Origin of the sequence: Nocardioides ungokensis, assembly GCF_013466985.1 — a bacterium.
Taxonomy (GTDB): Bacteria; Actinomycetota; Actinomycetes; order Propionibacteriales; family Nocardioidaceae; genus Nocardioides; species Nocardioides ungokensis.
This window is the reverse complement of record NZ_CP059164.1, coordinates 2,889,116-3,115,114: the sequence shown is the minus strand read 5'-3', so window position 1 is coordinate 3,115,114 and position 225,999 is coordinate 2,889,116. Positions and strand designations below refer to the sequence as shown.

Genomic DNA, 225,999 nt, shown 5'->3' with positions numbered 1-225,999 from the left:
CCGCAGCCGGGAGGCCCGCTCGCAGTCGGCGACCACGCACCGCACGGTGGCGGACCTCGCGGAGCCGTTGGTGTCGAGCAGCAGGGCCTTTGCGGACTCCCAGTCCACGGCGCCGAACCAGCCGGCGGTCCGGTAGTGCGCCAGCAGCCGGCCGCGGGTGCTGCGCAGGAACACGTCCCGCGGTCCGAGGCCGTCGGTCAGGATCGGGATCGAGGCCAGGCGGCCACCGCCGGGTCCGAAGGCCTGGACCCGCTCCCGGCAGGACTTCCACAGCGTCCTTCTCGGCGCCGAGAGGCGCGAGACCACGCTGCACCCGTCGAGGTACGGGTCCTTGGTGAACACGGCCAGCCGGTCGGCGCGAATGTCGGCGTTGTACCCGGCCCGGTCGCTGATCCGCCTGGTGGCGTCCGTGCGCGAGCTCCACCAGAACGTCCGGTCCGGGCCGGAGCTGCCGAGGACCATGCGGCGGGCGTCGAGTCGAGGATGGTCACCGAGCCGCGGAAGCGGCGCGTCGCCTGGCGGTGGCCGTCGGTCGCGCTCCACACCCGCAGGTTCGTGTGGGCGCCCGTGCGTGCGGAGGCCAGGCCGATCTGCGTGCCGTCCCGCGAGAGCACCATGTCGAAGACCGGGATGCCCTGGAGGAGGGGAGTGCGCTGTCCGGCGCTGGTCACGCGGAAGACGCGGAAGTGGCCGTCCCCGTTCACGTCGCTGGTGCCGACCACGTAGTCGGGCCCGGAGGTGCCGAGCAGGAGCACTGGCCGGCGCGGATCCGCACCCGGACACTCCCGTCGACCACCGTCCTGCCCTCGAGGTGCGGGATGGCGACGTCCGGGCCGCGCGGCAGGTCGGCAGGTCTGAGCACCGTCACCGGGACGGCGGACGCCGGAGCGGCGGTTCCGACGAGGAGGACGAGGGCCGACGCGGCGGCTGCCAGGATGCTGGTGGGCTTCACGGTCGACCTCCGAGTCAGGTGTCCACCCGAGCGTCGTGCACCGGACGGCCCACCCGCTTCACCCCGTGCGGGTGAGAGCCCCGGCCGCCACGGCCAGGAGCCGACGTCGGAACTGGTTCGCTGTCCAGGCACACCCACAAGTAGCCTTCGTCCCATGATCTCCCGGATGTCGAGCCTGTTCGTGCGGACCCTGCGAGAGGACCCCGCGGACGCCGAGGTGCCGAGCCACCGGCTCCTCGTGCGGGCCGGCTACATCCGCCGCGCCGCGCCCGGCATCTACACCTGGCTGCCGCTCGGCCTGCGCGTGCTGCGGCGCATCGAGAACATCATCCGTGAGGAGATGGACGGCATCGGCGCCCAGGAGCTGTCGTTCCCCGCGCTGCTGCCCCGCGAGCCCTACGAGGCGACCGGTCGCTGGACGGAGTACGGCGACGGCATCTTCCGGCTCAAGGACCGCAAGGGCAACGACTACCTGCTCGGGCCCACGCACGAGGAGATGTTCACCCTCGTGGTCAAGGACCTCTACTCGTCCTACAAGGACCTGCCGCTCTCGATCTACCAGATCCAGACCAAGTACCGCGACGAGGCGCGTCCCCGCGCCGGCCTGCTGCGCGGCCGCGAGTTCGTCATGAAGGACTCCTACTCCTTCGACGTCGACGACGAGGGCCTCGAGCGCAGCTACCAGGCCCACCGCGACGCCTACGTCCGGATCTTCGACCGGCTCGGGTTCGAGTACGTCATCGTCAAGGCGATGTCGGGTGCCATGGGCGGCTCGAAGTCCGAGGAGTTCCTCGCCAAGGCCACGGTCGGCGAGGACACCTACGTGCGCTGCTCGCTGTGCGACTACGCCGCGAACGTCGAGGCCGTGGCGGTCCAGGCGCCCGCACCCGTGCCCTACGACGACGCCCCGGCGGCCCACGCCGAGCAGACGCCCGACACCCCCACGATCGACACGCTCGTCGACCACCTCAACGAGAAGTTCCCGCGCGACGACCGGCCGTGGACGGCCGCCGACACGCTGAAGAACGTCGTCTTCTCGGTCCGCTACCCCGACGGCGCGACCGAGGCGCTCGCGGTCGGCCTGCCCGGCGACCGCGAGGTCGACGCGAAGCGCCTCGAGGCGCACCTCGGCGAGGGCGTGGTCTTCGAGCCCTTCGGCGAGGACGACTTCGCGGCCCGGCCCACGCTCGCCAAGGGCTACATCGGACCCGGCGCACTGGGCGAGAAGAAGCCCGCCGGCGTCCGCTACCTCCTCGATCCGCGCGTGGTCGAGGGCACCCGCTGGGTCACCGGGGCCGACGAGTCCGGCAGCCACGTCCTCGACCTGGTGGCCGGCCGCGACTTCACCGCCGACGGTGTCATCGAGGTGGCCGAGGTGCGCGACGGCGACCCCTGCCCCAACGCTGACGGTGGGGTCCTCGAGACCGCCCGCGGCATCGAGATGGGCCACATCTTCCAGCTGGGACGCAAGTACGCCGACGCCCTGGACCTCAAGGTCCTCGACGAGAACGGCAAGCTGGTCACCGTCACCATGGGCTCCTACGGCATCGGACCCTCCCGTGCGGTCGCCGCGATCGCGGAGGGCACCCACGACGAGCTCGGGCTGTCCTGGCCGCGCGAGGTCGCACCGGCCGACGTGCACCTGGTCGCCACCGGCAAGGACGACCACGTCTTCGCCGTGGCCGAGCGGATCGCCCACGAGCTCTCGAGCCAGGGCATCGAGGTGCTCTACGACGACCGGCCCAAGGTGAGCCCGGGGGTGAAGTTCAAGGACGCCGAGCTCATCGGCGTCCCGACCATCGTCGTGGTCGGCAAGGGCCTGGTCGACGGCACCGTCGAGATCAAGGACCGGGCGACCGGCGAGCGGCAGAACGTGCCCACCGACCACCTCGTGGACCGCGTCGTACGCCTCGTCCGTGCCTGAGCTCCCGATGGCAGAGGTCGGCGTCGAGGCGGTCATCTTCGACTGGGGCGGGACCCTCACCCGGTGGCACGACGTGGACTTCCACGCCGAGTCGCTCGCCCTCGCCCAGGCGGTGGTGAACTCCCACCACGAGCACCACGTGCACGCCCAGCGGCTGCACGCCGCTGGCGACACGATCTGGGGCCGCAGCCGGGACCACCAGCAGAGCGCCACGATCGCCGACCTCTTCGAGGTGGCCGGCCTCGACCACGACCCCGAGCTGCTCGAGGCCTACTACGAGTTCTGGCAGCCGCACACCTCGACCGACCCCGAGGTCGGGCCACTCTTCGAGGAGCTGCGCGCGGCCGGGATCAAGGTCGGGGTGCTGTCCAACACCATCTGGCCCCGGGAGTGGCACCGCGGCTTCTTCGAGCGAGACGGCGTCCTCCACCTCATCGACGCAGACGTCTACACGAGTGAGATCCCGTGGACCAAGCCGTCCCCGAGGGCCTTCGGCGCGGCGATGGACGCGGTCGGCGTCACCGAGCCCGCCCGCTGCGTCTACGTGGGGGACCGGCTCTTCGACGACATCTGGGGGGCCCACAACGCCGGAATGCGGGCGATCCACATCCCGCTGAGCACCATTCCGGACAGCCAGGTCGGCCACACGGAGGGCGATCCCGACGCCGTCGCGTACCGGCTCTCCGAGGTCGCCGGGATCGTGTCGAGCTGGGCCTGAGAGAGCCCACGATTGCAGGTTCGTGCAATGCAGGATTGTGAGGATCGATTCGCGTCGCACGCCGCCACGGTTCGTTGCATGATTTTGCACGAGGAGCTCGTCGGTCCCCCCCACATCGGGCGGGCTTCTCGAAATGGCCTAGTTGTCCAGGCCCTCAGCGGTCCGTGTACTCGTCCGCTCCGGGGAGCATCTCGGGAGCTCCTCGGAAGGCGAGTACCCGGACCGCTGCGTCGTTCAGGGCCATGATCGCCCAGCGCCGCCGCACGCCCGACGTATTCGCGACCAGGTTCGCGTAGGTCGAGGCGCAGTCGTCCTCCAGGGTCGCGGCCTCCCGCATCACCCGGTCGCTGGTGTCGAGGTGCGCGGGCACGGTGTACGCCGGCTCGGCCGCGACGGGGTCGGCCCCCAGGTCGGCGATGGTCCGGGTCAGCAGGTCGCGACGACCACGGTGCGCGGTGTAGGCGGCCGTGAGCGCGGCGTACAGGTCGGGTGCGGCCGAGCGTGAGGTCTGAGCGCCCAGCACGCCGTAGACGTAGACGGCGGCGTGCTCGGCCGCCAGCGTGGTCTGGAGTGCCCTGATCGTCGTCATCCCGCCTCCAGCCGAGTCGCGTTCCCCTGCGGGACGAGCCGCTGGGCGACACCCGCCGACATGCAGGCCAGCACCCGGGCCAGCGGGCCGCTCTGCGCGCTGACAGAGGCGTCGACGAGGCGTGGCTGGAAGCGCTGCTCACGCTGCCGCAGCTCGCGCAGGGCGGCGTCGGGTCCGGCGAACCTGCGTCGGTGGGCGGGTGCCGGGGCGGTGTCGTCGCCCAGGACCTTGAGGTGCGCCTCGTGCAGCTCGCGCCACGGGCGCACCGAGGGGCCGAGCCGCGGGTAGGTCGCCTCGATCGAGGCGGCGAGGCCGAGGAGGGCGGTCATCTGGTCGGAGAGGCCGGAGACCAGGTCGGCGTCGGGGTCTGCGGAGGCCGACACGCCCGAGGCGGCCGACGGCTCGTCGCGACTCGCGTCACATGCCGAGAGCGCGGCCAGCCCGGCCAGGGCGACCCCGAAGGCGGTACGACGGGTCGTCGCCGTGGAGGGCAGCGGGTGGGGGCGTGCGGGCACGGCGACGACCCTATCGCCGGGTCCCCGGCACCCTCCGGCGGCCGGGTGAAGAGAGCCTCCCGAAGCCGGTATCGTGGGTGCTCGACAACAGCACAAGGAGGTCGCCCACCCGTGAGCAGTGCCAGGCAGGACGCCACCCGGGACCGGATCGAGACAGAGCTCGTCGACCCCTTGAGTGCCCTCGGCCTCGACGTCGAGGCAGTCGAGATCTCTCCCGCAGGCAAGCGTCGCGTGCTTCGCGTCGCCGTGGACAAGGACGGGGGCGTGACGCTCGACGACGTCGCCGACGCGACCCGTGAGGTCAACCGGGTGCTCGACGACTCCGACGTCATGGGGGCAGCCCTACACCCTCGAGGTGACCTCGCGCGGTGTCGACCGGCCGCTCACCCTGCCGCGCCACTGGCGCCGCAACACCGACCGCCTGGTGAAGGTGACACTCACCGACGGCTCGGCCGTGACGGGGCGGATCACCGGGTGCGACGACGACAAGGCGACGCTCGACGTCTCCGGCACCGACCGCGACGTGGCGTACGCCGAGGTCGCCAAGGCGCTGGTGCAGGTCGAGTTCAACCGCAAGCCGGGTGCCGGCATGCACAGCGACAACGAAGAAGAGGGCGCCTGATGGACATCGACCTGAGCATCCTGCGGATGCTGGAGCGGGAGAAGGAGATCTCCTTCGACGTGCTCGTGGAGGCCATCGAGCAGGCCCTGCTGACGGCGTACCACAAGACCCCGGCGCGCAGGAGCAGGCGCGCGTCGAGCTCGACCGCAAGACCGGCCACGTCACCGTGCTGGCCTCCGAGGTCGACGACGAGGGCAAGGTCGTGGGGGAGTACGACGACACCCCGGCGGGCTTCGGCCGGATCGCCGCGACGACGGCGAAGCAGATCATGCTCCAGCGGCTGCGCGACGCCGAGGACGACATCCGGTTCGGTGAGTTCTCCGGCAAGGAGGGCGACATCATCTCCGGCGTCATCCAGCAGGGGCGCAACCCCGACGACGTCATGGTCGACCTCGGCAAGCTCGAGGCGCTCCTGCCCCTCGGCGAGCGGGTGCCCGGCGAGAACTACGAGCACGGCACCCGCATCAAGTGCCTGGTCGTGTCGGTGCGCAAGGGGATGCGCGGCCCGCAGATCACGCTGTCGCGGACCCACCCCAACCTGGTCAAGAAGCTCTTCGCGCTCGAGGTCCCCGAGATCGCCGACGGCACCGTCGAGATCGCGGCGATCGCCCGGGAGGCGGGCCACCGCACCAAGATCGCGGTGATCTCCCGGACGCCCGGGGTCAACCCCAAGGGCGCCTGCATCGGCCCGATGGGCCAGCGGGTGCGCAACGTGATGTCGGAGCTGCACGGCGAGAAGATCGACATCGTCGACTGGTCCGAGGACCCGGCCGAGCTGGTGGCGCACGCCCTCTCGCCCGCCCGGGTCACCTCCGTGGAGATCGTCGACGCGGCCGCCAAGTCGGCGCGCGTGGTGGTCCCGGACTTCCAGCTGTCGCTGGCGATCGGCAAGGAGGGCCAGAACGCCCGCCTCGCCGCCCGCCTCACCGGCTGGCGCATCGACATCAGGAGCGACGAGGCAGCCGAAGGCTGACGAGGAGCGACTGATGTCGATATGAGCCGAGTCGGCCCAGGTTGACCGGAGGAGCGAAGCGGGGGAGGTCAAGCTGCGCCGACTCGGCGTGGCCGCGCGAGGGCGTGAAGCGTGCCCACGAGGCCGGCGAGCGCAGCGAGCACGGCCGGGGTGTGAGGCCGGCGAGCGCAGCGAGCACGGCCGGGGTGTGAGGCCGGCGAGCGCAGCGAGCACGGCCGGGCAGTGAGGCCGGTGGGGCGTCAAGCAACGCCGACTCGACGGTCTGACACCTCAGGGATGCAGGAACTCCGCGATCGAGCGCCAGTACGTCGGGTCCTCGACCAGGTCGGAGTGATCGGCGTCGGGCAGCTCGACGACCCGGGGCCGTCCGGGCAACGCGGCCAGCAGGCTGGTCGTGCGGTCCGGGCGGACCAGCGTGTCGCGGCCGGCGCGCAGCACCAGGACCTCGGCCCCCAGCCGGTCGGCCACGGCCGCTGAGTCGAAGTGGTCGTGGAGCAGGCGTCGCATCGGCAGCCGGGGAACGAGGTCCCGCGCCACGGCGTACAGGCTGTCGAACGGGGTGACGAGCACGAGCCGCTCGACCGGACGGCGCACCGCCACCTGGACGGCCACCCCGCTGCCGAGGCTGCGGCCGATCACGTCCACCGGAGCGTCGGGGTGGCGGGTCGCCACGTGGTCCACGAGCGCCAGGGCATCGCCCACCAGGGCACGCTCGGAGGGGCGGCCCGCGCTGGCGCCGTAGCCCCGGTAGGCGAGCAGGTAGCAGGTGTGGTCGGGGAACCGGCGTTCCAGCTCCGGACGCAGGTGCTGGACCGACTCGCCGTTGCCACCGAAGTAGACCAGCCCGCGACGTCGACCCGGGTTGACCTCCCAGCCGCGCAGCGGCGTGCCGGTCACCGTGAGGTGCAGGGTCGTCCCCGCGGGGGAGACCCGCGTGGCCCGGGCGGGATAGACGAGTCGGCGGGTGAGGGGAGCCAGCGCTGCTGCCACGGGACGCACGCCCGCACCCTAGCGCCGACGGGCACCCGGAGCGGCCGGTTCGATAACCGGTGGCTCCGCACGGTAAGGTGGTGTGCAGTGGTCCGCGAACACGTCTCTGCTCCCTGCCCGGATCCCGACCTCGCGTCGGTTCCGGTCAGGACCTGCATCGGCTGTCGTCGGCGGACCACGAAACGCGAGTTGTTGCGGGTGACCGTCGGCTCGGACGCGAACGGCCACCCGGCCGTCGTTCCCGATCCTGCCGGCTCCGCACCCGGTCGGGGAGCGCACCTGCACCCCACCACCGGGTGTTACGACCTCGCGGTGCGGCGGAAAGCCTTCACCCGTGCCCTCCGGGCGCGGAACGGGCTGTCCAGCGCACCGGTGGGTGACTACCTCGACTCGCGCGCAGTCCAACCGTGATCGACCGACAGAAACTGGAGCAGCAGCTCATGAGCACTCGATGAGTACTTCGCGATGAGTTTGCACAACCACTAACGGTCTCAGGTTTCCCCCAGCTCCGCTGGACCCGGGTCTGAGGCCAGAAGGAGAAGCGTGGCTAAGACCCGAGTTCACGAGCTCGCCAAGCAGTACGGCGTCGAGAGCAAGTTCGTTCTCGAGAAGCTCAAGGAGATGGGGGAGTTCGTCAAGTCGGCCAGTTCGACTGTCGAGCCCCCCGTCGAGATGCGATTCAAGAAGGAGTTCGGCGAGCAGCTGAAGGCTGCCGGGGCGTCCGCGCCCGCCGAGGCTCCCGCCGCCGAGAAGCCCGCCGCCAAGGCGCCGGCTCCCCAGGCTCCCTCCCCGACCCCTGCGCCGGCTCCCGCCAAGGCACCCGAGGCTCCGGCCGAGACGCCTGTCCCGGTGGCCGAGAAGCCTGCCCAGCCCGCGGCGCCCGCCGCCAAGGCGTCGTCGGCTCCCCGACCCGGCCCGAAGCCCGGTCCGGCCGCCGAGAAGCCGGCCGCACCGCCGGCCGAGCCCGCCGCTCCGGCCGCTCCGGCCGCCCCCGCGGCGCCGGCTGCGAAGTCCTCCGCGCCCGCTCCCAAGGCGCCGGCTCCCCGGCCCGTGGGCCGTCCCGGTGGCACTCCGCGTCCGGGCAACAACCCGTTCTCGTCCAGCCAGGGCATGGGCCGTCGGCCCGCGCCCGGCGGCGACCGCGGTCCCGCGTCCGGCGCGCCCGGTGCTCCCGCGGGTGCCGGCTCCGGCGCCGGTGACCAGCGTCCCCCGCGGCCGCCGGCCGCCCGTGACGGGGGTGCCCCCGGTCGCGGCGGCATGCCGCGTCCGAACCCGGCAATGATGCCCAAGTCCCCGGCTGCCTTCGGTTCCGGCCCCGGTGGCCGCGGCCCCGGTGGTCCGGGTCGTCCCGGTGCCCCCGGTCGTGGTGGCGCCCCCGGTCGTGGCGGTGCGCCCGGTCGCGGCGGTGCCGGTGCCCCCGGTGCCGGTGGTCGTCCCGGCGGCTTCGGCCCCAGCGGTGGTGGCCGTCCCGGCGGCGGTCGTCCCGGCCAGCGTGGCCAGACCCAGGGTGCCTTCGGTCGCCCGGGCGGTCCGTCGCGTCGTGGTCGCAAGTCGAAGCGGGCGCGTCGTCAGGAGTTCGAGGCCATGCAGGCCCCGACGATCGGCGGCGTGCGCGTCCGGAAGGGCGACGGCGAGATCGTCAAGCTGCCCCGTGGCGCGTCCCTGACCGACTTCGCCGAGAAGATCGGCGTCGACGCGGCCGCCCTGGTCCAGATGCTGTTCAGCCTGGGCGAGATGGTGACCGCGACCGAGTCGGTCAACGACGAGACGTTCGAGCTGCTCGGCGAGGAGCTCAACTACGTCGTCCAGGTCGTCTCTCCCGAGGACGAGGACCGCGAGCTGCTCGAGTCCTTCGACCTGGAGTTCGGTGAGGACGAGGGCGACGAGAGCGACCTCGCGATCCGTCCGCCGGTCGTGACCGTCATGGGTCACGTCGACCACGGAAAGACCAAGCTCCTCGACGCGCTGCGCAGCGCGAACGTCGTGGACAAAGAGGCCGGTGGCATCACCCAGCACATCGGTGCCTACCAGGTCACGACCGACGTCGACGGCGAGGAGCGTCGCATCACCTTCATCGACACCCCGGGTCACGAGGCGTTCACCGCCATGCGTGCCCGTGGTGCCCAGGCCACCGACATCGCCATCCTGGTGGTCGCGGCCGACGACGGTGTGATGCCGCAGACGGTCGAGGCGCTCAACCACGCCAAGGCGGCCGGTGTGCCGATCGTGGTCGCGGTCAACAAGATCGACAAGCCGGAGGCGGACCCGACCAAGGTTCGCGGCCAGCTGACCGAGTACGGCCTGGTGCCCGAGGAGTACGGCGGCGACTCGATGTTCGTCGACGTCTCGGCCAAGTCCGAGCTCAACCTCGACAAGCTGCTCGAGGCCGTCGTGCTCACCGCCGACGCGTCGCTGGACCTGCGGGCCAACCCCCACCAGGACGCCCAGGGTCTCGTCGTCGAGGCGCACCTGGACCGCGGTCGCGGTCCGGTCGCCACGGTGCTGGTGCAGCGCGGAACCCTCCGCGTCGGCGACTCGATCGTGGCCGGTCCGGCCCACGGCCGGGTCCGCGCCATGCTCGACGAGCACGGCAACGAGCTGACGCAGGCCGACCCGTCGCGTCCGGCGATGGTGCTGGGCCTCAGCGCGGTGCCGGGTGCGGGCCAGAACTTCATCGTGGTCGAGGACGACCGCATGGCCCGCCAGATCGCCGAGAAGCGTGAGGCGCGCGAGCGGGCGGCCATGCAGGCCAAGCGCCGCGTGCGTCGTACCCTCGAGGACTTCATGGCCTCCATGGAGAAGGGCGAGAGCCAGGAGCTCAACCTCATCCTCAAGGGCGACGTGTCCGGTTCGGTCGAGGCCCTCGAGGACGCCCTCGCCAAGATCGACGTCGGCGAGGAGGTCAGCCTCCGGGTCATCGACCGCGGTGTCGGTGCGATCACCGAGACCAACGTCGACCTGGCTGCGGCCTCCGACGCCATCATCATCGGCTTCAACGTCCGGCCCCAGGGCAAGGCGACGGAGATGGCCGACAAGGAAGGCGTCGAGATCCGCTACTACTCGGTCATCTACCAGGCGATCGAGGAGATCGAGGCGGCCCTCAAGGGCATGCTCAAGCCGGAGTTCGAGGAGTCGGTGCTCGGCCAGGCGGAGATCCGCGCGATCTTCCGCTCGTCCAAGATCGGCAACATCGCGGGCTGCATGGTCACCAGCGGCCTGATCCGGCGCAACGCCAAGGTGCGCGTCATCCGCGACAGCGCCGTGGTCGCGGACAACCTCGACCTGGCCCTCGCTGAAGCGGGAGAAGGACGACGCGTCGGAGGTCCGCGAGGGCTTCGAGTGTGGTCTGGTGCTCCGCAACTTCCAGGACATCAAGGAAGGCGATGTCGTGGAGGCGTTCGAGATGCGCGAGATCCCGCGCGCCTGACCCAGCAGTGCACGTCGGCGGGACCCCGTTCGCGGGGTCCCGCCGACTCACGTTTCAGACTTTTGAGAAGGTAGGCCATGAGCAGCCCACGCGTGCGCAAGATCGCGGACCGGATCCAGGTGATCGTCGCGGAGATGCTGGGAGCGCGGATCAAGGACCCTCGGCTCGGCTTCGTGACCGTCACCGACGTGCGGGTCACCGGGGACACCCAGCAGGCGACGATCTTCTACACCGTGCTCGGCGTGGACGGTGACGAGGAGGAGGCGCTCACCGCCACCGCGCGGCGCTGGAGTCGCCAAGGGCCTGCTGCGCTCGGAGGTCGGCAAGCAGCTTGGCATGCGCCACGTGCCGACGCCTGACCTTCGTCGCCGACGCGCTCCCCGAGACGGCCCGGCACCTCGACGAGGTGCTGGCCAAGGCGCGGGCCCTGGACGAGGAGGCTGCCGCCCGGCGCGGGGCGACGTACGCCGGCGAGGCCGACCCGTACAAGAAGCCGCGCGAGGACACCGACGCCGAGGACCTCGGCGACGACGACACCCTGTGAGCGCGTCGGGTCTCGTCGTCGTCGACAAGCCCGCAGGGATGACCTCTCACGACGTCGTCGCGCGGGTCCGGCGGCTGGCCGGCACCCGCAAGGTGGTCACGCCGGGACGCTCGACCCGATGGCGACCGGGGTGCTCGTGCTCGGCGTCAACCGGGCCACCCTCTGCTCGGCCACCTGATGCTCACCGAGAAGGCGTACGACGCCACGCTGCGGCTCGGTGCCTCCACCACGACGGACGACGCCGAGGTGAGGTGACCGCGACCGCCTCGGTCTCCGGCTTGACGAGGCGACGGTCCGGGCCGCGCTGGCGGAGTTCGTCGGCGACATCGAGCAGGTCCCGACCGCGGTCTCGGCGATCAAGGTGGACGGGAAGCGGGCCTACCAACGCGTCCGGGACGGCGAGGACGTGCAGCTGGAGGCGCGGCCGGTGACGGTGCACGAGCTCGTCGTGCACAGGTCCGTCCGGAGGGCGACCACCTCGACGTCACGGTGTCGGTGCGCTGCTCCAGCGGCACCTACATCCGCGCCATCGCCCGCGACCTCGGCGCACGGCTCGGCGTGGGGGGACACCTGACGGCCCTCCGCCGCACCGCCGTGGGTCCCTACGACCTGGCCGCGGCCCACACCCTCGAGGAGCTGGCCGAGGAGCTCACGCTGATGCCGATCGCGAGGCCGCACGCCGGCCTTCCCCTCCCGCGACCTCGACGAGGACCACGCCGCCGACGTGCGCGTGGGTCGGGCCCTCGACCTCGCGGTCGACGGGGTCACCGCGGGTCTTCGCGCCCGAGGGCGAGTTCCTCGCCCTCTACGAGCCCTGGCGGGGTCGCCCGGGCCGTGGCCGTCTTCGTCTGAGCATGGCGTTAGTAGTCTTCAGGCCGTGCACATCTGGCGATCCATCGACGAGGTCCCGGCGGACCTGGGCCGCACCGCCGTGGTCATCGGCAACTTCGACGGCGTCCATCTCGGGCACCGTCACGTGCTCACGAGGGCGCGCGAGGTGGCCGACGAGCGCGACCTGACCCTGGTCGCGGTGACGTTCGACCCGCACCCGATGGCGGTGCTGCGTCCCGAGCACGCGCCGTCCTCGCTGACCTCGTCGAGACGCGCGCCCAGCTGCTGGGCGACAGCGGCGCGGACGCGGTGCTCGTGCTGCCGTTTCGACCGCGACATGGCCTCGTGGACGCCCGAGGAGTTCGTCGAGCGCGTCCTGGTGACGACGCTGCACGCCGCCGCCGTGGTCGTGGGGGCCAACTTCCGGTTCGGCAACCGTGCCGCCGGCGACGTCGCGACGCTGCGTGAGACCGGCGCGGTCCACGACTTCGAGGCCGAGGGGATCGCCCTGGACGGCGGCCCGCAGGTCTGGTTCCTCGACGTACGTCCGCACCTGCCTGGCCACCGGGGACGTCGCGGGCCGCCGAGGCCCTCGGCCGGCCGTACGCCGTGCACGGCACGGTCGTGCAGGGCGACCGCCGCGGCCGTGAGCTCGGCTACCCGACCCGCCAACGTACCCACGAGCACCATGACCGCCGCACCGGCCGACGGCGTCTACGCCGGGTGGGCTGCGGCGTACCGACACCGGCGAGCGCCACCCCCGCGGCCATCAGCGTCGGGACCAACCCCACGTTCGACGGCCAGCGCGAGCGCCGCGTCGAGAGCTACGTGCTGGACCGCACCGACCTCGAGCTCTACGGCGTGGACGTGGGAGGTGTCGTTCGTGGACCGGCTGCGCGGCATGGTCGCCTTCGCGTCGGTGGAGAGCTGGTCGAGCAGATGAAGGACGACGTCGACCGGGCGCGCGAGCTGCTGCTGGGGCCAGCGCGTGAGCCGGGCCGCCACCGCCGCCGGGGTGGTGCCGGCCACCGAGGAGTGGTTCCTGCACCACGGCCTGTCCTACTTCGTCCCCGAGCAGCGGCACGCTGCCCGGGAGGCGCTGCGGCCGCGCCGGCTGGTGCCGATCCTGCTGCTGGTGGCGCTGGCCGCCCGGCGCCGCGGGAGCGCTGGCGTGGCTGGCCGACCAGCTCGCGGTCGGGCCCGCCGTGCTCGTGTCGCTCTCCCTGGCCGCTGTCGGTCCTCTACGCGCTGACCGCCCTCAAGGCCGGCCCGATCGTGCGGTGGGCGCTGGCGCAGACCTTCGGCAGCCTGCGCACCCTGTTGCCGATGACACCGGGCGCTTCCGCTGCTGCTGCTGTTCATCACGTTCCTGTTCATCAGCACCGAGGTCTGGCAGGTCTTCACCAACCTCGGTTCGGCCAGCTGTGGCTGACCGTGCTGCTGTTCGTGTTCATCGGCGTGGGCTTCCTGCTGGTGCGGCTGCCCGAGGAGGTGGACCGCACCCGACGACGACGTCACGGACGCCATGCTGCTCAACGCCTGCCGGGGCACCCGCTCGCCGAGGACGCCGAGCGCCTCGTGGCCGATCCGGAGGCCGACACCGGCGGCGTACGCCGAGGTCACCGGCTACGAGCGGTGGAACCTCGTGATCGTGCTGATGATCGTCCAGTCGTGCAGGTGCTGCTTGTGTCGCTGTCGGTGTTCGTGTTCCTGATGCTCTTCGGCTCGCTGATCATGACCGAGCCGGTGATGCAGGCGTGGCTGGGCCACAACGCCACCACCTGCCCGGCTCCAGGGGTGTCCCGCGAGCTGCTGCAGGTGGCGACGTTCCTCTCGGCGTTCTCGGGCTCTACTGACCGTGTCGACCGTGACCGACGAGACTACCGCGAGCAGTTCTTCGGCAGCGTGCTCCGCGAGCTCGAGCGGGCCGTCGGCGTCCGCGCGGTCTACCTCGCAGTGCGGGAACGCGACCTCGCTGCTCGTTGAGCTGGGCCTCGTTCAAATGCCAGTTGGGCCTCGTTCCGGCGCTGCCGGAACGAGGCCCAACTGATGGGCGAACGAGGCCCAACTCAACGGGTCAGGCGTCGAGGTCCTTCTCGACCAGGGCCGCGATGGCGTCGACCGCCGCCTGGTCGTCGCCGGAGATCTCGACCGTGGCTCCCTTTCCGGCTCCCAGCGTCATGATGAGCAACGCCGAGCTGGCGGCGACCGCTTCGTCACCGGGGATCCCGATGAGGACCTCGTGGTCGAGCTCGGCGGCCGCCTCCGAGATGATCGCGGCGGGGCGGGCGTGCAGGCCGACGGCCGAGCCGACGACGACGGACTTGGTGGGCATGGTTCTCCTTCGTGGTGGACGATGCGTTCCTATGACGTGCGGGTGGTGATCAGACGAGCTCGAGGTCGGCGTCGCTCTCGCCCATCGACTTCAGGCGACCACGCAGGCGGCGGCGACGATCGTGCCGACCGCCAGGGCGATCAGGAAGCCGAAGGTGTGGCCGACAGCGAAGAGGACGAAGATCCCGCCGGCGCGCCCTCAAGGTGAAGTCCATGGCCATGGCGAGACCGCCGGCAACCGCGCTGCCGGCCATGATCGACGGGACGACGCGCAGCGGGTCGGCCGCCGCGAACGGGATGGCCCCCTCGGTGATGAACGACGCTCCCAGGGCCCAGGCCGCCTTGCCGCTCTCCCGCTCGGGGAGGCTGAAACAGGCCCGGGCGGACGGTCGTCGCGAGCGCGAGGCCGAGCGGCGGGACCATGCCGGCGATCATGACGGCGGCCATCACCTTCAGCTGCGGCGCGTCGGTGGCCGTGGCGGCCGCCGCGAGCCCGGTGGTCGCGAAGGCGTAGGCGACCTTGTTGAGCGGACCACCCATGTCGAAGGCCTCATCAGGCCGAGGATCACGCCCAGCAGGATCGACAGGCTCGAGTTGTTGCTCATGTTGTGAGCCCCTTGGTCAGCTCGTCCATCAGCTTGCCCAGCGCTTGCTGAGCACCACGACCATGAAGATGCCGCTGATCAGCGTGTCAGCAGCGGGATGACCAGCACCGGCATCAGGCCGCGGGCCCAGGTCGACACCTTCCAGCGGGTGATCCACAGCGCGACGAAGCCGGCCAGGACGCCGCCGACGATGCCGCCGAGGAAACCGGTCTGGGGGAGGCCGAAGCCGGCCAGGTCGACCGCGAGGGCGCCCATCACGAAGCCGGGCGCGATGCCCGGCCGGTCGGCGATGGCGAACGCGATGTAGCCGGCCAGCGCCGGGACCAGGAACTTGAACGCCGTCGCGCCCAGCACGAACAGGACCGCGCCGATGTAGGCGAAGAAGCCGCTGCCGAACAGCGCGTGGTCGAGCCCGAGCGAGGAGGTGTCGGGCAGGTTGAACAGGTTGTTGTGCACCACGATCGCGTTGGCTGTGCCGGTCCCGTCCGACTGGGCAGCGCGATCTCGTAGCCGGCGAACAGGAGCCGAGTGCGATCAGCAGACCGCCCGCGGCGACGAACGGGATCATGTACGACACGCCCGTCATCAGGATCCGGCGCACGTGGTGGCCCCAGTTCTCGCCACCGGCGGACTCCTCGGCAGCCGAGACGGTGCCCTCGACCTTCGGGGCGTGCGGGTCGTCGGCGTAGCGAGCGCCTCGGCGATCATCGCGTCGGCGTCGTCGATCGGCCGCTTCACGCCCGACGAGACGACCGGCTTGCCGGCGAAGCGGTGCCGGTCGCGGACCCCGACGTCGACCGCGAAGATCACGGCCGAGGCCGCGGCGATCGTGTTGAAGTGCAGCGGGGTGGAGCCCGCCGACCCCTGGGTCTCGACCGAGATGTCGACGTCGGCCCGGGCGGCCGCGGCCTCGAGGGCCTCCGCCGCCATGTAGGTGTGCGCGATGCCGGTCGGGCAGGCGGTGACGGCGACCAGGCTGCGCCTGCCGCCCGACGTGGTCGCGGTGGCGGTGCCACCGGCGGGGGCTCCCGCCGCCTCCGCGGTGGTGGCTGCGGTGGCCGCCTTCGTCGCGGCCGGGGCCGAGGCGCCGACCGGGGTGACGCCGAGCTCGTGCTCGACCAGGCCGACGATCTCCTGCGGGGTCTCGGCGGCACGGAGGGAATCGGTGAAGGCCGGCTTGACCAGGGCCCGCGCCAGCTTGGTCAGGAGCTGGAGGTGGGTGGCGTCCCCGCCCGCCGGGGCGGCGATGAGGAACGCCAGGTCGGCCGGCCCGTCCTTGGAGCCGAAGTCGACCTTCGGGCTGAGTCGGGCGAAGACGAGGGTCGGCTCCTCGACTCCCGGGTGCGGCAGTGCGGGATGGCGATGCCGCCCGGCAGGCCGGTCGACGAGGTCGCCTCGCGGGCGAGCACGTCCTCGACGAGCTGAGCGGTGTCGGTCGCGCGGCCGGCGCTGCCGACCACGTCGGCGAGGGCTCGGATGACGTTGAGCTTGTCAGAGCCCAGGTCTACGTCGAGGCGAACCAGATCTGTGGTGATCAGGTCGGACATCGTTCACCCTCCTTGGGTGAGGTCGAGGTCCCGGACCGAGACGAGCTCGGGCGTGACCTGCGTGGGATGCGGGATGGTCGTGCCGGGAAGTCCGGCTGCCGCGCTGCCGTAGGCAACGGCGAGCGCGAGTCGTTGGGCGGGGTTCCGTTGCCGGATGTCCCCGAGGAGGTAGCCGAAGAGGCTCGAGTCGCCGGCACCGACGGTGCTGACGACGGTGGTGGGCGGGGGAGTGGCGTGCCAGGCGCCCTGGGCGTTGACGAGCACCGCCCCGTTCGCGCCCAGCGTGGCCAGCACGGTCTCGACGCCGCGGTCGACCAGGGTGCGGGCGGCCTTCGCGGCGGCGTACGGGTCGGACTCGAGCAGATCGGCATCGGCACCCGTGAACGACGCGAGCTCCTCGCCGTTGGGCTTCATCAGGTGCGGGGCGCTGTCCGGGAGGCCCTCGACGAGCGCCTGCAACGGAGCCTCGCTGGTGTCGACGGCGACCCGCGCGCCGTGCCCGCGCAGCACCTCGACCAGCTCGGCGTACCACGTCGCCGGGGCACCCGGCGGCAGCGAGCCGGCCAGCACCAGCCAGTCGGCCGAGGCCGCCCGGCGCAGGAGCGACTCCGTCAGGCCCGTCAGGACCTCGTCGGTGACGGTCGGGCCCGGGCTGTTCAGCTTGGTGGTGGTGCCGTCGGGCTCGCTGATCGTGATGTTGACGCGCAGGGTGCCGGTGGTCGGCACCGCGCGGCAGTCGATGCCCGCGGAGAGGAGCTCCAGGACGAAGGGGTCCTCGGGGGGTGCGGGCAGGACCGCGATCGAGGGGATCCCGGCGGCCACCGAGGCCCGCGAGATGTTGACACCCTTGCCGCCGGCCTGCGACGTGACCGACTCCGCGCGCTGGACTGCCCCGCGCACGAGGGCGGCCGGGAGGGCGACCGTGCGGTCGTGGCTGGGGTTCGGGGTGAGGGTGACGATCATGCGACGACGACCTCCAGGCCGGTCCGGGTGAGGTCCCGCCGGGCGGCGGGGCTGATCGCGTCATCGGTGACGAGCACGTCGATCTCGTCGAGCGAGGCGAAGCGTTGGGGCGACTCGGTGCCGATCTTGGTGGCGTCGGCGAGCACGACGCTGCGCCGGGCGCTCGCGACCATCGCCCGCTTGGTCGCGGCCTCGTCCCAGTCGGGGGTCGTCAGGCCGTGGTCGGCGGTGATCCCGTTGGTGCCGAGGAAGAGGACGTCGGCGCGCAGGTTGGCCAGGGCCGCCACGGTCTCGGGCCCGACCGCGGCCTGCGTGGTGGAGCGGACCCGACCGGGGAGGAGGTGCAGCTCGATCTGCGGGTTGCCGGCGAGGCGGGCCGCCACGGGAACGGCGTGGGTGACGACCGTCAGCCGGTGGTCGCGGGGGAGGAGGCTCGCCAGGCGGCTCGTCGTCGAGCCCGCGTCGATGAGGATCGTGGAGCCGGCGGGCGGCAGCTGGGCGAGGGCGGCGCGGGCGATCTGGTCCTTCTCGCTGGTGTTGGCGGAGTCGCGCTCGGTCAGGCCGGACTCGATGACGGACAGGCTGTTCGCCGGGACCGCCCCGCCGTGCACCCGACGCACCAGCCCCATGCGCTCGAGGGTGGAGAGATCGCGGCGTACCGTCTCGGTGGTGACGTCGTACTCGTCGGCAAGCACCGTGACCGACAGGCGACCGCGTGCGGCGACGAGCTGCGCCATCGCCTGCTGACGCTCTTCGGCGTACATGGTCATCAGCGTCCTCCTCTCGTGCCCGGTCGTGTTGTTGATCTGTGTATATGTTGTTTTACGCCCGAACGTGTTGACTGTCAAGGGTTTCGAGGGGTTAACTTGTGACCATGGTCACCAGCACCGACACCTCCCATGGATCCTCCTCCGATGCGCGCGAGCCTGCGCTGCTGCACGGCACCCCGGTGGTGCCCGGCGTCGCCTACGGCCCAGCCCTGGTCGCCCGCACCGAGGTCTCGCCGGACGCGATCGCGGCCTTCGACGGCAGCGCCCTCGACGAGGAGGCGGCGCTGACGGCGTTCGACTCCGCGGTCGGGACGGTCGCGGACGGCTTCGCCCGCAAGGCCGAGGTCGCGTCGGGTGCGGCCGCCGAGGTGCTCACCGCGAGCGCCGGACTGGCCCGGGACAAGGGGTTGCGTGGCGCGGTCCGCAAGCACCTGCGCTCCGGTGAGGACCTGCTCGCCTCGGTGCACGCCGGCGTCGAGCAGTTCGTCACCGTCTTCACCGGCATGGGTGGCCTGATGGCCGAGCGGGTCACCGACCTGCGCGACATCGAGCGCCGCGTGGTCGCGCACATCGTCGGTGAGCCCGAGCCCGGCGTGCCGACGCCGCAGACGCCCTCCGTGCTCGTGGCCGAGGACCTCGCCCCGGCCGACACGGCCGGCCTGGACCCCGCGGTCGTCGTCGCGCTGGTGACCGAGCGCGGCGGGCCGACCAGCCACACCGCGATCATCGCCCGGCAGCTCGGCATCCCCTGCGTGGTCGGCACCGCCGGTGCGCTGGCAGTTTCGGCCGGGACGCCGCTGCTGGTGGACGGCACCGCCGGCACCGTGGAGACCCACCCCGACGAGTCGGTGGCGTTGGAGCGGGTCGAGGCCGACCGCGAGACCCGCGCGGCGCTCGCCACCTGGACCGGTCCGGGGCACACCGCCGACGGCACCCCGGTCAAGCTGCTGGCCAACGTGGCCGACGGCGACTCGGCGCGCTCTGCGTCCGAGGCGCCCGTCGAGGGGGTCGGCCTGTTCCGGACCGAGCTGTGCTTCCTCAACCGCAAGGACGAGCCGTCGGTCGAGGAGCAGACCGGCATCTACGCGCAGGTGCTCGGCGCCTTCGACGGTGGCCGCTACGTCGTGTCCGCACGCTCGACGCGGGCTCGGACAAGCCGGTCGCGTTCGCCACCCACGAGGGCGAGGAGAACCCCGCCCTCGGCGTGCGCGGCCTGCGGCTCTCGTTCAGCAACCCCGACCTGCTCGAGCGGCAGCTCGACGCCATCGCCGCCGCGGCCGTCGAGACCGGCACCGAGGCCTGGGTGATGGCGCCCATGGTGGCGACCGTGGCCGAGGCCGCGGACTTCGCCGAGGGCGTACGCCGCCGCGGGCTGAAGGCGGGCGTCATGGTCGAGGTGCCCAGCGCCGCCCTGCTGGCCCACCGGATGCTGGAGGTCGTCGACTTCCTGTCCATCGGCACCAACGACCTGACCCAGTACACGATGGCGGCCGACCGGATGGCCACCGACCTGGCCCACCTGACCGACCCCTGGCAACCGGCCGTGCTCCAGCTGATCGCGATCACAGCCGAGGCCGGCCGCCAGGCCGGCAAGCCGGTCGGCGTCTGCGGCGAGGCCGCCGCCGACCCGCTGCTCGCCTGCGCCCTGGTCGGGATGGGCGTCACGTCGCTGTCGATGGCGGCGGCCGCGGTCCGACCCGTGGGCGCCCGCCTGGCGACGGTCTCGATGGACACCTGCGAGGACGCCGCCGAGGCGGCGCTGGCCGCCTCGGACCCCCGCGCCGCCCGCGAGGCCGTCCTCGCGCTGCTCGAGGGCTGAGCCGGCTGGGCTGCCCCCGGCTCAGATGCCCGTGACTGTGACCGGCACGCCCGTGAGCGCCGCGTTGCCGGACACGTCGAGCAGGGCCGGGTCGGTGAGGTCGTTGATGGAGACACCCGGCACCTGCGCCGCCCGCGACATGCGGGTGCCGGCGAGGCCGTGGCCGTAGCCGTGCGGCAGGGAGACCACGCCCGGCATCAGGTCGTCACTGGCCTGCACCTCCACCCGGACCGTCCCCACCGACGAGGAGACGGCCACCAGGGCGCCGTCCGCGAGGCCCCGGTCGGCCAGGTCGGCGGGGTTCATCAGCAGCTGGTGGCGCGGGCGGCCGCGCGTGAGCCGCTCGGTGTTGTGCATCCAGGAGTTGCAGTCGCGCTGGTGGCGACGGCCGATCAGGACCAGCTCGTCGGGGCCGGTGAGCCGAGACGTGCGCAGCCGGTCGAGGTCGTCGAGGACGAGTGGCGGCGCGGCCTGGATGCGGTGGTCCCGGTGGGGTAGGCGCTCCGGCAGCTGGCCCGCTCGCAGGGGGCCGAGGTCGACGCCCGACGGATTCGCGCGCAGCTGCCGCATCGTGACCCCCGAGGAGCCGCGGCGCAGGAGCAGTGCGATGAGAAGGGTCGGGCTCAGCGCCAGCCTGGCCCGCTGGGTGAGCCGCTTGCGCAGCCCCGGTCGGGCTGTGAGGCGCTTCGTCGTACGTCGGGCCAGCTCGCGGTAGATCTGCCAGTCGTGCAGCGCGCCCGGCTCAGGTGCCACGACCGCGGGGGTGAACCGCGCCGTGTTGCGCACGGCCAGCAGGTGGAAGACCAGGTCGTAGTGGTCGCGCTCGAGGGCCGTGGTCGGCGGCAGGATCACGTCTGCGTGCCGGGTCGTCTCGTTGACGTAGATGTCGACCGCCGCCATGAAGTCCAGGCCGCCGATGGCCCGGTCGAGCCTCGCTCCGTCAGGGGTGGAGAGGACCGGGTTCCCGGCCAGCGTCAGCAACGCCCTCACCTGTCCCTCGCCCGGCGTCTCGATCTCCTCGCGCAGCACGGCGACCGGCAGCTCGCCGGCGAACTCCGGCAGTCCCCGGACCCGGCTGCGCCACACGTCGTGGTGCCCGCGGCCGATCAGGCCGGTGCCCACAGCGTCGATCGCCGGGCTGGTCAGCATCGCCCCGCCGACGCGGTCGAGGTTGCCGGTCAGCAGGTTGAGCAGCTGGACCGCCCACTGGCACACGGTCCCGAAGGCGTGGGTGGACACGCCGACCCGGCCGTAGGCCACGGCGCCGTCGGCCGCCGCGAACTCCCGGGCGATCCGGCGGATCTCGCCGGCGGGGACGCCGCTCGCGGCCTCGGCGCGCTCGGGGGTGAAGTCGGCGACGGCCGCGAGCGCTTCGTCCAGCCCGTCGACGTACGACGGCGGCCGCGTCAGGCCCTCCTCCGCCAGCACCTGCACCAGTGCCAGCAGCACGAAGGCATCGGTGCCCGGCCGCACGAAGTGGTGCTCGCTGGCCGCCTTCGCGGTCTCGGTGCGGCGCGGGTCGAGGACCACCATCCGCCCGCCGCGGGCCTTCAGCTCGCGCAGCCGGGTCGGGAAGTCCGGCACCGTCATCAGCGAGCCGTTGGAGGCCATCGGGTTGGCGCCGAGCACGAGGAAGTACGACGTGCGGTCGATGTCGGGCACCGGCAGGAAGAGCTGGTGGCCGTACATCAGGTGGGCCACGAGCTGGTGGGGGAGCTGGTCCACCGACGTCGCACTGAACTTGTTGCGGGTCCGGAACGTCCTGACCATCGCGGTACCGTGCGTCAGGGAGCCCAGGCTGTGGACGTTGGGGTTGCCGAGGTAGATCCCCACCGCGTCGCGGCCGTGCCGGTTGATCGCCGCGGCGAGCCCGTCCGCGGCCAGGTCGAGCGCCTCGTCCCAGCCGATCTCCTCCCAGCGGGTCGCGCCGGACTCGTCGGTCACCCGGCGGACCGGGCGGCGCAGGCGGTCGGGGTCGGCGTGCACGTCACCGATGGAGACACCCTTGGGGCAGATGTGCCCGCGCGACAGCGGGTCGTCCGGGTTGCCGCGCACCCCGGTGACCACGCCGTCCTCGAGGGTGATGCGGAGTCCGCAGATCGCCTCGCACAGGTTGCACACGCCGATTTTGGTGGTCTGCATCACCGCATCGTGCCACCCCGGAGTGGGTATGAAGCGCTTGCATGTTCGAGACCGCCCCACCGGGGGCGGCACAATCGAAGGGAAGACCGATGGGATACGGACTCGGAGTGTTCCTGCTCGCGCTGGGCCTCATCCTGGCCCTCGCGGTCACGGACGCCATCAGCGGCGTGGACCTCACCATGATCGGCTGGATCCTCGCGCTCGCGGGCGTCCTGGTCATCATCCTCACGGCGGTGCAGGCCAACCGCGCCCGTCGCTCGACGGCGGTGACCACCCACGCCGACGGTTCCCGCACCGTCAGCGAGCGCCGCGACGACATCCCGCCGGCGGTCTGACCTCCTCCCTGCACCTCACCCCGACGCCCGGTCGGGACCGCGATTCGGCGGTCCCTGCCGGGCGTTGGTAGTCTCGTCCGGTTGCCCCCTGGAGGGGTGACAGCCGTCCAACGGCCGCGGATCGAGAGTGCCCGGGTGAACAGGCCCCGGCGCGCCGCGCAACGACTGAGCCCGAGCCCGGGCCGGAGAGGAGCCCCGCATGTCGATCGGTACCGACGCGGAGACCAAGAAGAAGATCATCGCTGAGTACGGCACGACCGAGGGCGACACCGGCTCGCCCGAGGTTCAGATCGCGCTGCTGAGCCACCGCATCAGCCACCTGACCGAGCACCTCAAGACGCACAAGCACGACCACCACAGCCGTCGTGGTCTGCTGCTGCTCGTCGGTCAGCGCCGTCGCCTGCTCAACTACCTGCAGAAGACCGAGATCGACCGTTACCGCTCGATCGTCGAGCGTCTCGGCCTGCGTCGATGACATGTGGAGCGGCTGCCCCCGTCGGGCAGCCGCTCCCGTCACATTTCGGTCCGTTCCGGCTAGGGTCGGACTGAACAAGCACAACTGAACCTCGCACCACCCACCAGGAGCGACCCGCACGTTTCGGCCCGGTCCTCGGTAGTGGCTCTCAGGATCTCGACCAGCCCGGACCTCCGGGCTGCGCGCCCGGTCGCCGGGCACGGATCTGCGGGCCTCGATCGAAGACCGGCCCCCTTCCACCAGGCAAGGGAAACCCGGCGGGGACCTCGTCCCAGAGCCCCGCCTTCAGAGCGGGACGACGCGGATCGCTCCGCGAACCAGAAGGATGAACCCCTTTGACTGACACCAACGCCGGGGGTCCCGTGATCTCCGCCGTCGAGACCGTCCTCGACAACGGCAAGTTCGGCACCCGCACGGTCAAGTTCGAGACCGGGCTCCTCGCCCGCCAGGCCGCCGGTTCGGTGACCGCCTACCTCGACGACGACACCATGCTGCTGTCGGCGACCACCGCCGGCAAGCACCCCAAGGACCACTTCGACTTCTTCCCCCTGACGATCGACGTCGAGGAGCGGATGTACGCCGCGGGCCAGATCCCCGGCTCGTTCTTCCGCAGCGAGGGTCGTCCGGGCGAGGACGCGATCCTCACCTGCCGCCTGATCGACCGCCCGCTGCGCCCGACCTTCAAGAAGGGCCTGCGCAACGAGGTCCAGGTCGTCATCACGGTCATGGCGCTCAACCCCGACACGCCCTACGACGTGCTCGCGATCAACGCCGCCTCCATCTCCACCCAGCTCTCCGGCCTGCCGTTCTCCGGCCCGGTCGGTGGTGTCCGCGTGGCCCTCATCGAGGGCCAGTGGGTCGCCTTCCCGACGCACAGCCAGCTCGAGAACGCCGTTTTCGACATGGTCGTCGCGGGTCGCGTGACCGAGACCGGTGACGTCGCGATCATGATGGTCGAGGCCGAGGCCACCGAGCAGACCTGGACCCTGGTCCAGGGCGGCGTGCAGGCTCCGACCGAGGAGGTCGTCGCCGGCGGTCTCGACGCGGCCAAGCCCTTCATCAAGCAGCTCGTCGAGGCGCAGCAGGAGCTCGCGAACGTGGCCGCCAAGCCCGTCCAGGAGTTCCCGATCTTCCTCGACTACGAGGACGACGTGTACGACGCCGTCGAGGCCGCGGCCAAGGACGACACCGCTGCCGCGATGACCATCGCCGACAAGCAGGAGCGCGAGGCCAAGGTCGACGAGATCAAGGCCGCCCTGCTCGAGAAGCTGGCCGGACAGTTCGAGGACCGCGAGAAGGAGATCGGCGCGGCGTTCCGCTCGCTGAACAAGCAGCTCGTCCGCGAGCGCGTCCTGCGCGACAAGGTCCGCATCGACGGCCGCGGCCTCGCCGACATCCGGCCGCTGCACGCCGAGGTCGCGGTGGTCCCGCGCGTCCACGGCTCCTCGCTCTTCGAGCGCGGCGAGACCCAGATCCTGGGTGTCACCACGCTGGACATGCTGAAGATGGAGCAGCAGCTCGACACGCTCTCCCCGGAGAAGTCGCGCCGCTACATGCACAAGTACGTCTTCCCGCCGTTCTCCACCGGCGAGACCGGCCGCGTGGGCTCGCCCAAGCGCCGCGAGGTCGGCCACGGTGCGCTCGCGCGCCGTGCGCTGCTGCCGGTGCTGCCGACTCGCGAGGAGTTCCCCTACGCGATCCGCCAGCTCTCCGAGGCCATGGGCTCCAACGGCTCGACCTCGATGGGCTCGGTCTGCGCCTCGACCATGTCGCTGCTCCAGGCCGGTGTCCCGCTGCGGGCCTCGGTCGCCGGCATCGCCATGGGCCTGATCTCGGGCGAGGTGGAGGGCAAGACCCAGTACGTCGCCCTCACCGACATCCTCGGTGCCGAGGACGCGTTCGGCGACATGGACTTCAAGGTCGCCGGCACCCGTGAGTTCGTCACGGCGCTCCAGCTCGACACCAAGCTCGACGGCATCCCGGCCGAGGTCCTCGGCCAGGCGCTGACGCAGGCCCGCGACGCCGTCTCGCGATCCTCGACGTGATGGGCGAGGCGATCGCCGAGCCCGAGGAGATGTCGGTCCACGCGCCGCGCATCATCAGCCTGAAGGTGCCCGTCGACAAGATCGGCGAGGTCATCGGCCCCAAGGGCAAGGTGATCAACCAGATCCAGGACGACACCGGCGCGACGCTGTCCATCGAGGACGACGGCACGGTCTACATCGGTGCCACCAACGGCGAGGCCGCCGAGGCCGCCCGTGCCGCGGTCAACGCCATCGCCAACCCGACGATGCCCGAGGTCGGCGAGCGCTACCTCGGCACCGTCGTGAAGACGACCAACTTCGGTGCGTTCGTCTCGCTGCTGCCCGGCAAGGACGGCCTGCTGCACATCAGCAAGCTCCGTCCGCTGGCCGGTGGCAAGCGGGTCGACACCGTCGAGGACGTCGTCTCGGTGGGCCAGAAGATCCAGGTCCAGATCGCCGAGATCGACGACCGCGGCAAGTTGTCGCTGATCCCGGTGGTCGAGGAGACCGAGGGTTCGGCCTCCGCCGAGGCGGCCGACGAGGCCCCGGCAGCCGAGTGATCACTGCGTGAGCAAGCTCGACGCCCCGACGACCGGCCAGCAGGCTTCTGCTGGCCGGTCGTCCGGTTCTACCTCGACCAACGCCCGCAAGGCGACGACCAGGACCCTGCAGACCGTCACCGACGGTGAGGGCCAGGTGACCTCGCGGGTGCGGCGCACGGTCCTGCCCGGCGGGCTCCGCGTCATCTCCGAGCACATGGCCGGGGTCCGCTCGGCCAGCATCGGAGTGTGGGTCGGCGTCGGCTCGCGCGAGGAGACACCGGCCCTGCACGGGTGCTCGCACTTCCTCGAGCACCTGCTCTTCAAGGGCACCGAGGAGCGCTCGGCGCTGGACATCTCGATCGCCCTCGACGCCGTCGGCGGCGAGTTCAACGCCTTCACCGCCAAGGAGTACACCTGCTTCCACGCGCGGGTCCTCGACGAGGACCTGCCGCTGGCGGTCGACGTGCTGGGCGACATGATCACCAGCTCGCGGCTCGACCCGGCCGACGTCGAGGCCGAGCGTGACGTGATCCTCGACGAGATCGCGATGCACGACGACGACCCCGACGACGTGGTGCACAACCTGTTCGCCGCGCAGGCCTGGGGGGACTCGCCGCTGGGTCGGCCGATCGCCGGGACCGTGGAGTCGATCGCCGCGCTCACCCGCGAGCAGATCCACCGCTTCTACCGGCGCCACTACCGGCCGGCGACGATGGTGGTGGCCGCGGCCGGCAACGTCGACCACGCCGCCCTGGTCCGCCAGGTGCGCCGGTCCTTCGGCCGCCAGGGCTGGCTGGACCGCGCGGAGGCCCCGGTGCCCCCGCGCCATGCCGCCCGGACCCGTCGGGTCACCCCGGGCACGATCGAGGCGACGCGCCCCTTCGAACAGGTCAACGTGGTGCTCGGCATGGAGGGGGTCACCCGCCAGGACGACCGGCGCTTCGCGCTCGGCGTGCTCAACACCGCGCTCGGCGGTGGCACCTCCAGCCGGCTGTTCCAGGAGGTGCGCGAGCACCGCGGGCTGGCCTACTCGGTGTTCTCCTTCGCCAGCCACCACGCCGACTCCGGCCTGGTCGGCGTCTCGGTCGGCTGCCTGCCCAGCAAGCTCGACGACGTCCTGGCCGTGGTCCGGGCGGAGCTCGCCAAGGTCGCGGCCGAGGGCATCACCGAGGAGGAGCTGGGCCGGGGCAAGGGCATGTTGCGCGGGGGACTGGTCCTCGGCCTCGAGGACTCAGGCTCGCGGATGTCACGGATCGGCAAGGCCGAGCTGGTCTACGACGAGCTGCTCAGCATCGACGAGGTGATCGCCCGCATCGACGGCGTCACGCTCGACGACGTCCGGACGATCGCGGCAGAGCTGTTCTCCCGCGCCGAGGTGCTCGCGATCGTCGGGCCCCGCTGACGGCTGGGCCCGGCTCCGGGCTCAGCCGACGAGGACGACGACGCCGGCGCAGGCGGCGGCCCACAGGACGCTGGTGAAGGTCCCGATGATGAAGCGTTCGGCGGCGCCGGTGCGGACCCCGTCCTCCGCTGCCCGCAGCTCGGGGTAGCGGCCCAGGCCCTTGAGCGCCAGCACCACGGCCAGGCCCTCGGGCCAGCCGCCGACGAGCGAGGCGAAGATCGCGCCTCGCTCGAGCGCCCCGATCCAGGCACCGCCGCGGAGCACCTGCCCGGCCCGGTCCATGGACTGCGCGGCGGTCTCGCCGCGGTCGACCAGGGCGAACACGCGGGCGGTGACCGGGCCGCCGCCCACGACGGCCAGCACCCCGGCCAGCGTCACCAGGGCCGCCCTCCCGCCGCGTCCGTCCACGGTCACCTCGGCCGGCACGGCAGCGATCCCGGCAGCCGCGGCGAGGAGCAGGAGGGCCGCCGGCGCCCAGATCCGCATGCCGAGCCGGGACCAGCCCCAGGCGCCGGCCACGAGGGCCGCCGCCAGCAGCGCGAGCACCAGCTGTCCGAGGTTCGCCGCGCTCACGCGGTCCCTCCGTCGGCCGGGGTGATCAGTGCCGAGGCGAGGTGCGTCACGAGCTCGCGCGCCCGGCGGCCCTCGACGATGCCGGCCGCCTGCGCCCGCTGGCTGACGGCGGACTGGCTGATGCCGATCCGCTGGCCCGCCTCGTCGTAGGAGAGGCCCTCGTCGACCAGGTCGGCGACCTGCCACCCCCGAGCCGTGCGCCGGGCCAGCACGGCCGCCCACAGCCACAGCGTCGTCTCCAGCGCCCGTACGGCCGGCGTCGCGTCGCCGGCGACGCGCAGGTGCCACGGGCTGTTCTTGGCGGAGGTCACGGCGTCGCGGGCGTGGAGGTACGCCGCGCCGCGGCCCGCGTTGGCATGGGGAGGGAGCGGCTCCTCGACGGCGCCGACGCCGATGCCGACGTTCCAGGCATCCTCGCGCAGCAGCGCCTCGACGATGGGGGCGAGCCCCGCGGGGTCGGCCAGCACGCCCTGGAACTCGTCGCCGGCCGTGCGCTCGAAGGGGCGCAGCAGGGCGGCGTCCGCGAGGGCCGCGAGGGTGGCGGGGATGCGGTCGTCGCTGGTGCGACTGCCGCGCTGGTCGACGGTCAGGACGGCGACGGCCATGGCTGCCCCCTCGGTCTCGGTCTGATGAGGACCGTACATTAGGGAATTACCTAATGCAATCCCGTCATAAGGAAATAGACTTATCTGCGTCCGATGATGCCGACCACCGCGGGTGCCTTCTGCTCCACGACCGAGACCCGGAAGCCGCTGCCGGCCAGCGCCGCCGAGGTCTTCTGGACGATGGTCGGGACCAGCTCGGCCCGGTTCGCCTCGTAGAACAGGAAGACGGCGCCGCCGGGGAGCACCCGCTCGTGGAGGAGCGCCACCTCGTCGGCGCACTCCCGCACCCAGAACAGGTTGACGTTGAAGGCGAAGACCTTGTGCAGCCGCTTCACCGGCACGCGGAGCGTGGCCAGGTCGATCTGGCGCACGGTGAGCCGGCCCGCGTCGACGTACTTCGCGTTGCGCCGCTTGGTGCGGTCCACGCCGGACTCCGAGCGGTCGATCGCGAAGAGCCTGCCGGTCTCGAGCCGACTGCAGATCAGCTCGGCGCCGGCGCCCGGACCGCACCCGATCTCGAGCACGTGGTCGGCGGGCTGCACGTCCATGAGTTCGACCGCCCACCGGATCCGTGCCGGAATCGTCTGCACCACCATGGGTCACAGCCTGCCAGAAGGTCCGGTGACCAGTCACCGGCACTCGCCGCGCGTGCGATGGCCTAGGTTTGCCGGGTGGGTTCGAAGCGGAACGTGACGAAGGTGGGCGTGCTCGGCGCACGCGGCAAGGTGGGCTCGGAGGTGTGCCGGGCGGTCGAGGAGACCGACGACCTCGAGCTGGTCGCACGGGTCGACGTCGACGACTCCCTCGAGGACCTCGTCGCCGCCGGCGTGGAGGCCGTCCTCGACTTCACCCCCGACGTGGTGATGGGCAACCTGGAGTTCTGCATCGGTCACGGCATCCACGCCGTGGTCGGCACCACCGGTTTCGACGAGGCCCGGCTCGACACCCTGCGAGGCTGGCTGGCGGGGTCCGCGGGAACCGTGTGCTGATCGCGCCGAACTTCTCCATCGGCGCGATCCTGATGATGCGCTTCGCCGCCCTCGCGGCACCGTTCTACGAGTCGTCGAGGTCGTCGAGCTGCACCACCCGGACAAGGCGGACGCTCCCTCGGGCACCGCACGGCGTACGGCCGAGCTCATCAGCGCCGCGCGTGCGGAGGCGGGCTGCCCGCCGGTGCCGGACGCGACGAGCACCTCCCTCGACGGAGCCCGCGGCGCCACGTCGCCGGCATCCGGGTGCACGGGCTGCGGATCCGCGGCCTGGTGGCGCACAGGGTCATCCTCGGTGGGGTGGGGGAGACGCTGACGATCCGCCACGACTCGATGGACCGCGCGTCGTTCACCCCCGGCGTCCTCACCGGCCTGCGCGCGATCGGGACCCACCCGGGCTCACCGTCGGGCTGGAGAACTTCCTCGACCTCGCCTGACCGGCTGCACGTCCTGCAGGTTCGTGCGCTGCACGAACCTGCAAGTGACGTGGCGTTCCTCCGTCGTTGGACCTTTGCAACGCTCTGCAGGCCCGCCGCCCGCCAGGGCCCGGGACAGTCAACTTCGGGTACGACGAGAGGTAACTACATGCGCAGGACTCTGGGGCTCGCCACCATCGCGGTGCTCGCCGCCGGCACCATCGGGGCGCAGGCCGGCACGCCAACGGACAGGTGGCGCGAACGCCGGGAACGGCGGCCGCCGCGGTCGCGGCCCTCCAGCAGCACCCGGCTGCCGCCGTGCTGTCGACGGACAGGGCGTTCCGGGTCACCGACACGATCACCGACGCCGACGGCACCACCCACGTGCGCATGCAGCGGACGCTCGACGGCATCCCGGTGCTCGGCGGCGACCTCGTGGTGCACCGCGGCGCGCAGTCCGGCTGGCGCGGGGTGAGCCAGACGCTGGCCAGCCCCCTGGACCTCTCGACCACCCGTGAGCGCCGCCGCAGCGGCCACGAAGGCGCTCGCCCCGTCCGCCGCGACCCGGTCGATCACGGGTGCCGCGGCCTCGTCCCACCGTCTGGTCGTCGACGCGACCGGCGCCACCCCGCGCCTCGCGTGGGAGTCATCACCGTCGGCACGCAGCACGACGGACCCCAGCCGGCTGGCGACGTACGTCGACGCCCGCACCGGCCAGGTCATCCGCCGCGAGCAGCAGATCGAGACCGTCGACGGCCAGGGCCAGACGCTGTACTCGGGCACCGTGCCGCTGAGCGTGACCCAGTCCGGCTCGACCTACCAGCTGAAGAACAGGGCATCCGCGGCAACACCTACACGACCGACATGAACAACAAGTCGGACTCCTACGGCTGCCAGGTCCTCGGCATCGGCTGCTCCGCGGCACGCTGATCACCAGCACCACGACGACCTTCGGCAACGGCACCAACGCCAACCGGGCCACCGCCGGCGCCGACGCGCAGTACGGCAGCAACGAGACGTGGGACTTCTACAAGCAGACCTACGGCCGTGACGGCATCTTCGGCAACGGCACCGGCTCCTACAACCGGGTCCACTACGGCAGCGGCTACGTCAACGCCTTCTGGGACGGCACCAAGATGACCTACGGCGACGGCGACGGGACCAGCTACGGCCCGCTCGTCTCGCTCGACGTCGCGGGTCACGAGATGAGCCACGGCGTCACCGAGAACACCGCCGGCCTGACCTACTCGGGCGAGTCCGGCGGCCTCAACGAGGCCACCTCGGACATCTTCGGCACGATGGTGGAGTTCTTCGCCAACAACGCCAGCGACCCGGGCGACTACCTGATCGGTGAGCAGTTCGACCTGAAGAAGCACCTCGGCTTCCGCCGCATGGACAACCCGGCCTCCGACGGCTCCTCGCTCAACTGCTGGAGCGCGACGGCGGGCAGTGCCGACGTCCACTACTCCTCGGGCATCGGCAACCACTTCTTCTACCTCCTCTCGGAGGGCTCGGGCGCGAAGACCCTGAACGGCGTGTCCTACAACAGCCCGACCTGCAACGGCTCGACGGTGACCGGCATCGGTCGCGACGCGGCCGCGAACATCTGGTACCGGGCGCTGACGGTCTACATGACGTCGAGCACCAACTACTCCGGTGCGCGCACCGCCACGCTGAACGCTGCCAAGGACCTGTACGGCGCCGGCAGCACGCAGTACAACGCCGTCGCCTCGGCCTGGAGCGCCGTCAGCGTCAGCTGACCGCGCCCCGAACGGGGGAGAGGGCCCGCACCGGCGATCGGTGCGGGCCCTCTGTCCGTCCTCGTGGTGTGGGACTGCCCGGCGCCACGCCGTCGCGACTTCGTCGCTACGGCTCGACGGTGACCTTGATGGCTTCACCGTTCTGGACGATCGAGAACGCGTCGAGGACGCGCTCGAGCGGGATGTGCTCGGTGATCAGGTCCTTGACCGGGACCTGGCCGCTGGAGATGTACCCGAGCGCCCGCTTGTTGTGCTCCGGGGCCGAGCCGTTGGCGCCGTGGATGTGGAGCTGGCGGTAGTGGACGATGTTGGAGTCGCAGGTGATGGTGGGGTTGGTCTTCGGCAGCCCGCCGAAGAAGGAGATCCGGCCGTTGCGGGCTGCCATCGAGATGGCCTGCTCCTGGGTGACGTTGGCGGCGGTGGCCGTGATGATGACGTCTGCGCCGCGGCCGCCCGTGAGCTCCATGACCCGCTCGACCACGTCGACGTCGGCGCCGTTGATGGTCTCGTCGGGCTGGACCGCGTCGGCCGACATCTTCAGGCGCTCGGAATTCACGTCGACGAGGTAGATCTTCCCTGCCTTGTGCACCCCGCGGGCGATCCGGATGTGCATGCAGCCGATCGGGCCGGCGCCGAACACGACGACCGTGTCGCCCTCCTCGATGCCGAGCAGCTCCTGGGCGTTGATCGCGCACGCGAACGGTTCGGCCGCCGACGCCTCGTCGTACCCCACGTTGTCGGGGATCTTGTTCAGGCCGTCGACCTTGAGCACCTGCTGCGGCACGATCATGTACTCGGCGAAGCCGCCGTCGTACTGGTAGCCGACCGACGTCTGGTTCTGGCAGACCGCCATCCAGCCCTTGTCGCACTCGTAGCAGTCGCCGCACGGGACGGCCGCGATGACCTGGGCGCGGTCGCCGACCTGCCAGCCGGAGCCGTACGTCGCGTTGACGTCGGCACCGACCTCGACGACCTCACCGGCGATCTCGTGCCCGATGGTGCGCGGCGGGGTGAGGTTCTGGTGGCCGTTGTGGAGGATCTTGACGTCGGTGCCGCACGTCGAGCAGTTGCGGACGCGCAGCTTGATCTCACCCGGTCCGCACTCGGGTTCGGGCACGTCCTCGAGGCGCAGGTCCTCAGGGGCGTAGAAGCGCAGGGCCTTCATGGTTCCTCCTGGGTCGATCGACGGATGCGGCACCACGCTATCACCCGTATTTCTGTGTTCTGTTGTGAATATGTTGCTTTATGGGGTTGACGCGCCGTTTTGAGGAGAGATATACAGGCAATCACAGATTGAACATGACGTGCGTCACATCAGGGCACGCCCTCCGGAAGAGCAGCAGCCAGCCTCGGCTGGACCCCGAGAAGGGAATGAGCATGGCCACAGCCACGCAGAGCGAGGTGCCGCGCCGGTCGGCGCGCGTGCACGTGCAGAAGTTCGGGACGTTCCTGTCCAACATGATCATGCCGAACATCGGCGCGATCATCGCCTGGGGTCTCATCACCGCCTTCTTCATCCCGGACGGGTGGACCCCGAACGAGAAGATCGCCACGATGGTCGGCCCCGCCATCACCTACCTGCTGCCGATCCTGATCGCCTACACCGGCGGCAAGATCGTGTACGACGTCCGCGGCGGCGTGGTCGGCGCGTTCGCGGTCATGGGCGTCATCATGGCCACCAGCGACCCGATCTTCATCGGTGACAAGACCGGGTCCCCGATGTTCCTCGGCGCCATGATCATGGGTCCGCTCACGGCGTGGGGGATGAAGCGGCTCGACGCCGTGTGGAGCCACCGGATCAGGCCGGGCTTCGAGATGCTGGTCAACAACTTCTCCGCCGGCATCTACGCCGCGATCATGGCCATCCTCGGCATGTTCGTGCTCGCCCCGGTGCTGCGTCAGTTCACCGAGTGGCTCGGCAACGCGGTCAACACCCTGGTCGACCACAACCTGCTCCCGCTGACGTCGATCTTCATCGAGCCGGCGAAGGTGCTGTTCCTCAACAACGCGATCAACCACGGCGTGCTCACGCCGCTCGGGATCTCGCAGGCCGCCGACAAGGGCCAGTCGGTCCTCTTCCTGCTCGAGGCCAACCCCGGCCCCGGCGCCGGCCTGCTGCTGGCCTACACCTTCTTCGGCAAGGGCCTGGCCAAGGCATCGGCTCCCGGTGCGCTGATCATCCAGTTCTTCGGCGGCATCCACGAGATCTACTTCCCGTACATCCTGATGAAGCCCAAGATGATCCTGGCCACGCTGGCCGGCGGCATGACCGGCGTCTTCCTGCTGGTGCTGTTCGGCGTCGGGCTGCGCGCCCCTGCGGCTCCCGGCTCGATCATCGCGGTCTACGCCCAGACGCCGGGCGGCGACTTCCTGGGGATCACGGTGGGCGTCTTCGGGGCCGCCACCGTCTCCTTCCTCGTGGGGTCGCTGCTGCTCAAGCTCGACCGGGCCGAGGACGGTGACCTGCTCGACGCGACCGCCACCATGGAGGCGATGAAGGGCAAGAAGTCGTTGGCCTCCGACGTGCTGGCCGTCGACGCGCTCGGTGAGCACCACCAGGGCCCGATCCGCGACATCGTGTTCGCCTGCGACGCCGGCATGGGGTCCTCCGCCATGGGGGCGACGGTGCTGCGGCGCAAGATCCACGAGGCAGGCTTCGCCGACGTGACGGTGGTCAACAAGGCGATCGCCAACCTGGCCGACGAGCACGACATGGTCGTCACTCACCAGGACCTCACCGAGCGGGCGCAGCAGCGCACGCCGTCGGCGCTGCACGTGTCGGTGGAGAACTTCATGGGCAGCCCCCGCTACGACGAGATCGTCGACCTGCTGCGCGCCACCAACGGGGACGGGTCCTCGGCGGCGGCCGCGGCCGCGGCCGGACCCACCGGCGCGGCTGCGGGCGACGACGGGGTCGGGGGCGTGCTCGTCGCGGAGTCGATCGTGCTCCAGGGGCGGGCCAGGACCCGGGACGAGGCGATCACCGAGGCCGGCCGGCTGCTCGTCGAGTGCGGCGCGGTGGACGAGGCCTACATCGACGCCATGCACGAGCGGGAGACGTCGGTGTCCACCCACATGGGCAACCTGCTGGCGATCCCGCACGGCACCAACGAGGCCAAGACGTCGATCCGGCGTACGGCGATGTCCTTCGTCCGCTACTCCGACCCGATCGACTGGAACGGCAAGGACGCGAAGTTCGTGGTCGGCATCGCCGGCGTCGGCAACGAGCACCTCGCCCTGCTCGGCAAGATCGCCAAGGTCTTCGTCGACCGCAACCAGGTGGCGGAGCTCGAGGCCGCCCAGTCGGCGGACGACGTGCTCCGGGTCCTCGGTGGGGTGAGCAGCGCCACCGGGGTCTGACGCCCGATCCTCGACAGGGAGGCCCCGCACCGCAACGGTGCGGGGCCTCCCTGCGTCGCGAGGTCCCGCGGTCAGAGACGGAGCAGCGCGGCGGTGAGCGCCGCCCCGAAGACCACGACCAGGAACGGCGCCCGCACCAGCAGCAGCAGGACGGCCACGCCCAGCCCTGCCGCCCGGGCGTCCAGCACCAGCGAGTGCCCGTGGGCGAAGACCTGGACCGCCACGAGGGCCGCCAGCAGTGCCACCGGGATCAGGTCGGCCACCCGCTCGACCACGGGCCGCTCGAGCACCCGGGCCGGGATGGACAGGCCGCCGAGCTTCAGCAGGTAGCAGCCCACCCCGCCGAGCAGGATCGCCGTCCAGATCACCGCGGGGCCTCCGGGAACTCGGTCGGGTCGACCCCGCGGGTGAGCACGCCGGCGAGGATCGCCACGCCCGCGGCCGCGAGCACCGGGACGCCGGCGGGCGACACCGGGACGATGCCGAGCGCGACAGCAGCGGCTGCCAGCGCGACGAGCCGGTTCCGCAGGTCGGTGAGACGGGGCCACAGCAGGGCCAGGAAGGCGGCGCCGACCGCGGCGTCCAGCCCGAGGTGGCGCGGATCGCCGAGCGTGGTGCCGGCGACCGCTCCGATCAGCGTGGCGAGGTTCCAGAGGACGAAGATCGAGATCCCGGTGGTGAGGAAGCCGACGCGTGCCGCGGCGGTGTTCGGCCGCGTCACCGACATGGCCGTGGACTCGTCGATGAGCACGTGCGCGGCCAGCAGCCGACGGCCACCCCTCCAGGCGAGCAGCGGGGCCAGGCGCAGGCCGTACAAGGTGTTGCGGGTGCCGAGGAGCAGTGCGGTGAGGGCCCCGGACAGCGGTGCCCCACCCGCGGCCAGCACGCCGACCAGGGCGAACTGGGACGCACCGGTGAACATCACCAGGGAGAGGGCGCAGGTCTGGGTGACGCTCAGTCCGGCCGCGACCGACACCGCGCCGAACGACACGCCGTACGCCCCGGTGGCCACGCCGACCCCCAGGCTGTCGCGGACGATCGCCGCGCGTTCGGTCCGGGGAGTGGCTCGTCGGGCACCCGGCGACCCTAGCCGCCGCCGTCGCCGGGGGACGGGCTCAGTGCCGACGTGCCACCCGGGCGCCTCGCGCGCGGGCGTGGAAGTCGTGGACCAGGGCGTAGGCGAGCAGGAGGCCGGCGAGGGCGCCGATCACGGCGCCGGCAGACGCGGCGAGGGGCATGGCGGTGGACCAGGCGATCCAGGCGCCGGAGCCGACGCCGACGAGGAGTGCGGTGGCGACCAGCAGCAGCCGGTGGAGCCGAGGAAGTGGACCGAACACGTGAGTGTCCCCCGTTCTGACTGGCCGGGCACCAGACGTGGTGACCGGCCGACCTCCATCGTCACTCTCCTGACGGGAAAATCAAGGGTCCTTCGGTGAAGGTTTTGCGGCTCGGCCCGTTCAGGCCAACGCGGTGTGCAGGCGCACCTCGCGCAGGCGGGTGGCGCCGTCGCCCTCGAGCTCCAGCTCCCGGTGGGCGCCGTCGGCGGCCCAGCCGGCGCCCGTCAGGAAGCCCCGCAACGCGTCGTCGGTCGCGACCGCCCAGAGCACCGACCGCGTGAAGCGGTCGGCGCGCATCGTGTCCACGGCCGCCTGGAGGAGCCGCGAACCGTGGCCGAGCCCGCGCTCGCCCGGATCGACGGTGAACTCGGAGAGCTCGGCGTCGACGACCGGGTCGCAGTCGGGGTCGCCGGCCGGTGAGGTGATGGCGAAGCCCACGACCCGGTTGCGCTCCAGGGCGACCATGACCCGGTTGCGGGCGTCGCCGGGTGCGGCCAGGGAGGTCCGCCAGGCTGCGGCGGCCGCCTCGACGTCGGTCGGCAGCGCCCCGGTCGGCACCAGGCCGGCGTACCGGTCCTGCCAGGCACGCAGCTGCAGCTCGGCGATAGCGGGGGCGTCGTCGGCCCACGCCACGCGCACGGACACGTCGGCTGTCGGGCTGCTCATGCGGTCATCCTTGCAGCGGCGCTCGACCACCGGGGAGCGGGTCGGCGCAGCGGGCCGCGGGGTTGGGCGAGCCGCCTAGGGTCGAGGTCATGGAAATCCGCAACCTCGGTGCGAGCGGCCTGAAGATCTCGGCCATCGCGTACGGCAACTGGCTCACCCACGGTTCCCAGGTCGAGGAGGACGCCGCCACGGCGTGTGTCCGCCAGGCGCTGGAGGAAGGCATAACGACGTTCGACACGGCGGACGTCTACGCGAACACGAAGGCCGAGACCGTCCTCGGCAAGGCCCTCGCCGGCGAGCGCCGCGAGGGACTGGAGATCTTCACCAAGGTCTACTGGCCGACCGGCCCCGGCAAGCACAACGACCACGGGCTGTCCCGCAAGCACATCCTGGAGTCGATCAACGGCTCCCTGTCGCGCCTGGGCACCGACTACGTGGACCTCTACCAGGCGCACCGCTACGACTACGAGACCCCGCTCGAGGAGACGATGGAGGCGTTCGCCGACGTCGTCCGGATGGGCAAGGCGCTCTACATCGGTGTCTCCGAGTGGCGCGCGGAGGAGATCCGGGCCGCGCACGGGCTGGCCCGCGAGCTGCGCATCCCGCTGGTCTCGAACCAGCCGCAGTACAACATGCTGTGGCGGGTGATCGAGTCCGAGGTGGTGCCCACCTGCGAGGAGCTCGGCATCGGCCAGATCGTCTGGTCGCCCATCGCCCAGGGCGTGCTCACCGGCAAGTACCAGCCGGGGGAGCAGCCGCCGGCCGGGTCCCGCGCGACCGACGACAAGGGCGGCGCGGACATGATCAAGCGCTGGATGTCGGACGACGTGCTCGAGCGCGTCCAGCAGCTCCAGCCGATCGCGGAGCAGGCCGGCCTCGGCCTGGCCGAGCTGGCCGTCGCCTGGGTGCTGCAGAACGACAACGTCTCCGCGGCGATCATCGGGGCCAGTCGACCCGAGCAGGTCACGCAGAACGTGAAGGCCGCCGGGGTGAAGCTCGACACCGACACGCTGAAGGCGATCGACGAGGTGCTCGACCCGGTGGTCGAGCGGGACCCCGCCAAGACCCAGTCGCCGGCCCGCCGCGCCTTCTGAGCCGGCGCCGGCGAGCGAACGAGGCCACCCCCGCGCGGGGGTGGCCTCGTCTCACTTGTACTGCTCGGGGAGCTTCTGCCCGATCTTGACCTTCGCCTTCGGCTGGCGCATGAACTTCATCTGCAGTGCGCGGGTGACCGCGTAGTACGTCGTGCCCTTGAGCGGCTCCTCGGGAACCGGCGGGCGAGCTCGCGCCGCAGCCGGAAGCGCAGGTAGAGCATGTCGCCGATGACGATCAGGATGGTGCCCATCAGGACCGTGTTGCCGATCGAGGCGAGCTGCGCGTTGCCGGAGTAGCCCAGGATCATCGTCACGACCAGCAACGGGACCATCAGCTCGATGAACGAGAAGCGGCTGTCGACGAAGTCACGGATGAAGCGGCGCACGCGTCCCTGGTCGCGGGGCATGTAGTACCGCTCGTCACCGGCCTTCATCGCGGCCCGCACCTGCTGGCTGGACTCGGCGCGGTTGGCGCGCTGGGCACGCGCCTGCTCCTTGCGGGTCCGCGGGGCCTTGGCGCGGGCCTTGGCGGCCGCCTCTGCCTCACGGCGCGAGGGGGTGGGACGACCCTTCCCGCCGTTCTTCGCGGGCGCCTGGTCGGCGGTGGTGTCGGGGGTGTCGGTCTTGCTGCGACGGAACAACGCGTGGGCCTTCTCGGAAGCTGCGAATCGGGTCGGGACAACCCTACCGGCGTTCCGTGCGCGACCTTGCGTTTGCGCCTAGGGTTGACGCACACCGAGAACCAGCTGCGAGAGGGACCGCACCCCATGAGTCTCATGAAGCGCATCAGCCTGATCTTCCGGTCGAAGGCCAACAAGGCCCTCGACCGCGCCGAGGACCCACGCGAGACCCTCGACTACAGCTACCAGCGCCAGCTCGACCTGCTCTCGAAGGTCCGCCGCGGCGTCGCTGACGTCGCCACGAGCCGCAAGCGCGTGGAGCTGCAGGTCAACCAGCTCGAGCAGCAGTCGGCCAAGCTGAGCGACCAGGCGCAGAAGGCCATCAGCATGGGTCGTGAGGACCTCGCCCGCGAGGCGCTCACCCGCAAGTCGGGCCTGACCAGCCAGATCGCCGACCTGAAGGCGCAGCACGCGCAGCTCCAGGGCGAGGAGGAGAAGCTCACCCTCGCCCAGCAGCGGCTCCAGGCGAAGGTGGAGTCCTTCCGCACCCGCAAGGAGACCATCAAGGCCACCTACACCGCCGCCGAGGCGCAGACCCGCATCAACGAGGCGATGTCGGGCATCGGCGAGGAGATGGGCGACGTCGGCATGGCCATCCAGCGCGCGGAGGACAAGACCGCGCAGATGCAGGCCCGGGCCGGCGCCATCGACGAGCTGATCGCCTCCGGGGCGCTTGAAGACGTCAGCTCCACCAACTCCGGCGACGACATCGCCCGGGAGCTGGACTCGATGAGCTCGCAGGCCGACGTCGAGGCCGAGCTGGCCCGGCTCAAGGCCGGGTCCCAGCCACAGGCGATCGAGCCGGCCGAGGACGGCGGGGACATCCTCAAGGCCGAGCCGGAGGCGAACACCACCGAGGGCGGGGCCTCGGCATGATCATCCGGATCCTCGGCGAGGGGCAGTACGACGTCGCCGACGATGCGCTGGCACGCCTCAACGAGCTGGACTCAGCGGTCGAGGCGGCCGTCGAGGCGGGCGACGACCAGGCGTTCGCCCCGGCCCTGGCGGAGCTGCTCTCGGGTGTCCGCAGCGCGGGCGTGCCCCACGCCGCGGACTCCCTCGACGAGTCCGACCTGATCCTCCCGCCGGCGGACGCCAGCATCGAGGAGGTCCGGGAGATGCTCTCCGACGAGGGGCTGATCCCGGGCTAGGGCCCGGGTTGGCTCCTCCTGCTTGACTGGTCGCATGGCGCACTCCCGGTTCATCAAGGACGCGGGCCTCACCACGCGGATGACGCTGGTGATGTTCCTCCTCGGTGCGCTCTTCGTCGGCCTCGTCGTGGGCCTGATGCTCGCGGTGCGGTCGCCCGGGCTGTCGCTGCTGATCGGCGTCGCCGGCCTCGGCGTGGCCTGGTGGCAGTGGTACTCCTCCGACAAGCTGGCCATGCGGGCGATGCGCGCCCGTGAGGTGAGCCCGCAGGAGGCTCCCGAGCTGCACGGCATGATCGACCGGCTGTGCGCGCTCGCGGACATGCCCAAGCCGCGCGTGGGCGTCGCCGACCTGGCGATCCCGAACGCCTTCGCCACCGGCCGATCGCCCGAGCGCTCGGTGGTCTGCGTGACGACCGGCATCCTGCGCACGCTCGACGCCGAGGAGCTCGAGGCCGTGCTCGCGCACGAGCTCTCCCACGTGGCGCACCGCGACGTCCTGGTGATGACAGTGGCCTCCTCCGCCGGCATCGCCGCGGGCATGCTGACGCGCGGCGCGCAGTACGGCGGCCTGGGGCTGTTCGGCGGACGCCGCAGCAACGACAACAACGGGATCCCGGTGTGGCTGGTGATCCTCGTGGTCAGCCTGCTCGTCTACGCCATCAGCTTCTTCCTGCTCAAGCTGCTCTCGCGCTACCGGGAGCTGGCGGCCGACCGGGCGGGTGCCTACCTGACGATGAAGCCGGCCGCGCTGGCCTCGGCGCTGCAGAAGATCACCGGCGAGATGAACACCATCCCGCAGCAGGACCTGCGCGCCAGCCAGGCCATGAACGCGTTCTTCATCGCGCCGGCCCTCCGCGGGGTCTCGCTCAGCACCCTGACCTCCACCCACCCGTCGCTCGAGCAGCGGCTCGAGCAGCTCGCGCGGATCCAGGCCGAGCTCGGCCGGCCGGACGCGTGAGCACCGGTCGTCGCTGATGGGGTTCTGGGACGTCGTCACCGGCCGGACCCGTCCGAAGGCCGCCAACCTCGACTCGCTCTTCCTGGTGCCCAGCGCCGCCGTCACCCTGCAGACCTTGCTGGACCTCAGGCCCACGGGGGAGGGTGCCGTCTGCTTCCGCGCCGCCACCGGGGCGGCGTTCCGGCAGACCCAGGACGAGGTCGTCAGCCTCCTGAACGACGACCCGACGGCGCCCGACGTGACCGTCTCGAGTGACGACTTCGGGTTCACCTGGCTGGTGGCCCACCGGGACCCCGACGACACCGCCGGGCTCTGCACCGACCTGCACGCGGTGAACACCTCCCTGGAGGGCCAGGGGTTCGGCGCCGGGTTGCTCTGCTCGCTCGTGCCGTTCCAGGATTCCGCCGGGCGTCGGATCGGCCTCGTCTACCTCTACAAGCAGGGGACGTTCTATCCCTTCGCGCCCAAGGGGCAGCAGTCCCGCGACAACCTCACCGAGATCCAGGTGCGCGACGCGCTCGCCGGCGAGCTGCCGATGGAGCAGGACCTGAGCCGATGGCTGGCATTGTGGGGCGCCCCCGGCCTGTGAGCCCGACGCGGCCAGGGGATCCCGCTATCCTCGCGGTCGGTGCAGCCGGCACGGCTGCGGGAACGGGGAGCTCGACAGGTGACCAGCACGACCACCGACACCGACACGCGACGAGTGGCCGAGATCGGCCGCTACCGGGTGCTCTTCGAGCCTCTGCGCCAGGACCTGGTGGCGCTGGTCGAGGTCGCGGCGCAGGTGGCGGGCGTGCCGATGGCCACCATCAACCTGATCACCGAGACCCAGCAGGTGCAGGTCGCCGCCGTCGGCTTCGACGCCGCGGTGTGCGCGCGCGAGGACTCGATGTGCAACCTCGTCCTGCACGCCGGCCACCCGGTCATCGTGCCGGATGCGCGCGAGGACGAGCGGTTCCGTGACAACCCCTTCGTGACGGGCGTCATCGGGCGGGTCCGGTTCTACGCCACCCACCAGCTCGTCACCCCCGACGGGGTGGTGATCGGGACCCTCTGCGTCTTCGACGAGGAGCCGCGCACGCTCACCGCCGACCAGGAGCACGCACTGGTCGCGCTGGCCGACCGGGTGGTGGACCTGCTCGAGCTGGAGCTGCGCACGCGCGAGCTGAGCGCCACGCTCCAGGAGATGGAGGACCTGCACACCGAGCTGGAGCGCTCCAACGAGCAGCTCGCCGCCTTCGCGGGCCAGGTGAGCCACGACCTGCGCAACCCGCTCACCGCGCTGTCGATGTCCCTGCGGCTGATCGTGGAGCAGCTCGGCGAGTCCGGGACCGGTGACACCGAGGAGATCGCCTGGCTGGTCGGACGCGCCCGCAACGGCGCCGACCGGATGCAGTCGCTGATCGACGACCTGCTGGCCTACGCCCGGCTGGGCGGCGAGCTGTCCCGCGTCGAGGTCGACCTCGACAAGACGATGGCCGAGGTGCTCGAGGACTTGTCATCGGCCCTGACCGGCGCCGTGGTGACCGTCGGGCACCTCCCCACCCTGGTCGGTGACCCGGTCCAGCTGCGCGCCGTGCTGCAGAACCTCGTGGCCAACTCCGCCAAGTTCACGCCGCCCGGGGAGCCGGCCCGGATAGAGGTCGGCTCCGTCGAGCTCGGCGGGAGATGGCGCGTGACGGTGGCTGACCACGGGCTGGGGGTGCCGGAGCAGGACCGCGAGCGCGTCTTCGAGCCCTTCACCCGCGTCCACGCCAAGGTGCCCGGCTCGGGCATCGGGCTCGCCACCGTACGTCGTGCCGTCGAGGCCCACGGCGGACGCCTCGGCCTCGAGGAGACTCCCGGCGGCGGCACCACTGCGTGGTTCGAGCTGCCGGGCTGACGCCCGGGGTCAGTCCTTGTGGGACCTGCCGGGCAGGTCCAGCATCCGCTGCAGGGCGACCTTGGCCCAGCGCTCGGTCTCGGGGTCGACCTCGATCCGGTTGACCACCGTGCCGGCCACCAGGGACTCCAGCGCCCACACCAGGTGGGGCAGGTCGATCCGGTTCATGGTCGAGCAGTAGCAGACCGTCTTGTCCAGGAACGAGATGTGCTTGTCCGGGTGGGCCTCGGCCAGCCGCTTGACCAGGTTGAGCTCGGTGCCGATCGCCCAGCTCGAGCCGGCCGGAGCGGCCTCGATGGTCTTGATGATGAACTCGGTCGACCCGACCAGGTCTGCCTTCAGCACGACCTCGTGCTGGCACTCGGGGTGGACCAGGATCTGCACGCCCGGGATCGTCGTGCGCAGCTCGTCGACGACCTCGGGGGAGAAGCGACCGTGCACCGAGCAGTGGCCCTTCCACAGGATCATCCGGGCGTTGCGGAGCTCCTCGGCCGTGAGGCCGCCGTCGGGCCGCCGCGGGTCCCACACCACGCAGTCCTCGAGGGTCAGCCCCATCTTCAGCACGGCGGTGTTGCGGCCGAGGTGCTGGTCGGGGAGGAAGAGGACCTTGGCGTCCGGCTTCTGCTCGAACGCCCACTCCAGGGCGACCTCGGCGTTGGAGGAGGTGCAGACGGCGCCGCCGTTGCGACCGCAGAAGGCCTTGATGTCCGCGGAGGAGTTCATGTAGGTCACCGGGACGACGGAGTCGGCGATCCCGGCCTCGGTCAGGGCGTCCCACGCGGCCTCGACCTGGCCCAGCCGCGCCATGTCGGCCATCGAGCAGCCCGCGGCGAGGTCGGGCAGCACCACCTGCTGGGTCGGTCCGGTGAGGATGTCGGCCGACTCCGCCATGAAGTGCACCCCGCAGAACACGATGTACTCGGCCTCCGGCCGGCCCGCGGCGTCACGGGCGAGCTTGAAGGAGTCCCCGGTCACGTCGGCGAACTGGATGACCTCGTCGCGCTGGTAGTGGTGGCCGAGCACGAACACCTTCTCGCCGAGCGCCTCCTTGGCGGCGCGGGCGCGCGCCACCAGGTCCGGGTCGGAGGCTGCGGGCAGGTCACCCGGGCACTCGACGCCGCGCTCGGCGGACAGGTCGCGGCCGGGTCCGAGCGGCAGCAGCGGGAGGTCGACGGTGGTCATGGCACGAGTCTAGTGAAGTCAGAGCAGGGCGCCGTTGTGGAGGTACGGCGTGGGCGGGGCCATGTTGCGCAGGCCGAGGTACCCCTCCTGGTGGAGCTCGAGGCGGGCCGCCATCCCGACGTCGATCGCCCACTCGTTGGCCGCCGTGACGTGGTGGATACCCACCTCGCCCTCCGTGTCGGCGAGGGCGGCCCAGAGCAGCCGGGTCGCCGTACGCCGGTTGGTCGCCGCGAGGAGGGCCACGTCGCCCATCTGGTCGGTGTAGGCGTAGCCCGAGCCCGTAGTCGAGTCCGAGACCCGGAGCCGCCAGGAGGCCAGCATCAGCTCGTGGTCGGGGCCGTGCGCGGCACCGCGGGCCTGCCTGTCGATCGAGTCCATCAGGTCGATGTCGCCGGCCGTGCCCTCGCGGACCTTCCCGAGGTCGGGGATCGCGGCCCGGTCGACGGTCCCGGTCAGGAACATCTGCGGGTGCAGCGAGAATCCCGCCAGCCGGTAGCGGCGCACGGCCTTCGGGTCCGAGGACGACGAGAGCATCCCGCGCAGGGAACCGCGGCCGTGGTGCAGCGCTGCCGCGAGCAACGGCTTGCCCAGGCCCCGGCCCTGGAGTCCCGGGCGCACGGCGTACGTCGCCAGGCACCACAGCTTCTCCCGGTTGAACGACGTGGCGAGGCCGAGCAGGCCCGACTCGTCCTCGGCGACCCAACAGCCACCCGGATCCGTGTGCAGGAAGTGCAGGGTGCGGGCGACCCACGTGGCGCCGCGGTCGGCGGGGCGGAGCTCGGGCTCGGGCCACGAACGCCGGAACATCCGGGTGTCGAGCTCGTGGAAGCCCTCGGCGCTCAGCCGCTCGGCCGCGGGCACGTCCTCGGGTCGCATCGGCCGGATGACCACGTCGGGTGTCGACTCGTCCACGGGGGAACCGTAGACGTGGGCGACAATGCCCCGCATGCGCATCCTGGTCGCCCCGGACAAGTTCGCCGGCACGCTCACGGCCGTCGAGGCCGCGGACGCGGTCGCCGCCGGCTGGCGGCGCCAGGCGCCCGACGACGAGCTCGACCTGGCGCCCATGTCCGACGGCGGTCCCGGGTTCGTGGACGTCCTGCACGCCGCCCTGGGCGGTGAGCTGCTCGCGGTGACCGTCACTGGCCCCTTCGGCGCTCCGGTGCCGGCCACCGTGCTGCTCTCCGGCGACACGGCGTACGTCGAGAGCGCCCAGGCGTGCGGCATCCACCTGACCGGGGCCGAGGGCGCCGAGGCGGCCACCACCCTCGGGGTCGGTGAGCTGGTGGCGGCAGCCCTGGACACCTCGGCACGGACGGTGGTCGTGGGCCTGGGCGGGAGCGGCACCAACGACGGCGGTGCCGGCCTCCTCGCGGCGCTGGGCGCGACGTCGGACGCGCAGCTCGACATCGGGGCGATCGGCCTCGACGGCGTCCGGCAGGTGGACCTGGCGCCGGCTCGGGCCCGGGTGGCTGATGTGCACCTGGTGGCGGCCAGCGACGTCGACAACCCGCTGACGGGGCTCTTCGGCGCCACCAAGGTCTTCGGACCCCAGAAGGGCCTGCCCGACGACCTCATGGCGACCGTCGACGGCTGGCTGGAGCAGCTGGCCGTCGCCGTGGACCGGCGCACGTCGCTGGAGAAGGGCGCGGGCGCCGCCGGTGGCCTCGGCTTCGCCCTCCTGGCCCTGGGAGCGACCCGCGAGCCGGGCATCGGCCTGGTCGCCGACGCCGTCCGGCTGGCCGAGCGTGCCCGGGCCGCCGACCTCGTCGTCACCGGGGAGGGCGCCTTCGACTTCTCCAGCCGAGCGGGCAAGGTGCCCTACGGCGTGGCGGAGATCGCGGGAGACGCGCTGCGGCCGTGCGTGGCCCTCGCCGGCGAGGTGCTGGTCGGCGCGCGGGAGATGCGCGCCCTGGGCGTGGAGTCGGCGTACTCCCTGGTCGAGATGGTTGGCCGCGAGCGTGCCTTCGCCGACCCGGCGGGTGCGCTGGCCGACGTGGCGGAGCGCGTGGCCCGCACCTGGTCCCGCCCGGATGCCCGCTGACGGAGGTGGAATATCCGGCGGTGTGCGACCATTGAAGCCAGTACCAACCCCTTAGCCAACTTGGGAGCACGCGACATGACCGAGCAGGTCGAGACCACCACCGAGCGCCGCACCGACCAGATCAACCTGAGCCCGGTCGCCGCCGCCAAGGTGAAGAGCCTCCTCGAGCAGGAGGGCCGCGACGACCTTTCCCTGCGGATCTCCGTGCAGCCGGGCGGTTGCTCCGGTCTGCGCTACCAGCTCTTCTTCGACGAGCGCAGCCTCGACGGGGACGTCGTCACGGACTTCGACGGCGTGGCCGTCGTCGTGGACCGGATGAGCGTGCCCTACCTCAACGGCGCGATGATCGACTTCGTCGACTCGATCGAGAAGCAGGGCTTCACGATCGACAACCCCAACGCGACGGGCTCCTGCGCCTGCGGCGACAGCTTCCACTAGTCAGGGCCGCGCCAGCGGACCTGACTGAAGGTGGTTGAGCAGCGACCGCGACCGAGGAACGAGGTCGCGACGGAGCGTGTCGAAACCCGGTGAGCCCAGGGGCGACCGCAACCACCGATCCAGCAGCAGAGCAACAGCCCCCGGCCGACCGGCCGGGGGCTGTCGCGTTGTCCAGGCTTGCTCAGTCGAGGTGCAGGTGCAGCGCGTTGGCGATCCGCGCGGCCGCCTCGGAGATCTCGATGTCGCGCTTCTCTACCTCGCGGGGGTAGTCCTCGAAGTGGAGGGAGGGGGACTGACGGGAGACGGCGGCCTCGGCCGCGCGCTGCAGCCGCAGGTTGTCCCCGGTGGCGCGGCAGTCGGCGGACATCTCCGCGGGCGTGGAGGCGTCGTCGTAGGGCAGGCGGGTCGAGGGCTTCGCAGGGGTCATGGCTTCGACGCTAGGGGCTACCGCTGGGTACCCGAAGCGGTACCCGCGGGTAGTGTTTCGTTCCATGTCACTGCTCATCGCAGGCTCCATCGCCACCGACCACCTGATGACCTTCGGGGGCAAGTTCGCCGACTCCCTGGTGGTCGAGCAGCTGGACAAGCTCTCGGTCTCCTTCCTCGTGGAGGACCTCGAGATCCGGCGCGGGGGAGTGGCGCCCAACATGTGCTTCGGGCTGGCCCGGCTGGGCCTGCGCCCGGTGCTCGTCGGGGCGGCCGGCGAGGACTTCGCCGACTACCGGTCCTGGCTGGAGCGGCACGGCGTCGACTGCGACTCGGTGCACATCTCCGAGTCACGCCACACGGCCCGGTTCGTGTGCACCAGCGACTCCACCATGGCGCAGTTCGCGTCGTTCTACCCCGGTGCGATGAGCGAGGCCCGGCTGATCGAGCTCGCCCCGATCGTGAAGCGGGTGGGCGACCCCGAGTACGTCCTGATCGGGGCCGACGACCCCGACGCCATGCTCAGCCACACCGAGGAGTGCCGCGAGCGGGGTTACCCGTTCATCGCCGACCCGAGCCAGCAGCTCGCGTTCGGCGAGGGCGACCTGATCCGCAAGCTGATCGACGGCGCCGCGATCCTGTTCTCCAACGAGTACGAGTCGCACATGATCGAGTCCAAGACGGGCTGGAGCCAGGACGAGATCCTGTCGCGGGTGGGCTTCCAGGTCACCACGCTCGGCGCCGACGGCGTACGCATCCTGTGCGAGGGCGAGGAGACCATCGAGCTGCCGGCGGCGAAGAACGTCGCCGCGCTGGAGCCGACGGGGGTCGGCGACGCGTTCCGGGCCGGCTTCCTCGGCGCGATGACCTGGGGAGTGGGCCTGGAGCGCTCCGCCCAGGTGGGCTGCGTGCTCGCGGCCTACGTGGTGGAGACCGTCGGGACCCAGGAGTACTCCTTCACGGCCGCGCAGTTCGTGGCCCGCGTCGAGGAGTCGTACGGCGCGGAGGCGGCGGCCGACATCGCCCCCCACCTCACGAGCAGCCACTGACCGCCCGCCGGCGGGCGGTCAGCTGGTCCGGCGCACGACGTAGCGCGGGGTGCCGTCGTCGGCGGTGTCCTCGCCGACGTACTCCTGCCCGCGCATCCGGCACCAGGCCGGGACGTCCGCCCGGGCCGCGACGTCCGTGGCGAGCACCGCGACGGTGCCGCCGATCGGCACCTCCGCGAGGCGCCGGCCCAGCTCGATGACCGGCATCGGGCAGAGCATCCCGCGGCAGTCGAGCTCGAGGTCGGCGTCCACTAGAGACCCACCTCGGCGCGGATCCCGCGCACGACCTCGGGCAGCGCCGCCAGGAACCCCTCCACCTCGGCCTCGGTGGTGTCCCGGGTCAGCGAGACCCGCACGTTCCCGTGCGTGAGCACGCCCATCGCCGCGAGCACGTGGCTGGGCTCCAGGGTCGAGGCGGTGCAGGCCGACCCGCTCGCCACCCCGAAGCCGCGTCGGTCGAGCTCGGTGACCAGCGCCTCGCCGTCGACGTAGAGGCAGGAGAAGGTCACCAGGTGGGGGAGCCGGTCGCCGGGGTCGCCGACCACCTCGACGTCGGGGATCCGGGCCACTCGCTGCCGGATCCGGTCCACGAGGGCCGACTGCCTCGCCCCCAACTCCTCCCTCTCCGCGACCACGGCCTGCAGGGCGGCTGCCGCGGCCAGCGCTGCCGGGACGTTCTCGAAACCGCTGGCCCGCTCGTCGACCCGGTCGTCGCCGGGGAACGGGCTCTGCCACCGCACCCCCTTGCGCACCAGCAGGACACCCACCCCGGCGGGCCCGCCCCACTTGTGCGCCGAGGCGGCGGCCGTCGACCAGCCTGCGGGCAGCGGCAGCCGGCCGGCCGAGGCGCAGGCGTCGACGAAGAGGGGTACGCCGTCCAGACGGCCGCCGATCTCGGCCACCGGCTGGAGCGTCCCCACCTCGTGGTTGGCCGCCTGCACCGCCACGGCGGACACCCCGCCGGCGGAGGCGGCCTCGACGACGTCGTCGACGGAGACCCGGCCCAGACGGTCGACCGGGACCAGCGTCGTGGTGACACCCCGTCCGGCCACCCACTCCGTGGCGTGCAGGACGGCCGAGTGCTCGACGGCCGACGCGACGACGGTGCCGCCACCCTGCGGCCGGGCCGCCAGGAGGCCGAGCAGCCCGCGGTGGACGGCGTCGGTACCGGAGGCGGTGAAGGTGACCTCGTCGCGCCGCACGCCCAGGCACCCGGCGACGACCTCCCGCGCGTTGTCCAGCATCAGCCGCGCCGACCGGGCCGGCCCGTGCAGGCGGCGCGGGTCGGCGTACCCCTGGTCGAGCGCAGCGAGCAGGATCTCGCGGGCGGCGGGGTGCAGCGGCTCGGACGAGGCCGAGTCGAGGTAGGCGGGGGAGACCGGCCCCGGACCGGGCCCGGACGTCCCCGAGGCATTTGTCACACCCCGAACCTAGTCGACACGACGGGTGCTCCGGCGGGGGTGCCCCGGGGGATCACGCAGGGTGCCATTCCGCTAGTGTTCGGCCTATCCGTGATCGTTGAGAGAGAGGCTCGTTCGTGGGTCTGCAACTCCCCAAGCGTGCGGCCGGGAACCTGCGCCGGGTGGCCCTGCTGGCCGCGCTGGGCACCAGCCTGTTGCTGCTCAGCAGCTGCTCATCAGAGACCGAGGGCGAGTGGAAGCGGCTGGCCATGCCGGACCCCGCGTCCGAGCAGGGGGTACACATCCTCCGGCTCTGGCAGGGAGCCTGGATCGCCGCGCTGATCACCGGCGCCATCGTGTGGGCGCTCATCTTCTACGTCTGCTTCCGGTACTACCGCCGCAGCGACGATGAGATCCCGATCCAGACGCGCTACAACCTGCCGCTCGAGATCTTCTACACGATCGCCCCCATCATCATGGTGATCGTCTTCTTCCAGCACACCGTCCAGGTGCAGAACGAGGTCCTGGACGACAGCCTCCCGGTGGACAACACCATCGAGGTCACCGGGCAGCAGTGGTCGTGGACCTTCAACTACGGCGTCGGCCCCATGGACGCGGCGGCCAACGACGACCCGGCCGACCAGAAGTACCCGTACTCGGACTACGTCTACGACGGGGGCACCGGCTCCTACATCCCGACGCTGGTCCTGCCGGTCCACCAGGTGACGCGGTTCAACCTGCACTCGCCGGACGTGATCCACGACTTCGGCATCCCCGGGTTCCTGATGAAGATGGACATCATCCCGGGGCGGGTGAACCACTACGAGATCACGCCCACCCGCATCGGCGACTACGAGGGCAAGTGCTACGAGCTCTGCGGTGTCTACCACTCGCGGATGCTCTTCAAGGTCAAGGTCGTCAGCGAAGCCGATTACCAGAAGTACATCTCGGACCTCCAGGCCGCGGGCCACGAGTCCCAGCTGCCGCTGATCGGTGGGTCTGACGCCTACACCCAGGCCGGACTGGGGTCCGGCACCGAGTCCGACGGAGGCGCGCAGTGACCGCGACAGCTGCACACCCGACGACCGTCACTGGTCGCAAGACCCTTGGCCAGCAGGTCGTCCGGGTGCTCACCACCACCGATCACAAGCTGATCGGCAAGCTCTACCTCGGGACCTCGTTCGCGTGGTTCCTCGTCGGTGGCGTCATGGCGCTGCTGATCCGGTCGGAGCTGGCCTACCCGGGCATGCAGATCGTCAACGACGAGCTCTACAACCAGCTCTTCACGATGCACGGCACGATCATGCTGCTGCTGTTCGCGACGCCGCTGTTCTTCGGGTTCGGCAACGTGATCATGCCGCTCCAGATCGGGTCGCCGGACGTCGCGTTCCCGCGCCTGAACATGTTCAGCTACTGGCTGTTCCTCTTCGGCGGCCTGATCGCCGCCTCGGGCTTCCTCACCCCGCAGGGTGCGGCCGACTTCGGCTGGTTCGCCTACACGCCGCTCTCGGACGCCGTCCGGTCGCCGGGTGTGGGTGGCGACCTGTGGATCATGGGCCTGTGGATGGCCGGTCTGGGCACGATCCTGGGTGCGGTCAACTTCATCACCACGATCATCTGCATGCGCGCGCCCGGCATGACCATGTTCCGGATGCCGATCTTCGTCTGGAACACCCTGGTCACCAGCCTCCTGGTGCTCATCGCCTTCCCGGTGCTCGCCGGCGCGCTGCTCTCGCTCGAGGCCGATCGCCAGCTCGGTGCCCACGTCTTCGACGCGGCCCACGGCGGCGCCATCTTGTGGCAGCACCTGTTCTGGTTCTTCGGCCACCCGGAGGTCTACATCATCGCGCTGCCGTTCTTCGGCATCGTGACCGAGATCCTCCCGGTGTTCAGCCGCAAGCCGATCTTCGGCTACGTCGGCCTGGTCGGGGCCACGCTCGGCATCGCGATCCTCTCGGTCGCCGTCTGGGCGCACCACATGTTCGTCACCGGCGCCGTGGACCTGCCGTTCTTCTCCGGCATGACGTTCCTGATCGCGGTGCCGACCGGTGTGAAGTTCTTCAACTGGATCGGCACGATGTGGGGCGGGTCCATCTCGTTCGACACACCGATGCTGTGGTCGGTCGGCTTCCTCACGACGTTCCTCTTCGGTGGCCTGACCGGCATCATCCTGGCCAGCCCGCCGCTGGACTTCCACGTCTCGGACTCCTACTTCGTGGTCGCCCACTTCCACTACGTGGTGTTCGGCACGGTGGTGTTCGCGATGTTCGCCGGCTTCTACTACTGGTGGCCGAAGATGACCGGCCGGATGCTCGACGAGCGCCTCGGCAAGCTGCACTTCTGGCTGCTGTTCGTCGGCTTCCACACGACGTTCCTGGTGCAGCACTGGCTGGGTGTCGAGGGCATGCCCCGGCGCTACGCCGACTACCTGCCCCAGGACGGGTTCACCACGCTCAACCAGGTGTCCACCGTCGGCGCCTTCCTGCTGGCCAGCTCCACGCTGCCGTTCCTCTACAACGTCTACATCTCGCGCCGGGCACCCCTGGTCGAGACCGACGACCCGTGGGGCTGGGGCCGCTCCCTGGAGTGGGCCACGTCGTGCCCGCCGCCGCGCCACAACTTCGTGACGATCCCGCGGATCCGCTCGGAGTCGCCCGCCTTCGACCTGCACCACCCCGAGGTGGCGGCGATCGAGCTCGAGCAGAACGAGGCCGCCCGCGAAGGTGACCTCGCCGACGCGCCGGACATGGAAGGTCGCCACGAGCACGTGCACGGCACCGACACCGATCCCCGCAACCCGGGGGAGGGGAACGCCTGATGAAGTCCGAGGCCTGGATCTTCGGTATCTGCACCGTCTTCTTCGTCCTGGTGAGCCCGGCGTACTGGCTCATCGCGGGTGACTGGACGGGCACCTCCGCCCTCACCATGACCACGCTGCTCTCGGCGATGGTCACGATGTACCTCGGCTTCCACGCCAACAAGATGGACCCCCGTCCGGAGGACCGCAAGGACGCCGAGATCGCCGACGGAGCCGGCGAGCTGGGCTTCTTCCCGCCGTACTCCTGGTGGCCGCTGTGGTGCGGCGCCACCCTGGGCGTGTGCGTCTTCGGCGTCGCGGCCGGTGCCTGGTGGCTGTTCATCATCGGGGTCGCCCTGGGCGCCCTGGCGCTGTCCGGATGGATCTTCGAGTACTACCGCGGCGAGCACGCTCACTAGAGCCACTCCCGCCCCGCCGGGTCCCGCGTGAGCGTTCACACGCCGCGCGGGATCCGTGGTTTGCGGGGTCAGCGGTTACGCTGGTAGCGCCGTCCGATCCGTCTTCACGGGGGAGTCCCTGCATGTCCAAGAGTCGTTTCCGCACCCGCCTGCAGGGCGGGCGCCTGCGCCGTGGCCTGGCCGGTGCGACGACCCTGGTCCTCGCGAGCCTGGCCCTGGCGGCCTGCCAGACGGATTCCCCGGGCTCGGACTCGTCGTCTGCGGACCCCGGTAGTCCCTCCTCCAGCGCCCCGGCGCCGGACCCGGTCGTGCTGAAGACCAGCGTCGGTCCCGGTGCCAAGGCGGTCCCCGTCGACCAGGTGATCAAGGTGTCGGCCCGTGGCGGCCAGCTGGACTCGGTGAAGGTCGGGTCCAAGGCCGGGCCCCTCGCCGGCAAGATCGGCCCCAGCCACCGCTGGGTGGCCAGCGGTCGCCTCGAGCCCGGTATGGACTACCTCGTGCGAGCCACCGCCACCCGGAGCGACGGCAAGCAGGTCACGAAGCTCTCGCGCTTCCACACCCAGAACCTCACCCTCGACCAGCAGACCTTCGCGTCCGTGGCCCCGCTGAACGGCGAGACCGTGGGAGTGGGGATGCCCGTCATCGTCACCTTCGACGTCCCCGTCACCGACAAGGCCTCGATCGAGAAGCACATGTCGGTCACGGCCACGCCCCGCCAGGCGGGCTCGTGGCACTGGATCAGCGACACCGAGGTGCACTGGCGCCCGAAGACCTACTGGAAGGCCGGCTCCGACGTCTCCGTGAACGTGGACGTCAACTCGGTCCCGGCAGGCGCGGGCATCTACGGCCAGGAGAGCCGACAGGTCGACTTCCACATCGGTGACGCCCACATCTACAAGGTGAACGCCCAGAGCGACCAGATGCAGGTCTTCTCCAACGGCAAGCTCCTGCGCACGGTCCCGATCACGACCGGGAAGCCGGGCTTCACCACCCGCTCCGGCACGAAGGTGATCATCGAGAAGTTCGCCTCGAAGCGGATGAACTCCGAGACCATCGGGATCAAGAAGAACAGCCCGGACTACTACAACATCGGCGACGTGAAGTACGCCATGCGCGTGACCTACTCCGGTGAGTTCCTCCACGCGGCACCGTGGTCGGTGGCCGACCAGGGACACTCCAACGTCTCCCACGGCTGCACCGGCATGAGCACGGAGAACGCGCACTGGCTCTACAACATGTCGCTGCGCGGTGACGTCGTCCAGTACACCGGCACCGACCGGCCGATGACGCTCACCAACGGGTACGGCGACTGGAACGAGTCGTTCGCGACCTACCGCGCCGGCTCCGCCCTCCACTGACCCGAGCCTTCACCTCGGCCCGGCCGGCCCGGCACGGTCGACCGCGCCCTCTGGCCGCGCAGGTGGTGCGTGGGCGACGGTTCGGTGGTGGGGTCGGTTGTGAGCTCACCGTCTCGCTCGTACCCGTGATGGGACAGCACTCGGGTCCGGCTCTGACCGGTTGCGGGCGTGCCCGCTGGATCGCACGCCGGGTCTGTGCCCCTCCGGGGGAGGGGCACGAGCCTCCCGGCGGTCCAGGGGCGCCATGCAGCCGCCCACGCATGTGGCGCCGGGAACACAGTCACGGGCGATCCGGGGCCCGCTTGTCGGCCAGACGTCTGGTGGTCTCGGCCGTAGTGCTGGCTGACCGGCGTAGGAGTACCCGGTCAGCCGGGGAGTCCTGCGACGTACGGCAGCCGAGGCCGGGGGGTTGTCGGCCGGGTCTGGTGGTTGTCGGCCGGAGAGCTGGCTGACAACCAAAGGAGTACCCGGTCAGCCGGGGATTCCTGCGTCGCCACGGACCGGGTGGAAACGACGACGGCCCGCCGGGACCGGGGTCCGGGCGGGCCGTCGTGTGTGTGGTGCGTCTGGCTCAGTGCGAGCGGAGGTGCTCCTCGTCGACGAGGTGGTGTCCGTCGAACTGGTGCCCGTCGGCCGCGTGGTCGAGGCCGGCCTGGAGCTCGTTCTCGTGCTCGACGTGGTGGTGCGCCTCCTCGAGCTCCTCCTGGGTCGGCTTCTGCACGTTGTCGGCGTACATCAGCGTCTGCAGCTTGGACTTGACCTTGGCGCTCCGCGAGCCGGGGGTCGGGACGCCGTTGGCATCCGTCTCGGCCTCCAGGGCCGGGACCTCGTCGCGCTGGCGAGCCGTCATCGTGTAGGCCCGGGCGTCGGAGATCGGCAGGTGCCGCTCGCTGTAGCCGCCCTCGGGGGACCGCATGATGATGCCGGTCTCGTAGCCGTGCAGCAGCGTCTCGTTGTCGTGACGCTGGAGCGAGATGCACCAGCGGCGCGTGATGAAGAACGCGATCGCAGGGCCGATGAAGACCGCAGCACGCATGAAGTACGTGATCTGGTTGATGCTGGCGTGCAGCTTGATGGCGATGATGTCGTTGCCGCCGGCCGCCCACATCAGGCCGTAGAAGGTCATCAGCGAGACCATCACGGCAGTCCGGGTCGGGGCGTTGCGCGGCCGCTCCAGCAGGTGGTGGTCGCGCTTGTCACCGGTGACCCAGGACTCGATGAACGGCAGCATCAGCAGGATGGTGAACATCAGGCCGGGCAGCACGATGATCGGCAGGAAGACGTTGAACGGGAACGTGTGGCCGAAGATCCCGAACTCCCAGCCGGGCATGATCCGCAGCGCGCCGTCGGGCCAGCCCATGTACCAGTCGGGCTGGGAGCCCGCGGTCACCTTGGTCGGGTCGTAGGGGCCGAACTTCCACACCGGGTTGATCGACAGCAGGCCACCCATGAGCGCGGTGACGCCGAAGACGATGAAGAAGAACCCGCCGGCCTTGGCGGCGTACACGGGCAGCATCGGGAAGCCGACGACGTTCTGCTCGGTGCGGCCGGGGCCGGGCCACTGCGTGTGCTTGTGGTAGACGAGCAGCAGCATGTGGGCGGCGATCAGGGCCAGCAGGAGGCCCGGGATCAGCAGCACGTGGATGGTGAAGAGGCGCGGGATGATCGCATCACCCGGGAACTCGCCATCGAAGAGGAAGAACGACAGGTAGCTGCCAACCAGCGGGATCGACTTCATGAAGCCGTCCGCGGCGCGGATACCGGTGCCGGAGAGCAGATCGTCGGGCAGCGAGTAGCCGGTGAAGCCCTCGAGGGTGCCCAGGAGCAGCAGGCAGCCGATGACCCAGTTGAGCTCGCGGGGCTTGCGGAACGCACCCGTGAAGTAGACGCGCAGCAGGTGGATCATCATCGCGGCGATGAAGACCATCGCGGCCCAGTGGTGCATCTGGCGCATGAGCAGGCCGCCGCGCACGTCGAAGGACAGCTTGAGGGCCGAGTTGTAGGCCTCGGAGACCGTCACGCCGCGCAGCGGGTCGTAGGAGCCCTGGTAGGTGACCTCACCCATGCTCGGGGTGAACCACAGGGTCAGGAACACGCCGGAGAGCAGGAGCACGACGAAGCTCCACAGCGCGATCTCACCGAGCATGAACGACCAGTGGTCGGGGAAGACCTTGCGCAGGTTCTTCTTCATGGCGGTGGCCAGGCCGAGGCGGTCGTCCGCCCAGGCCGCTGCGGCGCCGGCCTTGCTCGGCTTCTTGGCGGTGGCGGCGGTGGTGGTGTTGCTCGCGGCCACCTTGCTGGTGTCGATGCTCACGACGGGTCACGCTCCCAGAAACTCGGTCCCACGGGTTCGGTGAAGTCACTCTGGGCGATCAGGTAGCCATCACTATCCACTGCCAGCGGCAGTTGTGGAAGGGCGTGGCCGGCGGGCCCGAAGATCACCTTGCCGGAGTCGGTCAGGTCGAAGGTCGACTGGTGGCAGGGGCAGAGCAGGTGGTGGGTCGTCCGCTCGTTCAGCGAGATCGGGCAGCCCACGTGGGTGCAGATCTTGGAGTAGCAGACGATGCCGTTGACCGACCAGTTGAGCGTCTGCTCGGAGACGATCTCCTCGGGCAGCATGCGGTTGAGGATCACCGCGGCCTTGACCTTCTGCTGCTGCAGCTCGACGCCCTCGATCTCCGGGTAGCCGTTCTCCTGGGTGGGGAACAGCGCCTCCGGGAGGGCGTTCACGAGGTCGCCGAGCTCGAGGTCGGAGACCTTGATCGGGGTGCCGACGACGTCGCGGACCACGCGCATGCCCCGGCGCCAGATGGTGTGGTTCAGCTTGTCGCCGGGCAGCGGGCCGAGGTCGCGCAGCATCACGATCGCGGGCAGGGCGAGGATCCCCACGGCGCCCAGCAGCGTGTTGCGGACCAGTGGCCGGCGGCCGATGCCGGACTCCTCGAGGCCGGCGTTCAGCGCGGCGAGGGTCGCCTCGCGGTCCTCGTCGGGGGACCTGGCGGGGTGGCGGTACTCGACGATCTCCTGGTCGCCCATGAGCTTGCGCGCCCACTGGATGATGCCGATGCCGATGAAGAGCAGCGCACCGCCGAGGAAGACTCCCAGCGCGACGTTGGAGGCGCCGAGGCCGCCGATCGTGTTCCAGTCGCTGCCGACGTGGAAGGCGAAGTAGGAGACCATGAACAGGATCGCGCAGAGGATCGAGAGCCCGAACATCGCAGCGACCTGGCGCTCGGCACGCTTCTCGGCCTTCGGGTCGACGTCGGTCGGACGCCAGACGTGCGGCGGGAGACCAGGGTTGGCGATCGGCTCGTCCTCGAACGTCGAGGGGACGAGGTCGTCGTGGGAGTTCTGGTCGCTCACGCTTCCACCTTCTTCTTGGTCGAGCGCGTGGTGTGGGCGGCGATCCAGACGGCGAAGCCGACCAGGGAGCCGAGGCCCACGAGCCACGCGAACAGGCCCTCGCTCACGGGGCCGAGGCCGCCGAGGCCGAAGCCGCCGTAGCCGGGCGCCTCGTTGAGGGAGCCGAGGTAGGCGATGACGTCACGCTTCTCCTCGGGGGAGAGGTCTCCGTTGGAGAAGCTGTCCATGGCCTGGGGCCGGTCAGCATGGCCTCGTAGATGTACTTGGGGTCGACGCCGCGGATCTTGGGCGCGTAGCCACCGCGGGCATGGCGCCGCCGGAGCCCTCGAAGTTGTGGCAGGCGGTGCAGTTGGTGAGGAAGATCTGGCCACCACGGACGATCGCGGCCTGGCGCTCCTCGTCGCTCATGCCCGCGGTGCTGTAGTCGCTCGCGGTGGGCACGGACGGGCCGGGACCGAGCGAGGCGACGTACGCCGCGAGCTGGGCGATCTCCTCGTCGTTGTAGACCGGCTTCTTGCGCGGCGCCTGCGCGCCGGGCTGGGCCATCGGCATGCGGCCGGTGCCGACCTGGAAGTCGACCGCCGCGGCGCCGACACCGACGAGCGAGGGGCCGATCTGGTTGCCGTTCTCGGTCCGCACGCCCTCGCCGTTCTGCCCGTGGCAGAAGGCGCAGCCGACGAGGAAGAGCTGGCGACCGGCCGCGACCTGGTCGGTGGAGCTCTGGGTCTGGTCAGCCTGGGCGGGCGCGAACGCGGCGTACAGGGAGCCGGTCATCATCAGCCCGAGCAGCACCACCACGAGCCCGGCGAGCGGTCCGCGGCGATGGCGTGAGAGTCGACCGGCGGAGCGGTTCAGGAGACGCACATTGAGTCCTTGCTGGGAGTCCTGGTGGGGTCCGACGTCATCAGTGGTTCGGAGCTACTGGATCAGGTAGATGGTCGCGAACAGACCGATCCACACGACGTCGACGAAGTGCCAGTAGTAGGAGACGACGATCGCGCTGACCGCCTGCTCGTGGGTGAACCTGCGCGCCATGAACGTGCGTCCGATCACGAACAGGAACGCGATGAGGCCGCCGGTGACGTGGAGGCCGTGGAAGCCGGTGGTGAGGTAGAACATGGTGCCGTAGGCCGAGTCCTGGATCGTGACGCCCTCCTTGACCAGCGAGGCGTACTCGGTGGCCTGGCCACCGATGAACACCGCACCCATCACGTAGGTGAGCACGAACCACTCGCGCAGGCCCCAGCCCTTGACGTTGAAGACCCGGCCGGTGCGACCGACCTGGCCGCGCTCGGCCGCGAAGACGCCGAGCTGGCAGGTCAGCGAGGACAGCACCAGGATCGTGGTGTTGACCGCCGCGAACGGGACGTTGAGCTTCTCGGTGTTGGCCGACCACAGGTCCGGGCTCACCGAGCGGATCGTGAAGTACGACGCGAACAGGGCCGCGAAGAACATCAGCTCGCTCGAGAGCCAGATGATCGTCCCGACGCTGACCATGCTCGGCCGGTCGTGGTGCCCGTGCAGTCGGGATGCCGGAATCGCGGTAGTTGCTGTCGCCACGGGCGCCATTATGTCGTGACCCGTCGAGGAGGGCACCCCACCCCCCTCCTGTTGCTGCGTCATATTCTTCACAACGTGCTGGTGTCCTCGTTCGTGCAGTCCTGGGACGCCGTGGCGACCCTTCCGCGGTTCACCCTGGGCAGGGTCGTGACGGAGTGGTCGCTGGAGCCGATCCCCTTCGTGATCACGGTCTGGGTGGCCGGCCTCTACCTGCTCGGCGTGCGCACGCTGCACCGCCGTGGGGACCGCTGGCCGCTGGGCCGGACCGTGTCCTTCGTGGGGGTCGGGATGGGGGCGTTCTACTTCGCGACGGCCTCCGGGCTGGGTGCCTACGACCTGACGCTGCTGAGCGTCCACATGGTTCAGCACATGATCCTCTCGATGCTGGTCCCGCTGGCCCTCGCGCTCGGAGCACCGGTCACGCTCGCGCTGCGCACGCTCCCGGCCCGCCCCCGGGCCTGGCTGCTCGTCGTCCTGCACTCGCGGGCGGCGAAGGTGCTGTCCTTCCCGCCGCTGACGCTCGCCCTCTACGTGGTCTCACCCTGGGCTCTCTACTTCTCGGGCTGGTACGACGCCTCGCTGCACTCGTCGTACGTCCACGAGATGATGCACCTGCACCTGGTGCTCGTCGGGTCGCTCTTCTTCTGGCCGCTCATGGGCATCGACCCGGTGCCCGGCCGGGTGGGCTACCCGGCCCGGATGCTGCTCGTGGTCCTGACGCTGCCGTTCCACGCCTTCCTCGGCGTCGCGATCATGAGCCAGGACTCCCTCATCGGCCACGACTGGTACCCGTCGCTGCACCACGGCCCGATGGCCGGCTGGCTGCCCGACCCGCTGGCCGACCAGCACCTGGCCGGCGGGATCCTCTGGGGCTCGGGCGACCTGATCGGCCTGGTGTTCTTCGGGGTGCTCTTCGCGCAGTGGGTGCGGTCGTCGATGAAGGAGGCCGCCCGTGAGGACCGGCGGCTGGACTTGCTCGAGGCACGGGCGGCGGCCCGGGCGGCCGCCGCGGGCGCGGCCAGCCCCGAGACGGCCGGTGGCGACCGGTAGCATCGCCGCCGTGAACGACTCGACCTCGACCCGGACCGCGCCGCTGAGGGTGCTCGTCTACAGCGACGACGTCAACACCCGCCAGCAGGTCATCCTCGCCCTCGGCCGCCGCCCGCACCCGGACCTCCCGGAGGTGGAGTACGTCGAGGTGGCGACCGAGCCGGTCGTGATCTCCAACATGGACGCGGGCTCCATCGACCTCGCGATCCTCGACGGGGAGGCCGTCCCGGCCGGAGGCATGGGGATCGCCAAGCAGCTCAAGGACGAGATCTACCGGTGCCCGCCCGTCGTGGTGCTGACCGGTCGGCCCCAGGACGCGTGGCTGGCGACCTGGTCGCGGGCCGAGGCCGCGGTGCCGCACCCGATCGACCCCATCCAGCTCGCCGAGACCGTGGTGACCCTGCTGCGCTCGCGCGTGCCCGCCACCACCTGATGACGCCGCTCGCGGCCCGGGGAGCGCGTCGATGACGGCCGCGTCGCCCAGCTGGCCGGGGTCCTCGGCACCCTCGTGGAGGGCGGCGACCTCAGTGCGGAGCAGGCTGGCTGGGCGATGGGGGAGATCCTCGCCGGTGACGCCACCCCTGCCCAGATCGCCGGGTTCGCGGTCGCCCTGCGTGCCAAGGGCGAGACGATCGACGAGGTCTCCGGCCTGGCGTCGACGATGCTCGCGCTGGCGGCCCCCATCTCGGTGCCCGGCCGCCTGCTCGACATCGTGGGGACCGGCATGGACCGCTCGATGTCGGTCAACACATCTCCACGATGGCCGCCTTGGTCGCTGCCGGAGCCGGAGCCCGCGTCGTGAAGCACGGCAACCGCTCCGCCTCGTCGAAGTCCGGCTCGGCCGACGTCCTGGAGGCGCTCGGCATCCGCCTCGACCTGCCCACGGAGCGGGTGGCCACCGTGGCCGAGGAGGCCGGCATCACGTTCTGCTTCTCCGCCGCCTTCCACCCCGCCATGCGCTACGCCGCCGTCCCGCGCCGCGAGCTCGGCATCGGGACGACCTTCAACTTCCTCGGGCCGCTGACCAACCCCGCCCGCCCGCAGGCGCAGGCGATCGGCTGCGCCGACCTGCGGATGGCGCCGGTGATGGCCGGGGTCTTCGCGCGTCGGGGCGTCGACGCGTGGGTGTTCCGCGGCGACGACGGGCTCGACGAGCTCACCACCACGACGACCTCCTCCGTGTGGGTGGTCCGCGACGGCGAGGTCACCACTGCGACCGTCGACCCGCGCGCCCACGGGATGGAGCTGAGCACGTCCGAGGCGCTGCGCGGGGACGACGCGGCGTACAACGCGGGCGTGGTGCGCCGGCTCCTCGAGGGCGAGACCGGCGCCGTGCGCGACGCGGTGCTCCTCAACGCTGGCGCCGCGCTTGCGGTGCACGGCGAGCCGGCGGCGCCGGTGGACGAGGCGCTGGCCGCGGGGCTGGAGCGGGCCCGCGAGTCGATCGACTCCGGCGCCGCGCGGCAGGCCCTCGACCGGTGGGTCGCGGCGACGGCCGGCTGACCCTTCCCCGCCCGGGGGATCGTGTGCTCGGATCGGGGCATGGATGCCACAGCGTTGCGCCTGGTCCAGGCGCCCCTGAAGGAGCGCTACCGGGCCGACCCGGATGCCGCGCAGGTCCCGCTGAGCGCCTCGGGTGACTTCCGCGACGACCGGATCACCTGCACGGTCGACGGCTGGGGCGGACCCGTCCGGTCGGGACTGCACCGTGCCACCGGCGGCGACGGGTCCGACGCCTGCTCGGGCGACCTGCTGCTCGAGGCGCTGGTGGCCTGCGCCGGGGTGACCTTCCGCAGCGTCGCGACGGCGTACGGGGTGGAGGTCGGAGAGGCCAGAGTGACGGCCGCGAGCACCTTCGACGCGCGCGGCACCCTCGGGCTGGACCGTTCGGTGCCGGTCGGGCTCGGCCCGATCGACCTGGTCGTCGAGGTCGACACGACCGCGGACGAGGAGACCCTGGACAAGCTCGCGAGGGCCACCGAGCGCTACTGCGTGGTGGGCCAGAGCCTCGCGGTCCCGCCCACCATCACCGTGCGGCGCCGCTGACCCGGATCAACTCCGTGACCCTCACAGGTCCAGGACCCAGGACCCTCCCTCGGGGCGGAAGCCGAGGCGGTCGTAGTAGGCGCCGACCATCTGTGGCGGCGTGACCACACGCGTGAACCCGTCGTCGCGCAGCACGTTGCTGCGGCGCCACACGAACTCGCCGGGGGAGAAGTCCCGGAACCGCGGCGTGACGTAGTCGAGCACGACCCGGGCCACGTCGCCCTCCGCGCGCAGCAGCACCACCCCGACGGTCTCGTCGCCGCGCAGGACGACGAAGGCGTGGCCCGTCTCGTCGGGGGGTCCCACAGGAAGTCGGGCTGGAACCGCAGGATGTCTGCCCCGTGCACGCGGAGCACGTGGCGGAGGTACTCGTCGTCCGCGCCGACCTCGACCACGGTGAAGGTGGCCTCGTCGTGGCGCTGGCCGACCAGGCGCACGATGAACCAGACGTTGATCACCGACAGCACGGCGTTCATGCCGACCATCGGCCACACGCCGATCAGCGCGTTGAAGACGATCAGGATCAGGCAGGCGACCAGGTTGAGCGTGCGGAACCGCAACACCCGTGCCTGCAGCAGGGAGAAGACCAGTAGGGCGCTCCCGCCCCAACCGAGGGCGTCGAGCCAGTGGTCACCGAGCCAGGCCACCGGTCAGTCGAGGCCGAGCGAGAACGCCGACTCGAGGTCGTGGCGCGAGTAGGCCCGGAAGGCGATGTGGGTCTCGGTCGAGGTGACGCCGGGAACCTTGTTGAGCTTGTCGGCGACCACGCTTGCGACGTCCTCGTGGTTGCGCACCCGGACCAGCGCGATCAGGTCGATCTGGCCCGTCACCGAGTAGACCTCGCTGACTCCCTCGAGGGCCGCGATGCCCTCAGCGACCTCGGGGATGCGAGCGACGTCGGCCTTGACGAAGACGATGGCGGTGATCACGGGGACAGGTTAGGGCATCGTCGGGGCGCTGCTACCGCACCGGCTGGTGCACGGGCGCGAGCCCGCGACGGTCGTCGAAGGGGACCAGGGACAGCCGGGACTGGTTGACCGCGTCGTGCACCGCGAGGTGTCGGGTGGCGCCCGCGACCGGGCAGGTCCACTCGCCGTCGACCTCGACGAGGCGGATCCCGTCGGACTCCAGCCAGCGCAGGATCTTCTCCGTCTCCTCCGCGGTCGCCGCGGGCACCGGGCCGGGGGCGCCGGCGACGGTCTCGGCGCTGGCCCTCAGCTCGGCGACGAACTGGTGGGCGTCGGCCCCGGGCGGGATGGCGCCGGCCGCCGCGAGGCGGCCGAAGCGGACCACGTGGACGGCCCAGCGCCCGTCGTCCTCGCGGCGCGCCGCCACCACCTCGGGGCACCGGGTGAGCGCGGAGAGCCGCTGGGTGCGGGCGGCGGCCCGCACGAACGCCGACAGCCGGTCGCGGTGGAGGCCCGCCTCCTCGAACCGCTCGTCGGCCGCCAGCGCGGCCATCCGGGCGTTGATCGACTCCACCACCTCGTCGGGGCGGCGCAGCAGGGTGTCGCGCAGCTGCCGCACCACCGCGGCGTACGTGGTGGCGTCCACGCTGCCGTCACACGGCGAGAGACAGCGACCCATTTCGGCGAGGACGCAGGGCGCGCGCGACGGCTCCCGCGACAGCCGGTCGGAGCACTGCCGCACCGGAAAGGTGTCGTGGAGGGCGGCCAGGCACTTCTCGGCCGTCTTCCTCGACGAGAAGGGGCCCAGGTAGTCGGCCTCGTCGTCGAGCACCCGCCGCACCAGCGACAGCCGCGGCCACGGCTCGCGTGTCAGCTTGAGGAAGTGGACCTTGGTGGGGTTGCGGGAGCGCCGGTTGTAGCGGGGCCGGTGCTCGGCGATGAGCCGCAGCTCGCGCACCTCGGCCTCGAGGGCGGTGGCGCACTCGATCCCATCGACGGTCGAGGCCAGCCCGACCATCTCGCCCATCCGCGAGCGCGTCTCGGAGGCGGTGAAGTAGGAGCGGACCCGGGTGCGCAGGTCGCGGGAGGTGCCGACGTAGAGGACCCGGGACCGGTCGTCGCGGAAGAGGTAGACGCCGGGCGAGTGGGGGAGCGCCTCGGCGAGGTGCCGCTTCTTGCGCTGCGCCGTGGTGACCCGGGAGGAGAAGGTCTGCAGCTCCTCCAGCGTGTGCACGCCCAGGCCGCCCAGCCGCTCCATCAGGCCGTGCAGCACGTCGACGGTGGCTCGCGCGTCGGAGAGGGCCCGGTGGTTGGGCGTCGTCGCGGAGTTGAACACCCGGGCCAGCGAGGAGAGCTTGCAGTTGGGGGCGTCGTCGCGGGTGATCACCCGACGGGCGAGCCGGGCGGTGTCGAGCACCTCGAAGCGCGGCCACGGCCGCCCCTGCTGCTCGGCGAAGTGCTTGAGGAACCCCACGTCGAACGGCGCGTTGTGGGCGACCAGCACGGTCCCCGCGGCGAACTCCAGGAACGCCGGCAGCGCCGACTCGATGGCGGGCGCGTCGGCGACCATCGTGTTGCTGATCCCGGTCAGGACCGCGATGAAGGCGGGGATCTCGGTGCGCGGGTTGACCAGGGTCTGGAACTCGCCGAGGACCTCCCCGCCGCGCACCTTCACGGCCCCGATCTCGGTGATCATCGACCCGGCCTGCGCCGACCCGCCCGTGGTCTCCAGGTCGACGACGCAGAACGTGATGTCGCGCAGGGGCCGCCCCAGCTCGTCGAAACTGCGTTGCGACTCCCACCGGGAAGGCGCACCCTGAACGGCGCTGCTCATGTCGTCGACGCTAGAGGCGAGCGCCGACAATCCGGACGCGCCGCGCGGACTAGAGTCGTGAGAGCACTGACACCTGACCCGACAGGAGCCCCGTGAGTACCGCGATCCCCGACGCAGGCCACCGCTGGCGCTGCTCCGGCTGCGGCAACCTCACGCGCTTCGACGTCACGCGCACCCGGCGGACGCGCGAGTTCTGGCACTTCGACCTCTCCGGTGAGCACCGGGTCGAGGAGATCGTGGTCGAGGCGGAGTCGGTGGCCGCGGTGGTCTGCCGCTGGTGCGGTCGCGACGACGCCGTCGAGGTCGTCGCGCGCGCCGAGGCCGTCGACGAGCCGGCGGGCGGCTGACGTTGACCGCCGTGTCCCAGCCCCCGCTCACGCTCGGCGGGTTGCCCGGTGCCGTGCGCACCCGCGTCGTGACCCTGACCGCCGACGTGCTCCCCGACGTGGTGCGCCTGCCCCCCGCCCTGCGCGGGGTGGCCGGCTTCGCCCCGCAGCGCCGCGCCCGGCTCGGTGCGGCGGCCATCTCGTCCGCCCTGGAGTCCGACGAGGAGTTTCGCGAGCGGGTCGGCACACAGGTCGCCGCCCGCACGTCGTACGACGTCGCCGCGCTCGAGCCGGAAGCAGCCGGCGAGCCGGGCGACGCCGTCGAGCTCGCGGCGGTGGCCTGGCTGAGCCGGCCCGAGGGCTGGGAGGACGTCGTGCGCGCCGCCTCCGAGCGCCTGCACGAGCGCCCCGAGGTGGCGGAGCGGGAGGCCGCGGAGCTGGCCCGGCTGCGCGACAAGCTCGCCGACGCCGAGCAGGCCCTGCGCGACCTGCGGACCCGGAGCCGGGCGCAGGCCGAGGAGTACAAGGCGGAGAACGCCTCGCTGCGTCGCAAGCTGGGGGAGTCGCGGGCCGCGGAGCGCGCCTCCCGCGACTCCGCGGCGGAGCAGGAGCGTCTGCTGGAGGAGGTCCGCGCCCAGGAGGCGGGGCGGTCGGCCGGGCAGGACAAGGAGCTGCGCAGGCTGCGGGACCGGGTCGCCCAGCTGGAGGCCGAGGCCGCGGCCGACCGGCGCGCGGCCCGCTCGGACCGCGACGAGGTCACCCTGCGCGCCCGGCTGCTCCTCGACACCGTCATCGACGCCGCCTCCGGGCTGCGCCGCGAGCTGGCCCTGCCCGGTGCGGACGGTGCGCCGGGGGACCGCGTCGAGAACGCCCTGGCGCAGGTCGCCGAGGCGCGCGCGGCGGGGGCGTCGGGTACGGCGTCCCCGGCTGCGCTGGAACGCGTGCTCGGCATGCCCCGCGCCCGGCTGATCGTCGACGGCTACAACGTCAGCAAGACCGCCTGGCCGACCTCGTCGCTGGAGGCCCAGCGGATCCGGCTGCTGGGCGGGCTGGCGCCGCTGGTGGCCCGGCTCGGTGTCGAGACGACCGTGGTCTTCGACGCCGCGGCGGCTTCCGCGCGCACCGTGGCCCCGGCACCCCGTGGGGTGAAGGTCGTGTTCAGCCCGGAGGGCGTCATCGCCGACGACGTGATCCGCGACCTGGTGGCCGCCGAGCCGCCCGGCCGGGTGGTCGTCGTGGTCAGCAGCGACCAGGAGGTCGCCGCCGACGTGACGCGCGCGGGGGCCCGCAGCCATCCCGCGGCGGCCCTGGTGGGCCTGCTGAGCTGACTCCGGGGCGCGCCTCCCGGACCGCGACACGCCGATTCGGGCCGTGCGCGGGCCGGACTGTCGGTGGCCGCTGGCAGCGTCCGGGACATGACGACGCGAATCGACTGCGACACCTGCGTGGTGCGTGGGCTGGCGTGCCACGACTGCGTGGTGACCGTGCTGCTGGGGCCGCCGCCCGAGCTGACCTTCGACGACGACGAGCGCCGCGCGCTCGACGTCCTGGCCGAGGGCGGCCTGGTCCCTCCGCTCCGGCTCGTGCAGGCCGTGGACGGCATCGAGATCGAGTCTGCGTGACCAGAGTGACGCGTGTGGCGTTTCCCCCGAAATGACCATGCACGTGGGCAAAAACACGACGAAACTTGGGGACGGAAGTTTGTTGACTCGCCGATCCCCCCACTAGTGTGTGGCGCTCAGGTGTCCGTGAACGTGGATCAGACCGGATCCACGCGGGCACCGCGTCGAGTTCCAGGCCGCCTCGGTGGTCTGGGAGCCGGGGAACCAACCCATCTGGGGTGAATCTCCTGCAAGGCGGTGGCACTCGTGCCACCGAGGAGCTGGAGTAGGGCCTGTCGTGCCCGAACCCGTCAGCTCACCCGGTAGGCGTACGACACGCAAGGGAGACCGCCCGCTCGTGCTGAACGGTCGGAAGCGCGCCATTTCGCGCCCATTCGGCGTCGTCCTGTCGGGACTGGCCCTCGCGGCCGTCGTCGGGGTCGTCCCTCGACCTCCACCCCCGCCCAGGCCGCGCCGAACATCGATGATGTCAAGAGCCGCGTCGACTCGCTCTACCACCAGGCCGAGGTGGCCTCGGAGCGCTACAACAACGCGAAGCTCGAGCTCAAGGAGCTGCGCCACGACATGGCGTCGCTGAAGGCCGACCAGCGCCGGCAGGACGATCGCCTCGGCGCGGTCCAGTCGGAGGTCAAGGACTCGATCGTCCGCCAGTACGAGGGGCAGAGCCTCTCCGCGGTGGGTCAGGTCGTCGTGTCCAAGGACCCCAAGGCCTTCCTCTCGCAGCTCTCGACCATGTCGGCCTTCGACGACATGCAGGGCCAGCTGTTCGACGACTACTCCTCCGAGCTCAAGGCGCTGGACATCCGCCGCCAGGCGACGGAGAAGCGTGCCGCCGAGGTCGCCGCGACCCAGAAGAAGCTGGCCGCGGAGAAGGCGACGATCGACAAGAAGTTCGCCGAGGCCAAGTCCCTGCTGGGCAAGCTCGAGGCCCAGCAGCGCGATGCGATCACCTCCCGCAGCACCACCCGTACGCCCAGCGTGCCGGCCTCCGGCAATGCGGCCGCCGCGGTCCAGTACGCCATGGCGCAGGTCGGCAAGGCCTACGTCTACGGCGCGGCCGGCCCGAACGCGTTCGACTGCTCCGGCCTGACGATGATGGCCTGGGCCCAGGCCGGTGTGGCGCTGCCGCACTCCTCGAGCGCCCAGTACAGCTCCGGCCCGCACATCGCGGAGTCCGACCTGCAGCCGGGTGACCTGGTGTTCTACTACAGCCCGATCAGCCACGTCGGCATGTACATCGGCAACGGCATGATCGTGAACGCCGAGAACCCCAGCGCCGGTGTGAAGGTGACGAGCCTGCACGAGATGCCGTACGTCGGCGCGGTCCGCCCTGGCTGACCCCGCCCGCGCGAAGGCCGGTCGCTCACTGTGGTGGGCGGCCGGCCTTTCGCTGTCCCTGATCCTGGTCGCCGCGCTGGTCACGTGGCTGGTGCTCGGCCGCGAGCCCTACGTGGCCACCCCCACGCACCGGTCCGCGCCCGGTGTCCAGCCGTCCGAGGCCGCCACGGCCCTGCAGCACCTCGAGCACGCCGTCGACGACGGTGACCCCGCCGCAGCCCGGGCGCTCGCCCCGTCCGGCGACGACCACGCCCGCTCCCTGCTCGGCGCCGTGGCCGCCAACGCCCGCGCGCTGCGCGTGCGCGACTTCACGCTGCGCTACGTCGACGAGGAGGGGGGCGTGGCCGACGACGGGTCCTGGTCGGCGGCGGTGGACGCGACCTGGCGGTTCGCGGGCTTCGACCGCCAACCCGCCCACGTCGAGATGACCGTCCGGTTCGTGACGCAGGGCGACCACGTCGCCCTGGAGGGAGTCGGCGGCGGTGGCCGCCGCTCGCCGCTGTGGATGACGACGGCCCTGCAGGTGCGGCGCACCCCCTCGACGCTGGTGATGGTGGCCGGCTCGGTCCACGAGGCCGACGCCTACGCGCGACGCGCCACCACCGCGGTCCCCGTCGTACGCCGGGTCCTCCCGCAGTGGCACTCCGGGCTCGTCGTGGAGGTGCCGTCCTCGGGACAGGCCCTGGACTCCACCCTGGACGCCGACCCGGGGGAGTACGCCAACATCGCGGCGGTCACCTCGACCGTCGACGGATCGGGTGCCGCCGGCGCCCCGGTGCACGTCTTCGTCAACCCCGACGTCTTCGACTCCCTGCGGCCGCAGGGCGCCCAGGTGGTGATGAGCCACGAGGCCGTCCACGTCGCGACGGGTGCCGCCACGAGCAGCATGCCGCTGTGGCTGCTCGAGGGGTTCGCCGACTACGTGGCCCTGCGTGACGTCGACCTGCCCATCACCACGACCGCGGGCCAGATCATCAAGCGGGTCCGCCGGGACGGTCCGCCGGCCCACCTGCCGGGGGCCGCAGAGTTCGGCACCACCACGACCCACCTGGGGGCCACCTACGAGAGCGCGTGGCTGGCCTGCCGGCTCCTCGCCCGCACCGGCGGGGAGGCGGCGCTGGTCCACCTCTACGAACGTGTCGACCACGGGACGCCGCTGGGGGTGGCGCTGAAGTCGTCGTTCGGCCTGGGCGTCGGTGAGCTGACGCAACGCTGGCGACAGGGCCTGTCAGACTTGGCGTCGTGACCCACGGCGACCGGAGGACGTCCCTCGTCGTCCTGGTCGTCGGGGTGGTCGCCTTCGTGGGCCTCGCCGCCTGGCTGGTGCCCTGGCACCCCGTCCCCGGTGGTACGCCGCCCCCGGCGTCACCGGGCTCGGTCTTCACCGCCCGCCAGATCAGTGCCGCCGAGGACTTCTCGACCTGGGCCCGGGTCTGGAGCTGGAGCTCCCTGGCCGTCTCGCTGCTGGTCGCGGGCTGGCTCGGCTTCACGCGGCTGGGGGCACGACTCGTGGAACGGCTGCCGGGCCGGTGGTGGGTGCAGGTCGTGCTGACCGTGGCCGCGCTGGTGCTGGTCGGTCGCGTGGTCACCCTGCCGTTCGCCGTGCTGATGCACCGGCTCCTGCTCGACCGCGGGCTCACCCACCAGTCCTGGGGCGGGTTCGCGTCCGACCTGGTGCGGACCGAGCTGGTGACGATCGTGACGACGTCGGTCGGGCTGGTCGTCCTGCTCGCGTGTGCCCGGCGCTGGCGCCGGGCGTGGCCGGCCGTGGCGGGCGGGCTGCTGGCCGTGCTCGTGCTGGCCGGGTCGTTCGTCTACCCGCTGGTGGTGGAGCCGCTGTTCAACTCCTTCACACCGCTCCCGGACGGCCCCCTGCGCTCCCAGATCCTGCGGCTGGCGGACCGCGAGCACGTGCACGTCGACGACGTGCTGGTGGCCGACGCCTCGCGGCGTACGACCACGCTGAACGCCTACGTGTCCGGCTTCGGCAGCACCAGGCGGGTCGTCGTCTACGACAACCTGCTCAAGGACCTGCCGGACGACCAGGTGCTGTCCGTCGTGGCCCACGAGCTCGGCCACGCCCGGCACGACGACGTGGTGATCGGCTCCCTGCTCGGCGCCGCCGGCGCACTGGCCGGCGTGGGGCTCCTCGGCCTGCTGGTCGGGCCGCTCGGCCGGCGCCGGGCGATGGGGGACCCCGCCCTCGTGCCGCTCCTGCTCGCCCTGCTCGCGATCGGGACCGTGCTGGCGAGCCCGCTGGAGAACGCCGTCAGCCGGCAGATCGAGACCCGGGCCGACGTGGACGCCCTCGAGGCCACCCACGACCCGCAGGCCTTCATCGCGATGCAGCGCCAGCTCTCGCTGACCTCCCTCGCCGACCCGACCCCACCCGCCTGGTCACAGTTCTGGTTCGGCAGCCACCCGACGACGCTGACCCGGATCGCGATCGCGCGCCAGCTCGGCGGGTCGTGACCCGGGGCGTCAGGAGCCGTAGAGCGCGGCGACCTCGTCGCGGAACTCGCGCATCACCACGTTGCGCTTGAGCTTGAGGCTGGGCGTGAGCTGGCCGCCCTCCTCGGTCCAGGAGTCGGGCAGGATCGTGAACTTGCGGATCGACTCGGCCTTCGACACGGCCTTGTTGGCCTCCTCGACCGCGGCCTCGATCTCCGCGCGCAGGTCGGCGTCGTCGACCAGGTCCTCGACGTGGCCGCTCTTGCCGTGGGCCTCCGCCCAGGCCGGGAGCGACTCCGGGTCGATGGTCACCAGGGCCCCGATGAACGGCTGGCCGTCCCCGACGACGATGCACTGGTCGACCAGGGCGTGGGCGCGCAGTCGGTCCTCGAGCACGGCGGGCGCCACGTTCTTGCCGCCCGCGGTGACGAGGATCTCCTTCTTGCGCCCGGTGATCCGGACGAAGCCCTCGTCGTCGACCTCACCGACGTCGCCGGTGTGGAACCACCCCTCCCGCTCGAGAGCCTCGGCGGTCGCCTCCTCGTTGGCCCAGTAGCCGGCGAAGACCTGCCCGCCCCGGAACAGCAGCTCCCCGTCGTCGGCCACCCGCACCGTGGTGCCCGGCAGCGGCCTGCCCACGGTGCCGATCTTGGTGGCGTCGGGGAGGTTCGCGGTCAGGGCGGCCGTCGTCTCGGTCAGGCCGTAGCCCTCCAGGACGGTCAGGCCGATGCCACGGTAGAAGTGGCCCAGCCGTTCCCCGAGCGGCGCGCCCCCGGAGACGGCGTACAGGCACCGGCCGCCGAGCGCGTCGCGGAGCTTGCCGTAGACCAGGCGCGAGAAGACGGCGTGCCGGGCGCGGACTGCGAGCGAGGGTCGACCCTTGTCGAGCCCGCGCGACCAGGCGATCGCGGTCTCCGCTGCGCGGTCGAAGATCTTGCCCCGACCGTCGGCGGTGGCCTTCTGGGAGGCGGTGTTGAACACCTTCTCGAAGACCCGCGGCACCGCGAGGATGAACGTCGGCTGGAACTCCTGGAGGTCGGCCAGGAGGTGCTTGATGTCGGAGCTGTGGCCCAGGCGGGTCCGCGACTTCACCGCGCCGACCTGGATGATCCGGGCGAAGACGTGCGCCAGCGGCAGGAAGAGCAGCGTCGAGGCGCCCTCGGTGGTGAAGAGCCGCTCGAGCTCGTCGACGGCGACGCCGAGCTCGAACATGAAGTTGCCGTGGGTGAGCATGCAGCCCTTCGGGCGGCCCGTGGTGCCCGAGGTGTAGATCAGCGTCGCGAGGTCGAGCGGGGTCGCGGTGCTGCGCCGCTCCTCCAGCACCTCGTCGGCGATGTCCTCGCCGAGGCGGCCGAGCACGTCGACGGCGTTGTCGGCGAGCGACCAGACGTGGTTGAGGTGCTCGAGGTCGGCCCGTGCCTCCGCGACGCGGGCGACGTGGTCGGCGCTCTCGGCGACCACGCCGCGGGCCCCGGAGTCCTGGAGGATCCAGGCGATCTGCTCGGCCGACGAGGTCTCGTAGACCGGGACGGTGACCGCGCCCGCGAACCAGATGGCGTAGTCGAGCAGGGTCCACTCGTAGCGGGTCTTGGAGATCAGGGCGACGCGGTCGCCCACCTCGATGCCGGCCGCGACGAGGCCCTTGGCGACCGCGCTCACCTCGGCGAGGAAGGTCGCCGAGGTGACGTCCTCCCAGCCGGTGGCGGTGTGCCGGCTGAAGACCACGGAGTCGGGAGCCTCGTGAGCGTTGCTCACCACGTCGTCGGTGAGGTTCCCCGTCGCCGGGACCTCGATCGTCAGGGGCGTGGAGAACTCACGCACTGGTGCCTCCTGTGGCTGTTCCTCGGGCGGGCCGTCACGGTCGACGGCGCGGCTGCTGCACACCGGGGAACGAGGGTCAACGACGGAGGTTACCGTTGCGACCCGGTCTGCTCGTATCCGGTACGCTCGGCCCCCGACGCGACCAAGCAGCAGGGGCACGGGCCCCGGGCGGCACCGAAGGACAGGGGAGCCCCATGGCCGAGCAGACGACGTCCTCGATCGAGATCGAGGCCGCCCCCGCCGACGTCATGGCCGTCATCGCGGACTTCGGGGCCTACCCGCAGTGGGCCAAGGGCGTGCGCACCGCCGACGTGGTCTCCTCCTACGACTCGGGCGAGGCCCGCGGCCGGGCCGAGCAGGTGTTCTTCGAGCTCGACGTCTCCCCGATCAAGGACGAGTACACCCTCGCCTACGAGTGGGACGGGGACCGCACGGTCACGTGGACCCTGGTCGAGGGCAAGATGCTGCGGGCGCTCGACGGCGCCTACGTGCTCCAGCAGCGCGCCAGCGGCCTGACCGAGGTGACCTACCGCCTGGCGCTCGACGTGTCCATCCCGCTCATCGGGATGCTCAAGCGCAAGGGCGAGAAGATCCTGATCGACACCGCGCTCAAGGGCCTGAAGAAGCGCGTCGAGACGCTTGCCTGAGGCGGGCGGCGACCGGCTCATCGTGCGCATCCTCCTGTTCACCGGCAAGGGCGGGGTCGGCAAGTCGACCGTGGCCGCCGGGACGGCCGCCCTGGCCGCGGCCTCCGGCCACCGGACCCTGGTCCTCTCGACCGACCCGGCGCACTCGCTGGCCGATGCCTTCGGTGCACACGTGGGCCCCGAGCCCACCCGCGTGGCCGAGGGGCTGTTCGTCCAGCAGGTCGACGCCCAGCTGCGGTTCGAGCAGTCGTGGTCGGAGATCCAGCGCTACCTGCTCTCGGTGCTCGACGTGGCGGGCGTGGACCCGCTGGCGGCCGAGGAGCTGACCGTCATCCCCGGCGCCGAGGAGGTGCTCGCGCTCCTCGAGCTGCGCCTGCACGCGCTCTCCGGGGACTGGGACGTGATCGTCGTCGACTGCGCGCCGACCGCCGAGACGCTGCGCCTGCTGGCCCTGCCGGAGGCCCTCGGCTGGTACATGCACCGGGTGCTGCCCGTCGAGCGGCGGGTCGTGAAGGCGCTCAAGCCCGTGCTCACCCGGGCCGCCGGCGTACCCATGCCGGGCGACAGCGTCTTCGACGCGGTGGAGCGGCTGCACGCCGAGCTGGACGAGGTGCAGGCCCTGCTGTCGGGTCCCGGGGCCAGCGTGCGCCTGGTGCTGACGCCGGAGAACGTCGTGCTCGCCGAGGCCCGGCGCTCCTACACGACGCTCTCCCTCTACGGCTACCGCGTCGACGGGGTCATCGCCAACCGCGTCTTCCCCGACGGTGGGAGCGACGACTGGCGCGCCGGCTGGGTGACCGCGCAGGACCGGGTGCTCACCGAGGTGGCCCAGTCGTTCGCCGGCCTCCCGGTGTGGAAGTCGCTCTACCGCGCCGGGGAGCCCGTCGGGGTCGCGACCCTCACCGAGCTCGCCCGCGAGCTGTACGACGGGGCCGACCCGCTCGCCGCACCCGGCGGGGAGGGTCCGTTCCGGGTGACCCGGAACACCCGCGGGGCGGTCCTCGGGCTGGCCCTTCCGAACGTGACCCGGGCCGAGGTCGATCTCGCCCGCCACGGCGACGACCTCGTCGTGACCGTGGGGTCGTATCGTCGTCTCCTCACCCTGCCCGCCGGCCTCTCGCGTCACCGCATCGCCGGGGCACGGGTGGACGACGGCGAGCTTCAGGTGAGGTTCGAGGCAACTGGGCAGGAGCAGTGACGTGAGCGAGCCGGACGATCCCGGCGGACGGGACCCCGTGGGCAGCGTCTCCGAGGAGGCGCTGAAGCTCTTCGGCGCGCTCTCGGACTGGGCGCGCGACCACGGCTCCGACCTCGGCCAGGGCCTGAGCGGGCTCGCGGACCAGGCGGCGGCGTCGGTGCGCGACGTCGACGAGCACCTGGCCACCGGCGCACCCGAGTGCACCTACTGCCCGATCTGCCGCACGGTGCACGCCGTACGCCAGACCAGCCCGGAGGTTCGGGCCCACCTGGCCGTGGCAGCGTCCTCGCTGCTGCAGGCCGCCGCCGGGATCCTGGCATCAGCCGCGCCCGGCGACGCGCCGGCCCGTGGCGGGGTGGAGCGGATCGACCTTGATGACGAGACGGACGGGGCCTGGCCCGAGGAGGACGACGAATGACGCTGGCGTGTGGGATCGACGTGGGTGGCACCAAGATCGCCGGGGGCGTGGTCGACGAGCGCGGCACGATCGTCGAGGAGCTCCGGGTGGAGTCCCCGGCGACCGACGCGGAGGCCATCGAGGAGGCGATCGCCGGTCTCGTCGGCGAGCTCAGGTCGCGGCACGAGATCGAGACGGTCGGCGTCGGCGCGGCGGGCTACGTCGACAAGGCCCGTGCCGTCGTGCTCTTCGCGCCCAACGTCGCCTGGCGCAACGAGGACCTCAAGGGTGAGCTCGAGAAGCGGATCGAGCTGCCGGTGGTCATCGAGAACGACGCCAACGCGGCCGCCTGGGGCGAGTTCGTCTACGGCGCCGGCAGCGACGCCGAGGACCTGCTCCTGGTCACCGTCGGGACGGGGGTCGGTGGCGGGCTGGTCCTCGACGGTGAGGTCTATCGCGGCGCCAACGGCGTCGGCGCCGAGATCGGGCACATGCGGGTGGTGCCCAACGGCATCTTCTGCGGCTGCGGCAAGCACGGCTGCTTCGAGCAGTACGCCAGCGGCTCGGCGCTGGTCCGCGAGGCTCGCGCACTGGCACTCAGCGGCGCGATGATCGCGCAGGGCATGCTGCGGCGTGCCGACGGCGACCTGAACAAGATCACCGGCCCGCTGATCACCGAGGCGGCCCAGCAGGGTGACCCGGGCGCGCGGCAGCAGCTGGCCGAGCTCGGCCGGTGGCTCGGCGAGGGGATCGCCTCGCTCACCGAGATCCTCGACCCCGGCGTCGTCGTGGTCGGGGGCGGCGTCAGCGAGGCCGACGAGCTCCTGCTCGACCCGGCCCGGGAGGCCTTCGCCGGCCAGCTGGTCGGGCGGGGATTCCGGCCGATCCCCGAGATCCGCAAGGCGCGGCTGGGCAACCGGGCGGGCCTCATCGGCGCCGCCGACCTGTCGCGGAGCTAGCGGTGCCGCTCTTCATCGGGGTCGACGTCGGGGGCACCAAGGTCCTCGCCGCCGCCGTCTCGACCTCGGGCCGGCTGGTGCGCACCGCGCGACGGTCGACGCCCGGCCGGACCGTGGACGCCGCCCTGGTGGAGGACGCGCTGACCGAGGCGGTGCGCGACGTCGCCCGCGGGCGCCGGGTCGACGGCGTGGGCATCGCCGCGGCCGGGTTCGTGGACGCCGCGGGGGAGCGGGTGATGTTCGCCCCGCACCTGCCGTTCCGCGGCGAGGAGCTGCGCGCCCGGCTCATGGAGCGCTGGGCCACCACGGTGGTGCTCGACAACGACGCCAACTGCACCGCCCGGGCCGAGTGTGCGTACGGCGCGGCCCGGGGCGCGAGCGACAGCATCGTCGTCACCCTCGGGACCGGCATCGGCGGCGCGGTCGTCATCGACGGCCGGGTCCACCGCGGTACCAACGGCATGGCCGGGGAGTTCGGGCACATGCAGGTCGTGCCGGACGGGCTGCCCTGCGAGTGCGGTGGCCGGGGCTGCTGGGAGCAGTACTCCAGCGGAAACGCCCTGGCCCGCTACGCCCGGGCCCGGCTCGACGCGTCGGCGATGCTGCGGGAGCTGTGCCAGGGCGACCCCGACCAGCTGACCGGCCCGATGGTCACCGCCGCCGCCGAGGCCGGCGACGCGCTGGCGCTGGAGGCGTTCGGCTCGGTCGGCGACTGGCTGGGGGTGGGGGTGGCCAACCTGGTGGCGGCGTTCGACCCCGACGTGGTGGTGGTCGGCGGCGGCGTCTCGGCCGCCGGGGACCTGCTGCTGGACCCGGCCCGCACCGCGCTCGGCCGCTCGCTGGTCGGCGCCGAGCACCGGGTGATCCCGCCGGTGCTCCGCGCCACGCTCGGGCCCGAGGCCGGGGCCGTGGGGGCCGCCGACCTGGCCCGCACCGTCGTACGCGGCGAGGGGCGCCGGGTCAGGAGCGCCGGTAGTCGGGGACGAGCTCGACGGCGAGCTGTTCGAGGAACAGTCCCACGTCGGTGACGATGCCGCGGGCCTGCGACGAGCCGCGGTCGGCCAGCTTGGTCACGGTCGCGGGGTTGATGTCCACGCACACCAGCGGGATGGAGGCCGGCAGGATGTTGCCGGTCGCCACCGAGTGCAGCATGGTCGCGACCATCAGGCAGAAGCCGACGTCGGTGAGGTGGGCGCGCATCGCCCGCTGGCCCTCGATCACGTCGGTGTAGACGTCGGGCAGCGGGCCGTCGTCGCGGACCGAGCCGACGAGCACGAACTCCTTGTCGTGGGTGACCAGCGAGTGCATGATGCCGCCGGTCAGGACGCCGCTCTCGACGGCTGCGTGGATCGAGCCCTCCTTGCGGATGGTGTTGAGGGCCCGGATGTGGTGCTCGTGGCCGTGCTCCACGCCGCTGCCCATGGCGAGGTCGACGCCGAGGCTGGTGCCGTAGAGGGCCGACTCGATGTCGTGGGTCGCCAGCGCGTTGCCGGCGAAGAGGACGTCGACGAAGCCGGCGTTCACCATCGCGACCATCGCCGGCGCGGCACCGGTGTGCACGACGCCGGGCCCGCCGACCCACAGCACCTTCTTGCCGGCGGCCTTCGCCTCCCGCATGCCGTCGGCGACCTGGCGGACCAGCACGGCCTGGGGCTTCTCGGAGGAGACGTCGGACTCCATGAAGCCGAAGCTGCCGGCGGTCCTGTCGGGCTTCGGCACGCTGACCTGCACGCCGGCGGCGCCGCACACCACGAGCATGCCGGCGCGCACGTCGGACATCGGCAACGTGAAGACCCGGCTCGGCGCCCCGTGCGCGTCGCGCTCGAGCACCAGGCCGCAGTCCATCTCGGGGTTGCCGACGTTGAGCCAGCGGCCGTCGACGCGGACCCGGGTCTCGAGGTTGGTCGTGGAGTAGAAGCCGTCCGGGAACACCCCGTCGGTCAGGGCGGCGGCCACGTCGGCCTCGCCCGGGTCCACCATGTTGACGCCGCGCGTCTGCAGGCGCATCAGCAGCCGCTGGAGCGCCTCGTCGTCGTCGGCGGTCACCGTGATGACGGCGTGCGAGGTGTCATCGGTCTCCCGGCCGACGTCGAACCGGTCGATGGTGTAGTCGCCGCTGTACTCACGGATGTCGTCCAGCACCCGGGACAGGATGCCGTGGTCCATCAGGTGGCCGCTGATCTCGACGGTCTCGCTCTCACTCACGGGGGCGAGCCTATCCACACGCCGCCGACTTCGAGGCCGACCCTCGACGAGACCGCCCAGGACACGCCCTAGATGCGGGCGCCGTCGTCGCCGGGGTCGCGTGGCTCGCGGGGCATCTGGATGACCAGGTAGACGAATCCGCCGACGAAGCCGGCCACCAGCAGGTAGCCCAGCCAGGCGGGGATGTGGAAGCCCACGAGCAGCGCGACGAGCAGGAACGTCGGCGAGCCGAACACGCCGGTCCACGCGGCGAACCGGTCGGGCGTGAGGTGCGGCAGCGGCGGGGGCGGGGGCGGGACGTACCGCTCCTCGTCGCTCTCCCAGGCCTCGTCCGTGTCGTCGTCGGGGCTCCGGTCCGGGCTCCGGTCCGGGCTCCTGTCCGGCTCCTCCCGCGCGGACCAGTGGTCGTCAGGACCGAGCTCGGCGCGGTCGCCGTAGTTCTCGACGATCGAGCGCCAGGCGTCGTCCTCGCTGTCGGGCTGCACGGGTCGAGGGTAGGTGGTCGGCGGTCCCGGGACCACCGGACCTCCCCGGATCCGGGGTCAGGAAGCGGTGACCCGGGCCACGAACTCGGCGCTCTCCTCGAAGATCCGGGGAGCGTCGTTGTCGAGCGTGGCCACGTGGAAGCTGTCGGCGAGGATCCGCTCCTCCACGTCGCGGGAGCTGACCGCGCCCAGGACCGTCGGGCTCGACGAGGGGTCGATCACGTGGTCGACCGAGGACCGGAAGTAGAGCAGCGGCTGGGTCACCTTCGGCAGGTCGGGGACGACGGACTGCCACATCTCCAGCACAGCGGCCAGGCCGCGCAGCGGGAGGCGTGGGTAGCCCACCTCGTCCTGGCCGGGCTTCTTGATGTCGTTGACCACGCCCTTGAGCGACGGTACGACGCGCTTGAGCACCGGCAGCGCCTTCAGCTCGGTGCGGGTGCTGGAGACGAACGGGTTGACCAGGACCAGGCCGGCGACGTCGGAGCCACGCTCCTCGGCGAGCCGCAGCGCCACCGACCCGCCCATGGAGAGCGCACCGACCACGACGCCTCGGTGCTCGCACGGAGCCGGTCGAGCGCGCCGTCGGCCTCGGCGTACCAGTCGGTCCAGGCGACCTTGTTCAGGTCCTGCCAGCGGTGCCGTGACCGGGCAGCAGCGGCACCTCGACGGCGTACCCCCGCTCGGCGAGGGCGTGTGCCCACGGCTTCATCGAGGCCGGCGAACCGCTGAAGCCGTGCAGGAGCAGCACCCCGAGCGGGCGACCGCCGGTGAGCTCCGGGCGGGCCGGGAGCGACAGCGGCGTGGCGAGGGGGTTCACCGTCATGCGCGCATTGTGCCGTAGTCGGCCGGTCCGTGGGGCAAGGACGGGCCGGTGTCGCCGGTCCAGGGACTAGGCTTCGTGCAACGGTCCGGTCGGGCAGCCGTGCAGAGGTTTTTGGGGCAGAGGGTCTTGGAGGGTCAACGGTGTTCTACTGGTTCCTGAAGTGGGTTGCCCTCGGGCCGTGGCTCAGGCTGGTCTTCCGGCCCCGGGTCACCGGTGCCGAGCACGTCCCCGCCGAGGGACCTGCGATCCTGGCCAGCAACCACCTCTCCTACGCGGACTGGCTGTTCATGCCGCTCACGCTGCCGCGCCGCGTGACCTTCGTGGCCAAGGCGGAGTACTTCACCGGTCGCGGCGTCAAGGGCTGGCTGCAGAAGACCTTCTTCTCCGGCTCCGGCCAGGTGCCGATCGACCGCTCCGGCGCCGACGCCGCAGCGGGGCGCTGCTGTCGGCCAAGCGGGTGCTGGGCGAGGGCGGCCTCTTCGGGATCTACCCCGAGGGCACCCGCTCCCACGACGGCCGTCTCTACCGCGGCAAGACCGGCGTCGCCCGGCTCACCCTCGAGACCGGGGTCCCGGTGATCCCCGTCGCCGTCGTCGGCACCGACGTGGTCGCCCCGCCCGGCAAGAAGTTCGGCTCGTTCACGCGCCCGTCGTCCGCTTCGGCAAGCCGCTCGACTTCTCGCGCTACGAGGGCATGGAGAACGACCGCTACATCCTGCGCTCGATCACCGACGAGATCATGTACGAGATCATGCGGCTCTCTGGGCAGGAGTACGTCGACATGTACGCCAGCCGCGCCAAGGAGGAGTCCAAGCGGCTCGAGAAGGAAGCGGCCGAGGCGTCCGCCGACGAGCAGAAGAAGGCGTCCTGACCGCCACCCCCGTCGGGACGGGACCGGCGGCTGTCGCCGTCGAGAGCAGGCTCTTCCGGGCCCTGGCGGTGCTCCGGGTCATCGTGCTGCTGAACACGGTGGTGCTCGACCTCTACCGGGCGAGCAGCTACGCGCACCCCGCAGCCGGGGTGGCCTGCGTGGTGGTGATGGTGCTCTGGACCGGCTTCGCGATCTGGGCGTACGCCGCGCCCGCGCGACGTACGGCCTGGTTGCTGGTGGCCGACCTCGGCATCGCCGTGGCGCTCGTGCTGGTCTCGCCGGCGATCAAGGGGGACGGGATCGAGACGACCATCCCCGGCTTCTGGGTGATGGGCGCCCTGCTCGCGTGGGCGCTGCACTGGCGGTGGGTGGGCGGGCTGGTCGCCGCTGCCTGCCTCTCCGCCGCGGACCTCGCGGTGCGCACCCACCTGACCCAGGCCAACTACGGCAACGTCTTCCTGCTGCTGGTGGGGGGACCGGTCGTGGGCTTCATGTGCGCGTCGCTGCAGCAGATGGCCGACGAGCGCGACGTCGCCGAGCGCTCGGCCGCGGCCGCCGTCGAGCGCGCGCGCCTGGCCCGCGCCGTCCACGACGGGGTGCTGCAGGTGCTGGCGCTGGTCCAGCGGCGCGGAGCCGAGCTGGGCGGGGAGCCGGCCGAGCTGGGCCGCCTGGCCGGCGAGCAGGAGGCGGCGCTGCGCACCCTCATTCGCCGCCAGGACGCCGTCACCGGTCCCGCGGCCGACGGGACCGCCGCCACCGACCTGGTCGCGGCCCTGACCCGCCTCGAGGTGACCCGCCCGGTCAGCGTCGCGGTCCCCGCCGAGCCGGTCCCGCTGCCGGCTGCGGTGGCCGCCGAGCTGGTCGCGGTGGTCGAGGCCTGCCTGGACAACGTCGCCCGTCACGTCGGGCCGCAGGCGCCCGCCTGGGTGCTGCTCGAGGCGCTGCCCGGACACCTCGACCTCAGCGTCCGCGACGAGGGGCCCGGCATCCCCGAGGGGCGCCTGGCCGAGGCGGAGCGCGAGGGCCGGCTGGGGGTCGTCGAGTCGATCCGGGGCCGGATCGCGGACCTCGGCGGCACGGCCACGCTCACCACCGGCTCGTTCGGCACCGAGTGGGAGCTCCGGGTGCCGCGGACGGTCACAGCCCCCTGACCGGGCCGGGGTGCGCCGTACCCTCGGCTGCGTGACGATCCACAGCGAGCACCCGTTCCTGGACCCCGAGCCGGACCCGGTCCGGCGCTGGCGCGGCCGGCTGGGCGGCGCGGTGAGCCTGTGGACCGCCGGCGACGCGGAGGGCCGCGCGGGCCTGACCGTGACGTCGCTGATGGTGGCCAACGGGGAGCCGGCGCGGGTGCTCGCGCTGGTGGACCCCGACTCCGACCTGGCCGACGAGCTGGTCCGGACTCGCCGTGCGGTGGTGCAGCTGCTCGGCTGGGCGCACCGCGACCTCGCCGACGCCTTCGCAGGGACGGCCCCGGCCCCCGGCGGGGCCTTCCGGATGGCCGACTTCGAGTCGACCCGCTGGGGGCCGCGGCTGGTCACCGCCCCGACGTGGGCGGGCGTCGCGCTCGAGACGACCGGCGACGTCGGGTGGTCGACGCTGGTCACCTGCACCGTCGAGCACGTCGAGGCGGGGGAGGACGAAGTCCCCCTCGTGCACCGCCGGGGTCGCTACAGTCGCGGCGGACAGGACTGACGCGACGCCGGGCCCCGCACGGTGTCGCAGGGGAAGGGGGCCCGGTGGACGAGCCGGTCCGGGTGATGGTGGTCGACGACCACCCGATGTGGCGCGACGCGGTCGAGCGGGACCTGGCGGCGTCCGGCTTCACGGTCGTGGCGGTGGCGGCCAGCGGGCGCGAGGCGCTCGCGCGCTTCACGGCCACCCGCCCGCAGGTGGTGGTCCTGGACCTGCAGATCCCCGCCCCCGGCGGGGTGGAGGTGACCGCCGAGGTGATCCGGCAGGACCCGTCCGCGCGGGTGCTGATCCTCTCGGCCTCGGGCGAGCAGGGCGACGTGCTCGCCGCGGTCAAGGCAGGCGCCACCGGCTACCTGGTGAAGTCCGCCTCCCGCGAGGAGCTCCTCTCGGCCGTACGCCGGGTGGCGGCGGGGGACACCGTCTTCACCCCCGGGCTGGCGGGCCTGGTGCTCGGGGAGTTCCGCAGGATCTCCGGCGGCGGGCCCGAGGACCGCTCCGACGGTGACGGGATCCACCGTCCCGAGCTGACCGAGCGCGAGACCGAGGTCCTCCGGATGGTCGCCAAGGGGATGTCCTACAAGCAGATCGCCGAGCGGCTCGTGCTCTCCCACCGCACCGTGCAGAACCACGTGCAGAACACGCTGCGCAAGCTCCAGATGCACAACCGGGTGGAGCTCACGCGCTACGCCATCGAGCAGGGCCTCGACGATGACGAGTGAGTCCGTGACCGACCGGCTCTTCGAGGAGGCGGATGCGCTCTACGGGATGGCGCTGGCGGAGTTCACCCCCGCCCGGGACGCCCGCGCCAAGGAGCTCAAGGCCGGGGACGCCGAGCTCGCGCAGCGGGTCAAGGCGCTGCGGAAGCCCTCCACGGCCGCCTGGGTGGTCAACCTGCTCGTCCGTCGGGAGGCCGAGCAGGTCGGACAGGTGCTCGCCGTCGGCGCCGCGCTGCGCGAGGCCCAGGCCAACCTGGCCGGCGACGAGCTGCGGGCCCTGACCCGGCAGCGGCGCCAGCTGACCGCGGCCGTGACGGCCCGCGCCCGGGCGGTGGCCGCCGACCTCGGCCTCAAGGTCACGTCTGCGGTGTCCGACCAGGTCGAGGCCACGCTCACCGCCGCGATCCTCGACGAGGACTGTGCCCAGGCGGTCCGCAGCGGCCTGCTGGTCGCGCCGCTGAGCGCCACCGGCGTGGGCGATGTCGACACCTCGGTTCGGCGACGGCGTTCCCGGAGGCCCTCGGGCTCACCGCCACCCCGCGCGAGGCCGAGCCCACCCCGCGGCCCGAGCTGCACGTCGTACCCGACCCCGAGGCGGAGCGGAAGGCGCGGGCCGAGGCCGAGGCCCGCGTCGAGGAGGCGGAGGAGGAGCTGACCTCGGCGCGTGAGGTGCTGGCCGAGGCCGCCTCCGCAGTCGAGGAGCTCGAGGCCCGCGGGCTGCAGGTCCAGGGCGAGATCGACGAGCTGCGCCGCCGCCTGGCCGAGCTCGAGGAACGGGCGACGAGGTCGACGAGGAGCTCGAGCAGGCCGAGGACGCGCGCGCCGACGCCGAGTCGGAGGTGGCCGACGCGCAACGGCTCCGCGACGAGGCCGCGGCGGCGGTGGCCAGGTTGGACTCCCAGGGGTAGTCCGTGACGTTTCTGTTGTGATGACGCTGTTTCCACGACAGAAGCGTCACGGACTATCCGCTCAGTCGGCCAGCCCTTCGAGCGGTCGACGGCCTTCAGCCAGCGGGGTGTGGGCGGCGTCGGCCCGGGTGCGGTCACTGGTGGGCTCGAAGAGGTGTGTCCAGGCGCCAGGTGTCGCGGAGCTCGTCGGTGGAGGACCAGACCCCGGTGCCGAGGCCGGCGAGGAAGGCGGCGCCCAGTGCGGTGGTCTCGATGATCGCCGGGCGCTCAACGGGTACGCCGATCTGGTCGGCCTGGACCTGGCAGAGCAGGTCGTTGGCGGCGGCTCCGCCGTCGACCCGCAGCGAGGTGCGAGCCGGCATCGTCTCGAGCACGTCGCGCACCTCGAACGCGATCGCCTCGAGCGTCGCGCGGACGACGTGGCCCGGGTCGTGCCGCGGGTCATCCCGATCAGCAGCCCGCGGGCGTGGGGGTCCCAGTGCGGCGCGCCGAGACCGGTGAGCGCCGGGACGAAGACCACGCCCTGGCTGTCGGGCACGGTCGCCGCGATCGCCGCGGTCTCGGCAGCAGAGCCGACGATCTGCAGACCGTCGCGCAGCCACTGGACCGCGGCGCCGGTCACGAAGATCGCGCCCTCGAGGGCGTAGGTCAGCTCCCCGTCGGGGGAGCGCCAGGCCGCGGTGGACAGCAGCCCCGCGTCGGAGCGCTCGAGGGTCGTGCCGGTGTTGGTGAGGATGAACGACCCGGTCCCGTAGGTGCACTTGGAGTCGCCCTCGTCGAAGCACGTCTGGCCGAACAGCGCCGACTGCTGGTCGCCGGCGATCCCCGCGATCGGCAGCGACAGGTCCAGGAACGAGCGGGGGTCGGTGGTCGCGACCTCGCCCCAGTTGGGCACCAGCTCCGGGAGCGCGTCCCGGGGCACCCCGAACAGCGAGCAGAGCTCGTCGGACCAGTCGCCCTCGGAGAGGTCGAGGAGGAGGGTCCGGCACGCGTTGGAGACGTCGGTGACGTGGTAGGTGCCGCGCGTCATCCGGGCGATCAGGTAGGAGTCGACGGTGCCGACGGCGTACCGCCCCGACTCGACGAGTGCCCACGTGTGCGGCTCGTGCTCGGCCAGCCAGGCCAGCTTGGTGCCGGAGAAGTACGGGTCGAGGCGCAGGCCGGTCAGCTCGGTGACCCGGTCCTCGTGGCCCTCGTCGCGGAGGCGTTTGCAGATGTCGGCGGTGCGCCGGTCCTGCCAGACGATCGCGCGCCGGGGGGAGCCCATGGTCTCGCGGTCCCACAACAGGATCGTCTCGCGCTGGTTGGTGATCCCGACCGCCTGCAGGCTGCTCCGGTCGCACTTCTTCAGGACGTCGCGGGTCGCCTCGAGGGTGGCCTGCCAGATCTCCTCGGGGGCGTGCTCCACCCAGCCGGGCTGCGGAAAGTGCTGGCCGAACTCCTGGTAGCCGGTGGCCGCGATCGTGCCGTCGTCGTCGACCACGACCGCGGTGACGCCGGTGGTCCCGGCGTCGATCGCGAGGACGCTCACGGCGCCGGGGTGCCGCGGACGATGTCGAGGATGCGCTGGTCGATCCACGACAGGTCGGGCGCGACCCGCATCTCGTAGTTCTCGGTGCCGACCCAGGCGTGGAAGTCGCGGTGGCCCCCGGCCCGGGCGAAGTCCTCCAGCTCCTGCTCGAGCTCCGGGGTGACCGGCACCTTCTCCTCCTCGGTCGAGGCGGTCAGGTAGAGGTCGTTGAGGTCGAGCAGTCGCGCCAGCTCGGCGACCGGGTCGACGTGGTCGTCGACGCGCAGGTCCACCGCGATGTCGTCGAGGCCGCCGTACCCTGCGTCCTCGCGTACGACGAGCAGCGCGGCCGACTGCCGGCCCCGGCTGTCACCACCGGCGGCGTCGCCCGCGGCCAGGGCGAGCAGCAACCGTCGGGCCAGCGGCTCGTCGTCGCCGGACTCCTGCCAGGCCGCCTCCATCGCCTCGACGACCTCCTCGCCCACCAGGATGTTGCCCTGGATCGCGTAGCCGTCCCCGGTGGTGCCCCCGGCCCAGTCCAGGCAGGCATGGCCGGTGTGCGTGGCCGCGCCGCCGTCGACGTCGACGATGCCCACCTGACGGTGGTCGCGGCTCTCGTCGTCCTCGATCAGCCGCTGGAGCGCGACCGAGGCAGTGGCCCCGTCGTCCATGTGTGCGAGGGCCTGGCCCTTGTAGGCCACGTTGGCGTCGGCCTGGGTGGCGATGGCGCCGACACCGGCCACCGCCGCCGGCACCGCCGACCCCACGGCGAGGAACTTCGAGGCAACCGCCACGCCCCACGACTCTCCGTCTGCAGACCTGGCCACGATCGAGAACGTCATGGCGCGACCCTAGCGCCGAGTCGGCGCTCGTTGACCAGGCCAGCACCCCGAGTCGGCGCTGGTCGACCGTCGAGGAGCGCCGACTCGGGTGGGGTGAGGTACATCTGCGCCGACTCGGCGTAATCGGGTTGCCTTCACGTGGGGTTGAGGTCGGAGGATGTCTCCCGTGCTGCATCGACTCGGCTTCCCCTCCGTCGGCGACCACCGCCGCTTCGTCACCGCCATCGCGGTGGACGCCGTCGGCAGCGGCGTCTTCATGCCGGTCTGCATGCTCTACTTCCTGGTCACCACCGACCTGAGCCTCGTGCAGGTGGGGGCGGCGATCTCGCTGGCCTCGGCGGTGGCCCTGCCGGCCGGTCCGCTGCTCGGCGGCATCGTCGACAGGTACGGCGCCAAGCACGTGCTGCTGGCGGGCAACGCCCTGCAGGCGCTGGGGTACGTCGCCTACCTCGTTACCGACTCCTTCGTCGCGCTGACGCTGTGGACGGTCGTGGTGACCGTCGGCCGGACGGCGTTCTGGGGCTCCTACGGCAACATCGTGGCCGCGATCTCGGTGCCGGGGGAGCGGGAGAAGTGGTTCGGCTTCCTGGGCGCGCTGCGCAACGTGGGGTTCGCCCTCGGTGGCCTGCTCTCCGGCCTGGCCATCACGATCGGCACCACCACGGCGTACTCCGCGGTCGTGGTGGCCAACGCGGCGTCGTACGTCCTGGCGTTCGTGCTGCTCCTCGCCGTGCCGCCGACGCCGCGCAGCGAGCACCGAAGCCCCGAGGGGGCCTGGGGCGTGGTGCTGCGGGACCGGCCCTACCGCCTGCTCTGGGCGACGCAGCTGGCCTTCTCGACCTCGATGATGGCGCTGAACTTCGCGATGCCCGTCTACGCCACCACCGTGCTGGGCCTGCCCGGCTGGGTCACCGGTGCCGTGTTCACCATCAACACCGTGATGGTCGGCTTCGGGCAGGGCCTGGTGGTGCGGGCGATGACGGGTGCGGTCCGGTGGCGGGTGCTCGTGCTGACCAACACGGTCTTCGGTGCGTCGTTCCTGATCATGCTCGGGGCCAGCCGCCTGTCGATCGCGCTGGCCACCGTCGTGGTCCTCGTGGGCGCGGTCGTCTACACGGCGGGGGAGGTGCTCGGCGGCCCGGTGCACGGCGCGCTCTCGGCCGAGGCGGCGCCGGAGCACCTGCGAGGTCGCTACCTCTCCCTGATCCAGCTGGCGTGGAACCTCGCCGGGACCATCTCGCCCGTGGCGTTCGCCTGGCTGCTCGACCGCGGCACGGCGCCGATCTGGCTCGGGCTGACCGCGGTCGCCGCGGTGGGCGGGCTGCTCGCCGCCCGGCTGGGTACGACGCTGCCCCAGGCCGCCCGCCGGGTGACCAACCGCGCCGAGGAGCCGGTCGCCGCCTGATCGTCGCCCGCAGATCGGGCGCCTCTGGCCGAGACCCCGTGGGACCACTAGAGTCGAGCAGCCCGTTGTGAACGATCCAAACAGGGAGTTGGCATGCGCGTCGGAGTGCTCACCGGAGGCGGGGACTGCCCCGGACTGAATGCCGTGATCCGTGCGGTGGTCCGCAAGGGGGTGCGCCAGCACGGCTTCGAGTTCGTCGGTTACCGCGACGGCTGGCGCGGCCCGCTCGAGGGCGTGACGATGGAGCTCGGGATCGAGCAGTGCCGCGGCATCCTGCCCCGCGGCGGCACCATCCTCGGCTCCTCGCGGACCAACCCGTTCAAGATCGACAACGGCGTCGAGAAGATCAAGGACAACCTCGCCCGGGACGGCGTCGACGCGCTCGTCGCGATCGGTGGCGAGGACACCCTGGGCGTCGCCACCAAGCTGGCCGACCTGGGCGTCAACGTCGTGGGGGTCCCCAAGACGATCGACAACGACCTGTCCGGCACCGACTTCACCTTCGGCTTCGACACCGCCGTCAACATCGCGACCGAGGCCATCGACCGCCTCCACACGACCGCGGAGTCCCACCACCGGGTGCTGGTCGTCGAGGTGATGGGGCGCCACGCAGGCTGGATCGCCCTGCACTCCGGGATCGCGGGCGGTGCGAGCGCGGTGCTGATCCCCGAGCAGCCCTTCGACATCGGCGCGCTGTGCGCCTACGTCGAGGAGCGCTTCGAGACCCGCTACGCCCCCATCATCGTGGTCTCCGAGGGCGCGGTGCCCGCCGAGGGTGGCGACATGACCCTGCTGACGGGCGAGAAGGACGCCTTCGGGCACGTCCGTCTCGGCGGCATCGGCGAGCGACTGGCCTCGGAGATCGAGTCCCGGACCGGCAAGGAGGCGCGGGCGGTCGTGCTGGGCCACACCCAGCGCGGCGGCACCCCCACGGCGTTCGACCGCTGGCTGGCGACCCGCTTCGGCCTGCAGGCCATCGACGCCGTCGCCGAGGGCGACTTCGGGAAGATGATGGCGCTGCGCGGCACCAGGATCATCCGGGTCCCGCTGATCGAGGGCACCGGCGAGCTCAAGCTGGTCAGCCCGGAGGAGTACGCCGAGGCGCAGGTCTTCTTCGGCTAGGACGCCCGGCGCCCGTCAGCCGCCGGGAGACCAGCCGGTGGCCAGCCCGTCGCGCAGCCCGAGCTCCCGCGCCCGCGCGCGGGCCTGCTCCCGGTCGCCGACGCCGAGCTTGGCGAAGATGCTGGTGATGTGGTTGCGGACGGTCTTCTCGCTGAGGACCAGGTCGCGGGCGATCTGTGCGTTGGTGCGGCCACGGACGATCAGGCCGAGGATCTCGGTCTCCCGCTCGCTGAGCCCCGCGACGCGGCGCGGCGATGGGGTGCGCCCGCCGGCGAGCATGCCGGCCAGCGCTTCGGCCAGCTGCGGCCCGACGACCACGCCGCCGTGGGCCACCGCCCGCACCGCGCCGACGATCTCGTCCTGGTCGGCGCCCTTGACCAGGTAGCCCCGGGCGCCTGCCTCCAGCGCGGCCCGCAGCGCGACCTCGTCCTCGTACATCGTCAGCATCAGCACCGCGCCCGAGAAGCCCTGCTCGCGGAGGGTGCGGGTCACCTCGACGCCGTGCCCGTCGGGGAGGTTCAGGTCCAGCAGCACCACATCGGGCTGCTCGCGGGTGGCCGCCTCGACGGCCTCGGCGGCGCTCGCGGCGGTCGCGCACAGCTCGAGGTCCTCGGCGTCCTCCAGCGTGGCCACCAGGCCGCGCAGGTAGACGGGGTGGTCGTCGACGGCCAGCACCCGCAGGCGGCGTCCCGGCTCAGGCATCGACGTCCTCCCGGTGCAGCGGCAACCGGGCCGTGACCGTCGTGCCGGCCAGCCCACTGGCGACCTCGACGACGCCGCCCACCTCCTCGGCGCGCTGGCGCATGGAGGTCAGGCCGGTCCCGCCCGGGCGGTCCTCGGCGCCGCCACGCCCGTCGTCGCACACGCGGAGCTCCAGCACCTCACCGGTCGCGGAGAGCCGAACCTCGGCGTGTCGGGCGAACGCGTGCCGGGCGGCGTTGGTCATCGCCTCGGCCCCGATGTGCCAGGCCGCGACCTCCACGGCGGCCGGCAGCGTCGGCAGGGCCGTCGCGGTGACGTCGACGCGACAGGTGCCCCGCGCGTCGAACGACCGCGCGAGCTGCTCCAGTGCCCCGACCAGTCCGATCTCGTCCAGCAGCGGAGGGCGCAGCCCGTCGACGACCCGTCGTACGTCGTCGACCAGGGCCGACACGTCGGCGCGGACGTCGGAGAGCAGCGCGGTCGCCCGGGCGGGGTCGTTGCCGACGGCCCGCTGGGCCGACTCGACGCCCAGGGCGATGCCGGCCAGGGTCGGGCCGACGCCGTCGTGGATGTCGCGGCGCAGCCGGCGGCGCTCCTCCTGGACCGACAGCACCAGGTCCTCGCGGGCCGTGCGCAGGTCGCGTGCCAGCCGGGCGGCGTGCAGCACCAGGCCGATCTGGGTGGCCGCCGCCCTTAGCAATCTCTGGTCCCGGTGGTCCAGCGCCTGGCCACGCCGGGCGGCCCGCAGCTCACCCAGCGGGGTGCCGGCGTGCCGTACCGGGAACTCCGAGACCTTCGCCGGGGGTTCACCGACCTCGACCAGCGCGGTCCCGTCGACGTCGAGCACCGCGGCCACGTAGGTGAGCCGCAGGGTGTCGGCGAGCGCGGTCACCAGGGCCTCCAGGGCCTGGTCGTCGTCGACGTCCTCCACGGCCCGCGACAGCCGGGCCGTGGCCGCGGTCGGGTCGTCGCGCTGGCCGTAGAGCAACCAGTCCACGAACCGGTGCAGCCGGCTGCCGACCAGCTCGATCACCAGCACCAGGATCACTGCGGTGCCGACGACCTGCTCGTTGGTGCCGGTGTACTCCCGCAGCAGGGGTACGGCGATCGTCGCCATCGCGAGCGCCACGAGCGCGAACAGCAGCGTGTACACCACGCGGTGCAGAGACGCCTCGAGCAGGCGCCGGGCGGAGCCGCCAGCCACGGTCAGCATGGCTGCCAGCGTGCCACCGACGCCCGCCCGGCGGAGCTGTTCTGCTCAGACGCTGCGGCCACGGTGCCGGCCCATGGCCATGACGGCGGCAGCGACGGCCAGCACGATGAGCACGAGCATCGTGATCAGGAAGCCGAACCAGCCGAACGCGCTGATGTAGTACCACGCACCGCTCGTGTCGTCGGCGCCCGGCGCCGAGAGGGCGAAGAGCGCGACGGCGACGGCGGCGACGACGCCCAGGACGCGGAAGGGGTGTTCACGAAGCATGGCGACCTCCTCGGTCAGGATCCGGCACCGTGCCGGGCTTCGTCCAGCATCAGCGCGGACCTGTCCCGGGCGCATGGGAGGAGGTGTCCCGGTCTGGTCCCGTTCCCGGGTCCCGGGAACCGCCCCCCTGCGGGGTGCAGAACTCCCGGGCTGCACGGCGGGCGACGACCCGGTCAGGACAGGTCGACCACCAGCGCGCGGTGGTCGGAGAGCCCGGTGGCCCGCGCCTCGGAGGAGGTGGCCTGCAGCGGCGCGTCCGTGAGCACGTGGTCGAGCTGGCGTGTCGGCGCGTCGGCCGGGAACGTCGGGTGCTCCGCCACGCTGCGCAGGCCGGACACCGACTCGGCCTTCCCGACTCCCATGTTGAGGTCGCCCAGCAGGAGCAGCGGCCCGGGCGAGGCCGTCGCGGCCGCGACCAGCGACCGGAGCTGGCGCGCGTTCCACCAGGGCACGAACGACAGGTGCGTAGCGGCCACCGTCAACGGCCCGGCGGGTGAGGAGACCCCGGCGACCAGCGCCACCCTGGGCTCCTCGCGGACGACGGCCGGGAGCCTTCGCCCCGGCAGTCGCATCGGGACGGGGACCCGGAGCCACGGCAGCCGCACCACTCGCCACGAGGCGACCGGAAGCCGGGAGAGCAGGGCGATCCCGTACGCCGGCCCGTCGGTCGGTCGTGCGTCGGTGGCCGGCGCCCAGGCCCCGCCCGGCGTCCCCAGCAGCGCAGGCAGGAAGCGGTGGTCGACGGCGCCCATCGCCGAGGCAGCCACCGCGGTGAGGTCCAGACGTCCCGACCGTGGCTGGGCGCGGTCCACCTCCTGCAGGGCGAGCAGGTCGACGTCGAGGTCCCGCACCACCCGCGCCAGCAGGTCGGCGTCGACCCGGCCGTCGGGCGAACGGCCGTGGAGGATGTTGAACGACGCGACGCGCATCGGGGCCCAGTATCGCCCAGGACGCGCGGGTGGTGACCTGGGCCACCAACCGCGGGGTCCGGGCCCGCAAGTCGCGCTTCCGCGGCATCGAGCGCCTCGAGGAGTGAGGAGACCGGGGGTGTCTCGCCGTCGCTCGCGAGTTCGGGAGAGGGGTGTGCCCGCGCGTACGCTGGACCGGTGAGCATCCCCGATCTCGAGACCCTGCACGCCCTCGGCCCGGCCCAGCAGCCGACGTACCCCGACGCGGGCGCCGTCGACGCTGCCGTGGCGCGCCTGCGCACCATGCCGCCGCTGGTCTTCGCCGGCGAGTGCGACGACCTCAAGACCAAGCTCGCGGCGGTCTCCCGTGGCGAGGCGTTCCTGCTGCAGGGTGGTGACTGCGCCGAAACGTTCGCCGGCGTGACCGCCGACAACGTGCGCAACAAGCTCCGGGTCCTGCTGCAGATGGCGGTCGTGCTGACCTACGCCGCCTCGGTGCCGGTCGTGAAGGTGGGCCGCATCGCCGGTCAGTACGCCAAGCCGCGCTCCTCGGACCTCGAGACCCGCGACGGCGTGACGCTGCCGGCCTACCGGGGTGACGCCGTCAACGGCTTCGACTTCACCGAGGCCGCGCGCATCCCGGACCCGCAGCGCCTCGTGGACGTCTACAACTCCTCGGCCGCGACCCTCAACCTCGTCCGCGCCTTCGTCACCGGCGGTTACGCCGACCTGCGCCAGGTCCACACCTGGAACACCGACTTCGTCCGGGAGTCCCCGGTCGGCCAGCAGTACGAGGCGATGGCCAACGAGATCGAGCGCGCCCTGACCTTCATGCAGGCCATCGGCGCCGACCCCGACGAGTTCCACCGGGTCGACTTCCACTCCAGCCACGAGGCGCTGGTCCTGGAGTACGAGCACGCCATGACGCGCATCGACTCCCGCACCCAGACGCCGTACGACGTCTCCGGCCACTTCGTGTGGATCGGCGAGCGGACCCGCCAGCTCGACAACGCGCACGTCGAGCTCCTCAGCCACATCCGCAACCCCATCGGCGTCAAGCTCGGGCCGACCACGACCCCCGACGACGCGCTGGCCCTGGCCGCGAAGCTCAACCCGCACAACGAGCCCGGCCGGCTGACCTTCATCACCCGCTTCGGTGCCGGGAAGATCCGCGACGGGCTGCCGCACCTGGTCGAGAAGGTTCAGGCCGCCGGCGTGCAGGTCGCGTGGGTCTGCGACCCGATGCACGGCAACACCTTCGAGGCGAGCTCGGGCTACAAGACCCGCCGCTTCGACGACGTCATCGACGAGGTCCAGGGCTTCTTCGACGTGCACCGCTCGCTCGGCACCTGGCCCGGCGGCATCCACGTCGAGCTCACCGGTGACGACGTCACCGAGTGCGTCGGCGGTGGCGAGGAGCTCCTCGAGGCCGACCTGGGGGGCCGCTACGAGTCGGTCTGCGACCCGCGCCTGAACCGGGTCCAGTCCCTCGAGCTGGCGTTCCTCGTCGCCGAGATGCTGCGGAAGGCCTGAGGCCCGCGGCTCGTGCGGGCAGGGGTGCGCCCGGGCGCACCCTCCACCGCACGACTCGTTAGGTTGGGGCGGTGATCGACCTGCGCAGCGACACCCTGACCCGCCCGACCGACGACATGCGCCGGGCGATGGCCCGGGCCGAGGTCGGCGACGACGTCTACGGCGAGGACCCCACGGTGGCCCGCCTCGAGGAGCACGTCGCCGGGCTGCTCGGCCACGAGGCGGCGCTCTTCACGCCGACCGGCTCGATGGCGAACGTGCTTGCGGTCCGGTCGGTCGTCGGGGTCGGCCAGGAGGTGCTCTGCGAGGCCAGGGCACACATCGCGCGGGCCGAGCTCGGCGCCCACGGTGCCTACACCGGGCTGACGATGCGCACCTGGATCCACCCGCGCGGTCAGGTAGACCTGGCCACGGTCCGGTCGATGTACGCCCCCGACATGGGTCCGTTCTTCGTGCCCACGGCCGCGATCTCGGTCGAGAACACCCACAACTTCGCCGGCGGAGCGGTGCTGCCGCTGGAGGACCTGCGCGACCTCCGCGAGTTCGCCACCGGTGTCGGCGTCCGCATCCACGTCGACGGCGCCCGGCTCTGGAACGCCCACGTCGCGACCGGCGTGCCCCTGGCGGAGTACGGCGCGATCGCCGACGTGATGGCGGTGTGCCTCTCGAAGGGACTCGGCGCGCCCGTGGGATCCCTGATGGTCGGCAGCGCCGATGCCGTCGCCGAGGCCAGGATCTGGCGCAAGCGGATGGGCGGCGGGATGCGGCAGGTCGGCATCCTCGCCGCGGCCGGCCTGCACGCGCTCGAGCACCACGTCGAGCGGCTGGCCGACGACCACGCGCACGCCCGGCTGCTGGCCGAGGCGTGCGGGGTCGATCCGGCGACCGTGGACTCCAACATCGTGGTGGTGCCCCGCACCGACGCCGCCGACTTCGTGTCGGCGGCCCGCGCGGAGGGCGTCCTGGTCGCGGCGGTCGGTCCCACGGCCGTGCGCCTGGTCACCCACCTCGACGTGAGCCGCGAGGACGCCGAGCAGGCCGCGGCGGTCTTCGCCAAGATCGCCTGAGCCTGCCTCTCGCCGGGCCGGCCGTCAGCGACGGGCCGCGGCTACTCCTGCGGCGGATACCCGGGACCACCGGGCTGTCCCGAGTGCGGCGGGGCGGTGGGCCGACCTGCCGGGCGGCCGGGATCCGACTGGATCCGGCCCGCGAGGGCGGAGGCCTGCACACGCACGGCCGCCGGGGTGACGGCCCCGCTCATCAGCGCGACGGCGGCGGCGCACAGCACCGCGAACAGAGCCAGCAGCACGGTGGCCTGCCAGCCGATCTGTCCGAGGTAGTAGCTGCCACGGGAGCTGTCCCCGTCGACGGTGATCCCGGCGTGGGCGGAGGTGAGCCGCGACATCAGCGGCAGGGCCACGAGCAGCAGGCCGACGAAGACCGCGAGGTTGCCGAGGATGCGCTGGGCGGATCCGGTCCTGCGGGCGACCGCGAACGCCGCGAGGAAGAGCACCACGAGCATCACCACGGGCGCCGCCCAGAGCCCCGGGGTGTCGTCGGCGTAGTGGCCCAGGCGGTGCACGTCCGAGGAGCCGCCCCCCGTGCCCGGCCCGGACTCGTGCGAGGTGGTGCCGAACGCCGCTCCCGCGCCGAGCGAGATCAGCCAGAAGCCGCCGCTGGCGATCAGCCCGGCGATCAGCGCGATCCCGGCCGACAGGTCGTCCTGGGTGGGGTCGTAGTCGCTCAGCAGGCTCCCGGTGAAGACCATCAGCAGCAGGCCGACGATGCCGGCGACCGGCAGCATCACGAAGATCGTGCCGATGCCGTAGAGAGGTGCGGCCGTCCAGTCGTGCACCCGCTGCACTGGGGCCGGCCACCAGTCGCGGCGGGAGGCGAACAGCACTGCGACGAGGGTCGACAGGAGCAGCAGGAAGGACAGGAAGAAGGCGCCGGCGATGCTCACGCCCCACTCGGCGTCGAAGCCGAGCCGGGCGGCGGTGAGCTCGGCGCCCCAGCCCCGTCCCATCTTGTCGTTGTCCCCGCGGAACACGATCGCGACGAGCATCACCGCCAGGCCGAGCAGCAGTGCGGCCCGCGCCGCATCGGCGACGGCGTCGAGCGCTCGCGGGTAACGCGCCGTCACGCGACGGAACACCAGCACGGCGCCGACGAGGGCGAGGATCGTGACGGTCAGCGGGAACATGCCCAGGTGGGCGTGGGCCGACTGGTGGCCGTCGTCGAGGTTCAGCACCAGGTCGGCACCGAACGTCGCCGCGAGCAGTGCCGCCACGAGCGTGAGGCCGTTGTCGACGCCGAAGTCGGCGGGCTTGGAGAGCAGCGCCAGCACCGTCGACAGCGCCCCAGCGACGACGAGCGCGGTGGCCGCCGTGAGAGCCGCCCCGACCCAGTTGCCCACGAGGAGCTTCTGCCAGCTGATCGAGGGCAGCATCGGGGTGCGCGGTCCCATGGCTGGGCCGGGTGCGCCCGCGGCGGGCGGCAGGACCGGCGGTGCGGCCGGCGGAGCCGTGGGGGCCGCCGCGATCGGCGCCGTCGGAGGTGGCCCAGCCGGTGGGGTGGCCGGTGGGGTGGTCGTCGGCGGTCCCGCGGCAGCAGTCGGCCGTCCGCAGCTGCCGCAGAAGCGGCTCGTCCCAGGATTGTCGGAGCCGCAGTGGGCGCACGTCAGCATTGGAGTCCCCCGTCCGGTGGTGCGTGTCGCGCGACAGGCTACCCACAGGTTCCGACGTCGAGCCGATGATTCGCCGCGGCCCGCGGCGTACGTCTGGTCAGCCGGGCGTGCCGACCAGGCTGACGTCGCTGATCGGCGTGTAGTCGCGCGCCGCGCGGCCCTTGCCCGGGGGCGAGACGGACACCAGCCGCAGACGCACGGTCCGGGTGGTCACCGGGTCGACCTTTCACCGACTGCATCCGCTCGCTGTCGCCGAGGTCCTGGGAGACGGTGGAGCCGTCGTCGAAGGTCCACTCGACCTTCAGGACGCGCCGATTGCCGTGGTACCAGTCGAGCTCGCGACCGCTCGGGTCCACCGCGGTCTTGGCGTAGCCGTTGATCAGGCCGACCTCGGTCAGCCGCGTCGGGGCACCGAGGTCGAAGGTGAGCTCCGCGCCCGTGCCGTCGCCGGCCATCCGCCAGCAGGTGGTCGGTACGCCGTCGAGCATGTTGCGGGCCTCGTAGCGGACCATGTTGCCGTCGAGGTCCTGGTTGGGCGGGGCCGTCGCCGGGACCGTGGCCGTGGCGTCGCGGGCCACGTCGTCGGGACCTCCGGACGAGCCGCCGGTCGAGCGCGACCCGTGCGCCGGGCGGCCCGATCCTGCGGTGCCCGCGGCCGGCGAGTCGTCGCGACCCGCGAGCAGCCAGAAGCCCAGACCGGCGACCAGGACGAGCACGAGCGCGCCGACGGCCCAGGGGAGCCAGGGTCGGGCACCCGACCCGTCACCCGGGGCGCGGTGGGAGTGCTCGCCGGGAGTGGGCATGGCCGGCGCCCCGTGCATCGGGGTGGGCACCGGGGTGGGTGCGGGAGTCGAGGCCGGCGCAGCCGCCGGGGGCGCGTCGACCTGGTCGGCGAACAGCGGGAACCGGGGGCCGTCGCCGGGCGCGCCCGCGACCGGGGGAGGCGGCGGCAACGACGGCGGGGGCGTGGTGGGACGCGGCGAACCCTGGCTGACCGGGGGCCGGCCGACCGGGGGCCGCTCAGCGGTGTCGTGGCGCCAGTCGGGGCCGTCCACGGCGACCGTGGGCTCCGCCTCGGCGGGCGGGCTCGCCACCGCCGGGAGCACCATGGTCCGCTCGACGGAGTCCTCGGCGCGCTGTGCCGGGGCACCACAGCTCGTGCAGAACCGGGCGCCACCGAGTGCGTGGCCGCAGCTCTTGCACGTGTCCATCCACCCTCCTCAGGTCGTTCAGTTCCGCAGGCCAGCGTAGGGGACGCCCTGAACCGGGCCGTAGGACCGGCCCCGTGCAGGGGCCGGACCCCCGGTCCGGTGAGGGCCTCGTCACACCGTCAGGTGCTGCACTTCGGCTCGACCTTGCGGCGCGGCGCGAGCTCGACGACGAGCATCGCGGCCAGCACCATCAGCCCGCCGCAGACCATGCGCAGCGTGAACGACTCGCCGCCCAGGAGCACCGCGAAGAACGCCGCGAACACGGGCTCCATGCTCATGATGATCGCGCTGCGGGTCGGCGCCAGGTGCGCCTGCGCCCAGGTCTGGCCGACCAGGCCGAGCGCGCCCGCGAACAGCGCCATGTAGACCACCGAGAGCCAGTCACCCGGGGTGTCGGGCAGCACGATGCCGTCGGGGGCCGTGGCGGCCAGGCAGACCAGGGTGATCACGACGATCTGCACGATGGACATCCCCAGGGCCTCGTGCGGCGTCGACCAGGCGCCCAGCCCCACGATGTGCAGCGCGTAGAGCATGGCGGCGACCAGGGTGATGGCCTCGCCGTACCCGATCGAGAGGCCGTTGAGCGTCAGCACCGCCAGGCCGGACGTGGCCAGCACGACCGCACCCCAGGTCATCGCGGTGATCCGGCTGCGCAGCAGCACGGCCGCGAAGACCGGGGTGAGCACGACGTACATGCCGGTGATGAAGCCCGACACGGTCGCGGGCGTGTGGGCGAGGCCGGCCGTCTGCAGGATCTGGGCGACGCCGTAGAGCAGCCCCAGCACGACCGCGCTGCGCCGCGAGGCGGGGGAGAGCCGCGCGACGGCGCGGGGGGCCACGAGCAGCAGCGCCACGCTGGCGATCGCGAACCGCACCGCGAGGAAGTCGAGGGTCGGCACCCGCTCGAGCAGGTCGCGGATCAGGAAGAACGTCGAGCCCCACATCGCGGTGACCCCCAGCAGGGCCAGGGCCGCCAGGAGACCGGTACGACGGCTCATCGCGCCGAGCTCATGTGGTCGGCGCTCACGAGGTCGGGACAGGTACGCCGAGCCGGGCATGACCGGACTCGCGCAACTGCTTGAGCAGGGGGATGTCCACGTTGTCGGCGTCCCGGGAGCCGGGCGTCTCGAGGACGAACGGAACGCCCTCGGTGGCGGGGTGGGCGAAGAGCTCCACGAACGCCTCGGTGCCGATGTGCCCCTGCCCGATCAGCTGGTGCCGGTCCTTGAACGCGCCGCGCACGTCCATCGAGTCGTTGGCGTGCACCAGTCGCAGCCGGCCGGGACCGCCGATCTCGACGATCCGGTCCACCGTGGCGGTCGCGCCGCCGGCCTCGTCGAGCGGGGCGCCGGCGGCGAAGACGTGGCAGGTGTCCAGGCAGATGCCGGCCTTCGGGTGGAAGTCGAGGGCGGCGAGGTAGGGCTCCAGGTCGTCGACGCCCGCGCACAGCGAGCGGCCCTGGCCGGCGGTCGGCTCGAGCAGCAGCCAGGGCGCGTCGTCGCCGGCCACCACGTCGAGCAGCGGCAGCAGGCCCTCGCGCACCTGCCGCATCGCCGCGGCATACCTGGCCTCGCTCTCGGCCGGGTCGTCGGAGGGGTCCACGAACGATCCGGTGTGGACCACGACCCCCTCGGCGCCGATCTGGGCCGCCCGGCGCAGATTGTGGGCGACCGACGCCACCGAGTTGTCGTAGGTCGCCGGCGTGGGGGACCCGAGGTTGACCAGGTAGGGCGAGTGGATGAACGCCCGCGTGCCGCGGCGCTCCACCTCCGCACGGAAGCGGGCGTCCTCCGCGGGCCGCCCGGCAGAGAGCGCCCAGCCGCGCGGGTTGCCCACGAAGATCTGGAGGATCTCGCACCGCAGCAGGTCGGCGTTGGCGAGCGCCCCGTCGACCAGGCCCTTGCCGACCAGCACGTGGGTCCCGATCGGGTTGCGGGTGGGGGAGTCGACCATGGCGCAGACGCTATCCGGCGCCCGCGCGGGCCCGCGCTCCCGGGGCGTCCTCGGCGGCGTGCCCGCAGGAGAGGCCCGGTCAGAGGATGGACAGGACGATGGTGGACCCCTTGGGGACCTTCGTCCCGGAGCCCGGGTCGACCGAGTAGACGTAGCCCACGCCGATGTAGTGGTCGTTCTTGTGGACCACGACCTTGAACCCGAGCGCCTCGAGCTTGGCGGTGGCCGAGTCCACGCCGGAGGCGACCAGGCCACCCGGCACCTCGACCAGCTCGGGACCCCGGGACACGACGAGCTTGACGGTGTCACCGCGGTAGAGGGTGCCGCTGGTGGGCGTCTGGCTGATGACGTCGCCCTCGGCCACGCTGTCGGAGTACTCCTCGGTCCCGCGGTCGACCTGGAGACCCTTGGCCTCCAACGCCTGCTGGGCCTGGTCGGCGTCCTTGCCGGTCCAGTCGGCGATCTTGATCGGGCGTGGCCCCCGGCTCTCGAACAGGTCGACCGCCGTGCCCGGGCGCACGCTGGTGCCCGGTTTGGGGTCGCTGCCCATGACCGTGCCCTCGGGGACGGTGTCGGACCAGCGGCCGATCGCCGTGCCGAAGGTCAGGTGGGACTGCATCAGGGCGTCCTGGGCCTGGTCCTCGCTCATGCCCTTGGTGCGGGGTACGTCGTACCGCTCCTTGCCGAGCGAGATGACCACGCTGACCGTGCCGCCGTCGAGGACGCGCTCGCCCGCGCCGGGGTCGGTGTCGATGACGTGGCCGGCGGGGACGGTCTCGGAGTAGGCCTTCTTGCCCGTGTCGGCGTCGAGGCCGGCCGCCTGGATCTTCTCGATCGCGGCGGACCTCGTCAGCCCCAGCACCGCCGGGGTCGAGGTGTAGCGGGCCCAGCCGAACCACCAGGCCCCCACGCCGGCGCCCACGACGAGCAGCAGGAGGAGCACGAGCAGGATCGGGCCCCGTCGCGAACGCCCGGTCCGCCGCGGGCCGGTGGGCGCGGTGCGGCCGGGCGCGCCGGCGGCAGGCGGCGCCGGCGGCCGGTGGCTCGTGGTGGCCACGGTGCCACGGGGCGACTGGGGGATCAGGGTGGTGTGCTCGTCGTCGCCCGCGGTTGCGAAGAGGGCAGCCGGCACAGCGCCGTCGAACGGGTCCGCAGCCGTGTCGTCGCGCTGCCCGGGCGGGACCTCGACGGCGACGATCTCGCCGGTGTCCGGGTGCAGCAGGGCCGGGGCGAGGTCGGCGGTGAGCTCGGGGTCGTCGTGCACGCCGTCGGCGAGCGCGTGCGCCACCCGGTGCAGCTGGTGCAGCATCACCCCGGCATCGGCCGGGCGCAGGTCCCGGTCGCGTGCGGTCGCGCGGGCGACCAGCGCGTCGACGTACGCCGGCAGGCCCGGCACCGACCGTGACGGCGGCGGGACGTCCTCGTGGACGTGCTTGTAGGCGACCTGGATCGGCGACTCGCCCTCGTGCGGCTTGGTGCCGGTGAGCAGCTCGTAGAGCATCACGCCCGCGGCGTACACGTCCGCGCGGGTGTCGGCGCGGCGTCGAGGACCAGCTCGGGCGCGAGGTAGGAGACCGTGCCGATCAGGATGCCGGAGGTCGCGGTGTGCTGGGTGTCGGCGCTGACCGCCTTCGCCAGGCCGAAGTCGGCCACTTGATCACGGTCGCCCCGGAGTCCGGGGCGGTGGCGATCAGCACGTTCTCGGGCTTGACGTCGCGGTGGATGAGACCGGCCCGGTGGGCGGCGGCGAGTGCGGAGAGCACCGGCTCGAGCAGCGCCAGCGCGCGCGGCGCCGGCATCGGGCTCTCCTTGCGGATCACGTCGCGCAGCGTGTGGCCGGGGACCAGCTCCATCGCCAGGTAGACGGTCCCGTCGTCCTGGCCCTGGTCGTAGACGCCCACCACGTTGGGGTGGGACAGGCGCGCCGCCGCCCGGGCCTCGCGGACGAACCGGGCCGCGAACTCCTCGTCGTCACCGAGGCCGGAGTGCATCACCTTGACCGCGACGGTGCGGTCCAGGCGCAGGTCGACGGCCTCGTAGACGCTGGCCATGCCACCCCGGGCGATCCGGGGTCCGATCCGGTAGCGGCCGTCGAGGAGGCGGCCGGTCATGGGGTCGCCAGTGGCAGCGTCGGCGCCCGTGGGGGCGTGCCGATCTGACTGCCGACGTGGCTGCACTACGACCCTCCTGCGGCCGGATGGGGAAGGATCCGGGACCCCAATCGTACGGACGCCCCGCCTCCACGCCGCGTTGAGGCGTCACCGGCGTGGCGCGCAGAGGGCGTCGGGGGCCGTCGGGGGCCAGTGAGGGACGGGCTCAGGCCGGCGGGCGACCCGCCTCGAGACGGCTCTTGATCGCGAGCACGTTGGCCACGTAGTCCTTGGTGTCCCCGTAGAGGCCGTCGGAGCGGACCGCCCCGAGGCCCTGGTAGTAGGCGCCGACGAGGTGGCGCGGCGAGCCGGTCTCCTCGCCCAGGAAGCGCAGCAGCTGGACGCCGGCGACGGCGTTGTCGGCCAGCCGGTGCAGGTGCAGCCTGTGCCCGGCGTAGAGCGACATCCAGGCGCCGGTGCTCGGCAGCACCTGCATCGCGCCGATGGCGCCCGCGTCGGAACGCCGGTCCATCTGCCAGCCGGACTCCTGCCACGAGACCGCGAGGGCGAGCTGGGGGTCGACCCGTGCCGCGCCGCCGTCCTCGCCACCGTGCGTCGCACCGTCGCGCTCCCGGGGCTCCCGGGGCTCGCGGCCGGCGCCGGTGCCCGGTGCGGCGCCGTGTGGTGCGTCGCGGCGTGGTGCCGAGCCGCGTGGTGCGGCGCCGGGTGCTGCGGCGTGCGGGTGCGGTGGTGCGGCAGCGCGGAGACCACGACCGGGATCTCGAGGCGCTGGCCGACGCGGATCGCCGCCGAGGGCCCGAGGTGGTTGTGGGAGATCAGCTCGGCGGTCCAGGCGTGGTAGCGCACCGCCAGCCCGGTCACCGTCTCGCCGGCACGGACCCGGTGGTCGACGATCCGGCGCCCCGCGGGCAGGTCGCCGGCTGCGGCGTCGGCCGGGGCGACGCTCAGCAGCAGGGCCAGGCCGGTCAGCAGGCCGGTGGCCAGCTCCGGGAGGCGGCTGCGTGTGCGGGTGCGGCGTGCCGGTCGCGGTCGGGGGTTCGGGGTCATCTCGGACACTCCCTTCGTCGTCCCGCGCGGCACCCGGGACCCGAGAGGCCCGGTGGGGACGCCGGGGAACGATCGTCGACCGTAACCCGGGACGGGCTGTGACTCAAGGGACTGGAGTGACCTGAGGGAGGTGGGGGCCGGTCCCGCGGTCGTCGGTTTCGCCGGTCACCCGCCAGGTGGAAGAGTGGTCCCATGAGTGAATCGAGGCTTGCCGAAGCCGACCTGGGCGCGCTGGTTCCGGACTGGATCGACTGGGCCGAGACGGCCCGCAGGCTCGGGGTCACGGTGGGCAAGGTGCGCACGATGATCCGTGAGCACGAGCTGGCGGCCGCGGTCCCGGCCCCCGGTGCCGGCCAGCAGGTCCCCGCTGACTTCGTGCAGGACGGGCTGGTCGTCAAGGGCCTGCCGGGACTGCTGACGGTGCTGCACGACGGCGGGTACGACGACCGCGAGTGCATCGCGTGGCTCTTCACCGACGCGGACCTCCCCGGACGCCCCATCGACGCGCTGCGGGAGAACCGCGGCTCGGAGGTGAAGCGCCGGGCCCAGGCGATGGCGTTCTGAGCCTCGCCCCGGCGCTGTAGCCGACCTCGGACTCAGACGGCGCGATCGGTCGCCGCGGACGCGAGGTCGCGCAGCACCCCGCGTGCCCGGTCGTCGACCCCGGCGCGCTCCAGCGCGGTGACCGCGCGCCCGGCCAGCTCGCCGATCACCGACTCGACCTGGCCGTGGGCCCCGGAGGCGTCGATGATGCCCCGGAGGCGCTGCACGGCGGCCTCGTCCAGGTCGCTGCCGAGCGCCCGGTGGAGGGCGTCCGCCTCGTCGGGGCCGGCGGCGTCCAGTGCGAGGGCGACCAGCACGGTGCGCTTGCCCTCGATCAGGTCGTCGCCCGCGGGCTTGCCGGTCGCGGCCGGGTCGCCGAACACGCCGAGCAGGTCGTCGCGAAGCTGGAAGGCCTCGCCGAGGGGGAGCCCGAAGGCGGTCAGGTCCGCCATCGTGCCCGGCCCGGCGCCGGCGAGGGCCGCGCCGATGTGCAGGGGCCGCTCGATGGAGTACTTCGCGGACTTGTAGCGCAGCACGGTCATCGCCGCGTCCACGTCGGCGAGGCCGCGGGCCTGGACGGAGACGTCGAGGAACTGGCCGGCGATCACCTCCGACCGGCAGAGGTCGAAGACGTCGAGGGCCGGCGCGACCTGCTCTGCGGGCAGGCCGCAGCGACGCAGCAGCTCGTCGGCCCAGGAGAGCAGCAGGTCACCGAGCAGGATGGCGGCGGCGCCGCCGTACTGCTCCGGGTCGCCGCGCCACCCGGCTCGGCGGTGGTCGGTCTCGAACTGACGGTGCGTCGCGGGCCGTCCGCGCCGGGTGTCGGAGGCATCCATGAGGTCGTCGTGGACCAGGGCGCTGGCGTGCAGCAGCTCCAGCGAGGCGCAGGCGCGGATCAGGGCGTCGTTCTCGGCGGGCCGGTCGGCGACGTCGGGGGCGACGGCGAGGTGGCCCCAGTAGCAGAAGGCGGCGCGGAAGCGCTTGCCGCCGGAGACCGCGGCCCGCGCTTCGTCCAGGAGTCGAGCGGCGTCGGGACCGAGGGGCGCCAGGCGCCCGGCCTGCTCCTCGAGGAACGCGTCGAGCGCTGCCTGCACGCGGTCGCGGAAATCTGCGCTGTCCCACCCGCTGCTCGTCACGCAAAGAGGGTAGACAGAGCCCCCAGTGCGGTGGACAACGCCCCCGAGGGGCCCTGTCGCTACCTACACTCGACGCCATGACCGACCATCGCGCCCAGAGCATCGGGGAGCTCATCCGCACCGGGGGGCGCTCGTTCTCCTTCGAGTTCTTCCCGCCCAAGGACGAGGCCGGCGAGGAGCAGCTGTGGCGAGCCATCAGCGCGCTGGAGCCCTACCGGCCGACCTTCGTGTCGGTGACGTACGGCGCGGGCGGGAGCACCCGGGACACCACGGTCCGGGTGACCGGGCGGATCGCCCGGGAGACCTCGCTCACGCCGATGGCGCACCTGACCTGCGTGGGGCACACACGCGCGGAGCTCACCGCGATCCTCGGCTCGTACGCTGACGCCGGGGTGCACAACGTGCTGGCGCTGCGCGGTGACCCGCCGGGCGGTCCGGGCACGCCCTGGACGCCCACCGAGGGTGGGCTGACCTACGCCGACGAGCTGGTCGCGCTGGTCCGCGAGACCGGGGGGTTCAGCGTGGGCGTCGCCGCGTTCCCCGAGGGCCACCGCGAGGCCGAGTCGCTCGACCACGACGTCGCCGTCCTCGCCCGCAAGCAGCAGGCGGGCGCCGAGTTCGCGATCACCGACATGTTCTTCCGGGCGAGCGACTACTTCGGGCTGGTCGAGCGCAGCCGGGCGGTCGGCGTGGACATCCCGATCCTGCCCGGCATCATGCCGATCACCAGCCTGGGCCAGGTCACGCGGATGGCCCAGCTGTCGGGCCGCGAGGTCCCCGCCGAGGTGGTGGCCCGTGTCGCCGCTCGCGAGGACGACCCGGCCGCGGTGCGGGCCGAGGGCGTCGCCGTTGCCGCCGAGCTGTGTGAGGAGCTGCTCGCGGGTGGTGCGCCCGGCCTGCACTTCTACACGCTCAACCGCTCCAAGGCCACGCTCGAGATCTTCGCGGCCCTCAACATGACCGTCTGAGCGGTCGTCGTTCTCGGCGAATCGTCTGCGCACCCGGGATCCGGCGGTGCATCATCGCCGCGGCGGGCACTCGTCCGCTGCCGCTCCGCGGCGTTCCCGACCGCATAGGAGCTCGCGCTCGTGGCCACCCCGAAGACCGTCCTCGCCGGGACCGCCGCGGTACTGATGTGTGCCGCCCCGCTCGCTGCGCCGCCGGCACAGGCCGCCCCGACTGCCCCTGCCGACGGCGTGTACACCGCGGCGAACCGGAACTACGCCGTCGCCGCTGGGCGTGAGCTGGTGCGTGGCGCTGACACGACGCGGGCCGCCCGCGCGCACCTGCGCGCCGAGATCCACGACCTGCCCGCGGACCAGCGTCCCTTCTTCGCGGCCGGACCGCTGCGGGGGCGCTCGTTCACCGTGCGGGTCGTCGCCGACTACGCGTGCCTGGACGCCACCCCCGGCGCCCGGACGGTCCGCGCCGGCGCCTGCAGTCCCGGTGACGCCCCCACGGCGCTGAGCCCGCTGCGGACCGCGGCACTCTCCGTGGACGTGCTGCGCGTCGGCACCCTCGACACCTCCTTCCCCTCCACCTACTGGCGCGGGCTCGACCCACGCCGGCTCGCGACGTTCGCCGGCAGCGCCGCGCCGAGCGGCGGCCGGGCGGCCGGGATCACCGACCGCGACGACGACGGACTCGACGACGACGGCCGGGTGACGTTCCGCAAGGACGGCTCGGCGGTGTGCCTGGTGCTGCCGCTCGACCACGAGAGCAGCACCCGGGTCGTGAACGCCGCGTGCGGTGACCTTCCCGCTCGCAGCACCCACGACCTGTCCAGGGCCGGGCAGCGGGCCCAGCTCATCGACGCGACGACGCAGGTGGCGGAGCAGATCCAGCAGCTCTCGAGCGCCCGGAACGTGCCGGTCAACGAGCTCACCGACGCCGACCTCACCGACATCGAGTCCGGGGTCGACGACCGCTACAGCATGCTGTGGTTCCCCCGCACCGACGGCGAGACGCGACCGACCGAGGTGGTCCTGGTGCTCCAGGGCTGGGCCGGAGTGGCGGAGTTCACCACCGAGACCGTCGGCGCCGAGTACGTCGTCGACCTCGGCTCGGTCTAGGTCCGGCACGCCGCGCCGGGGCAGGCGACCTCAACCGGTGTCGACAGCTGCCGCCACCTGGTCGGCCAGCAGCACCGCGACCCGACGCTGCTCGTGGGTCGGGTAGGTGATGCGGGAGGTGGCGGTGACCAGGAAGTGGGCGACCACGCGTGCCCCTCTCCGGACCGGGATGGCGACGTACTCGTCGGAGGGCAGCCCCAGCCGGTCGACGTCGACCGGGCGGTCGCCCCGCGTGACGACGCCGTCGTGGTCGAGGACGGCGACACGTGCGTCGCCGACCCGACCCGGGACGAAACGGCACTCGTCGGCGCCCAGGACGTCGGTGATCTCGCGGGCGACCACGTCGACCATCGCCGCGGCAGGCGTGTCTCCTTCCGCCACCAGCCTCGCGGCGCCGAGCACGCCGTCGAGGTAGCCGGAGCGACGGGCCGCTCGGGACTGCTCCCGGTAGCCCCACAGGGCGATCTCGGTGACGATCGAGCCGATCAGCACGAGCAGGACGGTGGCCTCGAGGTCATCGGAGTCCGAGATCGTGAACCGCTGGTACGGCGCGGTGAGGAAGAAGTCGAACCAGACGCCACCGGAGACGGCGGCGACGAGTCCGGCGACCCGGTCCCCGGTGGCCGCTGCCGCGACCACCCACAGCACCAGGACGAGGACCGCGGTCGCGGCCGGGACGCCGTCCCGGACCGTCGAGAGCAGGGCGCAGGTCACCAGCGGCAGCGCCGCCGCCCCGATGCGGGCGATCGTGCGCCACCGCGCCCCGAGCATCCTCTCCCCGACGCCGTCGACCATGCGTCCGCGCTCCTGTCACGAGGTGAACCCCTGTCACCAGTGATACACCGGAGCCCGTGGGCGCACCCGAGTGCGACGTGCCGGCTCCCAGCCGCCGCACAGCCGTGACCCACGGTCGCCACAACGAGCCCGGGCACGATCGTTCCCATGACGACGCTCGCAGGGCGCGTCGACGGCCGTCCCCCGTTGGCCATGGTCTACGGCGGTGGCGGGATCGTCGGGATCGCCTACACCGCTGGGGTCGCGGCCGGCTCGCCGCGTCCGGGATCCCGGCCGCCGCGGCGCCGGTGCTCGGCACGTCGGCGGGGTCGTGGACGGCCTCGGCCCTGGCGCTCGGGCTGACCTACGAGGACCTCCGGGAGCTGGAGGCACCCTCGGTGCCGGACCTGCGCGCCGGCGTCCTCGCCGATCTCGCCCGACAGCTGTTCGGGGAGGCCAGGAGCCCTCTCGTCGCCGTCTCGGCCGTCTGCGTGCGCACCGGTCGCCGACACATCCTGGACGGTGGTCGCCACCCGCTCGCGGACCTGGTCGCGGCCTCGTCCGCCGTGCCCGGGCTCCTGGCGCCACACCGAGTCGAGGGACGGCTGTACGTCGACGGCGGGGTGCGGTCGGCCACCTCGATCGACGCCGCCAGGGAGGCCGACCGCGTCATCGTCGTGGCCCCGCTGGCGGGCCCCGTGCTCGGGCCGGTGGGTCGCGTCGCTGAGCTGCTGCTGAGGCTGGAGCTGCGGCGGTGGAGGGCGAGCCACCCCAGGTCCTCGGTGACCCTGATCCGACCCGACCGGGAGGTCGCGCGAGTCGTCGGGCTCCGACCGCTGGCGCTCTTCGACGCGGCCCGGGCCCGCGACGTGTACCCGTTGGCCTGTGCGCAGGGGCTCCGGTGCGGGTCGCTGCTGACCCGGACCGGCTCCCCGTGGGCAAGTTCCGCTGCCCGGGTCGACCCCGTGGCCACCGCGGCGTAGGCGCCTGCCCGTCGCCCGGTCGGTCGAGGAGGTCAGGCGGGGCCGACGGCCTGGGCCACCAGCGCCGCCGAGAGCCCGACGAACGGGAGACCGGCGCCGGGGGTGGCGTGGGCGCCGGCGGCGTACACACCGGCCACGGGGGTGGCCGGGCCGAGTCGTTGCCGGACCGTCGCGCGTCCCTGCCACAGCACGCCGAGGGGGGACCCGCCCCACCGCTCGACCAGGTCGCGGGGCGAACGGTCGACCCGGGCGACGACGTGGGCGCGCACGTCGAGCCCGCGGCGGGCGAGCGCGAGCAGCATGTCCTCGGCGAGGCGGCCGCGTCCGTGCACGGTCCACGCGGCATGGCCCTCCGGGGCCCGACCGCCGGTGCGCACCACGAGCATCGGGTCACCGTGGAGGACCGTCTCGCGCGGCAGCTCCGGCACCGGTCCCTCGAGCCCGAGGTGGACCACCACCGGCGGGATCGCCGGCATCGTGCGCCGGACGTAGCCGGCGAGGGCCGGGAGCCGGCGCGGGTCCACGGCGCACACCACGACGTCGGCGTCCACGTCACCCTCCGCCGTCGCGACGGCCACCACCCGACCCTCGCGCACGACGAGGTCCGACACGACCGTGGACGTCCGCACCGTCACCTTGCGGGTGGCCAGCCGCCGCTCGAGGGCGGCGGCCAGCCCGGCCATCCCACCCTCGACCGTCCACGCGCCGAAACGCTGCTGGACGTACGCCGTCACCCCCAGCCAGGCGGGCACGTTGCGCAGGTCGTGGCCCTCGGCGACGAACGGGTGGCCGGCCACCAGCCGCAGCCGCTCGTCCTTGAACGTCCGGCGCAGGCGCTTGTGCAGCACCTCGCGGCTGTCCAGCCGCGCCGCCAGCTCCCGGGAGAGGTCGTCCGGGTCCCAGGGCTGCTCGAGGTACCCCCGACGGAGCACGGCCCAGTCGTCGGCGTACGACGCCACGTGGTCGACCCAGCGCCTGCCCAGGCCCGGGCCCAGCTCGTCGAAGGCCGCGATCTGGGCCGCGCGCGAGCCGCCGGGCAGGGAGACCGAGGAGCCGTCCTCGAAGCGGTGCTCGCTGATCACGTCCACGGGGACCAGCTCCAGCTCGCGCTCGACCGGGCGCCCCGACTTGCGGAAGAGGTCCCTCACCACCGCGGGCAGCAGCGCGTGGGTCGGCCCGGCGTCCCACGCGAACCCCTCCGTGGACTCCGCGACGAGCGCACCCCCGAGGGACGGCGAGCGCTCCAGCAGCGTCACCTCGTGGCCCAGCTTGGCCAGACGTGCCGCGGAGGCCAGGCCGCCGTACCCGCCACCGACCACCACGACGCGCGCCATGGCCCCAGACCCTACGGTGCCGTGGTGAGCCCGACGCGGCGCAGGTCGGGCGCCGGCTCGAGGGCGCCGAAGTCCGAGCCGAGCAGCCGGTCGACGAAGGCGAACAGGGCCACGTTGACCTCGGCCAGTCGCGCCCCCGGGGCCAGCGCGAGGCAGGGGTCGAGCTTGGCGAAGAAGCCGGTGGGCGTGTCGGCCATGATCAGGGTGTTGCCCGTCTCGTCGTCCGCCCGCTCGAAGGCCCGACCGTCCCAGGTGACCGGGAAGCTGACGTCGCCTTCGACCGTCGCGCCCCGGCCGAAGGCAACGGCCCTGCCGCAGCGACGCGCGTCCATCAAGGGCACCATCGCCTCGAGGTCGGCGACCCGCACCCCGGGGTCGACGCCGGCGACCAGGGTGGCCTGCAGGAGCGTGAAGAACCGGAGGTCGACCTGCGCGACGGTGGACACCCCGGCCGACATGCGGGTGTTGAGCTCGGTGGGCCGGAAGCCGTCGGCCGTGAGCACCCCGTCGATCCCGAACGCGCCGCGGTAGCCCTCGGTCTCCTGGAGGTGCGCGCCCACGCGTCGGACGACGTCACGCATCTGCTCCCGATCGCCCTCGGGCGGGTCCCAGAAGGTGCCGAGCCCGCCGTAGACGAACTCCCGCCTGACGGGATCGCGCAGCACCGCGATCTCCACCGGCCTGAACGCCGCGGTGCCGTCGGGGAGCACGAAGCCGTGGATCGAGCAGGGCACGCCGTCGAGGAACGGCATCACCCGGACCCGGTCGCACCGCGGCAGGAAGAACGCACGGGCCGCCGCGGCGTCCCGGTCGTCACGGATCCAGCGCACGTAGTTGCCGCCGCCGTTGAAGCCGTCGCGGGCGTCGCCGGACCAGACCGCGCCGAGGGGGCCGGAGAGCCGGGCGGTGGCTGCGGCGAGGGCACGCGCGTCCACGGGCTCGATCACGTACGGCGCGGACCGCACCCCGGCCGCCGCCCAGATGCCGTCGGCCAGCATCTTGTCCTCGAGGGCGAGGAACGACGCCGGTCGGCCGCCGGTGACCGGGCGGCCCAGGATCGGCTCGTCGGTGGTGACGAAGGGGGAGGTGTACCAGACCGCCTGCCGGTCCGGGTCGAACGCCTCGATCGCGGCCACCGCCTCTGCGGGCAGGTGGCGGACGAGCTTGTCGTGGGCGCGCAGCTCGTCGGTGGGCATGGTCGCGGCCGGCGGGGCCACCTCGACGACCACGCACTCGCCGGCGTCGGGGACCCGGCCGGCACCGCGGGCGGTGGAGACCACGAGCACGGGGCAGTCGAGCTCGCGCAGCCAGTGCACGACCGGGGTGAAGCCCGCCAGCACCCCCGGGCCGACGAGCACGGGGCGCCCGGCGTAGAGCTCGCCGAGCCGGGCGGTCACCGCCGCGCGGGTGGCGGGATCGCTGAGCGGCCGGTCGGTCGTGCGTCCCATGCACCGACGCTAGTGAGTGCGCGGCGGGTCGGCCACCGGAATACCGGGGCGGGGACGCGGGTCGCGCCTGCGCCGCCACCGGCGCCAGCCGCGCCGGACCAGCCGCGCGAGCAGGAGGAGCAGGAGCAGCCCCGCCGCCAGCAGCACCCCGGCGACGGCGGCCGCGCCCCGCGGGTGCTCGATCGCGAACCACACGACCGCCAGCACCGTGACGTCCTCGGCCACGCTGGCCGTGATGTTGGTGACCGGCTCGGGGGAGGTGTTCAGCGCCAGCCGCCCGCCCGCCTTGGCCAGGTGGGACAGCAGCGCCGTCCCGCCGCCGACCACGCCGAGCACCGCCGCGTCGAGCGAGTCCGCCTGGCCGGCGATCAGGACGCCCACCACGGCGCCGGCGGTCGGGCGGATCGCGGTCGAGACCAGGTCCCACGTGGAGTCGACGTACGGGATCTTGTCGGCCACGAACTCGAAGGAGTAGAGGAAGAACGCGACCGCCAGCACGTCCCAGCGACCCAGCGCGTCGGGGATGCCGGCGAACCCGCCGACCCGGTCCGCGAGGCCCAGGACCAGCACGACCAGGTAGCAGTTCACCCCGCTGGCCCAGCCGCTCGAGAACGCCAGTGCGAGCGAGTCCACGCGCGGAGTCTAGGCGCGCTCGGTGACGGGCACGAGCCTCAGTGGGCTCCCTCGGCCTCGGCCACGCGGGCCAGGGCGTCCGCATCCCGGCCGATCACGGTGGTGCCGTCGGCGGCGGTGATGATCGGCCGCTGGATGGTCGCCGGGTGCTCCGCCATCGCCGCCAGCCAGGCCTCGCGGTGGCCCGGCTCGCGGGCAGGTCGATGCCCGCCTCCCGGGTCTCCTTCGGCCGCGCCACGTCCCACGGCTCGAGCCCGAGCCGTGCCACGACCTCGCCGAGCTCCGCGGCGGTCGGCGGGTCCTCCAGGTAGCGGCGCACCGTGTAGTCGACGCCCGCGGCGTCGAGCTCGGCGGTCGCGGTGCGGCACTTCGAGCAGGCGGGGTTGATCCAGATCTCCATGGCGTCAGTCGACCTCGACCTCGGTGGCGCCGGTGAGGGTGAGCAGCTCGTCGTACGTCGTGGAGAACACGGCGGCGGGATGGCCGGCGGCGGCCCAGACCACGTCGTACGTGCGCAGCCAGGGGTCGAGGTACGTCGGCACCGGAGCGGGGTGGCCGATGGGGGAGACGCCGCCGATGACCTGGCCGGTGTGCTCACGCACGAACTCCGGCTTCGCGCGGCGGAGCTCGGTGACCCCGATGCGCTCGGCGGCGCGGCCGGTGTCGACCCGGTGCGCGCCCGAGGTGAGGATCAGCACGGGCGAGCCCTCGGCGTCGAAGAGCAGGCTGTTGGCGATCGCCCCCACCTCGCAGCCGAGCGCCTCGGCCGCCAATGCTGCGGTGTGGACGGAGTCGGGGAGAATGACCACCTCACCGGTCCCCCCACGAGCCCGGTGTTCGTCTCGAAATCGGGTGATCGTGGGGTGCTCGGTCGTCATACTGCGACCCTAGCCACGGGCGGGGGCCGCTCGAGCTGTGGGTGTTCGGCGTGGGAACGCCGGGCGGAGCCCCGGGGGAGACCCGGGAGAGGAGAGTGCATGAGTCGGCAGCGTCCGCGCTCGGTGTGCGGTGCGACCTGGGTCCTGGGTGGGCTGGTGGCCCTGAGCGGGTTGACCGCCCTGCTCACGATCCTCCTGCGTGGCAGCCTGGTCGACTCCTGGGCCTCCGGGCACCCGGACGAGACCGGCTCGGTGCAGCCGCCGTCGTTCGTCCCGGTGGCGATCGTGCTCTTCGTCGTGTTCGCACTGCTGGCGGGCGTGCTGCTGATGTTCTTCCGCAGCGGGCACGCGTGGGCGCGCCTGGCGCTCACCGCCCTGGCGGTGCTGATGGCCGTGGCGAGCCTCGCCGGCCTGCGCACCGAACCGCCGGCGCTCTTCTACGTGCTCTCGGTGGTCTCCGCCGTGCTCGACCTCGCGCTGCTGTTCTTCCTGTGGCACCGCGACACCTCCTCCTTCATGCGCGGGGCGTGGAACGAGCCCCGTCCCGTCCCCGGCAGGTAGCAACCTCACGGGTGGTCCCCGCCGTTCGGCACCCTCCGGAAGCCCCGCCGAGGTGCCGAGCGGCGGGGACTTTCGCGTCCGCAGGGGTTCTGCCTCCGCCACGCGCGCGGGTCTTGACGTCCTGTCGGCGCCGGGGTGTACCGTTCTGAGTGTTCGAACAGATGTTCGAGCCAGCCGCTCGGTGGGGGCGACCTCGACCCCGCCCCCGCCGGGCCGGCCGCTGGTCGGTGCGACCGGTGAGACCGGGAGCGGTGCGGTGCCGGGGTCGGTGTCCGGGGTCGAGACCGATGGCGCGAGAGGTGGCGTGATGAGGCGGTACGACGACCCGGTGGAGGTGCGCAGGGGATGGTGACGGCGTGGAGGCTCCCGAGCAGTTCCTGTGGCGGGGGCGGTTGTGGAAGGTGCGGGCGGTGGTCGCCCACTGGGTGGAGACGACGCCGTGGTGGCAGTCGTCCGGGGCGCGGGCGGTGATCGGGTCCGAGGACTCGCCGTCCGGAGCGGGCGGGCCGTCGGAGCGGGCGCGTCGTCGGCGGTGGCCGGGGACCTGCTGGTCGAGCGCGAGCTGTGGCGGGTCGAGGCCGGGCGCGGTCCCGCGTCCGGCGAGGCCGCCGACGGGGGTGGGGTCTTCGACCTCTCCTTCGACTGGGGCGACGGTCGCTGGCAGCTCGTCGGCTGCGCGGACTGAGGGGGAGCGAGATGAGCGCCCCCAACCCCTATGCGCTGCCGGCCACCACCCACTCCTACCTCGCACGCGCGGCCGAGTCGCTGAGCGAGGCGATGGTCGATGCCGAGGTGCCGGCCCGCTATGCCTGTGCCCACGTCGCCGCGCTGCGCGCCGCCGCCGCCCTGCTGGCGGCGCGGGCGCACCCGGCGCCGGCGCGCCGGCGGCCCCAGAAGAACGCCTGGGTGCTGCTGGCCGAGGTGGCTCCCGAGCTCGCCGAGTGGGCCCGGTTCTTCTCCGCCGGCGCGGGCAAGCGGGCCGCGGCGGAGGCGGGCTCGGTGCGGGCGGTGACCGAGCGCGAGGCCGACGACCTGGTCCGCGACGCCGACCGGTTCCTCGCGGTCGAGCAGTCCCTCGGGCTGGTGCCGCACGCGCCGGCGCGGGCCCAGGTCGTGCGCCACGTGAGCTGAGCGCTTCGGGTGGCGTGCGGCGGGAGGAGCGGGATAGAGTGGTGTTGTTCGAACAGGTGTTCGATGTGACAGTCAGGGGTCGAGCCGGCTGCGCGCGCAGGAGGCGACCCGTGCCCCGATCCCTTCCCCCATCTCCACGTGGCCTCGGGCTACTCCCTGCAGTACGGCGCGTCCCACCCGCACGTGCTGGTCGCGCGGGCCGTCGAGCACGAGATGGACACCCTGGCCCTGACCGACCGGGACGGCACCTATGGCGCGGTGAAGTTCGCCAAGGCGTGCCTGTCCGCGGGGGTGCGCCCGGTGCTGGGCGTGGACCTCGCCCACGGCCCGCGACGTCGTACGACGGGGCCGGCCGGGCGACCGGTTCGTCCGCCGTCCCGGGCCGGGCCCGCACGCCGGTGCGGGGCGGGGCGTTTCCGCGACCCCCGGCTGCCCCGGGCGACGCTCCTGGCCGAGGGCCGGCGGGGTGGGCGGCGCTGTGCCGGCTCGTCTCGGCCACCCACCTGGCCGGTGAGCGGGGCACGCCCGTGCTCGACCCGGGGGCCGGCGGTGGCCGAGCTGCTCGGCTCCGGCGACCTGCTGGTGCTGCTGGGGCCCGCCTCCGAGCTGGGGGCCGCGGTCACCCGGCGTCGCGACGACCTTGCCCACGCGGCGCTCGCGCCCTGGCGGTCGCTGGTGCCGAGGGAGAACCTCCTGGTCGAGCTGGTCTCCCACCGCCTCGGGGGGCCGGTGGCAGCTGGGGCCCCGGCACCACCCCGCACGCCGCCCGGATGGCCGGGGTGGCCCGGCAGGCCGGTCTCGGGACCGTGCTCACCAACGCAGTGCGCTACGCCGACCGCCGCGACGCCCCCACCGTGGACGTCCTCGACGCCGCCCGCCGGCTGGTCGCCCTCGACCGCCGGCACGTGGACCGGGGCAACGCCGAGGGGTTCCTCAAGTCCGGCAAGGAGATGGCCGAGGTCGCCGAGGAGATCTGCCGGCTCGCCGGGCTGGCCGCCGACCCGGCCCGCGAGGCCCGGCAGCTGCTGGCCCGCACCCGCGCGGTGGCGGACCGGTGCGCGCTCGACCCCCGCGCCGACCTGGGGCTGGGGGAGGTGCACTTCCCGGAGTTCGAGCTCTCTGCCGGCGGCGTCGTGCCCCGGGCCACCCCCGGCGCGAGCCCGGCCGACGCCCTGCTCCGCGCCCGGGCCGAGGGCGCGGTCGGCGACCGCTACGGCTCGGCGCCCCGCCAGGTCCTCTGGAAGCGGCTCGACGACGAGCTGGAGGTGATCCGCGAGCTCGGCTACGCGTCGTACTTCCTCACCGTCGGCGACGTCACCGACCTGATCCGCGACATGGGCGTGCGCTGCGCGGCGCGCGGCTCGGGGGCGGGCAGCCTGGTCAACTACCTGCTCGGCATCTCCGGGTCGACCCGATCCGCCACGGCCTGCTCATGGAGCGGTTCCTCTCCCCACTGCGCCAGGCGCTGCCCGACATCGACGTCGACGTCGAGTCGGCGCGCCGCCTGGAGGTCTACGAGCGGGTCCTCGACCGCTACGGCGGCGAGCGGTGCGTGTGCGTCTCGATGATGGACACCTACCGGGTCCGCCACGCCGTCCGCGACGTCGGCGCCGCGCTCGGCATGCCGCCGGGCGAGATCGACGCGATCGCCAAGGCGTTCCCGCACATCCGGGCCCGCGACGCCCGGTGGCCCTGCGCGAGCTCCGGAGCTGCGGGCCTCGGGCCTGGGGGAGGAAAGGCTCGACCTGATGTTCCGGCTCGTGGAGCGGCTCGACGGGCTGCCGCGCCACATCGCGGTGCACCCGTGCGGGGTGCTGCTCTCCGACGCCACGCTGCTGGACCGCACCCCGGTGGAGGCGTCGTACGCCGGCTTCCCGATGAGCCAGTTCGACAAGGACGACGTGGAGGACCTCGGCCTGCTCAAGCTCGACGTGCTCGGCATCCGCATGCAGTCCTCGATGGCCCACGCCCTCACCGAGATCCGGCGGTCGACGGCGTGGAGATCGACCTCGACGACGAGGAGCAGGTGCCCTTCGACGACCCGGCGACCTACGCGATGATCTCGACCGCCAGGACCCTGGGCGTCTTCCAGATCGAGTCACCCGGCCAGCGCGAGCTGGTCGGCAAGTCCGGCATCGAGAGCTTCGAGGACATCATCACCGACATCTCGCTCTTCCGGCCCGGGCCGGTCAAGAGCGACATGATCACGCCCTACCTCGACGTCAAGCAGGGGTGGAAGCAGCCGGCGTACCTCCACGAGGACCTGCGCCCGATCCTCGCGCAGACCCACGGCGTGGTGGTCTTCCACGAGCAGGTCATCGAGATCATCGCCCGGTTCGCCCGCATCTCCAACGCCGAGGCCGACGAGAAGCGTCGCGCGCTCGGCGACGTCGACGGCATGGCCGAGACGAAGCTGTGGTTCTTCCCGCGGGCGCTGGCGCACGGCTACCCCCTGCCGTGGTCGAGGGGATCTGGAAGGTCCTCGAGGCGTTCGCGTCGTTCGGCTTCTGCAAGGCCCACGCCGCGGCGTTCGCGCTGCCGACCTACCAGTCGGCCTGGCTCAAGGCGCACTGGCCGGCCCACTTCCTCGCCGGGGTGCTCACCCACGACCCGGGCATGTACCCCAAGCGGCTGATCCTCGAGGACGCGCGCCAGCTCGGTGTCGCCGTCCTCGGCCTCGACGTCAACGCCTCGGAGAAGGAGTACGTCGTGGAGCGGGTCGACCAGGTGTCCGGCGAGCCGCCCCCGGAGCCGGGGATCCCCGACGGGCGGCCGTGGGGGATCCGGCTGGCGCTGGCGGAGGTCAAGGGCATCAGCGAGGCCGAGGTGGAGCGGGTCACCGCGGCCCGGCCCTACCACTCGCTGACCGACTTCTGGCACCGCGCCGGGGTGTCCCGGCCGATCGCGGAGCGCCTCGTGCTGGCCGGCGGGTTCGACTCCGTCTACGGCATCGGGACCTCGCTCGACGGGGTCGGCCGCCGCGGCCGGGTGACCCGCCGTGACCTGCTGCTGCAGGTCTCCGAGCTGGACCGGCACGCCCGGGCCGTCGAGCGGGCCGGCCGGGGTCGGGGGCTGGCCGGCCGGAAGTCGTGGAGCGGGACCGTCGCCACCGCCCGGGCGCGGGCCGAGGACGCCGCCGCCCGCAACAGCACCGATCCCGCGGTCCGGGAGGGGGCGCCCGCCCTCGAGCGGCACCCGCTGGCCGACCCGGGCGTGTGGGCCAAGGCTGCCGCCCAGTCCCGGGCCACCCCGCCACCGCGGCCGGTGACGTCGGTGCAGCTCGCCCTCGACCTCGGGGACGCGCCCGGGAGGGACCGGACGAGATGGTCAGCGGCCTGCCGGAGATGGACGCGGAGGAGAAGATGCGCGCCGAGCTCGAGATCCTGGGCCTCGACGCCAGCCGGCACGTCGTCGACACCTACTCCGGTTCCTCGACGAGCTCGGGGTGACCCGCAGCCGTGACCTGCTGTCCCGGCGCAGCAAGGCCGAATTGCTGGTCGCGGGCGTCAAGGTCGCGACCCAGACCCCACCGATCCGGTCCGGGCGCCGGGTCATCTTCCTGACCCTCGACGACGCCACCGGCCCGGTCGATGCGACGTTCTTCGAGGACGCCCAGGGGCCCTACGCCGCCACGGTCTTCCACTCCTGGCTGCTCGTGGTCCGCGGCGAGCTGCGACGCACCGGCCGCCGCGGCGTCTCGCTGCGCGCGACCGGCTGCTGGGAGCTGCCCGGGCTGTTCGCGCTGTGGCGGTCGCGTGGAGGTGGTGACGCCGGCCTGGACGCCGTCCGTGAGGTGATGGCCGTGGTGCCCGAGGGCAACGCCTTCGTCGGGGAGGCCGCGGTCGCCGGTGCCGCCGAGAGCCGCGCCACCCGGCCGGTCATGGCACGTCCCCAGTCCTTCCCCGCGACCGGGGAGGGGGAGGCCGAGGAGCCCGCGCACCACAGTGCGGCCGGCGGCATGGGCCGTCGACGGGTGCTGGTGCACTCCAGCGGGTTCAAGCTCTCGCCGTACGCCGACATCAAGCCGGCCGGCGAGTCCACCAAGGACGTCTCGCGGAAGCTCTGGCACCGCAGCCCCGGGAGTGCGGGATGAGGTGCCCCGTCAACGCCCTAGGGTTGGGGGCATGCCAGTCAGTGATCGGCCCAGCGAACGCCGGGGCGCCGCCCGTACCGCCGTGGTGTGGGAGGCGCTGCTCCCGGTCCTCGGTGAGGAGCCCCGGGACGTCCTCGACATCGGCGGCGGCACCGGCGGGTTCGCAGTGCGGGTCGCCGAGCTCGGTCACCGGGTCTCGGTGGTCGACCCCAGCCCCGACGCCCTGGCCTCGCTGTCCCGCCGTGCCCGCGAGCGCGGCGTGGAGGTCGTCGGCCAGCAGGGCGACCTGTCGACGCTGCTGGACATCACCGGCAGCGACAGTGCCGACGTGGTGCTCTGCCACGGGGTGCTCGAGGTCGTCGACGACCCCGCCGCCGCCCTGGCCACGATCCGCGAGGTGCTGCGCCCCGGGGGCACGCTCAGCCTGCTGGTCGCCCAGCGGCACGCCGCCGTGGTCGCCCGGGCCATGGCCGGGCACTTCCAGCAGGCCCTGGCCATGCTCGAGCCCGCCGGTCCGCGCGACGGCGCCCCGACCCGGTCCGGTCACCGGTTCACTCCCGACGAGGCGACCGCGCTGCTCGTCGGCGCCGGCTTCGAGGTCGCCTCGGTGCACGGGGTGCGCGTCTTCGCCGACCTCGTCCCCGGCTCCCTGCTCGACCTCGAGCCCGGCGCCACCGCTTCGCTGGTCGAACTCGAGCGCGCCGTCGCGGAGCGGCCCGAGTACCTCCCCCTCGCGACCCAGGTGCACGTGCTCGCCCGCTGACCCGGGATCGCCGGGAGCATCGGCATGACCTCCGCCGGTGCTCCGGCCACGCCGATCCTCCACGTCGACATGGACGCGTTCTACGCCTCCGTGGCGACCCGCGACCGGCCCGACCTCTGGGAGGTCCCGGTGATCGTGGGAGGTGGGTCCCGGGGCGTGGTGCTCTCGGCCAGCTACGCCGCCCGTCAGTACGGCGTGCGCTCGGCGATGCCGATGACCCGCGCCCGACGACTGTGCCCGCAGGCCGTGGTGGTGCCGCCGGACTTCGAGACGTTCGGGCAGGTGTCGTCCTCGGTGATGGAGAGCTTCCGGCAGGTGACCCCGCTGGTGGAGGTGCTCTCGCTGGACGAGGCGTTCCTCGACGTGCGCGGGTCGACCCGGCGGCTCGGGTCACCCCTGGAGATCGCCGAGCAGCTCCGGGCGGTGATCCACGACGAGCAGGGCATCACCTGCTCGGTCGGGGTGGCGGCCACGGTGTCGGTGGCCAAGCTCGCCAGCCGCCGGGCCAAGCCCGACGGCGTGATCGTGGTCCCGCCCGAGGAGGTCACCTCCTTCCTCCACCCGCTCGACGTCGGGGAGCTGTGGGGCGTGGGGGAGAAGACCCGGGCGATGCTCCACCGGCTGGGGCTGGTCACGGTCGGAGACGTGGCCCACACCCCGCTGCGCACGCTGCAGCGTGCGGTCGGCGAGGGCCTCGGCAGCAGCCTCCACGAGCTGGCCTGGGGGGCCGACCGCCGGGTGATCACCCCGCGACGAGGCCCCGACGAGCCCGACCGCTCGATGGGGGCCGACGAGACCTTCGGGCGGGACACCGACGACCGCGAGGTGGTCCTGCGCGAGCTGCTGCGGCTCTCGACGAAGGTCGCCGGCCGGATGCGGGTCGCGGGGGTGGCGGGCCGCACCGTCACGATCAAGGTGCGGTTCGCCGACTTCACCACGATCACCCGCTCCCGCACCCTCCCCGAGGCCACCGACGTGACGCAGGACGTCTACCGCGCCGCCACCCGGCTCTACGACGCCCTCGGGCTGCAGCGGGCCCGGCTGCGGCTGGTGGGGGTGCGGGTCGAGGGGCTGGTCCCGCGGGAGACCGTCCACCGGCAGCTGGTCCTGGGCGAGCGGGAGCACGGCTGGTCGGACGCCGACCGTGCGGTGGACCGTGCGACGCTGCGGTTCGGGTCGGCCGCGGTGGGGCCGGCGAGCCTGCTGTCGTGAGCCCCGGACCTGCGGTCCGGTCCCCGCCCGACAGATTGATCACTAATTTCCCCAACCCGCCTACCGCGATGACCACCCGCTGCCTAGACTTGTGGCACGCCAAGGCCGTGCACGTCGGCTGGCCTGAGTTCGACCCGTGGAGGAACCGGTGCCGCTCTCGGAAGAGGAGCTCCGACTGCTCGAGCAGATGGAGCGCGCCCTCGTCGAGGAGGACCCCAAGCTCGCCTCGACGCTCCGCGGCACCTCGCTGCGCCGGTCGGCACGCCGCCGGGCGATCTTCTCCGGAGTCTGTTTCGTGCTCGGCATTGCCGTCCTGATGACCGGCGCCGTCCTCTCCGGCAACGACTCGCGCTTCTGGGCACTCGGCATCGCCGGGTTCGTCATCATGCTCGGCTCGGCCACGATCGCGGTCACCGCGATCCGCGGCCAGCAGTCCGGCTCCGCCGAGCCCCGCTCGCACGGACACCCCGCCCACGGCTTCACCGTCATCGACGGAGGCCGCTCCGGCCGGACCCGCCGCTCTCGCCGGTCGAGCTCAGGCTCCTTCATGGAGCGCATGGAGCAGCGCTGGCGCCGTCGCCGCGAGGAGAACGGCGGGTTCTGAGCCCCGTCCCTCACGGGGGATGATGCTGGGAGGGACGACGCCGGCTGGTCAGCCGACGTGGTCCACGACTCCGCCGTACCTCGCCTCCACCGGGCGCCGGACCTGCGCCGGGTGCGGGCGGCCCGGCCGGGAGACGACCGACCGTGGCCACCACTCGGCCCGCCGGCGCGCACCGCGGGTGGCGCCGCCGTACAGCGCGGCCAGGCAGGTCTCCACGTCTTCGCTCAGCGGCGTGTCCGGTCCCGGGTGGCGTGCGTAGCGCGACAGCTCGAGCGTCCGCACGATCCGGTCGAGTGCGGCCACGGCCTGCGGGGCCACCTCGGGTCCGTGGGCGGGACGCTCGGCCGTGTGGCCGTCCACGGGAGCGCCGAAGAAGCGCGCGAGACGGCGGCGGGTCTCCTGTGGTGACCGCCCCTCGGGCCAGGGCACCCCGAGGTCCAGCGCGGTGGCACGCAGCTCGGCCCACGCCTCCTCCGGGCCGCCGGCCAGCCGGCGCTGACGACGCGTACGACGCATCGCGCGGGCACGAGCGCCAGCCCCGCGGCCAGGACCACGACGAGCAGCCCACCCCCGACCGGGAGCCACGGGAAGCCGGGGCCGCCGTCGGAGTGAGTCGCAGCCGCGGCCGACTCGCTCGGGTTCGCGGTGTCGTTGGGGCGGTGGCTCGGCAGGATGCTGCTGGACGCCGAGGCGCTGGGCCGGCTGGTGGGGTTGACGACCGGCAGCTGCTGGGTGGTGTACGACGGCACCGAGGTGCCGGCACCGGCGGGCGTCGGCTCGAAGCGCACCCAGCCCGAGCCGGGGAAGAACAGCTCGGGCCAGGCGTGGAGGTCGTGGGTGCTGTACTCATAGGTGTTCGGACCGACCTGGTCCGGCTCCAGGAAGCCCACGGCCACGCGGGCCGGGATGTGCAGGACCCGGGCCATCACCGCCATCGCCGAGGCGAACTGCTCGCAGTAGCCGGTGCGGCCGCCCTCGTTGTCGCTGAGGAACCTGACCAGGTCGTTGACGCCGTTGCCCGGCGCCGCACGGGTCGAGTACGTGAAGCCGCCGGTGGAGCTGAACCACTGCTGGAGCGCGACGGCCTTCTCGAACCGGGTCGGCGCGTCCCGGGTGACCTGGGTGGCGAGGGTCGACACGATGGCAGGCAGGTCCGTCGGCAGCGCGGTGTACTCCTGGCCGACCATGTTGCCCGTGGTGGTGGCGTTGGCCAGGTCGACGGCCGAGGGTTGAGGTCGACGGCGGTCATGGAGTAGCTCATGCCCGCGGTCGTCAGGTTCTTGTCGCCGGCGATGAAGTCCATCGTGGAGTCGTCGTAGCGCCAGTCGCCGGGGGCGTCGATCTGGCTGATCGGGGCCCGCGTGGGCAGCCAGGTCGACTTGAAGTCGGGGCCGATCATCACGTCGTAGTGGTACTCCGTCCGCGGCACCGTCGACGACACGCCGACGAGGGTCGGCATCGAGCCCTCGGCCAGGTTGGCGGTCGGGACGTCCCGGTCCCCGGAGCTCCACTCGTTGTCGGAGAACCTGTTGAGCACCGAGATGCGCAGGTAGTCGGGGGTCGGATCGTCGGTCGTGACCCGCAGGAGGGGTAGTCCGCGGGGCGGGTCAGGTCGCGACGAAGGTCTGTGATCGGGTTCCTGATCGAGATGTCGCCGTTGCCCCCGGAGCCGTGACCGCCGTTGAGCAGGTGCAGGTCGAGGGTCGGGACCAGCAGTGGCACGCACAGCGCGAGCGCGGTCGCGACCGAGCCGATGGTGCCGGCACTCGTGTGGGTGGCCGCGCTGCCGACCCGCAGCCCCGAGGAGTCGGCGTCGGCCGGGTCCTGGCCGAGCGGCCGGCCCCAGCGCGCGACCTGCTCGCTCTCCTGGAGGAAGAGCAGTGTCAGGAAGCCGGCCGCGGTGAGCACGAAGATCCACCAGGAGACCCCGCCGCCGACGAGGCTGACCGGGATGCTGTAGATCGTGAGCAGCGGCAGTCCGGCGAGCGGCACGCGACGTGCGGTGCACACGAGGGCGTCCACGACCAGCAGGCAGACAAGTCCGCCGGGGATGAGGAGCGGGTGGACGCCGGGCACGCCGTCGGGCACGGGGGCGGCGAACCGGTTCGCGGTCTCCACGGCGTCGGTGAACCCTGGACCATCCGGTCCCAGGCGCCGCCCACCGGGATCGGCGACCCGCTCAGCACCATGCTGCAGGCCATGCCCGAGACGACCACCTGGACTGCGATGACCACCGCGCCCGGCAGCCGCCACCAGCGGGCCAGCACACCGGTCGCCACGACCACCGCGGCGAGGAGGAAGAGCGGCCGGAGGTAACGCCCGGGCACCATGGTGAAGCCACCCCACGACCACATCGCGATCCACGTGGTCAGGGCGGCCGTGATCGCGAGGGCGAGGTCGGCGCGGTGGCCGCCACGGCGGGCCGTCATCGGATCGCCTCCCGGGGCGGTACGGGGGGTACGGGTGGTGCGGGGGGCGCCCCCGCCTGGCCCCCCGACCGCGAGAGGTGCGCGCTGCTGCGGCCGAGCTCCTGCCAGACGCCGTCGAGCCGGTCGCGGGGACGCAGGGAGACGGCCCGCCACCCCTGCTGGGTCAGCACGGGGGAGGAGCCCCCGGTGCTGCGGGCCGGCGAGACCCAGGCGTCGACGTCGAGGGCGATGGCCATCGCCGAGCCGGCGTGCAGCTGCATCCGGCGCAGCACCGGGACGTCGGTGTCCCCGACGCTGCCGAAGATCGCGACCGTCAGGCCGCCGTGGCCGCTCTCGGTCAGCCAGCTCGTGTCGAGCTGGGCGTGGTGGGTGGCCTGGACGACGGCCAGGGCCTCCAGCAACGGGCCGGTGTTGAGGTCGGCGTCCCGGGCGTGCCAGGCGCTGCTGGGGTCCTCGCCGGTGGCGGTCACCAGCCGGACGGTGAAGCCCCGGTGGCTGAGGTGCACCGCCACCGAGGCGGCCGCGGAGACCGCCGCCTCCAGCGACGAGGCCACGCCCTGCCCGCGGTGGGCGCGCAGCCGGTTGTCGAGGAACAGCGTGGCGCGCGACTGCCAGGGCTGCTCCTCGCGGCGGACCATCAGCTCCCCGACCCGCGCCGAGCTTCGCCAGTGCACGCGCCGGAGGTCGTCGCCGCGACGGTACTCACGCACGGTGACGTCCTCGGCGCTGCCGGTCGCGAAGGCCCGTGGCCGGTTGTCGCCGGAGCCGGTCCACGCGCCGCCGAGCGGGATGGTCGGCAGCGGGACGGTGCGCGGCGTGACCACGAGCGGGACCGTGGTCTGGAAGGCACGCCCGAGCTCGATGAGCCCGAAGGGGTCGCCGACCCGCACCGTCATCGGCCCGATCTCGAAGCGGCCCCGCACGTCGGAGCGGACCTGGTAGCTCACGTGTCGGCGCCAGCCCGGCCCGATCCCGCCCAGCACGAAGCGCGGCCGGGTCCCGAGCACGTAGGGCACGTGGTCCTCGAGAAGCAGCACCCCGTTGGGGGTCCGGCCCTCGTTGGTCAGGGTGAGGTCGACGCGGGCGGGCTGGCCGGCGGCCACCAGCTGCGGGGTGACGGTGCGCACCAGCGCGAGCCGGTAGCGGCTGCGCGCGAGCAGCACCGCGGTCACCAGCGGCAGGCTGAGCACCAGGACGCCGACCCGGGTCAGGGAGCTCTGCCCGAGGACCACGGCGCAGATGATCGCGGTGACCCCCGCAGCCAGGAACGCCCGTCCTCGGACGGTCAGGCCGGCGAGTGCCTCACGCACGGTTCCCCTCGGGCACCGGCACGCTCGCGACCACGCCGTCGAGGATGGCGGTGGTCGAACGTCCGCTCATCGCGGCCTCGACGCTGGGCAGCAACCGGTGGGCGAGCACCGGTCGGGCCAGGGTGTGCACGTCGTCGGGGAGCACGTAGTCGCGGCCGTGGATCGCCGCCATCGCCTTCGCGGCGCGCACCAGGTGCAGGGTCGCGCGCGGCGAGGCGCCCAGGGTGAGCTCCTCCGAGCGCCGTGTCGCGGAGGTGAGGGCGACCGCGTAGCGCTGCACGGCCTCGGACACGAAGACCTGGCCGACGATCGCGGTCAGCTTGCGCACCTCGCCGGCGTCGGTGACCGGCTCGAGGTCGTCCAGCGGGTTGCTCCCGGTGTGGGAGGTGATCATGGCGATCTCGGCGGCCGCGACGGGGTAGCCCACCGAGACCCGCGCCATGAACCGGTCGCGCTGCGCCTCCGGCAGCGCGTAGGTCCCCTCCATCTCGATGGGGTTCTGGGTCGCGATGACCATGAACGGCGCGTCGAGCTGGTACGTCATGTTGTCGACGGTGACCTGCCGCTCCTCCATGCACTCCAGGAGCGCGGACTGGGTCTTCGGCGAGGCCCGGTTAATCTCGTCTCCGACCACGATGTTGGCGAACACCCCGCCGGGCCGGAACTCGAACTCCCGGGTGTTCTGGTTGAAGACCGACACCCCCGTCACGTCGGACGGGAGCAGGTCGGGCGTGAACTGGATGCGGCGTACCGAGCAGTCGATGCTGCGGGCCAGGGCCTTGCTCAGCATGGTCTTGCCCACGCCGGGGACGTCCTCGATCAGCAGGTGCCCCTCGGCCAGCAGCACCACCAGCGCCGAGGTCACGACGTCCGGCTTGCCCTCGATGACCCGCTCGATGTTGTGGCGCACCCGCCCGACGACCCGGGCGAGGGTCTCGAGATCCGCTCCCCCCGTGCTCGGAGTTCCCACGTGCGGTCCTTCCCGTCATGCGCGTCGTCATGGCGACGACGTCCCCTGCACCCAACCGTAGGGCGTCCGGGAAAGATACGCGTCGCGTCTGTTGATGGTTCTGACACTTCGGGTCACGGTTTGGTTGCGGATTTTCGCCCGTCGGTCCTTGTCCCCTCACGGCGGCGGCGCCACGGTGCTCCACCTCCCGCTCCACTTCACCCCACCGCGCCCGCCGAATCTCCCCACCGGCACTCCACTCGGGCCTTCCGAAGGCTCCGAAAGCGCTGCTGACCTGCGCAAACGGCTCACCTCACGGTCGCGACCAGCGCCGGCGGACAGGGGCGTGCTGCCTCGGAAATCGCTCGAATCAGGGGGCGCAACACGCGCTTTGTGGTTGACCGTGGTGCAAAGTGGGTTAAAGTGGTGCGCAGTGGAGGATCCGCCCAGGGAGGGTCGGGGACTGGAGGTGCTCGATGTTCTTCATGGGCACCTACACCCCCAAGCTCGACGACAAGGGGCGACTTTTCCTCCCGGCGAAGTTCAGGGACCAGCTCGCGGAGGGGCTCGTGGTGACTCGAGGGCAGGAACGCTGTCTGACGGTGTGGCCGATGGCCGACTTCGTCGAGCTCACCCGCAAGGCCCAGGAAGCGCCGATCACGATGAAGGGGGCGCGTGACTACACGCGCTTCCTGTTCGCCGGGGCCTCGGAGGAGACCCCCGACAAGCAGGGCCGCATCACGATCACGCCGATGTTGCGCGAGTACGCCTCGCTCGACCGCGACGTCGTGGTCATCGGCGTGATGAACCGGATCGAGATCTGGGACCCGGTGCGCTGGCAGCAGTACTCCACGGAGCAGGAGGAGAAGTTCTCCGAGCTCAGCGAAGAGGTCTTCCCCGGGGTCTGACCGCCGGGTCTGACCACCGGGGCCGCACCACCGGCACCAGCAAGCAGCACCGTTCCACCGCACATGACACACGACAGCAACACACAACTGCACAGGGCGATCCGCAGGGCGAGGTCTCGGGCCCGCTCCCTTTCACACCTTCGTCATCTGGGGCACCTTCCCCGGTTCCAGACGACGACTTCCCACCGGGGAGCGGGCAGGGACCTGGTCCGGCGGATCACCTGAGCACGGCCGCGCGTCACACGCCGGCACCATCCAGCACGTCGAGGGGGGTCGAGAAGGATGAGCGTCACGCCCGTGGCACCCGTTCGCCGGGTGCGTCACCAAGCACGGGAGGCCGCCGCCGTGATGGCCTTCTCGGCCGCCACTTCGATCGGCCTCGCAGTCGCGCTGCTCCTCCTCACGAGCCTGGGTCGGTAGGCGACAAGCATGAGCAGCCCCCGCCACGTCCCGGTCCTCCTCGACCGGGTCGTCGCTCTTCTGGCGCCCGCACTCGAGCGCGAGGGTGCGGTCCTCATCGACGCCACCCTCGGCCTCGGTGGCCACTCCGAGGCAGTCCTGACCCGTATCCCGCAGGCCCGTGTGATCGGCGTGGACCGCGACCCGTCCGCCCTCGAGCTCGCCGGCAGCCGGCTCGAGCCCTTCGGTGACCGCTTCACCGGCGTGCACGCGGTCTACGACGAGATCCCCGAGGTGATGGACGACCTCGGCCTGGACCACGTCGACGCGGTCCTCTTCGACCTCGGGGTCTCCTCCATGCAGCTCGACGTCCGCGAGCGCGGCTTCGCCTACGCCGAGGACGCCCCGCTCGACATGCGGATGGACAAGACCACCGGCCGCACCGCCGCCGACGTCCTCAACACCTACTCCGCCGCCGACCTGACGCGAGTCCTGAGGGAGTACGGCGAGGAGAAGTTCGCCCGCAAGATCGCCACCGCGATCGTGCGCGAGCGCGAGGTCGAGCCGTTCACCACCTCCGCCCGCCTGGTCGAGCTGCTGTACGCCGAGATCCCGGCACCGGCACGGCGTACCGGCGGGCACCCCGCCAAGCGCACCTTCCAGGCGCTGCGCATGGAGGTCAACGACGAGCTCGCGGTCCTGCGCCGGGCCATCCCCGCGGCCATCGACGCGATCGGCACCGGCGGTCGCGTCGTCGTCGAGGCCTACCACTCGCTGGAGGACCGCCTGGTCAAGCAGGCGTTCACCGCAGCCACCCGCAGCGACGTCCCCGAGGACCTGCCCTTCGTCCCCGAAGGTCACGAGCCGGCGTTCCGGCTCGTCACCCGCGGGTCGGAGAAGGCCTCGCCCGACGAGATCGCCGAGAACCCCCGCGCCGCGTCGGTCCGCCTGCGCGCCGTCGAACGAGTCGCACCCACCACCCGAGGAGTCGCGTCATGAGCAGCCCGGCCGTCCAGTTCCGCTCCCGCATGCCCCGCATCGCCGAGGCGGCGGTGGAGCGGGCCCGACTCACCGTCGTCCCGCGACGACGGGTGCGAGCGGCGCGCGTGCCCTTCGTGACCCTGGTCTCCCTGGTGCTGCTCGGCGGCGTCATCGGCCTGCTGCTCTTCAACACCTCGATGCAGCAGGCGTCGTTCGCGACCACCTCGCTGGAGGGCCAGGCGAGCACCCTCTCGGCCCGCGAGCAGACGCTGCGCATGGAGCTCGACGTCCTCCGCAACCCCCAGCACGTGGCGGAGCAGGCCCGGAGGATGGGCATGGTCACCGCCGGCAGCCCCGCCTTCCTCAAGCTGTCCGACGGGAAGATCCTCGGCACGGCCACCCCGCCGGACCCCACCCAGAACGTTCGCATCGTCCCGCCGGCCCCGGCCAAGCCTCCGGTGCTGAACCCGGCGCCGACCTACGTCGACCCGCCCGCCGACCCTTCTGGTCACTCGTCCGGCCACTCGTCCGGCCACTCGTCCGGGCAGGCCTCTGGCCTCGTCCCCGGCGCGTCCTCGGACGGCGCGGGCCACGGTGACGGTACAAAGAACCACACAGGTCACAACAACCCCACGAGCAACTAGCGCCACAGCAGCCGACGGCGAGACCGGAGACCCACGTGCGACCCACCCGCCCCCCGCAGCGCCGGCCTCGTGGCAGCCTGCGCGGCTCGGCGCGCATCCGGCTGCGCGTGGGCTTCCTGATCATCGCGATGGTGCTCTCGGTGTTCGCCGGCCGACTGGTGCAGCTGCAGGGCATCGACCCGAACTCGTACGCCGCGATGGCGGCCGCCGAGGGCATGGTGCAGGTCTCCCTCCAGGCCGAGCGCGGTGACATCCTGGACCGCAACGGCAAGCCGCTGGCCGACTCGGTCGACGGGATGATGGTGGTCGCCGACCCGCTGATGACCTCGGACAAGGCGCCGGAGCTGGCCAAGTTCCTGGCCACCCGCCTCGACCTGGACTACTTCTCCACCCTCAAGCTGCTGCGCACCTCGGGGAGCCGCTTCGAGTACATCGCGCGCCGCGTCCCGGCCACGAAGGCCACCGACGCGGTGGACGCGGCCGAGCGCAAGGGCTTCACCGGCATCGCGACCCGACCCGACCCGATCCGCGACTACCCGGCGGGTGACGTCGCCGCCAACCTCGTCGGCTTCATGGGCACGGACGCACCGCTCGCCGGCCTCGAGCGCACCTTCCAGACCCAGCTCGCCGGGCACGACGGCTCGTCGCGCTACGAGGTCGGTGGCGGCAACCGGATCCCGCTCGGAGAGAGCACGATCAAGCCCGCCGTCAACGGCACCGACCTGCACACCACCATCGACCTCGACCTGCAGTGGTACACCCAGCGCGTGCTGAGCCAGACCATCGAGGACTCGAACGCCGAGTCCGGCATGGCCGTGGTGATGGACACCCGCACGGGAGAGATCCTCGCCGACGCCGACGCCCCGACGTTCGACGCCAACCACCCGCTGGAGGCGCCCGACGACGCCCGCGGGGCGCGCTCGCTGAGCGACGCCTACGAGCCGGGCTCGGTCGAGAAGGTCCTCACGCTGAGCTCGCTGATCAACGAGGGCAAGGTCACCCCGCGCACCCGGCTGTCGGTGCCCGGCGAGCTCGACCGCGAGGACCGTCCGATCCACGACTGGTTCCCGCACGGCCTGATCCACCTCACGCTCGCCGGCGTGATCGCCAAGTCCTCCAACATCGGCACCGTGCTCGCCGCCGACAAGTTCGCCCCGGGCCAGCTGCGCTCGTACCTGACCAGGTTCGGCCTCGGCCAGCGCACCGACATCGGGGTGCGCGGCGAGTCGCCCGCATCCTGCCGTCCGACAGCCAGTGGACACCAGGTGCAGGACCGCATCGCGTTCGGCCAGTCCCTCTCGGTCAACGCCGTCCAGATGGCCGCGGCCGTCAACACCATCGCCAACGGCGGGGTCCGGGTCTCGCCCAGCCTCATCGAGGGCAGCGCGACGACCGACAACGGCGTCACCGTCGGAACGGACACCACGACCACCCACCGGGTGGTCAGCGAGAAGGCCGCGCGGGACATGGCGCACATGATGGAGCGCGTGATCGACCCCGACGTCGGCGTGGCGCCGGCCGCGGCGGTGCCGGGCTACCGCGTTGCCGGGAAGACGGGCACGGCGCAGCGGGTCGGCACCGCCTGCGGCTGCTACGACGGCACCTTCACCGTGTCCTTCGCCGGCTTCGCGCCCGCCGACAACCCCGCTTCACCATCTACGTGGTCGTCCAGAACCCCCGCAACGGCGGCGGTGGCGGTTCGGTCGCGGGCCCGGCCTTCTCCAAGATCATGAGCTACGCGCTGCGTCGCTACGCGGTGCCCCCGACCGGCACCGAGCCCTCGCACCTCCCCGTCGAGTGGTGAGCCTCACCCAGCGGCAGGGGCCGACCGACGGCCGTCCCCCGGGCGGTAACCTCGCGTCGTGCTGAGCGACGACCTCGTGGCGGCGACGCGCCCGCGACATCCCGTGCGCACCCCGCTCACCGACCTCGCCGCCTGGCTCGAGGCCGGTCCGGCGGGGGGCCTGTCGACCCGCGGTGACCTCGCAACGGTGGTGGTCACCGGAGTCTCCCTGAGCTCGCAGCGGATCCGGCCCGGCGACCTGTACGCCGCGCTGCCCGGAGCCCGCGTCCACGGGATCGAGTTCGCCGGTGCCGCGGTGGCCGCGGGTGCGGAGGCCGTCCTCACTGACCCGGCCGGTGCCGCGCAGGCGGCCGCCGACTGCGGCGTACCGCTGCTGGTCGTCGAGAGCCCCCGCGCGCTGCTGGGCCGGCTGGCCGCCCGGGTGTACGGCGACCCGGCCACCGGGCTGCGGATGATCGGGGTCACCGGCACCCAGGGCAAGACCACCACCACCCGGCTCGCCGAGAGCGGCCTGCAGCAGGCCGGCGTGCCCGCCGCGGTGATCGGCACCGTCGGCACCCGCGTCGCGGGCGCCGACCTCAAGACGGCGCTGACGACCCCGGAGGCGCCCGACCTGCACGGACTCTTCGCGATGATGCGCGAGCGCCACGTGGCCGCCTGCGCCATGGAGGTCTCCAGCCACGCCCTGGTCATGGGACGGGTGGACGGCGTCGTCTTCGACGTCGCGGTGTTCACCAACCTCGGCCGCGACCACCTCGACTTCCACAAGGACGTGGAGGACTACTTCGCCGCCAAAGCGTCGCTGTTCACCCCCGAGCGTTCCAGGCTCGGCCTGGTCAACGTCGACGACGAGCACGGACGCCGGCTGGTCGACGAGGCGCAGGTCCCGGTGCGGACGTTCTCGCCCTCCGGCCGCGAAGCCCACTGGCAGGCGGTCGACGTGGAGCTGGAGCCGACCGGCTCGCGCTTCACGATCCTCGGCCCCGACGGCCTCGCCGTCGACGCGGAGGTCCCGCTGCCGGGCGACTTCAACGTGGCCAACGCGCTGGCCGCGGTGGCCGCCTGCGCGGAGGTCGGCTTCGACGCCGGGCGCATCGCCGGCGGCCTGGCGCGAGGCGGCGGCGTCCCCGGTCGCTTCGAGCGAGTGGACGCGGGCCAGGACTTCGCGGTCGTCGTCGACTACGCGCACAAGCCCGACGCCGTCGAGGCCGCGCTGCGCACGTTGCGGCCGCTGACGACCGGCCGGGTGCTCGTCGTGCTGGGTGCGGGTGGCGACCGGGACCCCGGCAAGCGCCCGATCATGGGGGAGATCGCCGCCCGCCTCGCCGACGTCCTGGTCGTGACCGACGACAACCCACGCGCCGAGGACCCGGCCGCGATCCGTGCCGCCGTCCTGGCCGGCACCACCGGGGGGACGGCGGAGGTGCTCGAGATCGGCGACCGGCGCGCTGCCATCCGCGAGGCCGTCCGCCGGGCACGTCCCGGCGACATCGTCCTGGTCGCCGGCAAGGGCCACGAGACCGGCCAGGAGGTCTCCGGCGTGGTGCATCCCTTCGACGACCGTGAGGTCACCGTCACGAGCATCCGCGAGGAGCTGTCCGGCCGATGATTCCCATGACCCTGCAGGAGATCGCGGACGCCGTCGGCGGCTCCGTCGACGGCGACCCGACGACCGAGGTCACCGGTGCCGCCTTCGTCGACAGCCGGGCCGTGGTGGCCGGCGGGTTGTTCGTCGCGGTCGTGGGGGAGCGGGTCGACGGTCACGACTTCGCGGCGGGGGCGCACGCCGCCGGCGCCGCGGCCGTGCTCGCAGTCCGGTCCACCGGAGTCCCGGCCGTCCTCGTCGACGACCCGGTCACCGCCCTCGGGCGGCTGGCCCGCCACGTCGTCGACACCCTCGACGTGACCGTGCTCGCCCTCACCGGCTCGCAGGGCAAGACCGGAACCAAGGACTTCCTCGCCCAGGTGCTGGCCGCCGCCGGCCCGACGGTCGCGACGGCCGGCAACAACAACAACGAGCTCGGGGTGCCGCTGACCGCGCTGCGCGCCGACCGCGGCACGGCCCACCTCGTGGTCGAGATGGGCGCCCGGGGCATCGGGCACATCTCCTACCTGTGCGACATCGCCCCACCCCGCGTCGCCGCGGTGATCAACGTCGGCACCGCCCACGTCGGGGAGTTCGGCAGCCGGGAGGCGATCGCGCAGGCCAAGGGCGAGATCGTGGAGTCGCTCCCGGCCGACGGGACGGCCGTCCTCAACGCCGACGACGAGCTGACCGCCGCGATGGCCTCGCGGACCAGCGCCCGGACGCTGACGTTCGGCCGGGCCGGCAACGTCAGCTGGCGTGACGTCGAGCTCGACGACCTCGGCCGGCCCGCCTTCGAGCTCGGGTACGCCGGGGAGTGGCGCGAGGTGCGCCTGGCCCAGTCCGGCGCCCACCAGGTCCTGAACGCGGCTGCGGCGGCGGCGATGGCGTTCGCCGTCGGGCTGTCGCTGGAGCAGGTGGCCGAGGGGCTGAGTGCCGCGCAGGCCGTCTCGCGCTGGCGGATGGAGGTCCAGGAGCGCCGGGACGGGCTGATCGTGGTCAACGACGCCTACAACGCGAACCCCGCCTCGATGGGCGCGGCGATCGAGGCCCTCGTGGCGATCGGAGTCCGCCGGGGACGGCGTACCGTCGCGGTGCTCGGGGAGATGAAGGAGCTCGGCGACGGCGCCCTGGACGACCACCGCGGCGTGGGCCTCGCGGCCGCGACCGCGGGCGTGGACGTCGTCGTCGCGGTGGGGGAGCCGGCCCGCGGCATCGCCGAGGGAGCGGAGTCCGCGCACGGCTGGCCGGGGGTGGCGATCACCACGGCGGGGCGTGCCGAGACACTGTCGTGGGTGCGGGAGAATGTCTCGGCCCAGGACGTCGTCCTGGTCAAGGCGTCCCGGGGTGCCGCGCTCGAAGCCATCGCCGACGGACTGCTCGAGGAAGAGGGATCCACGCCCGTGACCCCAGAGGTGAACACCGAGGTGCAGCTGCCATGAGAGCCATCCTGTTGGGCGGCGGCCTGGCCCTCCTGATCTCCCTGCTGGGCACCCGGGTCGCGATCAACCTGTTCACGAACTGGGGCTACGGCCAGGAGATCCGCGACGACGGACCCACCACCCACCACACCAAGCGCGGCACGCCCACGATGGGCGGTGTGGTCATCATCCTGGCCGCCGTCATCGCCTACTTCGCGGCCAAGCTGATCACCCAGAGCATGCCCTCGGCCTCGGCGCTGCTGCTGCTGTTCCTGTTCGTCGGGATGGGGCTCGTGGGCTTCCTCGACGACTTCATCAAGATCTCCAAGCAGCGCAGCCTGGGCCTGCGCAGCAAGGCCAAGATGGTCGGCCAGACCGTCGTCGGCGTGGTGTTCGGCGTCCTGGCGCTCTCGCCGGCGCTCGCCGACTCCCGCGAGAAGACGCCGGCATCCGACCACATCTCCTTCATCCGCGACTACGGGGCGTTCGCACTGCCCGTGGTCCTGGCGATCCTGCTGTTCTGGGTGATCATCACCGGCACCAGCAACGCGGTGAACCTCACCGACGGGCTCGACGGGCTCGCCACGGGGGCCAGCGTGATGGTGTTCGGCGCCTACACGCTGGTCAACATCTGGCAGAACAACCAGTCGTGCGAGCTGAGCCCCGGGCCGAGCTGCTACGAGGTGCGCGACCCGCTCGACCTCGCCGTCGTGGCGGCGGCCATCACCGGCGCCTGCTTCGGCTTCCTGTGGTGGAACGCGCCGCCCGCGGCCATCTTCATGGGCGACACCGGCTCGCTCTCCCTCGGCGCCGCGCTGGCCGGGTTCGCGATCCTGACCCGCACCGAGCTGCTGCTGGTGATCCTGGGCGGGCTGTTCCTGGTGATCACCCTGTCGGTGATGCTGCAGGTGAGCTTCTTCAAGGCCTCGAGACGGTTCGGGATCGTGCGCACCGTCTTCCGGGTGGGTCCGGGGCACCGGGTGTTCCGGATGGCGCCCCTGCAGCACCACTTCGAGCTGCTCGGCTGGGAGCAGGTGACGATCGTGATCCGCTTCTGGATCATCACCGGCCTCTCGGTCGCCACCGGCCTGGGCGTTTTCTACGCCGAGTGGGTGGCCGGAACGTGATCACTCCACAGAACTGCTCGCTGCGCTCGCACTTCCGCGGGGACCCCGAATGACGGATCCGACCAGCCTCGGCCGGCACGACTCCTGGGAGGGCGTCCGCGCGGTCGTCGCGGGGTTCGGCGTGTCCGGATTCGCCGCGACCGACAACCTCAACCACCTCGGCGCCACCGTCACCGCGCTCGACGAGTCCGACGGCGGCCCCGACAGCGACCGCCGCGAGCGGGCCGAGCTGCTGGAGGTCCTGGGCGCCACGGTCCGTCTCGAGCCGGGCGCGACCGCGACCCTGCCCGACGACGTGGACCTCGTGGTGACCTCGCCGGGCTGGAAGCCCTCCGCCCCGCTGCTCGCGCAGGCCCGTGACCGTGGCATCCCCGTCTGGGGCGAGGTCGAGCTCGCGTGGCGGCTCCGGGACCCCGACCACGCCGCGCCGTGGCTGTGCGTGACGGGCACCAACGGCAAGACGACCACGGTCCAGATGCTCGACTCGATCCTGCGCGCCGCCGGCCTGCGCAGCGTCGCGGTCGGCAACGTCGGCCTGCCGATCGTCGAGGCCGTCATGGACCCCGAGCCGTACGACGTCCTCGCCGTGGAGCTGTCGAGCTTCCAGCTCCACTACACCGACTCCATGAGTGCGGAGTCGGCCGCGGTCCTGAACATCGCGGAGGACCACCTCGACTGGTACACGGGCCCGACCGGGATGGCGGAGTACGCCGCCGACAAGGGCCGCATCTACGAACGGGTGCAGCGGGCCTGCGTCTACAACGTGGCCGACCCCGAGACCGAGCGGCTGGTCCGCGAGGCCGACGTGACGGAGGGCGCGCGGGCGATCGGCTTCACGCTGGGCATGCCCGGGGTCGGGATGCTCGGCGTGGTCGACGACATCCTGGTCGACCGCGCGTTCATCGAGCAGCGCGACACCAGTGCCGCCGAGCTGTGCACGCTCGCCGACCTCACCCTCCCCGGCCAGGCAGGGGCGGCGCCGCACCTCGTCGCCAACGCCCTCGCGGCCGCGGCGCTCGCCCGGTCCCACGGGGTCTCCCAGGCGGCCGTGCGCGAGGGCCTGCGCTCCTTCCGCCCCGACGGGCACCGGATCGCCACCGTGGCCGAGATCGACGGCGTCACCTGGGTCGACGACTCCAAGGCCACCAACCCGCACGCCGCGCAGTCGTCGCTGCAGGCCTACGAGCCGGTGGTGTGGGTCGCCGGCGGGCTCGCCAAGGGGGCGAGCTTCGACGAGCTGGTCCTCGCCGTGCGGGGCCGGCTGCGGGGCGTCGTGCTGCTGGGACGTGACCGCGACCTCATCGCCGAGGCGCTTTCGCGACACGCGCCCGATGTGCCCGTGATCGCCGTCGACGCCGACGAGACTGGAGCCGAGCATGACTCCATGGAGCGCGTCGTGGAGGTGGCGGCCGCGTTGGCCCGACCCGGCGACACGGTCCTGCTGGCTCCGGGATGCGCCTCCATGGACATGTTCGCCAACTACGCCGAGCGCGGTGACGCCTTCGCCGCGGCGGTGAGGCGGCGGCAGGTTCCGTAGGCGAGACACAGGGAGGGGAGCGCGAGGCGATGACGACCGCGAACCCCGAGCAGGCCCGAGGCCGCCAGGCCGCGAGGGTCAAGCCAGGTCCCCTGAGCTGGTACGCCGCCCTCCGCGAGGCCCTGGACCGCCCGCTGACGTCGTACTACCTGCTCCTCGGGGCGTCGGCGCTGCTGCTCACCATCGGCGTGATCATGGTGCTGAGCGCGTCGAGCGTCTACTCCTACCAGCAGAACGACGGCGACTCCTACGCCGTGGTGAAGCGCCAGCTGATGTGGGTGGCCATCGGCCTGCCCTGCGCCTGGGTCTCGAGCCGGATGACGCACCGCTGGGTCCGGCGGCTGGCGTGGCCGGGCTACTTCCTGTCCCTGGTCCTCCTGCTGCTCACGGCCTTCCTCGGTGTCGCGATCAACGGCAACCAGAACTGGCTGCGCCTGGGCCCCGTGGTGATCCAGCCCGCCGAGATCGCGAAGTTCGCGCTGATCCTGTGGGCCGCCCACGTCTACGCCCACAAGGAGCGCCGGCTCGACAACCTCCACCAGGTGATGATGCCGGTGGTGCCGGGCCTGCTGGCGGCCACCGGCCTGGTCGTCTTCGGGCACGACCTCGGCACCGCGCTGGTGCTGTTCGCGATCCTGCTCGGGATGCTGTGGGTGGTCGGTGCCCCGGCGCGCTTCTTCGTCGTGTGCATCTCGGTCGTCAGCGTGACCGCCATCTTCCTGGCCTCCACCAGCCCTGAGCGCCTGGCCCGCATCACCAACTTCGCCGACCCGTTCAAGGACTTCCACGACACCGGGTGGCAGCCGGCCCACGGCCTCTACGCGCTCTCCACGGGAGGCTGGTTCGGGCAAGGCATCGGGGCCAGCCAGCAGAAGTGGGGCGACCTCCCCGAGGCCCACACCGACTTCATCTTCGCGGTGCTGGGGGAGGAACTTGGCCTGGTCGGGACCCTGCTGGTCATCGCGCTGTTCCTCACCATCGCGTACGCCGCCCTGCGGGTGGCCCGCGAGACCAAGGACCCGTTCGTCCGGTACGCCACCTTCGGCGTCGTGGTGTGGTTGCTCGGCCAGATGATCATCAACGTCGGGATGGTGCTCGCGCTGCTGCCCGTCATCGGCATCCCCCTGCCACTGGTGTCCTACGGTGGCTCCTCGCTCGTGCCGACCCTCGTCGCGCTCGGCCTGCTGATCGGCTTCGCCCGCCGCGAGCCCGAGGCGGCCCGGGCCCTCGCCCAGCGTCGCCGGGACCGATCGGTGGGGCTCTCCGCCGGCCGGGTCACCCGCCGCGGCCTCTGACGACGTCCGACGGCTAGGTTTTCCCTGATGCGCGTTCTCCTCGCCGGCGGCGGTACCGCCGGCCACACCTCGCCCCTGCTCGCCACGGCCGACGCGTTGCGCCGGCTGGTCCCCGACGTCGAGATCACCTGTCTCGGCACCCCGCGGGGCCTCGAGACCCGGGTGGTGCCCGAGGCCGGCTACCCGCTCGAGCTGATCCCGCCGGTGCCCATGCCGCGCCGGCCCAACGCCGACCTGGTCAAGGTGCCCGCGCGGCTCCGGGGCGCGGTCAAGGCCACCAACGAGGTGCTAGACCGGGTGCGTCCGGACGTCGTCGTCGGCTACGGCGGCTACGTCTCGGTGCCGGCGTACCTCGCCGCCCGCCGCCGCAAGCTGCCGCTGGTGGTGCACGAGCAGAACGCCCTGCCCGGGCTCGCGAACAAGCTCGGTGCCCGGCTCGCCCAGCGCGTCGCGGTGAGCTTCCCCGACACGCCGCTGCCGCGGGCGGAGTACGTCGGCCTGCCGATCCGACGGATGATCTCGACCCTCGACCGGGCCGCGAGCCGGGCGGAGGCACGAGCCTTCTTCGGTCTCGACCCCGACCGTCCCACCCTGCTGGTGACCGGTGGCTCGCAGGGCGCCACCCGCCTCAACCGGGCCGTGTCCGCGTCCGCCCGGGCGCTGGCCGACGCCGGCGTCCAGGTGCTGCACGTCCAGGGCAAGCACGGCGGCGCCGAGCCGGAGGCGACGGAGGTCCCCTACGTCGTGCTCGAGTTCGTCGACCGGATGGACCTCGCCTACGCCGCCGCCGACCTGGTGGTCTGCCGGGGCGGAGCCAACAGCGTCACCGAGGCCGCCGCGACCGGGCTCCCCGGCATCTACGTCCCGCTCCCGATCGGCAACGGGGAGCAGGACCACAACGTCCGACCGCTGGTCGACGCCGGAGGCGGCCTCCTGGTCGGCGACGCGGCCGTCACCCCCGAGTGGGTCGCCGCCACGGTGCCCGGCCTCGCCAACGACCCCGAGCGGCTCGCCCGGATGGGGACGGCGGCTGCCGCGCTGGTCCCGCGCGACGCCGACGACGAGCTGGCCCGGATCATCGTCGAGGCGGCGGGAGGAGCGCGATGAGGATCCCGGTCCCCACCGTCATCCCTCCGGCGTCCGAGCTCGGCCGGGTCCACTTCGTCGGCATCGGTGGCGCCGCGCTGTCCGGCATCGCCCGGATCATGGCCCGGCAGGGCGTCGAGGTCAGCGGCAGCGACGACAACGACACCCCGTTCCTCGCGTCGGTGCGTGAGCTCGGTGTTCCCGTGCATCTGTCCTACGACGCCTCGCACGTGGGCGACGCCGACACGCTCGTGGTCACGACGGCCGCGCGCGAGACCAACCCCGAGGTGGTGGAGGGACAGGCCCGCGGGTTGCGGATCCTGCCGCGCTCGGCAGGGCTGAAGTCGGTCATGGCGGACCGCCGTGTCCTCGCGGTCGCCGGCACCCACGGCAAGACCACGACCACCTCGCTGCTCACGATGGCGCTGCGCGCCACGGACGCGGACCCGACGTACGCCATCGGGGGCGTGCTCGCGGCCACCGGTCGCAACGCCGACGCCGGCTCGGGCGACCTCTTCGTCGCCGAGGCCGACGAGAGCGACGGAGCCTTCCTCGTCTACACCCCCAGCGCCGCCCTGGTCACCAACGTCGACGCCGACCACCTCGACGTGTGGGGCACCGAGGAGGCCTACCGCACGGCGTTCACCGACTTCGTCGGCACGATCGAGGACGGCGGCCTGCTGGTGCTCTGCGCCGACGACCCCGGCGCGGCCGCGCTGGCGGACGTGGGGCGCGCCCGGGGACTCGAGGTCGTGACGGTCGGCGAGGCGGCCGGCTGCGACGTCAGGATGACCGGGCTCGAGGTGAGTGCCAAAGAGTCGACGTTCGAGGTCGAGGAGGACGGTCGCACCCTCGGTCGCGTCTCGCTCCAGGTGCCGGGGCGGCACTACGCCCTCGACGCCGCGGGTGCCCTGGTGCTCGGGCTGCGCCTCGGCTTCGGCTTCGACGAGCTGGCGCGTGGGCTGGGGGAGTTCACCGGCACCGGTCGGCGCATGGAGCGCAAGGGCGAGGCCGGTGGCGTGCGCGTCTACGACAGCTACGCCCACCACCCGGTGGAGATCGTGGGCGACCTGCAGGCTGCCCGCGCGGTCGCGGGGGAGGGACGGCTCCTGGTCGCCTTCCAGCCGCACCTGGTCTCGCGCACCCGGATCTTCGGCGCGGCCATGGGCGAAGCCCTCGGAGCAGCCGACGACGTGGTCGTCCTCGACGTCTACCTCGCCCGCGAGGACGCCGACCCCGAGGTCACGGGCGCGCTGGTGGCCGACGCCGTGCCCCTCGCGCCGGAGCACGTCGCGTTCGTCGCCGACTTCGACGCCGTGCCGGCCGAGCTGGTGTCCCGGGCGCGCCCCGGTGACCTGGTGCTGACCCTGGGCGCAGGCAGCGTCACCCAGCTCGGGCCGCGCGTGCTCGAGCTGCTGGGCGGAGCCGATGCGTAGCCCCGTGCGCCGACCCGGCGCCGAGGAGGCGCCGCCCGACCGCAGCGCGCTGCGCAGCCGCCGCCGGTTCACCCGCCGGCAGTGGGCCCGCCGCTGGCTCACCTGGAAGCCCGTCGTGGCCGTCCTGCTGCTGGTCGCCCTCGTCGCCGCCGGCGTGTGGGCGGTCTACTTCTCCTCCCTGCTCGCCGTGAAGGGCGTCGAGGTCACCGGCGCCACCACTGCCGGGACCAGCCAGATCCGGTCGGTGGCGAAGGTCCCGTCGGGCGAGCCGCTGGCCCGGTTGGACCTCGACACGATCCGGGCCCGCGTGGAGGCCCTCGCCGTCGTGCGGTCCGCCGACGTCAGCCGGGAGTGGCCGGACCAGGTCCTGATCCGGGTGCACGAGCGCACCGCCGTCGCGGTCGTCGAGATCGGCGGCCGGCTGCGCGGCATGGACGCCGACGGGGTGGTCTTCCGCGACTACCGCCAGGCCCCGCCCGGCCTGCCGCACGTCCAGACGACGGCCGAGACCCGCAGCGACGCGCTCCAGGAGGCGGCCCGGGTGGTCGCCGCCCTGCCCGCGGACCTGGCGCAGCGGGTCGACCACGTCGAGGTCGAGACCGTCGACCAGATCTCACTCGTCCTGCGCGACGGACGCGTCGTGCGGTGGGGGAGCGCGGACGAGTCCGCGCTCAAGGCCGAGGTCATCTCCGCCTTGCTCCAGGCCAAGCAGGCCCAGGAGTACGACGTCAGCGTCCCCGGTCAGCCCACCACCCGCTGACCCGGCGCTCTGCGGAATCACCGGAAGAACAAGGCGGTTCCATGCCTCGTGGGCGTGTCTGCGCGATTCCAGAGTGATCCCTGCCTACTCTCGTGACCACGACGAGGTTGACATAACTATAACCCTCAGCCTGAGGGTCAGAGTTTGTGAAAGTCACTTCCCACAGAGCACAGACCCGAAGTCGTCCGAGGAACCGGACACGATCAGCGAGAGGCGAATCCGCCGTGGCAGCAGCGCAGAACTACCTGGCCATCATCAAGGTCGTTGGCATCGGTGGTGGCGGTGTCAACGCCGTCAACCGGATGATCGAGGTCGGGCTCAAGGGCGTCGAGTTCATCGCGATCAACACCGACGCACAGGCCCTCCTCATGAGCGACGCCGACGTGAAGCTCGACATCGGCCGCGAGCTGACGCGCGGCCTCGGTGCCGGCGCCAACCCCGACGTGGGGGCAAGGGCCGCCGAGGACCATGCCGACGAGATCGAAGAGGTCATCAAGGGCGCCGACATGGTCTTCGTGACCGCCGGCGAGGGTGGCGGCACCGGCACCGGTGGCGCGCCCGTCGTGGCCCGCATCGCCCGCTCGCTCGGGGCCCTGACCATCGGCGTCGTGACCCGCCCGTTCGCCTTCGAGGGTCGTCGCCGCGCCAACTCCGCCGAGGAGGGGATCGCCCGGCTGCGCGAGGAGGTTGACACCCTCATCGTCATCCCGAACGACCGGCTGCTCTCGATCAGCGACCGCAACGTCTCGGTGCTCGACGCCTTCAAGCAGGCCGACCAGGTGCTCCTCCAGGGCGTCTCGGGCATCACCGACCTGATCACCACGCCGGGCCTGATCAACCTCGACTTCGCCGACGTGAAGTCGGTCATGGCCGACGCCGGCTCGGCGCTCATGGGCATCGGCTCGGCCCGCGGTGAGGACCGTGCCGTGGCGGCCGCCGAGATGGCCGTCTCCAGCCCGCTGCTCGAGGCCTCCATCGACGGCGCGTACGGCGTGCTGCTCTCGATCGCGGGCGGCTCGGACCTGGGCCTGTTCGAGATCAACGAGGCGGCCGCCCTGGTCGCCCAGGCCGCGCACGCCGAGGCCAACATCATCTTCGGTGCCACCATCGACGACGCCCTCGGTGACGAGGTCCGCGTGACGGTCATCGCAGCCGGCTTCGACGGCGGCCAGCCCAAGAAGCGCGACGAGGGCACGGTGCTGCGTCGCGAGCCGAAGCCTCTGCAGAGCCAGGAGGAGACGCGGTCCGCGGCCGCCCAGGTGGCGACCCGCCGGCCCGAGGAGAAGGCGTCCCAGGGTGTCTCGTTCCGGTCCTCCAACCCGGTGCCGACGACCGAGCGTCGCGAGCAGGCTCCCGTGAGCCAGCCCACCCAGCCCAGCCCGGCGAGCCAGCCCACCCAGCCCAGCCAGCCGCCGCGGCAGCCCCGCCAGGTCCAGTTCGACGACGACGACCTGGACGTGCCCGACTTCCTGAAGTGACGGGTGTACACCCACCGCGACGCCCTCGGCCCCGTCGACCTGGCCTTCACGGACAGGTTCGGCGGGGTCAGCGGCGTGCCCTTCGACTCCCTCAACCTCGCCCTCACCGGTGCGGACGACGAGGTCGCCCGGGCCGAGAACCTTCGCCTGGTGCTCGAGGACTTCGCGCCGGGTGCGGCGCTGGCCGACCTGCACCAGGTCCACGGGGCGCGTGTGCACGTCGTCACCGACGAGCCGTCGGCGACTCGGCCGGAGGCCGACGGCATCGTCACCGACCGCCCGGACGTCGTCCTGATGGTGCGTGCCGCCGACTGCGTCCCCGTCCTGCTGGCCGATCCCGTCGCCGGTGTGATCGGTGCCGCACACTCGGGGCGGCCGGGCCTGGCCGCCGGGGTCGTGGTCCGCACCGTCGAGGCGATGCGTGAGCTGGGAGCCGAGTCCGTCACCGCGTGGATCGGGCCGCACGTGTGCGGCGCCTGCTACGAGGTCCCGGGGGCGATGCAGGCGGAGGTGGCCGCGCTCGAGCCCGCCAGCCGCGCCACCACGTCCTGGGGGACGCCCGCGCTCGACATCGGTGCCGGCGTCCGCGCCCAGCTGCACCGCGCCGGCGTCGAGGTCGTGGACGTGTCGAGGTGCACCCGCGAATCCAGCGACCTCTACTCCTACCGCCGCGACGGCGAGGGCGCCGGCAGGCTGGCCGGGCTGGTGCGGCTGCGCCGGGCGGGGGTAAATCCATGAGCCGCCGCGACGAGATCGCCGCGAACCTCGCCACCGTGCGTGGCCGCATCGAGGGCGCCTGCTCGGAGTCGGGGCGGGACCCCGGCGAGGTGTGCCTGGTCGTCGTCACCAAGTTCTTCCCGCCCTCCGACGTGCGGATGCTGGCCGAGCTCGGCGTCACCGACGTGGGGGAGAACCGTCACCAGGAGGCACAGTCCAAGGCGGCCGAGTGTGCCGACCTGGGGCTGCGGTGGCACTTCATCGGCGGGCTGCAGAGCAACAAGGCGGCCGCGGTCGCGGCGTACTCCCACGTCGTCGAGTCGGTCGACCGGGTCAAGCTCGTCAGCCCGCTCGCCCGTGGTGCCCACGAGCGGTCGGAGCCCCTCGACTGCCTGCTCCAGGTGAGCCTCGACCCGCCCGGCGCGTCCGGCCGGGCCGGTGCCGACCCGGGGGACCTCGACGACCTGGCCCGGGCCGTGGAGGAAGCCCCACCCCTGCGGCTGCGCGGTCTGATGGCCGTCGCGCCGCTGGGCGAGGACCCGGCGCGTGCCTTCGCCGAGCTGGCCCGGATCAGGCACGACTTCACGGCTGCACACCCCGCCGCGGACTGGCTGTCGGCGGGGATGAGCGGGGACCTCGAGGAGGCCGTGCGGGCCGGTGCGACACACGTGCGTGTCGGCAGCGCGATCCTCGGATCGAGGCCCCGTGTCAAGTAGGGTCACAACCACCAAGACAGCGCCCGGATGCCGGGGGCTTCTGATCACCGGAGGACAACAGTCATGAGCGGCGCGATGCGCAAGATCGGCGAGTACCTCGGCCTGCTCGAGGACACCGGCCGGTACGACGACTACGACGGCGAGTACGAGACCCAGGACGTTCCGGTCGTGGCGCCGGCTCGCGCCCCGCAGGCGCGTGAGCCGCGCCCCGCCCCCGTGTCCGACCTCGCCGAGCGCCGTCGTCCGGCACCGGCACCCACCGGAGTGGTAGCCGAATTGTCCCGCATCACGACCCTGCACCCGCGCACCTACAACGAGGCTCGCACCGTCGGTGAGAACTTCCGCGAGGGAACGCCGGTGATCATGAATCTCTCGGAGATGGACGACAACGACGCCAAGCGTCTCGTCGACTTCGCTGCCGGACTGGTGTTTGCGACGCGTGGCACGATCGAGCGGGTGACCAACAAGGTCTTCCTGCTCTCCCCGCCGAATGTCACGGTCGCCGCCGAGGACAAGCAGCGGATCGCCGAGGGCGGTTTCTTCAACCAGAGCTAGGGCCGTCACACGTGCACATAGCCGGACAGGTCATCGAGGGCCTGCTGTGGTTCTTCATCGCCCTGCTGTGGATCCGCTTCGTCGTGGACTGGGTCCAGGTCTTCGCGCGCTCCTGGAGCCCGCACGGCCCGCTGCTGGTCCTGCTGGAGGTGGTCTACTCGATCACCGATCCACCGATTCGCGCTCTGCGCCGGGTGATTCCGCCGTTGCGACTGGGCAGTGTCTCGCTGGACCTGAGTTTCCTGATAGTGATGATCAGTGCATACGTGTTGTTGCGCATCAACCGTGGGATCTTCTTCTGATCTCCGCAAGCGCTATTGTTCGACCGACAGTTGTTTTACTGCGACTATTGAATGGGTGAGGTCATGCCGCTGACGCCTGAGGACGTGAGCAACAAGCGCTTTACTCCCGTCCGACTCCGCGAGGGGTACGACATGGGGGAGGTCGACCAGTTCCTCGACGAGGTGGAGGCCGAGCTCGCGCGGCTCACGAAGGAGAACGACGACCTGCGGTCGAAGTTGTCCTCGGCTCAGGGCGCCCCCGTCGAGAAGGCTCCCGAGCCGCCGAAGGTGGAGAAGGCCCCCGAGCCGGTTCGTGCACCCGAGCCGGTCCGTGCCCCGGAGCCCGTGGTCGCTGCGAGCCCGGTCGAGACCATTCGGGTCGAGACCGTCCCGCAGGCGTCGAACGCTGCCGCACGCCTGCTCGAGATCGCCACGCGCAACGCTGACGAGCTCGTCGAGGAGGCCAAGAACGAGGCCGACAAGATCGTCGGCGAGGCCCGCACCAAGGCAGAGCGCCTCGAGCACGAGTCCAAGGGCAAGGCCGACCGCGTCGAGGCGGACGCCCGCACTCGCGCCCAGATGCTCGACTCCGAGACCGCGGAGCGCCGCCAGCAGATGTTCGGCGACCTCGAGAAGGAGCGCGACAAGCTCAACTCCGAGGTGGAGAACCTCCGCTCCTTCGAGCGCGAGTACCGCTCCCGCCTCAAGAGCTACTTCACCCAGCAGCTCGAGGCCCTCAAGGGCTCGTCCGAGACCTCGGCGCCCTCCGACGAGCAGCCCGCGCCGAAGCGGCTGCGGTCGATCCTCGGCGAGGACGACGGCTGATCGCCGGTCCCGGGGGACACCCCGGGACACCTGATCCACCGGCACGGCCGGCCCCAGGTGGGGCCGGCCGTACCCATTTGTCGGTGTGGCTCCTTGGAGTCGCTTGTCATGAGCGGCTACCCTCCCTCAACACTGTGGCTCCCGCCACACGTGTCCCGGCCCGAGGAGGCCCTCTTCATGGCACGCAGCACCAGGAAGTCGATTGCCGGCCAGGCCGCCTCGGCCGCCCGCAAGCTGACCGGGCGTCGCTCCGCCGTCTCGGCCGAGCAGGCGCCGTCGTCCACCACCAGGACGGCCGCCAAGAAGGCCCCCACCGCGAAGGCCGCGCCGGCCAAGAAGGCCGCGCCCGCCACCAAGGCCGCTCCGGCCAAGACGGCTGCCCCCGCCAAGAAGGCCGCGCCCGCTGCGAAGAAGGCCGCGCCCACCAAGGCTGCTCCGGCGAAGAAGGCGGCGCCGGCCACCAGGGCTGCTGCGGCGAAGAAGGCGGCCCCGGCCGCCAAGAAGGCCGCTCCGGAGAAGAAGGCGGCAGCGCCTGCCACCAGGAAGACGGCTGCCAAGAAGGCCTCTCCGGCGAAGAAGGCCCCCATGAGCGCCCTCGTGGTCAAGGAAGGGGAGCAGGCCTGGACCAAGGCCGAGCTCGCCGAGGTCCTGGCCGAGCTGCACGAGCAGCGTGAGCACAGCACCCAGATCATCACCCAGCAGGAGTCGGAGCTCTCGGGCCTGATGCGCGACGCCGGCGACGGCGCCGGCCACGACCAGGCCGACCTCGGCGCCACGAGCTTCGAGCGCGACCACGAGCTGACCGTGCTCAACAACGAGCGCGACAAGCTGGCCCAGATCGAGCGTGCCCTCGGGCGCATCGACGACGGCACGTACGGCGTGTGCGAGTCCTGCGGCAACCCCATCGGCAAGATGCGGCTCATGGCCTTCCCGCGTGCCACACTGTGCATGACATGCAAGCAGCGCGAGGAACGTCGCTGAGCGACACCACAGACCCCCACCCGACCGGCAACCCGAGCTCTCGGCGAGCGCGGTTGACCCTGCTGTTCGCGGCCGTCGCCGCCACGGCGTACGTCATCGACCTGGTGACCAAGCTGCTCGCGGTCTCGCAGCTCTCCGGTCGTCCCGACGTGGACGTCGTGGGCGAGCTGCTGGTCCTGCACCTGACCCGCAACGCGGGCGCGGCGTTCAGCACCGGCACGGAGTACACCGTGGCGCTGACCTGCGTGGCGATGGTGGCCGTGCTGGTCGTCATCTGGCTCAGCCGCCGCGTCGGCAGCGTGGGCTGGGCGGTCGCGCTGGGCCTGCTGCTCGCCGGCGTCTGCGGCAACCTCACCGACCGCCTCTTCCGGTCTCCGGGGCCGATGCGCGGCCACGTCATCGACTTCGTGATGCTCCCGCACTGGCCGGTCTTCAACGTCGCCGACATGTGCATCAACGTGGCGGCCGTCCTCATCCTCGTCCAGGCCTCCCGCGGCATCCGGATCAACGGCCTGCCCACCTCGGACCGCCGGGAGGAGCCGGAGTGACCGCCGGCTCAGACCACCGCGTGCTGCCGGTGCCCGACGGTCTCGCGGGGGAGCGGGTCGACGCCGCCCTGGCCCGGATGTTCGGGCTCTCGCGCACCCGCGCCGCGGACCTGATCGCCGAGGGACACGTCCTCCTCGACGGTGCCGAGATCGGCAAGAGCGACCGGGTGCTGCCCGGTGCGCTGATCGACGTGACGATCCCGGTCACCACCGACCCGCTGGCCGTCGTCCCCGAGATCGTCGAGGGCATCAAGATCATCCACGACGACGACTCCATCGTGGTCATCGACAAGCCCGTGGGCGTGGCCGTGCACCCGTCCCCGGGCTGGTCCGGCCCGACCGTCGTCGGGCACCTGGCCGGCGCCGGCTTCCGGATCGCGACCAGCGGCGCCTCCGAGCGGCAGGGCATCGTGCAGCGCCTCGACGTCGGCACCTCCGGCGTGATGGTGATCTGCAAGTCCGAGCACGCCTACTCGCTGCTCAAGAACGCCTTCCGCCAGCGGACGGTCGACAAGACCTACCACGCGCTCGTCCAGGGCTACCCGGACCCGCTCGAGGGCACGATCGACGCCCCGATCGGCCGGCACCCGAAGGCCGACTACAAGTTCGCGGTGATGGCCGACGGACGACACAGCGTCACCCACTACGAGACCCTCGAGGCGCACCGCTTCGCGAGCCTGCTGGAGGTCCACCTCGAGACCGGGCGGACCCACCAGATCCGGGTGCACATGGCGGCGCTGAAGCACCCCTGCGTCGGAACCTGACCTACGGTGCCGATCCGGTGCTCGCGCGACGGGTCGGGCTCGAGCGGCAGTGGCTGCACGCCGTACGCCTGGGCTTCGAGCACCCCGACACCGGTGAGCACGTGGAGTACGAGTCGACCTACCCCGACGACCTCGCCCACGCGCTCGAGGTCATCCGTGACGCCGACTGACGAGCTCGACCTCACCCTGCGGCGGGCCGACTCCGACGACGCCGCCTCGATCGCCCCGCTCTACACGGCCGCCCGGCTCGCGGCGATCCCGCAGATGCCTCCCGCCGTCCACACCCCGGCCGAGGACCTGGCCTGGTTCACCGCTCAGCTGGCCCGGCCCGACCGCGAGGTCTGGGTGGCCGAGCGCTCGGGGGAGATCCTCGGCTACGCGTTGATCGACGCCGTCTGGCTGGACCACCTCTTCATCCGGGCGGACAGCAAGGGGCAGGGTGTCGGGACAGTGCTGCTCGACCTGGTCAAGTCGCTGCGGCCCGACGGTTTCGCGCTGTGGGTCTTCGAGAGCAACGCCGGCGCCCGGAGGTTCTACGCCCGTCACGGGCTCGTCGAGCTCGAGCGCACCGACGGTTCGGGGAACGAGGAGCGGGCTCCCGACATCCGGATGGCCTGGCCGGGCGCCGACCCGCAGGCCTTCTTCGGCCGGATGGTCGAGGAGGTCGACGAGCAGCTCGGCGACCTGCTGGCCCGCCGGGTGGCCCTCACCCGGGCCGAGCTGGCGTACGACGGCGGTGCCGACGCTCCGCACCCGCGGGAGCGGGAGATCGCTGAGTCGATCGCGGCGCGCGTCCCCGAGCTCGGGCCCGAGCGGCTCGCCAGGATCGTGCGCGTGGTCGTGACCGAGAGCGTCGACGCGGCCAGGTCGGACCCCGGCACCTGCTGATCCGGACTGTCGGTGCGCCCTGCCACCATGGGTTCCACGGTTCGCGTAGGCTGGCGGCCTTCCCCAGGATCGAAGCCATGCCACCGGCCGTGGCCGATGCTGCATGCCCGAACGACTCACCTCGAGGAGCGCCCCGAGACGATGGCGACAGGTTCACAGGACTCCTTCGTCCACCTCCACGTCCACACCGAGTACTCCATGCTCGACGGTGCGGCGCGACTGGGAGCGCTGACCGAGCGTGCGGCCGAGCTCGGGATGCCGGCCGTGGCCATGACCGACCACGGCAACGTCTTCGGTGCCTACGAGTTCTACAAGAAGGCGAAGGCGGCCGGGGTCAAGCCGATCATCGGCATCGAGGCCTACTTCGCGCCCAACATCTCCCGCTTCGAGCGCAAGGGCGTCAACTTCTACGACGGCGGCTCCGACGACGTCTCGGCGCGTGGTGCCTACACCCACATGACGCTGCTCTCGGAGTCCACCGAGGGCATGCACAACCTGTTCCGGCTCTCGACGGGCGCCTGGCGGGACGGGTTCTTCAAGCACCCCCGGATGGACCGCGAGCTGCTGGCCCAGCACGCCAAGGGCATCATCGGCACGACCGGCTGCCCGTCGGGCGAGGTGCAGGTGCACCTGCGCTACGGGCAGTACGACGCCGCCCGCAAGGCCGCCGCCGACTTCCAGGACATCCTCGGCCGGGAGAACTACTTCCTCGAGCTGATGGACCACGGGCTCTCCATCGAGACCCGGGTGCGCGACGGGCTGCTGCGGCTGGCCAAGGACCTCCAGATCCCGCTCCTGGCCACCAACGACTCCCACTACGTCAACCGCGAGGACGCCCCCTCCCAGGAGCACCTGCTCTGCATCAACTCCGGCAGCACGATGGACATCCCGGCGGGCGACGGCCCGGGGCAGCGGTTCGCCTTCAACGGCGACGGCTACTACATCAAGTCCGCCGCGGAGATGCGCGACCTGTGGCGTGACCTCCCGGAGGCCTGCGACAACACGCTGCTGATCGCCGAGCGCTGCGACGTCTCCTTCACCGAGGGCAACGGCACCTACATGCCGCGCTTCCCCTGCCCGCCGGGGGAGAACGAGGACTCCTGGCTGGTCAAGGAGGTCGAGAAGGGGCTGCGGTTCCGCTACCCCGACGGCATCCCCGACGCGGTCCGCAAGCAGGCCGACTTCGAGGTCGGGGTCATCACCCAGATGGGCTTCCCCGGCTACTTCCTGGTCGTCGCCGACTTCATCAACTGGGCCAAGGACAACGGCATCCGCGTGGGTCCCGGGCGCGGCTCCGGTGCGGGCTCGATGGTCGCCTACGCGATGCGCATCACCGACCTCGACCCGCTCCAGCACGGGCTGATCTTCGAGCGCTTCCTCAACCCCGACCGCGTCTCGATGCCCGACTTCGACATCGACTTCGACGAGCGCCGGCGCGGCGAGGTGATCCGCTACGTCACCGAGAAGTACGGCGACGACCGGGTCTCGATGATCGTCACCTACGGCACCATCAAGGCCAAGCAGGCGGTCAAGGACTCCAGCCGGATCCTCGGCTACCCGTTCGCCATGGGTGACCGGATCACCAAGGCGATGCCGGCCGCCGTCATGGGCAAGGACGTCCCGCTCAAGGACATCTTCGACAGCGGCCACAAGCGCTACGGCGAGGGCGGGGAGTTCCGCGCTCTCTACGACGGGGACAACGACGTCAAGCGGGTCGTCGACACCGCCATCGGCATCGAGGGCCTCAAGCGCCAGTGGGGCGTGCACGCGGCCGGCGTCATCATGTCCAGCGAGCCGCTGCTCGACATCATCCCCATGCTCAAGCGGCCCGCCGACGGCGCGATGATCACGCAGTTCGACTACCCGACCTGCGAGACCCTCGGCCTGATCAAGATGGACTTCCTGGGGCTGCGCAACCTCACGGTCCTCGACGACGCGGTCAAGAACATCAAGGCCAACCGCGACGAGGACGTGGTCCTCGAGGAGCTCTCGCTCACCGACGAGGCGACCTACAAGCTGCTCCAGCGCGGCGACACCCTGGGTGTCTTCCAGCTCGACGGCGGCCCGATGCGCGCCCTGCTGCGCTCGATGCGGCCCGACACCTTCGCGGACATCTCCGCGGTCGGCGCGCTCTACCGTCCGGGCCCGATGGGTGCGGACTCCCACAACAAGTACGCCCGCCGCAAGACCGGTCGCGAGCCGGTCGAGCCGATCCACCCCGAGCTGGCCGAGCCGCTCGCGGACATCCTGGGGGAGACCTACGGCCTGATCGTCTACCAGGAGCAGGTCATGGCGATCGCCCAGAAGCTCGCGGGCTACACGCTGGGCCAGGCCGACATCCTGCGCCGCGCGATGGGCAAGAAGAAGAAGGAGGAGCTGGACAAGCAGTTCGCCGGCTTCTCCGCCGGCATGCAGGAGCGCGGCTACTCCATGGCCGCGGTCAAGACGCTCTGGGACATCCTGCTGCCCTTCTCCGACTACGCGTTCAACAAGGCGCACTCCGCGGCGTACGGCCTGGTGTCCTACTGGACGGCCTACCTCAAGGCCAACTACCCGGCCGAGTACATGGCCGCGCTGCTGACGTCGACCAAGGACGACAAGGACAAGTCGGCGATCTACCTCAACGAGTGCCGGCGGATGAAGATCCAGGTGCTCCCTCCGGACGTGAACGAGTCGGCGTCCAACTTCACCCCGGTCGGCCGCGACATCCGTTTCGGCCTGACCGCGATCCGCAACGTCGGCGGCAACGTCGTCGACGGCATCGTGGCGGGGCGCGAGGAGAAGGGCCGCTACGCCGACTTCAACGACTTCATGGAGAAGGTCCCGGCGCACGTCTGCAACAAGCGGGTCATCGAGTCGCTGGTCAAGGCCGGTGCCTTCGACGACATGAAGCACAAGCGTCGCGCCCTGGTGGCGATCCACGAGACCGCGGTCGACCAGTACGTCGACATCAAGCGCAACGAGGCGATCGGCCAGGACTCCCTCTTCGGCGGGCTCGACGACGACGCGGGTGGAGGCTTCGGCATCTCGGTGGCCATCCCCGAGATCGACGAGTGGGACAAGATGACCCTGCTCAGCCACGAGCGCGACATGCTCGGCCTCTACGTCTCCGACCACCCGCTGCTCGGCCTCGAGCACCTGCTGACCAAGGAGTCCGACTGCAGCATCGGCCAGCTGATGCTCGACGAGGAGCGGGCCGACGGCTCGCCGATCACGGTCAGCGGCCTGGTCACCTCGGTGCAGCGCAAGATCACCAAGCGCGGCGACGCGTGGGCGATGGTGACGCTCGAGGATCTCGACGGCGCGATCGACGTGCTGCTCTTCCCCAGCGCCTACCAGCTGGCCAGCAGCCACCTCGTCGAGGACGCGATCCTCACCGTGAAGGGACGGCTCTCCAGGAGCAAGGACCAGCCCGAGATCATGGGACAGGAGGTCAGCGCCCCTGACCTCACCGAAGGTCCCTCGGGACCGGTGGTCATCAGCCTGCCCTCGACCCGGTGCACCGCCCCGGTGGTCGAGCAGCTGCGCGACGTGCTCGGCTCCCACCCCGGGATGACCGAGGTCCAGCTGCGGCTGATGACCCGCAGCTCGACGACCGTCATGCGCCTCGACGATAGGCTGCGGGTGACCCCGAGCTCCGCGCTCTTCGCCGATCTGAAGCACCTCCTGGGACCTGGATGTCTGAGCAACAACTGACCGCGCCGCTCTCGGCCCCGGCGCCCGCCGGAGAGCCGCGCAGCGGATGGTCGCTGCTGCTGCCGTACGCCGTGCAGGCCGTCGCCATCGTCGCGATCTTCGCGGCCGTGGGTGCGCTGGCCGGCGTGGTCTGGGAGTGGGTGTGGACACCTCCGGTGGGGGTGGCGGTCCACCACCAGTGGCTGCAGGACGAGGCCGGCCTGCGTGGGAACTTCTCCGCCACGGGCACCTACGTGTTGGTGGCGGTGGTCGCGGGGCTGGTCACCGGCGCCGTGGTCGCGCTGCTGCTGGACCGCTCGGAGCTGGTGACCCTGGTGGCCGTGGTCGCAGGGGCGCTGCTGGCGGGCTGGGTGATGCAGCACGTGGGCTCGGCGCTGGGACCCGCCGACCCGCACCACATCGCCGCCTCGGCCCAGGACGAGACCCGGATCCCCGGGTCGCTCGTGGTGTCCGGCAAGAGCGCGCTGCGAGCCTTCCCCGCGGGAGCGCTGCTCGGCCTGACGGTGGTCTTCCTCGGGTTCTCCCGGCTCCGGCAATCTGCCCGCTGACCGACCCCCTCTGCCGGTAGGATCACCGCCGGCACAGGCATCGATCGGGCGCTAGAAGTCGCTCGGCACGACCACAGGGGGTAACCGTGTCCAGCACCATCCCGCCCGACGGCCCACAGGGTCCCGAGTACCTCGAGCACGGCGGCGGCGCGGCGGTCCGGCCCGCCCGCAGCGGCAGCAGCAGCAAGAAGCCCGTCCTGATCGCCGGCGGCGCCATCGCCGGGCTGCTCCTCGTCGGCGGCGGCATCTGGGCCGCCACCTGGTACCTCAGCACCGGCGCCCAGCCGGCCGAAGCCCTGCCCGACTCGACCATCGGCTACGTCTCGATCGACCTCGACCCCAGTGGCGCGCAGAAGATCGAGGCCGTGAAGACGCTGAACAAGTTCCCGGCCTTCAAGGACAAGCTCGACCTCAACACCGAGGACGACGTCCGCAAGAAGCTCTTCGAGGAGATCCAGGGCACCGGCACCTGCCCCGACCTCGACTACGGGAGCGACATCGAGCCCTGGCTGGGGGACCGGGCCGCGCTCGCCGCGGTCGACACCGGAGCCGACCAGCCGAGCCCGGTCTTCGTCGTCCAGGTGAAGGACTCCGACAAGGCCGACGCCGGCCTGAAGAAGATCCAGGACTGCAGCGGCGACTCCAACAGCTCCGAGCCTTCCGGCGGCTGGGCGATCAACGGTGACTGGGCCGTGATCGCCGAGACCGACAAGATCGCGCAGGACGTCGTGGACGACGCCGAGAAGGCCCCGCTGAGCGACGACGCCGACTACCAGAAGTGGACCGACGAGGTCGGCGACCCCGGCATCGTCTCGATGTACGCCGCACCCGAGGCCGGCGACTACCTCGCGAAGAACCTCGCCGACCTCACGGGGATGTTCGGCGGGTCCGCGACCAGCGCGGGCTCCGTGACCTGCGCCGCCACTCCGGGCTCGAGCACGACGAGCTGCACCTCCACCGGCACGGTCGGCTCGGAGACCGACACGCCGATGCCGAGCCAGATGGCCGATGCGCTCAAGGACTTCAAGGGAGCGGCGGCCACCATCCGCTTCAGCGACGGCGCGCTCGAGCTGGAGTTCGCCGGTGACCCCGGTGTGAGCAGGCAGGGCGTCTACGGCAGTGACCACGGTGACGACGTCGTGGCGACGCTGCCCGCCGACACCGCCGCGGCGATCGGCGTCGGCTTCCAGGACGGCTGGTTCAGCGACTTCGTCGACCAGATGGCGTCCTACTCCGGGGGCCAGACCAGCGCGTCCGAGCTGATGAGCCAGATGTCGCAGGCCTCCGGTCTCGACCTCCCGGGCGACGCCGAGACCCTCACGGGCGACTCGCTGGCAATCTCGGTCGGCAGCGGCATCGACCCCGAGACGTTCTTCAGCTCCGGTGACGCCAGCGGGGTCCCGATCGCGGCCAAGATCAAGGGTGACCCCGACGCCATCAACGGCGTGCTGGACAAGGTCCGCGGCCAGATGCCCACCGAGGAGAGCAGCACGCTCGGGAGCGACTCGAACGGCGACATGGTCGCCGTCGGACCCAACGCCGACTACCGCTCGCAGGTGCTGGGCAACGGCACCCTCGGCCAGTCCTCGACCTTCCGAGACGTCGTTCGCGAGGCCGACAAGGCCAGTGCCCTCCTCTACGTCAACTTCGACGCCGGCGACGGCTGGCTGACCAAGCTGGCCGCGGACGACCAGGAGGCCGTCGACAACCTCAAGCCCCTCGAGGGCCTGGGGATCAGCGCCTGGCAGGAGGACGACGCCGCCCACGCGGTGATCCGTCTCACCACCAACTGAGCAGGATCGATCGGGCAAGGAACGGCCGGGGCGCCACGCCCCGGCCGTCCCGCGCATTTCGAAGCTCGTCGTCAGCGAGCGCCAGCGCCCTGTCCTGAGTGGCGAGCGCAGCGAGCATGTCGAAGGGAGCCTCGAAGCCCCCGGGGCGTGCCGGTGGCCCGACAGGCCGTTGGGTCTGCCGGGTCCGGGCGGTTCAAGGGTGGAGCTCAGTTGCTGGTGAGCTGGATGGTGCCGTGGGGTGTGACCAGGTAGGCGCGGCCGTGGGGTCCGTGCCATTCATAGGTGCTGTCGGGTCGGCGTCGGTAGCGCCATCGTCGGCTGGTCTTGGCGCGGTGATGTCGCCGGCACAAGGGGCGAGTTGCCCGGATGGGTTTGGCCGGGTGGTCCGCCCTCGTCGATGGGGATGTAGGGTCGATGTGGTCGAGGTCGCGGTTCGGGCGTCGTGGGGCACCAGGGGAACACGCAGTGGCCGTCGCGGAGGATGACCAGCTCGCGCATCCACGCGGGGTTCGTGCCCGTCGACGGCGTCGGTGCGGCCGAGGTCGAGGACCGGCTGGACGGTGACCTGGGAGTGGCCGACCCAGTCTTTGATCCGGGTGATGGTGGCGGCGCCGAGCTCTCGACCGTGCCCGCGGCCAGGTCCTGGGTGCCGAGCCGTGGGTGGCGAGGTCGGCCAGGTTCAGGTGGAGGTAGAACCGGGTCTTCGGCTTCCGCGGGCGGCGCGGCTTGGGGCCGTCGCCGTCTGCGGAGCCGATGAGCGTGGTGAGGTCGAGCTGGGCCTGCTGGGAGGCGATCACGCCCAGCGCCTTGGCCTTGCGGACCTCCAGCTCGTCGGTGTCCCGAGTGCCTTCAAGGCGGCGGCGTGGTCGCAGACGAGGTCGTGGAAGGCGGTCAGGTCGAGGGTGTCGCCGGTGATGTCGAGCCAGGAGGTGCCGGCGTACTCGCTGGGGCGGGGTGGCGCAGCGTCACGTGCCAGGACTGCTTCCCGTGCTTCTCACGTTCCTCAGCAGCTCGGGGTGGACTTGGCGACCGCGTGGGCGACGGCGGTCTCGATCGCCTTCCAGCTGCACGAGGGCAGCCTGGGGAGAGCTCGTCACGTACGCGGCGGCGCCGCGACAGGCGGTGGGTGGCCTGGGCGACGTGCCGGGCCTTGTACGGCTCCACCGCGAGCGATTCGACGAGTCGCCAGATGCGAGGGAGCCGGTGCTGGAGGTCGAGGGCGTCGGCGATCAGTTTCATCCCCGTCTCAGTGGCCACCCCCAGCACGGCCGCGAGCGGCTCCGGGGCGAACGCCGAGACCGCCGGGGTCCCGTCACCACCCAGCGATTCGTCCCCGTCCAGGTCCCGCCCAACAACGAGGCGCCGCCCCAGGTCGCGATCCCGGTGTCGGCGGTGGCGGGGTGCCACGCACCACTGCGCGGCGATGCGGAGCTTGCCGCGTTCGGCGGCTCGGGCGTCCAGCTTGCGCTGTCGAGCACCTCGAGCAGGCCGGCGCGTCGAGGTCGGCGACCTCGACGGGCTCTCCGCTGCATCGGTTTCGAACATGTGTCCATGATCGCATCGACCACCGACAGTCAGGGCCGGAATCGTCCCGGTCCGGGGGTTCTGGGGAACGAAGGTAAACTTTCGGGGTGCGCTTCGTGGTCGTCGCCCTGCCTGGCTGCGGGGGTTTCGAGGCTCGCTGACGCTCGCACCTCAACCACCGGCGCACTCGACCAGCGGCAGCCGTAGGCCGGGAGGCGGCCGCAACCCACGGCGTACCGCTCCTCATAGCTGCCATCACCGCAACCACCCACGAGCCGTGGGCCGCCGACGGCGGTGGGCTCGACACGCTCGCCGGCGCTCGCTACCCGACCAGCGACACGAAGGCGCCGTTGCCTGGGCTGCGGGGGTCTCGAGGCTCCCTGCGTGTCGGCGTTCAGCCGCGGGACCGTCCCACCGGAGCGGTCACCGCGTCGGTGATCCGGACCAGGTCGGCAGGGGAGAGCTCGAGGTCGAGCCCGCGACGACCCCCGGAGACGAAGACGGTGGGGTGCTCGAGCGCGGAGGTGTCCAGCACGGTCGGATGGCGGCGCTTCTGGCCGATGGGGGAGATGCCGCCGGCGACGTAGCCCGTCGCTCGTTCGGCCGCCGCGCGCTCCGCCATGGCGGCCCTGCTGCCACCCAGCGCCCGGGCGAGGGCCTTGAGGTCGAGCTGGCCCGACACCGGCACCACGGCGACGGCCAGCCGGGTGTCCACGGTGGCCATCAGGGTCTTGAAGACGCGGACCGGGTCGAGGCCGAGCGCGTCGGCGGCCTCGAGGCCGAACGACTCAGCGCGCGGGTCGTGGGCGTACTCGTGCAGGGTGAACGAGATCCCGGCCTGGGTCAGGGCGACGGTGGCCGGTGTGCCGCCGGGGGCCGCCTTCTTCTTGGCCACGGGCTCAGGACTCCTTCCGGTTGGCGGGGATTTCGACGCGCCAGTCGCCACTTCGCAGGCTCAGCGGCGGGGCTTGCTCAACCTCGTCTCGCGGACGCGCCGTGCTCGTTCCTCGCACGCCGCTGCTCGCTTGATCAGTTCGGGGACCAGCGGGTGCGGGCGACCTCCGTGGCCGGCAGCGAGCGGATCACGTTCATCGCGCGCAGCTCGGTGCGGAGCAGCTCGGTGACCATGACGAGCCTGGTCGCGGGGTCCTCGGCCTCGAGCAGCGACTGGCGCTCGTGCATCGGCAGCGGCGCCACCGCGGCCAGCGTCCACGAGAGGTAGCCGGGATCCTTGGGCAGGGCGCCGGTGTAGGGGTCACTGCGGATGTCGGTGAGCGCCATCCGGTAGGCCGTGAACGTCGCCCGGGCGCGCTCGAGGATCTCCTCCGGCACCGTCGCCGGGGCCTCGGGCAGCTCGGCCACGTGACCGACCGGGAAGGTGCCGGTCGTGTCCAGCCGCTGCAGCTCGATCCGCTCCAGCCCCACGGCCACGATGTCGAAGGTGCCGTCGGGGTGTGCCTCGACCTCGGTGAGCTGGACCCGGCAGCCGATGCGGTAGAGCGACTGGGCGCCGTGGTCGCCGACCTCGTAGCCCTCCCTGATCCCCACCGAGCCGAAGATCCGGTCGGCCGGGTCGTCGACCCGCAGCAGGTGGTGGACGAGTGCGCGGTAGCGGTCCTCGAACACCGTCAGCGGCACGCTCACGCCCGGGAACAGCACCGCGTTGAGCGGGAACATCGGCAGGGGAGCGGTCACACCGCCAACCTAGGCCATCGACGGGCTCCGTCCAGCCACCGTCGCGGGTTCGGACCCCGGCGTGCCGCCCTCGTAGAATCGGGCCCATGATCCGCCGTATCGACCTGCGAGGAGCCGGCGCTGGCAGCGCGGCTCCCGTCGACTACCGCGCCGCCGTGCCGCGCGCAGAGTTCGACGTCGAGGCGGCGATGCATGTGGTGCGTCCGATCTGTGACGCGGTCCGGGACCGCGGCGTCGAGGCGATCCGCGAGTTCTCCGAGAAGTTCGACGGGGTCGAGCAGGAGAGCATCGTGGTGCCCCCGGAGGCGATCGCGGCCGCGCTCGAGCAGCTCGACCCTGCCGTTCGCGCCGGCCTCGAGGAGTCGATCCGGCGGCTGCGCGCGACCTGCGAGGCCGAGCTCGAGCACGACGTCGTCACCGACCTCGGCCCCGGGGCGCGGGTGACCCACCGGATGGTGCCGGTCGGCCGGGTGGGCCTCTACGTCCCCGGCGGCATCGCGCCGCTGGTCTCCAGCGTGGTCATGAACGTCGTCCCGGCGCAGGTCGCGGGCGTCGAGTCGATCGCGCTCACCTCCAGCCCGCAGAAGGCGCACGGCGGCCTTCCCCACCCCACGATCCTGGCGGCGTGCGCACTCCTCGGCATCGACGAGGTCTACGCCGTCGGGGGCGCCCAGGCGGTCGCGATGTTCGCCCACGGCGCCGGGCCCTGCCGCCGGGTCGACCTGGTCACCGGGCCGGGTGCCATCTACACCGTCGCGGCCAAGCGGCTGCTCAAGGGCATCGTCGGCATCGACTCCGAGGCCGGGCCGACCGAGATCGCCGTGCTGGCCGACGACACCGCCGACCCGGCGTACGTCGCCGCCGACCTGATCAGCCAGTCCGAGCACGACCCGATGGCCGCCAGCGTGCTGGTCACGCCGTCCGAGCGGCTCGCCGACGAGGTCGAGGCCGAGCTGGACAAGCAGGTCTCGGTGACCCGCCACGCCGAGCGGATCCGTACGTCGCTGTCCGCCCGCCAGTCCGGCATCGTGCTGGTGGACGACCTGGAGCAGGGCCTCGACGTGGTCAACGCCTATGCCGCCGAGCACCTCGAGATCCAGACCGCCGATGCCTCGGCGCTGGCCGCCCGGGTGTGCAACGCGGGTGCGATCTTCGTCGGCTCCTACGCGCCGGTGTCGCTGGGCGACTACTGCGCCGGGTCCAACCACGTGCTGCCCACGGCCGGCTGCGCCTGCCACTCCTCGGGGCTGTCGGTGCGGGCCTTCCTCAAGGCCGTGCACGTCATCGACTACACGCGCGAGGGCCTTGCCGAGGTGGCCGACCACGTGGTCACGCTCGCCGAGGCCGAGGACCTGCCGGGTCACGGCGCCGCCGTGCGCGTCCGCTTCGAGGGCTGAGGCATGACCTCGAGCGACCCGGCGGGCACGCCGGCCGGCTGGCCTCCGCTCCGCGCCGAGCTGCGCGGTCTCGAGCCCTACGGTGCGCCGCAGCTCGACGTCCCGGTGCAGCTCAACGTCAACGAGAACCCCTACGGGCCCTCGGCCGCGTGCGTGGCCGACATCGCCACCGCGGTGGCCCGGGCCGCGGTCACCCTCAACCGCTACCCCGACCGGGAGTTCACCGAGCTCCGCGCCGCGCTGGCCGGCTACCTGTCCCGTGACACCCCGCATGGGATCGTCCCCGGGCAGGTGTGGGCGGCAAACGGCTCCAACGAGGTGATGCTGCAGCTGCTCCAGGCTTTCGGGGGACCCGGCCGGGTGGCGCTGAGCTTCGCCCCGACGTACTCGATGTATCCCGAGTACGCCCGCGACACGATGACCGAGTGGGTCCAGGGCCACCGCGAGAGCGACTTCGCCCTCGACCTCGACCACGCGCGCGACCTGATCAAGGAGCGGCAGCCCAGTGTGGTGCTGCTGCCCTCGCCCAACAACCCCACGGGCACGGCCCTGCCGCCCGAGGCGGTCACCGTGCTCTGCGAGGCCGCGGCCGAGAACGAGCAGACCGGGATCGTGGTGGTCGATGAGGCGTACGGCGAGTTCCGGCGCAGCGGGACGCCCAGCGCCCTCGAGCTGCTGCCGCAGCACCGCAACCTGGTCGTCAGCCGCACCATGAGCAAGGCCTTCGCCCTCGCCGGCGCCCGCCTGGGCTACCTCGCCGCCGCGCCGGAGATCTGCGACGCGATCCGAGTGGTGCGCCTGCCCTACCACCTCTCCGCGGTCACCCAGGCCGTCGCCCTGGCCGCGCTGCGGCACGCGCCCGAGCTGCTCGGAAAGGTCGACGAGCTGCGGGCCGAGCGCGACGCCACCGTCGCGTGGCTGCGCGACCAGGGGCTGAGCGTCGCCGAGAGCGACGCCAACTTCGCACTCTTCGGAACCTTCGCGGACCGGCACGCCGTCTGGCAGGGTCTGCTTGACCGGGGCGTGCTGATCCGCGAGGTCGGCCCCGACGGCTGGCTCCGGGTCTCCATCGGGACGACCGAGGAGATGACGGCGTTCAAGCAAGCACTGACCGAGGTCAGGGAAGAGGGACAGGGATGAGCCCCCAGGCAGCGAACCGGGTCGCACGCGTCGAGCGCCAGACCAGCGAGTCCAAGGTGGTCGTCGAGGTCGACCTCGACGGCTCCGGCCGCCACGACATCTCCACCGGGGTCGGCTTCTACGACCACATGCTGACCGCCTTCGCGCGGCACTCCCTGGTGGACCTGACGGTCAAGACCGAGGGTGACACCCACATCGACGCCCACCACACGGTCGAGGACACGGCGATCGCGCTCGGCCAGGCGCTGCGCGAGGCGCTCGGGGACAAGAGGGGCATCCGTCGCTTCGGCGACGCCACCGTCCCGCTCGACGAGGCGCTCGTCCAGGCGGTCGTCGACGTCTCCGGACGCCCCTACTGCGTCCACACAGGGGAGCCCGACGCGCAGGCGTACGTCGCGATCGGCGGCGACACCGGACCGGCGTACCAGGGGTCCCTGACGCGCCACGTCTTCGAGACCATCGCGTTCCACGCCCACCTCGCGCTGCACGTGCGCGTCCTGGCCGGTCGCGACCCGCACCACCTGGTCGAGACCCAGTTCAAGGCGTTCGCGCGCGCGTTCCGCGACGCGGTCGCGCTGGACCCGCGCGAGACGGGTATCCCGAGCACGAAGGGCTCACTCTGAGCGGCAAGCCCCGCGTCGTCGTCCTCGACTACGGCTCGGGGAACCTCCGCTCGGCGGTGCGCGCCGTCGAGCGCGCCGGCGCCGAGGTGACCCTCACCGGTGACCTGGCCACCGCCATGGACGCCGACGGCCTCCTCGTGCCCGGTGTCGGCGCCTTCGCGGCGTGCATGGCGGGGCTGCGAGCGATCAAGGGAGACCGGATCATCGGCCGCAGGCTCGCGGGCGGGCGACCGGTCCTCGGGATCTGCGTGGGGATGCAGGTCCTCTTCGCGCGCGGCGTCGAGCACGGCGTGGAGACCGAGGGCTGCGACGAGTGGCCCGGGGTCGTGGAGCGGATCCAGGCGCCGGTGGTGCCGCACATGGGCTGGAACACCGTCGACGTGCCGTCCGGCTCGGCCCTGTTCGCCGGTGTCGAGGAGGAGCGGTTCTACTTCGTGCACTCCTACGCGGTGCGGGACTGGACCCTCGAGACCAACGACCGGACCCGTGCGCCACTGGTGACCTGGGCGGAGCACGGTGGCGACCGGTTCGTGGCCGCGGTCGAGAACGGCCCGCTCAGCGCCACCCAGTTCCACCCGGAGAAGTCCGGCGACGCCGGTGCGGCGCTGCTGCGCAACTGGGTCACCTCGCTGTGAGCCCCCGAATGAGCTCCACGTGAGCAAGGAGCGCGCGCTGCGCCGTGCCGAGCGCGAGCGCGAGGCGGCGATCCGGGCGGCGGCCCGGGCCCGCGAGGAGGAGCGCCGACAGCGTGCGCTTGCCCGACGTCGGGCCCTGACCGGCTGGCTGCCGCAGCCACGGCGTACGCCCGGGCTGCTGGCCAAGCGCCGTCGCCGCGAGGTGACCATCACGGTGTGCCTGCTCCTCGCGGTCAACGTCCTGGTGTGGGTGGTGCGCCCTGAGTGGGGGCTGCGGGTGCTGGCGGCGATGGTCAGCCTGCTGGTCGCGCCCGTGATCCACACCCTGCTCTTCCGGCGGCGGTGAGACCGTCCCCGGCCACCCCGCCCCCGAACCTAGGATTTCCTCCATGGCTGACTACCTCGAGCTGCTGCCCGCCGTCGACATCGCCGGGGGCCAGGCCGTCCAGCTGGTCCAGGGCGTGGCCGGCTCGGAGAAGCGCTTCGGCGACCCGGTGGAGGCGGCCCTGCGCTGGCAGGAGGCCGGCGCGGAGTGGATCCACCTCGTCGACCTCGACGCCGCCTTCGGCCGCGGCCACAACCGCGAGCTCCAGGCGAAGATCGTCGGCATCCTCGACATCCAGGTCGAGATGAGCGGCGGCATCCGCGACGACGAGTCCCTGGCCGCCGCGATGGCGGCCGGCTGTCGCCGGGTCAACATCGGCACCGCCGCGCTGGAGCAGCCCGAGTGGTGCGCCCGCGCGATCGCGGAGTACGGCGACCGGGTCGCCGTCGGCCTCGACGTCCGGGGCCGCACGCTGGCCGCGCGCGGGTGGACCCGGGAGGGTGGCGACCTCTACGACGTGCTGGCCCGGCTCGACGGCGAGGGCTGCGCCCGCTACGTCGTCACCGACGTCAACAAGGACGGCATGCTCCAGGGCCCGAACCTCCAGCTCCTCCAGGACGTCTGCTCGGCCACCGACCGGCCGGTCGTCGCCTCCGGCGGGGTCACGACGCTGGACGACATCCGCGCCCTCATGACGCTGGTGCCCGACGGTGTGGAGGGCGCGATCGCCGGGACCGCGCTCTACGAGGGCAGGTTCACCCTCGAGGACGCGCTCGCCCTCACGAAGGGTGCGTCGTGACGCTGGCCGTCCGGGTCATCCCGTGCCTCGACGTCGACGCGGGGCGCGTCGTCAAGGGCATCAACTTCAAGGAGCTGCGCGACGCCGGTGACCCCGTGGAGCTGGCCCGCGCCTACGACGCCGAGGGCGCCGACGAGCTGACCTTCCTCGACATCTCCGCCTCCCACGAGGGACGTGCGACCACGATGGACATCGTGTCCAGGACTGCCGAGGAGGTCTTCATCCCGCTCACCGTCGGCGGGGGAGTCTCCAGCGTCGAGGACGTGGACCGGCTGCTGCGTGCCGGCGCCGACAAGGTGGCGGTCAACACGGCCGCGATCAACCGCCCGGAGCTGGTCGCCGAGATCGCCGACCGGTTCGGGAACCAGGTGCTGGTGCTCTCGGTCGACGCCCGTCGGGCGGCGGGGACCGCCTCCGGGTTCGAGGTCACGACGCACGGCGGCCGGAAGTCCGCCGGGATGGACGCGATCGAGTGGGCTGTCCGGGCGGCCGAGCTCGGTGCCGGCGAGATCCTGCTCAACGCGATGGACGCCGACGGCACCCAGGACGGCTTCGACCTCGACCTGATCCGCGCGGTGCGCCGCGAGGTCACCATCCCGGTGATCGCCTCCGGCGGCGCCGGCCGCGTCGAGCACTTCCCGCCCGCCGTCGAGGCCGGTGCGGACGCGGTGCTGGCGGCCACGGTGTTCCACTTCGGCACGCTGCGGATCGCCGACGTGAAGGCGTCGCTGGCCGCCGCGGGTCACCCGGTGCGCTGACCCCTCGGGCAGCGGCTCAGAACCCTCCGCCGACGCGGCCGCGGTCGTTGTTCCAGAGCTCGACCCTGCCCTGGAAGGTGTTCACGTCGCCGCGGGCCCGGCGGTCGTCGATGCCACCTCGACGTGGCCAGAAGGAGTACGCCGCGGCGACGACCAGCACCGGCACCAGGATCCACCAGACCATGTGCTTCCCCGTTCTCTGCTGAGCGTCAGCTCAGAGTACGGCGCCCCGTCGTCACGGGCCGCTGATGTTCGGGCCACTGGGGTTGTTGTAGTTCTGGACCGAGCCCTGTGACCGCACGCGGAGGTTCCTCGCAGCGGCGCCGTCCACGCCCTTCCGCTTCCTGCCGCTGGACCACCACGCGCCCGCGAACAGCACGACGACCACCACAGCCAGCCCGATCCACCAGAACATCGCGACCTCCCCCGTCGAGAACAGATCCTCAGCATAGGACTACGGCTGCGAGGACCCCAGCAGCCCGAGCGGCACGTCGTACAGCCGCTTCCCCTCGGGCTGCGAGACCCACAGGTGACCGTCCAGCAGGGTGGCGTCGACGTTCTCGGTCGTCCTCGGCTGCCCGTCGAGCACCAGCGTGCCGGTGACCTCGCGGGTGCGCGCGTCGATCGACCAGACCGTGGGGCCGAGCTGGCCCACCACGTAGACGGTGTCCCCGTCGGCCACCACGGCGTCCGCCGAGGGCAGGTCCGGCAGGTCCGCGACCCGCTCGAGCGTCCGCGCGTCCCAGCCCGACCACCTGGCCGTCGCTGGTGCAGGCGACCCACACGACGCCCGCCGCCTCGGCCAGCCCCTGGGGCGTCAGGCACGGCGCGGCGTCCCTGGTCGTCGGCGTCCCGTCGACCACACGGGTCACCGAGCCCGCGACGAAGCTGCTGACGTAGACCCCGTCCGGACCGGCCGTGACGAGCCGAGGACCGATGCCGACGTCGACGGCGGTGCCGAGCCTCCCGGTGGCCGGGTCCAGCGGCAGCACCCGGTCGCCGGCCTGGTCCACCACCCAGACGGTGTGGCCGTCGTAGGCGAGGCCCTCCGGCTCGCTGCCCCGCGGCCGCAGCACCGTACGCCGGTCCACCTCACCGGTCGCGGGATCGACCCGGACCACGGTGCCGTCACCGATCGCGCTGACCCAGACCCCCTGGGGCGTGGCGACGAGGCGCAGGGGCTGCCGCCCGACCTTCACCGCCCGGCCGCGCGCGGTGAGGACCTGCCCGGCGTCCGGCAGCGCCGCCCACACGGTGCCGCCGACCGGGGCGAGCCCCACCGGCCGGTCGTCGAGCTCGGTCACCGCCACGCCGTCCGGCACCCTCGGTGATCCGCTCGCGCCGGCCGGGGCACCCGACGGCGACCGTGTCGACACCTCCCCGCCGCCGCACCCGGCCAGCAGGGCCGAGGCAGTCAGGACCAGTCCGCACGACGCGGCCGAGGCGAGCAGACGTCTCATGCGCCGACGGTACGGCGGACGTGCCCGGCTCGTCCGGGAGTCGAGTCACAGTTCGGGCACGGCTCAGATGCCCAGGTCCGACCAACGCAACCGCGCGATCCGCTGGGCCGGGCCCTCGAACTCCAGCCCGCTCACCTGCCCCCGCCCGAAGAGCAGCAGCACGATCTCGGACGGCAGGCCGGTCACGACGACCGGGTCGTCACCCTTGCGCAGGACCGCGGTGGCGCCGGTGTCGCTGCGGCGGATCACCACCGGCACGCCGGCCGGCCGCACCAGCCCGCGCCCGGCGATCCGGATGGCAGACCACAGCCGCGACTGGTCCCGCTGGTCGAGCTCCCGCGGCTCCCAGCCCGGCTCGGCCCGGCGCAGGTCCTCGTGGTGGACGAGGTACTCCAGGGTGTTGAGCAGCCGGTCCACCGGCGGCAGGGCGTACGGCGTGAGCCGCGGGTGCCGCAGCTTCTCGACCAGCCCCCCGAAGTCCTGGCGCGCCAGCCGGGCCATGTCGCGCTCCGCCAGCCCGGCCAGGGCCGGGACCGCGATGCCGACGGCGCCGAGCGGGCGGTTCTCGCGGACCAGCAGGTGGGTGACCAGGTCCTTGGCGCTCCAGCCCTCGCACAGGGTCGGGGCGTCCTCGCCGACGGCCAGCGCGGTGTCGCAGAGTCCGAGCCGCTCACGGCGGGCCAGGGAGGTGCTCATGCGGCGAGCCTAGGCGCCGCGTGATTCGGCCGGTGTCCGCGGCCGGGAATACCCTGAGCCGACCGGGCGGTTGGCGCGGGGGACGGGCGACAGGCTCCGCGTCAGGAGTCGACGTCGAGCCCACGACAGGGAGAGTGGCGACACAGGTGAAGGACGAGCGCGCGGGCCGGCGCGGATCGACGACGCGGGACGGCTTCGCCGTGCTCGCCGTCGCGATCCGGCGTGAGCCCCGGATCTTCACGGTCTCCACGATCGGCAGCCTGCTGTTCGGAGCCCTCACCGTCGCCGACGCGTGGGTCCTGGGCTGGTCGACCGAGCACGTCGTGCTGCCGGCCTTCGAGCACGGCACCATCGACCCCCGGCTGCTGTGGGTGGTGCTCGCGCTCTTCCTCGGCGTCGCCATCCTGCGCGCGGTCGGCATCGTGGCGCGGCGCCTGGGCGCCGGCGTCATGCAGTACCGCATGCAGGCGCACACCCGCCGCGCCGTCACGCGGCAGTACCTCTCCCTGCCGATGGAGTGGCACCAGCGCCACCCGACGGGCCAGCTCCTCTCCAACGCCAACGCCGACGTGGAGGCCGCCTGGGGCCCGATCGCGCCGCTGCCGATGGCGGTCGGCACGCTGGCGATGATGGTGATCGCGATCGCGCAGATGTTCTTCGCCGACCTCGTGCTCGCGCTGGTCGGTCTGCTCGTCTTCCCGGCCGTCATCGTCGCCAACCTCTTCTACCAGCGGCTCGCCTCGCCGCTGATGACGCGCGCCCAGCAGCTGCGCGCCGAGGTCAGCGAGATCGCGCACGAGTCCTTCGACGGGGCGATGGTCGTCAAGACGCTCGGCCGCGAGGAGGAGGAGATGCAGCGGTTCGCCGCCAAGGCCCACGAGCTGCGCGACGTCAACGTCCGCGCCGGCCGGGTGCGGGCGGCCTTCGACCCCATCCTCGCCGCGCTGCCGAGCTTCGGGGTGCTGGTGGTCCTGGCCGTCGGCGTCTCGCGGGTCCTCTCCGGTGCGACGAACGCCGGCGACGTGGTCACCGTGGCCTACCTCCTCACCATCGTCTCCTTCCCCATCCGCTCGATCGGCTGGCTCCTGGGGGAGTTCCCGCGCAGCGTCGTCGGCTTCCGCCGGGTCAGCGCCGTGCTGGGGGCCACCGGCGAGATGCAGTACGGCGAGCGCTTCCTGCCGCGCGACGGAGGCGGCGCCCGCCTGGTCGTCGACGGGCTCTCGTACTCCTACGACCCCGACCAGCGGCTGCTCGACCACGTCAGCTTCGAGGTGGAGCCCGGCCGCACCGTTGCCCTGGTGGGCGCCACGGCGTCAGGCAAGAGCACGCTCACCACGCTGATGACCCGCCTCGTCGACCCCGACGACGGCCGGGTCCTCCTCGACGGGACCGACCTGCGCGACCTGGCGCGCGGCGAGCTCGCCGGCTCCGTCGCGATCGTCCCGCAGACGGCCTTCCTCTTCGACGACACCGTCCGCGGCAACGTCACGCTCGGCCTCGACGTCTCCGACGAGGAGGTGTGGGCCGCCCTGCGAGCCGCCCAGGCCGACGGCTTCGTCGCCGCGCTGGCGAGCGGGCTGGACACCCGGCTGGGCGAGCGCGGCACCTCGCTCTCGGGAGGCCAGCGGCAGCGGATCTCGCTGGCCCGCGCCCTGGTGCGCCGGCCGCGGCTGCTGATCCTCGACGACGCCACCTCGGCGGTCGACCCCGAGGTGGAGGCGCGGATCCTGGAGGCACTGCGCTCCGGAGACTCCGGCGCCACCCTGGTGGTGGTGGCCTACCGCAAGGCGACCATCGGGCTCGCCGACGAGGTGGTCCACCTCCGGGACGGCCGGATCGCGGACCGCGGCACCCACCGCGAGCTGCTGGAGCGCAGCCCCTCCTACGCGCGTCTCGTCAACGCCTACGAGCACACCGACGGACACCCCTCCCACCTGTCCGGAGAACTGTCCGGAGAGCTGGCGGGAGACGCCCAGTGACGACGACCACCGCCGAGCGCACCAGCGGCACCCGCATGGAGAGCGGCGAGGAGATCGCCGCGCTGGAGACCATCCGTCGCGGCGTGCGCTTCTCCCCGGAGCTCAAGGAGGGGATCGGCTGGACCCTCGTGCTGGCGGTGCTGGCCTCGGTCGGCCAGGTGATCGTGCCGATCGCCGTGCAGCAGACCCTCGACCGCGGGCTGAACGGCCCCGACGGGCCGGACGTGCGCTTCACGGTGCTGATGGGGCTGGCCGCCGCCGTGGCGATCGCCCTGACCAGCTGGTCGTCGTACGCCATGACGAGCCGGCTCTTCACCGCCTCGGAGAAGGGCCTCGCGACGCTGCGGATCAAGGCCTTCCGCCACGTCCACGACCTGCCCCTGCTCACACAGAACACCGAGCGCCGCGGCGCCCTGGTCGCCCGGGGACCAGCGACGTCGACCAGGTCAGCCAGTTCCTCGTCTTCGGCGGCCTCATCTTCGTGGTGAGCATCGGCCAGATGCTGGTGGCGACGATCATCATGCTCATCTACAGCTGGCAGCTGGCGATCGTGGTGTGGGTCTGCTTCGCGCCGCTGTTCCTGTCCCTGCGGTTCTTCCAGCGCAAGCTCTCCGACGCCTACGGCATGGTCCGGCGTCAGGTCGGCATCCTGCTCTCGGCGGTCTCCGAGCCGGTGGTCGGCGCGGCCGTGGTCCGGTCCTACGCCGTGGAGGCGCGCACGCAGCGCCGCATCGACGACGCCATCGAGGCCCACAAAGCGGCCAGCACGCGCGCCCAGGGCTTCACCGCCTTCTCGTTCTCGCTCGGCGGGATCTCGGCCGGGCTCGCCAACGCGGGCGTGCTGATCGTCGGCATCTGGCTCGGCTTCGCGGGCGACATCACCGCGGGCAAGGTGCTCGCCTTCGCGTTCCTGGTCTCGCTGTTCGTGGGTCCGGTGCAGATGGGCACCCAGATCCTCACCGACGCCCAGAACGCCATCGCCGGCTGGCGCCGGGTGATCGGCATCCTCGAGACCCCTGCCGACCTCGTCGACCCCGGGCCGGAGGGCGCCACGCTCCCGCGCGGCCCGATCGACGTCCGCTTCGAGGACGTCACCTTCGCCTACCCCGACGGGCCGCCGGTGCTCCGCGACGTGTCGCTCGACATCGCGGCCGGCACCCGGATGGCGATCGTGGGGGAGACCGGCTCCGGCAAGTCGACCTTCGCCAAGCTGCTGACCCGGCTGATGGACCCCTCGGAGGGCCGGGTGCTGCTCGACGGCGTCGACGTGAGCACGATCGCCCACGCCTCGCTGCGTCGCGGCGTGGTGCTGGTGCCGCAGGAGGGCTTCCTGTTCGACGACACCCTGCTGGCCAACGTCCGCTACGGGCGCCTCGACGCCACCGAGGACGACGTACGCGCCTCCGCCGACGAGCTCGGCCTCGGGGACTGGCTGGCGGGGCTGCCCGCCGGGCTCGCGACCCGGGTGGGCCAGCGCGGCGAGTCGCTCTCGGCGGGGGAGCGGCAGCTGGTCGCGCTCCTGCGCGCCCACCTGGCCGACCCCGACCTGCTGGTCCTCGACGAGGCCACCAGCGCCGTCGACCCGGCCCTGGAGATGCGCATCGGCCGGGCCCTGGAACGGCTGATGAGCGGGCGCACCTCGGTCACCATCGCCCACCGCATGTCGACCGCCGAGAACGCCGACGAGGTGGTCGTCGTCGACAAGGGCCGCATCGTGCAGCGTGGCCCCCACCGCGAGCTGGTGCGGCAGGCCGACAGCGTCTACGCCGGCCTCCACGCCTCCTGGGTCGCCCAGCAGGGTCCGAGCCGCTGATCCCGGTCGAGCCTGCGAGACCGGGTCAGCGACCAGCGAGGAATTGAGGAGGGCTCGGCGCGACCGGAGCGCAGCGACGGGCGCGCGACCCGTCTCGAAATCACGTCAGCCGGCCGCGCTGGGGGGGTGAGCGGTGAGCTGGCCACCGAATGGCGGCCGTTAACGGTGGCTGGCCCACCGCCGGTCGGCCGGTCCCCGGGTCGGCGGTGAGCTGGCCACCGATCGGCGGCCAGGAACGGTGGCTGACCCACCGCCCGGCCGGGGCCATCGAGCGCCCGCGATACTGGAGGAGTGACTTCCCTCGACCCCACGATCGCCGGCCGGCTCAAGCGCTCCGCCGACGGGCTGGTGCCCGCCGTGGTCCAGCAGCACGACACCGGTGAGGTGCTGATGCTCGGCTGGATGGACGACGAGGCCCTGGCCCGGACGCTGACGACCGGGCGGGCGACGTACTGGAGCCGGTCGCGGCAGGAGTACTGGGTCAAGGGCGAGACCTCCGGCCACGCACAGTGGGTCAAGGAGGTTCGGCTGGACTGCGACGGTGACACCCTGCTGGTGAAGGTCGACCAGGACGGTGCCGCCTGCCACACCGGCGACCGGACGTGCTTCGACGCCGACCTGCTGGGTCCCGCGGCGGCGAGCGCCCATGGCTGAGCGTTCGCGACGCACCTTCGGCCCGGTCGTGCTGCTCGGCCTCGCCGCCGGCACGCTGACGGCCGTCGCCGGCAACAAGTCCTGGGCGGTCGCCGAGGGCGGCAGGCGAGCCGGTTCTCCACCCTGGCGCTCTCGGTCGACTCCGGGAAGATGCCGGTCACGACCGCGGTCGCCCTCGTGGTGCTGGCCAGCTGGGGCGTGGTGCTGGTGACCCGGGGGCGGGTACGCCGCGCGGTGGCCGCGATCGGCGCGCTCGCGTCGGCCGGCTGCGTCGCCGCGGTGGTGATCGGCTGGTCGTCGGTGACCGACTCGCTGCGCAGCGACCTGGCCGGGGTCGGGGTGACCGACGTGTCCTTCTCCCACACGGCGTGGTTCTGGGCGGCGGCCGTCGGGGCGCTGCTCTCCCTGGTCGCCCCGGTCCTCGCCGTACGCCTCGTTCCGACCTGGCCGAGATGGGCAGCAGGTACGACGCGCCGGTGACCGGCTCGGAGCCCGCCGTCGTCGACCCCGAGGACCAGTCCAGCCTCGAGCTGTGGAAGGCCATGGACGAGGGCCGCGATCCCACGGCCGGGCCTGCTGAATAGACTGTGCTGCGCACGAATCGCACCACGAGACCCAGCCCCCTGAGGAGCCCTGCATGTCTGACAACCACGCAACACACCCGCAGCCTGGAGTGCTGTCGTCGTCGCGCTGCTCGGCTTCGTCGTGGGGGCGCTCGGCCTCATGCTCAGCCCGGTCAACATGACCATCTTCTGGGTGGGCGTCGCGCTGGCGTGGGCTCCCTCCTCGTCTACGTCGTGATGGCGAAGATGGGCTTCAACTCCTCCAGCCACTGACCGTCCCTCGACGGGAGCTCCCGTGACCTGCCCGCCGCCGCACCGCTGACGGAGGCCGGCCGCCTGCAGCGGCTGGCGTCGCCGCTGGCCGCGGGTGCGCTGGCGGCTCTCGGCACCGTCGCCCTCCACGTGCGCGACCCGCACGTGTCGGGCTCGTGGGGTTTCTGCCCCACGGCCCTGGTCGGGTTCAGCTGCCCGTTCTGCGGCAGCCTGCGGGCCGTCAACGACCTCACCCACCTCGACCTGGGGGCCGCGGCCTCGAGCAACCTCCTCTTCGTGGTCGCGGCGCCCGTCGTGGTGGCGTTGTGGCTGCGGCGTCTGGTCGCCTGCTGGCGCGGCGGAGCGGCGGCCGCGCCGCTGGAGGTCCCACGGGCGTTGTGGATCACGTTCGCCGTGGTCCTGGCCGCCTTCACGGTCGCCCGCAACCTGCCGGTCGGTGCCTGGCTCGCCCCCTGAGCCCCGCTCCCACCGGTCACCCCCCGGGTGAGAGGCTTGTGCCTGCACCCACCCCGTCCGCACCACCCCCGGAGGCCCCATGTCCGTGCTCGACGACATCGTCGCCGGCGTGCGGACCGACCTCGCCGCGCGCGAGTCCGCGACGACCCTGGCCGACCTGCGTGCCGCGCTGGCCGACGTCGACCCGCCGCGCGACCCGATGCCGCACTTCCGCGCCGCTGGGTCCAGCGTGATCGCCGAGGTCAAGCGCCGCAGCCCCAGCAAGGGCGACCTCGCCGACATCACCGACCCCGCCGCGCTCGCGCGGGAGTACGCCGCGGGCGGTGCCGCGGCGATCAGCGTGCTCACCGAGCAGCGCCGCTTCGGCGGCAGCCTCGACGACCTGCGCGCCGTCCGCGCCGCGGTGGACACCCCGGTGCTGCGCAAGGACTTCATCGTCACCGCCTACCAGCTGGTCGAGGCCCGCGCCGCAGGCGCCGACCTCGCCCTGCTCATCGTGGCGGCCCTCACCGACGACCAGCTGCGCGCGCTCCACGACGAGGCGCGCGAGCTGGGCCTGACCGTCCTGGTAGAGGTGCACGACGAGGCCGAGACCGAGCGGGCGGTCGCCCTGGGGGCCGAGCTGATCGGGGTCAACGCCCGCAACCTCAAGACCCTGGCCGTCGACGGCGAGACCTTCGGCCGCCTGGCGCCGCTGATCCCCGACGACCGGGTCAAGGTCGCCGAGTCGGGGATCTTCGGCCCCGACGACGTGGCGCGCTTCGTCTCGCAGGGGGCCCGCGCGGTGCTCGTGGGCGAGGCGCTGGTCAAGGACGGAGACCCTCAGCAGGCCGTGCGAGCGATGACAGGAGTGCGCGGATGACGACCCACGTGGAGCGCCCGACCGACTACGACGCGGACGAGCACGGCTGGTTCGGGGGACCGGAGACCGGCTGGGGCGGCCGCTTCATGCCCGAGGCCCTGGTCGCCGCGCTCGACGAGCTGACCGTCGCCTGGCACGACGCGATGGCGGACCCTGCCTTCGTGGCAGAGTTCGACGCCATCCTGCGCGAGTACGCCGGCCTCCCCAGTCCGCTCTACCTCGCCGAGCGGCTCTCGGCGAAGGTCGGGGCCCGGATCCTGCTCAAGCGCGAGGACCTCAACCACACCGGGGCCCACAAGATCCGCAACGTCCTGGGCCAGGCCCTGCTCACCAAGCGGATGGGCAAGACCCGCGTCATCGCCGAGACCGGCGCCGGCCAGCACGGCGTGGCCAGCGCGACCGCGGCGGCCTACTTCGGCCTCGACTGCACGGTCTACATGGGCGCCGTCGACACCCGCCGCCAGGCGCTCAACGTCGCCAGGATGCACCTGCTCGGCGCCAAGGTCGTGCCCGTCGAGTCGGGGAGCGCGACCCTCAAGGACGCCATCAACGAGGCGCTGCGCGACTGGGTCGCCAGCGTCGACCACACGGCGTACCTCTTCGGGACGGCGGCCGGCCCCCACCCGTTCCCGAGCCTGGTCCGCGACTTCACTCGCGGCATCGGTGACGAGGCACGCCAGCAGTGCCTGGACCGTTTCGGCCGGCTCCCGGACGCGATCGCCGCCTGCGTCGGCGGCGGGTCCAACGCCATCGGCCTCTTCACCGCGTTCCTCGACGACCCCGACGTGGCGATCTACGGCTTCGAGCCGGGTGGCGAGGGCGTCGACACCCCGCGGCACGCCGCCACGATCCACGCCGGTGCGCGGGGCGTCCTGCACGGCGCCCGGACCTACGTCCTCCAGGACGAGGACGGCCAGACCATCGAGTCGCACTCGATCTCGGCCGGCCTCGACTACCCCGGCGTCGGGCCGCAGCACGCCCACCTCGCGGCGACCGGGCGGGCGACGTACCTGCCCGTCACCGACGACGAGGCGATGACCGCGATGGCGCTGCTGAGCCGGACCGAGGGCATCATCCCGGCCATCGAGTCCGCCCACGCGATCGCCGGCGCGCTGCGGGTGGCCGAGCGGCTGGGCGAGGAGAAGGGCCCCGAGGCGACCGTCATCATCAACCTCTCCGGCCGTGGGGACAAGGACATGGGGACCGCGATCGAGTACTTCGGTCTGGGCGACCCCGACCAGGTCACCGAGGAGCCGGTGGGCGAGCCCGAGGGAGCGCAGGAGTGAGTGTCTCGACCGCCTTCGAGAAGGCGAGGGCCGACGGCCGGGCCGCCCTGGTGGGTTACCTGCCGGCAGGCTTCCCCGACGTCGCCGGAGGGATCGAGGCGCTGCGCGCCATGGTCGACGCCGGCTGTGACGTCCTCGAGATCGGACTGCCCTACAGCGACCCGGTGATGGACGGCCCCACGATCCAGGCGGCCGCGCAGCAGGCGCTCGAGGGCGGCGTGCGCACCACCGACGTGCTGCGCACGGTGGAGGCGGTCGCCGCCACCGGCATCCCGACGCTGGTCATGACCTACTGGAACCCCGTCGAGCGGTACGGCGTCGAGCGGTTCGCCGCCGACCTGGCCGACGCCGGGGGAGCGGGCCTGATCACACCCGACCTGACCCCCGATCCCGACGTCGCCGGCGCCTGGATCGCCGCGGCCGACCGCCACGACCTCGACAAGGTCTTCCTGGTCGCCCCCTCGTCGACCGACGAGCGCATCGCGATGACCACGGCCGCCTGCCGCGGGTTCGTCTACGCCACCGCGGTCATGGGCGTCACCGGTGCCCGGGCCACCACCAGCGACCTCGCCGGGCCGCTGGTGGCCCGCACCCGGGCACTCAGCCCATCAGGGGCCGACCTGCCGATCGGCGTCGGGCTGGGGGTCAGCAACGGCGACCAGGCCGCCGAGGTCGCGTCGTACGCCGACGGCGTCATCGTCGGCTCGGCCTTCGTCCGGGCGCTGCTCGACCACCCCGACGACCGCGCCGCCGGCCTGCGGACGCTCACGGCGCTCACCGAGGACCTCGCCCGGGGGGTCCGGCGTGCGTAGGGCCATCGTCGCCGTCCTCGCCCTGGTCCTGCTCGCCGGCTGCGGTGGGCAGTCCAGCGCCGAGGGCAGATTCACCGGCAACCGCCTCGACCCGCCGTTCAAGGTCTCCGGGACCGAGCTCACCGACACCTCGGGCCAGCCGTACTCGCTGACCAGGAGCACCGACAAGCCGCTGACCCTGGTCTTCTTCGGCTACACGCACTGCCCCGACATCTGCGGCGTGGTCATGGCCAACCTCGCGACCGCGATCACCCGGCTGAGCCCCAGCGACGCGGCCAAGGTGGACGTCGTCTACGTCACGACCGACCCCGCGCGCGACACCGAGTCGGCGCTGAAGCGCTACCTCGACCACGTGCACCCGGGGTTCATCGGGCTGACCGGTGACCTGACGGACATCGCCTCGGTGGCCAAGCCGCTGGGGGTCGGCATCACCCAGGGGGAGAAGCTGCCGTCCGGTGGCTACGACGTCACCCACGGCACGACGATCACCGCGATCGACTCCCACGACCGGGCGCCGGTCTACTGGTCGCAGGAGACCTCCTCGGCGCAGTTCGCCGCCGACATCCACACGCTGCTGTCCCAGGGGGACTGATGCTCACCACGCTGTCCATCCCCAGCCCCTCGCAGGGGGTCTGGTACCTCGGTCCGGTGCCCGTCCGCGGCTACGCCCTGTGCATCATCCTGGGCATCGTCGTCGCGATCTGGATCGGGGAGCGGCGCTGGATCGCCCGCGGCGGGCGATCCGGGGAGGTCAGCGACCTGGCGATCTGGGCGGTGCCCTTCGGCCTGGTGGGGGGCCGGCTCTACCACGTGATGACCGACCACGACCTCTATTTCGGCGCGGGCAAGCACCCGATCGAGGCGCTCTACGTCTGGCGTGGCGGCCTGGGGGTGTGGGGAGCGATCGCGCTCGGTGCCCTGGGGGTCTACATCGGGGCCCGGCGCAAGGGGATCCGGTTCCTGCCGGTGCTCGACGCGCTGGCGCCGGGCGTGCTGGTCGCGCAGGCGATCGGCCGCTGGGGCAACTGGTTCAACCAGGAGCTCTTCGGCAAGCCGACCGACCTGCCGTGGGGCCTGCACATCGACCCGCAGAACCGTCCGTTCGGGTACTACCAGTACTCCACCTTCCAGCCGACCTTCCTCTACGAGTTCCTGTGGAACCTCGGCGCCTTCGCCTTCGTGATCTGGGCCGACCGGAAGTTCCGGCTCGGGCACGGCCGCGTGATGGCGCTCTACGTGATGGCCTACACCGCGGGACGGGTCTGGATCGAGATGCTGCGCATCGACAACGTCGAGCTCAAGGACGTCTTCGGGGTGCGGTTCAACGTGTGGACCTCCATCGTGCTGTTCGTGGCGGCCGCGGCGTACTTCGTCATCAGCAGCCGTCGGCACCCCGGCCGCGAGGAGGACGTCTACCTCCCCGGACGCGGACCCCAGGACGAGGAGTCGCCGTCCGGTGACCGCCCGGCCGGAGGGGTCTCCGACCCGGTCGAGTGACGGGTGTCCGCGCCTCAGGCAGCCCCTGCTCGTGGTCGTGACTCGGTGGTAGCCTGAGACCTCCGCTAGGGCCAATGTCGTCCCCTGCACAGCCTAAGCTGCATCTCACATGCACGGCCGATCCGTCGGCGCGGATCCGGGGAGTCCCGGCACGCCCGACACGACGACGACGGGAGAATGCCCGGTGCCGTACCAGCACGCATTCCCGCCGCCCCAAGGGCTCTACGACCCCACCCACGAGCACGATGCATGTGGAGTGGCGTTCGTCGCGACCCTGACCGGCGTTGCCAGCCACGACATCGTGAGGCAGGGAATCACCGCCCTGCTGAACCTCGACCACCGCGGCGCCGCGGGGGCCGAGCCCAACTCCGGCGACGGTGCCGGGATCCTGATCCAGGTGCCCGACGCGTTCCTGCGCGAGGTGGTCGACTTCGACCTGCCCGCGCAGTACGCCTACGCCGTGGGCACGGCGTTCCTGCCCGGCGACGCCGAGGCGGTCGCGAAGACGCGCCGTCGCATCGAGGAGATCGCCGCCGAGGAGGGCCTCGCGGTCCTCGGCTGGCGCGACGTGCCGGTCGACCCCGAGTCGCTGGGCGAGACCGCCCGCGGCGTGATGCCGTCGTTCCGCCAGCTGTTCGTGGCCGGGGCCGGCTCGCGCGTGACCGGCATGGCGCTCGAGCGCCTGGCCTTCTGCCTGCGCAAGCGCGCCGAGCGCGAGACCGACGTCTACTTCCCGTCGCTGTCGTCGCGCACGCTGGTCTACAAGGGCATGCTCACCCCGGCCCAGCTCGACGAGGTCTACCCCGACCTGCGCGACGAGCGGGTCACCTCGGCGATGGCCGTGGTGCACTCGCGGTTCTCCACCAACACCTTCCCGAGTTGGCCGCTCTCCCACCCGTTCCGGTTCATCGCCCACAACGGCGAGATCAACACGGTGATGGGCAACCGCAACTGGATGCGGGCACGTGAGGCGCTGCTGAGCTCCGACCTGATCCCGGGCGACCTGGAGCGGCTGTACCCCGTCTGCACGACCGGCGCGTCCGACTCCGCGTCGTTCGACGAGGTGCTCGAGCTGCTGCACATGGGCGGCCGCTCACTGCCCCACTCGGTGCTGATGATGATCCCCGAGGCGTGGGAGAACCACGCCGAGATGGACGCGAAGCGCCGCGCCTTCTACGAGTTCCACTCCGCGATGATGGAGCCGTGGGACGGCCCCGCCTGCGTGGTCTTCACCGACGGCTCCCAGATCGGCGCGGTCCTCGACCGCAACGGCCTGCGCCCCTCGCGCTACTGGGTCACCGACGACGGTCTGGTCGTCCTCGCCTCCGAGGTCGGCGTCCTCGACATCGACCCGGCCAAGGTCGTCCGCAAGGGCCGGCTGCAGCCGGGCCGGATGTTCCTCGTCGACACCGACGAGCATCGCATCATCGAGGACGAGGAGATCAAGGCCGAGCTCGCCTCGGAGCACCCGTACGACGAGTGGCTGCACGCCGGCCTGATCCACCTCGACGACATCCCCGATCGTGAGCACGTCGTGCACACGCACGCCTCGGTGACCCGGCGCCAGCAGGTGTTCGGCTACACCGAGGAGGAGCTGCGGATCCTGCTCACCCCGATGGCGAACACGGGGGCCGAGCCGATCGGCTCGATGGGCACCGACACCCCTATCGCGGCCCTGAGCGAGAAGCCCCGGCTGCTGTTCGACTACTTCGCGCAGCTCTTCGCGCAGGTCACCAACCCGCCGCTCGACGCGATCCGCGAGGAGCTCGTCACCTCGCTCAACGGCACGATCGGCCCCGAGGCCAACCTGCTGGAGCCGGCGCCCGCGTCGTGCCGCCAGGTGGTGCTGCCGTTCCCGGTGATCTCCAACGACGACCTGGCCAAGATCCGTCACATCAACCGTGACGGCGACATGCCGGGCTTCATCACTCACGTGGCCCGCGGCCTGTACGACGTCGAGGGCGGCGGCCGGGCGATGGCCGAGCGGATCGAGGAGATCTGCCAGGAGGTCAGCGACGCGATCGCCGGGGGGCACGCGTGATCGTGCTCTCCGACCGGCACTCGACCGCCGAGCTGGCCCCGATCCCGTCGCTGCTGCTGACCGGCGCGGTCCACCACCACCTGGTGCGGGAGAAGACCCGCACCCAGGTCGGGCTGCTGGTCGAGGCCGGCGACGTGCGCGAGGTGCACCACGTGGCGCTGCTGGTCGGCTACGGCGCGGCCGCGGTCAACCCCTACCTGGCCATGGAGTCGGTGGAGGACCTCGCCCGCGAGGGGCACTACGTCAAGGCCGAGGCCGAGAAGGCGGTCGCCAACCTGGTCAAGGCGCTCGGCAAGGGCGTGCTGAAGGTGATGTCCAAGATGGGCGTCTCCACGGTCGCGTCGTACACCGGTGCCCAGATCTTCGAGGCGGTCGGCCTGTCGCAGGCGGTCGTCGACCGGTACTTCACCGGGACGACCTCCAAGCTGGGCGGGATCGAGCTCGACACGATCGCCGAGGAGGTCGCGCGGCGCCACGCCACTGCGTACCCCGCGGCGGCATCGCGCCGGCGCACCGCGAGCTCGAGATCGGCGGGGAGTACCAGTGGCGTCGCGAGGGCGAGCCGCACCTGTTCGACCCCGAGACGGTCTTCCGGCTGCAGCACGCCACGCGCAGCGGCCGCTACGACGTGTTCAAGCAGTACACCTCGCGCGTCGACGAGCAGTCGGCGCGGCTGATGACGCTGCGCGGCATGTTCCGCTTCGCCGACTCCTCGAAGTCGGGTCGCCCCTCGATCCCGATCGACGAGGTCGAGCCGGTCTCCGAGATCGTCAAGCGGTTCTCCACCGGCGCGATGTCCTACGGGTCCATCTCGCAGGAGGCGCACGAGACGCTGGCGATCGCCATGAACCGGCTGGGCGCGAAGTCCAACACCGGTGAGGGCGGCGAGGACGCGGACCGGCTGCACGATCCCGAGCGCCGCAGCGCCATCAAGCAGGTCGCGTCCGGCCGCTTCGGCGTCACCTCGGAGTACCTCACCAACGCCGACGACATCCAGATCAAGATGGCCCAGGGCGCCAAGCCCGGTGAGGGCGGCCAGCTGCCCGGCCACAAGGTCTACCCGTGGGTGGCCAAGACCCGGCACTCCACGCCGGGCGTCGGCCTGATCAGCCCGCCGCCGCACCACGACATCTACTCGATCGAGGACCTGGCGCAGCTGATCCATGACCTCAAGAACGCCAACCCCGAGGCTCGCGTCCACGTGAAGCTGGTCTCGGAGGTCGGCGTCGGCACGGTCGCGACGGGTGTGTCCAAGGCGCACGCGGACGTGGTGCTCATCTCCGGCCACGACGGCGGCACCGGCGCCTCGCCACTGACGTCGCTCAAGCACGCCGGCGGTCCCTGGGAGCTCGGCCTGGCCGAGACCCAGCAGACGCTGCTGCTCAACGGGCTGCGCGACCGGATCGTCGTGCAGACCGACGGCCAGCTCAAGACCGGTCGTGACGTGGTCATCGCCGCGCTGCTCGGCGCGGAGGAGTTCGGCTTCGCCACGGCGCCGCTGGTCGTCTCGGGCTGCATCATGATGCGCGTCTGCCACCTCGACACCTGCCCGGTGGGCGTCGCCACGCAGAACCCGACGCTGCGGGAGCGGTTCAACGGCAAGCCCGAGTTCGTCGTGAACTTCTTCGAGTACATCGCCGAGGAGGTGCGCGAGCTGCTGGCCGAGCTGGGGTTCCGCACCCTCGACGAGGCCATCGGCCAGGTCGACGTGCTCGACGTCGAGCAGGCCGTCGACCACTGGAAGGCAGCCGGTCTCGACCTCTCGCCGATCCTGCACAAGCCCGAGCTGCCGCAGGGTGCTGCGCTGCGCAACACCACGGTCCAGGACCACGGGCTCGACAAGGCGCTCGACGTCACCGAGCTCGTCCCGCTGGCCCGCAACGCCCTCGAGAAGGGCGAGCCACTGCGCGCCCAGGTGGCGATCCGCAACGTCAACCGCACGGTCGGCACCATCCTCGGCCACGAGGTGACCAAGCGGTACGGCGGCGAGGGCCTCCCGGACGGCACGATCGACCTGACCTTCAACGGCTCGGCGGGGCAGTCCTTCGGGGCGTTCCTGCCGAAGGGGATCACGTTGCGGCTCGAGGGCGACGCCAACGACTACGTCGGCAAGGGACTCTCGGGCGGCCGGATCGTCGTACGCCCCGACCGGGCGGCGGCGTTCGAGGCCCAGGAGCAGATCATCGCCGGCAACGTCATCGGCTACGGCGCCACGTCGGGCGAGATCTTCCTGCGCGGTGTGGTGGGCGAGCGCTTCTGCGTCCGCAACTCCGGTGTCCACGCCGTCGTCGAGGGCGTCGGCGACCACGGCTGCGAGTACATGACCGGCGGCATCGTCGTCATCCTCGGACCGACCGGCCGCAACTTCGCGGCGGGCATGTCCGGCGGTTACGCCTTCGTGCTCGACCTCGACGAGGGCCGGGTCAACCCGGAGCTGGTCGACCTCGACAAGGTCGAGGGCGACGCCGTCGACGAGCTGCACGCCCTGGTCACCCGCCACCTCGAGGAGACCGGGTCGACGGTCGCCGAGGAGCTGCTGGCCGACTGGCCGGCCGCCGTGGCGCGGTTCACCCAGGTGATGCCCAGCGACTACAAGCGGGTGCTGGACGCTCGCGCCGAGGCCCTCGAGGACGGCCTCGACGACGAGCAGGCCGCGGCCCGGATCATGGAGGTACTCCATGGCTGAGCGAAGCGAAGACATGGCATTCCAGCACAGCATGGCGGGCCGTTGCTCGCCGACGGAGGAGGCGTGCGATGGCTGATCCCAAGGGATTCCTCAAGCACGGCCGCGAGGTCGCCGAGCGGCGCCCCGTGGCGGAGCGGGTCCAGGACTGGAACGAGGTCTACCCCGGCTCCGCCGGGCGGGCCCTGCTGCCGATCATCACCGAGCAGGCCGGGCGCTGCATGGACTGCGGCATCCCGTTCTGCCACCAGGGCTGCCCGCTCGGGAACATCATCCCGGAGTGGAACGACCTGGTCTGGCGTGACGACTGGGAGGGCGCGATCGAGCGCCTGCACGCGACCAACAACTTCCCGGAGTTCACCGGTCGCCTGTGCCCGGCGCCCTGCGAGACCGCCTGCGTGCTGGGGATCAACCAGGACCCGGTGACCATCAAGAACGTCGAGGTCTCGATCATCGACAAGGCATGGGAGTCCGGCTTCGTGCGGCCGCAGCCGCCGGAGTGGCTCTCGGGCCGCACGGTCGCGGTCGTCGGCTCCGGGCCGGCCGGGCTGGCCGCCGCGCAGCAGCTGACACGCGCCGGCCACACGGTGGCCGTCTACGAGCGCGCCGACAAGATCGGCGGGCTGCTGCGCTACGGCATCCCCGAGTTCAAGATGGAGAAGCAGCACCTCGACAAGCGGCTGGACCAGATGCGGCGCGAGGGCACCGTCTTCCGGGCCGGTGTCGACGTCGGCGGCGACCTGACCGGCCAGAGCCTGCGCGACCGGTACGATGCCGTGGTGCTCGCCATGGGTGCGACCGACGCGCGTGACCTGCCGATCACCGGGCGCGAGCTCGGCGGCATCCACCAGGCCATGGAGTTCCTGCCGCAGGCCAACCGGGTGGCGCTCGGTGACGAGGTCGAGGGCCAGATCTCGGCCGAGGGCAAGAACGTCGTGATCATCGGCGGCGGTGACACCGGTGCCGACTGCCTCGGCACGTCCACGCGCCAGGGTGCTGCCTCGATCACGCAGCTGGAGATCATGCCGGAGCCTCCGGAGCAGCGTCCGGCGGGCCAGCCGTGGCCCACCTACCCGATGATCTTCCGGGTCTCCTCGGCCCACGAGGAGTCCGGGGAGCGGGTCTACTCGGTCTCCACCCAGGAGTTCCTCGGCGACGAGGACGGCAACGTGCGCGCGCTGCGACTGGTGGACGTGAGGTTCGAGGACGGCAAGCTCGTCGAGATCGAGGGCACCGAGCGGGAGATCCCCGCGGAGCTGGTGCTCTTCGCGATGGGCTTCACCGGCCCCGAGAAGGCCGGCCTGGTCGAGCAGCTCGGGGTCGACCTCGACGCGCGCGGCAACGTGGCGCGCGACGCGTCGTACATGTCGTCGGTGCCGGGCGTCTTCGTCGCCGGTGACGCCGGTCGCGGCCAGTCGCTCATCGTCTGGGCGATCGCCGAGGGCCGCGCCGCCGCCGCCGCGGTGGACACCTTCCTCACCGGCTCGACCACGCTCCCGGCGCCGATCAAGCCGACCGAGCGCCCGCTGGTCGTCTGACCGCCGAGTCGGCGTTGCTTGACGCGTGATACCTCGCCGAGTCGGCGCTGCTTGACGCACAACCGTGCGACAACGGCGCCGACTCCGCGCGTTGTGGGGTACAACAGCGCCGACTCGGCGTATTCGGACAGCGGCTGTTGGAACGATCTAAGGACCCGCTAGGCTCGGCATCGTGCGTAGAGCCAAGATCGTCTGCACCCTCGGCCCGGCAACCTCCTCCCCGCGACGCATCCGCGAGCTGGTGTACGCCGGCATGGACGTCGCCCGGCTGAACATGAGCCACGGCAGCCACGCCGACCATGCCGAGTCCTACCGCCTGGTGCGGGAGGCCTCCGATGCGAGCGGCCACGGGGTCGGCATCTTCGCCGACCTCCAGGGCCCCAAGATCCGGCTGGCCACCTTCGCCGACGGGACCCGTCACCCTGCGCCGCGGCCAGGAGTGGACGATCACCACGCGCGACGTCCCGGGCGACGAGAAGGAGTGCGGTACGACGTACTCCGGCCTGCCCGGCGACGTGAACGCCGGTGACCCGATCCTCATCGACGACGGCAAGGTGCGCCTTCGGGTGACCGCCGTCGAGGGCCAGGACGTGCGCACCGAGGTGCTCGTCGGCGGCAAGGTGAGCAACCACAAGGGCATCAACCTGCCCGGCGTCGCGGTGTCCGTGCCCGCGCTGTCGGAGAAGGACATCGAGGACCTGCGGTTCGCGCTGCACCTGACGGTCGACTTCATCGCACTGAGCTTCGTGCGCGACGCCAAGGACGCCGACGACGTCCGCAAGATCATGGACGAGGAAGGCATCCGCCTCCCCGTCATCGCGAAGATCGAGAAGCCGCAGGCGATCGAGAACCTCGACGAGGTGATCGCGGCGTTCGACGGCTTCATGGTGGCGCGCGGCGACCTCGGCGTTGAGTGCCCGCTGGAGGACGTGCCGTTCCTGCAGAAGCAGGTCATCGAGAAGGCGCGGCTCAACGCCAAGCCCGTCATCGTGGCCACGCAGATGCTGGAGTCGATGGTCTCCAACCCCGCACCGACGCGCGCCGAGGCCTCCGACGTCGCGAACGCCGTCCTCGACGGGGCCGACGCGGTGATGCTGTCGGGCGAGACCAGCGTGGGGGAGTACCCCGTCCACACGGTCGAGACGATGGCGCGCATCATCACCGCGACCGAGCACCACGGGCTGGAGCAGAACGGCCCCGGCCAGCTGCGCGAGATCGACTGGGACCCCCACACCAAGGGTGGCGTGATCGCCAAGGCGGCCGGTGAGGTCGCCGAGCGGGTGGAGGCGAAGTACCTCGTCGCGTTCACGCAGAGCGGTGACTCGGCCCGCCGGCTGTCCCGCCTGCGCGGCCCGATCCCGCTGCTGGCGTTCACGCCCGAGGCGTCGGTGCGGTCGCAGCTGTCCCTGTCGTGGGGCGTGGAGACCTTCAAGACCTCCTCGGTGCAGCACACCGACGAGATGGTGCGCCAGGTCGACGAGCAGCTGCTGCGCATCGGCCGGGTCGAGGAGGGTGACCTGGTCGTGATCATCGCCGGCAGCCCGCCCGGCATCCCGGGCTCCACGAACGCGCTGCGGATCCACCGCATGGGCGACGCCATCAACCAGGTCGCGCCCGCGTACAAGCGCTCCTGATTCACTGAGGTTCTTGTCGTCGAGGTCGGATTTCGAGACGCGTCGCACCCCTCGTCGCTTCGCTCCGATGCGTGCCGACGCTCCTCAATCTCCTCGCAGGGTCTCAGCCCTCGCAGGCTCGGGCTGAGACTCGGAAACTGCCACCTCGGATAGTCGTAGCGCTTTCGCTCACCGGCCACCATCCGCGTCGCCCAGTTGCGGACCCGCGACCCGTCGGAGTGGAACAAGCCTCGCAGGAAGTCGTCCGGGTGCTGTTCGACGATCGCACGCTGCCAGTCCTCGAGGACGATCGGTCGCTCGTGCTTGCGGCCCGGACCGTGCTGGGGGAAGAGGCACGGCCAGTGCTTCCAGTGTGCCTGGACGACGACCGTGCCCGGTGCGGGCACCAGGAAGACCTTGCAACCGCGCCGGACTCCCAGGATCGCCCGGCGCGTGTCCTCGACGATGCCGGGCAGGGCGGCATCGCAGGAGATTCGGAGCGCCCAGTACCTTGCCTGCTCCGAGAGGCATCCGTCGCCCAGGTAGAACCCCAGCAGCGCTGAGTAGGCCGGGCCGTCCACGTCGGTGTCGTCGCAGTGAGGGCACTCGCCGACGGGACCTGCCTCTCCGGAGGATTTCCACGTGCGCAGCGTGGAGCGGCTGATCCCGGTTGCCCGGCTCACCTCCGAGAAGGTGGCGCCGCTCGCGAGCTGCTGCAGCGCCTGCTCGCGAGCCCTCCCCGAGTACATGGACCTGACGTTGTCACTGCCCACCGACGATGTCGCCGCATGCGTGCCCCGGGTGGGATTCGAACCCACACTGGATGGTGTTTGAGACCACTCTCTCTGCCGTTGGAGTACCGGGGCTGGCGGTCGCAGAGCCTAGCCGATGTCCTACCGGCTCCGGCCTTGGCTAATCTGTAGTAATCCACTAGTCTTTAAAGACAAACGACGGTGAGCGATGGGAAGAGCGCCATGGTGAGGTTCTGGGACTGGAGCCGGTCGAGCAACGAGCGCGCGGTCGCCAACGCCCGCGCGGCGACGACCGAGCTGAGCCGGATGCGGGTCGAGCGCGACGAGGTCGAGCTCTTCCTGGTCGAGCTGGAGACGCGGCGTACGGCTGCCCCGCAGCCCGCGTGACCCGGGCAGCGACCCGGCCGGGGCGTCGCTGCCGATAATCTGTCGGCGTGACCGAGCCCGCCGCCCCCGCCACACGCAGTGTCGTCATCGCCGAGGACGAGGCGCTGATCCGCATGGACCTCGCCGAGATGCTCACCGAGGAGGGGTACGACGTGGTCGGCCAGGCCGGCGACGGGGCCAAGGCCGTCGAGCTGGCCGAGCAGCTCCGGCCCGACCTGGTCATCCTGGACGTGAAGATGCCCGTCCTGGACGGCATCGCCGCCGCCGAGCGCATCGCCGGGCAGCGGATCGCCCCGGTCGTGATCCTCACGGCGTTCTCCCAGCGCGACCTGGTGGAGCGGGCCCGCGACGCCGGCGCGATGGCCTACCTGGTCAAGCCCTTCTCCAAGGGCGACCTGGTGCCCGCGATCGAGATGGCCGTCAGCCGGTTCGCGGAGGTGACCCTGCTCGAGCAGGAGGTCGCCGACCTGCAGGACCGGCTCGAGACCCGCAAGGCCGTCGACCGGGCCAAGAGCATCCTCCAGCAGCAGCTGCAGCTCTCCGAGCCCGAGGCGTTCCGCTGGATCCAGAAGACCGCGATGGACCTGCGGCTGTCCATGCGCCAGGTGGCCGAGGGCGTCGTCACGCACGGGCCCGGGCCTCGCCGGCTGACCTGCCGCGACCACCGGTCGGCGGGTCCGTGCGGGGTCGCGCGTCTCGTCCATGTCACGACTCGGTAAACCCTTGCGTCGCCGCCGCGGGTCGTGGCCGGGGATGTGGCGCGCCCCACCTCCGGGACCCCTAGACTGCCGGGCAGCGCCCGCCGGGTGCGTGGAGGAGGTCCCGTTGAAGTCTCGACCCACAGTCCGTGAGATCGGCGGCGAAGGGGGTGTTCTCCGAGGTGTGGCCGGGGCTGTCGTGCTCCTGCTGCTGGCGCCCCTGATGCTCCTCGCAATGGCCCCGCCCGCGGGTGCCGTCGGCACCCTCTGCCTCCCGACGGCGACGACCGCCTGCATCGCAGGCACCGTACGCAGCGACGCCGGCGTGGTGCCGAACGTGAAGCTCACGGTCACCGACCCCTCGGGCACGGCCCAGGAGGTCGTGACCGGCGACGACGGCAGGTGGAACGTCCAGGTGAGCAAGGAGGGGGCCTACAAGATCGCACTCCAGGAGGACACCCTCCCGGACAACGTCGCGGTCTCCGGAGCCAACGAGGTCACCGTCCAGGCCAAGTTCAACGCGACTGCGCCGGCCCTGATCCCGGTGCGGACCTCGACGTATGTCTCCTCCACGAGCAAGGTCGACGAGCTCATCCAGAGCTCCGCGAGCGGGCTGCGCCTCGGGCTCCTGCTGGCGCTGGCCTCGATCGGGCTCTCCCTCATCTACGGCACCACCGGGCTGTCGAACTTCGCGCACGCCGAGCAGGTGACGCTCGGCGGCATCCTGGGCTACTTCGTGGTCAACGTGCACGGGCTCAACCTCTGGCTCGGCGGCCTGCTAGTCATCGTCCTGTGCGGTTTCACGGGGTGGTTCCAGGACCGGGTGATGTGGCAGCCGTTGCGGCGCCGCGGCCTCGGGCTGACCCAGCTGATGATCGTGACGATCGGCCTCTCGCTGGCGATGCAGTACACCTTCCAGTACACCGTCGGCGCCCGCACCGTCCGCGTCGTCCAGGACAACCCCACGGTCCGCACCATCGGCCCGATCACGCTGACCAACCAGTCCTTCGTGGCCATGGGCATCTCGATCGTCGTGATCGCCGCCGTCGGATTCGCGCTGCTGCGCACCCGCATCGGCCGCGCCACCCGCGCGGTCTCGGACAACCCGGCCCTCGCGGCCGCTTCCGGCATCGACGTGGACCGGGTGATCCGGCTCGTGTGGACCGTCGCCATGGCCCTGGCCGGGCTCTCGGGCCTGCTCTACGCGCTGGTCACCAACGGCATCAAGTGGGACTCGGGCCTGCAGATCCTGCTGCTGCTCTTCGCGGCCGTCACCCTCGGCGGCCTCGGCACCGCCTTCGGGGCGCTCGTGGGCTCCCTCATCATCGGCCTCGTCGTCGAGCTCTCCCCGGTGCTGGGGATGCCCGGTGACTTCAAGTACGCCACGGCGCTGTTGATCCTCATCCTCCTGCTGCTGGTCAGGCCCCAGGGCCTGCTCGGTCGCCCGGAGCGGGTCGGTTAGGAAGGACGGGCATGGACACCATCCAGGCGATTCTCAACTCGATGCTGCGCGAGGCGATCTCGCCGCAGACTGCCGCCGTCGCGATCGCCGCGATCGGCCTCAACGTCCACTTCGGCTTCACCGGCCTGCTGAACATCGGCCAGTCCGGCTTCATGCTGCTCGGGGCCTACGGCTTCGCCATCTCCATCGGGCACGGGCTCCCGCTGATCGTGGGCGTGCTCCTCGGGTTCGCGGCGGCGCTGGTCTTCGCGCTGGTGCTGGGCGCTCCGACCCTGAAGCTGCGCGGTGACTACCTGGCGATCGTGACGATCTCGGCCGCGGAGATCATCAGGTACGTCGGGCGCTCGGCGCTGCTGACCGACTTCACGGGTGCTGCCCAGGGCCTCCAGGGCGTCAGCTACCGCACCCCGTTCACCAACCTGTCGTTCTTCGGCGACGGAGACTCCACCCTCAGCCCGTTCAACATCTACGACATCGCGGGCGGGGCTGTGTGGGTGCGGCTGGTCGGGTGGCTCGCACTGGCCGCGTGCATCGCCGGCATCGTGCTGCTGGTGAAGGCCGGCAGGGCGCGGCCCACCGTCGCGCGCCGGGCCTCCCGCGACGCGGGCGGACGGCTGACCCCCGCGGCCGGCACCGAGAGCCGTGCCGACCTCGGCGCCGACGCCCGACAGGTCACCGCCGTGTCGGCACCGGTCCGACGCATGGGGATCGGCGCGCTCATCGCGCTCTCGGTCTTCCTCCTCTTCTTCCTGATGCCGACCAGCTACCAGGACACCGGGGTCAGTGGCTGGTGGGTGCGCTTCGTCGCCTGGCTTCTGGTGGCGGTCTGCCTGCTGGTCGTCTACCTGCTGGTCCGCAGCCCCTGGGGCCGGCTGCTGCGCGGGATCCGCGAGGACGAGGACGCGATCCGCAGCCTCGGCAAGAACGTCTTCGCGATCAAGATGCAGGCGCTGATCATCGGCGGACTCTTCGGTGCACTGGGCGGCATGCTCTACGTGCTGCCCGCCTCGGTGCAGCCGGACTCGATGGGCCGCTCGCTGACGTTCTTCTGCTACACCGCGCTGCTGCTCGGTGGTGCGGCCACCATCTTCGGCCCGGTCCTGGGCGCCGTGATCTTCTACGCGGCGCGGATCATGATCAAGGGCGTGGCGAACGCCTACATCCCCGACAGCATCATGAACGGTCAGCAGACCGAGCAGTTCTCCTTCATCGTGGTCGGCGTGGCGCTGATGCTGATCGTGATCTTCCGACCGCAAGGAATCCTGGGCAACAAGAGGGAGCTCCGGTTCAATGTCTGAGTCCACCGTCGCCAGGTCCGACCTGGCCGATCCCGCAACCCGTCAGGCGCTGATGGCCGGAGTCGACGCCACGCCCGGGTCGGCCAAGCCCGACTCGATCCTGGTTGTCGACAACATCGTGCGGCAGTTCGGCGGCATCACGGCCGTCGACGTCTCCCACCTCGAGGTGCAGCGGGGGATCATCACGGCCCTCATCGGGCCCAACGGCGCGGGCAAGACGACCTTCTTCAACCTGATCACGGGCTTCGACAAGCCCAGCTCGGCGAAGACGGGCGCCCACTGGTCCTTCGACGGGGCGACCCTCGACAAGACCTCCGCCTCCAGCGTGGCGAAGGCCGGCATGGTCCGCACCTTCCAGCTCACCAAGGCCCTGAGCCGGATGACGGTGATGGACAACATGATGCTGGGCGCCCAGGGCCAGGCAGGGGAGAACCTCCTCAAGTGCGTCTTCAAGCCGCTGTGGAGCGGGCAGGAGAAGGCGATCGAGGAGAAGGCCAAGGAGCTCCTCCAGCGGTTCAAGCTCCTGGAGAAGAAGGACGACTACGCCGGCAGCCTCTCGGGCGGCCAGCGCAAGCTCCTGGAGATGGCCCGGGCGCTGATGAGCGACCCGAAGATGATCATGCTCGACGAGCCGATGGCGGGGGTGAACCCGGCCCTCACGCAGTCCCTGCTGGGCCACATCCAGAGCCTGCGCGACGACGGCACGACCGTGCTGTTCGTCGAGCACGACATGCACGTCGTACGCCACATCTCCGACTGGGTGGCCGTGATGGCCGAGGGCCGCCTGGTCGCGGAGGGACCGGCCGACACGGTCATGTCGGACACCGCCGTCATCGACGCCTACCTGGGCGCCCACCACGACACCGACCTCGGGGACGACGCGCTCCTCTCCGACCAGGCCATGGTGGAGATCCAGCAGGAAGTCGCGGCGGAGCAAGCAGAGCGGGAGGAAGAGGCATGAGCGCAGAGCCACAGCCCAGCGCCCAGGAGGCGGTCGTCGAGGCCAAGGACGTCGTCGCGGGCTACCTGCCCGGCGTCAACATCCTCAACGGCTGCAGCCTCGTCGCCTACCCCGGCGAGATGATCGGGATCATCGGGCCGAACGGCGCGGGGAAGTCCACGCTGCTCAAGGCGATGTTCGGCCTGGTCAAGGTCCACTCCGGCAGCGTCATGCTCGGTGACCGTGACATCACGAACGCGAAGACCAACCGGCTGGTCGAGATGGGCGTCGGCTTCGTGCCGCAGACCAACAACGTGTTCCCGACGCTGACCATCGAGGAGAACCTCCGGATGGGCCTGTTCATGCGGCCCCGGAAGATCAGCGAGCGCCTCGGCGCGATGTGGGACCTCTTCCCGGTGCTGCACGACCGGCGCAACCAGCGGGCCGGCGCCCTGTCCGGGGGTGAGCGCCAGTCCCTGGCGATGGCCCGGGCCCTGATGATGGAGCCCTCGGTGCTGCTGCTCGACGAGCCCTCCGCGGGCCTGTCGCCGGTGCGCCAGGACGAGACGTTCCTGCGCACCCGGCGCATCAACAAGACCGGCGTCTGCGTCGTCATGGTCGAGCAGAACGCCCGCCGCTGCCTGCAGATCTGCGACCGCGGCTACGTGCTCGACCAGGGCCGTGACGCCTACACCGGCACCGGCCGCGAGCTGGCCAACGACCCCAAGGTCATCGAGCTCTACCTCGGCACCCTCGCCAAGGACGTCGAGGAGGAGCACCCCAAGCACTGACGCCGCTCGCGGCAGACGCGGAAGGGCCCCGGACCGATCGGTCCGGGGCCCTTCTGCTGTGCGTGTGTCAGACGAGCGCGAGGCTCAGTTGGAGGACGAACCCTCCACCGAGTTGCTCAGCTCGTTCTTGTTGTCGGCGTTGAAGGTGTAGATGCCGATGAACGCCGACGACGGGTCGTTCTTGTCGTTGATCGGACCGATGCCCGACGGACCGGCGTACCGGATCTCCTTGCCGTCCTTGAGCAGCGCGACGCAGTCGGAGTAGGTCTTGCACTCCGTGCCGCCGGTGGCACCGGAGACCGCTGCGTAGTTCTGCTGGATGGTCTGGGAGTCCGTGGCCCCGCCCTTCACCGCGGCGAGCGCGGCCAGGATGGTGGCGTCGTACGACTCGGCGCCGTACGCGTAGTCGGTCAGCGGCTTGCCCTCGCCCACCTCGGCCCAGCCGCTCAGACGGTCCTTGAACGTCTGGTCGGGGTCGGCACCGGGGATGGTGCCCTGGGCGCCCTCGAGGGTGCCCTTCTGGAAGGTGGAGCTGTAGTCGGCGGTGTTGCCGTCGGAGAAGTAGGTCTTCTTCATGTCCCAGCCCTGCGAGGCGAGCTCGGGCACGATCTGCTTGGTCTCGTCGAACGCGAGCACGACGATGGCGTCGGGCTTGGCCGCGAGCGCCGCGCTGACCTCGGAGGAGAACGTCGTCTGGCCGGCCGGGAACTCGTCGCCCTGGCCCTTGCAGCCGTAGACGCACTCACCGTTGGCGGCCTCGATGGTCTGCTGGACCGCGTTGCGCAGGCCGGTGCCGTAGGTGTCGTTGAAGACGATGAAGGCGACCTTCTGGTAGCCGTCGGTGCTGATCAGGGTGCCGAGCGCGTTGCCCTGGATGGTGTCCGGGGGAGCGGTGCGGAAGTAGTACGGCGAGTAGCCGCTCAGGTCGACCGCGGTGTTGGCCGGGGAGACCTCGGTGATCTTGTTGGAGGCGAAGGTGTCCACGACGTTGAGCGAGACGCTCGAGGACGCGGCGCCGATCACGACAGACGGCTTGTTGGCGACCAGGGTGCCGGCCGAAGAGGTGGAGACCGACATGTCGGTCGAGTCACCCGAGTCCTGGATGTCGTGGCACGCCTTGGCGCCGCCGACACCGCCTGCGGCGTTGATGTCCGAGACGGCAAGACCCACGCCCGCCACCTCCGGCGGGCCGAGGAACGCCAGGTTGCCGGTCAGCGGCAGGATGCCGCCCACGTGCAGCGCGTTGGCGCTGGTCTGGCTGCCGGAGCACTTGTCGTTGGTGAAGCTGCCGCTCGAGGAGTCGGAGGACGAGCTCGACGGCGACGTCTTGTCCGACGCGTTGTTCGAGCTGTCGGATCCACAGGCGGTCAGGGCGACGCTGAGGACGGCGGTGCCGGCCATCAACCTGCCCCAAGTGGCGGTTCTGGATCGATTCACGGGGTGAACCTTTCTGTCGCGATTAGGTGCACTTCACCGCAGCCCGTCCCCGAGAGGTTGGGCAGGCCCTGACACCGTAGGGGCGGGCAATGGGCCCAGGGTCACAGCGCACCCTGTCGTGACCGAACCGTTACGTCAATGGATCCACGCCGCGAACTGCACGAGAACGGGCGCCACCGCCAGCGCCGGGAGCAGGTCGGCGACCGGGATCTCGCGGATGCGCAGCAGCCTCAGCGCGACGCCGACGAGCAGGAGGCCGCCGGTGGCGGTCAGCGCCGAGAGGTGGGGCGCGGGCAGCACGTCGCCGAGCAGGAAGCCGGCGACCGTCAGGCTGCCCTGGACCACCACGACGGTCAGCGCGCTGGCCGCCACGCCCCAGCCGAACGACGCCGCGAAGGCGATCGCCGCGAAGCCGTCCAGCACCGCCTTGAGGAAGAGCTGGTCCGCTCCGTTGCCCAGCCCGTCGTTCAGCGAGCCCAGGATGGTGAGGGGACCGGTGCAGAAGAGCAGCGACGCGGTCACGAAGCCCTCGATGAAACGGTGCCGCTCGACCGAGCCGGCCTCGCCGGCGAGCCGGGTCTGGAGCCAGCCCCCGAAGGATTCGACGCGCTGCTCGAGGCGCAGCAGCGAGCCGGCGATGCCACCGAGGAGGAGCGCCCCCAGCACGATCAGCATCGGGGCGCTGGTGCCGACCGCGTCGGAGAGGTCCCCGTCGAGCACGGCGATCGCCGACGTCCCGGCGATCAGGAGCGTGACCAGGCCGAGCGCGTCGGTGACGACGTCACGGGTGCGGACGGGCAGCCGGTTGCCCAGCAGGACCCCGATCCCGGCCCCGAGAAGGACTGTGAGGACGTTCACGACGGTGCCGATTCCGGGGAACACGGGACTCCTCTGACATCTCGGGGACGCTGAGCGTAGTCTCGCCCTCTGGAGCCGCGCTCAGGGGGACAGAGCTGCGCGGCGCCACGGCACTTTGGCCTGAAAGGCTCACGACGATGACCCGCTCCCTGGTGGCGCTGCGTGGCGCGATGCCCTCCGACGCGCCTTTGCTGACCGAGCTGTGGACCGAGGTCCTGCGGCGCGCGGACCCCGAGGAGCAGCTCGCCGACATGGTGGCCATCATCGAGAGCGCCGCCGCCTCCGGCGACGAGCGCCTCGTCGTGGCGGAGTACGACGGCGAGGTCGCGGGCGCCGTCCACCTGCGGATCACGACCATGACGCCGCTCAACCTCGAGCTGGTCGTCCTGGCCGTCTCGCCCCACGTCTTCCCGCAGTACCGGCGCCACGGCGTCGGCCGCGCGCTCATGGACTCGGCGGTCTCCTTCGCCGAGGAGCACGGGATCGGCCACGTGGCCACGGCGGCTTCTGCGGGCTCGCGGGACGCCAACCGCTTCATGGCGCGGCTCTCGCTCGGGCCGCAGGCGGTGCTGCGGGTGGCGACGACCCACGCCGTCCGGTCCAAGCTGACCGCGCAGCGCCCGTCGGTGCAGCGGGCCAACGGCCGCCAGCTCACGCAGGTGCTCGCGGCGCGGCGTTCGATGCGTCGCAACCAGGGCTCCCCGCTGGGCGACGCCCGGGGCTGACCCCGGACCTGACCTCGGACCCGACCCGCGCCGCCTGCGTCAGCCGGTGAACTTCTCGCGAGGGATCAGCGCGCACGTGATCCGCGAGGTGCACACCCGGCGGCCGTCCTCGTCGGAGATGACGACCTCGTAGGTCGCGGTGCTGCGGCCGAGGTGGACCGCGGTGGCGACGCCCGTGACCGTGCCCGAGGTGGCCGAGCGGTGGTGGGTGGCGTTGATGTCCACGCCCACCGAGAGCCGGTCCGGGTGGGCGTGCGCGGCTGACCCGACCGATCCGAGGGTCTCGGCGAGCACGACCGACGCACCCCCGTGGAGGAGGCCGTAGGGCTGGGTGTTGCCCTCGACCGGCATGGTGCCCACGACCCGCTCGGCGGAGACCTCGACCAGCTCGATGCCCATGCGCTCGTTGAGGCTGCCCATGCCCTGCGGCATCGAAGCGATGTACTCGTCGACGCTCATGTCGGCGGGTGCGGAAGCGGAGGTCTGGTCGGTCATGAGCGCCATTGTTGCCGACCGCCGGAGTGTCCCCGCGGCCGGATAGAGTCACCGCGTGCCTGAGCTCGCCGCCACCCCGACCGACCAGACCCGTCCGCGCCTGCTGCTGCTCGACGGTCACTCCCTGGCCTACCGCGCGTTCTTCGCGCTCCCGGTGGAGAACTTCTCGACGACCACGGGGCAGCACACCAACGCCGTCTACGGCTTCACCTCGATGCTCATCAACGTGCTGCGCGACGAGCAGCCGACCCACGTCGCGGTCGCCTTCGACGTCTCGCGCCAGGGCTTCCGCCTGGAGGAGTACCCGGACTACAAGGCGAAGCGCAACAAGACGCCCGACGAGTTCAAGAGCCAGCTGCCGCTGATCGAGGAGGTCCTCGACGCGCTGCGCATCCCGTTCCTGAAGAAGGAGGGCTACGAGGCCGACGACATCATCGCGACGCTGGTCACCCAGGCGCTCGCGGAGGGTCTCGACGTCCTGATCCTCACCGGCGACCGCGACAGCCTCCAGCTCGTGACGGAGCACTCGACGGTGCTCTACCCGATGCGCGGCGTCTCCGACCTGTCGCGGATGACGCCCGACGCGGTCGAGACGAAGTACGGCGTGCCGCCGCACCGCTACCCCGAGCTGGCGGCGCTCGTGGGGGAGGACTCCGACAACCTCCCGGGCGTCCCCGGGGTCGGACCGAAGACCGCCGCCAAGTGGATCACCCAGTACGACGGCCTCGACAACGTCATCACCCACGCCGACGAGATCAAGGGCAAGGCGGGCGACAACCTGCGGGCCCACCTCGGTGACGTGATCCGCAACCGGCGGCTCAACGCGCTGGTGCGCGACCTCGAGCTCGAGCAGCACCCCCGCGAGCTGGCCATCCGCCCGTGGGACCGCCAGGAGGTGCACACGCTCTTCGACAGCCTGGAGTTCCGGGTGCTGCGCGACCGGCTCTTCGAGACCCTCCAGTCCGAGGAGGAGATCGACGACTCCGGCTTCGAGATGGCCGGGCAGCGGCTCGGCTCCGGCGAGGTCGCCGGCTGGCTGGCGGCGCACGCCGCCGACCCCAAGGCCCGCACCGGCGTCACGGTCCAGGGCGCCTGGCGGGCCGGGACCGGCGAGGTCTGGTCGGTCGCGCTGGCGGCGCAGGACGGCACGGCCGCGTGGTTCGACGCCGCCGAGGTGGCCCCCGAGGACGACGCCGCGGTGGCGGCCTGGTTCGCCGACCCCGACGCGGCCAAGGTCCTGCACGACGCCAAGGGCCCGATGCTCGCGCTCTCGGCCGGGGCTGGCCGCTCGACGGGCTGGTGAGCGACACCGCGCTGGCGGCCTACCTGGTGCGGCCCGACCAGCGCTCCTACGACCTCGCGGACCTGACCCTGCGCTACTTGCGGCGCGAGCTGAAGCAGGAGACCCAGGACGCCGGCCAGCTCAGCTTCGACAGCCTCGACGGTGCCGACACCGGCGCGGCCGAGACCGCCATGCTGCACGCCCGCGCGGTGCTCGACCTGGCCGAGGCGCTGGACGAGGCGATCGACAAGCACGGCGGGGCGGAGCTGCTCAGCCAGATCGAGCTGCCGCTGGTCCACCTCCTCGCACAGATGGAGCGGACCGGCATCGCGGTCGACACCGACCACCTCGAGGCCCTCGAGGCGCACTTCGCGAGCGAGGTGAAGACCGCGGCCGACGAGGCGTTCGCGGTGATCGGCAAGGAGATCAACCTCGGCTCGCCCAAGCAGCTGCAGGTCGTGCTCTTCGACGAGCTCGACATGCCGAAGACCAAGCGGACCAAGACCGGCTACACCACCGACGCCGACGCGCTGCAGCAGCTCTACGTCAAGACCGAGCACCCGTTCCTGCTCGCGCTGCTGCGCCACCGCGACGTGTCCCGGCTCCGGCAGACCATCGAGGGACTGCTCAAGACCGTGGCCTCCGACGGTCGCATCCACACGACGTTCAACCAGCTGATCGCCGCGACCGGTCGGCTCTCCAGCACCGACCCCAACCTGCAGAACATCCCGATCCGCACCGAGGAGGGCCGCCGGATCCGTGAGGCCTTCGTCGTCGGGAAGAGCGCGGACGGCGAGGCCTACGAGTGCCTGATGACCGCCGACTACAGCCAGATCGAGATGCGGATCATGGCGCACCTCTCCGAGGACGCGCTGCTCATCGAGGCGTTCAAGTCCGGCCAGGACTTCCACTCGATCACCGCGGCGCGGGTCTTCGACGTCCCGGCCGACGCGGTCACCGTCGAGATGCGCGCCAAGATCAAGGCGATGAACTACGGCCTCGCCTACGGCCTGTCGGCCTTCGGCCTGAGCCAGCAGCTGCGGATCGAGCCCGCCGAGGCGCGCGGGCTGATGGACGAGTACTTCCAGACCTTCGGCGGCGTGCGCGACTACCTCGCCGGTGTCGTCGACGAGGCGCGTCGCTCGGGGTTCACCGAGACCATCTGGGGACGCCGGCGCTACCTGCCCGACCTGACCAGCGACAACCGGCAGCGCCGCGAGATGGCCGAGCGGATGGCCCTCAACGCACCGATCCAGGGCTCGGCAGCCGACCTGATCAAGGTCGCCATGCTCAACGTGGACCGGGCGATCACCGAGGCGGGGCTGCGCTCGCGGATGCTGCTGCAGGTCCACGACGAGCTCGTCTTCGAGGTCGCGCCGGGCGAGCGTGAGGTGCTCGACGCCCTGGTGCGCCAGCAGATGGGCGGTGCCGCCGACCTCACGGTGCCGCTCGACGTGTCCGTGGGCACCGGCCGCAGCTGGCACGAGGCCGCGCACTAGCAGCAGCCTGGGAGACCGGTCCCGGTCAGGCAGCGGGGTCCAGCGGGGGCTCGACCGCCGCGATCCGCGTGGTGCGCAGGCTGAGCACCAGCAGGACGGCGAAGAGGGACGCGTCCACGACGATCACGACGGTGAGCAGCTGCTCGAAGGTGGTGGTGAGCAGCCCCACCCCGACCAGGACGACGAGCGCCAGCCACACGAGCAGCACCGAGCGGTGCGCCTGCCGGGCGAGCACGGCGTACACCAGCAGCTGGAGCATCGAGAGGACCGTGCCGAGCACCGCGAAGACGGCCAGGTTGTCGGAGATCTCGGTGTAGTCGGAGCCACCGACGAAGACCAGCGCGAGGCGCGGGAAGAGCGCCGCTCCGAGCGTGACCGCGACCCCGATGCCGGCGACCAGGCCCAGGCTCAGGGTCAGCGCCTGGCGGCGCTCGCCGATCGTCGACATCGACGGGAAGGCCACGACGACCACGAACTGCGGCAGGAACAGCACCGCCTTGGTGAGGATCAGGCCGCCGGCGTAGAGGCCGGCGTCGTGCTCGGGCAGGACGTTGCGCGCCACGATCACGTCGACGTTCGACAACGCGAAGAAGGCCAGCAGCACCTGGGAGTTGCGGAAGATCTCGACCATCACCGACCGGAAGCGATGGGTCTCGCTGCTGATCCCCGGCTCGCGCTCGCGGCGCAGGAACCACCACCCGGCGGCCACCGGCGCGACCGCGCCGATCGCGGTGCCGACCAGCGCGCTCGTCTCCGTGGGGTGCCACCAGATCAGGGCGGTGCCGATCACCAGCCTGGGCACGCCGCTGAGCACGTAGAGCACGGACAGCTCCCACCAGCGGCGCTCGCCCTGGAGGATGCCGGCCTGCCCACCCATCACCGTGAACGGGATGGAGGCCACCGCGACGAGGGCAGCGGTCGGCAGGCTGTCGAGGCGGAGCAGCGCGTCGAGCAGCGGCGAGAGGACAAGCAGCACCGCGGCCAGCGCCAGCGCGGCACGCCAGGTGACGCCGAGGATGGTGCTCTCGATCTGCGCGACGTGGTCGGGGTCGGCAGAGATCCGTCGCGCCGCCGTGGCCTGGAGCCCGAGCTGCAGCACCGAGATCACGAGCAGGGTCGCCATCAGGCCGGCCAGGGCGCCGTACGCCGGCGGCCCGAGCAGGCGAGCAGCGATCATCGTGAAGCCGTAGGTGGCGACGTTCATGATGCCCATCGCCACGGCGATCGATCCGCCACCGCCCAGCAGGGAGCTCAGACGGCCGGATCGGGAAACCACGGGTGGAGCGTAGTGGTCGCCCGGGCACGCCACGTCACTGCGGCGCGCACTCGGGGGTGTCTCGCACCCTAGACTCCGGCAGGTGAACCTCCTTGGTGCCGTGTTCCGGTCGATGCGGCCGAAGCAGTGGACCAAGAACCTCCTGGTGGTCGCGGCGCCCCTTGCTGCCGGTCAGATCACCGACGCCGGGGTGCTCTGGCCGACCCTGGTCGCGTTCGTGGCGTTCTGCCTGGCCTCGTCGGCGATCTACCTCGTCAACGACTGCGCCGACCGGGACGCCGACCGGCTGCACCCGCGCAAGCGGCACCGCCCGATCGCGGCCGGCGAGCTGTCGGTGCGCGCCGCGCTCGCGGCCGCCACCCTCCTGGGCGCGGTCAGCATCGCGGCCGGGTTCCTCACCACGTGGCAGCTCGGGACCCTGCTCGTGGCCTACCTCGCGACCCAGGTCCTCTACTCCTGGCAGCTGAAGAACGAGCCGGTGCTCGACCTCACCATGGTGACCGGCGGGTTCCTGATGCGCGCCGTCGCCGGTGGTCTCGCCGCCGGGCTGCCGATCTCGGACTGGTTCCTGTTGGTCGCGGGCTTCGGCTCGCTGTTCATGGTCGCGGGCAAGCGCTACTCCGAGCTGCACACGCTGGGCAGCGAGGCGGGCACCCGGCGCTCGCTGGTGCGCTACACCGACACCTACCTCCGGTTCGTGTGGAGCATCGCCGCCGCCGCCACGATCACGGCGTACTGCCTGTGGGCCTTCGAGAACGCCGGCACCTCCTCGGTCCCGTGGCACACCTTCTCGATCGTGCCCTTCGTCGTCGGCCTGCTGCGGTACGCCGTGGACATCGACGCCGGCGAGGCGGCCGAGCCCGAGGACATCGTCTGGGGCGACCGGCTGCTCCAGGCGGTCGGCGTGATCTGGCTGGTGCTGCTGGTCCTGGGGGTCATGGATGTCTGAGCTCCGCACGCTGACCGGTTGGGGCGGCACCGCCCCCACCGTCGCGGCCACCCTGAGGGCGACCGGCTCCGAGGTCGTGGCCGCGGTGCGGCAGGCCGGTCCGCGTGGCCTGGTCGCCCGTGGCCTCGGCCGCTCCTACGGCGACCCCGCGCAGAACGCCGGGGGAACGGTGCTCCTCCCCGTCCCGGGCCCGATCGACGTGGACCCGTCCACGGGCGTCGTCCGGACCTCGGCCGGGACCAGCCTGCACGACCTGATGGTCGAGCTGGTGCCCCGCGGCCTCTTCCTGCCGGTCACGCCGGGGACCCGCTACGTGACCGTCGGCGGGGCGATCGCCTGCGACGTGCACGGGAAGAGCCACCACGTCGCCGGGACCTTCGGCCGGCACGTGGTGTCGCTGGAGCTGGTCACGGCCGACGGGAGCACCAGGACCATCGGGCCCGACCGCGATCCCGAGCTCTTCTGGGCCACGGTCGGCGGGATGGGACTGACGGGCGTCATCACCCGGGCCGACCTGCGCACCATCCCGATCGAGACGTCGTACATGTCGGTGACGACCACCCGGCTGCCGGACCTCGACGCGGCCCTGGACGCGATGCGGGCGACCGACCAGGGCTTCACCTACTCCGTTGCCTGGATCGACACACTCGCCCGCGGCCGGCACCTCGGGAGGTCGGTGCTCTCACAGGGCGAGCACGCGACCCGTGCGGAGCTGGCCGGTCGCGCCGCCCAGCGACCCCTCGTGCCGCCGGGCAACCCCCGGCTCGCGGCGCCGCCGCACGTGCCGGGAGGGCTGGTCCGGCCGGCGACCGTGCGCGCGTTCAACGAGGCGTGGTTCCGCAAGGCGCCTGCCCACCGGGTCGGGGAGATCCAGCCGATGCCGGCCTTCTTCCACCCGCTCGACGGGGTCGCGGCCTGGAACCGGCTCTACGGTCCGCGCGGGTTCGTGCAGTACCAGTGCGTGGTGCCCGACGACGCCGAGGAGACGATGGCGCGGATCGTCGAGCGGATCGCCGGCGAGGGGCACGCGTCGTTCCTCTCCGTCCTCAAGAGGTTCGGCCCCGGCAACGAGGGTCTGCTGTCCTTCCCCATGGCCGGGTGGACCCTCGCCCTGGACCTGCCGGCGCATCCGGGGCTGGCCGACCTGCTCGAGTCCCTCGACGAGCTCACCGTGGCCGTCGGGGGTCGGGTCTACCTGGCGAAGGACGCCCGCCTCGGAGCTGCCCGGCTGCGCGAGATGTACCCCCGGCTCGACGACTTCCTGGACGTACGCCGGCGGGTCGACCCCGCGGGCGTCTTCCAGTCCGACCTGTCGCGGCGCCTCGAGCTGTGACCCACGTGAGGGAGAGACGATGATCAACGCGCTCGGCCAACCGCAGACGGTGCTCCTCCTGGGAGGGACGAGCGACATCGCGCAGGCCGTGGTCGCCGCGTGGGCACGGACCTGCCGGCCGCTCGTCGTCCTGGCCGCCCGGCCGGGTCCGCGGCGCGACGCCGCCGCCGCGCGGACGGCCGCCCTGGGGTTGGGCGTGGACGTGGTCGACTTCGACGCGGAGCAGACCGACGAGCACCCGGCACTCATCGACGCCGTGGCCCGCAAGCACGACATCGACGTCGCGGTGGTCGCGTTCGGGCTCCTCGGTGACGAGGAGCAGGCCTGGCAGGACCACGACGCCGCGGTGGCGCTGGCCCGGGTGAACTACGTGGGGGCGGTCAGTGTCGGCGTCTGCCTGGCCGAGGTGATGCGCCGCCAGGGCCACGGCATGATCGTGGCGCTGTCGTCGGTCGCGGGGGAGCGGGTGCGCCGCTCCAACTTCGTCTACGGCTCGACCAAGGCCGGCATGGACGGGTTCTACCTGGGGCTGGGCGAGGCGTTGCGCGGCAGCGGGGCCGGCGTGCTCGTCGTCCGTCCCGGGTTCGTGCGCACGAAGATGACCGAGGGTCGCAGCCCGGCCCCGCTCTCCGTCACCGCCGAGCAGGTGGCCGACGCCGTGGTGGCCGGGGTGGCCCGCCGCGCGGAGCTGGTCTGGGTCCCCACCGCGATGCGGGGCGTGATGTCCGGGCTGCGCCACGTGCCGCGGCCGCTCTTCCGACGCCTTCCCCTCTGACGGACCCGCCGACGTGGTCACCAGGTACCTGCCGCGTGTGTGGGCGGTGCTCCTGCCCGTGCTGCTGCTGGGTCCTGCCCTCGGGCACGGCTACGTCCTGACCTACGACATGGTCTGGGTCCCGGACCTCGCGCTGCGCTCTGACTTCCTGGGCCTCGGCACCGGCCTGCCCCGGGCGGTGCCCTCCGACGCCGTCGTGGCGGTGCTCGACGGCGTGGTGCCCGGGATGCTGCTGCAGAAGCTGGTGCTGCTCGGGGGCCTGGTGCTGGGCGCGTTCGGGATCCAGCGCCTCGTCGAGGGCACTGCGGTGGCCCGCTGTGCAGCCGTCAGCGTCTTCGTCTGGAACCCGTTCGTGGTCGAGCGCCTCGAGATGGGCCACTGGCCCGTGCTGCTCGGGTACGCCGTGCTGCCGTGGCTGGTGGTCGAGGGTGCCAGGTTCCGCCGGGACGGACGGCTGGGACCACTGCTGCTCCTGCTGCTGCCGCTCGGCTGCCTCAGTGCCGGTGCCGCGCTGGTGTCCAGCCTGGCCCTGCTCGTCACCGGGGTGTCCGGCGACATCTCGGCCGGGCCGGGCTGGTCCTCGGTGCCTGCCTGGCCGGGAACGCACCCTGGCTGGTCGCCGGCCTGTTGCACCTGTCCATCGCGACGTCGACCCGGGCGGGGTCGGTCTTCGGGCTCGCGGACGAGGGGGCGCTGCCCGGGCCGCTCGCCGCGCTCTCGCTCGGCGGGATCTGGAACTCCGAGGTGGTCCCGGCCTCTCGCGACAGCCTGCTGCTCACCGTGCTGGCCACCGCAGGAGTGCTCGCGGCTGCGGGCGCCGGCGTACGCCCGCTGTGGCGCCGGCTCGGGGCCCGCACCGCGGGGGCGCTCGTGGCCCTGTGGGTGGTCGGGTACGCCGCGGCCGTCCTCACGTGGGCCGCGCCGGGCGCGGCGGGTGGCTGGCCGTCCACGTGCCCGGCGGCGGCCTGCTGCGGGACGGGAGCCGGGCGCTGGCCCTGTGCGCGCCGCTGGTCGCGGCGCTGGTCGGCGCGGGTGCGGAGCGGCTCGCCTCGCGCTGGCGCGAGCGTGGGCCCCGTGCCCTGGTCGCGGCCGGCGTGGCCTTCCTGCCGTTGGCGCTGATGCCGGACGTCGCGTGGGGCCTGGACCACCACCTGGTCCCGGTGACCTACCCGGCCGACTACGCCGCGGCCCGCGAGGATGTCGAGGCCGCGGACGTCCCGGGGGACCTGCTGGTGCTGCCGTTCACCAGCTACCGCGCCCCGGAGTGGAACGGCTTCCGCAAGGTCCTCGACCCCGTCGGCCGCTACCTGACCCCGAACTACCCTCCAGCGACCAGCTCAGCGTCTCCGGCCGGGTGCTGAACGGTGAGGACCCGCGGGTGCCCGCCGCGCTCGAGGCGCTGCACCTGCCCGACCCGGCCTCCCGGGCTCGTCGCCTCGGTCAGCTCGGCATCGGCCTGGTGGTCCGCGAGCACGGTGTGGCGACCACCCCGGAGTACGACGCCCCGGTGGCCGGCACCACCGTCCACGCGGGTCCCGAGCTGGACGTCGTCCGGATCGACGCGCCGGTCCGACTGCGCGAGATCCCGGCATCGTGGAAGGCGGCCGTGGGCTTCGCCTGGACGGCGTTCGCGCTGCTGCCGGTCGCCGGCCTGTCTACCGCGGGTTGGCGAAGGTGGCGCCGAAAAGCAGGTTCCCGCCCGCCGGGATGATAATTTTCGTGGTGGAGAGGGAGGAATCCATAGTGCAGCCATTTCTGTTGTCCGTCGTCGGCGTGGTCGTCGGCGGAACCCTGGCCGGCGTCACCCTGATCGGAGTCATCCAGTCGCAGACTGATGGCCCCGCCCAGTCGCCGGCCAATGTCAGCAACCCCGTCATCGACTACGGCACGGGTCAGTAGCCGCCGAACCCCTACCTCATTCCTCGACGGCGTCCTGGCTGTCGACCTTCTCACCCCGCATCGCCGACGCCACCACGTGAGCGAAGGCGCCCTGCGCATGTCCCCAGGTGAAGCGGTCGCTGTGACGGCGCGCGCCCGCGGCGAGCTCGCGCCGGCGGTCGGCGTCCCGCAGCAGGTCGCCGATCGCGGCGGTGAACTGCGCGGGGTCCTCCACGAGGACCCCCGAGATGCCGTGGGCGATCGACTCCCGGGTGCCGCCGGCGGCGGAGTACGCGACGGTGGGTGTGCCGTGGGCTGCTGCCTCTCCGACGACGAGGCCCCAGCCCTCCTTGACCGACGGCAGGGCCATCAGCCACGACTCCTCGTAGATCTCCTGCTTGCGGACCTCCGACACGTGACCCTCGAAGACCACCAGGTCGCCCGCGTCCCTCTCGTCGACGTAGCGGCGCAGCTCGGCGTCCCACCAGCCGCTGCCGACGATGCGCAGCCGCAGGTCGGGGAACTCGGATCGCAGCTCGAGCACCGCGTCGACGGCGTGCTCGACCTGCTTGTGCGGCACCAGCCGGCCCACGACGCACACGGACGGGTGCGCGGTCTTCCTCGCGTCGACCGACACGACCGGGTCGGTCCCGTTGTGCACGACGGCCACCCGGGGTCCCCGGACGCCGAGGCCCCTCAGCTCGTCGCGGGTCGCGCGCGAGACCACGACGTACTGCTTGCGGCGGTAGAGGTACGGCGCGAACCGGCTCTCGATCCACCAGCCCACCCGCCCGGTGAGCCCCGGGTAGACGACCGGCCACTGCTCGCGGTGGACGTGGTGGACCAGCACGATCACCGGACGACGCGTGACGGTGGCCGAGAAGAACGGCAGCCCGTTCTGCACGTCGACCACGGCGTCGACCCGGCCGAGGCGGCGGCTGGCCAGGAGCCACATGCCCTGGAGGTAGACCGAGAGCTTCGACCCCCGGCGGACGAAGCGCACGCCGTCGACCACCTCGACCGGCGCCCCACCGGCGTAGGCCGCGCTGAACACGGTGACCCGGCAGCCGCGCGCGGCCAGGCCGGCCGCCATCTTCTCCAGGTAGCGCTCGGCGCCGCCGCCCTCGGGGTTGCCGGTGTCGCGCCAGCTGAGGAAGACCACGTGGCGGCCGGAGAGCTCGCGGGCATCGGTCGTCGGCACGCGGCGAGGCTATCGCGGGCCCGGGATAGGGTCTGCGCCATGCGGAACAGGTCCACGTCGCCGGGGCGGCCCTGGTCGCCGGACCTGCGGCGCTCGGTGCGGCTCCTCGGCGAGTTCCGGCACGAGCAGACCGACCCGGACCGCTTCTACTCCGCGATCGCGGACGACTCCGTCGGCCAGCTCTCGACCTACCTCGACCTGGCCGGCAAGACGGTCCTCGACGTCGGCGGCGGGCCGGGCTACTTCCGCTCGGCGTTCCGCGCCGCCGGAGCCGACTACTGGGCGCTGGACGCCGACGTCGGCGAGCTGGCCGGGACCGGCCGGATCGCCTCGGGCACAGTCGTGGGTGACGGCATGAACCTGCCGTTCCGCGACGACAGCGTCGACCTCTGCTACTCCTCCAACGTGCTCGAGCACGTCTCCAGCCCGTGGACGATGGCCGACGAGATGCTCCGGGTCACGCGGCCCGGCGGCATCGCCTTCATCTCCTACACCGTCTGGTACGGCCCGTGGGGCGGCCACGAGACCGCGCCGTGGCACTTCCTCGGCGGGATGCGGGCCCGGCGGCGCTACCTGGCCAGGCACGGGCACGAGCCGAAGAACAAGTACGGCGAGTCGCTGTTCCCGGTCACCGTCCGGGCGGGACTGGCATGGGCGCGGCGCCAGCACGCGGGCGAGGTGCTCGACGTGCTGCCGCGCTACAACCCGCGCTGGAGCCAGTGGCTGGTCCGGGTCCCGGTGCTGCGTGAGCTGATCACCTGGAACCTCGTCATCGTGGTGCGGAAGGCGTGAACCCTGAGCAACGGCCGGTGCGGGCGCTGGCCACGTCGCGCCTGCGCATGTGGGGGTACGCCGCCGTCATCACCGCGCTGGCCTTCGCCCAGTCGGCGGGCCGGATGGTGGCCGACACCAAGTTCGACCTCGTCACCGCCCCGGGCAAGTTCCTCTCCGGTGGGCTGCACCTGTGGGACCCCCAGGCGGCGTTCGGCCAGCTGCAGAACCAGGCCTACGGCTACGCGTGGCCGATGGGCCCGTTCTTCTGGGTCGGCCATCTGGTGCACCTGCCACCGTGGGTCATCCAGCGGTCGTGGTGGAGCCTGCTGCTCTCCCTGGCGTTCTTCGGCATCGTCCGCCTCGCCCAGCGCCTGGACCTCGGCTCGCCGGCAACCCAGGTGCTGGCCGGCTTCGCCTTCCTGCTCACCCCCCGCATCACCACGCTGCTCGGGGGGTGTCGGTCGAGGTGTGGCCGATGGCCGTCGCGCCCTGGGTGCTGCTGCCCCTGGTCACCGGAAGCCAACGCGGCTCGGTACGCCGGGCCGCGGCGCTCAGCGCCCTCGCGGTGGCGACCTGCGGGGGAGTGAACGCGGTCGCGGTCGCGGCCGTGCTCCCGCTGGGGGTGGTCTGGCTGCTCACCCGGGCACCCGGGCCCCGGAAGTGGCCGCTGCTCGGCTGGTGGGTGCTGTTCACCGGACTGGCGACCGCCTGGTGGTCGGGCCCGCTGCTGCTGCTCGGCCGCTACAGCCCGCCGTTCCTCGACTACATCGAGAACGCCACCATCACCACCGTGCCGACCGGGCTGGCCCGGACCCTGCTCGGCACCTCGGACTGGGTCGCCTACTTCGCCGGCATCGACTACCCGGCCGGCCAGCACCTGGTGACCACGCCGTTCCTCATGGTCGACGCGGCCGCGGTCGTGGCCCTGGGACTGGTCGGCGTGGCGTTGCGCGGCAACCCGCACCAGCGTTTCCTGACCATCGGGCTGCTGGTCGGCGTGACCCTGGTCGGCTTCGGCTACTCCGGCGACCTGGCGGGGTGGTGGGCGGCCGACCGGACCGGCGCCCTCGACGGCGCGTTGGCCCCGTTCCGCAACCTGCACAAGTTCGACGTCGTGCCCGGATCCCGCTGGTGCTGGGGATGGCCTACGCCCTGCAGCAGATCCCTGCGCTCTTTCGCGGCGTGGGTGCCCGCCCGGCCCTGCGCGCCGTCCAGGTCGCGACCGTGCTGGCCCTGGTGGCGCTGGCGCTGCCCTGGGCGCAGGACGAGATCGCGCCGCGCGCGGGCGTCACCGCGGTGCCGCGCTACTGGACCGCCGCGTCGGACTACCTCGCCCAGCAGGGCGACGGCTCGACCTCCCTGGAGCTGCCGGCGTCCGCCTTCGGCGTCTACGACTGGGGCAACGTCCACGACGACGTGATGCAGGGGCTCGCCGACAGCCCGTGGGCCGTGCGCAACGTGATCCCGCTGGCCCCTCCGGGGAACGTGGTGTTCCTCGACGCGGTGACCCGGGTGGTGGAGTCCGGGCACCCCAGCGACACGCTCGCGTCGTACCTCGCGGCCAACGGGGTCAGCCGGATCGTCGTCCGCAACGACCTCGACCGCTTCCAGACCGGGACCCCCGACCCCGCCTACGTGCAGAGCGTGCTGGCCGCCTCGCCCGGGATCACGCTGGCGCACTCGTTCGGGCCCAAGGTGGGGTCGCGGTCCTACACCTACACCGACGGCGGCACCCGGCTCGTCTCCGGGACCGGCCTCGCGGTCCGCACCGGCTCGATCGACGTCTACGACGTGGAGCCCAGTTCATCGGCCCGGCTCACCAGCAGCCCCGAGGTGCTGGTCGGCGACCCGGCGAGCGGCCTGCGGCCCGGGCTCGACGGCTCCGCGCAACGGGTCCTCGCCGAGGACTCCCGTGGCGACGAGTCGGGTCAGGTCCTCACCGACGGCTCCCGGCGCCGCGAGATGAACTTCGCAGCCGTCCGCTGGAACGAGTCGGCCACCCTCGGCGCGACCGACCCGTGGCGGCTCCACGGGCCGGAGCACGACCACCGCTTCCTCGCCGACCCCGACCGCTGGCAGACGACAGCCGCGTGGAGCGGCGACGTCAGCGGCGTCGCGGCCAGCAGCTCCGAGGCGTACGCCGACGCGCTCCCGCCGCTCCAGATCGGATCCCACCCGGGCGCGGCCCTCGACGGCGACCCCGCGACCGCCTGGCGGTCGGCGCGACAGATCGACCCGACGGGCCAGTGGTGGCAGGCGACCTTCTCCCGGCCGCAGGACCTCGCCCGGGTCACCGTCACGCTCGCGCCGGACTCGGCCGCCGTGCCTCGCCTCCAGCTGACGGCCGGCCGCTCGTCGCGGCAGGTGGACGCCCCGAAGCCCGGCGAGTCGCGGACCTACGAGCTCGGCTTCAAGGACGCCGACCTCCTCCGCATCACCGCCGCCGGCCGCAACCTGAGGCTGCCCGGATCCCTGGCCATCGCGGAGGTGCACGTCCCTGGCGTGCAGGCCCAGCGCTACCTCGAGCTGCCCGCGCCCGACAAGCGCTACCCCCTCGACGCGGTGTCCCTGGCCCGGGACACCGACCGCGCCGCCTGCGTGATGGTCGGGCACGCCCTGCCGTGTGACGACGCGCTGGTGGCACCGGGCGAGGACGGCGACACCCTGGCCCGCCGCTTCACCCCGGCGTACGCCGCGAGCTACGACCTCAGCGGCACCGTGTCGCTGCGGCGCAGCACCACCGTTCCGCAGCTGCTCCTCCGCTCCGGGGTGAGCGCGACGGCGCCCGGTCGGGTCGGCGACGTCGCGGAGGGCCCGCTGGCCATCGTCGACGGCGACCGGGCCACGACCTGGCTGGCCCGGGGCTCCCATCCGCAGTTCCGGGTGCGGCTGCGGCACGTGACGCCGCTGAACGCACTGACGGTGCGGCTAAACCCGCGGGCGGCCGCGTCGAAGCCGACCCGGCTGGAGGTGTCCAGCGGCGGGCGCAAGCGGGTCGTGCAGCTCGACGAGGACGGCCGTGCCCGGCTGCCCGGCTGGCGCACCGATGCCTTCCGGGTGCGGGTCCTGGACAGCGACACGGCCTACTCGGTGGTCGGGCGGCAGTTCGTCGAGGCGCCCGCCGGCATCAGCGCGCTCCGTCTCAACGGCCACCCGCTCAACCCCGGTGCCGCGGACCCGCGCACGTTCGGATGTGGCACCGGCCCGGTGGTCAGGATCGGGGGTCAGGTCCGGCGGACACGGCTCCGGGTGGACACCAAGACGCTCGTCCGGGGACAGAGCGTGCCGTTCGAGGTCTGCGGCCGAGCCGAGGTCCCCCTGGTGGCCGGACCGACCGACGTGGTCGCCCGCCCGTCCCGCCTCTTCCGCGTCGACACGCTGCTCCTGCGCCGGACCGGCGCGGCGGCTGCCGGCCCGACCCAGCCGGTGTCGGTGGAGCGCGACGCGCGGGGCACGCCGGTGTCGGTCACGGTGCCGGACCGGCCGGACGCGTCCCTGTTGAGTCTCGAGCAGAACTTCAACGAGGGCTGGACCGCGACCTGGCACGGCAAGGAGCTCACGGCCCAGCGGGTCGACGGCTGGAAGCAGGGCTGGCGGCTCCCCGCCGGTGCCTCCGGGACGGTCGCCCTGAGCTTCGCCCCGGCCAGGACCTTCTCGGGCCTCCTCGTCGTCGGCGCGGTCCTGATGGGCGTGTGCGTGCTGGCGCTGGCGTGGTCCTGGCGGCGCGAGCGACAGGGGCGTCAGGGGGTGCAGCGCCCGGCGCTGCGGACCGGGAGGCCGGGCCTGCTCGACGTCGCCGTCGCCCTGGCCGCAGGCGGGCTGCTGTGCGGCTGGTGGGGACTGGGCGGCATGCTCGCCGCCATCGGGCTGGGCCTCGGTGTCCGCCGCTTCCAGGGGTGGCCGCTGCTCGCCGCGGTGTCGCTGCTCGTGGGGAGCCTCGCGCTGGTGTGGAACCCCATCACCGACCGGACCTGGGCGGTGACCTGGAGCCAGGGCTGGAGCCTGGGCGCGGTGTGCTGCCTCGTCGCCGCCCTGGCGTCCCTGCGGCGCGCGGACAAGCCGCGGACACCGGCCTCGCCGGCGAGCGCTCAGGAGGCGGGGGAGATGGTGCCGACCGACATCGCCCGCAGGCAGACCGGTTCAGCGCCGGCCGGGGTGTCCAGGACCACCGAGTCGTAGCTCCCGATCGCGGGCATCAGCAGCACGTGGTGGCCACGGAACAGGCGGGTGTGTGAGCGCTCGCCCGAGATCGTGATCTCGATGTCGGTGGTGGCGGGCGCGACGTACTCCAGGCGCAGGAACCACCCGATCCCGATCACCGGCCCGTCGAGCCGCCACCGGCTGGTGCCTGGCCACGTGTGCCCGAAGCAGGAGCGCGGGAGGCGCGAGACCTGGTGCCGGACCGGGTGGAAGCGGATCGCGCGGAACACGCCTCGGTCGTCGACGACCGAGGCGTCGTCGGTGGTGATGGTGCGCGCGGTCAGGCCGTGCCCGATCGGCCGGAACATGTGGCTGTAGGTGTTGGTGGGATAGGCGAGCGGGGCCCACACCCAGCGCGGGGTGGGTTGGTCGAGCAGCTGCGTGCCAGGGTGCTCCCGGGCCGACTGCTCCACGTGGGCGTAGTAGGCGCGGGGGCTGGTCGTGGTCAGGTTGCGCAGCGGGAAGCGGTCGGTGCTGACGGTGGCGAGGACGACGAACACCACGCAGGAGCCGACCGCCACCGACCTGGTGTCCACGGCCCAGGTCGCGGGCACCGGCTCGGCGCACTCCCGGGCTCCGGCCACCGGCAGGAACGCCAGCCCGACCGCCAGCGCCAGGGCCAGCGCCGCCTCGGTCTGGAAGCGGTAGTCCAGGGCGATCTGGGGTCCGAAGTAGATGGCGCGGCTGGTCGCGATCAGACCGGCGTTGGCCGCGAGCAGCGACGCCGGGAGCAGCCAGGCCCGGAGCCCGCGGCGCCGGGTGACCGCCGACGCGAGGACGAGCACCGCCAGGACGCCCCAGCCGAGCAGCAGCACCAGCTGGGAGGGCTGGGCCTCGTTCTGGGTCACGTCCGAGACACCCCAGTGCAGCGGCCCGCCGACGGCGGCGGAGCCGAACGCCGTGCCGACCATGTCGCGCACCACCGCGAAGAGCGGGCGGTGGGTGACTGTCCGGGCGTCGAAGTTGAGCGCCCACGGGACGTAGACCGCGAGGTAGGCCGCCAGGAACGCCCCGTGCGCCACGACCGCCGAGCGGTAGCGGCGCCACAGCTCCGCGCACCGCTCCGGGAAAGTGCCCGAGCAGAAGTAGAGAAGCGCCACCAGCCACAGCAGCAGGAAGGCGAGCACGCTGCGTTCGACGAAGGCGAGGCCGAGCGCGATCCAGGCGAGGCTGCGGACCAGGCTCCCGGTGCGCGGCTCGCGGAGGTGGTCGACGAAGGCGTCGAGGGCCAGCACGGTGGCCAGCAGCATCGGCAGCTGGTTGACCCGGCGGCCCACCAGATCGTCGCCGGCAGGAGCACCGGCGAGAAGAGGAAGGCCACCAGGGGGACCAGGACGGCCGGACGCCGGCCGAACAGCCGGAGCAGGAGGCGCAGGAAGGCCAGGCCCAGGCCGGCGAAGAGCACCACCATCTCGGTGGCGGGGATCGTGAAGTCCAGCGGGTCGATCCGGGCGTTGATCCAGCACAGGAGGGTGCTGGCCGGCATCAGGTGGCCGTTGTACGGCGTGACGAGGTACGCCGGGGTCAGGCCGTGGTCGAGCGCGAGCTGCATGAAGTAGAAGTCGTCGAAGAAGAACCACGCCCCCTGCAGGGCCCAGATCCGGAAGGCGGTCGCGGCGACGACGACGAGCACCCCGCAGACGACGACCGCGGAGCCGGGTCGGCGGGACGCGGCGGCGTGCCGTGTCGGCCCGCCGGTCCGCCCCACCGCGAGGGTCACTGCACCGTGGCCCGTTCCGGTCGGGCGCTGGTATCCATGCGGGAGAAGAAGCGGATGTTCTTGGCGCGCATGATCGGCCGCTCGAACCAGTAGAACGACAGCGTCGCCAGCGGGATCGTGAGCAGCAGCGTCCCCAGCACGACGGTGATGAAGTGGCCGGTGAAGATCGTGATGTCGAGCACCCGGAAGACCAGGTTCAGGAAGAACATGTGCAGGGCGAAGATGCCGTAGGAGATGTCGCCGAGCCAGACCGGGATCGGGCCGCTCAGCTGGTGGCGGGCCCGGCCCTCGAGCTCGGGTCCGAAGACCAGCGGCAGCACGTAGAACGCACCCGCCACGGTGTAGAGCACCACCTTCGCGCCCGCCTCCCAGCCGCCGGGCGTCAGCAGGAGCCGCGGTCCGGCGACCGGTGAGCAGGCGATGGCGAAGACCGCCGTGGCCAGGATCCAGCAGCCGGGGAGGTCGTGGGCGAGCCTCTCGACCGGGTGCTCCCGGGGGCGCACGGCCAGGCTCGCCGAGAGGGCGGCGAAGCAGACCCCGACCAGGAACCAGGGCAGGTAGCCGGGCAGCCACTGGGCGTAGTGCCCCTCGTGGCCCGGGATCTGGGCCACCACGGCCTGCCAGGCCACGCCGAAGGCGCCCAGCAGCGCCGCGCGCCGGAAGACGGTCGGCAGGTGCACGTGCCCGTCCCGCATCGCCCCGCGGACCAGCACGTGGCAGATCAGGGGGAGCGCGAGGTAGAAGGCCACCTCGGTGCACAGGCTCCACATCTGCGTCAGCGAGCTCGCCAGCAGGTCGTGGCGGTAGATCTGGGTGAGCGTCAGGTGGCTGAGCCAGTCCTGCCAGGTGGCGTCGTCGTTGGCCGGGTCCAGGGTCAGCGCCACGACCACGATCACCCAGTAGATCGGCAGGATCCGCAGGGCCCGCTTCCAGTAGAAGTGCCGGGTCGATGGCCAGTCACGGCCGAGCTCGCGGGTGAGGAAGTAGGGCCGGCACAGCAGGAAGCCGGAGAGGATGAAGAAGAGCGTCACCCCGAAGTCGAACCTCGCCAGCGCCGCACCCGTCCAACCTCGGTTGATCTGCCCGGTGTTGAAGGCCGCGTGGGTGAGCACGACCATGATGGCGCCCGCGGCGCGCACCGCGTTGAGGGTCGGGAAGGACCGGTCCTGGAAGTTCACGGCGTGACCTCCGTCCGGGGGACGGGGCGGCCGACCGCGATGTCGTCGGTGCACACGGTGACATCCTCCACCAGACCCGAGATCCGCACCTTGTCGAAGGTGTAGCCCCCGCGCAGGTAGAGCGCGTGGACCCCGGGCTGCAGCGTCGTCCGGTACGTCGCGTTGCCGGCGGTCACCCGCACCGGGCTGGCGGCGCTGGCGAGGTAGCCGATCCGGACCCACCACCCGCCGTAGGCGAGGGGGCCGCTGAGCGGGACGGTCACCGGCTTCGAGCGGATCCGGTAGCCGCAGCCGTGGCGGGGGCCGGGGACGTTGCTGCGGACCGGGTCGACCACGGCCGGCGCGATGTCCCCGTTGCGGTCGATCATGGAGATGTGGTCGGTCGCGACGTCCACGAAGCGCGTGTGGTCGGAGTACTGCCGCAGGAGCTTGCTCTGCATGTTCAGCGGGTAGCCGATCGGCCACATGATGACGTCCGGGACCGGCGCGTCGACCAGGGTGACCGGGGTCGTGCGGCTCTGCAGCGCGGGCAGCAGGCGGTCGAAGTAGGCCTTGCCCGGCGGGTTGTCGTTCCAGTGCTCGATGAACTGCACGGACGAGACGGTCGCCAGCACGCAGATGGCGGTCACCAGTGTCGCCACGCGCCGCGGGTGGTCCAGCAGCTCGCTCGGACCTCGCGGCGATGCACTCTCCGTGGCACCCCGGATCGGCAGGACGGCGCAGCCCAGGGCGATCGCGGTCACTGCCGCCAGCTCGCCCTGGTAGCGGAAGTCGAGGCTGATCTGGGCGCCCACGAAGGACGCACGGCCCGCCGCCACGAGCATGATGTTGCACAGGAGGAAGAAGCCCGGGAGCAGCCAGGCACGCCGGCTGTGCAGGCGGCCGCGGTGGATCTCGCGAGCGACCAGGGCGACCACGACCAAGCTGCCCAGGATCACCGGCGCTCCGGGGGCCGGCAGCGCGAACTGGTCGAGCTCCAGCCACTGCAGGGGGCCGCCGACGATCGCGGGGATCCAGGCGTGGACGACCATGTTGGTGGCCACCTGCGCCAGCGCGTCGTTGTTGGCCCGGGACGGACTGAAGTTGAGGCCGACCACGACGTAGACGACGAGGTAGACCAGCCCCAGCGCGACGTACATGACGATGCCGGTCCGGAAGCGGGCCCACAGCGAGCGGAGCCGCTCGGTGACCGAGCCGGTGGCGAAGTAGCACAGCGAGACCAGTCCCACGGCACCCAGCACCAGCAAGACCTTCTCGTAGAAGGCCAGGCCGGCCAGCAGCCAGGCGCAGGCGGCCACCGCGTGGCGGACCCGGCCGTCCTGCAGGTAGGCGACGTGGCAGGCGAGCACCCAGAAGAGGGCGACCTGCATCGGCAGCTGGTTGACGCCCGCAGCCCACCAGATCGCCAGCGGGATCGAGATCGCACACGACAGGTACAGGGCGAGCGGGACCAGGATGCCGCGACGGCTTCCGAAGAGCCGCAGCAGGAGCACGACCAGGCCCGCGTCCGCCAGGGCCTGCATCCCGAGCAGCAGGGTCGCAGGGAGCCGGAAGTCGAACGGTGCGACCTGGTCGGTCAGCCAGGTGAGGTACATGCCCGCAGGCATGATGTGACCGGCGTACGGCCGGCCCGCGACCGCGGGGGAGAGACCGTCGTTGAGCATCCGGGAGATGAAGCTGAAGTCGTCGTAGGCGAACCACGCGCTGTAGGTCGCCCACGCCCGGAACGCGAGCTGGGCGAGGATCATCGCCAGCGCCGCCTGCAGGACGCGGTCGCGGCGCAGCGACCGCCACGCGAGGCGCGTCCGCGTCTCCGTCACGTGCCCGGGCGTCGCCGCCGGACGGACGTCGGTGCCGCTCATGGCGCGAGACCGGTCATGAGGCGGCTGCACCCGGCGTGGGCACGCCCAGGGTCAGGTCGACCACGCAGAGGCCGCTGGAGCGGGGATACCTGCTCACGGTCACCTCCTGGAAGCTGCCGGAGGCCTGCACGAACACGTTGTGCAACCCCTTGGGCAGGTCGAGATCGTGTACATCGTCGCCCGCGGTGACCCGCAGCGACACGGCCTTAGGACTCGCATACCCGATCTGGATCCACCATCCGCCGCCGATGACGGGCCCGTCGAGGGGGATCGTCGTGCGGCGGCCGTGGAGCGTGTACCCGCAGCCGACCTCGGGGATCATCCGCCGGGTCGGGGGGATGACCACCGGCGCGAGGTTGCCGCTGTCGTCGAACATGTAGAGCCGGTCCACCGAGCTCCGCGGGTAGGTCGTCTGGTCGGCGAACGGCTTGAACACGTGGCTGTAGGAGTTCTCGGGGTAGCGGAAGGCCCAGAGGAGCGTCTGCGGGATCCCGGTGTCCACGAGCGGGACGGGCTTGTCCGGTGCGGCGGCGAGGCTGTCCCGCACGGTGCTGATGTAGGCCTCGGTGGGGTTGCGGTCCTGCCAGAGGTGGACGTAGCGCGTGTCGGAGGTGAGGGCCGCGACGCCCAGGGCGGCCACCGCCACCAGCACCAGCGCCCGCCGCTCGTAGGTGCGCGGGACGCCGACCCGCTCGGTGTTGATCTCGCGGGCCCCGAGCAGCGGGAGGAACGCCAGTCCCACGCCCAGCACGAAGAGCGCGCCGGACTCGGTCTGGTAGCGGTACTCGCGGGCGATGTCCGGACCGACGATGTTGGCGCGGGCCGAGGCGAGCAGCGCCACGTTGGCCAGCAGCGTGAACCCGAGCGGTGCCCACGCGCGGCGGCTGATGGTCCGGGTGCGGAAGGCGTAGAAGAGCAGGGCGCCCACCAGGAACCAGGAGACGAGCTGGGTGAACTGGGGGGGTCGGCGAACGAGCCGACGGTGAGCGGCTCCCAGGTGAGAGGACCGCCGACCAGGCCGGGCAGCAGCGCCACCGCGATGAGGTTCCAGGCGATGGGGGACCACGGCTGGTTGCTGCCGTCGCCGGGGGAGAAGTTCAGGCCGTACTCGACGTAGATCGCGAGGTAGGCGACGGCGACGACCGAGTAGGCCACGACGCCCGCGCGGTACCTGCTCCACAGGTCGCGCAGCCGCTCCGGGGTGTTGCCGCTGGTGAACCAGCCGAGGGCGACGATGCCGTAGATGCCGAAGAGCAGCAGCGTCTTCTCGTAGAACAGCAGCCCGCCGACGGTCCAGCAGAGCGTGGCGACGAGGTGGCGGGTGCGCGAGGTGCGCAGGTAGGCCACGTGCGAGTGGAGCCCGAAGACCAGGGCGATCTGCAGCGGCCACTGGTTGATGCCGGCGGCCCACCACAGCCCCGCCGGCAGCGTGAAGACGTACGCCAGGTAGCCGGCCAGCAGCACCAGCACCAGGGGCCTGGGGCCGAACAGCGACCTCAGCAGGCGAAGCATCCCCACCGCGGCGACCGCCTGGAGGAGCAGCAGCGAGATGACCCACGGGGTCCAGTCGTAGACGGCCCACCGGGTCAGCAGCCATGCGGCCACGAAACCCCCGGGCATGAGGTGGCCGCCGTACGACTCGAAGAGGTAGCCCGCGTCGAACGGCTGGTTCATCGCCCGCGACATGAAGGCGAGGTCGTCGAAGTAGAACCACGAGCCCGCCAGGCCCCAGGCGCGGTAGCCGAGCCAGGCCGCGATCAGCACCAGCCCGACCGCCACGACGCGACGGTCGGCAGTCGTGCTGCCGAGGTACCGTCGAAGTCGAGCCAACACGGCCCGGACTATCTCACACGGTCGCCCCCGATCTGGGCTAACGATGGCCGCAATGACCCCGTGAGCCCCTCCGGTCCTGATACCGTTCATCGATTCTTACGCTCCTGGGAGGGGTTTCGTGAAGCGCAAGTGGTTGGGCTCGCTGCTGGTCGGGCTCGGTGCCTTTCTGATCGTTGCTGCCGTGGTCGCGCAGGTCTGGGTGCCGGACATGGTCAAGCGCACTCCGATCGACGTGAACAACACGACCTACCTCGACGGACAGGCCGCTCACCTGAACCCCAACACCGGGAAGCTCGAGAACGACCCGGTCTACGCGTTGCAGGTCAACCAGAGCGACAGCAACAAGTCCGACGGTGACGTCGCCGTGTTCCTGCAGAACACCTGCGTCGTGATCGACACCGGGCAGGACCCGCGCGTGTGCGTCAGCGCCAAGGACCCGAACCTGCTCACCGACAGCGTCGACATCTTCGCCTCCGACCGGCACACCGCGATGATGATCAACGACCCCAAGTACCTGCCTGCCGGCACGCCGCCGCACTCCGGGCTGAACAACAAGTGGCCGTTCAACGCCCAGAAGACGACCTACCCCTACTGGGACGACACGCTCCAGAAGGCCGTGGACGCGACCTACACGCGGACCACCGAGGTGAAGGGCACCGAGGCCTACGTCTACCGGGTCACGATCAAGGACGCGGCCACCGACGTCCTGCCCAAGGTCAAGGGCACCTATGACGACGTGAAGGAGATCTACATCGATCCCCGCACGGGCGCCATCCTCAACACGACCGAGAACCAGCAGCGCTACCTCGAGGACGGCACCAAGATCCTCGACCTGCAGCTGGAGTTCACCCCCTGGACGCAGCAGTTCAAGGTCGACGAGGCCAACACCAAGTGGGACCAGATCTACCTGGTCACCCACACCGTGCCGATCGTCGGCTACGCCGTGGGCATCCCGGTGCTGCTGATCGGTTTCCTGCTGCTGTTCCTGCACCGCCGCGGCTCGGGCACCGGCGGCACGCAGGCCGAGGTCGCGGTGCCTCAGGCGCCGCGCCCCACCGAGCCCGTCAGCTGACGCTCAGCCCCGCAGCTCCGCGACGAAGATCGCGGTCCCCGGCGTGAACTTGCCGCGGGTGCCCGACCAGCCGCCCCACACCCGGTCGTGGCCCTCGGGCCACTCGGGCTCGAGCAGCCGGGTGAGCACGAAGCCTGCGTCGGCCAGCAGTGCCACCCAGTCGCCGAGGGTGCGGTGGTGCTCGACGTACGCCACCACGCCGGTGGCGTCGTCGACCTCGACGTACGGCGTCCGGTCCCAGTAGGACTGGCTCGCCACCAGGCCCGCCTCGCTCGGGTCGTCGGGGAACATCCACCGCGTCGGGTGGGTGATCGAGAAGGCGTAACGGCCGCCGGGGCGGAGCACCCGGGCCGCCTCCGCCACGGCCAGGTCGATGTCGCTGACGAACTGGAGCGCACCGAAGGACGAGAACACCACGTCGAAGCTGGCGTCGGCGAAGGGCAGGTGGGTGGCGGTGCCGAGGACCGAGGGGACGGGCAGCCCGCTCTCGAGGTCGATCCGTCGGGAGTGCTGCAGCTGCCGGAAGGAGAGGTCCAGCCCGTAGCCCCGGCCGCCTCGGGACCGCACCCAGCGCGAGCACTGGCCCGCGCCCGATCCGACCTCCAGGACATCGCGGTCGGCGACCTCGCCCAGGACGCCGGCCTCGGCCTCGGTCAGCCCCTCCGGGCCCCAGACGAAGCCGACGTCGCCGAGGAAGGCGCCGTGGGTGGCTTGGTACTCGTCGGCGTAGCGGTCCCAGTCGGGGCCGTTGGCCCGGCGGGACTCGGCCTCGTCGACCGGTCGACGCTCGACCCGCACCGGCGGATGCCCGACAGACTGGTCGTTGTCCACGTCCGGAGACTACGGGACCGCCCCTCGGCCCGGCCGCGGACGGGAGCGTCACCCGAGACGGCAGTGGTCTACGCCACCTCGGGCCGGCGAGGGCCGTTTTGCCGATTCCACACCTCCGGCGTCCGATGTGTTGTCACGATGCGGCGACTTGAGTCGCCGTTCGTTCGGGGGAACACATGCGTGCGTTGCGTCTGCTGATGGGCCTGATCTCGGGCTTGCTGGGTCTGCTGCTGGTCGTGATCGGGATCGTCGGTCCCGCCGCTGCAGTCGCCGTCGGACCTCCGGGGTTCACGGTCACGGTGGCCGCCGACGCCGAGTACGTCGTGACCGGCGGCTCGGTGACGCTCGCCGGCACGGTGAAGCCGGCCGCACCGCACCAGCCGGTCGAGGTGCAGCAGAAGCGGGACGGTGCATGGGTCACCGTCGCGACCACGTCCCTGGACCCGCACTCGCGCTACTCGGTCGCGGTGACCCTGCGCGACCTCGGCGACCAGCAGCTGCGCGTCACGAAGGGCGGCCGCGGCGCGATCGCCCCGGGCACCAGCCCCGTCGTGAAGGTGAACGTCTCCTCCGTCCAGCTCGCCGACGAGACCGTCGTGCTCACCGACGAGGACACCGCGCACGTGGTGTCCTTCGACCTGGAGTCCGGCCGGCTCGAGCTCGATGCGGGCGCCGACATGTCCGACGTGCGGGTGGGCAGCATCCTCGCCGCCGGGTTCTCCGCACAGACTCCTGACGGCATGCTGCGCCGGGTCACCAGCATCGCCCCCGCTGCCTCCGGTGGCTGGGTGCTGGCGACCGAGCAGGCGTCGATCAGCGAGGCCGTCGTCCGCACGGTCGGGGACGAACAGATCACGGGCACGCTCGAGAAGCAGGAGGTGGTCCCCGCCAAGGGGGTCACCGTCAACGGATCGGCCAAGACCTACGGGTGGGCGGCCTCCGTCCCGCTGCCGGAGGTCTCGCTGTCCTGGTCGGACTCGTTCGACGTGTCGACGCCCAAGCCGGACGGCGGCGCTGAGGGCGGTCCGGGCGAGGTCGGGGTCTACGGGCAGGGCAGCTTCTCGGTGGGCACGGAGGTCTCCCTGAAGTCCGGCGGCGAGATGGAGTGGGACCAGGACTGGTTCACGGTGAAGCGGATCCGGGCCGCGTTCCACAGCGAGCTCGAGACGAAGACCAGCACCTCGGTCACGGGCAAGGTGGGCGGCCTCTTCCGCAAGCCCCTCGCGAAGGTGCACCGCTTCTACAGCTTCCCGCTGGGGCCGGTGCCAGTGGTCTTCGAGGAGACCAGCGAGATGAACTTCGAGTTCGACTTCTCCTACGAGGGCGGGGCGAGATCTCCGAGACGTCGACGGACTCGGCGACCGTCGGATTCGACTACCGGGACGGTCACGGCTTCGATCCGGTCTACGAGCACGACGGCAAGCACGAGGTCGAGGAAACCCACCCGAAGGGCGCTGTCGTCGTGGACGCGTCGGTGGGCCCGCAGGAGACCATCAAGGCCTACGGCCTCGCCGGAGTCACCGTCGGGCTGGCCGGCTACGTGAAGTACGAGGCCGGGATCGACGGCTCCGACATCTCGTGCCCCCTGTCCGCCGGCGTCCGGGTCAACGGTGGCGTGGTCGGTGGGATCGACCTGTTCGTGAAGGACCTCGAATGGTCCTGGACGAAGACCGGTGAGTTCCAGCTCTTCTCGCAGGACCTCTGCGCCCTGAAGCCGCACATCGCCACGACGTTCCTGCCCGACGCGCAGGTCGGCGACGCCTACTCCACCCAGCTGGAGCTCCTGGACGACAGGGGCGGCTACTGGACGCTGGGCACGGAGTCGCCGCCGGGCTTGACGCTCAGCAATGCGGGGCTGCTGTCCGGGACACCCACGAAGGCGGGCAGCTACGACCTCCCCATCACGTTCACGGACTTCGACGGCCTCGTCGCACATGCGACGCTGACGCTCGTCGTCAAGCCGAACCGGGTCGTCGTCACCACGGACTCGCTGCCCGACGGAGTGGTGAAGATGCCTTACGCCGCGACCCTGCAGGCCGACGGCGGTCGGGGTCCCTACACCTGGACGGTCCTCGACGGCTCCGTCCCGGGTCTGGTCTTCCACGACGACGGTTCCGTGACGGGCGAGCCGACCTCCGCCGGCTCGGGCACCCTGCACGTCAAGGTCGTCGATGCCGACGGCCTGGCCGGAGAGGGCGACGTCACCTGGGCGGTGTCCGAGCTGCCACCGCCGGTGCTCGGTCCCGTGTCGGGGCCGATCACCCCGCCACCCTCCTGCGGCGCGGCGTGCGGCACGTCGTGGGTGACCCGCACCTCGTGACCTTCGACGGCCTGTCCTACGACGCTCAGCTCGTCGGCGAGCTGGTGCTGACGAAGTCGACGGTGGACGACTTCCAGGTCCAGGTCCGCCAGCAGCCGTGGAACGGCTCGCAGCTCGTGGCGGTCAACACGGCGACCGCGATGGACGTCAACGGTGACCGGGTGGGCATCTACCTGACGCCCACCGGGGTCCGCACGACGGTCGACGGCGAGACCGTCACGCCCGGTCCGGGCGGGATGGCCCTGCCCGGTGGCGGCAGCATCCGCCACGACGCCGCGGGCCGGCTGGAGACCGTCGCGTGGCCCGACGGGACCTCCGTCACGGCGAGCTACGTGCCCCGCTCCTACATCACGCTGCGGCTCGGCATCCCGTCCGAGCGGCTCGGTCACCTGACCGGCCTCCTCGGCGACGCCGGTGGCGATCGGTCCGACGACCTGCGGGCGCGCGGAGGGGACGTCGTACCGACCGGGTCGCCGGCGGCGGTGATCCTCCGTGACTTCGCCGACACCTGGCGGCTCGGCGAGGGCGAGTCGCTCTTCGACTACGCGGAGGGGAGAGCACCGCGTCGCTGACCGACCCGGTGTTCCCCTACGTCCACGTGACCGTGGCGGATCTGCCGACTGCGCAGTCGGACGCCGCCTTCCGGTCCTGCCAGGCGTCCGGCGTGGTCGGTCAGTCGGCGCTGGACGCCTGCGCCCTCGACGTGGCCCTCAGCGGGGACCCCGACATGGCTGCCGGCGCCCTGGTGATGCAGTCAGGCACCGGTGCGGGTGAGGTCGCCGGCAACGGGAGCTTCGAGCAGCCGGCGATCGGGTCCCGCTTCGTCAGCCTCGGCGTCGGGGCCACCATGGGCGCCTGGACCGTTGAGAGCGGGTCGGTCGACCTCGTGCACAGCAGCTACTGGCAGCCCGCGGCGGGCAACCAGTCGATCGACCTGAACAGCTGCTCGCCGGGCCGGATCTCGCAGACGATGTCGGTGGAGCCGGGCCAGCGGTACCGGATCGCGTACTCCTACGCCGGGAACCCTGAGACCGCCGATCGCCTCAAGAAGTTCCACGTCGAGGTCGACGGCACCGTCGTGGATCGCCGGACGTTCGACACCACCGGCCGGACGACGGGCTCCATGGGCTGGACCCCCGCAGTGACGGCGTTCGTCGCCACCGGGGACCGGGCGACGATCGCCTTCCAGTCCGACCAGCTGGGCTCCTGCGGCGGCGCGGCGCTGGACGACATCGTGATCACTCCGGTCTCGACCTCGACGTCGGTGATCGCCTCGTCGAATCCCGGTGACGCGTGGACCGACCAGTCCGGTGCTTCGGGGCTGGCCGAGCTGTCCTACGGGCACACCGGTTGCACGAGCCTCGACGCCTCGCTGCGCTGCGTGGGCGGCGGCTGGGCCGTGATGGACGACGCGCCGTGGGTCTGGGCCCACCAGTTCACCCGCAACGGGGAGGGACCGGTGACGTTCACCAGGACGGTGAGGATCACCAGTGCCCAGGCGAGCCACCAGCTCCGGCTGACCGCGATGGGGGACGACGTGATGACCGCCGCCGTCGACGGACAGCAGGTGCTCTCCGGTGGCTTCACGTCGCCCACGTCGGCCGACCTCACGCTGACGCCCGGAGACCACACGCTGACGTTCGTCGTGACGAATCTCGGCGGCTACCAGCCGTCGAACAACCCCGGGGGGCTGGCCTGGAAGCTGCGCACCGTGGACTGAACCACCGTCGCCGGTGTGCCACGATCGCCGCATGGATCCAGCGGTCGACCTGACGTCCCTCACGCCGCTGGCCGGCGGCTGGTCGGGGGAGACGTTCGTGGCCGAGGCCGCGGGGGAGCGGAGCGTGGTCCGGATCTACGCCCGGCCAAGCCACCGCGGCGCAGCGGCTCACGAGGTGGATGCCGCGCTGCTCCGGCTCGTGCGCGGGCTGGTGCCCGTCCCCGAGGTGCTGGAGGTACGCCGGGCCGACCCCGGTGCCGACCTCCCGGCGCTGCTCGTCACGTCGTACCTCCCGGGCGAGCGTGGTGACCTGCTCCTCCCGCGGCTGGACGACCGTGCCAGAGCCGAGTTCGGACGACGCCTGGGGGAACTGCTCGCCGACCTGGGCGGGATGCCGCAGCTGAAGGCCGGGCCGTTCGTCGACGGCGAGCTGGCCGTGGGCAGCTTCACCGTCGGGGACGAGCCCCTCGACGGGCTTCCGGCGATGGTGGAGCTGGTCGAGCCCTCGCTGGGCTGGTGGACGCCCGAGGAGCTCGCCGGGTTGCGCGAGGTCGCGGTCGACGCCCAGGCGCTGCTCGACACCGTGGGTCGCTGCTGCCTCGTGCACAGCGACTTCAACCCCAAGAACCTCCTTGTCGACCCCGGGTCCCTGGTGGTCACCGGGCTCCTCGACTGGGAGTTCGCCCACGCCGGGCATCCCTTCACCGACCTGGGCAACCTGTTGCGCTTCGAGCGCGAGCCCGGCTTCACCGCCGCGGTGCTCGAGGCGTACGTCGCCGTCGCGGCGGTAGCGCCGACGAGGCCTTGACACTGGCCCGCGCGGCCGACCTGTGGGCGCTGCTCGACCTGGCTCCGCGTCGTGCGGCCAACCCGGTCGCCGAGCAGGCCGACCGGCTTCTCCGCGCGATCGCGCGCAGCCGGGACACGCACGCCCTGCCGTGAGCTCGCTCCCGGTGAGCCAACGGTGTCGGCCGGCCCGGAGGCTCTAGGGTCTCGACGCGTGGGGGACCGCTTCGGGGGGATGCAGACGATCCGCCGGCATCGTGCTCGGCCAGCGGCCCTGAGCGCTGTTGTGGAGGCGGTCCAGAGCGTGACCGGCATCGGCACGTGCCAGACCGCTGACCTGGTGCGCAATGTCGGCGGGGGCGCGCTGGCACTGCTCGCCGCGCTCTGCTTCCTCGCGCTGGCCGCCGGGCTCCGGGCGGTGTCCGAGCCCGACCGTCAGCCGTAGACGCTCAGGACGACCGGGAAGGCTTCCTCGATGGTCGCGACCGGGACGACGTCGAACTCGATCCACGGCCCGTACTGCAGGGTGACCTTGTAGGTCTCCGACGGGTCGTCGGGGTCATCGGAGATGACGAACCCTCCCTTGCCGTCCAGCGTGGCGTAGTGCGCGACGGTCCCCGGCGCGGTGCCGATCTCCATGAACTGCTTGGTCAGCTCGCGCAGGTCCTCAGCATCCAGGCCGTCACGGAACCTGTAGGTCGTCATGTAGAGACGCTTCATGGGTGGACCTCGCTCTTCTTCCGTCGGTTGCCTGACGCCACGCTAGGAAGGCGTCGGTGCTCGGGGCAGAGGCAAAGGTCATGCCCCGGGGCGTGCCGGTGGCCCGGCAGTCCGTGGGTCTGCCGGGTCCGGCCGTTCAAGGGTGGAGCTCAGTTGCTGGCGAGCTCGAGGGTGCCGTGGGGTGTGACCAGGTAGCTGCGGCCGTGGGGTCCGTGCCACTGGTAGGTGCTGTCGGGTCGGCGTCGGTACCGCCATCGTCGGCTGGTCTTGGCGCGGTGATGTCGCCGGCACAACGGGGCGAGATTCTCGGGCCGGTTTGGCCGGGTGGTCCGCCCTCGTCCATGGGCACGTAGGGCTCGATGTGGTCGAGGTCTGCTGATCGGGCGTCGTGGTGGCACCAGGGGAAGACGCAGTGCCCGTCGCGGAGGATGACCAGCTCGCGCATCCAGCCGGGTGGTTCGCGCCCGTCGACCGCGTCGCCACGGCCGAGGTCGAGGATCGGTTGGACGGTGACCTGGGAGTGGCCGACCCACTCCTTGATCCGGGTGATGGTGGCGGCGCCGAGCCGCTCCACGGTCCCGGCGGCCAGGTCTGGCGAGCCGGAGCAGCCGTGGGTGGCGAGGTCGGCGAGGTTCAGGTGGAGGTAGAACCGGGTCTTCGGCTTCCGCGGAGCGGCGGGCTTGGGGCCGTCGCCGTCCCTGGACCCAGTGAGCGTGGTGAGGTCGAGCTGGGCCTGCTGGGAGGCGATGACGCCCAGCGCCTTGGCCTTGCGGACCTCCAGCTCGTCGGTGTCCCGAGTGCCTTCAAGCGGCGGCCTGGTCGCAGACGAGGTCGTGGAAGGCGGTCAGGTCGAGGGTGTCGCCGGTGATGTCGAGCCAGGAGGTGCCGGCGTACTCGCTGGGGCGGGGTGGCGCAGCGTGACGTGCCAGGACTGCTTCCCTGCTTCTCGCGCTCCGCGAGCAGCTCGGGGTGGTTGGCGATGGTGGGCGACGGCGGTCTCGATCGCCTTCCAGCTGCACGAGGGCAGCCTGGGCGAGCTGTTCGTCGACGTAGGCGGCGGCGCCGGGAGAGGCGGTGGGTGGCCTGGGCGACGTGCCGGGCCTTGTACGGCTCCACCGCAGCGATCGACGAGTCGCCAGATGCGGGGCAGCCGGTGCTGCAGGTCGAGGGCGTCGGCGATCAGCTTCATCCCCGTCTCAGTGGCCACCCCGAGGGTGGCGGCAGGGGTTCGGGGCGAACGCGGAGACCGCCGGGGTGCCGTCGCCGCCGAGCGACTCGTCCCCGTCCAGGTCCCGCCAGCAGGGCGCCGCCCCACGTCGCGATCCCGGTGTCGGCGGTGGCGGGGTGCAGCACGCACCACTGCGCGGCGATGCGAGCTTGTCCGTTCGGCGATCCGGCCTCGAGCTTGCGCTGCTCGAGCACGAGCAGGCGGCGCGTCGAGGTCGGCGACCTCGACGGGCTCCTCCGCATCGGTTTCGAACATGTGTCCATGATCGCATCGACCACCGACAGTCAGCGCCGGAATCCGGCCCGGTCCGGGGGTTCTGGGGACAAACGAGGAAAACTTTCGGGCGCCCGTGGCTGCGGGGGTTTCGAGGCTCGCTGACGCTCGCACACTTCGAGACGGCGCTGGCGCGCCTCCTCAGTGCACCGCCTCAACCACCGGCGCACGTCGACATCCGGCGCACGTCGACCACCGGCGCACCGGTGAGCCGGGAGGCAGCAGCGACCCACGGCGTACCGCTCCCCGTAGCTGCCCTCACCGCAACCACCCACGAGCCGCTGGCGGCGCAGTCTCGACCACCGATCCCCGTGCAAACGAGGTACCTTTCGCGTAGCCCACGTGCGCACAATCGCCGGCCGAGTGGCCGGCTGGCAGTCTCGGTTGGACTCCGCCGCGCGGAGCGGCGTACGCTGGCTGTTGCGCCTGATGTTCTGCCTGCTCCCGGACGGAGTGGACTCTCGCTCGCTATCAGCCTCGGTTCTCACTCGGGGTTCTTCACCGGTAGTGAAAAGGGACCTCTGGCGTGCCCGCACGACAAATTGACCACCCAAGGATCTCTTTCCCTTATGACGAGCACGATCTCCACTCTTCCCGATTACGACGCGCCCCAGGTGGCGGTCAACGACATCGGTTCCGAAGAGGACTTCCTCGCCGCGATCGACGCGACCATCAAGTACTTCAACGACGGCGACATCGTCGACGGCACCATCGTCAAGGTGGACCGTGACGAGGTCCTGCTCGACATCGGCTACAAGACCGAGGGCGTCATCCCCTCGCGTGAGCTGTCGATCAAGCACGACGTCGACCCCTCCGAGGTCGTCGAGGTCGGCGACAAGGTCGAGGCCCTGGTCCTCCAGAAGGAGGACAAGGAAGGCCGCCTGATCCTGTCCAAGAAGCGCGCCCAGTACGAGCGCGCCTGGGGCACGATCGAGCAGGTCAAGGAGGAGGACGGCGTCGTCGAGGGCACCGTCATCGAGGTCGTCAAGGGTGGTCTCATCCTCGACATCGGCCTGCGCGGCTTCCTGCCCCGCGTCGCTGGTCGAGATGCGCCGCGTGCGCGACCTGCAGCCGTACGTCGGCCAGACGCTCGAGGCGAAGATCATCGAGCTCGACAAGAACCGCAACAACGTGGTCCTGTCGCGCCGTGCCTGGCTCGAGCAGACGCAGTCCGAGGTTCGCCACGGCTTCCTGACCCAGCTCCAGAAGGGCCAGATCCGCAAGGGCGTCGTGTCCTCGATCGTCAACTTCGGTGCGTTCGTGGACCTCGGCGGCGTCGACGGCCTCGTGCACGTCTCCGAGCTGTCGTGGAAGCACATCGACCACCCGTCCGAGGTCGTCGCCGTGGGCGACGAGGTCACCGTCGAGGTCCTCGACGTGGACATGGACCGCGAGCGTGTCTCCCTGTCGCTGAAGGCGACGCAGGAGGACCGTGGCAGCACTTCGCCGCACCCACCAGATCGGTCAGATCGTCCCGGGCAAGGTCACCAAGCTGGTGCCGTTCGGTTCGTTCGTCCGCGTCGAGGAGGGCATCGAGGGCCTGGTGCACATCTCCGAGCTCGCCGAGCGTCACGTCGAGATCCCCGAGCAGGTCGTCCAGGTCAACGACGACGTCATGGTCAAGATCATCGACATCGACCTCGAGCGTCGCCGGATCTCGCTGTCGCTCAAGCAGGCCAACGACACCGCGGCCGCGACCGACGTCGAGGAGTTCGACCCGACCCTCTACGGCATGACTGCCACCTACGACGAGCAGGGCAACTACGTCTACCCCGAGGGCTTCGACCGGAGACCGGCGAGTGGCTCGAGGGCTTCGAGGAGCAGCGCGCCACCTGGGAGGAGCAGTACGCCAAGGCGCACGCTCGCTGGGAGGCCCACGTCAAGCAGCAGGCCGAGGCCAAGCAGGCCGAGGTCGAGGCGGGCGAGGCCACGTCGTACTCCAGCGGCAACGACGAGGTCGACACCGAGACCGAGGGTGGCGGCGGCTCGCTGGCCTCGGACGAGGCCCTGCAGGCGCTTCGCGAGAAGCTCACCGGCGGCAGCAACTGACCTGCCCCTAGCGCCCGACCACAGGGCGCACCCGCACGACACGAGGGCCCGACCACCAGCTGGTGGTCGGGCCCTCGTCGTACGTCGGGACGGTGGGGGGCTCAGTGGGAGAGGCCCGGCGACTTGAAGCGCGGGTCGTCGAGGTGGGAGCGCGGCGGGCGCTGGGGGCCGCGTCCGTCGCGCACGGCGAGGCGAATGGTCTCGACGCTCATCAGGACGACGATCGCCAGGAGGATCATCAAGTAGGTCATGGCAGCAAGTCTGCGCCTGTCGACATCCCGCCACCAGTGGCAGAAAAGTCACGCTGCATTGATTTCCTGCCATCCCTGCGGCAGGCTGGGCACATGCCGTCAACCGTGACCAGCGTGGCCGTCCTCGTCCAGGACGGGGTCGAGCCCTTCGGGCTCGGCGCGATGTGCGAGGTGTGGGCCGAGCCCTACCACCCCGAGGACGACAACCCGGTCTTCGACTTCGTCGTGGCCACGCCGCGGCCCGGGCGGGTGCGCGGCCCCTCCGGCTTCGACCTGCACGTCGACCACGGGCTCGACGCCGCCGCGACGGCCGACCTCCTGTGCATCGCCCCGAAGCGCGACTACCTGGCTCCGTCGCCGGAGGTGGCTGCCGCCGTCGCCGCGGCACACGCGCGCGGCGCCTTCGTCTTCGCGCACTGCACGGCCGCGTTCGTGCTCGGGGAGGCCGGCCTCCTCGACGGGCGGCGGTGCACCACGCACTGGCGACACACGACGACCTCGCCCGGCGCTACCCGGCGGCACAGGTCGACGAGAACGTCCTCTACGTCCAGGACGGCACCATCGTCACCGGTGCCGGTTCGGCCGCTGGCCTCGACGCCGCGCTGCACCTGATGCGCCAGCAGTTCGGGGCGCGTACGGCGGCGGCCGCGGCACGCCGGATGGTGGTCCCGCCGCACCGCTCGGGGGGCCAGGCCCAGTTCATCGCCCGTGCGGTGCCGGACTGCGACGCCGAGACCCTGGGCCCGCTGCTCGCCTGGATCGTGGAGAACCTCGGCGACGACCTCAGCGTCGACGAGCTGGCCCGCCGCTCCCACATGTCGCCGCGGACCTTCGCCCGCCGGTTCCGCGCCGAGACGGGCACCACCCCGCCACACCTGGGTCACGGCGCAGCGCGTGCAGGCCGCCGAGGAGCTCCTGGAGCTCACCGACCACTCGGTCGACTGGATCGCCGACGAGGTGGGCTTCGGCAACGCCGCCACCCTGCGGCACCACTTCACCCGCGCCCGCGGGGTCAGCCCCCAGCAGTACCGACGCA

General features: G+C 72.1%; 212 protein-coding genes, 1 tRNA gene, 30 pseudogenes and 1 riboswitch (2 of these 244 only partly in view). Of the genes and pseudogenes, 159 read left to right on the top strand and 84 right to left on the bottom strand.

Translation table 11 applies throughout. The features are described 5' to 3' along the window. Both H0S67_RS15370 and H0S67_RS15365 read right to left on the bottom strand, forming a co-directional pair. Window positions 1-462 carry the 5' portion of a hypothetical protein gene (locus H0S67_RS15370; RefSeq protein WP_180933752.1) on the bottom strand. Its footprint begins 18 nt before the window's first position, so 462 of the gene's 480 nt are visible here — the first part of the coding sequence; the start codon lies at window positions 460-462; its stop codon lies off the left edge, out of view. A gap of 238 nt (window positions 463-700) precedes the next feature. Next, a complete protein-coding gene (locus H0S67_RS15365; RefSeq protein WP_180933751.1) occupies window positions 701-952 on the bottom strand; it encodes a hypothetical protein in 252 nt (83 codons plus the stop codon). A 154-nt stretch (window positions 953-1,106) separates the two neighbouring features. Here H0S67_RS15365 and H0S67_RS15360 point away from each other — a divergent pair, with 154 nt between their 5' ends. Then, complete coding sequence (locus tag H0S67_RS15360; protein ID WP_180933750.1) at window positions 1,107-2,876, top strand: proline--tRNA ligase; 1,770 nt, start codon at window positions 1,107-1,109, stop codon at window positions 2,874-2,876. Continuing rightward, the gene (locus H0S67_RS15355) at window positions 2,869-3,594 is read left to right on the top strand and encodes an HAD family hydrolase (protein WP_246354781.1); all 726 of its coding nucleotides are present in this window, start codon (window positions 2,869-2,871) and stop codon (window positions 3,592-3,594) included. The genes H0S67_RS15360 and H0S67_RS15355 overlap by 8 nt, the downstream gene beginning before the upstream one ends. Window positions 3,595-3,748: 154 nt before the next feature. On the opposite strand, the gene H0S67_RS15350 is transcribed toward H0S67_RS15355, so the two are convergent. After that, on the bottom strand, window positions 3,749-4,183 hold the full coding sequence (locus H0S67_RS15350; RefSeq protein WP_180933749.1) for a ferritin-like domain-containing protein: 435 nt from the start codon (window positions 4,181-4,183) through the stop codon (window positions 3,749-3,751). After that, entirely contained in the window at window positions 4,180-4,698 is a 519-nt protein-coding gene (locus H0S67_RS15345; RefSeq protein ID WP_180933748.1) for a hypothetical protein, read from the bottom strand. Before H0S67_RS15345 ends, H0S67_RS15350 begins: the two co-directional genes overlap by 4 nt. Here H0S67_RS15345 and H0S67_RS28305 point away from each other — a divergent pair. The 3 genes and pseudogenes from H0S67_RS28305 to nusA form a co-directional block, all read left to right on the top strand. Beyond that, a pseudogene (locus tag H0S67_RS28305) lies at window positions 4,681-4,974 on the top strand (hypothetical protein); the annotation flags it as partial. The gene H0S67_RS15345 and the pseudogene H0S67_RS28305 sit on opposite strands and share 18 nt — an antisense overlap. 79 nt (window positions 4,975-5,053) lie before the next feature. Next, window positions 5,054-5,320, top strand: a complete 267-nt coding sequence (locus H0S67_RS28300) for a ribosome maturation factor RimP (protein ID WP_425489939.1) — start codon at window positions 5,054-5,056, stop codon at window positions 5,318-5,320. Next, window positions 5,320-6,293, top strand: a pseudogene (gene nusA, locus H0S67_RS15335) (transcription termination factor NusA). Before H0S67_RS28300 ends, nusA begins: the two are co-directional and overlap by 1 nt. A 270-nt stretch (window positions 6,294-6,563) precedes the next feature. Here nusA and H0S67_RS15330 read toward each other — a convergent pair. Continuing rightward, window positions 6,564-7,292: an alpha/beta hydrolase gene (locus H0S67_RS15330; protein ID WP_180933747.1), complete on the bottom strand. Its 729-nt coding sequence runs from the start codon at window positions 7,290-7,292 to the stop codon at window positions 6,564-6,566. On the opposite strand from H0S67_RS15330, the gene H0S67_RS15325 reads away from it, so the two are divergent. The 9 genes and pseudogenes from H0S67_RS15325 (at window position 7,197) to H0S67_RS23735 (ending at window position 14,071) form a co-directional block, all read left to right on the top strand. Further along, the gene (locus H0S67_RS15325; protein WP_343050117.1) at window positions 7,197-7,694 is read left to right on the top strand and encodes a YlxR family protein; all 498 of its coding nucleotides are present in this window, start codon (window positions 7,197-7,199) and stop codon (window positions 7,692-7,694) included. The two genes, H0S67_RS15330 and H0S67_RS15325, sit on opposite strands and share 96 nt — an antisense overlap. Window positions 7,695-7,826: 132 nt before the next feature. After that, a pseudogene (gene infB / locus H0S67_RS15320) lies at window positions 7,827-10,710 on the top strand (translation initiation factor IF-2). 77 nt (window positions 10,711-10,787) lie between these two features. Then, window positions 10,788-11,254 (top strand): annotated as a pseudogene (gene rbfA, locus H0S67_RS15315) (30S ribosome-binding factor RbfA). Between the two features lie 118 nt (window positions 11,255-11,372). After that, window positions 11,373-11,828, top strand: a pseudogene (locus tag H0S67_RS28295) (hypothetical protein). After that, complete coding sequence (locus tag H0S67_RS28290; RefSeq protein ID WP_425489820.1) at window positions 11,750-12,106, top strand: hypothetical protein; 357 nt, start codon at window positions 11,750-11,752, stop codon at window positions 12,104-12,106. The pseudogene H0S67_RS28295 and the gene H0S67_RS28290 overlap by 79 nt, the downstream one beginning before the upstream one ends. A 25-nt stretch (window positions 12,107-12,131) precedes the next feature. Continuing rightward, a pseudogene (locus H0S67_RS28285) lies at window positions 12,132-12,524 on the top strand (adenylyltransferase/cytidyltransferase family protein); the annotation flags it as partial. Between the two features lie 170 nt (window positions 12,525-12,694). Beyond that, window positions 12,695-13,000, top strand: a pseudogene (locus H0S67_RS28280) (riboflavin kinase); the annotation flags it as partial. Window positions 13,001-13,073: 73 nt separating this feature from the next. Beyond that, complete coding sequence (locus H0S67_RS23740; RefSeq protein WP_219635761.1) at window positions 13,074-13,337, top strand: hypothetical protein; 264 nt, start codon at window positions 13,074-13,076, stop codon at window positions 13,335-13,337. Between the two features lie 182 nt (window positions 13,338-13,519). Then, window positions 13,520-14,071, top strand: coding sequence for a hypothetical protein (locus H0S67_RS23735; protein ID WP_219635760.1), 552 nt, complete (start codon window positions 13,520-13,522; stop codon window positions 14,069-14,071). A gap of 91 nt (window positions 14,072-14,162) precedes the next feature. Here H0S67_RS23735 and H0S67_RS15295 read toward each other — a convergent pair whose 3' ends face one another. The 4 genes and pseudogenes from H0S67_RS15295 to H0S67_RS15280 all read right to left on the bottom strand — a co-directional run bounded on the left by H0S67_RS15295 (window position 14,163) and on the right by H0S67_RS15280 (window position 18,382). Further along, entirely contained in the window at window positions 14,163-14,420 is a 258-nt protein-coding gene (locus H0S67_RS15295) for an HPr family phosphocarrier protein (protein WP_180933745.1), read from the bottom strand. A gap of 90 nt (window positions 14,421-14,510) precedes the next feature. Beyond that, window positions 14,511-16,571 (bottom strand): annotated as a pseudogene (locus tag H0S67_RS27475) (PTS fructose transporter subunit IIABC). Window positions 16,572-16,574: 3 nt separating this feature from the next. After that, window positions 16,575-17,534 carry a 1-phosphofructokinase family hexose kinase gene (locus tag H0S67_RS15285; protein ID WP_180933744.1) on the bottom strand — a complete coding sequence of 320 codons (960 nt, stop codon included), beginning with the start codon at window positions 17,532-17,534 and terminating at the stop codon, window positions 16,575-16,577. Then, window positions 17,531-18,382, bottom strand: coding sequence for a DeoR/GlpR family DNA-binding transcription regulator (locus H0S67_RS15280; RefSeq protein WP_246354774.1), 852 nt, complete (start codon window positions 18,380-18,382; stop codon window positions 17,531-17,533). Before H0S67_RS15280 ends, H0S67_RS15285 begins: the two co-directional genes overlap by 4 nt. Before the next feature lie 26 nt (window positions 18,383-18,408). Here H0S67_RS15280 and H0S67_RS26815 point away from each other — a divergent pair. Together H0S67_RS26815 and H0S67_RS26810 are read left to right on the top strand one after the other, a co-directional pair. Continuing rightward, window positions 18,409-19,362, top strand: a pseudogene (locus H0S67_RS26815) (PEP-utilizing enzyme); the annotation flags it as partial. Continuing rightward, window positions 19,335-20,123, top strand: coding sequence for a putative PEP-binding protein (locus H0S67_RS26810; protein WP_281368864.1), 789 nt, complete (start codon window positions 19,335-19,337; stop codon window positions 20,121-20,123). The pseudogene H0S67_RS26815 and the gene H0S67_RS26810, both read left to right, overlap by 28 nt. 21 nt (window positions 20,124-20,144) lie before the next feature. On the opposite strand, the gene H0S67_RS15270 is transcribed toward H0S67_RS26810, so the two are convergent. Then, entirely contained in the window at window positions 20,145-22,265 is a 2,121-nt protein-coding gene (locus tag H0S67_RS15270) for a molybdopterin-dependent oxidoreductase (RefSeq protein ID WP_180933743.1), read from the bottom strand. 89 nt (window positions 22,266-22,354) lie between these two features. On the opposite strand from H0S67_RS15270, the gene H0S67_RS15265 reads away from it, so the two are divergent. The 4 genes and pseudogenes from H0S67_RS15265 (at window position 22,355) to H0S67_RS15250 (ending at window position 27,043) form a co-directional block, all read left to right on the top strand. After that, window positions 22,355-22,600: a DUF6458 family protein gene (locus H0S67_RS15265; protein WP_180933742.1), complete on the top strand. Its 246-nt coding sequence runs from the start codon at window positions 22,355-22,357 to the stop codon at window positions 22,598-22,600. Window positions 22,601-22,799: 199 nt separating this feature from the next. Further along, the gene (gene rpsO / locus H0S67_RS15260) at window positions 22,800-23,075 is read left to right on the top strand and encodes a 30S ribosomal protein S15 (protein ID WP_180933741.1); all 276 of its coding nucleotides are present in this window, start codon (window positions 22,800-22,802) and stop codon (window positions 23,073-23,075) included. Between the two features lie 335 nt (window positions 23,076-23,410). Beyond that, window positions 23,411-25,659 (top strand): annotated as a pseudogene (locus H0S67_RS15255) (polyribonucleotide nucleotidyltransferase). A 7-nt stretch (window positions 25,660-25,666) separates the two neighbouring features. After that, the gene (locus H0S67_RS15250) at window positions 25,667-27,043 is read left to right on the top strand and encodes a M16 family metallopeptidase (protein ID WP_180933740.1); all 1,377 of its coding nucleotides are present in this window, start codon (window positions 25,667-25,669) and stop codon (window positions 27,041-27,043) included. Between the two features lie 21 nt (window positions 27,044-27,064). Here H0S67_RS15250 and H0S67_RS15245 read toward each other — a convergent pair whose 3' ends face one another. From H0S67_RS15245 to H0S67_RS15235, 3 genes are all read right to left on the bottom strand, one after another. Then, the gene (locus H0S67_RS15245; RefSeq protein WP_180933739.1) at window positions 27,065-27,616 is read right to left on the bottom strand and encodes a hypothetical protein; all 552 of its coding nucleotides are present in this window, start codon (window positions 27,614-27,616) and stop codon (window positions 27,065-27,067) included. After that, complete coding sequence (locus H0S67_RS15240) at window positions 27,613-28,221, bottom strand: transposase (RefSeq protein ID WP_180933738.1); 609 nt, start codon at window positions 28,219-28,221, stop codon at window positions 27,613-27,615. The genes H0S67_RS15245 and H0S67_RS15240 overlap by 4 nt, the downstream gene beginning before the upstream one ends. Before the next feature lie 80 nt (window positions 28,222-28,301). After that, window positions 28,302-28,817, bottom strand: a complete 516-nt coding sequence (locus H0S67_RS15235; protein WP_180933737.1) for a class I SAM-dependent methyltransferase — start codon at window positions 28,815-28,817, stop codon at window positions 28,302-28,304. A 93-nt stretch (window positions 28,818-28,910) separates the two neighbouring features. On the opposite strand from H0S67_RS15235, the pseudogene dapB reads away from it, so the two are divergent. From dapB to H0S67_RS25520, 3 genes and pseudogenes are all read left to right on the top strand, one after another. Next, window positions 28,911-29,647 (top strand): annotated as a pseudogene (gene dapB / locus H0S67_RS15230) (4-hydroxy-tetrahydrodipicolinate reductase). Between the two features lie 493 nt (window positions 29,648-30,140). Further along, window positions 30,141-30,494 carry a hypothetical protein gene (locus H0S67_RS25525; protein WP_246355446.1) on the top strand — a complete coding sequence of 118 codons (354 nt, stop codon included), beginning with the start codon at window positions 30,141-30,143 and terminating at the stop codon, window positions 30,492-30,494. A 22-nt stretch (window positions 30,495-30,516) separates the two neighbouring features. Next, window positions 30,517-31,386 (top strand): M4 family metallopeptidase, encoded by an 870-nt coding sequence (locus H0S67_RS25520; RefSeq protein ID WP_343050506.1) that lies wholly within the window; start codon window positions 30,517-30,519, stop codon window positions 31,384-31,386. Between the two features lie 106 nt (window positions 31,387-31,492). On the opposite strand, the gene H0S67_RS15220 is transcribed toward H0S67_RS25520, so the two are convergent. Next, entirely contained in the window at window positions 31,493-32,551 is a 1,059-nt protein-coding gene (locus tag H0S67_RS15220; RefSeq protein WP_180933736.1) for a zinc-dependent dehydrogenase, read from the bottom strand. 212 nt (window positions 32,552-32,763) lie between these two features. On the opposite strand from H0S67_RS15220, the gene H0S67_RS15215 reads away from it, so the two are divergent. After that, on the top strand, window positions 32,764-34,746 hold the full coding sequence (locus tag H0S67_RS15215) for a PTS mannitol transporter subunit IICBA (protein ID WP_180933735.1): 1,983 nt from the start codon (window positions 32,764-32,766) through the stop codon (window positions 34,744-34,746). A 71-nt stretch (window positions 34,747-34,817) separates the two neighbouring features. Here H0S67_RS15215 and H0S67_RS15210 read toward each other — a convergent pair whose 3' ends face one another. The 4 genes from H0S67_RS15210 to H0S67_RS15195 form a co-directional block, all read right to left on the bottom strand. Further along, window positions 34,818-35,114, bottom strand: a complete 297-nt coding sequence (locus H0S67_RS15210; RefSeq protein ID WP_180933734.1) for an AzlD domain-containing protein — start codon at window positions 35,112-35,114, stop codon at window positions 34,818-34,820. Continuing rightward, window positions 35,111-35,758 (bottom strand): AzlC family ABC transporter permease, encoded by a 648-nt coding sequence (locus tag H0S67_RS15205; protein ID WP_246354773.1) that lies wholly within the window; start codon window positions 35,756-35,758, stop codon window positions 35,111-35,113. Before H0S67_RS15205 ends, H0S67_RS15210 begins: the two co-directional genes overlap by 4 nt. A gap of 103 nt (window positions 35,759-35,861) precedes the next feature. Next, window positions 35,862-36,083 (bottom strand): hypothetical protein, encoded by a 222-nt coding sequence (locus H0S67_RS15200; RefSeq protein ID WP_180933733.1) that lies wholly within the window; start codon window positions 36,081-36,083, stop codon window positions 35,862-35,864. Between the two features lie 120 nt (window positions 36,084-36,203). Beyond that, window positions 36,204-36,749, bottom strand: coding sequence for a GNAT family N-acetyltransferase (locus H0S67_RS15195; RefSeq protein WP_180933732.1), 546 nt, complete (start codon window positions 36,747-36,749; stop codon window positions 36,204-36,206). 89 nt (window positions 36,750-36,838) lie between these two features. Here H0S67_RS15195 and H0S67_RS15190 point away from each other — a divergent pair, with 89 nt between their 5' ends. After that, window positions 36,839-37,843 (top strand): aldo/keto reductase family protein, encoded by a 1,005-nt coding sequence (locus tag H0S67_RS15190; protein WP_180933731.1) that lies wholly within the window; start codon window positions 36,839-36,841, stop codon window positions 37,841-37,843. Between the two features lie 51 nt (window positions 37,844-37,894). Here the strand turns inward: H0S67_RS15190 and H0S67_RS15185 are convergent. Continuing rightward, window positions 37,895-38,484 (bottom strand): annotated as a pseudogene (locus H0S67_RS15185) (DUF3043 domain-containing protein). A gap of 126 nt (window positions 38,485-38,610) precedes the next feature. On the opposite strand from H0S67_RS15185, the gene H0S67_RS15180 reads away from it, so the two are divergent. The 5 genes from H0S67_RS15180 (at window position 38,611) to H0S67_RS15160 (ending at window position 42,514) form a co-directional block, all read left to right on the top strand. After that, window positions 38,611-39,399, top strand: coding sequence for a PspA/IM30 family protein (locus tag H0S67_RS15180; RefSeq protein WP_180933730.1), 789 nt, complete (start codon window positions 38,611-38,613; stop codon window positions 39,397-39,399). Beyond that, complete coding sequence (pspAA, locus tag H0S67_RS15175) at window positions 39,396-39,674, top strand: PspA-associated protein PspAA (protein ID WP_180933729.1); 279 nt, start codon at window positions 39,396-39,398, stop codon at window positions 39,672-39,674. Before H0S67_RS15180 ends, pspAA begins: the two co-directional genes overlap by 4 nt. Window positions 39,675-39,708: 34 nt before the next feature. Continuing rightward, the gene (gene htpX / locus H0S67_RS15170) at window positions 39,709-40,632 is read left to right on the top strand and encodes a zinc metalloprotease HtpX (protein ID WP_180933728.1); all 924 of its coding nucleotides are present in this window, start codon (window positions 39,709-39,711) and stop codon (window positions 40,630-40,632) included. A 16-nt stretch (window positions 40,633-40,648) separates the two neighbouring features. After that, window positions 40,649-41,221, top strand: a complete 573-nt coding sequence (gene pspAB, locus H0S67_RS15165; RefSeq protein ID WP_180933727.1) for a PspA-associated protein PspAB — start codon at window positions 40,649-40,651, stop codon at window positions 41,219-41,221. A gap of 78 nt (window positions 41,222-41,299) precedes the next feature. Next, window positions 41,300-42,514, top strand: a complete 1,215-nt coding sequence (locus H0S67_RS15160; RefSeq protein WP_180933726.1) for a sensor histidine kinase — start codon at window positions 41,300-41,302, stop codon at window positions 42,512-42,514. Between the two features lie 9 nt (window positions 42,515-42,523). Here H0S67_RS15160 and nadA read toward each other — a convergent pair whose 3' ends face one another. Then, entirely contained in the window at window positions 42,524-43,696 is a 1,173-nt protein-coding gene (nadA, locus tag H0S67_RS15155; RefSeq protein WP_180933725.1) for a quinolinate synthase NadA, read from the bottom strand. An 18-nt stretch (window positions 43,697-43,714) separates the two neighbouring features. Further along, complete coding sequence (locus tag H0S67_RS15150; protein WP_246354771.1) at window positions 43,715-44,608, bottom strand: GNAT family N-acetyltransferase; 894 nt, start codon at window positions 44,606-44,608, stop codon at window positions 43,715-43,717. Window positions 44,609-44,642: 34 nt separating this feature from the next. Between H0S67_RS15150 and H0S67_RS15145 the strand changes: the two genes are divergently transcribed. Both H0S67_RS15145 and erpA read left to right on the top strand, forming a co-directional pair. After that, window positions 44,643-45,740 carry a glycerate kinase family protein gene (locus tag H0S67_RS15145; RefSeq protein WP_180933724.1) on the top strand — a complete coding sequence of 366 codons (1,098 nt, stop codon included), beginning with the start codon at window positions 44,643-44,645 and terminating at the stop codon, window positions 45,738-45,740. 75 nt (window positions 45,741-45,815) lie between these two features. Continuing rightward, window positions 45,816-46,178, top strand: coding sequence for an iron-sulfur cluster insertion protein ErpA (gene erpA, locus H0S67_RS15140; protein WP_180933723.1), 363 nt, complete (start codon window positions 45,816-45,818; stop codon window positions 46,176-46,178). 181 nt (window positions 46,179-46,359) lie between these two features. Here the strand turns inward: erpA and H0S67_RS15135 are convergent, their stop codons facing one another. Next, window positions 46,360-46,605 (bottom strand): hypothetical protein, encoded by a 246-nt coding sequence (locus H0S67_RS15135; protein ID WP_180933722.1) that lies wholly within the window; start codon window positions 46,603-46,605, stop codon window positions 46,360-46,362. A gap of 64 nt (window positions 46,606-46,669) precedes the next feature. Between H0S67_RS15135 and H0S67_RS15130 the strand changes: the two genes are divergently transcribed. Next, window positions 46,670-47,653, top strand: coding sequence for a carbohydrate kinase family protein (locus H0S67_RS15130; protein ID WP_180933721.1), 984 nt, complete (start codon window positions 46,670-46,672; stop codon window positions 47,651-47,653). Window positions 47,654-47,671: 18 nt separating this feature from the next. Here H0S67_RS15130 and H0S67_RS15125 read toward each other — a convergent pair whose 3' ends face one another. Together H0S67_RS15125 and H0S67_RS15120 are read right to left on the bottom strand one after the other, a co-directional pair. Next, window positions 47,672-47,905, bottom strand: coding sequence for a sulfurtransferase TusA family protein (locus H0S67_RS15125; protein WP_246354770.1), 234 nt, complete (start codon window positions 47,903-47,905; stop codon window positions 47,672-47,674). Then, on the bottom strand, window positions 47,905-49,074 hold the full coding sequence (locus tag H0S67_RS15120; protein ID WP_180933720.1) for a cysteine desulfurase family protein: 1,170 nt from the start codon (window positions 49,072-49,074) through the stop codon (window positions 47,905-47,907). Before H0S67_RS15120 ends, H0S67_RS15125 begins: the two co-directional genes overlap by 1 nt. Before the next feature lie 116 nt (window positions 49,075-49,190). Here H0S67_RS15120 and ctaC point away from each other — a divergent pair, with 116 nt between their 5' ends. The 4 genes from ctaC (at window position 49,191) to H0S67_RS15100 (ending at window position 53,627) form a co-directional block, all read left to right on the top strand. Then, a complete protein-coding gene (gene ctaC, locus H0S67_RS15115; protein ID WP_180933719.1) occupies window positions 49,191-50,114 on the top strand; it encodes an aa3-type cytochrome oxidase subunit II in 924 nt (307 codons plus the stop codon). Further along, window positions 50,111-51,871: an aa3-type cytochrome oxidase subunit I gene (gene ctaD / locus H0S67_RS15110; protein ID WP_180933718.1), complete on the top strand. Its 1,761-nt coding sequence runs from the start codon at window positions 50,111-50,113 to the stop codon at window positions 51,869-51,871. The genes ctaC and ctaD overlap by 4 nt, the downstream gene beginning before the upstream one ends. Beyond that, window positions 51,871-52,269 (top strand): cytochrome c oxidase subunit 4, encoded by a 399-nt coding sequence (locus H0S67_RS15105; protein ID WP_180933717.1) that lies wholly within the window; start codon window positions 51,871-51,873, stop codon window positions 52,267-52,269. The genes ctaD and H0S67_RS15105 overlap by 1 nt, the downstream gene beginning before the upstream one ends. Before the next feature lie 122 nt (window positions 52,270-52,391). Beyond that, a complete protein-coding gene (locus tag H0S67_RS15100) occupies window positions 52,392-53,627 on the top strand; it encodes a L,D-transpeptidase (protein ID WP_180933716.1) in 1,236 nt (411 codons plus the stop codon). 571 nt (window positions 53,628-54,198) lie between these two features. Here the strand turns inward: H0S67_RS15100 and qcrB are convergent. From qcrB to ctaE, 4 genes and pseudogenes are all read right to left on the bottom strand, one after another. Next, the gene (qcrB, locus tag H0S67_RS15095; protein WP_246354769.1) at window positions 54,199-55,941 is read right to left on the bottom strand and encodes a cytochrome bc1 complex cytochrome b subunit; all 1,743 of its coding nucleotides are present in this window, start codon (window positions 55,939-55,941) and stop codon (window positions 54,199-54,201) included. Continuing rightward, the gene (qcrA, locus tag H0S67_RS15090; RefSeq protein WP_180933715.1) at window positions 55,938-56,990 is read right to left on the bottom strand and encodes a cytochrome bc1 complex Rieske iron-sulfur subunit; all 1,053 of its coding nucleotides are present in this window, start codon (window positions 56,988-56,990) and stop codon (window positions 55,938-55,940) included. The genes qcrB and qcrA overlap by 4 nt, the downstream gene beginning before the upstream one ends. Continuing rightward, window positions 56,987-57,854: pseudogene (qcrC, locus tag H0S67_RS15085) on the bottom strand (cytochrome bc1 complex diheme cytochrome c subunit). Before qcrC ends, qcrA begins: the two are co-directional and overlap by 4 nt. A 54-nt stretch (window positions 57,855-57,908) precedes the next feature. After that, a complete protein-coding gene (ctaE, locus tag H0S67_RS15080) occupies window positions 57,909-58,559 on the bottom strand; it encodes an aa3-type cytochrome oxidase subunit III (RefSeq protein WP_180933714.1) in 651 nt (216 codons plus the stop codon). Between the two features lie 66 nt (window positions 58,560-58,625). Here ctaE and H0S67_RS15075 point away from each other — a divergent pair, with 66 nt between their 5' ends. The 5 genes from H0S67_RS15075 (at window position 58,626) to H0S67_RS15060 (ending at window position 61,646) form a co-directional block, all read left to right on the top strand. Beyond that, window positions 58,626-59,600, top strand: a complete 975-nt coding sequence (locus tag H0S67_RS15075; RefSeq protein ID WP_246354768.1) for a cytochrome c oxidase assembly protein — start codon at window positions 58,626-58,628, stop codon at window positions 59,598-59,600. Between the two features lie 10 nt (window positions 59,601-59,610). Further along, window positions 59,611-60,033: an Rv3143 family two-component system response regulator gene (locus H0S67_RS15070; RefSeq protein WP_180933713.1), complete on the top strand. Its 423-nt coding sequence runs from the start codon at window positions 59,611-59,613 to the stop codon at window positions 60,031-60,033. Between the two features lie 117 nt (window positions 60,034-60,150). Next, window positions 60,151-60,402 (top strand): hypothetical protein, encoded by a 252-nt coding sequence (locus H0S67_RS28275; protein ID WP_425489819.1) that lies wholly within the window; start codon window positions 60,151-60,153, stop codon window positions 60,400-60,402. Next, the gene (gene trpD / locus H0S67_RS15065) at window positions 60,360-61,103 is read left to right on the top strand and encodes an anthranilate phosphoribosyltransferase (protein ID WP_425489818.1); all 744 of its coding nucleotides are present in this window, start codon (window positions 60,360-60,362) and stop codon (window positions 61,101-61,103) included. Before H0S67_RS28275 ends, trpD begins: the two co-directional genes overlap by 43 nt. A gap of 39 nt (window positions 61,104-61,142) precedes the next feature. Then, a complete protein-coding gene (locus H0S67_RS15060) occupies window positions 61,143-61,646 on the top strand; it encodes an OsmC family protein (protein ID WP_180933712.1) in 504 nt (167 codons plus the stop codon). 21 nt (window positions 61,647-61,667) lie between these two features. On the opposite strand, the gene H0S67_RS25515 is transcribed toward H0S67_RS15060, so the two are convergent. Beyond that, on the bottom strand, window positions 61,668-61,952 hold the full coding sequence (locus H0S67_RS25515) for a hypothetical protein (protein WP_246354767.1): 285 nt from the start codon (window positions 61,950-61,952) through the stop codon (window positions 61,668-61,670). 35 nt (window positions 61,953-61,987) lie between these two features. Between H0S67_RS25515 and H0S67_RS25510 the strand changes: the two genes are divergently transcribed. Further along, complete coding sequence (locus tag H0S67_RS25510; RefSeq protein WP_246354766.1) at window positions 61,988-62,239, top strand: hypothetical protein; 252 nt, start codon at window positions 61,988-61,990, stop codon at window positions 62,237-62,239. A gap of 57 nt (window positions 62,240-62,296) precedes the next feature. Here the strand turns inward: H0S67_RS25510 and H0S67_RS15050 are convergent, their stop codons facing one another. Then, window positions 62,297-62,575 carry an Lrp/AsnC family transcriptional regulator gene (locus H0S67_RS15050; RefSeq protein ID WP_180933711.1) on the bottom strand — a complete coding sequence of 93 codons (279 nt, stop codon included), beginning with the start codon at window positions 62,573-62,575 and terminating at the stop codon, window positions 62,297-62,299. A 31-nt stretch (window positions 62,576-62,606) separates the two neighbouring features. Beyond that, window positions 62,607-64,388, bottom strand: coding sequence for a DEDD exonuclease domain-containing protein (locus tag H0S67_RS15045; protein WP_180933710.1), 1,782 nt, complete (start codon window positions 64,386-64,388; stop codon window positions 62,607-62,609). A gap of 92 nt (window positions 64,389-64,480) precedes the next feature. On the opposite strand from H0S67_RS15045, the gene H0S67_RS15040 reads away from it, so the two are divergent. From H0S67_RS15040 to H0S67_RS15015, 6 genes are all read left to right on the top strand, one after another. Continuing rightward, window positions 64,481-64,735, top strand: coding sequence for a hypothetical protein (locus H0S67_RS15040; RefSeq protein ID WP_180933709.1), 255 nt, complete (start codon window positions 64,481-64,483; stop codon window positions 64,733-64,735). A gap of 11 nt (window positions 64,736-64,746) precedes the next feature. Further along, window positions 64,747-66,042 carry an NYN domain-containing protein gene (locus H0S67_RS15035; protein ID WP_180933708.1) on the top strand — a complete coding sequence of 432 codons (1,296 nt, stop codon included), beginning with the start codon at window positions 64,747-64,749 and terminating at the stop codon, window positions 66,040-66,042. Between the two features lie 87 nt (window positions 66,043-66,129). Next, window positions 66,130-66,336 (top strand): hypothetical protein, encoded by a 207-nt coding sequence (locus tag H0S67_RS15030; protein ID WP_180933707.1) that lies wholly within the window; start codon window positions 66,130-66,132, stop codon window positions 66,334-66,336. Window positions 66,337-66,500: 164 nt separating this feature from the next. Further along, window positions 66,501-66,660, top strand: a riboswitch (cyclic di-AMP (ydaO/yuaA leader). Window positions 66,661-66,843: 183 nt separating this feature from the next. Beyond that, a complete protein-coding gene (locus tag H0S67_RS15025; protein WP_246354765.1) occupies window positions 66,844-67,674 on the top strand; it encodes a C40 family peptidase in 831 nt (276 codons plus the stop codon). Window positions 67,675-67,786: 112 nt separating this feature from the next. After that, the gene (locus tag H0S67_RS15020) at window positions 67,787-68,920 is read left to right on the top strand and encodes a hypothetical protein (RefSeq protein ID WP_180933706.1); all 1,134 of its coding nucleotides are present in this window, start codon (window positions 67,787-67,789) and stop codon (window positions 68,918-68,920) included. Then, a complete protein-coding gene (locus H0S67_RS15015; RefSeq protein ID WP_246354764.1) occupies window positions 68,917-70,146 on the top strand; it encodes a M48 family metallopeptidase in 1,230 nt (409 codons plus the stop codon). Before H0S67_RS15020 ends, H0S67_RS15015 begins: the two co-directional genes overlap by 4 nt. 9 nt (window positions 70,147-70,155) lie before the next feature. On the opposite strand, the gene H0S67_RS15010 is transcribed toward H0S67_RS15015, so the two are convergent. Further along, complete coding sequence (locus H0S67_RS15010) at window positions 70,156-71,946, bottom strand: AMP-dependent synthetase/ligase (protein WP_180933705.1); 1,791 nt, start codon at window positions 71,944-71,946, stop codon at window positions 70,156-70,158. 194 nt (window positions 71,947-72,140) lie between these two features. On the opposite strand from H0S67_RS15010, the gene H0S67_RS15005 reads away from it, so the two are divergent. From H0S67_RS15005 to H0S67_RS14985, 5 genes are read left to right on the top strand one after another with little or no spacing between them, the layout of a single operon-like run. Next, on the top strand, window positions 72,141-72,593 hold the full coding sequence (locus tag H0S67_RS15005) for an SRPBCC family protein (RefSeq protein ID WP_180933704.1): 453 nt from the start codon (window positions 72,141-72,143) through the stop codon (window positions 72,591-72,593). A 22-nt stretch (window positions 72,594-72,615) separates the two neighbouring features. Continuing rightward, window positions 72,616-73,791 (top strand): ArsA family ATPase, encoded by a 1,176-nt coding sequence (locus H0S67_RS15000; RefSeq protein WP_180933703.1) that lies wholly within the window; start codon window positions 72,616-72,618, stop codon window positions 73,789-73,791. Between the two features lies 1 nt (window position 73,792). Beyond that, the gene (locus tag H0S67_RS14995; protein WP_180933702.1) at window positions 73,793-74,209 is read left to right on the top strand and encodes a hypothetical protein; all 417 of its coding nucleotides are present in this window, start codon (window positions 73,793-73,795) and stop codon (window positions 74,207-74,209) included. Then, window positions 74,206-75,147 (top strand): ROK family glucokinase, encoded by a 942-nt coding sequence (locus tag H0S67_RS14990; RefSeq protein WP_180933701.1) that lies wholly within the window; start codon window positions 74,206-74,208, stop codon window positions 75,145-75,147. The genes H0S67_RS14995 and H0S67_RS14990 overlap by 4 nt, the downstream gene beginning before the upstream one ends. Window positions 75,148-75,149: 2 nt before the next feature. Further along, window positions 75,150-76,175: an ROK family protein gene (locus tag H0S67_RS14985; RefSeq protein ID WP_180933700.1), complete on the top strand. Its 1,026-nt coding sequence runs from the start codon at window positions 75,150-75,152 to the stop codon at window positions 76,173-76,175. Here H0S67_RS14985 and H0S67_RS14980 read toward each other — a convergent pair. The 4 genes from H0S67_RS14980 to H0S67_RS25500 all read right to left on the bottom strand — a co-directional run bounded on the left by H0S67_RS14980 (window position 76,108) and on the right by H0S67_RS25500 (window position 78,663). Next, window positions 76,108-77,352, bottom strand: a complete 1,245-nt coding sequence (locus tag H0S67_RS14980; RefSeq protein ID WP_180933699.1) for an ornithine cyclodeaminase, nickel-pincer nucleotide-dependent — start codon at window positions 77,350-77,352, stop codon at window positions 76,108-76,110. The genes H0S67_RS14985 and H0S67_RS14980 overlap by 68 nt on opposite strands. Window positions 77,353-77,420: 68 nt before the next feature. Next, a complete protein-coding gene (locus H0S67_RS14975; protein ID WP_180933698.1) occupies window positions 77,421-77,837 on the bottom strand; it encodes a hypothetical protein in 417 nt (138 codons plus the stop codon). Between the two features lie 57 nt (window positions 77,838-77,894). Next, complete coding sequence (locus H0S67_RS25505) at window positions 77,895-78,383, bottom strand: alpha/beta hydrolase (protein WP_246354763.1); 489 nt, start codon at window positions 78,381-78,383, stop codon at window positions 77,895-77,897. A 76-nt stretch (window positions 78,384-78,459) separates the two neighbouring features. Beyond that, window positions 78,460-78,663: an alpha/beta hydrolase gene (locus H0S67_RS25500; RefSeq protein ID WP_246354762.1), complete on the bottom strand. Its 204-nt coding sequence runs from the start codon at window positions 78,661-78,663 to the stop codon at window positions 78,460-78,462. A 29-nt stretch (window positions 78,664-78,692) separates the two neighbouring features. Here H0S67_RS25500 and H0S67_RS27470 point away from each other — a divergent pair. The 7 genes and pseudogenes from H0S67_RS27470 to H0S67_RS14945 all read left to right on the top strand — a co-directional run. After that, window positions 78,693-79,034: pseudogene (locus tag H0S67_RS27470) on the top strand (lysophospholipid acyltransferase family protein); the annotation flags it as partial. Window positions 79,035-79,120: 86 nt separating this feature from the next. Further along, a pseudogene (locus H0S67_RS27465) lies at window positions 79,121-79,195 on the top strand (1-acyl-sn-glycerol-3-phosphate acyltransferase); the annotation flags it as partial. Window positions 79,196-79,356: 161 nt separating this feature from the next. Continuing rightward, a complete protein-coding gene (locus tag H0S67_RS27460) occupies window positions 79,357-79,533 on the top strand; it encodes a hypothetical protein (protein ID WP_343050110.1) in 177 nt (58 codons plus the stop codon). Between the two features lie 68 nt (window positions 79,534-79,601). Then, window positions 79,602-80,684 (top strand): MacS family sensor histidine kinase, encoded by a 1,083-nt coding sequence (gene macS / locus H0S67_RS14960; protein ID WP_246354761.1) that lies wholly within the window; start codon window positions 79,602-79,604, stop codon window positions 80,682-80,684. 31 nt (window positions 80,685-80,715) lie between these two features. Beyond that, window positions 80,716-81,228: a flavin reductase family protein gene (locus H0S67_RS14955; protein WP_180933697.1), complete on the top strand. Its 513-nt coding sequence runs from the start codon at window positions 80,716-80,718 to the stop codon at window positions 81,226-81,228. 65 nt (window positions 81,229-81,293) lie between these two features. Next, the gene (locus H0S67_RS14950) at window positions 81,294-81,947 is read left to right on the top strand and encodes a response regulator (protein ID WP_180936945.1); all 654 of its coding nucleotides are present in this window, start codon (window positions 81,294-81,296) and stop codon (window positions 81,945-81,947) included. Beyond that, window positions 81,937-82,599: a hypothetical protein gene (locus H0S67_RS14945; protein WP_246354760.1), complete on the top strand. Its 663-nt coding sequence runs from the start codon at window positions 81,937-81,939 to the stop codon at window positions 82,597-82,599. Before H0S67_RS14950 ends, H0S67_RS14945 begins: the two co-directional genes overlap by 11 nt. Window positions 82,600-82,986: 387 nt before the next feature. Here the strand turns inward: H0S67_RS14945 and H0S67_RS14940 are convergent. Both H0S67_RS14940 and H0S67_RS14935 read right to left on the bottom strand, forming a co-directional pair. Then, window positions 82,987-84,335: pseudogene (locus H0S67_RS14940) on the bottom strand (FGGY family carbohydrate kinase). A 44-nt stretch (window positions 84,336-84,379) separates the two neighbouring features. Then, window positions 84,380-85,204, bottom strand: a complete 825-nt coding sequence (locus tag H0S67_RS14935) for a DUF1028 domain-containing protein (protein ID WP_180933696.1) — start codon at window positions 85,202-85,204, stop codon at window positions 84,380-84,382. Between the two features lie 166 nt (window positions 85,205-85,370). On the opposite strand from H0S67_RS14935, the gene H0S67_RS14930 reads away from it, so the two are divergent. Both H0S67_RS14930 and H0S67_RS14925 read left to right on the top strand, forming a co-directional pair. Beyond that, window positions 85,371-86,609, top strand: coding sequence for an MFS transporter (locus H0S67_RS14930; protein WP_219635287.1), 1,239 nt, complete (start codon window positions 85,371-85,373; stop codon window positions 86,607-86,609). Between the two features lie 93 nt (window positions 86,610-86,702). Next, window positions 86,703-87,731 (top strand): 6-phosphofructokinase, encoded by a 1,029-nt coding sequence (locus H0S67_RS14925; RefSeq protein WP_180933694.1) that lies wholly within the window; start codon window positions 86,703-86,705, stop codon window positions 87,729-87,731. 15 nt (window positions 87,732-87,746) lie between these two features. Here H0S67_RS14925 and H0S67_RS14920 read toward each other — a convergent pair whose 3' ends face one another. The 4 genes from H0S67_RS14920 to H0S67_RS14905 form a co-directional block, all read right to left on the bottom strand. Continuing rightward, window positions 87,747-88,433, bottom strand: a complete 687-nt coding sequence (locus tag H0S67_RS14920) for a response regulator (protein ID WP_180933693.1) — start codon at window positions 88,431-88,433, stop codon at window positions 87,747-87,749. Further along, window positions 88,426-89,646, bottom strand: a complete 1,221-nt coding sequence (locus H0S67_RS14915) for a sensor histidine kinase (RefSeq protein WP_180933692.1) — start codon at window positions 89,644-89,646, stop codon at window positions 88,426-88,428. Before H0S67_RS14915 ends, H0S67_RS14920 begins: the two co-directional genes overlap by 8 nt. A gap of 45 nt (window positions 89,647-89,691) precedes the next feature. Next, entirely contained in the window at window positions 89,692-89,913 is a 222-nt protein-coding gene (locus tag H0S67_RS14910; RefSeq protein WP_180933691.1) for a hypothetical protein, read from the bottom strand. Between the two features lie 173 nt (window positions 89,914-90,086). Further along, complete coding sequence (locus tag H0S67_RS14905; RefSeq protein WP_180933690.1) at window positions 90,087-90,842, bottom strand: endonuclease/exonuclease/phosphatase family protein; 756 nt, start codon at window positions 90,840-90,842, stop codon at window positions 90,087-90,089. Window positions 90,843-91,019: 177 nt separating this feature from the next. Here H0S67_RS14905 and H0S67_RS14900 point away from each other — a divergent pair, with 177 nt between their 5' ends. Both H0S67_RS14900 and H0S67_RS14895 read left to right on the top strand, forming a co-directional pair. After that, window positions 91,020-92,354: a class II 3-deoxy-7-phosphoheptulonate synthase gene (locus H0S67_RS14900; protein WP_180933689.1), complete on the top strand. Its 1,335-nt coding sequence runs from the start codon at window positions 91,020-91,022 to the stop codon at window positions 92,352-92,354. Window positions 92,355-92,425: 71 nt separating this feature from the next. After that, complete coding sequence (locus tag H0S67_RS14895) at window positions 92,426-93,421, top strand: threonine aldolase family protein (protein ID WP_180933688.1); 996 nt, start codon at window positions 92,426-92,428, stop codon at window positions 93,419-93,421. 41 nt (window positions 93,422-93,462) lie between these two features. Here H0S67_RS14895 and H0S67_RS14890 read toward each other — a convergent pair whose 3' ends face one another. The 7 genes and pseudogenes from H0S67_RS14890 to H0S67_RS25490 form a co-directional block, all read right to left on the bottom strand. After that, window positions 93,463-94,821, bottom strand: a complete 1,359-nt coding sequence (locus tag H0S67_RS14890; protein WP_180933687.1) for a hypothetical protein — start codon at window positions 94,819-94,821, stop codon at window positions 93,463-93,465. Between the two features lie 257 nt (window positions 94,822-95,078). Continuing rightward, window positions 95,079-96,251 (bottom strand): discoidin domain-containing protein, encoded by a 1,173-nt coding sequence (locus H0S67_RS14885; protein ID WP_180933686.1) that lies wholly within the window; start codon window positions 96,249-96,251, stop codon window positions 95,079-95,081. Window positions 96,252-96,370: 119 nt separating this feature from the next. Then, window positions 96,371-97,249, bottom strand: coding sequence for a DMT family transporter (locus tag H0S67_RS14880; RefSeq protein WP_180933685.1), 879 nt, complete (start codon window positions 97,247-97,249; stop codon window positions 96,371-96,373). Window positions 97,250-97,274: 25 nt separating this feature from the next. Beyond that, window positions 97,275-98,204 carry a deoxyribonuclease IV gene (locus H0S67_RS14875; RefSeq protein WP_180933684.1) on the bottom strand — a complete coding sequence of 310 codons (930 nt, stop codon included), beginning with the start codon at window positions 98,202-98,204 and terminating at the stop codon, window positions 97,275-97,277. Window positions 98,205-98,283: 79 nt separating this feature from the next. Beyond that, window positions 98,284-99,723 carry a Stk1 family PASTA domain-containing Ser/Thr kinase gene (locus H0S67_RS14870; RefSeq protein WP_246354759.1) on the bottom strand — a complete coding sequence of 480 codons (1,440 nt, stop codon included), beginning with the start codon at window positions 99,721-99,723 and terminating at the stop codon, window positions 98,284-98,286. A gap of 64 nt (window positions 99,724-99,787) precedes the next feature. Next, window positions 99,788-100,315, bottom strand: a complete 528-nt coding sequence (locus H0S67_RS25495; protein ID WP_246354758.1) for a protein kinase domain-containing protein — start codon at window positions 100,313-100,315, stop codon at window positions 99,788-99,790. 205 nt (window positions 100,316-100,520) lie between these two features. Continuing rightward, a pseudogene (locus H0S67_RS25490) lies at window positions 100,521-100,874 on the bottom strand (lytic transglycosylase domain-containing protein); the annotation flags it as partial. Between the two features lie 30 nt (window positions 100,875-100,904). On the opposite strand from H0S67_RS25490, the gene H0S67_RS25485 reads away from it, so the two are divergent. Together H0S67_RS25485 and H0S67_RS14860 are read left to right on the top strand one after the other, a co-directional pair. After that, window positions 100,905-101,156, top strand: coding sequence for a hypothetical protein (locus tag H0S67_RS25485; protein WP_246354756.1), 252 nt, complete (start codon window positions 100,905-100,907; stop codon window positions 101,154-101,156). Between the two features lie 398 nt (window positions 101,157-101,554). Beyond that, window positions 101,555-101,926 (top strand): Rv2175c family DNA-binding protein, encoded by a 372-nt coding sequence (locus H0S67_RS14860; RefSeq protein ID WP_180933682.1) that lies wholly within the window; start codon window positions 101,555-101,557, stop codon window positions 101,924-101,926. 32 nt (window positions 101,927-101,958) lie between these two features. On the opposite strand, the gene H0S67_RS14855 is transcribed toward H0S67_RS14860, so the two are convergent. Further along, the gene (locus tag H0S67_RS14855) at window positions 101,959-103,041 is read right to left on the bottom strand and encodes a polyprenyl synthetase family protein (RefSeq protein ID WP_180933681.1); all 1,083 of its coding nucleotides are present in this window, start codon (window positions 103,039-103,041) and stop codon (window positions 101,959-101,961) included. Between the two features lie 77 nt (window positions 103,042-103,118). Here H0S67_RS14855 and metF point away from each other — a divergent pair, with 77 nt between their 5' ends. Together metF and H0S67_RS14845 are read left to right on the top strand one after the other, a co-directional pair. Further along, the gene (metF, locus tag H0S67_RS14850; RefSeq protein WP_180933680.1) at window positions 103,119-104,009 is read left to right on the top strand and encodes a methylenetetrahydrofolate reductase [NAD(P)H]; all 891 of its coding nucleotides are present in this window, start codon (window positions 103,119-103,121) and stop codon (window positions 104,007-104,009) included. Between the two features lie 120 nt (window positions 104,010-104,129). Then, on the top strand, window positions 104,130-105,113 hold the full coding sequence (locus H0S67_RS14845) for a hypothetical protein (protein WP_180933679.1): 984 nt from the start codon (window positions 104,130-104,132) through the stop codon (window positions 105,111-105,113). 30 nt (window positions 105,114-105,143) lie between these two features. Here H0S67_RS14845 and H0S67_RS14840 read toward each other — a convergent pair whose 3' ends face one another. Then, window positions 105,144-105,908 (bottom strand): DUF4118 domain-containing protein, encoded by a 765-nt coding sequence (locus H0S67_RS14840; RefSeq protein WP_246354755.1) that lies wholly within the window; start codon window positions 105,906-105,908, stop codon window positions 105,144-105,146. A 287-nt stretch (window positions 105,909-106,195) separates the two neighbouring features. On the opposite strand from H0S67_RS14840, the gene H0S67_RS14835 reads away from it, so the two are divergent. Continuing rightward, window positions 106,196-106,870, top strand: coding sequence for a patatin-like phospholipase family protein (locus H0S67_RS14835; RefSeq protein WP_219635286.1), 675 nt, complete (start codon window positions 106,196-106,198; stop codon window positions 106,868-106,870). Between the two features lie 32 nt (window positions 106,871-106,902). Here the strand turns inward: H0S67_RS14835 and H0S67_RS14830 are convergent, their stop codons facing one another. The 5 genes from H0S67_RS14830 to H0S67_RS14810 all read right to left on the bottom strand — a co-directional run bounded on the left by H0S67_RS14830 (window position 106,903) and on the right by H0S67_RS14810 (window position 111,094). Continuing rightward, on the bottom strand, window positions 106,903-108,204 hold the full coding sequence (locus H0S67_RS14830) for a phytoene desaturase family protein (RefSeq protein ID WP_180933677.1): 1,302 nt from the start codon (window positions 108,202-108,204) through the stop codon (window positions 106,903-106,905). Between the two features lie 11 nt (window positions 108,205-108,215). Beyond that, on the bottom strand, window positions 108,216-109,652 hold the full coding sequence (locus H0S67_RS14825; protein WP_180933676.1) for a hypothetical protein: 1,437 nt from the start codon (window positions 109,650-109,652) through the stop codon (window positions 108,216-108,218). Between the two features lie 9 nt (window positions 109,653-109,661). Continuing rightward, window positions 109,662-110,285 (bottom strand): DUF4126 domain-containing protein, encoded by a 624-nt coding sequence (locus H0S67_RS14820; RefSeq protein WP_180933675.1) that lies wholly within the window; start codon window positions 110,283-110,285, stop codon window positions 109,662-109,664. Between the two features lie 94 nt (window positions 110,286-110,379). Continuing rightward, the gene (locus H0S67_RS14815) at window positions 110,380-110,685 is read right to left on the bottom strand and encodes a thioredoxin domain-containing protein (protein ID WP_246355445.1); all 306 of its coding nucleotides are present in this window, start codon (window positions 110,683-110,685) and stop codon (window positions 110,380-110,382) included. Window positions 110,686-110,689: 4 nt separating this feature from the next. After that, window positions 110,690-111,094, bottom strand: a complete 405-nt coding sequence (locus H0S67_RS14810) for a YbaK/EbsC family protein (protein WP_246354754.1) — start codon at window positions 111,092-111,094, stop codon at window positions 110,690-110,692. Between the two features lie 168 nt (window positions 111,095-111,262). Here H0S67_RS14810 and H0S67_RS14805 point away from each other — a divergent pair, with 168 nt between their 5' ends. The 13 genes and pseudogenes from H0S67_RS14805 to H0S67_RS14760 all read left to right on the top strand — a co-directional run bounded on the left by H0S67_RS14805 (window position 111,263) and on the right by H0S67_RS14760 (window position 119,527). Next, the gene (locus tag H0S67_RS14805; protein ID WP_180933673.1) at window positions 111,263-111,724 is read left to right on the top strand and encodes a hypothetical protein; all 462 of its coding nucleotides are present in this window, start codon (window positions 111,263-111,265) and stop codon (window positions 111,722-111,724) included. A 356-nt stretch (window positions 111,725-112,080) separates the two neighbouring features. After that, window positions 112,081-112,146, top strand: a pseudogene (locus H0S67_RS28270) (DUF6504 family protein); the annotation flags it as partial. Between the two features lie 20 nt (window positions 112,147-112,166). Further along, window positions 112,167-112,409, top strand: coding sequence for a hypothetical protein (locus H0S67_RS25470; RefSeq protein ID WP_180933672.1), 243 nt, complete (start codon window positions 112,167-112,169; stop codon window positions 112,407-112,409). A gap of 11 nt (window positions 112,410-112,420) precedes the next feature. Further along, a complete protein-coding gene (locus tag H0S67_RS14795) occupies window positions 112,421-112,855 on the top strand; it encodes an SAV_6107 family HEPN domain-containing protein (protein WP_180933671.1) in 435 nt (144 codons plus the stop codon). A 138-nt stretch (window positions 112,856-112,993) separates the two neighbouring features. Next, the gene (locus H0S67_RS28265) at window positions 112,994-114,124 is read left to right on the top strand and encodes a PHP domain-containing protein (RefSeq protein WP_180933670.1); all 1,131 of its coding nucleotides are present in this window, start codon (window positions 112,994-112,996) and stop codon (window positions 114,122-114,124) included. After that, window positions 114,028-114,464, top strand: a pseudogene (locus tag H0S67_RS28260) (hypothetical protein); the annotation flags it as partial. The gene H0S67_RS28265 and the pseudogene H0S67_RS28260, both read left to right, overlap by 97 nt. A 100-nt stretch (window positions 114,465-114,564) precedes the next feature. Then, window positions 114,565-114,915 carry a hypothetical protein gene (locus H0S67_RS26800; protein ID WP_281369048.1) on the top strand — a complete coding sequence of 117 codons (351 nt, stop codon included), beginning with the start codon at window positions 114,565-114,567 and terminating at the stop codon, window positions 114,913-114,915. Further along, entirely contained in the window at window positions 114,852-115,490 is a 639-nt protein-coding gene (locus H0S67_RS25460) for a hypothetical protein (protein WP_180933668.1), read from the top strand. Before H0S67_RS26800 ends, H0S67_RS25460 begins: the two co-directional genes overlap by 64 nt. Then, window positions 115,472-116,317 (top strand): helix-hairpin-helix domain-containing protein, encoded by an 846-nt coding sequence (locus H0S67_RS25455; protein WP_246355387.1) that lies wholly within the window; start codon window positions 115,472-115,474, stop codon window positions 116,315-116,317. Before H0S67_RS25460 ends, H0S67_RS25455 begins: the two co-directional genes overlap by 19 nt. Further along, complete coding sequence (locus tag H0S67_RS23720) at window positions 116,301-116,948, top strand: OB-fold nucleic acid binding domain-containing protein (RefSeq protein ID WP_219635284.1); 648 nt, start codon at window positions 116,301-116,303, stop codon at window positions 116,946-116,948. The genes H0S67_RS25455 and H0S67_RS23720 overlap by 17 nt, the downstream gene beginning before the upstream one ends. 31 nt (window positions 116,949-116,979) lie before the next feature. Then, window positions 116,980-117,711 (top strand): methyltransferase domain-containing protein, encoded by a 732-nt coding sequence (locus H0S67_RS14770; RefSeq protein WP_180933667.1) that lies wholly within the window; start codon window positions 116,980-116,982, stop codon window positions 117,709-117,711. A gap of 24 nt (window positions 117,712-117,735) precedes the next feature. Next, window positions 117,736-118,923, top strand: a complete 1,188-nt coding sequence (gene dinB, locus H0S67_RS14765) for a DNA polymerase IV (protein WP_180933666.1) — start codon at window positions 117,736-117,738, stop codon at window positions 118,921-118,923. A gap of 148 nt (window positions 118,924-119,071) precedes the next feature. Further along, a complete protein-coding gene (locus H0S67_RS14760; RefSeq protein ID WP_180933665.1) occupies window positions 119,072-119,527 on the top strand; it encodes a DUF3040 domain-containing protein in 456 nt (151 codons plus the stop codon). A 48-nt stretch (window positions 119,528-119,575) separates the two neighbouring features. On the opposite strand, the gene H0S67_RS14755 is transcribed toward H0S67_RS14760, so the two are convergent. From H0S67_RS14755 to H0S67_RS14735, 6 genes and pseudogenes are all read right to left on the bottom strand, one after another. Then, window positions 119,576-119,743: a hypothetical protein gene (locus tag H0S67_RS14755; RefSeq protein ID WP_180933664.1), complete on the bottom strand. Its 168-nt coding sequence runs from the start codon at window positions 119,741-119,743 to the stop codon at window positions 119,576-119,578. Between the two features lie 8 nt (window positions 119,744-119,751). Further along, the gene (locus H0S67_RS14750; RefSeq protein ID WP_180933663.1) at window positions 119,752-120,714 is read right to left on the bottom strand and encodes a transglutaminase-like domain-containing protein; all 963 of its coding nucleotides are present in this window, start codon (window positions 120,712-120,714) and stop codon (window positions 119,752-119,754) included. A 95-nt stretch (window positions 120,715-120,809) separates the two neighbouring features. Further along, window positions 120,810-121,064 (bottom strand): annotated as a pseudogene (locus tag H0S67_RS28255) (hypothetical protein); the annotation flags it as partial. A 68-nt stretch (window positions 121,065-121,132) separates the two neighbouring features. After that, a pseudogene (locus tag H0S67_RS14745) lies at window positions 121,133-121,603 on the bottom strand (TgpA N-terminal domain-containing protein); the annotation flags it as partial. Between the two features lie 349 nt (window positions 121,604-121,952). Next, on the bottom strand, window positions 121,953-123,266 hold the full coding sequence (locus tag H0S67_RS14740) for a DUF58 domain-containing protein (protein WP_180933661.1): 1,314 nt from the start codon (window positions 123,264-123,266) through the stop codon (window positions 121,953-121,955). Next, window positions 123,259-124,236, bottom strand: coding sequence for an AAA family ATPase (locus H0S67_RS14735; protein ID WP_180933660.1), 978 nt, complete (start codon window positions 124,234-124,236; stop codon window positions 123,259-123,261). Before H0S67_RS14735 ends, H0S67_RS14740 begins: the two co-directional genes overlap by 8 nt. A 455-nt stretch (window positions 124,237-124,691) precedes the next feature. Here H0S67_RS14735 and mraZ point away from each other — a divergent pair, with 455 nt between their 5' ends. From mraZ to H0S67_RS14610, 25 genes and pseudogenes are all read left to right on the top strand, one after another. Further along, window positions 124,692-125,123 (top strand): division/cell wall cluster transcriptional repressor MraZ, encoded by a 432-nt coding sequence (gene mraZ / locus H0S67_RS14730; protein WP_180933659.1) that lies wholly within the window; start codon window positions 124,692-124,694, stop codon window positions 125,121-125,123. A gap of 429 nt (window positions 125,124-125,552) precedes the next feature. Then, the gene (rsmH, locus tag H0S67_RS14725) at window positions 125,553-126,521 is read left to right on the top strand and encodes a 16S rRNA (cytosine(1402)-N(4))-methyltransferase RsmH (protein ID WP_180933658.1); all 969 of its coding nucleotides are present in this window, start codon (window positions 125,553-125,555) and stop codon (window positions 126,519-126,521) included. After that, entirely contained in the window at window positions 126,518-127,147 is a 630-nt protein-coding gene (gene ftsL / locus H0S67_RS14720) for a cell division protein FtsL (RefSeq protein WP_180933657.1), read from the top strand. Before rsmH ends, ftsL begins: the two co-directional genes overlap by 4 nt. 35 nt (window positions 127,148-127,182) lie before the next feature. Then, the gene (locus H0S67_RS14715; protein WP_246354753.1) at window positions 127,183-128,880 is read left to right on the top strand and encodes a peptidoglycan D,D-transpeptidase FtsI family protein; all 1,698 of its coding nucleotides are present in this window, start codon (window positions 127,183-127,185) and stop codon (window positions 128,878-128,880) included. Window positions 128,881-129,009: 129 nt separating this feature from the next. Next, a complete protein-coding gene (locus H0S67_RS14710) occupies window positions 129,010-130,560 on the top strand; it encodes a UDP-N-acetylmuramoyl-L-alanyl-D-glutamate--2,6-diaminopimelate ligase (protein ID WP_180933656.1) in 1,551 nt (516 codons plus the stop codon). Between the two features lie 5 nt (window positions 130,561-130,565). Further along, complete coding sequence (locus H0S67_RS14705; RefSeq protein ID WP_343050103.1) at window positions 130,566-131,978, top strand: UDP-N-acetylmuramoyl-tripeptide--D-alanyl-D-alanine ligase; 1,413 nt, start codon at window positions 130,566-130,568, stop codon at window positions 131,976-131,978. After that, a complete protein-coding gene (gene mraY / locus H0S67_RS14700; RefSeq protein WP_180933654.1) occupies window positions 131,975-133,084 on the top strand; it encodes a phospho-N-acetylmuramoyl-pentapeptide-transferase in 1,110 nt (369 codons plus the stop codon). The genes H0S67_RS14705 and mraY overlap by 4 nt, the downstream gene beginning before the upstream one ends. A gap of 49 nt (window positions 133,085-133,133) precedes the next feature. Continuing rightward, on the top strand, window positions 133,134-134,621 hold the full coding sequence (gene murD / locus H0S67_RS14695) for a UDP-N-acetylmuramoyl-L-alanine--D-glutamate ligase (protein ID WP_180933653.1): 1,488 nt from the start codon (window positions 133,134-133,136) through the stop codon (window positions 134,619-134,621). A 29-nt stretch (window positions 134,622-134,650) separates the two neighbouring features. Further along, window positions 134,651-135,916 carry a putative lipid II flippase FtsW gene (gene ftsW / locus H0S67_RS14690; RefSeq protein WP_180933652.1) on the top strand — a complete coding sequence of 422 codons (1,266 nt, stop codon included), beginning with the start codon at window positions 134,651-134,653 and terminating at the stop codon, window positions 135,914-135,916. A gap of 24 nt (window positions 135,917-135,940) precedes the next feature. Further along, window positions 135,941-137,023 (top strand): undecaprenyldiphospho-muramoylpentapeptide beta-N-acetylglucosaminyltransferase, encoded by a 1,083-nt coding sequence (murG, locus tag H0S67_RS14685; protein ID WP_219635721.1) that lies wholly within the window; start codon window positions 135,941-135,943, stop codon window positions 137,021-137,023. Then, complete coding sequence (gene murC / locus H0S67_RS14680) at window positions 137,020-138,438, top strand: UDP-N-acetylmuramate--L-alanine ligase (RefSeq protein ID WP_180933650.1); 1,419 nt, start codon at window positions 137,020-137,022, stop codon at window positions 138,436-138,438. The genes murG and murC overlap by 4 nt, the downstream gene beginning before the upstream one ends. Next, on the top strand, window positions 138,431-139,198 hold the full coding sequence (locus tag H0S67_RS14675; protein WP_180933649.1) for a cell division protein FtsQ/DivIB: 768 nt from the start codon (window positions 138,431-138,433) through the stop codon (window positions 139,196-139,198). The genes murC and H0S67_RS14675 overlap by 8 nt, the downstream gene beginning before the upstream one ends. Window positions 139,199-139,422: 224 nt before the next feature. Further along, a complete protein-coding gene (gene ftsZ / locus H0S67_RS14670; protein ID WP_180933648.1) occupies window positions 139,423-140,676 on the top strand; it encodes a cell division protein FtsZ in 1,254 nt (417 codons plus the stop codon). A 3-nt stretch (window positions 140,677-140,679) separates the two neighbouring features. Continuing rightward, window positions 140,680-141,414 (top strand): peptidoglycan editing factor PgeF, encoded by a 735-nt coding sequence (pgeF, locus tag H0S67_RS14665; RefSeq protein ID WP_180933647.1) that lies wholly within the window; start codon window positions 140,680-140,682, stop codon window positions 141,412-141,414. Further along, complete coding sequence (locus H0S67_RS14660) at window positions 141,411-142,109, top strand: YggS family pyridoxal phosphate-dependent enzyme (RefSeq protein ID WP_180933646.1); 699 nt, start codon at window positions 141,411-141,413, stop codon at window positions 142,107-142,109. The genes pgeF and H0S67_RS14660 overlap by 4 nt, the downstream gene beginning before the upstream one ends. A 63-nt stretch (window positions 142,110-142,172) precedes the next feature. Continuing rightward, the gene (locus H0S67_RS14655; protein WP_180933645.1) at window positions 142,173-142,664 is read left to right on the top strand and encodes a cell division protein SepF; all 492 of its coding nucleotides are present in this window, start codon (window positions 142,173-142,175) and stop codon (window positions 142,662-142,664) included. An 11-nt stretch (window positions 142,665-142,675) separates the two neighbouring features. Beyond that, on the top strand, window positions 142,676-142,966 hold the full coding sequence (locus tag H0S67_RS14650; RefSeq protein ID WP_180933644.1) for a YggT family protein: 291 nt from the start codon (window positions 142,676-142,678) through the stop codon (window positions 142,964-142,966). 63 nt (window positions 142,967-143,029) lie between these two features. Next, window positions 143,030-143,770, top strand: a complete 741-nt coding sequence (locus H0S67_RS26795) for a DivIVA domain-containing protein (RefSeq protein WP_180933643.1) — start codon at window positions 143,030-143,032, stop codon at window positions 143,768-143,770. Between the two features lie 177 nt (window positions 143,771-143,947). Then, window positions 143,948-144,751: a TraR/DksA family transcriptional regulator gene (locus H0S67_RS25445; RefSeq protein ID WP_180933642.1), complete on the top strand. Its 804-nt coding sequence runs from the start codon at window positions 143,948-143,950 to the stop codon at window positions 144,749-144,751. 53 nt (window positions 144,752-144,804) lie between these two features. Then, on the top strand, window positions 144,805-145,299 hold the full coding sequence (locus H0S67_RS14635; RefSeq protein ID WP_246354752.1) for a signal peptidase II: 495 nt from the start codon (window positions 144,805-144,807) through the stop codon (window positions 145,297-145,299). Between the two features lie 77 nt (window positions 145,300-145,376). Next, window positions 145,377-146,233 (top strand): annotated as a pseudogene (locus H0S67_RS14630) (RluA family pseudouridine synthase). After that, window positions 146,220-146,951 (top strand): GNAT family N-acetyltransferase, encoded by a 732-nt coding sequence (locus H0S67_RS14625; protein ID WP_180933640.1) that lies wholly within the window; start codon window positions 146,220-146,222, stop codon window positions 146,949-146,951. The pseudogene H0S67_RS14630 and the gene H0S67_RS14625 overlap by 14 nt, the downstream one beginning before the upstream one ends. A gap of 141 nt (window positions 146,952-147,092) precedes the next feature. Continuing rightward, complete coding sequence (dnaE, locus tag H0S67_RS14620; RefSeq protein WP_180933639.1) at window positions 147,093-150,647, top strand: DNA polymerase III subunit alpha; 3,555 nt, start codon at window positions 147,093-147,095, stop codon at window positions 150,645-150,647. Continuing rightward, the gene (locus H0S67_RS14615) at window positions 150,629-151,195 is read left to right on the top strand and encodes a hypothetical protein (RefSeq protein ID WP_180933638.1); all 567 of its coding nucleotides are present in this window, start codon (window positions 150,629-150,631) and stop codon (window positions 151,193-151,195) included. Before dnaE ends, H0S67_RS14615 begins: the two co-directional genes overlap by 19 nt. A gap of 86 nt (window positions 151,196-151,281) precedes the next feature. Then, complete coding sequence (locus H0S67_RS14610; protein ID WP_180933637.1) at window positions 151,282-152,988, top strand: DUF3352 domain-containing protein; 1,707 nt, start codon at window positions 151,282-151,284, stop codon at window positions 152,986-152,988. A gap of 1,918 nt (window positions 152,989-154,906) precedes the next feature. On the opposite strand, the gene ybaK is transcribed toward H0S67_RS14610, so the two are convergent. Further along, window positions 154,907-155,407: a Cys-tRNA(Pro) deacylase gene (gene ybaK, locus H0S67_RS14605; RefSeq protein WP_180933636.1), complete on the bottom strand. Its 501-nt coding sequence runs from the start codon at window positions 155,405-155,407 to the stop codon at window positions 154,907-154,909. A 134-nt stretch (window positions 155,408-155,541) separates the two neighbouring features. Next, complete coding sequence (locus tag H0S67_RS14600; RefSeq protein ID WP_180933635.1) at window positions 155,542-156,207, bottom strand: LON peptidase substrate-binding domain-containing protein; 666 nt, start codon at window positions 156,205-156,207, stop codon at window positions 155,542-155,544. Window positions 156,208-156,293: 86 nt separating this feature from the next. Between H0S67_RS14600 and hisD the strand changes: the two genes are divergently transcribed. The 7 genes from hisD to hisF are packed head-to-tail and all read left to right on the top strand — an operon-like array spanning window position 156,294 to window position 161,884. Further along, a complete protein-coding gene (gene hisD / locus H0S67_RS14595; RefSeq protein ID WP_180933634.1) occupies window positions 156,294-157,604 on the top strand; it encodes a histidinol dehydrogenase in 1,311 nt (436 codons plus the stop codon). A 3-nt stretch (window positions 157,605-157,607) separates the two neighbouring features. Then, window positions 157,608-158,744, top strand: coding sequence for a histidinol-phosphate transaminase (locus H0S67_RS14590; protein WP_180933633.1), 1,137 nt, complete (start codon window positions 157,608-157,610; stop codon window positions 158,742-158,744). Then, a complete protein-coding gene (gene hisB, locus H0S67_RS14585) occupies window positions 158,741-159,367 on the top strand; it encodes an imidazoleglycerol-phosphate dehydratase HisB (protein WP_180933632.1) in 627 nt (208 codons plus the stop codon). The genes H0S67_RS14590 and hisB overlap by 4 nt, the downstream gene beginning before the upstream one ends. After that, window positions 159,364-160,002, top strand: coding sequence for an imidazole glycerol phosphate synthase subunit HisH (gene hisH / locus H0S67_RS14580; RefSeq protein ID WP_180936943.1), 639 nt, complete (start codon window positions 159,364-159,366; stop codon window positions 160,000-160,002). Before hisB ends, hisH begins: the two co-directional genes overlap by 4 nt. Window positions 160,003-160,021: 19 nt before the next feature. Continuing rightward, a complete protein-coding gene (locus H0S67_RS14575; protein ID WP_180933631.1) occupies window positions 160,022-160,348 on the top strand; it encodes a hypothetical protein in 327 nt (108 codons plus the stop codon). Window positions 160,349-160,391: 43 nt separating this feature from the next. Further along, the gene (priA, locus tag H0S67_RS14570; RefSeq protein ID WP_180933630.1) at window positions 160,392-161,126 is read left to right on the top strand and encodes a bifunctional 1-(5-phosphoribosyl)-5-((5-phosphoribosylamino)methylideneamino)imidazole-4-carboxamide isomerase/phosphoribosylanthranilate isomerase PriA; all 735 of its coding nucleotides are present in this window, start codon (window positions 160,392-160,394) and stop codon (window positions 161,124-161,126) included. After that, window positions 161,123-161,884: an imidazole glycerol phosphate synthase subunit HisF gene (gene hisF, locus H0S67_RS14565; protein WP_180933629.1), complete on the top strand. Its 762-nt coding sequence runs from the start codon at window positions 161,123-161,125 to the stop codon at window positions 161,882-161,884. Before priA ends, hisF begins: the two co-directional genes overlap by 4 nt. Before the next feature lie 16 nt (window positions 161,885-161,900). On the opposite strand, the gene H0S67_RS14560 is transcribed toward hisF, so the two are convergent. The 4 genes from H0S67_RS14560 to H0S67_RS14545 form a co-directional block, all read right to left on the bottom strand. Further along, a complete protein-coding gene (locus tag H0S67_RS14560) occupies window positions 161,901-162,068 on the bottom strand; it encodes a hypothetical protein (RefSeq protein ID WP_180933628.1) in 168 nt (55 codons plus the stop codon). A gap of 51 nt (window positions 162,069-162,119) precedes the next feature. Further along, entirely contained in the window at window positions 162,120-162,299 is a 180-nt protein-coding gene (locus H0S67_RS14555; RefSeq protein ID WP_180933627.1) for a hypothetical protein, read from the bottom strand. 28 nt (window positions 162,300-162,327) lie between these two features. Next, the gene (locus tag H0S67_RS14550; protein ID WP_180933626.1) at window positions 162,328-163,344 is read right to left on the bottom strand and encodes an NHL repeat-containing protein; all 1,017 of its coding nucleotides are present in this window, start codon (window positions 163,342-163,344) and stop codon (window positions 162,328-162,330) included. 63 nt (window positions 163,345-163,407) lie between these two features. Continuing rightward, window positions 163,408-164,040: a TIGR03085 family metal-binding protein gene (locus H0S67_RS14545; protein WP_180933625.1), complete on the bottom strand. Its 633-nt coding sequence runs from the start codon at window positions 164,038-164,040 to the stop codon at window positions 163,408-163,410. 134 nt (window positions 164,041-164,174) lie between these two features. Between H0S67_RS14545 and H0S67_RS14540 the strand changes: the two genes are divergently transcribed. The 15 genes and pseudogenes from H0S67_RS14540 (at window position 164,175) to pyk (ending at window position 182,131) form a co-directional block, all read left to right on the top strand. Then, complete coding sequence (locus H0S67_RS14540; RefSeq protein WP_246354751.1) at window positions 164,175-166,019, top strand: ABC transporter ATP-binding protein; 1,845 nt, start codon at window positions 164,175-164,177, stop codon at window positions 166,017-166,019. Beyond that, entirely contained in the window at window positions 166,016-166,507 is a 492-nt protein-coding gene (locus tag H0S67_RS25440) for an ABC transporter ATP-binding protein (protein WP_246354750.1), read from the top strand. Before H0S67_RS14540 ends, H0S67_RS25440 begins: the two co-directional genes overlap by 4 nt. Beyond that, window positions 166,504-167,832, top strand: coding sequence for an ABC transporter ATP-binding protein (locus H0S67_RS14535; protein ID WP_246354749.1), 1,329 nt, complete (start codon window positions 166,504-166,506; stop codon window positions 167,830-167,832). Before H0S67_RS25440 ends, H0S67_RS14535 begins: the two co-directional genes overlap by 4 nt. 291 nt (window positions 167,833-168,123) lie before the next feature. Beyond that, complete coding sequence (hisI, locus tag H0S67_RS14530) at window positions 168,124-168,486, top strand: phosphoribosyl-AMP cyclohydrolase (RefSeq protein ID WP_180933624.1); 363 nt, start codon at window positions 168,124-168,126, stop codon at window positions 168,484-168,486. A 150-nt stretch (window positions 168,487-168,636) separates the two neighbouring features. Next, on the top strand, window positions 168,637-168,966 hold the full coding sequence (locus tag H0S67_RS14525; protein WP_180933623.1) for a Trp biosynthesis-associated membrane protein: 330 nt from the start codon (window positions 168,637-168,639) through the stop codon (window positions 168,964-168,966). 225 nt (window positions 168,967-169,191) lie between these two features. Beyond that, window positions 169,192-169,287 (top strand): hypothetical protein, encoded by a 96-nt coding sequence (locus H0S67_RS26790; RefSeq protein WP_281368861.1) that lies wholly within the window; start codon window positions 169,192-169,194, stop codon window positions 169,285-169,287. Between the two features lie 164 nt (window positions 169,288-169,451). After that, window positions 169,452-169,778 (top strand): DUF2752 domain-containing protein, encoded by a 327-nt coding sequence (locus H0S67_RS14515; RefSeq protein WP_219635282.1) that lies wholly within the window; start codon window positions 169,452-169,454, stop codon window positions 169,776-169,778. 79 nt (window positions 169,779-169,857) lie between these two features. Continuing rightward, window positions 169,858-170,640, top strand: coding sequence for an indole-3-glycerol phosphate synthase TrpC (gene trpC / locus H0S67_RS14510; RefSeq protein ID WP_180933622.1), 783 nt, complete (start codon window positions 169,858-169,860; stop codon window positions 170,638-170,640). Further along, on the top strand, window positions 170,637-171,926 hold the full coding sequence (trpB, locus tag H0S67_RS14505) for a tryptophan synthase subunit beta (RefSeq protein WP_180933621.1): 1,290 nt from the start codon (window positions 170,637-170,639) through the stop codon (window positions 171,924-171,926). The genes trpC and trpB overlap by 4 nt, the downstream gene beginning before the upstream one ends. Beyond that, complete coding sequence (gene trpA / locus H0S67_RS14500) at window positions 171,923-172,738, top strand: tryptophan synthase subunit alpha (protein ID WP_180933620.1); 816 nt, start codon at window positions 171,923-171,925, stop codon at window positions 172,736-172,738. Before trpB ends, trpA begins: the two co-directional genes overlap by 4 nt. Continuing rightward, a complete protein-coding gene (locus tag H0S67_RS14495) occupies window positions 172,731-173,330 on the top strand; it encodes an SCO family protein (RefSeq protein ID WP_180933619.1) in 600 nt (199 codons plus the stop codon). The genes trpA and H0S67_RS14495 overlap by 8 nt, the downstream gene beginning before the upstream one ends. Continuing rightward, complete coding sequence (lgt, locus tag H0S67_RS14490; protein ID WP_180933618.1) at window positions 173,330-174,235, top strand: prolipoprotein diacylglyceryl transferase; 906 nt, start codon at window positions 173,330-173,332, stop codon at window positions 174,233-174,235. Before H0S67_RS14495 ends, lgt begins: the two co-directional genes overlap by 1 nt. A gap of 184 nt (window positions 174,236-174,419) precedes the next feature. Further along, window positions 174,420-178,962: pseudogene (gltB, locus tag H0S67_RS14485) on the top strand (glutamate synthase large subunit). 68 nt (window positions 178,963-179,030) lie between these two features. Further along, window positions 179,031-180,497, top strand: a complete 1,467-nt coding sequence (locus tag H0S67_RS14480; protein ID WP_180933617.1) for a glutamate synthase subunit beta — start codon at window positions 179,031-179,033, stop codon at window positions 180,495-180,497. A 172-nt stretch (window positions 180,498-180,669) separates the two neighbouring features. Next, window positions 180,670-182,131 (top strand): annotated as a pseudogene (gene pyk, locus H0S67_RS14475) (pyruvate kinase). A gap of 614 nt (window positions 182,132-182,745) precedes the next feature. Here pyk and H0S67_RS28590 read toward each other — a convergent pair. Further along, window positions 182,746-182,859 (bottom strand): annotated as a pseudogene (locus tag H0S67_RS28590) (helix-turn-helix domain-containing protein); the annotation flags it as partial. Window positions 182,860-182,903: 44 nt separating this feature from the next. After that, window positions 182,904-182,976: transfer RNA gene (locus tag H0S67_RS14470), tRNA-Leu, on the bottom strand. An 87-nt stretch (window positions 182,977-183,063) separates the two neighbouring features. Between H0S67_RS14470 and H0S67_RS14465 the strand changes: the two genes are divergently transcribed. From H0S67_RS14465 to H0S67_RS14435, 6 genes are all read left to right on the top strand, one after another. Further along, a complete protein-coding gene (locus tag H0S67_RS14465) occupies window positions 183,064-183,249 on the top strand; it encodes a hypothetical protein (protein WP_180933616.1) in 186 nt (61 codons plus the stop codon). Window positions 183,250-183,296: 47 nt separating this feature from the next. After that, window positions 183,297-183,968, top strand: coding sequence for an ANTAR domain-containing response regulator (locus H0S67_RS14460; protein WP_180933615.1), 672 nt, complete (start codon window positions 183,297-183,299; stop codon window positions 183,966-183,968). 178 nt (window positions 183,969-184,146) lie between these two features. Continuing rightward, entirely contained in the window at window positions 184,147-185,409 is a 1,263-nt protein-coding gene (locus H0S67_RS14455; RefSeq protein WP_219635281.1) for a branched-chain amino acid ABC transporter permease, read from the top strand. Between the two features lie 11 nt (window positions 185,410-185,420). Continuing rightward, a complete protein-coding gene (locus H0S67_RS23710) occupies window positions 185,421-186,707 on the top strand; it encodes a branched-chain amino acid ABC transporter permease (protein WP_219635280.1) in 1,287 nt (428 codons plus the stop codon). Continuing rightward, the gene (locus H0S67_RS14440; RefSeq protein ID WP_180933614.1) at window positions 186,700-187,668 is read left to right on the top strand and encodes an ABC transporter ATP-binding protein; all 969 of its coding nucleotides are present in this window, start codon (window positions 186,700-186,702) and stop codon (window positions 187,666-187,668) included. Before H0S67_RS23710 ends, H0S67_RS14440 begins: the two co-directional genes overlap by 8 nt. Beyond that, window positions 187,665-188,438: an ABC transporter ATP-binding protein gene (locus tag H0S67_RS14435; protein ID WP_180933613.1), complete on the top strand. Its 774-nt coding sequence runs from the start codon at window positions 187,665-187,667 to the stop codon at window positions 188,436-188,438. The genes H0S67_RS14440 and H0S67_RS14435 overlap by 4 nt, the downstream gene beginning before the upstream one ends. 84 nt (window positions 188,439-188,522) lie before the next feature. On the opposite strand, the gene H0S67_RS14430 is transcribed toward H0S67_RS14435, so the two are convergent. After that, the gene (locus tag H0S67_RS14430) at window positions 188,523-189,839 is read right to left on the bottom strand and encodes an ABC transporter substrate-binding protein (RefSeq protein WP_180933612.1); all 1,317 of its coding nucleotides are present in this window, start codon (window positions 189,837-189,839) and stop codon (window positions 188,523-188,525) included. A 171-nt stretch (window positions 189,840-190,010) separates the two neighbouring features. Further along, on the bottom strand, window positions 190,011-190,757 hold the full coding sequence (locus H0S67_RS14425; RefSeq protein ID WP_180933611.1) for a DUF554 domain-containing protein: 747 nt from the start codon (window positions 190,755-190,757) through the stop codon (window positions 190,011-190,013). Window positions 190,758-190,870: 113 nt separating this feature from the next. On the opposite strand from H0S67_RS14425, the gene H0S67_RS14420 reads away from it, so the two are divergent. Continuing rightward, the gene (locus H0S67_RS14420) at window positions 190,871-191,458 is read left to right on the top strand and encodes a GNAT family N-acetyltransferase (RefSeq protein WP_180933610.1); all 588 of its coding nucleotides are present in this window, start codon (window positions 190,871-190,873) and stop codon (window positions 191,456-191,458) included. Between the two features lie 39 nt (window positions 191,459-191,497). Here H0S67_RS14420 and H0S67_RS14415 read toward each other — a convergent pair whose 3' ends face one another. Further along, window positions 191,498-191,953, bottom strand: coding sequence for a PaaI family thioesterase (locus H0S67_RS14415; protein ID WP_180933609.1), 456 nt, complete (start codon window positions 191,951-191,953; stop codon window positions 191,498-191,500). Window positions 191,954-192,008: 55 nt separating this feature from the next. Between H0S67_RS14415 and polA the strand changes: the two are divergent. Next, window positions 192,009-194,734: pseudogene (polA, locus tag H0S67_RS14410) on the top strand (DNA polymerase I). Window positions 194,735-194,759: 25 nt separating this feature from the next. Here polA and H0S67_RS14405 read toward each other — a convergent pair. After that, complete coding sequence (locus tag H0S67_RS14405) at window positions 194,760-196,010, bottom strand: oligosaccharide flippase family protein (RefSeq protein ID WP_246354748.1); 1,251 nt, start codon at window positions 196,008-196,010, stop codon at window positions 194,760-194,762. Window positions 196,011-196,092: 82 nt separating this feature from the next. Here H0S67_RS14405 and H0S67_RS14400 point away from each other — a divergent pair, with 82 nt between their 5' ends. From H0S67_RS14400 to H0S67_RS14375, 6 genes are all read left to right on the top strand, one after another. Further along, window positions 196,093-196,959: a decaprenyl-phosphate phosphoribosyltransferase gene (locus H0S67_RS14400; protein WP_246354747.1), complete on the top strand. Its 867-nt coding sequence runs from the start codon at window positions 196,093-196,095 to the stop codon at window positions 196,957-196,959. After that, entirely contained in the window at window positions 196,952-198,292 is a 1,341-nt protein-coding gene (dprE1, locus tag H0S67_RS14395; protein WP_180933608.1) for an FAD-binding protein, read from the top strand. The genes H0S67_RS14400 and dprE1 overlap by 8 nt, the downstream gene beginning before the upstream one ends. Window positions 198,293-198,311: 19 nt before the next feature. Next, window positions 198,312-199,067: a decaprenylphospho-beta-D-erythro-pentofuranosid-2-ulose 2-reductase gene (gene dprE2 / locus H0S67_RS14390; protein WP_180933607.1), complete on the top strand. Its 756-nt coding sequence runs from the start codon at window positions 198,312-198,314 to the stop codon at window positions 199,065-199,067. Window positions 199,068-199,978: 911 nt separating this feature from the next. Continuing rightward, entirely contained in the window at window positions 199,979-200,428 is a 450-nt protein-coding gene (locus H0S67_RS14385; RefSeq protein ID WP_180933606.1) for a hypothetical protein, read from the top strand. After that, window positions 200,422-200,778, top strand: a complete 357-nt coding sequence (locus H0S67_RS14380; protein ID WP_180933605.1) for a hypothetical protein — start codon at window positions 200,422-200,424, stop codon at window positions 200,776-200,778. The genes H0S67_RS14385 and H0S67_RS14380 overlap by 7 nt, the downstream gene beginning before the upstream one ends. Before the next feature lie 8 nt (window positions 200,779-200,786). Further along, window positions 200,787-200,966 (top strand): hypothetical protein, encoded by a 180-nt coding sequence (locus H0S67_RS14375; protein WP_180933604.1) that lies wholly within the window; start codon window positions 200,787-200,789, stop codon window positions 200,964-200,966. 16 nt (window positions 200,967-200,982) lie between these two features. Here the strand turns inward: H0S67_RS14375 and H0S67_RS14370 are convergent, their stop codons facing one another. After that, window positions 200,983-202,146, bottom strand: a complete 1,164-nt coding sequence (locus tag H0S67_RS14370) for a glycosyltransferase family 4 protein (protein WP_180933603.1) — start codon at window positions 202,144-202,146, stop codon at window positions 200,983-200,985. Between the two features lie 39 nt (window positions 202,147-202,185). Here H0S67_RS14370 and H0S67_RS14365 point away from each other — a divergent pair, with 39 nt between their 5' ends. From H0S67_RS14365 to H0S67_RS14355, 3 genes and pseudogenes are all read left to right on the top strand, one after another. Then, entirely contained in the window at window positions 202,186-202,938 is a 753-nt protein-coding gene (locus tag H0S67_RS14365) for a class I SAM-dependent methyltransferase (RefSeq protein WP_180933602.1), read from the top strand. A gap of 47 nt (window positions 202,939-202,985) precedes the next feature. Continuing rightward, a pseudogene (locus tag H0S67_RS28250) lies at window positions 202,986-203,977 on the top strand (alpha-(1->3)-arabinofuranosyltransferase domain-containing protein); the annotation flags it as partial. Window positions 203,978-204,060: 83 nt separating this feature from the next. Beyond that, on the top strand, window positions 204,061-207,099 hold the full coding sequence (locus tag H0S67_RS14355; RefSeq protein WP_180933600.1) for an alpha-(1->3)-arabinofuranosyltransferase domain-containing protein: 3,039 nt from the start codon (window positions 204,061-204,063) through the stop codon (window positions 207,097-207,099). On the opposite strand, the gene H0S67_RS14350 is transcribed toward H0S67_RS14355, so the two are convergent. The 4 genes from H0S67_RS14350 to H0S67_RS14335 form a co-directional block, all read right to left on the bottom strand. Continuing rightward, the gene (locus tag H0S67_RS14350) at window positions 207,009-208,397 is read right to left on the bottom strand and encodes a hypothetical protein (protein ID WP_180933599.1); all 1,389 of its coding nucleotides are present in this window, start codon (window positions 208,395-208,397) and stop codon (window positions 207,009-207,011) included. The two genes, H0S67_RS14355 and H0S67_RS14350, sit on opposite strands and share 91 nt — an antisense overlap. 439 nt (window positions 208,398-208,836) lie before the next feature. Then, a complete protein-coding gene (locus H0S67_RS14345) occupies window positions 208,837-210,018 on the bottom strand; it encodes an acyltransferase family protein (protein ID WP_180933598.1) in 1,182 nt (393 codons plus the stop codon). After that, window positions 210,015-211,880 (bottom strand): hypothetical protein, encoded by a 1,866-nt coding sequence (locus H0S67_RS14340; RefSeq protein ID WP_180933597.1) that lies wholly within the window; start codon window positions 211,878-211,880, stop codon window positions 210,015-210,017. Before H0S67_RS14340 ends, H0S67_RS14345 begins: the two co-directional genes overlap by 4 nt. A gap of 13 nt (window positions 211,881-211,893) precedes the next feature. Beyond that, window positions 211,894-212,808, bottom strand: coding sequence for a hypothetical protein (locus H0S67_RS14335; protein ID WP_180933596.1), 915 nt, complete (start codon window positions 212,806-212,808; stop codon window positions 211,894-211,896). A 1,023-nt stretch (window positions 212,809-213,831) separates the two neighbouring features. On the opposite strand from H0S67_RS14335, the gene H0S67_RS14330 reads away from it, so the two are divergent. Beyond that, on the top strand, window positions 213,832-214,785 hold the full coding sequence (locus H0S67_RS14330) for a PorA family protein (RefSeq protein WP_180933595.1): 954 nt from the start codon (window positions 213,832-213,834) through the stop codon (window positions 214,783-214,785). A 3-nt stretch (window positions 214,786-214,788) separates the two neighbouring features. On the opposite strand, the gene H0S67_RS14325 is transcribed toward H0S67_RS14330, so the two are convergent. Then, window positions 214,789-215,616 (bottom strand): class I SAM-dependent methyltransferase, encoded by an 828-nt coding sequence (locus H0S67_RS14325; RefSeq protein WP_246354746.1) that lies wholly within the window; start codon window positions 215,614-215,616, stop codon window positions 214,789-214,791. A 176-nt stretch (window positions 215,617-215,792) separates the two neighbouring features. On the opposite strand from H0S67_RS14325, the gene H0S67_RS14320 reads away from it, so the two are divergent. The 7 genes from H0S67_RS14320 to H0S67_RS14295 are packed head-to-tail and all read left to right on the top strand — an operon-like array spanning window position 215,793 to window position 220,887. Further along, window positions 215,793-217,160 (top strand): hypothetical protein, encoded by a 1,368-nt coding sequence (locus H0S67_RS14320; protein WP_180933594.1) that lies wholly within the window; start codon window positions 215,793-215,795, stop codon window positions 217,158-217,160. Next, on the top strand, window positions 217,091-217,936 hold the full coding sequence (locus H0S67_RS14315) for a putative Ig domain-containing protein (RefSeq protein ID WP_180933593.1): 846 nt from the start codon (window positions 217,091-217,093) through the stop codon (window positions 217,934-217,936). The genes H0S67_RS14320 and H0S67_RS14315 overlap by 70 nt, the downstream gene beginning before the upstream one ends. Then, on the top strand, window positions 217,903-218,508 hold the full coding sequence (locus H0S67_RS14310; RefSeq protein ID WP_180933592.1) for a VWD domain-containing protein: 606 nt from the start codon (window positions 217,903-217,905) through the stop codon (window positions 218,506-218,508). Before H0S67_RS14315 ends, H0S67_RS14310 begins: the two co-directional genes overlap by 34 nt. 26 nt (window positions 218,509-218,534) lie before the next feature. Then, a complete protein-coding gene (locus tag H0S67_RS14305) occupies window positions 218,535-219,656 on the top strand; it encodes a choice-of-anchor C family protein (RefSeq protein WP_180933591.1) in 1,122 nt (373 codons plus the stop codon). Window positions 219,657-219,687: 31 nt separating this feature from the next. Continuing rightward, window positions 219,688-220,464, top strand: coding sequence for a phosphotransferase family protein (locus H0S67_RS14300; RefSeq protein WP_219635279.1), 777 nt, complete (start codon window positions 219,688-219,690; stop codon window positions 220,462-220,464). Next, window positions 220,461-220,598 carry a hypothetical protein gene (locus H0S67_RS23705; protein WP_219635278.1) on the top strand — a complete coding sequence of 46 codons (138 nt, stop codon included), beginning with the start codon at window positions 220,461-220,463 and terminating at the stop codon, window positions 220,596-220,598. The genes H0S67_RS14300 and H0S67_RS23705 overlap by 4 nt, the downstream gene beginning before the upstream one ends. A gap of 58 nt (window positions 220,599-220,656) precedes the next feature. Then, entirely contained in the window at window positions 220,657-220,887 is a 231-nt protein-coding gene (locus H0S67_RS14295) for a hypothetical protein (protein ID WP_180933590.1), read from the top strand. On the opposite strand, the gene H0S67_RS14290 is transcribed toward H0S67_RS14295, so the two are convergent. From H0S67_RS14290 to H0S67_RS14280, 3 genes are all read right to left on the bottom strand, one after another. Beyond that, window positions 220,878-221,162 (bottom strand): DUF3303 domain-containing protein, encoded by a 285-nt coding sequence (locus H0S67_RS14290; RefSeq protein WP_180933589.1) that lies wholly within the window; start codon window positions 221,160-221,162, stop codon window positions 220,878-220,880. The genes H0S67_RS14295 and H0S67_RS14290 overlap by 10 nt on opposite strands. A 136-nt stretch (window positions 221,163-221,298) precedes the next feature. Then, complete coding sequence (locus tag H0S67_RS14285) at window positions 221,299-221,736, bottom strand: hypothetical protein (RefSeq protein WP_180933588.1); 438 nt, start codon at window positions 221,734-221,736, stop codon at window positions 221,299-221,301. A gap of 229 nt (window positions 221,737-221,965) precedes the next feature. Continuing rightward, window positions 221,966-222,181, bottom strand: a complete 216-nt coding sequence (locus H0S67_RS14280) for a hypothetical protein (protein ID WP_180933587.1) — start codon at window positions 222,179-222,181, stop codon at window positions 221,966-221,968. Window positions 222,182-223,232: 1,051 nt separating this feature from the next. Between H0S67_RS14280 and rpsA the strand changes: the two are divergent. Further along, window positions 223,233-224,712, top strand: a pseudogene (gene rpsA, locus H0S67_RS14275) (30S ribosomal protein S1). A gap of 101 nt (window positions 224,713-224,813) precedes the next feature. Here the strand turns inward: rpsA and H0S67_RS14270 are convergent. Next, window positions 224,814-224,963 carry a hypothetical protein gene (locus H0S67_RS14270; RefSeq protein WP_180933586.1) on the bottom strand — a complete coding sequence of 50 codons (150 nt, stop codon included), beginning with the start codon at window positions 224,961-224,963 and terminating at the stop codon, window positions 224,814-224,816. A gap of 93 nt (window positions 224,964-225,056) precedes the next feature. Between H0S67_RS14270 and H0S67_RS25435 the strand changes: the two genes are divergently transcribed. The 3 genes and pseudogenes from H0S67_RS25435 to H0S67_RS25425 form a co-directional block, all read left to right on the top strand. Beyond that, complete coding sequence (locus H0S67_RS25435) at window positions 225,057-225,575, top strand: DJ-1/PfpI family protein (RefSeq protein ID WP_246354745.1); 519 nt, start codon at window positions 225,057-225,059, stop codon at window positions 225,573-225,575. Then, window positions 225,575-225,781 (top strand): annotated as a pseudogene (locus H0S67_RS25430) (AraC family transcriptional regulator); the annotation flags it as partial. The gene H0S67_RS25435 and the pseudogene H0S67_RS25430, both read left to right, overlap by 1 nt. A 64-nt stretch (window positions 225,782-225,845) precedes the next feature. Beyond that, window positions 225,846-225,999 (top strand): annotated as a pseudogene (locus tag H0S67_RS25425) (helix-turn-helix domain-containing protein); its annotated part runs 32 nt beyond the window's last position; the annotation flags it as partial.

Coding starts and splice junctions, on each gene's coding strand:
- H0S67_RS15360 (WP_180933750.1), top strand. CDS start 1,107: ATGATCTCCCGGATGTCGAGCCTGTTCGTGCGGACCCTGCGAGAGGAC.
- H0S67_RS15350 (WP_180933749.1), bottom strand. CDS start 4,183: ATGACGACGATCAGGGCACTCCAGACCACGCTGGCGGCCGAGCACGCC.
- H0S67_RS15295 (WP_180933745.1), bottom strand. CDS start 14,420: ATGCCCACCAAGTCCGTCGTCGTCGGCTCGGCCGTCGGCCTGCACGCC.
- H0S67_RS15285 (WP_180933744.1), bottom strand. CDS start 17,534: ATGATCGTCACCCTCACCCCGAACCCCAGCCACGACCGCACGGTCGCC.
- H0S67_RS15270 (WP_180933743.1), bottom strand. CDS start 22,265: ATGCAGACCACCAAAATCGGCGTGTGCAACCTGTGCGAGGCGATCTGC.
- H0S67_RS15265 (WP_180933742.1), top strand. CDS start 22,355: ATGGGATACGGACTCGGAGTGTTCCTGCTCGCGCTGGGCCTCATCCTG.
- rpsO (WP_180933741.1), top strand. CDS start 22,800: ATGTCGATCGGTACCGACGCGGAGACCAAGAAGAAGATCATCGCTGAG.
- H0S67_RS15240 (WP_180933738.1), bottom strand. CDS start 28,221: ATGGCCGTCGCCGTCCTGACCGTCGACCAGCGCGGCAGTCGCACCAGC.
- H0S67_RS15235 (WP_180933737.1), bottom strand. CDS start 28,817: ATGGTGGTGCAGACGATTCCGGCACGGATCCGGTGGGCGGTCGAACTC.
- H0S67_RS15220 (WP_180933736.1), bottom strand. CDS start 32,551: ATGAAGGCCCTGCGCTTCTACGCCCCTGAGGACCTGCGCCTCGAGGAC.
- H0S67_RS15215 (WP_180933735.1), top strand. CDS start 32,764: ATGGCCACAGCCACGCAGAGCGAGGTGCCGCGCCGGTCGGCGCGCGTG.
- H0S67_RS15195 (WP_180933732.1), bottom strand. CDS start 36,749: ATGAGCAGCCCGACAGCCGACGTGTCCGTGCGCGTGGCGTGGGCCGAC.
- H0S67_RS15190 (WP_180933731.1), top strand. CDS start 36,839: ATGGAAATCCGCAACCTCGGTGCGAGCGGCCTGAAGATCTCGGCCATC.
- H0S67_RS15180 (WP_180933730.1), top strand. CDS start 38,611: ATGAGTCTCATGAAGCGCATCAGCCTGATCTTCCGGTCGAAGGCCAAC.
- pspAA (WP_180933729.1), top strand. CDS start 39,396: ATGATCATCCGGATCCTCGGCGAGGGGCAGTACGACGTCGCCGACGAT.
- htpX (WP_180933728.1), top strand. CDS start 39,709: ATGGCGCACTCCCGGTTCATCAAGGACGCGGGCCTCACCACGCGGATG.
- pspAB (WP_180933727.1), top strand. CDS start 40,649: ATGGGGTTCTGGGACGTCGTCACCGGCCGGACCCGTCCGAAGGCCGCC.
- nadA (WP_180933725.1), bottom strand. CDS start 43,696: ATGACCACCGTCGACCTCCCGCTGCTGCCGCTCGGACCCGGCCGCGAC.
- H0S67_RS15145 (WP_180933724.1), top strand. CDS start 44,643: ATGCGCATCCTGGTCGCCCCGGACAAGTTCGCCGGCACGCTCACGGCC.
- erpA (WP_180933723.1), top strand. CDS start 45,816: ATGACCGAGCAGGTCGAGACCACCACCGAGCGCCGCACCGACCAGATC.
- H0S67_RS15135 (WP_180933722.1), bottom strand. CDS start 46,605: ATGACCCCTGCGAAGCCCTCGACCCGCCTGCCCTACGACGACGCCTCC.
- H0S67_RS15130 (WP_180933721.1), top strand. CDS start 46,670: ATGTCACTGCTCATCGCAGGCTCCATCGCCACCGACCACCTGATGACC.
- H0S67_RS15105 (WP_180933717.1), top strand. CDS start 51,871: ATGAAGTCCGAGGCCTGGATCTTCGGTATCTGCACCGTCTTCTTCGTC.
- H0S67_RS15100 (WP_180933716.1), top strand. CDS start 52,392: ATGTCCAAGAGTCGTTTCCGCACCCGCCTGCAGGGCGGGCGCCTGCGC.
- ctaE (WP_180933714.1), bottom strand. CDS start 58,559: ATGGCGCCCGTGGCGACAGCAACTACCGCGATTCCGGCATCCCGACTG.
- H0S67_RS28275 (WP_425489819.1), top strand. CDS start 60,151: ATGGGGGAGATCCTCGCCGGTGACGCCACCCCTGCCCAGATCGCCGGG.
- trpD (WP_425489818.1), top strand. CDS start 60,360: ATGGCCGCCTTGGTCGCTGCCGGAGCCGGAGCCCGCGTCGTGAAGCAC.
- H0S67_RS15060 (WP_180933712.1), top strand. CDS start 61,143: ATGGATGCCACAGCGTTGCGCCTGGTCCAGGCGCCCCTGAAGGAGCGC.
- H0S67_RS15045 (WP_180933710.1), bottom strand. CDS start 64,388: ATGAGCAGCGCCGTTCAGGGTGCGCCTTCCCGGTGGGAGTCGCAACGC.
- H0S67_RS15030 (WP_180933707.1), top strand. CDS start 66,130: ATGACGACGCGAATCGACTGCGACACCTGCGTGGTGCGTGGGCTGGCG.
- H0S67_RS15005 (WP_180933704.1), top strand. CDS start 72,141: ATGGCCGAGCAGACGACGTCCTCGATCGAGATCGAGGCCGCCCCCGCC.
- H0S67_RS14990 (WP_180933701.1), top strand. CDS start 74,206: ATGACGCTGGCGTGTGGGATCGACGTGGGTGGCACCAAGATCGCCGGG.
- H0S67_RS25500 (WP_246354762.1), bottom strand. CDS start 78,663: ATGACGGTGAACCCCCTCGCCACGCCGCTGTCGCTCCCGGCCCGCCCG.
- H0S67_RS27460 (WP_343050110.1), top strand. CDS start 79,357: ATGGAGAACGACCGCTACATCCTGCGCTCGATCACCGACGAGATCATG.
- H0S67_RS14950 (WP_180936945.1), top strand. CDS start 81,294: ATGGTGGTCGACGACCACCCGATGTGGCGCGACGCGGTCGAGCGGGAC.
- H0S67_RS14945 (WP_246354760.1), top strand. CDS start 81,937: ATGACGAGTGAGTCCGTGACCGACCGGCTCTTCGAGGAGGCGGATGCG.
- H0S67_RS14935 (WP_180933696.1), bottom strand. CDS start 85,204: ATGACGTTCTCGATCGTGGCCAGGTCTGCAGACGGAGAGTCGTGGGGC.
- H0S67_RS14925 (WP_180933694.1), top strand. CDS start 86,703: ATGCGCGTCGGAGTGCTCACCGGAGGCGGGGACTGCCCCGGACTGAAT.
- H0S67_RS14920 (WP_180933693.1), bottom strand. CDS start 88,433: ATGCCTGAGCCGGGACGCCGCCTGCGGGTGCTGGCCGTCGACGACCAC.
- H0S67_RS14915 (WP_180933692.1), bottom strand. CDS start 89,646: ATGCTGACCGTGGCTGGCGGCTCCGCCCGGCGCCTGCTCGAGGCGTCT.
- H0S67_RS14910 (WP_180933691.1), bottom strand. CDS start 89,913: ATGCTTCGTGAACACCCCTTCCGCGTCCTGGGCGTCGTCGCCGCCGTC.
- H0S67_RS14905 (WP_180933690.1), bottom strand. CDS start 90,842: ATGCGCGTCGCGTCGTTCAACATCCTCCACGGCCGTTCGCCCGACGGC.
- H0S67_RS14890 (WP_180933687.1), bottom strand. CDS start 94,821: ATGGGACCGCGCACCCCGATGCTGCCCTCGATCAGCTGGCAGAAGCTC.
- H0S67_RS14885 (WP_180933686.1), bottom strand. CDS start 96,251: ATGGACACGTGCAAGAGCTGCGGCCACGCACTCGGTGGCGCCCGGTTC.
- H0S67_RS14880 (WP_180933685.1), bottom strand. CDS start 97,249: ATGAGCCGTCGTACCGGTCTCCTGGCGGCCCTGGCCCTGCTGGGGGTC.
- H0S67_RS14875 (WP_180933684.1), bottom strand. CDS start 98,204: ATGGTCGACTCCCCCACCCGCAACCCGATCGGGACCCACGTGCTGGTC.
- H0S67_RS25495 (WP_246354758.1), bottom strand. CDS start 100,315: ATGACCGGCCGCCTCCTCGACGGCCGCTACCGGATCGGACCCCGGATC.
- H0S67_RS14860 (WP_180933682.1), top strand. CDS start 101,555: ATGAGTGAATCGAGGCTTGCCGAAGCCGACCTGGGCGCGCTGGTTCCG.
- metF (WP_180933680.1), top strand. CDS start 103,119: ATGACCGACCATCGCGCCCAGAGCATCGGGGAGCTCATCCGCACCGGG.
- H0S67_RS14840 (WP_246354755.1), bottom strand. CDS start 105,908: ATGGTCGACGGCGTCGGGGAGAGGATGCTCGGGGCGCGGTGGCGCACG.
- H0S67_RS14830 (WP_180933677.1), bottom strand. CDS start 108,204: ATGGCGCGCGTCGTGGTGGTCGGTGGCGGGTACGGCGGCCTGGCCTCC.
- H0S67_RS14825 (WP_180933676.1), bottom strand. CDS start 109,652: ATGGGACGCACGACCGACCGGCCGCTCAGCGATCCCGCCACCCGCGCG.
- H0S67_RS14815 (WP_246355445.1), bottom strand. CDS start 110,685: ATGGAGATCTGGATCAACCCCGCCTGCTCGAAGTGCCGCACCGCGACC.
- H0S67_RS14805 (WP_180933673.1), top strand. CDS start 111,263: ATGAGTCGGCAGCGTCCGCGCTCGGTGTGCGGTGCGACCTGGGTCCTG.
- H0S67_RS14795 (WP_180933671.1), top strand. CDS start 112,421: ATGAGCGCCCCCAACCCCTATGCGCTGCCGGCCACCACCCACTCCTAC.
- H0S67_RS25455 (WP_246355387.1), top strand. CDS start 115,472: ATGTACCCCAAGCGGCTGATCCTCGAGGACGCGCGCCAGCTCGGTGTC.
- H0S67_RS14770 (WP_180933667.1), top strand. CDS start 116,980: ATGCCAGTCAGTGATCGGCCCAGCGAACGCCGGGGCGCCGCCCGTACC.
- dinB (WP_180933666.1), top strand. CDS start 117,736: ATGACCTCCGCCGGTGCTCCGGCCACGCCGATCCTCCACGTCGACATG.
- H0S67_RS14750 (WP_180933663.1), bottom strand. CDS start 120,714: ATGGTCGGCCAGGAGTACACCGCGCTGCCGACGGACCTGCCTGCCATC.
- mraZ (WP_180933659.1), top strand. CDS start 124,692: ATGTTCTTCATGGGCACCTACACCCCCAAGCTCGACGACAAGGGGCGA.
- rsmH (WP_180933658.1), top strand. CDS start 125,553: ATGAGCAGCCCCCGCCACGTCCCGGTCCTCCTCGACCGGGTCGTCGCT.
- ftsL (WP_180933657.1), top strand. CDS start 126,518: ATGAGCAGCCCGGCCGTCCAGTTCCGCTCCCGCATGCCCCGCATCGCC.
- H0S67_RS14705 (WP_343050103.1), top strand. CDS start 130,566: ATGACCCTGCAGGAGATCGCGGACGCCGTCGGCGGCTCCGTCGACGGC.
- mraY (WP_180933654.1), top strand. CDS start 131,975: ATGAGAGCCATCCTGTTGGGCGGCGGCCTGGCCCTCCTGATCTCCCTG.
- murD (WP_180933653.1), top strand. CDS start 133,134: ATGACGGATCCGACCAGCCTCGGCCGGCACGACTCCTGGGAGGGCGTC.
- ftsW (WP_180933652.1), top strand. CDS start 134,651: ATGACGACCGCGAACCCCGAGCAGGCCCGAGGCCGCCAGGCCGCGAGG.
- murC (WP_180933650.1), top strand. CDS start 137,020: ATGAGGATCCCGGTCCCCACCGTCATCCCTCCGGCGTCCGAGCTCGGC.
- H0S67_RS14675 (WP_180933649.1), top strand. CDS start 138,431: ATGCGTAGCCCCGTGCGCCGACCCGGCGCCGAGGAGGCGCCGCCCGAC.
- H0S67_RS14660 (WP_180933646.1), top strand. CDS start 141,411: ATGAGCCGCCGCGACGAGATCGCCGCGAACCTCGCCACCGTGCGTGGC.
- H0S67_RS14655 (WP_180933645.1), top strand. CDS start 142,173: ATGAGCGGCGCGATGCGCAAGATCGGCGAGTACCTCGGCCTGCTCGAG.
- H0S67_RS26795 (WP_180933643.1), top strand. CDS start 143,030: ATGCCGCTGACGCCTGAGGACGTGAGCAACAAGCGCTTTACTCCCGTC.
- H0S67_RS25445 (WP_180933642.1), top strand. CDS start 143,948: ATGGCACGCAGCACCAGGAAGTCGATTGCCGGCCAGGCCGCCTCGGCC.
- dnaE (WP_180933639.1), top strand. CDS start 147,093: ATGGCGACAGGTTCACAGGACTCCTTCGTCCACCTCCACGTCCACACC.
- H0S67_RS14615 (WP_180933638.1), top strand. CDS start 150,629: ATGTCTGAGCAACAACTGACCGCGCCGCTCTCGGCCCCGGCGCCCGCC.
- hisD (WP_180933634.1), top strand. CDS start 156,294: ATGATCCGCCGTATCGACCTGCGAGGAGCCGGCGCTGGCAGCGCGGCT.
- H0S67_RS14590 (WP_180933633.1), top strand. CDS start 157,608: ATGACCTCGAGCGACCCGGCGGGCACGCCGGCCGGCTGGCCTCCGCTC.
- hisB (WP_180933632.1), top strand. CDS start 158,741: ATGAGCCCCCAGGCAGCGAACCGGGTCGCACGCGTCGAGCGCCAGACC.
- priA (WP_180933630.1), top strand. CDS start 160,392: ATGGCTGACTACCTCGAGCTGCTGCCCGCCGTCGACATCGCCGGGGGC.
- H0S67_RS14560 (WP_180933628.1), bottom strand. CDS start 162,068: ATGGTCTGGTGGATCCTGGTGCCGGTGCTGGTCGTCGCCGCGGCGTAC.
- H0S67_RS14555 (WP_180933627.1), bottom strand. CDS start 162,299: ATGTTCTGGTGGATCGGGCTGGCTGTGGTGGTCGTCGTGCTGTTCGCG.
- H0S67_RS14550 (WP_180933626.1), bottom strand. CDS start 163,344: ATGAGACGTCTGCTCGCCTCGGCCGCGTCGTGCGGACTGGTCCTGACT.
- H0S67_RS14545 (WP_180933625.1), bottom strand. CDS start 164,040: ATGAGCACCTCCCTGGCCCGCCGTGAGCGGCTCGGACTCTGCGACACC.
- H0S67_RS14525 (WP_180933623.1), top strand. CDS start 168,637: ATGCCGGTCACGACCGCGGTCGCCCTCGTGGTGCTGGCCAGCTGGGGC.
- trpC (WP_180933622.1), top strand. CDS start 169,858: ATGTCCGTGCTCGACGACATCGTCGCCGGCGTGCGGACCGACCTCGCC.
- trpB (WP_180933621.1), top strand. CDS start 170,637: ATGACGACCCACGTGGAGCGCCCGACCGACTACGACGCGGACGAGCAC.
- lgt (WP_180933618.1), top strand. CDS start 173,330: ATGCTCACCACGCTGTCCATCCCCAGCCCCTCGCAGGGGGTCTGGTAC.
- H0S67_RS14480 (WP_180933617.1), top strand. CDS start 179,031: ATGGCTGATCCCAAGGGATTCCTCAAGCACGGCCGCGAGGTCGCCGAG.
- H0S67_RS23710 (WP_219635280.1), top strand. CDS start 185,421: ATGGACACCATCCAGGCGATTCTCAACTCGATGCTGCGCGAGGCGATC.
- H0S67_RS14440 (WP_180933614.1), top strand. CDS start 186,700: ATGTCTGAGTCCACCGTCGCCAGGTCCGACCTGGCCGATCCCGCAACC.
- H0S67_RS14435 (WP_180933613.1), top strand. CDS start 187,665: ATGAGCGCAGAGCCACAGCCCAGCGCCCAGGAGGCGGTCGTCGAGGCC.
- H0S67_RS14430 (WP_180933612.1), bottom strand. CDS start 189,839: ATGGCCGGCACCGCCGTCCTCAGCGTCGCCCTGACCGCCTGTGGATCC.
- H0S67_RS14420 (WP_180933610.1), top strand. CDS start 190,871: ATGACCCGCTCCCTGGTGGCGCTGCGTGGCGCGATGCCCTCCGACGCG.
- H0S67_RS14415 (WP_180933609.1), bottom strand. CDS start 191,953: ATGACCGACCAGACCTCCGCTTCCGCACCCGCCGACATGAGCGTCGAC.
- dprE1 (WP_180933608.1), top strand. CDS start 196,952: ATGTCTGAGCTCCGCACGCTGACCGGTTGGGGCGGCACCGCCCCCACC.
- dprE2 (WP_180933607.1), top strand. CDS start 198,312: ATGATCAACGCGCTCGGCCAACCGCAGACGGTGCTCCTCCTGGGAGGG.
- H0S67_RS14365 (WP_180933602.1), top strand. CDS start 202,186: ATGCGGAACAGGTCCACGTCGCCGGGGCGGCCCTGGTCGCCGGACCTG.
- H0S67_RS14355 (WP_180933600.1), top strand. CDS start 204,061: ATGGCCTACGCCCTGCAGCAGATCCCTGCGCTCTTTCGCGGCGTGGGT.
- H0S67_RS14340 (WP_180933597.1), bottom strand. CDS start 211,880: ATGAGCGGCACCGACGTCCGTCCGGCGGCGACGCCCGGGCACGTGACG.
- H0S67_RS14320 (WP_180933594.1), top strand. CDS start 215,793: ATGCGTGCGTTGCGTCTGCTGATGGGCCTGATCTCGGGCTTGCTGGGT.
- H0S67_RS14300 (WP_219635279.1), top strand. CDS start 219,688: ATGGATCCAGCGGTCGACCTGACGTCCCTCACGCCGCTGGCCGGCGGC.
- H0S67_RS14290 (WP_180933589.1), bottom strand. CDS start 221,162: ATGAAGCGTCTCTACATGACGACCTACAGGTTCCGTGACGGCCTGGAT.
- H0S67_RS14270 (WP_180933586.1), bottom strand. CDS start 224,963: ATGACCTACTTGATGATCCTCCTGGCGATCGTCGTCCTGATGAGCGTC.
- H0S67_RS25435 (WP_246354745.1), top strand. CDS start 225,057: ATGCCGTCAACCGTGACCAGCGTGGCCGTCCTCGTCCAGGACGGGGTC.